The organism is Leptospira venezuelensis, from assembly GCF_002150035.1.
Taxonomy (GTDB): domain Bacteria; phylum Spirochaetota; class Leptospiria; order Leptospirales; family Leptospiraceae; genus Leptospira_B; species Leptospira_B venezuelensis.
Genome location: NZ_NETS01000010.1, coordinates 1,095,759 through 1,326,444, shown reverse-complemented (window position 1 = coordinate 1,326,444; position 230,686 = coordinate 1,095,759). Strand labels below are relative to the sequence as shown.

Sequence of the window (230,686 nt, the reverse complement as noted above, 5' to 3'; positions counted from 1 at the left end):
AAAGAACAAAGAAGAACGTAGGTTGGGCTCCTCATTTCAGAAAGATCGAATGTATTGAATCCAGCAGTCCTAGAGGAAACGGAAAGAAAGAAGGAGTTAAATAGTTTATCTACGAAATTGAACTTCCCGATCGTCTCGGGATTATCCCATTCGGACAAAAGGAACCCGATCCCTCCCACATGGACCAATATTAAAGTTCCATAAAGTAGAAGTTTCATCTGGATCCTATTTGCCTCTCCCTTCAGCGCCATTCTATAGAGAGCAAGTCTTTCCTCCGCCCAGAAAGACATACGGATCAGAATCAGATAGATCCAAGAAGGTTCTTTACCTTCTTCTAATGCACGAGACATGAGATAAGTTTCCATGACAACTTCTACTCTATGCATTACATTTCTAAAAGCTTCTAGTAATGTTTTTTCAAAGAATAAAATGACCGGAAAGCCTATACCGCCCATAACTACTAAACTTTCTACGACCAAAAGAGAAAGTGGTTCTCTTGATAAGAATGAAAGATCATCTACTATCGAAAATCCCGCGTTATTGAATGCAGAAACAGAAGTGAATAAACTTAAGAAAACCCTGTTTGGATCTCCGGGCAACCCACTTAGATCCTCAGGCATTGCCCAATATAACAAAAATGCACCCAACAATTCTATCGAAACGGATATATTCAAAATTGATAATAAAATCCTTCGAACATAAGGAGCATTCTTACTCTTTCCATCCGCAGATTCGTGAGAGTCTATTGCCTCGAATACAAATGCAGCAATTCGAGTACTTCTGGAAAGACCTCGAACCACTAAGATCCCTACAAGAACTGTAAATGTAATGATTCCCAATCCACCGATCTGGAATAAGAACATGATAATGACTTGGGTGGAGAATGCTAACTCACTGATGGTAACAGTAGTTAATCCGGTAACGCAGATCGCAGAGGCTGCAAGGTAGAATGAATCTGCGTAGGAGGTCCGACCTTCTTCCGAAGCATAGATCATAAAGGACCCAACCAAGATCGCTCCTGCAAACGCTAGGCAAAGTATCCTTGCTACCGATAGTAACAAAAACGCCCGGGCAATTCGGTTTACATTTCGTTTTAGGAATTTGTATGGGCTCATGCAGAAGGGAAAAACTGCCCTTCTAGAAACTATTTTGACCCTGGCAAACCCGGGCAATGAATTTCCTAATCTCGGGATCAAACCTGAATCGATTCCGAGATCAGAATAAAACTGTAATCTATATTTTATCTAAGAACAGGTTGTACAGGCGAGGATAGACCATCTATTCTTGGAAACAATCTTTACAAACGCGGCCCTTTCCGAAAATTGGTAAGAATTAGGGTTCCTTTACCTAGGGAACCCAGTCAGATTAGTATCCGCGTAAAGTTTCTATTCTACTCTTTTAAAGGGGTGTAATTGGATTTTCCGTGTGAACTTTTAAAGAGGACTCTAATGAGCACTGCAGTTGCGGACTTCAAACCCACCGAAAAACTCCTAAAAACTAGGAACATCGGTATTTCCGCCCATATCGATTCAGGGAAAACCACTCTGACCGAGAGGATTCTATTCTATACTAACCGTATCCATGCGATCCACGAAGTTCGTGGTAAAGATGGCGTCGGTGCGAAAATGGACAGTATGGAATTGGAACGCGAGAGAGGGATTACCATCCAATCCGCAGCTACCTACTGCCAGTGGAAAGACTATACTATCAATATTATCGATACTCCGGGCCACGTGGACTTTACCGTTGAGGTAGAGCGTTCCTTACGGGTACTGGATTCCGCTATCTTAGTTCTTTGCGGAGTTTCCGGAGTTCAATCTCAGTCCATCACTGTGGACAGACAGATGCGCCGTTATAATGTTCCCCGTGTAGCTTTTATAAATAAGCTAGACCGTACAGGAGCGAACCCTTTCCGCGTGATCGACCAATTACGTGAGAAATTAAAGCATAACGCTGTTCCAGTTCAAATTCCAATTGGTCTCGAAGGAGACTTAGTAGGAATCGTAGACTTAGTTACGATGAAAGCCGTTTATTTCGAAGGAAAAGACGGAATGGAAATCACTGAGAAGGAAATTCCTGCAGAACTACAAGAGCTTGCTAATAAGAAGAGAGAAGAGCTCTTAGATGCAGCTTCTATGTTCTCAGACGAATTGACTGAAGCTATGCTGGAAGGAGAGCCTACAGTAGAGCAGATCAAAACTGCGATCCGTAACGGAGCGATCTCCTTAAAACTTACCCCAGTTTTCATGGGTTCTGCTTTCAAGAATAAAGGAGTTCAAAAACTTCTGGATGGAGTTTTAGATTACCTAGCTTCTCCAGTAGATGTTGTTAACTCTGCTTTGGACGTTAAAAACGAATCCGAAAAAGTAGTATTACCTTCTGATAAAGACAAACCTCTCGTTTGCCTCGCATTCAAACTCGAGGACGGACGTTATGGCCAGTTGACCTATGTGCGTGTCTACCAAGGAAAGATCCAAAAAGGTATGACCATCTACAATATGTCGAACAACAAGAAACATAACGTTGGTCGTCTATGTCGTATGCACTCGGATGAGATGGAAGATATCGACTACGCAGAAGCTGGTGATATCATCGCATTATTCGGTATCGATTGTGCTTCCGGGGATACTTTTACCGACGGAAAAATGAACGTTTCCATGGAATCCATGTTCGTTCCTGCTCCGGTAATCTCTCTTACAATCGAAGCTAAAGAATCTAAACACTTAAACAACCTTGCAAAAGCTCTTAACCGCTTTACCAAGGAAGACCCTACGTTCCAAACTCACGTAGACCAAGAATCCGGACAAACCATCATCAAAGGGATGGGAGAACTTCACCTCGAAGTTTATATCGAAAGGATGAAAAGGGAATACGGAGTGGAGCTGATCACTGGTGCTCCTCAGGTTGCGTATCGTGAAACTATCACAAGCCGCGCAGACTTCGACTATACCCACAAAAAACAAACGGGTGGTCAAGGTCAGTTCGGTCGTGTCGCTGGATTTATCGAGCCGATCCCATTGGAAGAAGATAAGAATTACGAATTCGTAAACAGTGTAGTGGGTGGAGCAATCCCTCGTGAATTTATCTCTTCTGTAGATAAAGGATTCAAGAGCTGTTTGGATCGTGGAAGTATGATCGGATTCCCTATCATCGGGGTAAAACTGACCATCAACGATGGATCTTACCACGACGTGGACTCTTCCGATATGGCATTCCAGATCGCAGGACGCTATGCATTCCGCCAAGGTTTCAGCAAAGCAAATCCTCAGATCCTTGAGCCTATCATGAGAGTAGAAGTTGACGGTCCTGCGGAATTCCAAGGTCCAATCCTTGCTTCCCTGAACCAAAGACGAGGAATGATCCTAAACACCACTGAGCAAGACGGATATTGCAAAGTGGAAGCAGAAGTTCCTCTTTCTGACATGTTCGGATATTCTACTGTGATCCGTTCTTCCACCCAAGGAAAGGCGGAGTTCTCCATGGAATTCTCTCGTTACGCTCCTGTTCCAAGAAACGTAGCAGAAGAATTGATGAAAAAGTACAAACCAAACTCCAAAGAAGAAGATTGATCTTCCAGAACATTCTCTTTTTGGAAAAAAGGGAGCCAATCCGGCTCCCTTTTCTTTTTGGTGGGGAGCAAAATTTGCCGATATTTTAGAGTATGCGGGAGCTCCATTTCATTCGTCTGATATGTTTCGCAATGTTGCTCATTTCTCTTCCGTCTCGCATTAATTCCGCAGGAACTCCATTAAAGATACATACTGTCCGGCCGAAGGAAACAGCATTTTCAATTTCTCAAAAATACAAATTGGATTGGAGAATCCTCCTAGAGTGGAACGGTAAAAATGAAAACGAAGGTTTGAAAGCAGGAGAAAGATTGAAAATCCCTCAAAACCTATCCTCTTCTTCCAGGATCGAAAAAAATCTGCCGGAAGATACACCTCCTTCAGTAAGTCCTAAATTCCATTCGCCTCTGAAAGTACTTCCTCCTGTTTCACTTCCTTATTCTAATCTATCTTATTATCCGAACAAGGGAGTTTTGTTCAAAGCAAGCAGACATAAAGACGTACATCCAATCCGGTCAGGTAAAGTAGTTGTACTGGACCAAATGGATGGTTATCGGAAATATATTATTTTAGAGCATAAAGGTGGATATTCCAGCGTATATGCAAATCTCAGATCCGTTTCCGTCAAAGAAGGTGAGACGGTAAAAGCGGGAGATTCCTTAGGCGAATTGGAAGAAGGAAAGGGACTTTATTTCCAGATCAACCAAGGTACCAAAGCTGTGGATCCGATCCCACTCTTGAAATACTGATCTCGGCTATTAAGTATATTAGGTATTTGCACTTAAATGGAATGGGAAATTGTAAATTCTAAAGCCGTAACTCCTGAAGGAGTAATGGAGAATGCAACTATCCGGATCAAGGATGGAAGAATCTCTTCTATATCCTCCGGGATCCCGAAAGATATTTTACCTATCCGTATCAATCTAAGAGGGAATTTCGTTTATCCAGGCCTAATCAACGCTCATGACCATCTTCTTGGGACTTATCTTCCTAAGGTTGGAACAAACCGCCCCTATTTGAATTGGCTTCCTTGGGATAACGATCTCAAGTCTTCCGTAGTATATGCGGAGAGACAACAACTTGAGCCTGAACAACTCTATCTATTAGGTTCTTATAAAAATTTGATCAGCGGAGTGACTTCCGTTTTGGATCATATTCCCCACTTTGTCCAAAAACCGTTTTTGGACAAATCTCCAGTTCGTATCCTGGAACGTTTTACTCTCTCTCATAGTATCTGTTCTTATTCTCTTGGTTGGGGAGATGGGCCTCAGATAGAATACGCGAGAGCAAAAGAAGGAAATCTTCCTTTCGTAACCCATATCTCCGAAGGATTCGACGAAGAATCCAAAAATGCGCTGAGAGAATTAAACTCTCTCGGTTGTTTGGGAGAAAACACAGTACTCGTTCATGGGATCGCTTTCGGTTCAGAAGATATCAAAACGGTTTCAAAAACGAAGGCAAACTTGGTTTGGTGTCCTGAATCCAATTTATTTATGTTTGGAAAAACTGCTCCTATCCAGGAAATCCTGGAAGCAGGGATCAACGTGAGCTTGGGCACGGATTCTCCAATGTCCGGGTCCTTAAATATTTTCCAAGAGATCAAAGTGGCCAGAGAATTTTTTGCCAAAGAATATGGAAAAGAATTGGATCCTAAAATTGTTTTTAAGATGGTCACTGAAAATCCCGCAAAGGCTCTTCGGGTAGATAACGATCTGGGCAAATTGGAAATCGGAAAAAAAGCGGATCTTTTAGTTCTTTCTTCCGAAAAAGAAGACGCATACCAAACACTTTGTTCAGCGGATCTTAAGTCCGTACGTTTGGTAGTGAAGGATGGGAAACCTTCCTACGGCGACCTTTCTTTGAAAGATTTTTTTGACGAAACTGGTGTGACAGGGCGCGAAATTAAGATCGCCGGAACCGATAAATACCTTGCAGGAGACCCCCTAGGGTTGCTAGAATCGGTCACCCGGGCCCTTGGTTACAAAAAGGATTTGGCATTTTTTCCTGTCGGGTGAGATTTAGAGTGGAAGGTAACGGTCTTGGCTGGGCCCATAATCCGAACTTATAAAGGCGGTTCTATTATTTACTTCGAGAAAGATCGATCGGAGGATATCTATGTCCTCAGACAAGGTCGAGTCGTTCTCACGTACACCGCAATCGATTCTGGTTACGAAGTAAAAGAAGACGTACGACTGGGAGAATTTTTCGGAGTCAAATCCGCACTTGGAAAGTATCCTAGGGAAGAAACCGCCCAAGTTGTTGGCGGAGCTACCGTCCTAGTTTTCAAACTTTCAGATTTCGAAACATTCGTAGCAGAGAAAACTCATCTAATCTTAAAAATGATGAAGGTATTCTCCAGCCAATTGCGACTGGTTCACAAAAAATTGAGAGAAATCTTGGGTCAGGCAGAAGCTCGAAACCCAGCATTCGAGCTCATGAACGTAGCCGAAGTATTTTATAAAAACAATAACTTCGAACATGCTGCTTATGGATTCGGAAAATACCTAGAACATTATCCTAGCGGGCCTTATGCGGGAAGAGCTACCGAGCTCCAAGACCTAGCAAGAAAGGGAACACCCTACCCTATCAATATGCCTCCACTAGTTTACGACGCTGCTTCTACAAGAGCTCCCATGTCCCAGGAAAATCTGCAGAATATTATGAAACCTGCTGCAGAGAAAACGAATCTTGGAGCCGGCACCGATAATACGATTACTTCTCTCTATAACCGCGCTCATACGTTCTTGAACGTAGGAAAATTTGAAGAAGCAGCAGCAATCTTCAAAGACCTGATGGTTCGCACTGATTTCAAATACGATAGCGAGAAGAAGCTCGTAGACAATGCACTTTTCCAAATGGGAGTCTGCTTCCTAAAGCTGAACAATTTGGATACAGCAAGCAATACCTTCTCGGCTTATATTAAAAAGCATCCTTCTGGAGAATCAGTTAAAGAGTCTTTATTTCATTTGGCAGAGATCGCGGAACAACAAGGAGATCGTCAGAGAGCAGGAATGTTATTCGGTAAGGTAGCTTTACTTCCTCCGGAAAGAGACAGTCTCTCCCAGAAGGCTCGCCAAAAAGCCAAGGAGCTCAGCGCCTAAATGGATTTAATGCTCGAGTCGATGTTCTCAAAGTTCGGAAAAACTTTCGAACCAAACCAGATCATATTCTGTGAAAACGAACCAGGAAACGATTTCTTTCTGATCCAAGCTGGAAAAGTAAAGATCACTAAAACTGTTGGGAATTCTATCAAGACCTTAGATATCTTAGAACAAGGAGATATCTTCGGAGAGATGGCGATCTTAGAAGAACAACCCAGAAGCGCGACAGCAATCGCAATCTCAGAAGTAAAAGTTCTTAACTTCAATAGAGCAAACTTCGAACTATTGATGACCAAGAACCCTACTCTGGCGCTCAAGATCCTCACAATATTCTCCGTCAGAATTTACGATGCAAAACGAAGATTGCTTATCCTATTACTGGATGATATCATCGGAAAAGTAGCCGACGTATTCTTAATGTTGTATGAAAAAATGCATACACACACTGAATTCAAAGAAGTCGTGCTCAATGTTACTGTAGAAGACGTAGCAGATTGGTGCGCTCAACCTGTGGGCGAAGTCCAGAAAGTTGTGAATCAATTCGCTAAAAGCGGTAAAATCGAGATATACTCCGATAAAATCGTAATTCACAATATTAACGACTTCCAGAGAATAGTCTCCCAGAAGCGCAAACCTTCTTAATCGAATACAAGCGCTCTAACGATAAAGGTCCCGTAGCTCAGGTGGACAGAGCAGAAGTTTCCTAAACTTTTGGTCGGAGGTTCGAATCCTCTCGGGGCCACCATCAAATCATGGCAGATTCCCAAGACAACGTTCTGAACCTACTCAAGAAATCGGAAGAATTTCTTAAAAAGAAAAATATACCTTCCGCAAGATTGGACGCAGAGTTATTACTCGCAGACTTACTCAAAATTCAAAGGGTCAAACTCTATATAGATTTTGAAAGACCACTTTCTCTATCCGAAAAAGACGAATATAGAGAAAGGATCGTCCAAAGATCCAAATTCAGGCCTACAGCTTATATCATGGGAAAAAAGGCTTTTTTCGATTCTGAATTCCATGTAAACGAATCAGTCCTTATTCCAAGACCGGAGACAGAAGAATTAGTCGCTTGGGTATTAGAAGAACATCCTAATAAAGAAAACGATCTAGAAGTCTTGGACCTTTGTTCCGGAAGCGGTTGTATAGGGATCAGCCTGGCCAAGGCCAGAAAAGAATGGAAGGTATCGTTCACGGACGCATCCGAATCCGCCTTAGAGATCAATAAAAAGAATATTCAAGAAATCTTAAATACTGAAAGAAGTTACGAACTCTATCACGGAGATCTACTCTCCCCTATTCCAAACGAAACCAAATTTGATCTAATAGTTTCCAATCCACCTTATATCCCTGAAGCAGATAAGTCTACAATCATGCCTGACGTTGTAGAATACGAACCGCATCTCGCGTTATTCGTCGCTGATTTCCAAGGATTCCACACAAGAATTTTAACCGAGGCAAAAACAAAACTAAAACCAAACGGAAGACTCTATTTAGAAACACATCCCAGATATTCCGGATGGTTAAAAGAAACCGGACTCTCCCTCGGATATTCAGATGCAGTTTTGAAAAAAGATCTTTCTGGAAGGGAAAGTTTTGTAAGATTCCAAATTTGATGGCCGCATCCTTGCTTTGCAAGGACCGGGCTGCTACAGGCTCGGGCAGCCGCCCTCGTCCTTTCAGGACGCTTCGCGCCTTCCGCATCCCTTGCGGGTTTAAGTCCGAAAACTAACTCACCAACAAAAGATCATTCCGATTTACTACTCTTTCATTGTTGCAATCGATACAGAAAAATAGATTTAGAAGATTCTAATATATCTCGAATGGGATACTTTCGACGCAATTCTCATAATAATGAATGAATATTCCGGAATAATTGGAAAAAAATTTTTTCTAACTTTTCAATGACTTATTTAAATATTTTTGACTTTTTTTTGTCTTTACCACTACGTTAGTCGAATATAAGCATAAGATAAAGCTAATTTAAAAATGAAAAAACTGATCTTAATACTGCCTACATTCTCTTTTTTCTTCATCGCATGTCCTGGAGATAAAGAGGACCCGAAATATCTTGGACTGATTTTTCCAAGTCTTATGGCAGCTTCCTATCCATCTGTTCCTGCCACTGGATGCAGTGATCCAGACAATACTCCTACATTAGTCCCAAATGTGGAGACAAGAGTAGATGATCCTATCCCTGGTACTTATTATTTCTTCATCGTAAAAGGAAATGAAATTCCGAACCAAATTGGTGGAGGATACAGCCTTACCATCCAAACCTATGCAGCTCCGATACAAGTTTATGTGGCATATCTCTCAAGACCAGTGACTACTTACGAACTTATATTCAAACGCCAATTCTTTGAAAACGCTGCCATGCCTTACTCTGGCTTTAATGATAATAGCCAATTTGCAAGTATGCCGATCGGCTATTATCGCTGCTTTATTATCTATCGGCCTCCAGGAAACGGAGGTATGTTCGGCCTCCTCATAGAAAATTGAATTTATATATAAAAGAAAGGTTAAAAATGAAAAAGCTAATTTTGATACTTACGACATTCTCCTTCTTCTTTATCGCATGCCCTGGAGAAAAAGAAGATCCCCCGATCGATCCTAAATTTATGGGAGTCGTCCTTCCTAGCCTAGTGGCTGCTTCCTATCCTTCTGTTCCCGCTACTGGATGCAGTAATCCAGATAGTACCCCCACACTTGTCCCAAATGTTGAGACAAGAGTAGATGATCCTATCCCTGGTACTTATTATTTCTTCATCGTAAAAGGAAATGAAATTCCGAACCAAATTGGTGGAGGATACAGCCTTACCATCCAATCCTATGCTGCACCTATCGAAGTTTATGTGGCATACCAATCTAGACCCGTAACTACTTACGAACTTTTATTCAAACGCCAATTCTTCGAAAACGCTGCCATGCCTTTCTCTGGATTCAATGGAGATGGTTACTATGCCAGTATGGAGGTTGGTAAATATCGCTGCTTTATTATTTATCGCCCGCCTGGCAATGGCGGCACCTTTGGTCTTCTGATAGAAGATCATTGATTTAAAATCACAATTTATTCGCTTAAAAATTGAATTGAGGTACAAAATGAGAGCCTTTCCTGCGATAGCTATGCCTAAATCTATTCCTACTCTTTCCAAACTAGGAAAATTTTCCCCTTTGAGCTGGAATCGTAAATCCAGGTTTGGATTGATCATCTTATGCTTATTTGCGTTAGGCGCCTTTTGGAGCGCGCCTCAAGAATCCGGGGTCCCATTTCCATTGCCTGAAATCAAGGTGGCTCCGGATGGACGAGCGGTCAGCTCTATCGGGATTCCAGTTCCACCTGGACCTGCGAAATTTGTACCTTCCATTTCACTCTCTTATGATTCTCAAATGGGGAATGGTTTTTTGGGAATGGGCTGGAGTCTGGGTGGATTTGGACAGATCAAAAGAGATTCTACATTTGGATCCTTTACCTACACTACTGCGGATCATTTTATCTCAACAGAAGACGGAGAACTAGAGTCCTTAACCGTTGCTCAAGGAGGAGGCTATCATGCAAAAAGGGAAACCTTTAGAAAGTATACACCGGCAACTGGATGTGGTGACGTATGTTCCTGGTCCGTAAAAGAAGGAAACGGTACTACGAGTTATTACGGGGAGCTTAATGGAAGTTCCGCTTATAATTCTAGAGTTGTAAATGCCTCGAACCAAGCAAATATCTGGGGCTTAAACCGGATCGTAGACAAGAATGGAAATACAATCGAAATTTTATATCATCCCCAATCCCAAACGGACGGAGTACTCTATCCTCAATACATTCGGTATAATGGAGGAGCTTCTGAAATAGAATTTGTATGGGCCTCTCGCGCAGACTGGGTACGTTCCTGGATCGGAGGATCAAGCGTAGCTCAGACTAGACTTTTAGATGAAATTATAGTAAGATTCCAAGGATCGGAAACAGATTCTTGGGATTTTAGTTATGGAACAGATGCTAATAATCGCAGGATCCTAACTAGTATCGAAAGAGATACATTCGCGCCACTTACCTTAACCTATAATCTTGGGACTCTTGATCTTTCCCAAACTCCTGCAGTCGTCCAAAGGTCAGGTACAGCTCGAATCAATGCAAAATTAAAATATTCTGATATAACTTCTTGTTACGGATTATATACCGTATGTGCCTCAACTATGTTTGGAGCAAATCTACCTGCTGCAGTTATGTGTGCTCTTGGATTTATACAATCAGGGAATGATTGTGCGGATGGAATTTCTTCGAACATAGGATTTTTCGGAGATGTAAATGGGGATAAAGTTTTAGATTACATAAGAATCGTAACGGAAGATTTTGAGAGACCTTATATAGGAATCGGCGGCATTCAAATTGACGATCCTATGCTAGAGTACCGAACTGCAAAAATTTGGGTTAGTTTCGGAAAGATCGATAACGCTGGAATCACTAGATTAGATACCGACGAATGGAGTACTCTAAAAACGAATGCTTTCCGTTTTACTGATGGAACCCAAGCTTTCCCGGCCGATGTAGATGGCAATGGTAGAGCTGATATCGTATTCATCGGCGATTACGGTGCAAAGGTCCAAGTGTATTTATCCACTGGGAACGGTTTTTCTCTCCAGGATACAAATGTAACTTCTACAAATCCGAAACCTGATGGAGGAGGAGCGATCATTAAATTCCTGTCTCCTGACAGAAGGACTTATAACCATCTTGCGGATCTAAATGGAGATGGTCGTACTGATTTTGTCCAGTACAACCCCCTTGATTCAAAAGCCTATGTGTATTACTCGACTGGAACTGGATTCGATGGAGGAAGAGCAATCAATGGGATTACGGATTACGGAGTGACCAACCAAATGTTTGTGGATTTGGATGGAAATGGAATCCCTGATTTTATTACTTATGACCGAATCGATAACAATACAACCAGACGAATGGTATATACACTATTCGGCGAGAACCAAACAGTTTTATATAACGGAAGTCTAACATTAGGAACCGAAGGAAAATTTGATAATTTTTATTTCTCCGACCTAAACTCGGATGGGCTTCAGGATTTAGCAGTAGTCCTACCGGTAGGCGATATTAATACCACGAAAAAAGGCTCATTAAAAGTTTATTATTTTGATAGCAAAAACTTCATCAGCCCTCAGGGATTCTCTCTTTACGATTTAAGATATAAAGAAGATACGAATAAATATAAATCTGCAGTTGTTGCAAATCCATACGGTTTGGATTTGCGCAGAGATGCCGGTCCTCAAGATGTTCTCTATCTCACAGGCGGTAAATTAGAAATTTTATTCCATGACAATGCATCTAATTACGATATCGATCTTAAGCTTTCCCTTGATAATCCAGATCCACCCACCGATGAAAATGGGAACCCAGTTCCAATACAAGGAGCAGGAGAATACGATGCAGCTTCAATTAAAATAGATATTGATAAAGACGGAGTCAAAGATACACTTTGGGTGCATGTATTTGCTGACGATGGGTCTATTGCAGATCTTTCTTTAAGGATCAAATATTCCACAGGACCAACAGACCCTGTTACCTACGATCTTGACTGGCCAAAACTAAAGGCATATGCTTCCCAAGATCCAAATGCAGCAGATTGGCCAGCATTAAGTCAGTCCGCATATGATTCTTGGAGAATGGGAATTTTCTTCGGGGATTATAATGGAGATGGTAGAAACGATACAATCTGGTGTGACGGTTCTAATATTCGTGTTTCTTATTCTAAACCAAATGGTACTGGAGGACTTTCTCTTGCACAGTATGGCGATACAAATCCAATCTCATCTTCTTTCTTAAATCAGGTTTCAGATTTGAATGGAGATTCAAGAGTAGATCTTATCTCTATTGAATCTTCAATAGCTCTTTTAGAATATCCTGCGAACTTCACAAGGATAAGAAGTAATGTTCCATTTGTTGGAGACGGTAATATTACATTTACAAATACTCCGATAGCATCACCTGCCGGGACTTTATCTTCTATTTCAACTTCAAAGGGAACTAGAGTAGATATTAGTTATAACTGGGAGGCAAAGCTTCCTGAGACAAAAGCTCTCAGCTCTACATTTCCATCCATCGCGTTTCCAGTATCCAAGTATGTAACTACTAAGGTACAACAAACATTCCCGGATACAACTCAATCCAGTACTGAATTTACCTATAACCAACATAAGTTTTATAATGGGACTAGAGATGTAAGAAGAGATCTGGGATACGCTAGCGTAAAACAGGTAAACAAACTCGGAAATATAATTATCAACGGAAAAGAAGACTACTATTTCCAAGGAGTCGACTATTATACAGACGGGCTTGTTTCCAGAACTGTAGAATCTTCTAGAGGGCAAACAGTTAGAGATACAACTTATACTTGTAATTCTAATCTATCTTTCTTCGCCACATATTTTGGGAGATGTACAGATTCAATCTCCACAGTATATGCAAATGGAAGCCCTCATTTTTCGATAACAGGGACTATCATTTACGATCCATACGGAAATGTGAGACAGAGAACCACAACTTTACCTGGTTACACTCTTGTAGAGGATATCCAATACTTAAACGATAACCTTCTATGGAATTTAGGAATGGAGATCGTTTTCACCAAAAGGGTGAACGGAGTTAAGGTAGAAGACAGGGCCTTGACCTATGTGGATAATAAAAACATAAGTTCAATTCAGACATTTCCGGGAACAACGGAAGCGACCTATGCAGCTTATTTCTATGATAATTATGGAAACGTAATAGAAACCAGAGACGGATTAAATCGAAGTACGATTTACGAATACGATTCTGCTTCGAATAGTTATTTAACCAAGGCCACAAACCCTCTTCTTCATGTGACCGAATATGTATATGATATTCCAAAAGGTCTTCTTATGGAAGAAAAGAATCCGAATGGGCAGTCTGTGGTTAGAGAATATGACGATTTCGGAAGAATGATCCAGATTATCCAACCAGGAGAATCCGAAGACTGGACAGAAAGATATCTATACGAAGGCACAGGAGGATTAAACCCAACTCTGACTCGAATAGTAAAAGACAGCGTAAACGGAGAGGTCCAGACAAAACAATACTTCGATTCTATGGGAAGAGTGATCCGAGAAGAAACCACTTTGGCCCAAGGAAAAATTCTAGCAAGTCTGACCGAATACGATGTTTATGGCGCAGTAAAAAGAAAATCATCTCCTTACTTGCAAGGATTGACTAGTCCGATCTATTCAAACTACACTTATGATGCAAACGGGAACCTAATCAAAATTACAAATCCAGATGGAACTTATTCCGAGATTAATGCAGTTCCGGATTCAAGTAATGGAAATCTGACCACGACAAATACAATGTTCTCCTCAGCAGGAGTGCAAGTTTCCACTGCAACAGTAATCACAGATTCAAGTAAGAGAATCCTTTCCAAAAATTCGAATGGGCTTTTAACAAGCTATGGATACGATTCCGCTGGTAGACAAAATCGTATCACCGATCCTGCAGGACATCAGTCCAATCTCACCTTCTATCCGTCCGGAAGACGTAGAACGTTTTCAGATCAAAACTCCGGAACAACGAATTATGAATATGATACTTTAGGAAATGTTACTAGAGTTAGGACCGCATCCGGAAAAATAGTGGATCGCACTTACGATTCTCTAAATCGACTTTTGACGATTACAGGAGGTGCAGGTACAAATATTACTTATTCATATGACCAAGGAACAAACGGAGTCGGCAGGCTTTCAAATGTGATCGATCCTACTGGAAGTACAGCATTCGAATATTCTGAATCAGGCGATATTATTCGTACAACAAAGACTGTAGATTCCCTTACTTTCGTATTAGAAAGAGAATATGATAACCTACATAGACCTATCTCTACTCGTTATCCTGATGGTTCTATCGTTCGGAACAAATACGAATTGGGAGGATACTTATCCCAAGTTAGTATGGATGTTCCAGACTGGAGTAGCTTAAACCACCCTGTAGTTTCTTACGTTGGCCCTGGATTCAGTGCAGACGGAAACCTAGTAGTGACAAGGACAACCGGAAACGGAGTAATCACTGAAATCTCAGTAGACCCGGTCCATCTCAGAACTTCTGGATATAAAACAACATTAAAGAACGGAACAGTTCGACAATCCGTTAAAGTAAAATACGACGATATAGGGAATATTACAAAAATTGAAAACTTAGCCTTTCCTTCGGAGACCCAAGATTTTACGTATGATGCAAATCAGAGACTGGTCACCGCCACCGGAAGTTTCGGAACTGAAAATTATACCTATGATTCTTCCGGAAACATGACCGCGAAAGGAGATAAGACATTAACTTATTCCGATACGAGCCATGTCGGTGCGGTTACTTCCGTTTCTTCTCCTTCTCTTGGAACTATGAACTATTCTTATGATGTAGATGGGAACATGGTGGCCAGAAACGGAGACACTCTTATCTACGACGCTTATGGAACTTTGAAAGAAGTACAAACTTACGGCGGCCAAAATTATAAGATGTATACAGACTTCACAGGCGCCCGTGTGAAGAAAAGAAGTGAAAATGATAATGTGGATATATATACGGTATTTGGAATATACGAATTACAAAGAATTCCAAGCCAACCAGACAAACATACTCTTTATATTCATGGAGCAAAAGGAGAAACAGTTTCTCAGCTGACTCGGACGGATGCAGTACTTGTTGCCGCAAGCCAACCTGATACGAGTCTGTTATATGCAATTCTACCTTTCTTGAAAGACGGAGGGGCTCTACTTAAGATCGGAATGGGAGAGTCACTTGCTCAATTATTCTCTCCTGAAATCTGGACCAAAGTATGTATGGGAAGTTTGGCCCTGGTCATTCTGGGTTGGACTTCTCTTATGTTATTCCAAGGAGTATCCAGACGTGAAGGAAATTCTTGGGCATTACCATTCGCTCCGATCTTAGTGACTGCAATCTTGATCCAAAGCGGTTGCGGAATTATTCCTACAGGAGGATCTGGAACAGCTCCTTGGGTGGCAGGTGCTGCTGCAATTGCGGCTGACGTGCCAAGCGTAAATTCACCAAACCCAACTGCGCCGGGAGGATTTACAAACGCTCCTGTTCCTGGAATGTATTTCTATCATGCCGACCAATTAGGAAGTCTAACCATGCTCACTGACGGAGCAGGACTTTCTGCAAGCGGCGGAGAAATGCCCGGAACGAGCAATATCAAATACAAACCTTATGGAGAGATAGACAGAGCGAACTCTTCAGGACCAGATATTACCGCTCGAAAATATTCCGGCCAATTAGAAGACAGAGAAACTGGATTATATTTCTCCGGATCGAGATATTACGATCCGGATACCGGAAGATTCCTGCAAGCGGATAGCCAACTCAATCCTGAAACCATGGGGCTCAACCGTTACATGTATGTGAACGGAAACCCGATCTCTTTCCGAGATCCAGGAGGGCATAACGCAATCGTTGCCGCGTTCAACGACCTATGTGCCACCATCTTCGGAAGCACAAAGGGCGCACAACTTGCATTCCAATACTATGTGCAACAATCAAATGATCCTGTTCTTAAGATCCTTGCAGGCTTCTACCAAAAAGTAGAAGAGAAAAGGATGATCCGGAGAATGCGCGATACGCAGATCTTCAATACAGTGGTGGCGGCAATTGTTGCAGTGGCTCTGATTGTTGTGACCTGGGGGGCTGCTACTCCAGCAGCCATATCTGCTGAAGGAGCAGTAACGGGCGGATCAATGCTCGGAAATGGACTCGCTTCAATTGGTATGTCATCTGGTTGGGTTTCAGGAATCGTTTCATTTGCAGCCAACCTTGGAGTCTCTGCAGCCGGATATGCCATTGGTTCTTCTGCAGGATATGTTGTAGGAGGATATACCGGGACCGGTGGGCGTTGGAACGAATCTACTGCAATTCGAGGGGCACAATTGGGAGGAGGAATTGGATCCATGGTAGGGCCGATAGCCGCAGAGAAACTCGGTTGGGAATTTATGCCTAAGGGTATATCAAATACCACTGAATTCAAATCGAGTAATTTCGAATACTTTGAAGGGTCGTTAGGAAAACTCGGCTACGGAATAGATGCAACAATTTCTGGAGCATTGACAGCGGGACGCTTTTTAGGCAGACAATTCGGAGAACTTGCCACTACAACAGCATTAAATTGGACCGCGACTACTCTTCTCGGCGGATTTGTAAATTTCAAATGGAGTAACTGGGATTTCACTGGTTATAATTTGAAGGAATCTATGAACCGAAGAAACTCTGAGCCTGAATTTATGGCCAGCGGGTTTTTTACAGTGAGTGGGGATGCTTGGGGAGCTGTTGGATCAGGAATTTATTCTGGAACCGGCTTTAACGCAGCATTAAATAGATTCTGTTACGGTTTGTAAAGAAAGTTAGGAAGTTAGTATGAAATCTAATTCGAAACATAATATAATTTTAATAGGCTCATTGATCATATGTTTTTTGGGAGTTATAGATTGTTCCTCCAAAATTTCTCTCGTATACAATCGCCTTCCAAAAATGGATTCTCCATCGAACTATGGAACTCTTGAGGTCTCGTTAGAAAATATAGAAAGGTCTACAGTAAAGTCCATATACATATGGTATCTTGCTCTATTTAATAACGAAATTATTGAAGTTGCAGCAAATAAAGCGACAAACATTCAAACTCATGAAGGTGATCTATATGCAGACATTCCTTACCAAATAAATCTCCCGCCCGGCGAATACTATGCGCGTCTTGAAGCTTTAGATGTCCCTGCAAAAAACCATGACCTAGTATTTCCGTTTAGTGTGTTTTTTGGTTATTATCTTGATATAAGAAAAGAACCGAAAATAGCAATTGCATCAAACTATATGAACTCTAAATGTTCTTTTGATGATAAATTTTTGAATCAATGTAGCAAAATTATAATCAAGAAAAATCTGATATCTAAAATCATTATACGTGTGCAAAAAGAAGTCCCAGTCAAATCTGAGTTAGGCATTCAAGCGGCAGGACCTCGTCGGATACCTCTTCCTCATGTTATTAATATACAAGAATCCCCCGAAGTTCTCATCGAGGTTCAAAACCCAAAATGAGGAATTATATTAAAACCAATTGGAAAAAGTTTGGTTTATTATTAATTTATCTCATAATCGCAAACTGTTCTTCCAAATTATCCCTCTTAAGAGAACGCCTACGTCCAATAGATTCTATACCAGACAGGGGCGTTCTTGAAATTTCGTTAAATAATGAAGAGAATAAAAAAATTGAAACGATTAACATTCATGGGCTTCTTATTTACGATCAGGATCTCGTAAAAAAAACCAATATCAACCCTCTCTTTTTACAGGGACATGAAGGAGAGCTCTATGTGAATTCTCCATATGAAATAAAAATCTCACCGGGCGAATATTTCGGTGTGATCATTTCAACATGGGATTTGTTTAATAGGCATGATTTAACATTTAATTTCGGTGCGAATTTCGGATTTTATTATGATTCTTCTGGACTTGTAATTGATCTAAACAACAAAGAATCCGTTTGTCAGCTGCAAACTAATACGATTCACAGATGCCAACAAATCATCATTAAAAAAGACACTAAAACGCGAATTATAATAAAAGTCCAGAAACCGGCTCCGATCAATAGTTCTATAGACATTAGAACGACAAGCGGCGCACGTCCAATTCCTTTACCTTATATTGTCAAAACTCGCGAAACCCCTGAAGTCCTCATCGAGGTCCAAAATCCGAAATGAAACAATACGTTAAGAATAATATAATGAGGTTTATATTATTCATTATGCTCATGATGAGCTACATGAACTGTTCATCCAAAATCTCCCTTTGGAGGGAGCGAATTCCTCAAAACGAATCTCAGCAAGAACGAGGAAATTTGGAAATATCATTAGATAATTCAAAAAATAAAAAAATCGAAACAATTTATATACAATGGTTCATCATCAGAGGACAGGAAATAAAAGAGAAGTTTGAGACGACTCCTCGTTATTTGCAAATTCATTCTGGAGAACTTTATGCAAATACTCCGTACGCTATTGAAATTCCTCCAGGGGAATCACTTGTAGAATTACATTCAGCTGTACTTCCATTCCGAAATACTGATCTAGAATTTCCATTCCAAGCATACTTCGGATATTATTATGAATTAGAAAATTACTCAACAAAACTGATCGTTTCAGATTACAGGGAACCATTTTGTTCTACCATCAGCCAATCGAATATTTACACGTCCGAAAGACGCTGCCAGAAAATTATTATTAAAAAAGATTCTAAGACCAAAATCATCATTCACGCGCAGCCGGACGGCCCAATAAAAACTGAATTAGGAATGAAGGTCCGAGCAGCCGGTCGAATACCACTAATTATCCCGCAAGCTATTAAAACTCGCGAAACCCCAGAAGTCCTCATCGAGGTCCAAAACCCGAAATGATAATTTACCAAAATATAATATAAATTTTCTAAAACAAGTGTCTGAGGATGAATGAAAAAGCATATCATAAGTATATAAAACAACCGTAGTAATTCAAACCTGCGTTATGAGGAATATTAATTGAAATTAAAATTGAAAATTTCCTGCATCTTACTTTTCCTTTTCGTTTCTTCCGGTATCCAAGCTGCCGAGCTTTTATTAAACAACGGAGATGCGTTCATTCTAGAAGTGATTTCGGAAGACGAAAAATATGTAAGAGCTCAATGGAAAAATAGGGTCTATGCAATTCCCAAAAAAGACATTCGAAAATTAGATTATGCTAAAAAGGGAGAACAAGTCTCTTATAGTTATTCCACTTATCAACTAAAGGACGGAAGTAGGATCCAAGGAATTCTCGCCAAAGAGAACGATTCAGTTTATGTAATCCGTACAGAAGTAGGTTTTTTGGAGATCGATAAGTCCAGAGTTTCCAATGTGGAAAGCTCGGGGATTAAGGAACCAGATCTTCCGTCCGAATATCTTCCTGCCAACCAGCCGCAACCAGAAACACTCTTTGGTTTGACTGCTGCGTACATGCCTAATTTTCAACCCCTTGGCCCAACATTCCCTGCTACAGGCGCGTTTGGATTCTTCGTTGAGCCAGCTTTCATGCGAATGAGAGATACTTACCAATGGGGTTTCAGAGTAGAAGGCCTCTCTTCTAAAAGTGAATTGGGAAACTTCAGTGTTTTGCATGCCTGGACGAATTTCGGACGAAATTGGCTTATAGGCGGAAATCAAAATTTGGATTTCTACGCTAAATTGGGATTAGGTGTCGCGTCCGTTCAATACAAATACGAAGAGAGTTCTAGGGCAGGTTTAGATCCTTCCGCATCTTTAGAGTTAGGTTACCAAGGATTTCGTTGGGGAGATTATCAACTTAGGACAGGAATCAGAGGAACTTGTTTTTTCGAAAGAACCACTACTTTCTGCATGGCAGGTTTAGAAATATCCATAGGTAAAAGATTATGAAATTGAAAAATATGTTTGTGATGGTCTTGGGATTTTTGGCAATCTCTTTGATCCAATGTGAAAACTCTCCTTTTTTAGAAGGTACGAATAATACTACAAATAAAGTGGAATGGTTTCAAGTCTCCTTAGGTGCAAAACAAACCACACTTAACTGGGGTTGCTCCTCTCCGACTAAAGCCTGGCTTGCTTATGGCAAGAACTCCCCCGAATCAGTTAAAGCTTCTATGACGAGTGAAAAAATCCACTCAGTCCAAATGGATCACCTAGAGCCTAACACCGATTATACGGCTTATCCATATTGCGGGGAAATGTCCGCCGAAAAGATCTATTCTGTTCCGTTCAAAACTTGGATCAGCGACGACCCGATTAGAACAAGAGGGATTTGGATAGTCGGAGGTATAGGCGCAGATCGTAAGCCTGTGGCAGAAATCGACCTATACGATCCTGTAGAAAATAAATGGTACCCTACAATTAGCAGAATGCCGACACCGAGAGCTTACGCATCGGTAGTAAATCATAAAGGAATTATTTTTGTAATCGGAGGCGTCACGGATGTTGCCGGTTCTTTCGTCATTAGCAATAAGGTAGAAGCATACGATCCTATTTCAAATATTTGGAAGTCTTATGCAGATTTGCCTACAAATATTCAAGGCGCAGTCGCTACTTCTGTAGAAAACAATATCTATGTTCTTTCGGGCACTACCACTATGGATATGACTACCGGCACTCTAACAAACCAAGTGTATAAACTTTTTCCCGAAACTCCCGCAGGAAGTACTGGAACTTGGGTGAACTATACTTCTTCTACGAATATATTCAAAAAAATTGATATGTCCAGTTGCACAATCGGAGGAACATTATTCTTTACGGGAGGACGATTTTTTAATAGTGGAAATCCAGATCCTTCTTCGGATGTATATGTTCCTTCTGCAAACGCGGTTACTTCTTTTAATGAACCGAGCCTAACTGGTGACTCAAGACATGGTGCCGGAATTGCTTGTATTCGCCCTCAGGCAGGAGATCCTTTTCCGGCAGATCGTAGCGGGATTATTGCAGCAGGTGGTTCTACTACCGGAAGCATTACACAACCAGCCGGAATTATCAGCCCTAGTTTTCAATTTGACTATCTAAGCACTGAGCCGACTGCAGCTTCCTTCACTGCCGGACCTTCTATCCCCATAGCTCGATATTTTCCTTCCGTAGAATATTCTTATGAGAATAGAAAGGCGTACGTTATGGGCGGTGCTGTTAGTTTGAATGTTCCGAGCACAAACGTTTATGCAATCGAAGTAAATCTATCAGGAGCTGTAGGAGGTCCTTGGGAAACCGCTGGGTTAGCAGCAATGCCTAGAGCAAGATACGCTCATTCTGCAGTGATCATTAGCAGGTAATTATATGAAAAATAAATATTTAGTTTTTCTAATCTGTTTCCTATTCGTACTAGAAATTCTCGGGGATACTATACCTGAGGATTATCCTGAAATAAAAAGGGTTCTTGAATCAGGAAATGTAAACCAAGCACAAGATATGTTGGACCCTTTACTTCAGTCCAAACCTTCTGATCCAACACTTGCATTGTACCAAGCTGAAATTTGGATACGCAAAGCGGAAACTTATTATCAAGAAGGAAGAAAACTTTCTTCATTCGAATTTTTCAAAAAAGCATACGAAGTTTGGCCTAATCATAATCTAGTTAGAACAAGATATTGGGAATTACAAGGGAAGAAGTTAAAAGACTCCGTACCAAAAGCCAATGGGAACTATGGATCGATCAACAATACTGGAAAAGGAAACAACGCACAAAAAACCGTATTTGTATTTGATCCTGAACTACAAGAGCTTTCCGCAGAATTAAGACAGGAAATGAAAAAGAATATTGCTGAATTGCAAGAACTAAGAGCGGCTTCAGAAGATACAAGATCTTGGTCGAGATGGATTTGGTTATCTGCCGGTGCTATCATCGGATTCGGACTTGGAATCGTTACTTCGGTATTTCGCCGCAAATAGAATTCAGATTTTCATAATCATTCCGAAATTGCTTTCAATTGATTTCCAGGATCGAAGATATTACATTCGATCCCGTTCGTTTTCAGAACAGGTTGCGAAAACGATTCATCCTCCACTTAGAGTCCACAGATTAGATATACCTTTTAAAAACTGGATCGGCTAACAAAATACAGACGATATTAAGCCTAGGTATAAAAATGGGGTCGGTAAATCACCGACCCCGAAGCTAGTTTCGACTCGTATTGGGGAAGAATTAAATCGCTGAGCTTCCTCTTTCTCCTGTGCGAATACGGATTACATCTTCGAGAGGAAGAATTAATATTTTTCCGTCTCCGATCTTTCCGTCGCCAGTTTTGGCAGCTTTCAAGATCGCATCAACAGTAGGTTTTACGAACTCATCGTTTACTGCGATCTCCAATCTTACTTTTCTCAGAAGGTTTACTTGGTATTCATGTCCGCGAAATACTTCAGTCTTACCTTTTTGCTGCCCGTAGCCTTGCACGTCGCTTACGGTAAGTCTATAAATTTCATTCTTAGTAAGCTCCGCTTTAACCTCTTCCAGTTTATGGGGCTGGATAATTGCTACGATTAATTTCATATGCTCTCCTTTACTTAATGTATAAATTCAAAAGGTTATATAATATAACCTTTTTCTCCGTGAATCTCGGAATCGAGTCCAGCAATCTCTTTCTCTTCGGAAATCCTGAATCCGATTGTTTTCTCGATGATAAACACTAAGATCAAGGATACTACGATAGAATAAGCACCGGTTGCTACAACACTGATGATCTGAACGATAATCTGGTCTCCGCGAGTAACTCCTTCAGGAATGTAATTCGCAAGTGCAAATACACCTGTAAGGATCGCACCGATAGCTCCACCAACGCCGTGAATTCCGAAAGCGTCCAAAGAGTCATCGTATCCGAGCTTACCTTTCAGCAGAATAGCACCGTAACAGATTGGGGATACAATTGCTCCCATAATCAATGCGCCAGTTGCGTCCACAAAACCTGCAGCTGGAGTGATTACAACCAGACCTGCAACGATCCCAGAAGCTGCTCCAAGAGCAGTAGCTTTTTTAGTGTGAAGATATTCGATTAATAACCAAACTGCGCCAGCTGTTGCAGGAGCAACTAAGGTAACAACAAAAGCTCTTGCGGCCTGACCGTTAGTGGCAAGACCAGAACCTGCGTTAAATCCAAACCATCCGAACCAAAGGAATCCCGCACCGATTAAGGTGTAAGTCAAGTTGTTCGGAGCGATAAGTGCAGGGCCTTCTCCCTTACGTTTTCCTAATACGATTGCTGCAGCCAAACCTGCGATACCGGAAATCAAGTGAACTACTGTTCCACCTGCGAAATCCAATGCAGTCTTTTTGAATAACCAACCGTTAGCGGACCATACCCAGTGCGCGACTGGATCGTAAACTAAGGTAGACCATGCTAGAATGAAAACGATGTAACCGGAAAGTTTCACTCTTTCTGCAATCGCACCGGAAATTAAAGCCGGAGTGATTAGCGCGAACATTCCTTGGAAAAGGAAGTGAATGTATTTCGGAATAGTTCCTTCCAAAGTTTCGTCGGTAATTCCATTCAACAGTAGAAGTTGAAAATCGCCGAAAAATGGACTATCGCCGGAGAATGCTAAGCTGTATCCGAATACTGTCCATTGGATAGTTAGGACAAGTATTGCAACAAAGCTGTGCATCATCGTAGAAAGAACGTTCTTAGATCTTACGATACCGCCGTAGAACAGCGCGAGTCCTGGGATCATGAAGAACACGAAAGTGGAAGCCACGATCATCCATGCGGTATCCCCTTTATCCAAAGTAGGGGCAGCAGGTGCGGCTGGTGCTGGTGTAGCGTCTTGACCCCAGATCAGTACTGGAGCGATTAAGATCAAGAGCGCGATAAGTTTTTGGGCAATTTTCATTTTCTCAAATCTCATCTCGAAAATATGTTTAATCCAAATAATGCAAGAAGAGTACCTGAGCTAAAAATTAGTTCAAAAAAAGATTAAAAAAATGGAATAGGAATCCTAGAGGCCTGAAACGAGGTTTTCTCTAGGAAAATAGATCCAAATTTATAGATGAGGCAGATTTTTCCCTAGTTTAGGGGGAACGTTTCCAGATCCAGCCTAGCAGTTTGCGTACATATTAGGCAGATTTTTAGGATCTGCCAGAAAAATAAAATTTTAAAGGGAAAAACTATACTTAGGTATCATTCTTCCGGAGTAAAATTACATCCGGAAGATTGCGTAAGAAGGCTCTATACCCTTAGGAGAAAGGTCAGAGTATAATGCTAAACCTAAAGCTTCTCTTGTACGAGCCGGATCTAAAACCCCATCATCCCAAAGTCTGGCCGTAGAATAGATGCAAGAAGAGCGATTATCATAATCTTCTAATATAGGTCTCTTGAACTCTGCCTGCTCTGCATCAGAGAGTGATTTCCCTTCCTTCTCCAATTGTTCCTGCTTCACTGTGAGTAGAACATTTGCTGCTTGTTCTCCTCCCATTACGGAAATCTTAGCGTTTGGCCACATCCATAGGAATCTAGGTCCGAATGCACGACCGCACATTCCATAATTTCCAGCCCCATAGGAACCACCGATCACCACAGTGTATTTTGGAACTACGGAAGTAGAGACAGCATTTACCATTTTAGCGCCATCTTTTGCGATACCTGAATTTTCATACTTCTTCCCAACCATAAAACCTGTGATGTTTTGCAAGAAGAGTAAAGGAATCTCTCTTTGGTTGCAAAGTTGGATGAAATGAGCGGCCTTCAAGGAACTTTCGGAGAATAAAACTCCATTGTTTGCGATAATACCTACAGTCTTTCCATAGATATTTGCGAAACCTGTTACGATCGTAGTCCCATAATATTTTTTGAATTCTTGGAATCTGGAACCGTCTACCACTCTTGCGATCACTTCTCTTACATCGTAAGGTTTGCGGATATCTTTTTGGATAATGCCGTAAATTTCTTCAGAAGGATAAAGAGGTTCTTCGTAATAGATCTGTTCTTCTAATTTTTTGGCTCTTGCTCCCAAACTAGAAACGATATGTCTAGCAATCTCGAGTGCATGTGGATCATTCTCAGCGTAATGGTCTGTCACTCCTGAGATCCTACAGTGAACATCTGCACCGCCCAATTCTTCAGGCGTAACAATCTCTCCAGTTGCAGCTTTTACAAGAGGAGGTCCGCCTAAGAAGATGGTACCATTTCCTTTTACGATTACAGATTCATCAGACATCGCAGGAATGTAGGCTCCACCTGCAGTGCAGCTTCCCATTACCACTGAGATCTGAGGGATCCCCATTCTAGAAAGATTCGCTTGGTTATAGAAGATCCTACCAAAATGCCATTTATCAGGAAATACATCATCCTGCATCGGAAGAAATGCTCCACCTGAATCCACCAGATAAACACAAGGAAGACGATTCTCTAATGCGATCTCTTGTGCGCGGATATGTTTTTTGACAGTGAGTGGATAATAAGTCCCACCTTTTACAGTGGCGTCGTTAGCGACGATTACACAAGGAGTCCCTGAAATTTTTCCGATCCCAGTTACGATCCCTGCAGAAGGAACATCGTCTGCATAAACCTTCTCTCCAGCCAGAGCGGAGAATTCCAAGAAAGGAGTGTTTGGATCTATTAGTCCTTGTACCCTTTCTCTTGCAGTGAGCTTTCCTCTGCTCTTATGTTTCTGGATAGATTTTTCTCCTCCGCCTTGTCCGGCTTTTTGGAGAAGTTTACGTAAATCAGCGACCTTCTCTGAAAGGTCTTTGAAATTCTCTTTATATTCAGGGGAAGACGTACTAATACGCGATTCCAAAACTTCCATGGGGCCTCCGGTCCTTTTTTATTTCCGGACCTTGGTTTCGTATAAAATTCTAATAAGTTCTGATTCGGAAAGAGAAAGTTCTCTGTTCCTTCTTGCCATGATCTTGCGAGAATCGCGAAGAAATAGATCTAAGATATATGGTTGTCCATCTGCCCATAAGAATGGTGGAAGATATCCACTCGCCCTAGAAGAAACCACATTACATCCGAAGTCTATTACTGTTCCTGTGTTCAACATAACACCGATGCCTATCTTAGAGAAATCTCCTATGATAGAACCGAATTTGATGGAACCTGTTGTGATCTCTGTATTTTCTTCTCTGATCTTGACGACGCCATAATTGTTCTTTAGATCGGAGGTGGTCGATAATGCACCTAGATTGACCCAACTTCCTACTACCGAATGCCCTAAAAACCCTTCATGGTGTTTATTCGTAAAATCTAATATAATACTGTCGCCGACTTCTCCGCCAATCCTACATACATTGCCGATCGAAGTGTTCCCGGTGATACGAGCGTTGTCCACATGTGTGCCTTGGCCAATGTATAAGGGACCTTCTAAAAAGCTGAAAGAAGTTACTTTTGCATCTTTGTCGATGATCACAGGTCCGGAAGTTACGTCTATGACCACGCCGGGATAAATTTTAGCAGAAGGATGTATATGAACGTGTTTGGATTTTCCTACTACTTGGAAATCTCCAGACTTTACCTTGAGTTTGCGGGCCCATTTGCGTAGGTCCTTATAATTTTCCAAATCCTGGTCTATGTTTTTGCCCACAGATTCTAAGGATTTCCAAGGTAAAAATTCCTCAGGACGGATGATTAGGTCTACATCCTTTCCGTCATATTCAGAGATCTTTGGATTTCTTTCGAAGAATGTTTTCTCGAATGCAGAATTAGAGTTAGAGTATAGTATCTTAGAATCAGGATACTGCTCTTTTAAACGTTGGAGAGGTGTTAAAACACCATCTCGAATCTCGGAGAAAGATCGAATCCTGGTTAAGGCTCCCAAACCGGGAGGAGTTTCCCTCTCATCGATCCAAATTCTCTGAATTCTGCCCACGTGCACTACTCCACTGTGACGGACTTCGCTAGGTTTCTAGGTTGGTCCGGAGGACAACCCCTAGCCACGGCAGAATAATAAGCAAGAAGTTGGAGAGGAAGAACATTCAGTATCGGACTTAAAATTTCCGGACAGTCCGGAACTTCAAAACAGTAGTCTGAAAGCTCTTTTGCCTCTCTGTCCCCTTCGGTTACAATGGAGATTATAATTCCGTTTCTGGCTTTGATTTCCTGGATATTGGAAAGCATTTTGCTATAAATTTCGGATTTGGTCGCGATACATACAACTGGAACTTCATTTGTAATAAGTGCGATCGGTCCGTGTTTGAATTCCCCACCTGCATAACCGGAAGCGTGGATATATGAAACCTCTTTTAATTTTAAGGCTCCTTCCAATGCGACTGGATGGTTGTAAGTCCTACCTAAGAATACAAAATCTTTTGTTTTAGTAAAATCAGCCGCCCAGTTTTCCAGAATATGGGCCTGTGCCAAAATTCTTTCCATTTTGCCGGGAAGAAGCCTGATCTCTTCTAACAAAGTTTTGAGTTCTTCGTCGGAGACGATCCATTTCAAACGAGCAACATATAAGGAAAAAAGAAGAAGGTTAATTACCTGAGCAGTAAAGGCTTTTGTGCTCGCAACACCGATCTCGGGACCAGCATCCGTTCTAATGAATGAATCTGATTCTCTTGCGATTGTAGAATTCACATTATTCACCAAAGAAAGAACTTTGATAAACTTTGCTTTTGCTTCTAATAATGATGCAAGTGTATCCGCGGTTTCTCCTGACTGAGAAATTCCTACGATAAGAGTATCACCCTCTACCACAGGATTTCTATAACGAAATTCCGAAGAAGTTTCAGTATCCGTTTGGATCTTTGCGAAATTTTCCAGATAATGTTTTCCAAGCATTCCAGCATAATAACTGGTTCCTGCTGCTTGGATGATGATACGGTTTACCTTGGACATCATCTCTCTGGAAATTGTACTTTCAGGAAATTCGATCTCACCGCTTTCAGAAATACGAGATTGGATGATCCTACGGAAGATCCCAGGTTGTTCGTGGATCTCCTTAATCATATAATGAGGATAACCGCCTTTGTCGACGTCCTCAAATTTAATATCCTGAGTTTTGAATTCGAATTCTTTCTCCAAACCGTCAAAGCCGTAGATCTTACATTCGGTTTTTGTAAAATATCCCCATTCCTTGGAGTTGATATAATAAACTTCTCTGCAGTTTCTAGTTAGAGGAGAAATATCGGAAGCAAGATAATATTCTTCTTTGCCTCTTCCTAAAAGTAAAGGTGCGCCATCTTGTGCAAAATAAACTCTGTCCGGTTCGTTATCGAATACTACCGCAACTGCCCATTTTCCATGAACTCTATCAAATAATTCTAAAAAAGCTTCCTTATTGGATTTGCCTCTTTTTCTACTCTCAGCTAAAAGATTTGGAAGAACTTCCGTATCCGTCATGCTGTGGAATACGAAACCTTTTTGTTTCAGTTCTTGTCTGAGTTCAGAATAATTTTCTATAATTCCGTTATGTACTACTGCAACAGTAGATTTGGAATCTGTATGAGGGTGAGCATTGATTTGGTTTGGTTCTCCGTGAGTTGCCCAACGAGTGTGACCAATTCCAACATTACCTCGGATCGGATGTTCCTTTAGGTAATTCTCCAAATCCTTAATCTTGCCTTTCTGTTTTCGGACTTGGATCTCTCCTCTGTCCAGGACTGCGATCCCGGCAGAATCGTATCCACGATATTCCAAACCGATGAGCCCTACTATGAGTACGGATTCTACGTTTTTATCGCCAGCGTATCCTACGATTCCACACATATATTATGAATTCTCCATGATCTTTCCGGCTTTATTTAAAAGGGATTCCAGATCCTTTTTGGTTCTGGCCTCTCCAATCAACCGGAGGATCGGCTCGGTATTCGAAGGTCGAATATGTATCCAAGAGTCCTGGTTCGCTAAACGTAAACCGTCTCTCGAATCTTCTTTATATTCGGAGAAGGCGCTGCGAAACTTAGAATAAATCTGCTCCGTCTTCTGCCCCGCGATCTTGTAGGCAATCTTGCGCATATGGACCGCAGGAAGACTACCTATCACAGTTTCAGCATCTTCCCCCTTGAGGGCAAGCAGATTCAGTATATGAGCCACCCCGGAAAGAGAGTCTCTTCCGAAAGAAGGAATCGCCGGATCAATGACTCCTCCGTTTCCTTCTCCGCCAAAAACAGACTTACGGTGTATCATTTCTGCCACAACGTTCGCCTCCCCCACCTTAGAACGATAAGTCGGAATTCCAACAGAGTTTGCGACCCAATCATTCACAAAACTTGTGGAGAGGTTCACAGTGATGGATGCCTTCTTAGGAATCGAATTAGAAGCAAGGTAAGACATAAAGCTGAGCGGAAGAGTTAATTCTTCAGAGATAGCGCCTTTTTTAGGAGAAAGTACAACTAATCTATCTGCATCCGGATCCAAAGCAAAGCCTATATCCGCTTTGGATTTTTTGATCAAACGAGAAGATTGTTTGAGCGCGTCCGGAGTAGGCTCAGGTGGACGGGGAAATGTTCCATCAGGAGTACAATGTTGTAGAATGACCTTACAACCCAAGCGACTTAACAATTCAGGTAAAACGAAACTTCCCCCGCCGTTAACCGCATCTAAAAATACCGTAAACTTTTTACGTTTGATCGCAGATACATTCACTCTAGCTAAAACGGAATCTATATGAGCTTGGATCCTGTCGGTTCCATCTTCCACGTTAGTATTAGGTTTGAATTGGAAAGGTTTATAATCTTCTTTTCGGACCAGATCCAAAAGACCTTCTAAGTCTTGTGCGTTTGTAAAAAATCCGCCAGGCCCGATAAACTTAAAAGCATTCCAGATCACTGGATTATGAGAAGCGGAGATCATGATCCCGCCAGCAGCTCCTGACTGAGCTACCACTGCCTTAACGGTAGGAGTAGGAACAATTCCCAAACGGATCACATTTTTGCCCATAGCAAGCATGATCCCGATCGCAATATTTTCGATATAAGCACCGCTCGGACGAGAATCTCGACCGATAACGACTGAATTACCTTTGAGTCTGGACCCAAAGGCCATAAGTGAATGGAAAATTACGTCAGGGCTAAGACCGGTCGGAATGATTCCCCGGATTCCGGACACGGAAACCATCAAATCCGGGTGTTGGAAGACCGGTTTTTGATGATTTAGAGCCATGATTCCGGGGAATGTTTTTTGAATTGGGATGAGAACATGGGCGATGACAGGATCGAACTGCCGACATCCTCCTTGTAAGGGAGGCGCTCTCCCAGCTGAGCTAATCGCCCGTTATGAAAACGGTTATTATGCGGTTGCAGCATGATTGATACGCAATGCCATCCGACTCTTTTTGCGGTCTGCATTTTTAGAGTGGATCAGGTTGGTTTTCGCAGCTTTGTCCAGAAGAGAAGAATATTGTCCGAACAAAGATTTTAAGGAGTCTTTCTCTCCGTCTTGGAGCGCTTTTAGGATCTTTTTAGCTTGGGTCCTAAGGCGATTCCTGTTTTGAGAATTTGCCGCATTTCTGCGTTTCGTTCTACGGATATCTTTTTCTGAAGATTTAATATTCGCCAAGGATCTCTACTTCCTATTCAGGGATTGAGCCCAGATTTTCGTACCCAGGCAGCCTGTCAACGAGCTTTTACATCTTTTGCTCGCGAACTACTCGCAATCGCTGTCGCGCAAAGATCCGCCCAAGTCTCGGCGGATAATGACTAAGACCATATTCCTCTCTGAGTGCGGACTTCGAATTTGAAGATTGCGTTATTTGCACTTAAGTAATTAGTTTCGAAACTGCTTTGCTGAAGTTCCAACAGTTATACTAATTCGAGTATTTACCTTAAACGAGGTATATTTGAAATAAATTTCCTAAACCAAAGTCGAGAAAAAAAATTTGCTATGCTTAGAAAGATTTTTATTCTATTTTCTGTAATTCGAAAGATTGGAAATTAATTATACGTCCTATTAGGAAGATCCAGGGACGCCTCGCATGCTATCAAGACAAGCACAAGACTATATCATCGTGAACTCGATAGACGAAATCGATCCGAATAAACTTTCTTTGGCTCAGTTAGGAACCAAGTATTTGGATAGGAACGGGAACCGTTATGCAGTTCGTTTTAATAAAGAAAGCAGAAAGGCAGAGATCATTCGTATTACTCTTCAAAAAGCTTCCGAAGCAGAAGCGAATAAACCTAAACTAGGAAGAGTAAATCCTAAGTCAGGATCCAATCCTTTAGATCTACAGAAATTATCTAATCTTCTCAAAAATACAAAACATCCAAGTGCAGACTGGGTAGAGAATCTGGCAGAAAAGACAAAACATAGTAAGCCAAGCTCTGCTAATTCTGAAAAACCTGCATATACTCCTAATATCCAAAAAGAATTGGATATATCTCCTTCAGAAGGTCCGGACCTTTCAGCCAGAATGAATTCAGTCCAAAACGATATATTCGATCTTTCCAAAGTGGATCTAAATATTTCCGATGCAGGGATTGTTACTAATACCGGAAAAGAAGATGTTCCTGTTTTTATAGAAAACATAGAAGCAGGTTCCAATAGAGAAACGAAATATATAGAAGATAGCGTTCAACAATTTCAGAAGATCAAGGATAGGATCGAATCAGTATTAAACAATATTCGAAATTCTAAAATTTTCGAAGCCACCGGAGATCCTTCCGAGAACAAAAACATAGTAGGAAACCTTGCAAGGGAATTCGATATAGAGTTCTTCCAAAAGTTGGATAAGATATTAAACTATCATAAAGAACTCACTTCCTATCCTAGATCCATCACTTATTATGTGGCGAAGTACGAGTCTCACCGTAAACAGGCATTGCAGTCCAAAACCTCCGATCCTGAAAAACTGAAATTAGTGATCCGTTGGGAAATGCAGGAACTTCTATTAGATCTGACCAGAAAAGTCAAAAAAATGGTCTTGAACGCCCTAAACGTTCTGAATACTAAGAACGAAAACCATCTAAAACAAGTGGCCTATAATCAACAGCAGATGTATAAGGATGCCAGAAGTGCCTTATTATATTGTTCGGAAGATATAGGAGCACTACTTATCTCCTTGCAAAAATGGGCCGATAGCGAAGGATAGAAACCTTTTGCATGGCACTTAGCGATCAAGAGATAAAAACAATCGTAGAAAAACTCCGAACCGAATACCGGGAAGGGTCCAAACAAAGTCCTAAAGTTTTCGACGCCAAAGGTTTTGAGGATCGTTATATCCAAACCCTAAAACATAGGGGAAATCTGGACAATTTCCTGAAAGACGAAGTGGACTTTCTGGAAAAGATCAAAACTAAACATAAAGAACTTACAGAAAGAAGGAATGCTTCTAAGGGAGAAACGATCAATCGTATCCTGGACGAACAAGAGGAAAAACTTTCCAAGTACCAAAGAGTGGATTTCCATCCATTAGCCCGACCGGAAATGAGATATTTTTACGGTGCTATGACTGCATTCGCAGATACTGATCTCCCCGTTTTAATCCATATATTCAGAGGAACTCCCGAATATTCTGCATTTCAAGATAGTATCTCGATGATCGAAAGGGTGGGAGTCACTAAAAGAGGAATGCCTTCTCTTCGTATCTCAGAACATATTAAGGCATTATTAGATGCAAATGGGAACCAATCCGCAATGGAAAGGGATTCGCAGAACATTCTCAAAGAAGTATGTATTGCGCTCGCAGCACTCAGAAAGACAGCACTGGAATGTGTGGAGAAAAACAGGGTCAGCGACAGAATGACCGTACAAGTCAGCGATAGAGACTATCCGAAAGCTTCGGAAGCATATAAGAATTTACTTTTCGGCATCGCATTAGAAAAAATAATCGTTAAAGCCGAAAATATCATCCGAGATTTCCGGATGAGCGACTTAGTCGGTCTGGACGTTAAATGAAACTTTCCATCGTAATTCCCTGTTATAACGAAAAACAGACCATTAAAAACATTTTAGAAACCGTCAAGAAAGTGCCTGTTAAGGATAAGGAAATCATCCTTGTGGACGATTTTTCCACGGACGGAACAAGAGAACTTCTCAAAACCGCACCTTTTAAAAAGTTGGTAGATCAACTCGTATTTCACGAGAAGAACCAGGGAAAAGGCGCCGCACTCCGCACAGGATTCAAAGCCGCCAAAGGTGATATAGTCATTGTACAAGATGCAGATCTGGAATATGATCCCTTCGAAATTCCGGACGTAATCGATCCAATTTTCAAAGGAAAAGCTGATGTTGTTTTCGGAAGCAGATTCATGGGAGGAAGAGCCCATCGAGTCGTATACTACTGGCATAGACTCGGAAATCTATTCTTGACCACTCTTTCCAATATGTTCACAAACATTAATCTGACAGATATGGAAACTTGCTACAAAGCGTTCCGTAGAGAAGTAATCCAAGGAATCGATATCAAAGAAAATCGTTTTGGATTCGAACCAGAGATCACTGCTAAGATTGCAAAAATCCCGGACATTCGTATTTATGAAGTAGGAATTTCCTATTATGGACGCACTTACGCAGAAGGTAAAAAGATAGGTTGGAAAGACGGTTTTAGAGCAATCTATTGTGTACTGAGATACAATCTGTTTTCCTAATATAAAACGAATTCCTGCCGGTACAAACACCCGCCCTTTTTCGAAATAAATTTTGTATTTTTACTTGTAATTTCAATAATTACACCGGCAGATCAGTCTAAAGTCCAAACATTCTCAAAGGAGAAAATCACTCGTGAAAACGAAACTTTACCTGATCCCTAGCCTTCTGGTGCTATTAACTTTCGGCAGCCTTCAAGCAGGAAATTTCAAATTAGATAACGCTCATACAGGCGTTGGCTTCAAAATCAAACACCTTACCATTTCCAATGTATCCGGAAGTTTTAAAGACTTCAGCGGAAAATTCTCTTACGACGAAGCCACAGGAACTCTTACAGATCTAGATGTTACCATCAAAGCTGCTTCTATTCATACTAACGATGAGAAAAGAGACGGACACTTAAAAGGAAAAGATTTCTTCAACGTAGAAGATCATCCTTCTCTTACTTTCAAAGCAAAGAAAGCTACCGTTAAAAAAGGTGGAGTTTCTAAAATCCAAGGAGAATTAACTATCAAGGGAGTTACTAAACCGATCACTCTTGAAGTTAAATTTGCTGGTTCAGCAAAAGACCCATGGGGAAACACTCACCTAGGTTTCGAAGCAGAAACTAAGATCAAAAGAGCAGACTTCGATATCGCTTGGAACAAACCTTTAGAAAAAGGCGGACTTCTGATCGGAGAAGAAGTTTCTATTCGTATCGAAGGCGAAGCACTTCCAGAATAATTCATTTTATACAATCGGGACTTTCGAAAAGAAGGTCCCGATATTTCAGATCTTTCCCTTCTTTTATTTTTCCTCTGTAACCATCCAATCCATCTAACGAACTAAAAACAGATCGAATGCCAAATCCGATCTTTATCAAATCTCGTCCGGAGAAACTAAAACATGAACGATCTGACTAAAAGTATGATTATTGGCGCAGCTTTAACCGGCTTATTTACCACAGGAGTGATGGCCGAAAAGAAAGAGGCAAAAACGGAAGAACCTAAGGGAGAATGTCACGGAATCAATTCTTGTAAAGGAACTGGCGACTGCGGAGGAAAAGGTCATAGTTGTGCCGGAAAAAATTCCTGCAAAGGTGAAGGCTGGATCTCTCTTACTAAAAAAGAATGTGATTCTAAAAAAGGTACGTTCAAGAGCTAACCTGAACAACCAAACCGTTTCTGGTCATCCCCGAGAGGAATTCGGAAATAGATCCGAGTCCTTTCGGAGGATTTCCAACTATTTCTAAAGATCCCAATATAGTTTTTCCTTCCTGTAAACTTTTACCGAAAGTCCATTCCCATTTTTCTTGCTCTGATACGAATAGATCGGATCCCTTTTTTCCTAAGATCAGATATTGTTTCTTTTCTTCTAAAAATTTTGGAAGATCTTCCTGATCTTCTGTTTTCCAAAGATCATAAACTGGATAAGAATATTCTAAAAATAAAATAGAAGAATGAAAACTGATCCTTAGATCTTCCGTTGTTGCTTGTTCCAAACCATTTTGTAAATTGATTCCCTCATTTTTAGGAAGATGAAATATCTTAAAAACCTGATATTCAAAGTTTGCGATCTCCGCCAGTACCGGATGTTCTGGAAAATTTTCACTTAAGAAGTCCGGAAATTTTTCTCCATAATCGGATAAATTATAAGAATGCGAAGAGTGCTCCCTAATAAAACTTTTCGCAGCTTCGAAGAAGTCCTCATCTCCTAGGATTTTCCAGACTGTTTCATATTTTTCTCCCAGGGCTTCCGTAAACCGGGCACTGTAAGCGTCTTGATAAACAGCTATCGCGGAATTAGAGTCCAACTTACCGCCAGGCAGGACTTGATCAGACAATAGCGGACCTTCTACCTTTCCCAACATGGCACTCGAAAAAATTTTTCTGAATTCGTCAGGTTTCATATTGTTAAAGATCCTAAAATGGATTTCGCTTTCAGAGCCTCTTCTTCCATCTCTGGAAAGTTAGGTATATCCTCATCCCATTCAAGTAGGATTGGAATTCCACGGATCTTATCAGAAAAAGAAGAGAATAGATCCCAAACTTCTTTTGCAACGGGCCTAGAATGAGTATCAAACAAAAATTCGCCAGTGTCCGTATGACCTGCCAAATGGATTTGCCCCACATTCTCCCAAGGAATAGAACTTAGATAATCAGATGCGGAAAATCCATGATTGATCGAGTTCACATATATATTATTAATATCTAATAAAATTCCGCACCCGCTTCTTTTGGAAAGTTCAGAGATAAATTCCCATTCTTGCATTTCACTCTGAGGGAAACTCAAATAAGTAGAAACATTCTCTAATAGAATTTTTCTACCTAATATATTCTGAACCTGTTGAGTTCTTTCGATCGCAAATTTCAGAAATTCTTCCGTAAAAGGAAAAGGTAATAGATCGTGCAGATAATTTCCGGATTGTTCTGTCCAACAAAGGTGATCCGAAACTATAAATGGATCTATTCTTTGTATGAGCTCCTTCCATCTTCGTATATATTTTTTATTCGGAAAAGTTCCACCAAGAATAGATAAGGAAACTCCATGCAAAGCCACGGGAAAATTTTTGCGAATAAATTCTAACATTTCCAAGGGGCGACCTTGTGTATCCATATAATTTTCGGTAATCGCCTCGAACCAAGAAATTCGTACAGGTTCTGCTTTCCTTAAATAAGGATAATGTTCTTTTCTAAGCCCTACTCCTATGGAAGACATATTCTCTCCGATGTAACCTATTTCGATTCGATCCGAAGAAGGATACATGAACAAGTCGTATTTTTTACCGATCTTATTTTTACTCCTGTTGGATTGTGGAAGCAGACAACTCGTGGATCCTGTTTTCAAGCCGGATGGAAAAACCGCTATCAATGGTTACGATCCAGTCTCTTATTTTACCGAATCCAAACCTAAGGAAGGAAATTCTAAATTCAGTTTTCACTGGAAAGGTGCAGACTGGAGATTCTCCTCACAAAAGAATTTGGAATCTTTTAAGAAGTCCCCTGAAAACTTTGCTCCTCAGTATGGAGGTTATTGCGCTTACGCAATGAGAGATGGAGAAACTTATGAAACGGATCCCAAAGCTTGGAAAATTGTATCAGGCAAATTATATTTAAACTATAACGAAAAAGTTCACGGTTTTTGGGAAAGAGATGTGCCTGGAAATATTAACAAGGCTGATAATCAATGGAAGGTCTTGCCTAGAAAGGAAACAAATCCTTAATTAACGATCTTTCATTACTAAAAAATTATACGAGGCGATGATCTTTTGGGTCATTTCCAAACCATTTTTATTCACATCAGGATGGTATTTTTTGATCATCTCTTTGTATTTATTTTTTAGTTCTGCTTTTGTATATTCTTCGGAGAGTCCTAAAAATTCTCGATGCTCTCTTGTTTCTGCATCTTCATCCTCATAAAACGATCTAGAAGAAAACTTTTTGCGGAAATTGGATTTTTTCTTTTTAGTCTTTTCTCTTTCTTCTTCTCTGAATCTTCCGAATATTTCGTAATAAGCTCTATCTCTGTATTCAGAAGTAATCGTTCGGATAGGAAATAACTTTGTATTTAAGATCTGGAAGAAATAATTTCTTAAAAATACGTCCGCTCCGTAGTCTCCTGAAAAACCTTTCCTGTCTAAAAATTCAGTGATCCCATTGTCCACTAATCTCTGCAGATCGAATTTATCATCAAAGTAAGAGTCAAATGCATCTTCGAATTTTTTGGTAGAAGATATAAGTAAGAGTAGAAGTTCCTTGTCCAGATCATGTCTTTCTAATTTGGAAAGTACGATCTCTTTCAAATAGGCACGAAACTCATCCAAATAGGTATCATCGAAATATACTCCGCCCTTTGCGAACTCGTAAGAGAGGCCTTCGATCTTTAAAACCTTCTCCAATAATAAAATGAGAAGATCTGCATTGTCTTGAGTAAAACCTTGGGAACCTTTGGAAGAATATTCCCTTTCCCCTCTGAGAGTGTAGAGAAGTTTAAAATAATCCTCTCGCCGGATCTCTAAAATTTCGATCAGTTTTTCGGAGGAAATAAACCACTCACAATCATTGCTCCCAGACTGTAATTCGAAGATTACGTCCTCTAAGGATGATTTGACCTGATCGAAACTACGGGCGTTCAAAGCGAGAACCTATACTTAGACCCTCTTCCCGTAACCAAGTTTGTCTATTCATTTTCCCAAGAAAAAAGATTTGATCCGGGCCGCATAAAACGAGATTTTTCCCACATGTTACCCCTTCTCGCGGTTTTTGGTTGTTTCACTCTTTATTTTTTAGGTTATAAGTTTTACTCCGGATTTTTATCCAAGTCCATCTTCCAACTCAAAGACACTGTGGGTGATACCCCAGCTCATAAGTTCAACGATGGTGTGGATTATCTTCCCACAAAGCCTGCGGTTTTGTTCGGACACCATTATGCTTCCATCGCCGGGCTTGCTCCAATCCTAGGACCTGCGGTCGCAGTGATCTGGGGATGGTTACCTGCAATGCTTTGGGTGGTATTCGGAGGAATTTTTATCGGTTGTGTCCATGATTTCGGGGCAATCGTAGTTTCAGTCCGCAACCAGGGAAAATCGATCGGACAAGTTGCTCAGGATCTTTTAGGACCAAGAGCTAGAAGTCTATTTCATGCGATCATTTTTTTCTTAGTCGCATTAGCTATGGGTGTATTCGTGATCGTTCTTGCAGAAATGTTCTCTGCAGATCCGAAGTTAAAGCAAACACCAGTAACTCCTCCTCCACAAATTGAACAAACACAATCTACTCCTAGCATCAAAGATCACGTACATCCTTCAGAAGTTAGGGTAGAAACTCCTTCTTCTCCTATTAAACTCAGAAGTCATTTTCCTGAGGCTGTAATTCCTACTGCAGGGATCATGGTTTTTGCGATCTTAGTCGGTTGGCTCCATTATAAAAAAGGAATGAAGCTTGGACCACTTACATTTGCTTCCGTGGCGCTTACCTTGGTAGTAATGGTGCTTGGTATGAATGATTCCATTTTGACTTGGACAGGTCTAAACGATATAGACAAATCTCCAGGAGTTCCAATTTGGAAAATTATACTTCTTGCATATGCTTTCTTGGCGTCTGTTACTCCAGTCTGGCTACTTCTCCAAAGTAGAGATTATATCAATTCCTTCTTATTGTATTTGGGGATCATCGCAATCTATTTTGGTTTCGTTAAAGGCAGCATCTTCGGAGAATTTTCCTCCTTTAATGCGGAAGCAATCCGCACTGAAAAAGTAGATATGGATATTATTCCGTTCGTGTTTATTACAATCGCATGCGGTGCGGTCTCAGGTTTTCATGCTTTAGTAAGTTCTGGAACCACTGCAAAACAATTGGATAGAGAAATTGACGCAAGAGTGATCGGATACGGCGGAATGATCGGTGAATCTCTTTTGGGTCTTACTTCCGTTGTTGCCTGTACAATCGGTTTTGCATCTGCAGGGGAATGGTCCTCTTTCTACAAGTCTTGGTCCGGCATCCAAGGCTTGGCACCTTCTGTTGGAGCCTATATATATGGGACCGGGAGGTTCATCTCTCAATTAGGCTTCGACGAAGGATTTGCACAAGGATTCATTGCTCTTGTCGTGGTAAGTTTTGCCTTAACTTCCCTAGATTCGGCTACCAGATTATTAAGATATAATATAGAAGAGATCGCAGAAAGTTTCGGATCTGAAATGATCAGAAAAACTTTAGGAAATCGTTACGTTTCCAGTATTATCGCATGTGTTGCCATCGGTTTTTTTGCATTCTTACAAATAGACCAAGGAGGCAAAAAAACTACAGCAGGATTAGCACTTTGGAAACTATTCGGAACTACAAACCAGTTATTAGCAGGACTTGCTTTGCTTGTAATTACAATTTATTTATTGTATTCTAAAAAGAAGACCTGGATCAGTTTTATACCGATGATATTCGTATTGGGTGCAACACTTTGGGCAATGGTCATTAACTTCTACGACTTCTTATTCTCTAAATCGCCTAGCTATTTGCTTGCGACAGTCGGAGGAGTTTTGATCTTTCTAACTCTTTGGTTATTAGTAGAAGCGATCCTGGCATGGAGAAGGTTTTCTAAAGCATGAAATTTTGCAGCGTTTGCGGCTTTGAAGTAGTCCAAAAAATCCCGGAAGGAGATAGTCTCACAAGATATGTTTGTGAGAACTGCGGGACCATACATTACCAAAATCCAAAGGTAATCGTTGGGACCATTCCTATCTGGGAAGGAAAAATACTTCTCTGCAAACGTGCAATCGAACCCAGAAAAGGATATTGGACCCTACCCGCGGGATTTTTAGAGAACAGGGAAACCGTTGAAGAAGGTGCCGCCAGAGAGACTTCGGAAGAAGCAAATGCAAAGATAGATATAGTGCGACTACATTCCGTCTACAGCATCCCTCATATCAGCCAAGTTTATATGTTCTTTCTCGCGAATTTAATCGATGGATTGTTTTCAGAAAGTCCAGAATCGGAAGAAGTAAAACTATTCTCTCCTGAAGAGATCCCTTGGGAAGAGATCGCTTTTGCTTCGGTCACATTTGCATTAAAACGTTATACTGAAAAATCTGAGTGTTCTAATTCAGGAACTCATATGGGTTCGATCCGGAACAGAAAACTAGAGGATAAAACATAAGTGCATTTTTTCTCGGAAGGAATTTCCTAGTAGCATGTTCGGAAAATTTTTTCCTTTTTTAGGTCTTCTGGGAATTTTATTCTCCTCTTCTGTTTCTGCAAATTCGCTTATCAGCACTGAATCCGGCTCCTTCTCTCCGAACTGGGACGGGGTCTCCGATATTCTAAGATTCAAGATACAGACTTCTTCTTTACCCAAGTTACAAGACTGGGAATTAACAATCAGAAGTGCCTCCGGAGAAACTGTTAGAAAATTCGAAGCAGGCAAGATCCGCAGAAAAGGATTCACACTATTTTCAGATGAGAATGAATTTGCACCTGAAGATATTTATCTACCTTCTATCCTGGAATGGGATGGAGAAAATGAAAACGGAACTCCAGTAGGTGACGGATACTATACCTATCAGTTATTTTTACTGACTGCTAACAAAGAAAGGATCCTCTCAGAAGAGTCTACATTCTACTTAGATGCGAGACCTCCGAAAGCAGAGGCAAATTGTAAGACTAAGCTATTATTAAGCGAAGATAGGAACTTATCCAAAATTATCATACAACAAAAGGCATCCGGAGAATCTGCCGATATTTTTACCGGAGAATTTTTAGACTTCGAAGGTAGATCCTTAAAAGCTTATACTTGGAGAAATAGAGAAGTTCCCTATCAACTTGTATGGGATGGAACCGATTCCAACGGACGTCCTGTTCCTCCAGGTTTGTATACTTATAAACTCACAGGCAGAGATCCTGCAGGGAACGAATCGATAGATAAGATCGAAAATCTTACAATTAAAAATGATTCCTCCGGAGTGGATTTAAATGTAGAAGGAGATTTATTTCCTTCTGATCCAAACAATCCATTGAATCGTATTAAATTTAACTCATTTGTTTCTTCTAAATTAAAATCGGATTCTTATGAATTGGAAATTTTTAAGAATGAGGCAAAAGATGATAATCTAGTTTTCTCTCAAAAATCCTTAGGAGAACCTCCGGCTGAACTGATCTGGGAACCTAAAAACAAGGAAAACAAAGTATTAGGTCCGGGAACTTATATGTATCGTCTAATAGTGTATAATAGATATGATAAGTATACAAGCATCCCTAAAAAATTTCAACTTTCAGATCAGAAACCAAAATTCTCCTACGATGTTTCTCCAGGTGGATTTACACCTGATGGGGATTGGCAAAAAGATTTAGTTGAGATCCGTCTAAAGTCCAAAGGACTTCCAATCGTATCCTGGAAGATTAATATTATGGAATCCTATTATGATGGAGACAAGCAGGAAGAAAGGATAGTTCGCAGCTGGAACGGAACAGGAAACGGCCCAGACAAATTGATCTGGTATGGATTAGATGACCAAGGAAGAAGGATAGGATCTTTAGCAGAACTTAGATTTATTCTCTCCTACAAAGACATATTTGGCGGAGAAGAGGAGTTAGAGCTAGGAGATATAAAAACAGATATCCTAGTAGTAAAAGAAAAAGAAGGATTTAGATTTTCCGTCCCAAATCGTATTTATGAAGACAAATGGTGGACGTTACCTTCTAAACTAAAATCGGTGTTAAGCAAGTTTCCTGGGTACAAAGCGGAGTTACAAATCCATACTTCTCATAGAGGAGACGATGAATATAATCTAAGAGCTTCCGAAGAGAAAGCTAAGAAAGTATTTCAATCTTTATTCGGAAAAGATTATGAATTTGGAAGATATAGATACAGAGGTTATGGAGAAACATTACCTTTGATCCCTGGTAACGGAGCTTACGAGGCAGAACGTAACGAAAGAGTAGATTTCTTTCTAAGTGTAGGGAAATAAAATGTGCACTTCTATAATTTATAGAGACCCAACTAAAGGAATACTTGGAGTAGGATTTAATAGAGACGAATCCTTCAAAAGAAAACCCTCTCTTTCGCCTCAACTGCTCGAATCCAATTCAGGAAAGGCAATCGCTCCAATCGATGGAGAAGCAGGAGGTACTTGGATAGGAGTCACTCAAACTGGAGAAATCATCTGTCTAGTAAATTATTACGAAGCTACTTTAAAATTACTTCGTAATCCTGTGAGTAGAGGATTGTTAGTCCGCTCCATTCTGCTCGGAGAAAGAACTCCTGAGTCTTATACAGATTCAGAGTTGGAAAAATATTATCCATTCAAACTATTCAAAGTCGGTAAAGAGAAGACCGAAATTTTTGTCTGGGATGGTAAAACTTACCAAACAGAAACAGGCTCCGAAACATTTGCAGTATTCGGAAGTTCATTCACGCAGGGACCCAAGGCCCAAGTGGCCAGAAGAGAAACCTTTGAAACAAGTTTTCGTCCTTCTTCCCTTCCTGATGCCACAAATTTTGCAAAGATTGCTAAGTCTTTCTTATCTTCTCATTTGCCTGAACAAGGCGCTTTATCGCCTTGTATGCATAGAAGAGATGCACATTCAGTTTCCAGAACAGTAATTGTTTTAGATGGAGCCTCTGTTTATTTCTCTTACAAGAATTCTCAACCTTGCGAAGAAGGACCTGAAGAAGATTACAATTTCACTTTGACTGATTTTCGAACTTCTGCATGATTGTCGTATGGCGGGCACTAACTCCCTTTTCGACGATAAATACGAATACCGGGACCCTTCTCAACAGAAGAGAAAGAACGCTCGCGTCAAAATCACCATCGATGGCGATTTTATAGTTAAGGGTCGGACCCAAAGATTTCCAGTATTCATCGTTGATATAGGAACTGGGGGAGCGGGTATTGAGACTCGCACTTCCGTTTTCGAAGGTGACCGGATCATTCTATTCGGAAATATCAACGGTAAAAATATGGAACTTGAATCAGAAGTGATCCGAGTCTCCGGAAAAAAAGCAAACGTAATCTTCATCAGCCTTTCGGAAGAAGACAAAGATCTTATCCAAGACCTGATCCATAAAAAGTTTTTCGACAAAGACAAAAAGCCTCTATCCTGAAAAAAATCACCAAGGCAGTCTGGGTACTTTCCTTCATCAGTTTTTTCACTGATGTATCCAGCGAAATGTTATATCCTATCATGCCTCTTTATTTAAAGAGCATAGGCTTCTCTGTGATTTTGATCGGTGTCCTAGAAGGGTTTGCAGAAGCAATCGCAGGGCTTAGCAAAGGTTATTTCGGGCGACTTTCTGACCAAAACGGCAAGAGAGTTCCATTCGTTCAATTCGGTTATTTATTAAGCGCAATCTCCAAACCAATCATGGGATTTTTTACCTTCCCTCTTTGGATCTTTTTATCTAGGACGATGGATCGATTTGGTAAAGGGATCAGAACAGGTGCAAGAGACGCATTACTTTCCGACGAGGCAACACCAGAAAGTAAAGGTACTGTTTTTGGATTTCATCGTTCTATGGACACTTTAGGCGCGGTGATCGGACCTACATTTGCTTTAGTATTTTTACATTTTTATCCTGAAAACTATTCCATCCTATTTTTTATCGCTGCAGTCCCAGGACTCTCAGCATTTCTGATCTCAGGTCTTCTGAAAGATAAGAATAAAGAAAAATTAGTAACACAAGAGAATTCAAACTTTCTTTCTTCTTTTCTCTATTGGAAGAATTCGCCGATCTCTTATCAAAAGTTAGTGATCGGACTTTTGATTTTTGGACTGATCAACAGCTCTGATCTTTTTCTTCTTTTAATGGCAAAAGCAAAAGGTTTAGAAGATTCTCAGGTAATTGGAATATACATTTTTTATAATCTAGTTTATGCTGCATTCTCTCTTCCTGCGGGCATCTTAGCCGACAAGATTGGGCTTAAACCTACTTTGATTTTCGGATTATTCGCTTTTACTCTTGTGTATGGAGGTATGATATTCGCAGAAGATAAAATCCATTTCTATTCCTTATTCTTTTTATATGGAATTTATGCTGCCAACACGGAAGGAATTTCCAAGGCATTGATCACCAATATCACTCCTAAAACAGATTCCGCTTCCGCTATTGGAACATTTGCAGGTTTGAATAGTATTGCTGCATTGATTGCGAGTAATCTTGGTGGATTGATTTGGTTTTATTTTGGGCCTAAATGTATGTTCCTTTTAGCTGCTATTGTTTCCACATTTGTTTCTTTCTATTTCATTCGTCTTTCGGCAGAAAACAAAGATCTTATTCAAGACCTGGATTCATAAAAAGTTTTTCTATAAAGACGAAAAGCCTCTATATTAACCTTTTCTCAGGATACTATTCCGAATAGTCATGTGGAAACGCATCCGCAAATTCCTTTTTCATTTTTTCAAGTATCATTAAAAGTTCCGTTCCAATTTCCGGATCTCCTATTTGAATCGCACAAGTTCCCGCCTTCTCCAATAAATTCCAAGACACATCTTTTAAGTTCGTGTATTTCATTTGTTCGATTGCCCATTCATAAGCCTCTTTCCCGAGAGAATTCTTTGGATCCTTAAAATGGAGGAAAATATCGAAGGAGTTTTCTACAAGAAATCTCCCCAAATTTACATTTCTCCAATCTTCAATATTTTCCAAACATACGATTGCATCACAAATTTTTTTCCAAGAAATTTCGGGTCGACCCGACTGTAAATACAGTTTACTTAAAGTTTGAAGACAACTCGCTTTATTCCAATCATTCAATGCGAGGATGAAAAGTTGTTCGTTTGCAAATATCTCCCATTCAAGATTCTGAAGAGTTTGAGCATAACTTGATAAAAACCAACAATTATCTGAATCCCAATCTTTAACCAAATTTTTCCATTCAATAATCTTCTCTCTTAGAATCTCCTCTTCCCCAATGAGTTCTGCCATCCATATCTGATCGTCTAAACTAGCAAAATCCTTCTTTATATCATATTGTGAAGTCATGGATGAAAACCAATGATCTAAATCTTTCTCTTTGATATCGCAGAGTTCCGGCGATGCCTCCATATACTCATAAAATAATTCTTTTAATTCATTTTGGGAACTGTTCACATATGCAAAGGTTTCCTCAATCCCCGCAGAGATTATATATTGCCGATCATAACCACAATGCGCGTCAAAGTTTGCTCTTTTAGCCTCCAAAAAAAGCCAAACATTTTCAAGATTTCGAAAACGAGAAAGCAGAAAAGAATTTAACTCAAGAGATGCCAGCCCGCTTCGGGAAACCGAGTTACTGTTCATCTCAATTTCTTGCTTTATTAATATCTTTAATAAAGACTCGTCTTGCTCGGAAGGATCGAATCTCATTCCGAGCAGAATTTTAAATCTTCGTCTTTCGTTTAAATCGTAAGATTCGTCCTCTTTCTCATCAATCTGCTCGAGATATTGAAATTCGGAGATATCGATTTCTCCTTTCCTAAGTTTTCTAGCTAAATTTATACATTCTTGTATCATAATTATGGTGTGGCAAATTTTTTCGTTCTAATATTCTCTATCTGTATTGGCGATTTGTCGGACAAAATTCTTTATTATGGATTGGCAATTTTGGGCTATGCAAATAAGGAAAGCCCCACCCTCATTGGGTGGGGGCCGGCCGGTGGTACCCGTTCGAGTAGCATAAAAGTCTTTCTTTAGCAAGCCGATTTTCAACAGAGATTTCTGTTGGAATTCCTACAGGATTTCTTCAAATTATTTTATAGACAAAAATACAAAGATAAATTCCCGATTAGAATTTTTTCTACTCCCCTTCTAACTCCTCCAAAATAGGACAATCTGGTCTATGGTCTCCGTGGCAATGTTTTGCCAAATGAGTAAGTGTATCGCACATAGATTGTAATTCTAAAATTTTTGCCTGCATTTCTTTTACATGAGTCATGGCAAGAGTTTTGACCTGGGCACTTGCCCTGGATTTATTTTTCCAAAGTCCCAATAACTGTTTGATCTCCGACAAAGAAAATCCAAGACCTCTAGCTCTTTTGATAAATCTCAATGTATGAATATCTTTTTCTGAATACAGTCGATATCCAGAATCTGCGCGAATGGGCTTAGACACTAATCCAATAGATTCATAATGCCGGACTAATTTTGGGTTTACACCTGATAATTTGGCTACTTCTCCGATATTCATAAAACATAACCTTCCAACTATTAGAAGGTTAGAAAATCCTATTTTTTTTGAAAATGCGATTTTTTTTTTGGATTTGGGTCTTGACCTTCCCACTATTGGAAGGTTGAGAATAGAAGTATAGATCAAGGAGAAACAAAATGTACGAGATCAAATTATCAGGAATGACCTGCGACCATTGTGTAAAGACAGTATCGAAAACAATCCAATCCTTCGATTCAGATTCTAAACCCACGGTGGACCTAAACTCCCAAACTGCACGTTTCGAAACAAAAAAAGATATCTCTTCACTTTCTAAACTTTTAGAAGAAGAAGGTTATCCAGTAGTTTCTATCAACCAGGAGTAATAGTTATGAATCAAAGATTGATTTTTATTGCTGCCCTGGCATTTCTCTTCAATTTCCCTATCTTTTCACACGGAGAGAATAAGCCAGGACCTCACGGAGGATTGATTAGAATGCCAGGAGACTTTCATGTCGAAATTTTGGACTTGGGAAATTCAAAGTTTCGGATCTATCTTTTAGATATAAACTTCCAAAACCCGAGTTTAAAAAGTTCATCCGTCAATGCGAAGATAAGAACATCGGAAGGTTACAAAAATCTATCCTGTGAAACTTTGGATAATTCTTTTATTTGTGAAGGAGATCCTAAAGTAAAGAAAACGAAGGGAGAATTAATTCTTATTTCGATCCGCGAGAACTCTAAAGGATCGGAAATTAAATTAGAATTACCTCTTAAGAAGGATAACGGAGGAAATCATGAACACAAACATTAAAGAGAACCAAACCTCTTCCATTTCCCCAGAAGAAAAAACATCCGAGATCACATTGGATCTTTTCGGAATGACATGTGCTAACTGTGCAAGAAGGATTGAAACAGGTTTAAACAAAGTCCCGGGAGTAGAAGAAGCTCGAGTAAATTTCGGAAGAGAAACTGCATTCGTAAGATTCAACGAGTCAGTAAATTCTTCACAATTATTCTCTAAAGTTGAGTCCTTGGGTTATTCAGCAAAGGAACATTCAGAGAATAATTACAAAGAAACAGAAGAGCTCCATCGAAAAGAAAGGTCCAAATTAAAATCCAGATTTTTGATCTCTCTTTTATTTACGGCTCCTTTATTCTATTCCATGGTTTCTCACTTTTCTTTTTTGGAATTCCTGCCGAACCCAAAAGCTCTTATGCACCCCTGGATACAATTCGTTTTGGCATTTCCAGTTCAATTCTGGATTGGATTTCCATTTTATAAGAGTGCATTCAGAGCGATCAAAAACGGAAGCGCGAACATGGATGTATTGGTCGCCTTAGGCACGACCGCTGCATTCGGATACAGTCTTATACTTTCACTCTTACAAGGGATCCAACATGCGGATCTATTCTTCTTGTCTTTCTGGGAAGAAGGTACACATGTACATTCACTTCCGCCTTTATACTACGAAACATCCGCAGTATTACTTTCTTTTATACTCGCAGGGAAATGGATGGAAGCGGAAGCAAAAGGGAGAAGTTCATCTGCGATCCAGACCTTATTGGAATTAAAACCAGAAACAGCTCGTATTAAAAAAGATGAATCTTGGTCGGAAATCCCAACAGAATACGTAAAAAAAGGAGATGTCCTACAAGTCAGACCAGGAGAAAAATTCCCAGTAGATGGAATCGTTATTGAAGGCTTTAGCTCTGTAAATGAATCCATGTTAACAGGGGAAAGCCTTCCCTTAGACAAAAAGAAAGACAGCCCGGTATTCGGAGGAACAGTAAACGGAAATGGAAATCTGATCGTACAAGCTACTTCAGTAGGTTCAGAAACAGTACTTGCATCTATCATCAAAACTGTTGAAGAAGCGCAGAGTTCCAAAGCGCCGATCCAAAAAATTGCGGATAAAATTTCTGCGGTATTTGTTCCCGCAGTCATCCTGATCTCTTTGTTTAACTTTTTATTATGGTTCTTCTTTTTAGAAGTTGGAGAGCTAGGCTCCGCTTTAGAAAAATCAATCGCTATCTTAGTAATCGCATGTCCTTGCGCCTTAGGTCTCGCAACTCCAATCTCAATTTTAGTAGGAACGGGAAAGGCTGCAAGTATCGGGATCTTATTCAGAAATTCTGAAGTTTTAGAAACCACAGCTTCTCTCAATCTGATAGCATTTGATAAAACTGGAACGATCACCGAAGGAAATCCTTCCGTGACAGATTATAAGTTTGTGGGAGAAGAGTCGGATCTACTTTCTTCTTCTGCCTCTGCGGAATCAGCATCTTCTCACCCATTAGGAAAAGCAATCGTTTCCTTTGTAAAATCAAAAGGTTATTCTGTCCTTTCTCCTGAAAATTTACAGACTGTTCCTGGACTTGGGATTACTGCCAAAGTGAATCAAAATGAGATCAAGATTGGAAAACTGGAATTTTTCGAAGAGAAAGAAAGTTTGCCTAAGGATTTATTAGAAATTTCGAATTCTTGGGAGAAGGCTGGCAAAACAGTAGTTTGGGCAAAATCGGAGAATAAGAAAAGTAACAACTCCGATAGCACCGCCGGTTCCGCTATAGATCCGGCTCACAAAGCCGTTGTTGGATCTCCTACATGGATCATCTTTGCGATAGAAGATACAATCCGTCAAAATGCGAAATCGGCATTAGAAAAATTGAATTCTCTAGGAATTGAAACTCTATTATTAACCGGAGATCATCTATCCGTGGCAGAGAGTATCTCGTCAAAAGTTGGGATCAAAAATGTGCATGCTTCTCTTCTTCCAAAAGAGAAAGCAGAGATACTTTCTGATCTACAATCCAAAGGAAAAACGGTGGGGATGACAGGCGATGGTATCAATGACTCGCCTGCATTGGCAAAAGCAGATGTAGGATTTGCTATGGGCACAGGAACAGGAGTCGCAATCGAAACTGCCGGAGTAGTTTTAGTCAAAGGAGATCTGGAAAAGATTGCTGAAGCAATCCTTATCGCTAAGGCAACGACTGGAAATATCAGACAAAATTTTTTCTGGGCACTTGCTTATAACACTCTTGGAATCCCAATTGCGGCAGCAGGGCTTTTAGCTCCATGGATTGCAGGTGCAATGATGGCTTTCAGTTCTGTTTCCGTAGTCCTAAATGCACTCCGACTTAGGAAAAGGACATAAGACAAAAAATCGTTCAGTAAAATTTATCCTGTAACGGGGTTCAATTTGGACCCCTCCTATTTCCGAAAATCCTAATATGGGATCGAAAAGAAATCTTACATACATCATTCTTCTTTTTGCATTTCTAGTTCTTCCTTTCGGACAAACAAAAGCGGACTTGGACAGCAACAGAGCTACAGCTTTAGTTCGAGTAGAAAGAGGATTAAAACAAAACGAATTTCATCTAAAGGCAATCAACAGCACAATCTCTAACTACGGAACAGAAGAAGATAAAGCATTATTCCGAAGATGTTTACAACATCATATTGAGACATTCACTCTGTATTTACAATTCGATCTCGCGCACTCTTACGACGAGATGCGCCAAACCCAAAGATTATTGGTAATATTATACCATAATATTGTAGAAGCATCTGCTTCTAGTGTAAGAAGAGAATTGGATTTTTTATCCAAATACGCTCTTAGGACAAAAGACGCAGAAGCGAGACATCATTTGGAAATGGGCTACCGAGAATTTGGCGCCTCCAACCAAAAGAAAACAATCGCAGACAATACAAGACCTTATTTGCCAGGGATCAAAACACAGTATCTGTATGAAGCTCTGAAATTATTAAAACAATCCAGAGAATACGTCATTCTTCTCTCCTTAAAATTTCTTTCCGACTTCGAACCAGATCTGCAAACTACGGAATTCGAAGAAATTTATAATGAGATCAACCGTGCAATGTTCAGCAAAGCCGACTATTATAATCGTATCCATTTCGATAACCATTTTCATATCTTCAATTCTCCAAACTTATATGAAGCTACTTGGGAAAATCCAGGCCTCCAAGAATTGGAAAAAGCTTTGGGAGACATTGATCCCGCCAGTGATCGGGCAAGAAGAATGGCGAAACGCTCTGTTATCCCCTAAAAATTCAGGAAATTTCTTTCGACATCTGAAAACCAGGATTGACAGAGTATCCTCCCGAAGTTATCACCTTTCTTTGTGTCCGAACTAAGTTGTCCTAATTGCGGAGCCCCGGTCCCTATCATTAATAAGGCCTCCGTTTACGCGGTTTGCTCCAGTTGTAAAACTCTCTCCCTCAAAAAAGATGTAAATCTTGAAAAGATAGGCACAGCGGGAGAACTCGCTGACGATCATTCCATCATTCAACTTGGGACGCAAGGAAACTATAAAGGTATTCCCTTTCGAGTCATAGGAAGGATCCAACTTAAATTCGAATTAGGTTTCTGGAACGAATGGCATCTCATGGAAGGAGACGGCAGTTCTGCTTGGTTAGGAGAAGCCCAAGGTTCATATTATTATACAAAACTAAATGTTGGAATTCCAGCGGACAAGATCCCTACCTTAGAAGGCGATGAAGATCCAATCGTAATCGCTTCAGGCCGAAGAGAAAGGATCACTCCAGGAGACAGTTTCTACTTAGGAGAAAACTGGACCCTAAAAGAGATCATGAAAGCTACCTGTATCGGTGGAGAAGGTGAACTCCCCATTGGATTCCAAACCGGATACGAAGCAGTCTTATTGGATCTTGCAAACGAAGACGGATTATTCGGAACCTTAGATTATTCAGAATCTCCTGCATTATTATTCTCCGGAAGTTTTGCTCCATTAGAAGAATTGAATTTAACCGGTCTTAGGCAAGAAGAAGTCGCTTACAACCAGACACAAATCCCCGCAAAGTCGATTGAATGTAAAGGTTGTGGAGCTTCTCTCAATCAATTCAGCCCTGATTTTTCGAAATCCTTAGCCTGCGAATATTGTGGATCCGTAATGGATACTGAAAGTGCTGATCTAAAGATTATCGCTAAATTTGATGAGATCTCCAAAGATAATGTTCTACTTCCTTTGGGAACTCCTATCAAACTGCCGAACTTTCCTGAATCCAAGGTAATTGGTGTTTTACGGAAATCTACTGAGGTGGACGACGAAATCTACACTTGGACTGATTATCTTCTTAGATACAAAGGCGGGTACGCGTGGCTGAACGAGAATGGAGATAATTGGACCTATTTCGAACCACTTACAGGAATTCCAAAATGGGCGCCTGGGCTAAAACGTATCTTCCAGAAAAGATCCTATAAATGGTTCGCTAATTCTGATTCTCACACTGACTTCGCATTAGGAGAATTTTACTGGAAAGTCTCGGCTGGTGAAAGGGCAGATATCGAAGATTTTATTTCTCCTCCATATATGATCTCTTCCGAACGAACTGATAAGGAAATTTTCTGGTCCAAAGGAATATTCATACCATTCGATACAATGAAGAATGCAGTTCCTTTGGATACGGCTTCTAAATTAAGAAAACCTGAAATAGTTGGAGTATGTGAACCTAATCCATTCAAGATTAGATTAAAACGAAATCTATGGATGGCCGCAGCGCTTACTGTCGTATTTTTAGTATTCCAAGTATATGGATGTATCAAGGCTAAAAACCAAGTAGTCTATGAAGGAAAATTCAAATATGTCCAGACCTCGACTCCTAACTCAGAAATAGGAAGTTCAAATTTTAGGGACAATTCTTTTGTAACGGATGTATTCGAACTAAAAGGTTCTGCAAACGAGAACGTAGAAATCCAGATTGAAGCTCCTAACTTGGACAATAAGTATCTATTCTTCTCCGCTGCTTTAATAAACGAAGATACTGACACAGCCTACGATACTTCCATTGAGACGAGCTATTATCATGGAGTTGACGACGGAGAATCCTGGTCAGAAGGATCTAAATCCGATTCCAAATCTTTAGCGGAGATCCCTCCAGGAAGATATTATCTTAGATTAGAAAGCCAATCAGACTTCCCGGAAGGTTGGGGTTCCGTTTACAATGTGAAGATCATAAGAGATGTGATGAGTCCTGCTCCGTTCTTCTTATTTTCTATCTTCTTATGGCTACCTTTGATCTATACTTTTTTCAGAAGTTACTCTTTCGAATCAAAAAGAGTTTAAGGATTTATTATGTGGAATTTTTTAAAAGGTCTTGTTTATCCTTTCTTTGCAGTCTCAATGGGCCTTGGGTTTTTCTCAGAATATAGTAAAGGTGGCGCTACTACTGATTTTGAAGAAGTGAACCAAGTCCCAAAAACTGTCAGACAGAATCCAGGGATATATCGTTCTCATTACGCTTGGTTCACCAGAAATTTCCCAGGGGGAAAATAAACTGCAGAGGGCCCTATTAATCTCCGTCTTAATCCTTTCTTCCTGCGGGTTAGTATACGAACTATTAGCAGGCACTGTAGCGAGTTATCTACTAGGAGAAACAGTTACTCAATTCTCTTTAGTCATTGGGGTTTATTTATTCTCCATGGGTATCGGAAGCTGGCTTTCCAGATACCTGATAAAAGATCTGATCCCTAAGTTCTTAGATGTAGAACTTGCATTAGGTCTTTTAGGTGGATTCAGTGCTGCAATTTTGTTTTTAAGTTTTGGACAAACTCGGATCTTTCAGGTCCCACTCTTCAGCATTGTAGTAGGAGTTGGGACTCTTGTCGGAATGGAGATACCTTTACTTCTCCGTATCCTAAAAAATAAATTAGGATTTCGTGATATGGTCTCCAAGGTGCTTAGCTTGGATTATGCAGGGGCGCTTTTGGCTTCATTGGCATTTCCTATCTTCTTTGCACCTAAATTAGGAATGGTAAGAACTTCCTTCTTTTTCGGATTATTAAATGCAGGAACGGCATTATGGGGCACATTCGTTCTCCCTCTATCTGAAAAACATAAAAATCTTTTAAGAGCTAAATCCGTTATTGTGCTGACCTTACTGGGATTAGGGTTCGCATTTTCTGAGATGATCACTTATTACAGTGAAGAAAATCTATTTTCGGATGAGATTATATACTCCAAACAAACCAATTTCCAAAAGATCATAGTCACTCGATATAAAAGTGAACTTAGACTCTTTTTAAACGGGCATCTACAATTCAGCTCTAGAGATGAGTATCGATACCACGAGACATTGGCGCATCCGGCCCTTCTTTCTCATCCAAACCCAAAAAGAGTATTGGTGCTTGGAGGAGGAGACGGTTTAGCAGTCAGAGAGATCTTAAAATATCCAAGTATAGAATCTATCACGCTAGTTGATTTAGATCCTGAGATGACCCGGATATTTTCAGAACAGCCAATCCTCACAGAGATTAACGGATCTAGTTTAAAAAATCCTAAAGTAAAAGTCCAGAATGCAGATGCTTTTTTATGGTTAGAAGAATCTAACTCAGTATTCGATGTTGTGCTGATAGATTTTCCGGATCCAAGCAACTTCTCCATTGGAAAATTATATAGCACTGCGTTTTACAGAAGTTTAAAGAGAAGATTAAACGAATTTTCAATTGTAGAGATACAATCCACTTCGCCTTTATTTGCGAGAATGTCCTTCTGGTGTGTAGAAGCCACTCTTAAAGAATCCGGTTTTAATACTAGGGCATTGCACGTTTACGTTCCTTCCTTCGGAGAATGGGGATTTATTTTAGGGTCTGTTGGAAAATTGGGAGGATACAGAAAAGATCTTCCTGCAGGATTAAAATTCCTGAATGAAACAGAACTCAAATCTATTTCGGAATTTCCCCAAGACATGTCCAAAGTACCGACTGAACCGAATCGATTAGATAACCAAAGTCTTGTACGCTATTACGACCAAGAATGGAATCGTATCTTAGATTAATAAGATCCCGAACTTCTCTCTTCTCTTAGGTTCCCAAAATTTCATAAGTGTACAATTTTTCGAAACCATGATTCTTTCTTAAAATGCGGAAAGAACTTCCCTAAACTTACAAAGACTTAAAAATAGAGGAAAAAGAGGACTTCTTAGATGAACCGTAAACTTAAAAATGTCTGCATTGTTCTATTATTCTTACTAGGCGTTTCCACGTCCTACGCGCAAACCGGGACTACGGAAACCACCTTGCATGACTTTATGGAAGATTATACTAAACCTGCTTCCAAAAAAGCAAAAAAAGGCGATAAGGCAGCTCTTGAAAGGATCTTAAAAGAAGTTCCAAACTGGGCCTTAGATGAACAAAAAGCAAAATGGAAAGAGATCACTGATAAGGCTCTTGCTTCAGGAGATTTGGAATCTTCCTGCAAAAACTGTCATAAAGAATATAAAAAAGAATATAAGAAGAGTTACAGAAAGCGCCCGATCCAAGTTTCCAATGAGCTGATCAGCTTTTTGAAAAACTCGAAGTAGTTTCCTTAATCTCGCTCTCATCAGGGATCGGCAAATAATCTAAGACGAGAAAAGTCAAATCGTCTTCGAAATGTTTTCTGTTCCCTGTAAAACTTCTGACTATAGTAAATAGATCCTCTCCGAGTTTTTCTCCAGAAGATTGCATATGTTCGCTTAACAATTTATAAAATCTCTGGAATCCGTAAATTTCTCCACTTTTACTTCTGGCTTCGGTAATTCCATCTGTATAAATGATCAAACGATCTCCAGGTTTCATCTGAAATTCGATTACAGAGTTTTTTAAGTTAGGATCCATTCCCATGATCCAACCAGGTAAGAAAATTTCTTTAGTCTCTCCTGATTCTTTATCTATAGCAACAATCGGAGGATGCCCTGCATTAGAATAAGTCACCTTCCCATTTGCGGGATCAATTATCAGGTAGGCCGCGGTGATGAAATGTTTTCCATACTTACCACTTAAAGACCTGTTAATACTTCTTAAAACTTCTGCTGGATCTTCATTCTTTCTGGATTCAATGGAGAATGCCAACTTCACCATAGAAGAAATAATCGCAGCAGGTACACCGTGACCGGAAACGTCGGATAGAAAGATACCCAACTTACCGGATTCCAATTGGTGAAAATCATAGAAATCCCCACCCACGGAACTTGCAAACTCCCCTCTTACAGAAAGTTTCAAATTTTTTACCTCAGGCAGGCGATCCGGAAGAATGGACTCCTGCAATTCTCTCGCTATCTTAAGCTCTTGTTCAATTTCGGTTAACTTTAACTGGCTTTCATAATTTTCCAATCGAGCCTGCAATGAATCTTTCTCTAATGTTTTGATCCTATCTGCCAAAGCAAAAGAAAGAAGTGTCATCTCGACCAAAGAACCGAATTGAGCGGACCAATGAGTAAGTTCTGTATCCTGGATAATGGATAAGTTCCTTAGAGCAGTGATCAAAACAAAAAGGATTAAAACGGACCATGCCAATAGGAAATAACGTGCAGGACGATATCCTCTTCTCAAACGGACCGCGGCGGAATAGATCACTAAAACAGCGGCCAAGAAAGGGTACCAAGACACAGACCAGATCATTGGCCCATAAATGCTAGAGAACAAAGATGCAATAAATCCAAAAATCGCAATCGCAGACAATATTAAGAAAGCATAATTCTTCCAACCGGTTTCTCTTTCCATATGTAAGAAGGAACGAGTAAACAAAAGGGAAAATGCGACAGACAAGAATGCAAAACCTGTCAGATAATCATTCCATGAAGTTGCCGGCGCTGGGATCAGATACTGAGCACCAACTCCAGTGACAGCCATCTGCCAAAGTCCATAAAACAGCAAATAGAAAACGTAGAAGAAATAACTGGAATCCTTTACCACAAAGGCAAGAAATCCGTTATACACTAACATGATCCCTATCGCCCCAAAGAAAATCCCTAAAAACAAATTCTCCATTTGGATATGAGCAGCAAATTCCTTAGGAGCCCAAGCCTGGAAATTCAGAACCAAGGATCTTCTTGTAGAAGCATGTATTAAAAATTCTTCCTGTTTGCTTGGAGGAGTTTCTATTAAGAATGCGGGTTGGATATAGGACATCCTCATATCCCTAGAAAGTTCGGACCAAGCCCATCCTTGAGGGCTCCAAACTCTTTTATAAACAGTAAGATTTTCCATTCCTGGATTATTCAAAACTAAATACCAGGAAATCGTTCCTTCTTTAGGAGGAGCTTGTATCTTGAACTTAATTAAGAACTGATCGTCGGTGAAACTATAAGAGAGACTATCCTTATCCATTCTAGTCCAGTCGCCAGTCTCCAAGTCAGTAAGAGTCTTCAGATCTCCAGGTCGGATCTTTCTGATAAAAGTGAATTTATTTATAGGAGTTCCAGACATGGAACCGGAGATCGGAAAAACTGGAATATCTTCCTGAGAATATAGAGAGTCTATACTTAGGATAAGGATCAGCAGAATAAGGCTGAAGTTCCGAATTTTTCGGAAAATATTCACTAAAAATCTCCCTAACCGGGGAGACTTTTTGCCCCGGCCAATTTACAAATATAATGAAAATGTTCTTCGCTGACTGGCTGGATAGAAAGTCTACCACCCGGCTGCAAAAGCACCATTCCTTTTAGTTGCCCGTGGGATCTTAATTCTTCTAGCGAAATTGGGCGAGAAAATTTTTCCTTAAATTTCACATCTACCATGAACCAGGTCGGTTTCCCTGGATCACTTTTAGGATCATAATACTTATGTTTCTTATCAAACGCGAAATGATCTGGATATCCTTCTTTGACTACTTCTGCAAGCCCTGCTACATGAGGGGGTTTAGTGCTGCTATGGTAGAATAGGATGAGATCTTTTTTTTTGATCTCATCCCTTAGGTAATTTCTTGCTCCATAACCTCTGACACCTTCCCAAGGAGCTGTTTTACCAGGAGAAGAAGCCAGGGTATCAATGGAAAAAACGTCAGGCTCGGTCTTAAAAAGCCAGAATTTCATTCAATGCCAGTAGAATAAGCGGGTTTGTTAGAAATTTCTCCCGACTTCTCCTTTTTATTAGAACGTTCTGTTTTCTTTTTAGTTTCTTCATGAGCCGGGTGAACGATTGCCATCAACTCTTCGTGAGCGACTGTTTCTTTTGCAAGAAGAGCTTTTGCCAAATTCTCGAACTTAGTAGAGTTCTTACGGACCAGCTCTCTTCCCTTATCTAGGCATGTCTGAACGATCCCTCTGATCTCTTTGTCGATCATTGCAGCAAACTCTTCGCTATAAGCCTTATTACTTTGGCCCATATCCCTTCCGAGAAAAGGACTCTCATGACCGCTTCCGTAATTGATCGTACCCAGTTTTTCGGACATTCCCCAATCACAGACCATTCTTCTTGCGATATTGGTAGCTTGTTGGATATCATTGCTGGAACCAGTAGAAGTCATTTTAAACTTATACTCTTCCGCGATGAATCCGCCCATACAAACTACGATCTGATCCAGCCAATACGCTTTCGTATGAATATGTTTGTCTTCTGTAGGAAGAGACTGAGTAAGTCCTAATGCTCTTCCTCTCGGAATGATTGTAACCTTATGAACCGGTTCTGTATATGCCAGAAGTGTTCCTAAAATCGCATGGCCTGCTTCATGATACGCAATCACTTCTTTTTCCTTTTCGGAAATGAAGAAGGATCTACGCTCAGGACCCATCATCACTTTATCACGGGCTTCTTCTAATTCTTCTTGAGTTACACGTTTTTTATTCTTACGTGCAGCAAGTAACGCAGCCTCGTTGATCAAATTAGCAAGATCCGCACCTGTAAATCCAGGGGTTCCTCTTGCGATCGAGTTCAAAGAGATATCGCTGGTTAACGGAACTTTTCTAGAATGCACTTTTAGGATCTGCTCTCTTCCGACTAAGTCAGGAAGATCTACAATCACTTGGCGGTCGAAACGTCCCGGTCTGAGTAACGCAGGATCCAAAACGTCAGCACGGTTTGTAGCTGCCATTACGATCACACCTTCGTTCTTCTCGAAACCATCCATCTCAACTAACATTTGGTTTAGGGTCTGCTCTCTTTCGTCATGACCACCGCCCCATCCGGCTCCACGCAATCTTCCCACTGCATCGATCTCATCAATAAAGATGATACATGGAGAATTTTTCTTACCTTGTTCGAAAAGGTCTCTAACGCGAGAAGCTCCCACACCAACAAACATTTCTACGAAGTCAGAACCAGAGATACTGAAGAATGGAACTCCAGCTTCTCCTGCAACTGCTCTAGCAAGTAGAGTTTTACCTGTTCCTGGAGGGCCAACTAAAAGAACTCCAGTTGGGATTCTTGCGCCCATAGCTTGGAATTTTTTAGGATCTTTTAAGAATTCTATAATTTCTACTAACTCGGTTTTAGCTTCTTCACATCCCGCAACGTCTGCAAAACTTACTTTAACTTTTGGATCTACAGTCATCTTAGCTTTAGATTTTCCAAAAGAGAACGCCTTATTACCGGTCGACTGAACCTGACGCATAATAAAAAAATAAAATACGAAAATACCGATCAATCCGATCAGAAGGAAGGAACTCAACATTCCGAATCCTTGACTACTTTCCGCAGGAACTACTTCGAAATCTATATTCGTTTTTCTTAAAGCAGTAAGGAAATCTTTGTCCAAAGGTGCCGGAATGATAGTTTCAAACTGAACGATCGGTTTTGTAGTTCCTTCGTCAGCTGGTTCGTAGCAACCTTTGATCATTTCTCCTTTTAGGATTAGCTTATCGCAACCAGGGAAATTAGAATCTTTGGTTTTGACTAATTTTCCCTTAGGCTTTGAATTAGCATCCGGTTCTACCATGTTCATAAATTGGGAGAACGGTAATACTCTCGGCTTCTCCAGAACATTGTGGATATGTGGTACAAGAACTGCCAATCCTAGGATTACTAAGATAAAAAGTATAAGTAATCTAAGACCTTTATTATTGTTATTCATGTGTAACTCCCAAGCTCCGCCATCTCTTCGGAGCCACATTCTTCCCGTAGGTTAGACTAAAGGAAGCAGGCATTGGACCTGCCGGAATCGTAAACCGGATACTATTTGGAAACCGTTTCGAGTGAAAAGGTTCCCCATAATCAGAGTCCCTTTTTTTCCGGAAAAGTAAAGGATTTTTACAATCTGTATTTTTCGATCACGTCTTCTATATCGCCCAAACTGATAGAGCGAATTGCGGCTTCCGCGTCGTTGATGATCTGGATCAAACTTAAGTTTTCTAAAGGTTGGAAATCTTCCTTCAAAAATCCGTCCAAATTTGTGCCATCAAATTGGTCGTTTCCGATCCCGATACGGATGCGGATAAAATTTGGAGAACGTAAGGATTGGATCACTGATTTGATCCCAGGATTTTCGTTTCCGTTAGCTCCCTTATCCACTACAATTTTACCCAAGGGTAAGGTTAAATCTTCGTGGATTACTAGAATATCCTGTACCTGAATTTTCAGGAAGGAAGCTATGTACAGTACGGACTCTCCCGAAAGATCGCTGAAGGTTTGAGGTTTTAATAATACGACCTCTTCTCCTTCAAAATCGCCTCGCCCGATCAAAGACTTTTTCTTTTTAGTCTTGATCTCAACGTTGATATTATTGGCGATCACGTCCAAAATTTTGAAGCCGATATTTGCTCGGTTATTATTGTATTTGTCTCCGGGGTTACCCAGTCCGACGATTAGCTTCATACAATAACGTACTCCAATTTTTTAGATCTCGGGAAGGGAAAATTATTTCCCTTTTTTAGCTCCGGCTTTTGCTCCCGGCTTCGCTCCGGCAGCTTCCTTAGCTTCTGCTCTTTCTTGAGCAAGTAAAGCTTTGGTTTTCAGAACTGCAGCTACGATTGGATCACCATTAACTAAAATTTCCCAGCTTGCAGGAACTTTCAGGTTACTAACTTTGATAAAATCGCCTACATCTAGATCAGTTACATCTAGAACCAGAGTCTCAAGTAGATCCTCAGGAACAGTTTTCACACGAATCTCATGGATCAAATGGTCGAACTGACCACCCATCTTAGAACCTTTTGCAGTTCCCTCAGTGCGAATTCCGATCTTAGTAACGATCTTCTTACCAGGCTCAACTTTGTAGAAGTCTACGTGGCGAATTCTGTCGATTTCAGGAAAACGTTGTACTTCTTTAACGAAAACCTTTTGGATTCCTTCTCCCTCTACTTCCAACTCGATTAGAGTGGATTGACGGATTCCGGAATGAACTAGCTTTTCAAGTTCTTTCTCGTTTACAGAACCAGATGCGGCATTTCCGCCTCCGATAATATTAATAGGGACTTGTCCATCAGCGCGAAGACGATTGTTTATGTTCTTGCCTGTTTCAGTCCTTTTTTTAACAGCTAATTTGTGGCTCATTGTTTTTTACCCTTGTTCTTATATAAATAGGTCACTGACCGATTGATTGGTCGATATTCTCTGAATCGCCGCCGCGAATAACGGAGCTACTGAGAGAGTTTTTAACTTAGTGATTTTTTTGGACTCTGGTATCTCGATCGTATTAGACAATACGACCTCCGTGAAAGGAGTAGAGTTCAAACGATCAATAGCTTCTCCGGAAAGAACTCCATGAGTAGCAGCACAATATACAGATTTAGCTCCATTTTTTAATAGAGCGTCAGCCGCTTTACAGATCGTGCCTGCAGTATCGATCATATCGTCCAGAAGGATACAATTCTTACCTTCTATCTCTCCGATCACGTTCATCACTTCGGAAACGTTTGCCTTTGGTCTTCTCTTGTCTATGATCGCTAAAGTTGCGTTCACTTTTTTACCAAAGGATCTAGCTCTTTCCGCGCCGCCAGAATCAGGAGAAACGATAACTAGATCATCGAATTTCTTGCTTAAGATATATTCTACCAGTACTGGATTAAAGTGTAAATTATCCACAGGCACTTTGAAAAAACCTTGGATTTGGTCCGCATGAAGATCCATCACGATCACTCTTGTCGGCCCTAAGGTCTCGATCAGATCTGCGACAACTCTTGCAGAGATTGGAACTCTTGGTTCCGCTTTTCTATCTTGGCGTCCATAGCCGTAATAAGGGACAACTACAGAAATACTTTCTGCAGAAGCACGTCTTAACGCGTCCATGATCAAAAGTAATTCCATTAGATTGTCGTTTGCAGGAGCAGAAGTAGATTGGATAACGAATACGTCTCTTCCTCTTACGTTCTCTTCTATCTTAACCGCAATCTCTCCGTCGGAAAATTTACGAAGATTGATCTTACCCGGAGCTATTCCTAACTCTTGGCAAATTTCATTTGCGATAGTACGATTAGAAGATCCTGAAAAAACTGCGATATTAGAGCCGCTCATTTTGCACCCGCTCCATTTAAAACTGCTGCTAAGTTTTCCAAGTCTGTAGGAGAATTCACACCTTGGCTTTCTCCGCTGTTTTTAAGAATCACTGCGCCCAACTTTTTTCCTTCTTTTTTGTACAACCCTACTAGATCAGGGAGATAATATTCTCCCTGAGCATTGCTGTTTCCTATTTTTCTAAGAGATTCGAAAAGAATTTCGGAACTAAAAACATAAGTTCCAGTGTTGATCTCGTTTATTTTTTTCTGTTCCACATCTGCGTCTTTTTCTTCAACGATTGCGGTTACTTCTCCGGAAGAATTACGAACGATCCTTCCGTAACCAGTAGGAATATCTACCTTTGCGGAAAGAAGAGTAGCGGAGAATTCATTTTCAACATGAGTGGAAACGAGAGAACTAAATGTATCCCCTGTGATCATTGGGACATCCCCACAAGCTACAAGGATAGGACCTTTATGAGATTTAACAAATTCTTCGGCACTTAATACTGCGTGAGCTGTGCCTAATTGCTCTTTTTGTTCAGCGAAACGAATGCCAGGAATTCCTGTGCAAAGTGCTTGGACTTCTTCTTTTTTATAGCCTACAACTATGACTATGTCATTGATACCCGCTTCTTTGAGGTGATCAATAACATGGTTTAAAAGGGGCTTTCCATTTAAAGGAACAGCCACCTTTGGGAGCTCCGTCTTCATGCGGGTTCCCTTTCCCGCAGCTAATACTACGGCGACTGCTTCCTTTTTGGCGTCCATTCAGTAATCCGGTGAAATCAAACAGTGGCTGGGCCGATAGGATTCGAACCTATGAAATGGCGGTACCAAAAACCGCTGCCTTACCACTTGGCGACGGCCCAGTTTCATTCTTTAATAATTAAAGCTTACAAACGTAAGGTCGGGAAATTCCGTTTGCATTTTGGCTAACAGCTCTTCCCGTATTTCCAATCCCTGCACCAAACCATAGATACAAGATCCTGATCCAGTTAAGGAGGAGTAACTAGCTCCATTCGCCAAAAAACTTTCCTTTAATTTCCCTAGTTGGGGAAACTTTTGGAAGGCAAGAGGCTCGAAGTCGTTTACGAGCTTTTCTCTCAAAGCCGCCCAATTTCCTTCTTTTAAAGAAAACTCGACGTCATTGTCTAGAGAAATCCATCTTTTCGAGGGAGGGTCGGCTTGTAAAGGCTTTTTGAGACCTGCGTACATTTCAGCGGTCGAGAGTATCTGAGGAGTTAAGGCCAGAATCCCCTGTCCAGGATGAACTTGTATGTCCTTCAAGATCTCACCTTTTCCCGACACCAAACAATGACTTTCGGATAAGAAGAATGGAACATCTGCTCCAATCTCAGCTGCCAGTTGGAATATATGGTCCGAATTAAACTCAGGACTTAGACCAAAATAAAAAGAGAAAAGTGATGCTGCGTTGGTAGATCCACCACCCAGGCCTGCTGCAGGCGGAATTTTTTTAGTAAGATGGATTCTGACACCTGGAAGTTCTCTGTAATGAGCTCTGATCTTGGAAAATGTTTTGAAAAGAATATTCTTACTTAGGTCTCCTTTCTCGGAAACCTCGTCGTACAGTACTCTTTTTTCTAAAATGATCTGGTTATCAGAAACCAACTCGAAAGACCCAGGAGTGATTGGTTCTATCTGAATATCATCTCCCCAATTCAAGCGTAAGAATACACTCCGAATCTCATGAAATCCATCAGGTCTTTTGTAAGGGATCTCTAATCCTAGGTTGATCTTTGCGGGAGAAAGCAAGGTATATCCTGAATCAATGTTAAAGAGAGAGGAGTCAATCGATTCCTAGTTGGACTGATCCGAAGAAATTGTCTCCCAATAAGCCGCCATTCTTTCCTTTAAAGTAACAGGACTAACAAGAATTACATTCGGTCCAAAACCTTTTAGGACTGACAAAAACCAATCTTGGTTCCTAATCCTTGCTTTAGAAAGATAGTATGTAATATCTCCAATCTGCTTTTTGGTAGAAGTTCTTTCTAAATGTAAACGAGAATGCAGATTAAAATACACTTCTGCGGTATGATAGACCTCAGCAAAATCCGAATCTCCTTCTCCACCTTTTAGAAAATCTTTCAATTTGGAGATAGCATTCTTTCTTTCTTCGTCTGGGATCTCTGCAACATTCTCTTGAGTCCTGTTCAATTGAAGAATGGAATCCAATCTAAATGTCCTAGGGGCTTTTCTGGAATGGCAGTAGCCAATCAAATAGTCTTCTCTAAAACTTAAAAGTGCCCAAGGATCTACTATTCTAGATTCCGCTTCTGATTCACCCTGTGCACGATACTTGATTTGTAAGGATTTACCCTCAGAGATAGAATCCTCTATATTCTTTTTTAATTCGTTTTCGCTAGGAGTTCCTGCTGAAGGTAAAATTGTATGAATTTTATCTAATATAGATTTTAATACTTTTTTCCTGGAAGGACTTGTTTCTTTTTCATCCTCTTCCAAAAATAATTTTCGGATCGTTGCCCATTCTTTTACGCTCAGTACCAAACCTTGCTCAAGACTCAAAGGCAAACGGATGCCAATAGTTTCTCCATCATAATCCAGTTCCACAAATTGATCCGGAGTATATGGATAAGAACCTACCATGTACAATTTTCCCAGTTCTTTTTTCAGATCTTTTATATCATCTATGCCGGAATACTTGGAAAGATCCTCCAGACTCATTCTTTTGTTTTCTTGCAAAAGATGAATCACCGCTAGTTTGGTTTGGAGTTTTTTCGTACTTGGATTCATGCCGGACATTCTTTCTTTCGGGAAATTCAGAGACAATCAAAAATACGTATCATTTGAGAAGGATTTTCTCGAGTCCTTCTTTTTACCAAATCGTAACCGGAAACAACGGATTTTAAGACGGATGATACCAATTTGTCCGGTCTTTCTAATAGAATGCGCACTATGACCCAAACGTCTTTTTTAAAAAATACATTCAGACTTCTTCCTAAATTTTATCTGGAGTTATTTGATTCTGACCTAGTGTTCTTGGCCGCAGCACAGATAATCGGTAAGAGGATCTTAAAATTTCGAATAGATTCTAGAGTTTCCTATAAGAAAGGAGATGGAGTTTATGGAAGATTGTACGGATTGAAATCTAGTTTTTATATCCAGATCTCAGGAATTGTAAAAGAAAGAAAAGAGATCCAATCCAAATTCTATTCTAAGGTTTGCGAAATAGAATTAGAATCTGATGAGGAAATAGAATAGAAACTAACGTTACAATTTTGCTTTAACAATCGGAATGAACGATACATTTATAAGAAAATATCCCGCAAAAAGTATTTCCATACTTGTTACCCTATGCATACGAATGAGTAAGAATACGGAGATACATGAATGAAACCAATTTTGAAACTCGTAACTGCAATCCTCTTTTTAAGCGCTAGCTTGGGTTCTTTGCAGGCAGGTGATCTGAGAAAGAACGGATCTCTTATCGGAAGTATAGACTCCAGTGGTGACGTAAGGCTGAATGGATCTCTCGTTGGAAGATTTGAATCCGGCGGGGATGTTCGGAAAAACGGAAGCCTCATAGGTCGAATCGACTCTAACGGAGACATTCGAATGAACGGATCGCTAGTGGGTTCGATTGATTCCAGCGGAGATGTACGCAAGAACGGAAGCCTGATCGGACGCATTGATAGTAATGGTGACGTACGAAAAAATGGATCCTTGATCGGAAGTGCAGTGGGAATTCCTAGAGCGCAAGCCGCAGGATTCTTTTTCTTCTTCTTTTTAAACGAGTAAGATTGTAACAAGGTCCGCTTCGTTTTGCCTGCTTTCAACCGAGGAAGCAGCGCAAAACATTTCACTTCTCGCGCACTGCCCCGCTTTACTTTTTTTTCTCCATAGAAAAGATCAAAACATCTTCCTTATTTTCAGACCAAACCTTTTTGAAATCAGGACCCAAGCTTTGAGTAATACTCTCATAATATTTATTATTCAAAAAAGGATCAGACGCATCTAAACTTTGCGCGATAGGGTTTTTTGTTTGTACAAATAATATTTTCTTAAACTGCTCAGGATCATTCTTAGAGAAGAAATTCTTAATATGACCTTCCCTCATAAGCCAAACAGAAGGTGTTTGAAAAAAGTATTTTCCTAGAATCTGAGAATAAGTTCTGATCTGCACCACAACCAAGTCAGGTCTTTGTTCCAAATAGATCGCATTCAGTTTTGTAGTCTTCCTTCCAAACTTTCCTAAGATCTGTGTATAAGAAAAACTGACGTAAACCGAATAAAGAAGACTCACAAACAGAACAATTTTACCGATCTTACGATACTTCCCTACTATATTTTCGAGTAAGATCAAAAACATTCCTGCGAACGCAGGCAAACTCAAATGAAGATATCTGGAACCAAAATCAATAAGCCCATCATTCGGAGCAGAAATCACTAATGCGAAAAATGCGGCAAGACCCGAAAGAACAAATAGATCCCGATTCGAGATCTCAAATGTAAGACCTCTTTTTAAAGGATTCTTATTAAAGAAAATATAATATACAAAGAAGAGGAGAGCGATCAAGAATCCAGGAGTATATCCGAAAAAACCGATCCGATTTTGATTAGCGATCAAAAGCCCTGTATAAATTTTCCATTTCTTCCAAGGAAGTAGGAACATTGTAGGTTGGTTAAAGGAAAACCTCGGGCCTAATGGATGTCCATATAGAACATACTGTATGCCAAGTAAAAGCCCTATCCCAAGCAAAAATCCAAGAGAATAACTTAAAATTTTCTTTCGTTCTTCTATATTAGAAATATTATATATACTTAAGAAAAAAATAAAAGATAATGGGAATACGATACTCTCTATCCTAAACCAAGCAGCAGAAGCACAGATAAAGCCTGAACTTACAAACCGCATCCAGGAAGAAGAAGTGTCGGATCTCAAAAATAAAAAGCTTCCCCCTATAAACAAAAAGGAGGCAATTCCAACATCCGGGAAGAAATATCCATTTACTAAAAAAGGAGAGGCTAAAACCAAAACTCCCAAATAGATCGGATCCCAATCCCATAAGATCGAAAGGAATAATAAGGATAGAAGGATCAAAACCGAAACTGCAATGTATACGCCAGTGATCCCACTCCAAGGTAGAAATATTGCATATACATAACCTAATGCAACAGGGAATGGACTGATTAGTTCATCACCGATGCGAATACATTCATTTGAGCAATAATTTCCTTCCGGATCTAAACTTCGAGATGGCAATGCCAAATTGCCTGAAAGAAATCCATTCCGTCCTACGGACTCTCCCAATATAAATTTGCCCAAATGGTCGGAGTATAACTGTTCGCTGGGCTTCAATAAGAATGGATACAATAAAGGAAGAAGGAACAAAAAACAATAAGTGTACTTTGTCCATTTAGAATGTAACTTTCCACCCGGAAAACTCATCAGGGCAAATTAGAAGGTTCAAACCGTCTCACAATCCTTTTTCGGGACCTTCTATCTATCCAAATCGATTGACTCAAGGGAGGAAACCTGAAAGGGTCATAGAATCAAAGAATTTTCCGGAGAGTATTATGAAAAAATCGGTATTATTCGCAATTTGTTTCTTAGTCGCCGGAAGTTTACTCGGCCAAGACACAAGCACCCAAACATCAACCAGAGAAAAAATGGTCTGTGAACGTATGGATCTGGAAATCCAAAGCACTACTTACAACGACGCCTTAAGATGCGAAACCAAAGATGCTATTTGTTATATGATAGAAGGTTTCAGCATGAGTTGTTTCCCTAAAGATAAGAAAATCTCCAAGTAACAAAAAAAGGCGCCTTACGGCGCCTTGCAGTCGATGGATTTTTAGGATTTGTGACTACGAATTAAAGATTGTTTAGAAATTCTTGTGTTTTTGCAGCTTCTGCTTCAAGAGCTTTTGCTTGTTTCAAGAATTTTTCAGACTGAGCGTTGCTAGCGAGGAATTTTCCACCAGTAGAACGTTTAGCCAATGCTCTTAACTCTTCTGCTCTTTCGCTCTTTTGTTGAGCGATTGCTTTCAAGTAAGTAGCGACTGCAACTTTTTGCTCTTTAGTAACCGCAGCGGATACCAAAGCTTGCTCTAAAAGACGATCTTCAGTATCTTGAGAAACTGCAAAAACGGAAGATCCTGCTAAGAAGCCTACTACCAATATAAGAGAAGTGAGTTTGTTGATTTTCATAAAATTGAAACCTCAAGTTATTTATTTATATTTTCTGTTCTTGTTTTCGCTTATATCCATATGACCTACTTGCATCGACCAATGGAACAAAAAAATTTTCATACAAAGAAAAAATTAAAAATTTTTGTTAAACGAACTCAAAGAACCCTTTATCACATTTACATTTATTAGAATTATCTAATTTTCTAAGCACCTTGTTTCATATAGCTTCTATCCATTCATATTGAATAAAAAAGAAGCGAAATCGGATGATATCTCATTCCGCTGCTTGAATATAGTACAAGTATCGACCCGAAGGCTGTTTTTTTCAAGTCGAATCTCTATTACAAATTCGAAAAATGCTTATTTTTTGAGCACACAAATTAAGCATTTCGCTCCCAGGGTAAGCAAAAATGGGGTCAAAAAGGGTGTTTTTAGGGGGAAATCGAAAAAATCCAATATGGTGGAAATTTCAATTCTGCTCGATTTTTCATCTTAGCTTTGAGCTTGTCATAGGGAAAATCAGCAGGTTTCTTTCCTATAAAGAAGGCAGAAACCTTCTTTTTCAGGAGAAAATTCTCCTAAGGGACACAAAATGAAATACTTACACGCTATGATCCGAGTAAAAGATTTGGATCTCGCACTTGATTTTTTCTGCAATAAGTTAGGATTAAAAGAAACAAGAAGACATGATCATCCTGAAGGAAGATATACTCTTGTTTTCTTATCAGAATTGGATGAAAACTCTCCAGAGATCGAATTAACTTATAACTGGGACCAAGAAGGAGCTTATACAGGTGGAAGAAACTTCGGTCATCTTGCTTTTGAAGTGGATAATATCTATGAGACCTGCGCGAATCTTCAAGCTAAAGGTGTGATCATCAATCGCCCGCCTAGAGATGGAAGAATGGCATTTATTCGTTCTCCTGATTTAATTTCTATTGAGTTACTACAAAAAGGAAAATCTTTAGAGATCGCAGAACCTTGGAAAAGTATGAGTAATACCGGAGAATGGTAATCTTAACTTAGGGTTTTTTAGAAAAAGAAGAACGATATTCTCCAGGAGAACATCCATATTTCTCCTGGAATAGTTTATGAAATGCAGATTTGGATTTGAATCCTGCCGCGTAAATTACAGCAAGCACGGATCTTTGAGGCTCTTCTCTTAACAATTTGGAAGCTTCTACCAAACGAAATCCAGTGATATACTCTCTGAAACCAATTTTCATCTTATCATTCAATATCTCTGATAACTGGTGAGTCTTGATTTTTAATTCTTCGGAAAGAATTGAAAGTGTAAGCTCTTCATCCAGATAGAGTTTTTTATCTCTCATCAGCTCTTGCATCTTTTGAACGACTGAATCCACGTCTATACCTTGGAGTCTGGTCTCGTTATACCCTGCTTCCCTTGCTATCTTTTCGAAAGAAATGATTAGATGTGGAGAAGTAGAAGCGCTTAGAAAGACGGAACATACAATCAAGGTGAGGCCTGCGCCTGCAACAGTAAACAATGGCATATAGAAGATCTGAGCGAATACAAACAGTGAGATCACAAATATACTCGTATAGAAAAGCGCAAGAAACGGGGAGAATGCTCGACCTTCTTCCTTCTGGATGAATGTTTTCCATTTACGGATCTTTCCGATCAGTAGCAGTGGATACACTAAGTTAGAAATTGTTCCTAAAACCAAAAGTCCAAACAAGAACTGGAAATAAATGTTTCTGGGAGGAAATACACTTACATATTCCAATTTGGAATTCTGATCGGATAGAATGAAAGGTAGAAGGAGCAAAAACGCAATAAATCCTGGAACAAAATGTACCAAGTGAAGCGCTTTTGCAGTAAGTCCTCCCAATCTTCTAAAATACAAATACGCCAATGGCCCGGTAAAGAATAGAAAGGGGATATGAATTTCTGCAAACCATAGCTGTTCCTTTAGCTGGTTAGATAATTCCAAATACAAATGGAATTGTACTATAGAAAGGGATAGGAAGAAGAAGCCTATCGGCTGATTAAATATGGACTTAATTTTGGAACCGGAATTCGAGCCTTGGATTTCTGGGCTTTTAGTATTTCGAATGAATTCGGAGATGGACAGTAAGAACGAAAGCCCTGCTCCAAATGCCAGAAACGTATCCATAAAATGAAAGAGTATGATCAGAATTGAATGTCCAGATTTTTTCAGGATTTTTCTTTTTTTAGTCCATCCGGATACGGAAGGACGACCGTTTTCGAAAAAGATCGTATCCTGAATGCATGAAACATCTTAGTCATCAACCAAATCGTTTTGCGAAATTCTTATATGGGAGTTTAGCTCTCATAATTTTGCTCGGAACTGTAGAATACAGAATGTCTTCCGAAATTTTGAAAGTCCAGATCCGAGAAGAAGGTTCCCAGATCCCAAGTTATCAATCCAGATTCGGCAGAAAACAACCAATCATTACAGTGATCGGTGAAAACCGAATGACCGAGCTGACCGATTTTATGATCCCTTATGGGGTTTTGAATTCTGCAAAAATTGCAAAGGTAATTGCAGTTTTTCCGAAAACCGGTCCGGTTCAAATGTTCCCTGCATTAAAGATAGAAGCCGAGAATTCTTTTGAACAGTTTGATCTTGAATATCCGGAAGGTGCAGATTATGTGATCGTGCCTGCAGTCCATTATTCGGAGGATATTGCTCTTCTATCATTTATACAAAAGCAATTTGCAAAAGGTTCTACGATTGTAGGCGTATGCGACGGTGTTTGGGTGCTCGCAAATGCAGGCATTCTGAAAGATCATAAAGCAACAGGTCATTGGTTTTCTTTTTCTAAATTAGAGAAAGAGTTTCCTGAAACTAAGTGGATCAAGGACAGAAGGTACATTGCTGATCGAAAGATCATTACTACTACTGGGATCACTGCATCCATTCCAGTCTCCTTAGCGCTAATAGAAGCAATTTCCGGAAAAGTGAAAGCCTCAGAAGTTGCAGCGAGCTTAGGGGCTAAGGACTGGAAACCCACTCATAAAAGTTCGGATTTCTATTTAAGTGGAAAAGATATGTATATTGCCGCAAAAAACTATCTTGGCTTTTGGAATCATCACAACTTAGGAGTTAGAGTCTCAGATGGAACAGATGAAGTAGTTTTAGCTCTACAAGCTGATTCCTTTTCCAGAACATATAGATCGGAAGTCTTTTCTGTTTCCAATCAAAAACAGATCCGAACTAAAAGCGGTTTACTATTACTTGTAGATAAGAATGAAGCAGAAGTCGCAAATTTAGATTCTATTTTAGAAAATATGAATGGAATCGCAGCAGCTGCAGCTTATGAGAAAAATTTATCTGAGATTGAATCTAAATATGGAACAAACACTGCGGCTTTTGTAGCATTGCAGATGGAATATCCATGGAGAAAGTAACGAATATACTTTTAGGATAAGGAACTTACTATCCTTATCCAATTTCTTTTGTTTGATTTGGAAATTGAACTTATCTATTTATAAAACTATTTTCTGAGCGAGTTGTCTATTTCGTGAATCTTCTCATTTATAATTATTTCATTGATAACTGACGGGGTATATTTGAGAGCATTTTCGTAATATTGTTTAGACACTACTTTTGCACCCTTAAGACTATAAATATTGCCTAGATAAAAATAGGAATTTGAATCCTGTGGATTTAATTCTATCGAGTTTTTAAAATTAATTTCTGCTTCATAATATCTTTTAAGCTGATAATAACAATATCCCCTAAGTAAATATCCGATCCAAAGATCTTTGTTCTTTTTAGTAATCAATTCCAAATCAGGTAACAAAGACTCGTATTGATTCTGTTTAAGATTGAATTCAAACATTTTAGCAAGAAGCTTTTGAGTTGGCATCCCTTTAGATACAAAAATCGAACCAATTTCTTCGAAATTAATTCCCTCGATATATTTCCCACTCTTATCGTTTGTTATACGAATCAGGAGTTTCCTAAAATTTTCCCTGGTATCACCTACCGTTTCTCTCAGCGCTTTTTCTAATTCGCTTATTGTATTCTTTTCTCTGTTAGAATCCTTTATATTATAAATTAAGCCTTCGTATATATGCCATTTTTCGACTACGTTTTCATTTTTCTTTAATTTTTGAATTAGGCATAAAACGGAATTATCGGAGCGCAAAAAACCTAATGCTCTAATAATCGATATGTAATGATCCCTAAATTCTTCTTTATTTAATAAATTGCATAAGTATACCGAATCAGCAGAACTTCCCAAATAACCCAAAAATAAAATCGCCTCGTCTTTCTTCGGAAGCGTAAGCGAATGAACTTTACTATCTCCTTCAATTATATTCTTCAATTTATTGAGATCCCGAATGTCAGTCCTATGATCTTGTGAGGTTAGGCTTGAAACAAATAATAAGAACGGAATTATCAGGAAAAGTAATTTGATGTTTTTCATATTAAATGCCAATATACTATATGTTTCAAGACCTAACTTATAATCGACTAAATCGAAATATAACTATCGGGTAATTTTTTAGCGTCTATTCTGTCGCAAAGAATGATTATTCTATTTCCAGCCTTCTGCGAATTCTATCCTTTCAATTGTTGTAGGATGAGAATGTTCGAATATCACTTCTAATTTATGAGGATTTAATCTGGATTTATTGTCTTTTGCTAATTTGATCTCCGTATTAATGAATGATTTTTTGTCGTTCGTTAATACAAGCGCCTCTCTGTCCGCTTGAGTTTCCAGGGTCCTGGAAAGTGTTGAAGAAAACGGTCCAAGTACAGTTCCAACAAGAGATAATATTAAAAACAGAAAAGGTAGACTAGAGGGAGAATAAAACTCCTTTAATGGAATTGATCCTTCTTCTTTTACTTTTTTGAATACATATCCCAATAAGAAGCATAATAAAAAAGTTTCCAGAGTGCTGAGTGCAATCTCTATCATTTGGTGGTTATGGACCCAATGACCTATTTCATGTCCAAGAACGCTTACTACTTCTTCTTCTGTGTGGTTATTGATGAGAGTATCGTATAAGAAAATCTTTTTACTTTCTCCCCATCCAGTGAAGTATGCGTTTGTGTGACCAGAGTATTTGCTCTCGTTGATCACATATATATTTTCTACTTGGATATTTGCCTTTTGGCTAAGTGCTAATATTTTTGTTTTTAAACTTCCATCTTGGATAGGGCCATAATCGTAAAAGATCGGGGTGATGATGATTGGATACAATACTGACATGAGTAATCCAAATCCGAGAGATAAGATAGGAAGTATATATTTCCAAGCACGTGGAAGATTTTTCAGGACGAATGCTACAATTAGAACAATTAATCCACCAAATAGAAATCCTAACCCAAAAGATTTCGCTTTAAATAAGATCCAATCTCCTATATTCATATTAGAAAATTGAAATTCGTGTTCTATTACATATCCAAAATAATAGCTGAATGGCAGAGATATGATAAATTCTACAAGATAGAAGGAAACAAAGAATAGAAATACCGTTGGATAAAACCTCTGCCCTGTTTTTCTGCTAAAATATTCTTCTAACTTTACCGAGATTGGGGAGAATACAAATGCTCCTGCCAATGCAAAGTCCAATAAAGAGCCTATGATCGAGACAAAAAATCCCCTTCGTTCGTAGTCTATCCCTGAGTTGATATCTTCTTGGGTAAAATATTTTAGAATTCTTTCATGCAACTCTGGAGATAGATCTCCTTGATAGGAGAAGTATTTCATTACGAGTGTGAGTAAGATCTGTAGTGAGAATAATGTGAATAGGATGTTTTTTAGTTTCATGTAGTGTTTTTATACTTTTTCGTAGAGTTCTGAGATCTGTTTTACTGAGTTTCGTAGTACAGAGTTCAATTCTTCAGGAAGGACTGTTTCAATTGCGTCCGGCCATCTCCATAGAAACGGCAATAGCCCTTCCAAATTGGAGGATTGAAAACTGAGTTTATTTTTCTCTTCGGTATATTTAATCCCTGTCAGGAATAGTTTTGCTTTTACGAGACCTTCTTCTTTGCAGATCCACTCCACTTTTTTGGTTTCGTGGACCGGGAATAATCCTGCATGTATAATCAGATCTTCTTCTGTTTCTTTTTTGGCTCCTTTTGCCTGGTAAAGTGGGTCTCCTTGTAGGAGTTCCACAGACAAGATCTTAGGTAAAACGAATCTTTTTTTGGTTTTTTCTTCCCTATCGTAAGCTAGCAGATAATGATCCTGGCCACCTTTTCGGATCAATCGGATCGGATCCGCTTCCTTTATGTAAGAATCTTCAGGGAATGTTTTGTAGTATTTGATTCGGATCGGCGTATGATTTTTAAGAGCTTCCAATATCTGGAACGCAGTTTCTCCCAACTCTTCTGGATTTTCTTGGGGGTTTTCAGTCATTTGAGGAAAGTATTCTAGATCACCCGCAAATATTTTCCTAGCGGCAGTGTAGAGTTCGTATTTGGGAGCTTCTGAATATCCTCTTAATAAGAGTGCTGAAATTTCTCTGAGTTCTTCTTCAGTGAACTCAAGAGTTTTGGAAAGTGGATCTTTTATGAGCACATATACGAAATCTTTTCCATTCTTTTGGGGATAATATTTGATATGAAATCCTAAGGCGCCTAACTCTTCGATGTCTCTGGATAATTTCCTTCTGTCGGAGTCTCGATTTTCGTTATCGTAAAATCCTTCCATAATCTTTCGTAAGGAGCTTAAAGTAATCCCATCTGGAAATCTGAAAAAATTGAATAATAATGTGAGAAGCCGGTATTCTGTGGGATTCATCTCCCTGGGCTCGATTTCCTGATCTATATCTTTGTCTAGTTCTTCTTTCATGGCTCGTTTCTAAATTTTGATTTTTATAAAGTCCCTGGGCAAGGAAAAATCTCTGCCTTGTTTTTGAATTCAGAGAAAGTCCCAAAAAACAACTTGATGAGTAAGATCAGATTTCGATAATTCTCTCGTTTCAGTCGCTTATTCTTAGAGGTTTTTTATGGGCAAAATTATAGGTTTTCTCTTTCCGAATTTTATAGGTCTTATTCTTATTTTACTCGGATGGTGGACAACTATCATCAATGTAGCCACACTTCGTTTCGCTGGTGAGTCTTATTTTAATAAATGGACCTATACTGGCCTGGCTTTGATCATTATTGGGGCTTATTTGCCAGAAATCTGGATTGGAGTCCGTAAGAAAATTTTCGGAGATTGATCCCTCCTTTTTTTTCTTGTACGAAAACGTCTAGACATTTCCGCTGGTATTCTGATTATTTGCGCTGAGTGGCCTAGTAGTTCCTAAGCCCGGAGATTTTGAAAAAAATCTTTACGGGCTGAGTACATAGGTTACAATGCGACATAATAAAATTACTGGAACCTGAGAAGGGAAGATGAGCGCGGAAACCGAAGTTTTAGAGAAACCAAGCCGGAAAAAAACCGATATCGAATTCCATAAACCGACTCTTTCTCGGGAAGACCTGAAAACCGTTTTAGAGGCATTGGTAGAAGACCATCTAGCTTCCGGATCTGTGACCCATAAGTTTGAGAAAGCTTTTTCTTCTACTTTCAGGACTAAACAAGTAATTTCTGCAAACAGCTTAACTGCTGCATATCATCTGTCTTTATTGGCGTTGGAGATCCAACCCGGAGATAAAATTGCTATCTCCACTTTCGCTCCTCTTGCTGCTCTAGATGCAATTTTCTTAATGCAAGCGCAACCTTTGGTTGTGGATATGGGAAAACATTCTTTCCATATCTGTCCTGAAAGATTATCTGCCGCTCTGGAAGACGAATCTGTAAAAGCTGTGGTTTTAGATCACACTTTCGGTTCTTTGGCAGACTTCTCGAAATACGATTTTAAAAATCGCCCCGTAATCGAAGATTTTTCAGAAGCAGTCGGTGCAAGAACCGAAACATTCACTCCAGGTAAGCAGGGCAAAATTTCTATCTGTGGTCTTTCGATCGAGTATCTGATCACTACCGGAAATGGAGCGTTGATCTGTACTGATGATGACTCATTAGCAAAAAAGATCCGAGCGAGAAAAGAAGGTAAGGCGCCTTATCCGCGTAAAGAAGGCCAACCGAGATTAGATTACGATATGATCGATTACCAAGCGGCTTTAGGGATCGAACAATTATCTAATCTTGGTGTAATCTTAGAAAGAAAAAGAAAGATCGCTCAGGTTTATCTGCAATCCATCCAAGGGTCCCAAGTTGGTTCTCATTTTAACGATCCGAATTCTGAAACTTTCAATCGATTTGTGATCATTGCTCCAGGTAATTATGAGCAAGTAGAAAGATACTTCCGTTCTTTACAAATCGGTACTCGCAGAACTGTTGCCGAACCGATCCACCATATCTTAGAACTTTCTAATTCTGATTTTCCGAACGGGGAAAGACTCTACCAAAGAGGTCATTGCATCCCGATTTATCCAAACCTAACCAAGGATAATGTGCAAAGGATCTCTCAAGCGATTCGTAGAATTTACTAAGATCGTTTCGCACAGAGTTCACCGAGAACACCGAGGTTTTCGTTTAGCTCCCATAGTAGTTTTCTGAAACTTAGATTTTTTTCTTTTCTAAGGGGATTTGGATCGTATACAATTCCTTTAACTCTTTGTTCTTGTCTTTTATGAAAGTATAAGCTGGATCTTCGGACAACCGAAAGTTTTTGAACTGATCTTTGGATCGAGCCAGATTTTCTTCCTGGAGTTCTTTAGCCTTTCGGATCGATTCCCTGATTTGCTCCTTTGTAGAATCCGCCACATTGGGATCATTTAAGAAAGTTTGAAAACTTTCGGAGTATTGGTCCTGAGCTTCCTTCATATCTTCGATGAATTTTTCGGAATTAGAAAGGTCGTAAAATTCCTTAATCTGAAAATGTAAAAGTGCGAATTCGCGATAGTCGGTAAATCCGTTTTTTTTCGCGATTGCATCCGCTTGTTTGGGATCTATCTCCGAAGATGGCTCAAAAAGAAAGGCGGGGTTAGGTTTAGATATCAATTCTCCGAAGGATGGATTAGATTCTTTTAATTCACGGAATGTGGAAATATAGGATTCCATCTTTTCTTTCGAAAATCTTGGAGCCTTTAATAAGGAACAATTCGAAATGAATAAGGCCCCAATAAATAAAATATAAAGAAAACGTTTCATTTTGTAATCCCTTGTTTATGATATGAGATTATCCTACAAAAGATATATACAAATCCTTTGTAGGATTAGTTTGGCTAAACAGACTTATAAGTTCCGTTTGTCTGGCAATTTTAGATTATAAGGGTGCATTCACTTTCATTCCGGTGCATTGGTGATCTTGATACAATAAAGCGCCTAAATACCGATCGCATCCTTCTGTGGGAGGATCTTCTAAACAATATCCATATACTAAGTATAAATTATGGAGCTCTTCTTTACATTGATCACGATCCCCTCTCTGCTTATCCCTTTCTCCACAACTTAGGAGTAATAATAATAGCAAACTAATGGTTATGGAGTTTTTTACCAGACTTTGTTTCATCATTTCCTTTACCAATTGATTTGAACCTCATAGGTTCCAGTTGTTCCTACACTTGTCGCCGCTTGCAGAGTGACACCTGCATTTCCATGGAGAGCAAAAATAGTCCAGCCTACAATTGCCTTAAATCGAAGAGGAGAAATCGGATAGGCTAACGCATTTCTTGTTCCGGAAATAATCCAAGCACTAGGTTTCGGCGGAGTACAATTCGGATCGATTGCATAGACCTGGAATTCCATTTCAATGGTTCCATACAATGGGACTCCGGCAAACCATCCGTTGACTACTACTCGTGTGGGTGATCCGACCGCTCCGAGATTCGGAGGAGCAGCAATAGCTCCAGGATAACCGATCAAAGCAGTTAAGTAAGTAGAATTACCATCTTCATCTAGAAGTCTAAAGCGGACCGTATCTTCCCACCACGATTGACCCCAGAATTTGCCATGGTAGATGAAACGATTTTTTGTCCCGGTTGAAGTTACGATCCCATTGCCAGAAGCAGGCTGAGAATCCAATAAAATAGCCACAGACTCTCTGTTTCCGTGAGGATCATCCCATTCTATTGTGATTGGAATATCCACACTTGTGGAAGCAGTACAAGTATTCAGATAAGTAGGTGTTCCGGCTACCGTATATCCAATCGGTCGCAGTTTATAACTAGGTGGAACAGGCCAGTTCGGAACAGAAAAGTCTGGAACTGAGTTCGGTTGCTGATTTGGAGTCACTCCGTAATATTGATTTGGTTTAGAAATAAAGAAAAGATTATGCAAAAGCAAATAATCTAACCCATGACTTTCTAATGTTATCAAAGACGTTCTGCTATGATCATCTTTCTTTCGAATGAATCGATTGTCTGAAGCCCAGTCGCTATCTGATCCAAACTCTGTACCAGTCCCACTCCAGGGAGCGGAATTTAAAAGAGATAAAGTTTTACTCTCTAAAAATGCGGAAATATTTCCTCCGGAATGCAAGATGGAATGTAAGAGGGGGTATAGATAAAAGTCATGTTGAGCAGCTTGCGCCACTAGAAAATCTTGGGTCAGCTCACCCCATGCATTTCCAATGGAAGCTAAAGCCATTACCATATGCGCGTTATCTGCCGTAGTAAAAACTGCAGATTGAGATAACCCTGCCCACGATAATAGATACTGGGAGTTTACATTCCAACTTTTTCCTGATATCCAACTGCCTGCAAAATTGAAGCCAGCTGAAAAAAATCGAGCGTCTGCGCCTCTGGTTACTTGGCCCATATGGTCCGGATCGACCGGTTGAAAAGGATCGAACCAACCCATACAGAGCGGACAGGATCCGAACCAATTTACCTTGGGTGAGACTGGATTAACGATTAACCAGGAAACATTCGTTTCACTTAGAGGAATTCCTAGGATTTCAAATGTTTGATCTTGGCCGGCATATACATAATCCACTAGTTTACGTGCGTACATTTGGGCCTGATGCTGAAAATTCATTCCTTGGTAGGAATACGTCATTGGTACTAAATGTTTTACGATCGCTAAACCTAATAATAAATGAACCACCTGATCCTGGCTCATTTCTCGATTCGTTGGGGGTGTAGGAAGAGCTTGGTCCCCGATCCATGTTTGATAATCTCCTTCGGCTCCTGTTAGGCGAAGATCTTTCATTACATTGATAGGAACATCGTCCCTTACAAAAAAACCGGGAGTATCCGGCCATTGGTAACCTTCGGATCCTGGATAATTTGCCAAATTTATTGGATGCACCTCCCAGATACTCTGTTCCCCAAAACGATCAAGACGTTCTAAGGCAATAAATGCACAAAAGAGTTCTCGTATCGTATTTTGGATATCATTCACCTCCCCATATCCTGGATAAGAATCGGGACGAGAAAGCATATGTAACTCCGAGCCAAGTACGCCCAAATACCAACCCAGTTTAATTGTAGAATCTCCCCATTTTCCAATACGTTCATTTGCAAAAATTTTAACTTCTTCCATCGGAAGGCATCCACCTTTGTCTGTGGAAAGTTTTATAAAATTATTTCGGAGTTTATTTCTAATGTTCCAATATTTTTTTGCATTCTTATTCGCATCCGTTCCACTGTATTCCGATCCGGGTTCTGAAGAGTAAGGAAAGTTGGAGGAAGAAGAAAAATTTCCTCCGAATAGATTCAAAAAACTTGAAATTAGAGAAGAACCACTACTGCCTGTCTCGGCTTGCAGAGAACCCCCAAATAGGATAAAAGAACAAAACACTAAGATAAAAAGACTTTTTCGCATAACGTCATACACCCATTCCTTATATTTCATACGAGGAGGCCAATAAACTCATAGGATCGTCAATAAAATTATCTATATTCTGTTTTCATTATGTAGAATATTGTTTCCGAATCAATATTCACTCCTATATTCCAAATCAGGATATTGTTTTGCAGAAGTGCTACCGACAGGGATGCGGAAGGCGAAGTCCCGAGCGAATATATTTCCAGCTCTCGATAATACCTTGGCTTTCTTAAACTGGCTCACTCCCTATAGCCGTTCGCGAGGGATGAGCGATAGCGAACCCGGAGCAGCCCGGCCAGCAAAGCTGGGTCGGCCGCCCAACCGACTACAGTTTAACTGATTCAATCTTCGTTTTAGCAATAGAGTATGACGTTTGTTCCGGCTCCTCCCTGCCCTACTACGTTTCTATATTTCCGCAATATGACTTAGTATGCTCCCAAAACCTTTCCGTCCAAATTTCCCTAAATGGTTTCGCGAATTTGTTTTCTAAATTCCCGGAATCGATCCCAATGGCCTTCTGTAGAGCTGATTCTCCTATTCGTTTTGAGAATAGAAATCCTCCGGAGGAAACTTGAATATCGCGCTCCTCTCCATTAAACGTCCCATTTTTATTACCAGTCTTGTGATCCTTATGTTGATCACCGGTGTCTTTTCTCTCAGCAAGATGGGGGTGGATCTTTTTCCGGATGTGAACATCCCAGTGGTAACTGTAACTACGATCTATCCGGGAGCTGGTCCAGAAGAGATAGAAGAATTGATCTCTAAACCTTTAGAAGAAGAACTTTCTTCTATCGCAGGGTTGAAAAAGATCACTTCCCGTAACCAGGAAGGTGTTTCTGTAGTTTTAGGAGAATTTACTCTTTCAACGGATATCAAATATGCAGAACAGCAGTTTCGAGATAAGACCGCTTCAGTTCGTCCGAAACTTCCGGATGGAATCAAAGAACCAAAAGTAGTTCGTTTCGACCCAGCGGACCAACCAATCATTCGTTTGGCTGTGTTTGCGGATTTAGATCAGGCAAAAATGTATGATCTAGCGAAAGAAACTGTTAAGGCGAAGTTGGAACAGATCGCAGGTGTAGGTTCCGTAAGACTCGTGGGAGGAACCAGAAGAGAAATCCAAATCGAATTAGATAGAAATAAATTAGTTTCTTATCAAATGCCTATGGTTGTGATCGCAAATCGATTAAAGACTGCAGGTTTGAACGTTCCTGTAGGTAAATACGATTCCGGTGCGAAAGAAACTTCTTACAGAACTTTAGGTAGATATGAAACTCTTTCTCAGATAGAGAACACTATCGTTTCCTTTGGTGGGGATGTTGGAAATTCAGTCCTAATTAAACAACTTGGTTCCGTTAGAGATGGAACGGAAGATGAGGAGACTCTAGGATATCTTTGGGCTGCTAAAAGTGATGAAGTGGAAGAAGAGGATGTAGGTCTTCTAACACATCCTTTTACTTGGATCACTCAGCTTCCGAAAAGGGTCAAAAGAACTTTTTCTAAATTTAGCGGTGCTAAAGAACCAGTTATTGAAAAAGAACTAAAGCCTGCATTATTCATCGACGTTTATAAGCAGTCGGGTGCAAATACTGTAGCCGTTGCTGATGAGGTTTTAAAAAGGATAGATAAGCTAAATGCGGATATCCAACCTCTTGCAGGTAAACCTAAGATCAGATTGATCCGCGATGGTTCCAGATGGATCCGTTACAACGTAGAAGACGTTACGGAAGCGATCGTTCTAGGTATCTTATTAGCGGTCATCACAGTTTATTTCTTCTTAGGGAACTTAAGATCTACGATCATAACCGGTCTTGCATTACCTAACTCGTTACTCGGTGCATTCATTATCATGTGGATTATGGGATTCACGATCAACGTTATGACCTTGTTGGCCTTATCGTTAGCGGTAGGTCTTCTCGTGGACGACGCGATTGTGGTCCGGGAAAACATCTTCCGAAAATTGGAAGAAGGTGCGACCGTGATGGAAGCCGCAGAAAAAGGAACCATGGAAGTGGCTCTCGCGGTGATCGGAACTTCCTTAACTGTGATCGCAGTATTCTTCCCTGTTGGATTCTTATCAGGAATTGTAGGTCAGTTCTTCAAACAGTTCGGACTGACTGTGGTTTTCGCCATGATCATTTCACTCTTCGATGGTCTTTTTGTGGCTCCTATGTTGTCCGCTTACTTTGCCGGAAAGCTTACCCACGATAAAAAGAACGCCGCTGTGGAAGCATTCGATCGTTTCCAAAATTGGTTAGAGAAAGTTTATAAGATCACGATGCAATACGCGTTAGCACATCCAGGTAAGATCATTCTTCTTAGCTTCTTAATATTTGCTCTTTCCTTCGTAAGTTGTGCGTTTGTGAAAAAGACTTTCTTACCTGCGAACGATCAGGGTGAATTTATGGTGACCTTAGATCTTCCTCCAGGTACGAGCTTACAAGGTACTAAAGAAGTTTCGGATAAGGTTTTGGCAGAACTCCAAAAATTCCCGGAAATGGATAAGATCGCAATCACCATCGGTAAACCGGATGGCGGAGAACCGAACACTGCCATATTAGCGATCGCGCTTGTTTCTTCCAAAAAAAGGTCCAGAGATACTACCACTGTCAAAGAAGAGATCCGTACAATGTTAAAGGCTTATGATTATGCAAGGCCGGCAGTTTCGGATTATTCCGCAGTAGGGGGCGGGGTCCAGTATCCATTCCAATTAGTTCTTAAGGGAAATAATTTGGAAGAAGTAGAAGCATATTCTAAAAAAGTAATAGAACGACTGAAAGGTATCAAAGACCTCGCGGACATCGACTCAGACTATCGAAGCGGAAAGCCTGAATATCAAATCGTTTTGGATAATTCCAGAATGCAATTGGTCGGTGTTCTTCCTGGTGTTGCGGGTTCCGAATTAAGATACCAAATCGCAGGAGACCAGGTCAGTAAATTCTACGACAAAGGGATCGAGTATGAGGTCCGTATGAGGCTCAAACCGGACCAAAGGAATTTGAGAGCAGCTTACGGCCAGACCAAGGTCCCGAATATCGCAAACAGGTTAATTCCTCTAGCAGCGATCAGCACGGGTAAAGAAAACTTAGGTCCTTCTCGAATCAATCGTATTGATAGAGCCAGAGCAGTTGTTGTAAACGCGAACCTTGCACCGGGAGGTGCCATCGGAACTGCGATGGAAGAAGCGACCAAAATTTTGACCAAAGAAATTCCTCCTCCGCCAGGAGTTCGTTTTAATTTCCAAGGTCAGTCTGAGGATTTGAAAGAACTTTTCTTGAATATCATCGTAGCATTCGGTCTTGCGTTGGTATTCATCTATTTGGTTCTTGCTTCTCTTTACGAATCTTTCATTACTCCGATCACAATCTTATTTGCGATCCCTCCTGCAATTTCCGGAGCATTCTTCGCTCTGCACTTAACAGGAGAAATGTTGAACATATTCTCGATGATAGGACTCATCCTACTCATGGGACTTGTAGCCAAAAACTCGATCTTACTCGTGGACTATGCAATGCAAGCTGTGAGAGAAAGGGGCATCACAAGAGACGAAGCAATCCTCGAAGCGGGACTTGTCAGATTACGTCCAATCTTGATGACATCCATCGCGATGATCATGGGAACTGTTCCGATTGCATTAGGTCTTGGAGAAGCAGCGAAATCCAGAACGGCAATGGGTATTGCGATTATTGGAGGTCTAATCCTCTCCACATTAGTTACATTGATCGTGGTTCCTTCCATCTTCGGTGGTATCGATAAGTTCAGAGAATGGATAGAAGGAAAATTCCGTCCGGATATGACTGCGACAATCCACAGCGAAGCTGGTCATTCTGGAAGCACTGCTGTTGCAACTAATCATGGCCAAACTTCTTTAAGTGAATGGGCTCAAGATGTGGAGTCCAAACCTAAGAAGGGAAATACGAGTAAGAAGAAAAAGTAGTGTAAGGTGCACCCCACCCTCATTGGGTGGGGGCCGGTGCGGTGGTACCCGCAAAACCGTTCGATGCATTCGTATCGTTTCAATTTTATCTTTAGTCTCGTTTGACCTCGATTCTCTCGGTCACCGACTCGTCGAAGACGGTCGTCTTCTCGCTCCTATTGTCGCTGCGAAGGGGGGCCGGTGCGGTGGTACCCGCAAAACCAGAGCACTTCCTTTATCACAAAACCCTCATACACGCAAGACATTTCCTGTCCCACATTATGTTGGAATTCCAACATCGTATTACTGCAAAATTTACTTGCAAGAATCATTGCTATTCATCACAAAACTCTATTTTTTATTTCCAAGCTTTCAAAACTTAGTTTCCAATAATCGGTAAATCTCAAATAAAGACTTCACCTTTACGGAGGAGTTTATGATCCAAAAAACTTCCTTACATGCCTATATCGGAATTACACTAGCAGCAAACCTTCTATTCGGTTGTGCTCAATTACAAAAAGTGGATTTAAAAAAAGTAAAAGAAAAGATCGAGGACCTCGACAGACCTTCATTTACATTGGAAAAAGTTTCCATCGCAGAAATTAATCTATCCGAGATCCGTCTAAGAGTGGATTCGAAAGTAAAAAACCCTTATCCAATCGCTTTACCTGCGACCAATTTAGAAATGAATATCCTCATCGAAGGACAGCAATTTACAAAAGCAAAAACCAAGATCCCAACAGTAGGTGGGAATTCCAACAAACCAGTTCCAGTTGATCTAACATTTGCATATAATGACTTAGCAGAACTTTACAAAAAAGTTCCAGGAAAGATAGATCTAGTAGTTAAAGTTCAGGGAGTTGTTTCACTTCCTATCCCTGAAAAATACAGATCAATTGCCGGAGCCGCTTCACTCGACTTTCCATTCGAAGAAGAAAGAAAGATTCCTGCAGTTCTTCCCGACATAGAGATCCGAAATTTCAAAATTATTAAACCGGATCCTTCTACTATTTTAAGTTCCGCAGGCACAGAAGACTTGGCAAAAAAAGCCACATCATTCTTAGACACGTTACTCGGTCCTCAGAAAAAATCCCCCGGCTCAGCAATAGCCGCAGGATTATCTTCACTCGACTTAAAAGTGGACACCGAATTCCAAATCGTGCTAAAAAATAGGGCTACATCTAGATTACAATTTTCTGAATTTGAATTTGATCTCACTCTCGAAAAAGAAAAATTTTTAACCGGTCAGCCAGTCCGGATCGAAAACCAAGGAAAAGAATCAATTCTAAGCGTTCGCACTTCCTTTCCTCTCGGAACAGTTACACAAGGGATCGCTAATGCAGTCTCCAAAAGGTCCGCCGCATTCCGACTGAGCGGAAAAGCAACCACTGAATCTCCAGAAATTGGAACCGGACAGGTCCCATTCAAATTCGACAAATCCGGCTCTTTTAGCTGGAATTAAAAATAAGGGCGCATGCTCGCCAATCGGCGAGCACCCGGCTCTACGCTCCAATCCGCTTCGCTTTGATTTCCGCTACGATCCGTTGCGCAGCACTAGTCCAAAACATATTACTATTATTTAATTAACAATTCTAAGATATGAATCTCTCCCAAAGGAAAATCTCATCCAATCAGTCCTGATATTATTCTCGATCAAGTAAGTCTGGATTTTTTCACCAACACCAATCCTTTCAGTAATATTATCTCCCACAGAAAAGTTTCCAAATTTTAAATATTTCCCTGTTTCAATTTCAATTTCTTCTAGATCTTTAGCAAAACTAGAAATGTATTCTTCATCTAAACCGATAAACCCTTTAAAAATTTTTCCGGAATTTTCTAATTTCGTAACATAATATTTCTTTCTAATAGAATATGTTGATAGATATCCTTCTAAACGAACTTTTATCCGATCTAACACATGAATTAGTTCCGCTTCTTCGCATTCAAAACTATATCCGAAGACTTTTCTCCTAAACACCAAAACAATATGCATAGAAGAACTCCTTCAAACAAAGAATGTTTGGAGGATCTTTCTCTCCGTGTTTCGAGAAATATTTTTAAATTGAAAATAACAATCTTTGATGGAGATTTCTAATGCTTTAAATGTTTTGCGATGATCTATTAAAACAGAAATACAAGCGGCGAAAGAAAGGAATCTCCAAAGTATCTTAAAAAGAAAGCGAGTGATGGGATTTTTAAGACGTATTTTAAAAAATGTGTAATGAAAGATCAGATGTTTTTCTTCATCTTCTGCGATATGAAGAAGTGCATTCTTAACGGAACCGAATGGAATTTTTTCGGCTATTTTTTTATAAAAGCAGATTCCGATCACTTCTGCGACTAATAGGACCATTAGTTTGAGTCTAGTTCCTAAAAGCCGTCTTCCAAAATGAAATAATCTTTCGGTCCAGTTATTTTGGATAAGTTCTCCCCTTAATGCGCGAACACATTCTCCCAAAATACGTGCATGTCTCCCTTCTTCCTTTACGAAAAGTTTAAGTGCTTCTCTATAATTTGGATCCACACCGTAAATTTTCACTCGATCTATATCTTTTGCGATCCTGCCTTCTCCTGCTTCCCCCAGCTGAAAGATTGCAAGAGATTTAGCCACTGGAAGTCGTTTTTGAGGGATAAAACCGATCACCTGTTCTTGGACAATTGGGTAAGGACGATCTGCATTTTTTTTAAAATGTTTTGCCCAATTTCCCCAATAGAATCCACGATCTCTTTTTTGAAGATGAGTCCATAATAAATTTCTAATTCGTTTTTTACCGAATATGTTTATGATCAGAGTCAGTGTTAGGATCTTAAGATCTAAGAGAAAACTTTTTCTTTTTAAATAAGACAGATCGAAGCAAAGAGAATATTTAGATCCTCTTCCGGAATATAATTGAGAAAGCCCAGTGATCCCAGGACGAATCGACCATCTACTCGCAAGCCCTTCTCCTTTCCATCCTAATCTTAGAACATCCTGCTCGGTCAGTGGCCTCGGACCTACGATACTCATATCCCCTTTTACGATATTCCAGATTTGAGGAAGTTCATCCAATCCTGTACTTCTCAAAAATGATCCTAACTTTGTAGGAACTCCATCTTTCATAGTCCTGAATTTCCAGATCTGAAATATCCTCTTTCCTAAGCCCATCCTTTCCTGAAGAAAGAATACCGGACCCGAAGCAAAGAAGAAGATCAGCATAGAGATCACAATTAACACCAAGGAGAGCACAACCAATGCAATCAAAGCCAAAGAAAATTCTAAAATTCGTTTCATAGATCCCAGGATATCGAATTTTCAGAAACAAACCCACCTTCTGAGTGCGGATCGATAAGCACTCAAGTGCTTGACCTAAACCTTCTTCCTATCTTAAAATTCTGAGAACACATGAAAGCCGATCCCCTCAAGGTACTGGTAGCGGAAGACAATCTAAAACTCAGAAAAGCGATGATCTCCGGCCTGGAAGAATCCGGAAAAATAAGATCGGTATTCGACTGTGACTCTGGCGAAGAAACGATCCGTTATTGTTTGGAAGAAGAGGCAGACGTTCTTCTTTTGGATGTGAGACTCGCTGGAAAGCTAAACGGGATAGAGACCATTATTTCCATCCGAAAAGAATTCCCGCGCAAACCTGTAGTCATTTATTCCATACAGGACAGCGACGAATATTTCAGAACATTCAGAAGTTCCGGGATCTTAAGCCATTACGCTTATGTTAGAAAATCGAATTATCTTCTTCCTCAGATGGTGGTCCCATTAATCCGCTTGGCTTACGATGGAAAAAGTTTTATAGATCCTGAAATAGAATCCAGAGTTACCGAAGTCAGGGAGAAGGACGAAAATTCCCCTCTTGCAGTATTAGAACCAAACGAAAGATCCGTAGCAGAAATGTTAGCAAAAGGATTTAGTAACGAACAGATCGCGCAACATTTCGGGTTCAAGGATAAGAGAACGATTAGCAGAATAAATGGACAGATCTACTCTGCTTGGGGACTAAACGAAACTAACTCAGACGAAAAAGTTGCTCGAACAAGAGCAGCGCTAATAGTATTAGCCAACCGTTTTTTGGAATGGGAAGAGGACGAAAAAATTTTTTATAGGAATTCTTCAGGAGAAAGGATTCCATGGATGCCTAATATTGATAACAGATCTTGAAATATTAATTTGTTCTGCTTTTATATTCCTTTCCACAAATTTATTCTGGTTAGGCACTACCACCGGAACAAATCTGGAAAAGAAAAACGCAGCTTCCTATTTTAGCATTTTTACTTTAATAGTATCTTCTTTATTATTCGCTTCCTCTGCGATACTTGGACAAAGCGGATTTTTGATAGTGTCTTCTTATCCTTTCTTATACTTTTTTCCTGGACTGATCTTACTAATACTCATTCCATTCGGATGGTATGTGGTTATAGTTTGGTTTTTCGGATTTTTAAAAAGGAAAGGGATCTTTCTTATTTTATTCTATCTTTTATCTTTTTGCCAATTAGTTGCAATTTCTATTCTGCTCATCTATAATCCGGGAAAATCCTGGAATATCAGTTTATTTGAATATTGGAAATTTGTACCTTTCTCCTTTAAATCCGCTTATTTGATCTATATTTTCACCTGTGTTTTCCTTTCGTTACTCTGCTTATTTCTATTCAGAATTTCAAACAATAGTCTCTCCGAATTAGGAAGACAAAAGGCGGTTCCTTTCTTAAAACTTATAGGATTTTCTCTATTAGGAGTAGTCTCATTAGTTTCTGTTTTATTCGTAGGAGATGAATTCGGAATCATAGAAAATCTGATCTTAAAAGCGGAAAAAGAGCCAAAATATTTTTATGGATTCGTTCTTTGTATCCAAGGATTAATCTGCATTTCTATTTTAGTTTTGGGCTGGGCATTAATATCCTACGAAATTCTTACCGGAAGGATACTACCGAAAATCAGTTTAAGACAAGAATGGAAAAATTCTATTTATACATCTTTTATACTTTCTTCTTTATATTTTGTTTTTGCCAAACTTGGGTATCCGAGGGCAGAAATACCGATCATATTCTCCTATTCCTTTTTTCTTTCCAGATTTTTTACAATTCGAAAAAACAAACAGATAAGTTTCAGCCAAAACGAAGTATTGAAAATGATCTTATATTCCGGTTCTGTAAAACTTTCCTTCGGGTATTTGTGCAAGGACGTATTAGAAGCCACCAAAGCGGCCCTGATCTTTCGGGGAAAAATTCCTTACATCTCAGATACAAATATCTACTATCCGGAAGATACTAAATCAGAGATATTTGATTTTTCTAAAACAGTTTATTACCTCGAAAACCCAAACATTCAATATCTAGATAAAGATCAGTTCTCTGGATTTGTGATCCGAGTAAAAATAGAGAGTGTACTTTCTGGAGATGCATACTTGCTCTTGGGAGAAAAAGAAAACGGAGGATTATTTGCAGAAGAAGAAATAGAGATCGCAAGGACCACAGGGACCTGGCTTGTTCATTCTTTATTCTTGGAAGAAACAGGAAATATTCTAGAAGAATTACAAAGAAAGAAAATACAGGAACAAAGACTTTCAGACCAAAAGACTAGGCAAATCCTTCACGATGAAATTCTTCCTGAAATCCATTCTCTTATTTTAGAGATCTCAAACGATAAATCAGGAAATCTCAAATCTCAACACGCAAATTCTCTTACGGAACTTCATAAAAGGATTTCCTTTCTATTGAGAGAAATGTCTGATACTGGTTTGGAAATTTCCAGGCTTGGCCTTATTCCAATGCTACAAAAACTGCAAGATTCGGAAGCCAAAGATTCTAATCTAATTTGGAAAATAGAACCAAACTTAAATTCTGCAACGGAAAACTATCCTCCTGAAGTTCAGGAAGTTTTGTATTATGCATTCAGGGAATCCTTACGTAACGCAGTAAAATATTCCGGAGAATCAAAATCACAAATTACAATCGCCATTCAATATGAGAATGGCTTATCCATTCAGATCAAAAACGAAATAGGAAAAGATGTTATATTAGTCCGCTCTTCCGGGCAAGGGCTGAAAATACATAGTGCTTTATTAAGAATTTTCCAGGGCTCTTTAACATTAGAGTTTCCTAGTTCTAAAGAAGCAGTAATTCAGATCTTTCTTCCTTCTCCCTCAGCATAAGATTGATATTTAACAAGGTTCGATACAAAATCTAATTTTAAAAATCGACTTGCTAGAATGATTTTCCTTTCAATGATGCGCTTAAGTCGGAACCTAAAAAATAAAACCTTATGAACATTTGTTCATAATATTTATCCGGAGTTTGGAAAACATGCATTCACAAAATAAAAAAGAAAAATCAATCTCTATCGCAATTGTTGGTACGGGTTTCGGCGGTCTATGTGCCGCAATACAGCTTAAGAAAAATGGATTCCATAATTTCGTAATTTATGAAAAATCAAATTCAGTTGGAGGTACCTGGCGAGAAAATACTTATCCTGGAGCTGCATGCGATGTTCCTTCTCATCTTTATTCATTTTCTTTTGAACCAAATCCAAATTGGCCTAGGAAATATTCGGCTCAACCAGAGATACTCGCTTACTTAAAGCATTGCGCCGAAAAATACGGAATACTCCCTCATATCCGTTTCGGAGTCGAGATAAAATCGGCAGATTGGGACGATTCTTCCCGAGTTTGGAAGATCAAAACTTCTCAAAATGAAACCTTAGAACATAATGTTTTCATTTCAGCAGTAGGACAATTAAATCGCCCTGCTTTACCTTCTATCAAAGGTTTAGAAAGTTTTAAAGGCAGAATATTCCATTCTGCAAACTGGGATCCTTCTTATAATTTTTCAGGTAAGAAAGTAGCAGCAATTGGAACAGGCGCAAGTGCAATCCAATTCATTCCTCAAATCGTAAACCAAGGAGCAGACGTAACTGTTTTTCAAAGAACTGCACCTTGGGTTGTGTCTAAACCAGATCGCAAATATTTTGCCTTTGAAAAGTTCTTATTTAAGTATCTTCCGGGCCTTAGGTTATTGCATAGATTCCAGATCTATATTTGGAACGAGATCAGAATGATTGCATTCCAAAAGAATAATCATGCAAATAAGATCGTAAAATGGATGAGTCTTTCTCATATGAAAAAATTTGTTAAGGATCCTGAACTACGCAAAATCCTAACTCCAGATTATCCAGCAGGATGTAAACGTATTCTTCTTTCTAACGATTATTATGAAGCATTAGCAAAACCGAATACAAAAGTTCTTTCTGAAGCGATACAAGAAGTAAATCCGGAAGGGATTATAACCAAGAATGGTCTTAAAAAATTTGACGCGATTGTTTTTGGGACTGGATTTAAAGCTACCGAGTTTCTTTCTCCTATGAAAGTAAAAGGAACTCAAGGCCAAGATCTAAATGAGGTTTGGAAAAATGGTGCTGAGGCCTATCTAGGTATAAATGTTGCTGGTTTCCCGAATTTTTATATTTTATACGGACCGAATACGAACCTTGCTCATAATTCTATCGTGTATATGATCGAATCTCAGGTGCGTTATCTCATTTCTGCTCTGAATGAAATGAATGATAAAAGGATCCAAGCATTGATCCCTAAAGTTCGTAGCATGCAAAGCTATAACGCATCTTTAAATAAAAAATTCGATAAATTCGTTTGGGATACAGGATGTACGAACTGGTATATCAATGCGTCTGGTAAGAACACAAATAATTGGCCTGGTCATACTTACGAATATTCATATAGAACTAGAAAAATTGATTTGTCTGAATATGAAATTCTTTCAGCTTAAAAATAGAAGCGGATACCGAATAACTTTGAAGTGCAACACCTCGTATTCATTTTGAGGCAGATAAAGGCAAAGTCATTCCAGTATACGCGCATTCTATCACGGACAAGATAAACTTTTTCATGTCTTCTTTGTTCTTTTGGGGTTTAATCCTACCTTCTAAGAAGAGCATTGCAATTCCATGAATCATAGACCAGGAAGCTACTGTCTTTTCGCGCGTTTGTCCTGGCTTGATCGCTCCAAGTCTTTGTCCCATACGTATAATTTCATGTAACTGTCTATATGTCCTTCTAGAGACGGCAGATAAGGTTGGATGTAAATTTATATCGACACCACCAAACATGATCCTCGCAAATTGTTGGTTGTTAAGTATGAACTGAATATACGTCCAACCAAGAGCATGGAAACGTCCTAAAAAATCATTTTCCGTTTTCTCTAACTCCTTCTGATATTCTGAGAAATATTTTTGAAATCCTCTTTCTGAAATCGCGGCAAGCAGAGCGTTTTTGTTTTCGAAATGATGATATGATGCCGCATGACTCACACCTGCGAGTGCAGCAACTTTTCGCAAAGAGATCTCTTCGAGAGGGGTTGTTTTTAATAATTCAGTTCCCGCAGATATAAGATTTTCCCTAACAGTGATTTGATCTTTTTTAAACGGCCTTCCAGGCCCTTGTTGTTGGCGGCGTTTCTTATTTACGGGCATACTAACGATTCTTAATACTTTCCATTATTTGCAAGAATATATTTACCATTGGTAATTTATCTCTTGAATCCCCGATCATTTATATTACCAATGGTAAATAATAGCTAGGATATAAAATTCAGCGGAGAATTGTATTATGGAAAAGGCCTTTCAACCCATTAATATAGGAAAGTTAACCCTTTCGAATCGGTTTGTAATGGGGTCCATGCATCTAGGACTCGAGGGCAAAACTGGAACCGCAGAAAGAATGGCTGCATTCTACGGAAAACGTTTTGAAGGTGGTGTCGGCCTTATAGTCACCGGCGGGATCAGCGTAAACGAAGAAGGCAGGGGATCTAAACACTTCTTTAATATACAAAATGAAGAGCACGCATCTGAATTAAAGAAGATGAATGATCTTCTAAATGGAAGCGGAACTATGTGTGCGCAACTTTTCCATGCAGGGCGTTATGCATTCGATAGAAATTGTGTAGGCCCTTCTGCGCTCCGCGCTCCAATCAATAGATACATTCCTAGAGCTCTCACTGAAGAAGAATGTTGGAAAACTGCAGAAGATTTTGGTATTGCAGCAAAACTCGCAAAGGAAACAGGATTCGGCGCAGTAGAAATTATGGGTAGCGAAGGATATTTAATTAATCAATTCTTCTCCCCTGTAACAAATCATAGAGATGATCATTTTGGAGGAGATTCCAAAAGAAGAATGAATATGGCTGTCGAAGTTTTACGTTCAGTCGTAAAAAATCTTCCGGAAGGTTTCCCTATCATTTTTAGAATGTCTGGAATCGATCTCATCCCAGGTAATCCAACTTTCGAAGAAGTATGTGATCTAGCTCAAACACTCAAGCAAGAAGGTGTATCCGCTTTGAATATTGGAATTGGATGGCATGAATCAAGGATCCCAACTATAAGCCAATTAGTTCCAAGGGGCGCTTGGGCAAATATTGCATCACGGATCAAAGAAAAAACTCCAGGCATTTCCATCATCGCATCCAACAGAGTAAACGATCCTATCACTGTACAAAGAATTTTTGATACAAATCAGGCGGATATAATTTCTATGGCGAGGCCATTTCTCGCAGATGCATTTATCGTAAAAAAAATCCAAACTGGCATGTCAGATCGGATCAACACATGTATTGCATGTAACCAATCCTGTTTGGATCATGCTTTCGTAGATAAATCTGTTTCCTGCCTAGTCAATCCGCAAGCTGTTAACGAATTGGAATACAAAATCGATTCTAATATAAAATCTCAAAAAGTTGTAGTGATCGGCTCCGGCCCAGGAGGACTTGAAGCTGCAAGAGCCAGTGCTTCTTTCGGGCACGAAGTTATATTACTCGAAAAATCGGATCAGTTAGGAGGGCAATTCCAACTAGCTTCAAATATTCCAGGCAAATCTGAATTCAAAGAGACGATCCGATATTTTAGAAATGAACTTCCTGCACTCGGAGTGGACATTCGTTTAAATACAAATTGTGATCTAAAGCTGCTTGAAGAACTAAATCCAGATGCGATCATATTTGCAACAGGTGTTAAACCAAGAGAATTTACACTACCTGGTATTGAAAATCTTCCAGTTGGAAATTATACAGATTATCTGACAGGGAAATTCAAAGCAGGAAAAAAAGTGGCAGTTATCGGCGGAGGAGGGATCGGAGTCGATGTAGCTCATAAACTTACCGAAGAAAACGATCCTAATCTAGAATCTTATTCAAAAAAATATAATATCGATTCATATACGAACGCCGTTATTCAACCTCACAAATCGGAAAGAGATGTTGCGATTTTTAGAAGAAGTGGAAAACATGGTGCCGGTTTGGGACCTACCACTTTTTGGGCTCTCAAACAAGAGCTAGAAGCTTCTGGAGTAGAATTCTTCCAAGGACTCAATTATAAGGAGATCACCAAAGAAGGTTTAAAGATCACTTTAAAAAATGGAGAAGAGGTTCTTTATCCATGTGATTCTTTGGTTCTTTGTGTGGGACAAGAAAAAGAAAGTTCTCTCTATGAAACTTACAAATCTTTATACCCTCAAAAGCAAATATTCATTATTGGGGGAGCAAAGGACGCTAAAGGAATTGATGCAGAAAGAGCCTTCTTAGATGGTTTGAATGCTGCTTATAGTATTGGAAAAGAAAACAAAGTTACTGCGAACGCTTAAAAAAAAGGGAATATATGATATCTAATAATTATTTTACAGACGATGAAGATTTAAAACTAATTTTCGAACATTTGATTGATTGGGCTTCGATCGTAAAATCAACCGAAGGTGAAGAATTTTTCGAACATGAACTTTATAAGAAAACGAATAATCCAAGATACGAAATGGCCCCTTCTAGCGTTGAGGAAGCAGTAGAATTATATAGATCGAGTCTTGAATCCTTAGGTGAATTTTTCGGAAAAGACGTGTCGCAACTTTCTAGCGTAATGGATAGGAAACATCTACGTTACGAAAATGGAAAAGTAATCTTTCCGGAAGAAACTACATCAATCTACGAAAAATTCCGAGACACCGGACTCATGCCATTCTCGATTTCAAGAGAAGCAGGCGGACTGGGGCTACCAGGAACCATTAGCGCATTTTATGGAATGGTCATGGCGAGAGCCGATGTTTCTTTTTGTATGACTGTTGCCTTATTAAATCTAGCTCAGATAGTTTCTAGATACGGAACAGAAGAACAAATAGAAAATTTCGCAGCGAAAGCAGCAACCGGCGAGACTTTATTCGCAATGTCCTTAACCGAACCAGATTTCGGATCTGATCTAAATAATGTCAGAACAACCGCAGTAAAGACGGAAGACGGATATTACCGTTTAAACGGAACAAAACGTTTTATATCCCAAGGTTGTGGACTCGGTCCCTATCCTTCTAGTCTATTGACTCTTGCTCGAACAGGAAATGCAGGAGCTCGAGGACTATCCGTATTCCTAGTAAAAAGTGAAGATGTAACCGTTGCAGGAATTGAAACAAAAATGGGGATCCACGCATCTCCTACCTGCGAGATCGTGTATGAAAATAGTCACGGCGAACTTTTAGGACAAGAAGGACTTGGTCTCACCAGATATACTACTGGGATGACAAACTTTATGAGACTCGGAAGTGCTGCTTGTGGTCCAGGAAGTGCAGCCGGAGCATATTATGAATCTCAAAAGTATGCAGAAGAAAGACAACAGTTTGGAAAAGCTATCGGAGAGATTCCTGCAGTTGCGGAAATGCTTCATAAAATCCAAAGAGAAGTTAACGCTATGAGACTTCTTACATTCGAAACTGCTCGTGTTGTGGATATGTACCAGCATCATCAGATCCGTTTGGAAAAAGCAAATAAAGAAGATAGAGAGATCCGAAAAGACGAAAGAGTGAAAAAATGGGGGAATCTCGCCACAATACTTACTCCTATCTCTAAATATTATTGTTCGGAAGAAGGACATAAATGTGCGGGGCTTGCTATCCAAATCCATGGTGGAGCGGGTTATACAGAAGATTACGATGTGGCCAGAATATTTAGGGACTCTAGGATCAATACGATCTACGAAGGAACAAGCCAGATCCATGTTCGAATCGCAGTCGGCGCGATTGTAGCAGGAATGAGCGGTGAAGGAAATTTCAAAAAATATCTAGAATCGATCAAAGCAGAGGTAGGATCACCTTCCAAATACCTGAATGAACAATCTCAAATATTCGAAGATGCAATTTCGAAATTTAGATCCATCGAAGATGATCAGGCCAAAGAAAGAGTGGCAGAAAATCTAATGATCATCACTTCAAGATATCTATGCAGTATGTTGTATGAGAAAGCTGTAGCCAAGCTGAAAGGGAAAGACCAATTCGATCGTTGGGCAAAAGATTGCAGAGCATATCTAATCGACAGTACTGCTATTTCGAAAGCATGTATCTATCGAATAGAAAATGCAGTATAAAAGACTATTTTAAGAACTTAGGAATGAAGGAAGTCTTTTCAGGATAAAACTGAGAAGCTAGTAAGAAGATAAAAATACTTACTGCGATTCCAATAGATGCAAGAAGTACGTCCTTACCTACTTTGCGGAATGTCTCTAAATAAGGAGCGTCCCTGTAGGTAAGGAAATTTAACACGATCTCTCTTCCAGCAAGCATACCTAAGAAAACCCAAGTAGTGGACATAGGCATATTACTGATCTTCTGAAATAATATTAGAATACTAGCATATACTAGGTCCACGATCGTGGCTGCCTTTGACCATTGAATGTCGGATTTCTCTGTAACTATCTCTTGGATAGTTCCGCCATTAGTATATAATATAATCCCAAGTGCACCTATTAAAATGGAAACAGCTCCAGCGAGTTCTATCCAATTTAATTGTCTAGGAAGATATACGACTATATTAGCAGCGTCTTGAGCAAGCCAAGCTGCCCATAAAAATAAAGTGGAGAACCACTGTAAGATCGCCCATTTTCTTTCGGTTCTAGGGTCGGGCATATGATCATCATAATATTCTTTTGGATCGACTTTTACTAAGATTCCCCAGACAACCAAGGCAGTGATAAATGCGATCATGTATCCTAAAAAGGATTTGGTTAGCATCTTCTCTATATTCTGCCCACCGAATAAACCCAGGATCAAAAAAGTAGTAGAGATCGGAGACTTCATCCGAGTGATGATGACTAGAATGAAAGGCGCGATCAATTGCAGAAAATTGTATTCTGCAGGAGGAGTAAAATTATCTAACCTATGGAAATGAACTTCTCCATTTCCTGACCACCAAGCGTATCCAAACACTAAAGCAAGAAGTCCACCCAAGGCTCCTAACTTCGGGAACCAATGAACTGACTTTTTACTTTCTATAAATGTTCCTACGGTTTGGACTGCGTCGTTACCGGCCACAGAAAACGCCGAGATACAGAATGCAAACCAACCCAGAATATAAGAAGAAATCCCCAAATAATAGCCGACGCTCATGATCAAGAAGGAGAAAAATACTATAATATAAAAGCGGATCTGGTCCTTAAAAGAGGGATGTTGGAAATCGATTTGATTCATGAGTCACCCAAACTGGGTTTCGTGTATTTAGAATTAATTTAGTATAGAAAAAAAGTAGAAGCCCAAACGGTCAAGGTGTATCGGCCCATATTTAGGCGCCAAAAAGGGGCTAAAAACAAAAACGGGCCTCATATGAGACCCGTCCTACGAGAAAACTTAAGGGCTTACCCTACCGTTCTACTCTAAGTAATGTTTGCTGTATCTTGCTTCGATGTCTTTGATATCAAAGATAATAAAGAAGTCAGTAGTCTTGAAAACTGCATCCAATGCTGGAATTCCGCAGATTGTAGACCCGGCTCTAATATATCCTTTGATCAACGCAGGAATTCTTCTGGAAACTTCTTTAATATCTTCAGGAGAATAGTTCTGATCGAAACCAGGCATTTCGAATCCAGGAAGAGGTTTTACGTCGAATGCTTCTCCCGCAAGTGCTTGTTTATCTTTCAAAAACGCATAAACTTCATTTGCAGATAGAGCATCAGTGCTGTGAACGGAGCCACAACCGAAGAGGTAACCAATATTGTTCTTCTTCATGTATTGAGCAAGCCCGCCCCAAAGGAGAGAGATTACGGACCCATCTCTGTATTCTGGATGAACGCAGCTGCGTCCGATCTCCGCAGGTTCTCTTTCTAATTCGTAAATTTTAGTAATATCGAATTCGTTGTCGGAGTAAAATCCTAGATTTGCCTTAGCGACACTTCTACGTAGGATACGATAAGTTCCGACGATCATATCATCTCTGTTCTTATCTACTACGATAAGGTGGTCGCAAAATAAATCGTATTCATCTCTGTCTTTACGAGTAGCTGAGGATTGAGGTAAACCTTCTCCCAACTCCAGATTGAATACATCATAACGAAGAGCTAAAGTTCTTTCGATCTCGAGTTGGTTCTCTGCGATCCTTACTTCAAGCTTACGTTCTACTTTTTGCTTTTTTTGGACTGTTCCTGATCCCATTGTCGTCCTTCTTTTCCTTGTTAGGATGCTTCTATCTATGATCCTAAATGGTTACAGTTGGATTACGCTGGAAAGAAATTCCGATGACTGGACTGGCTGATTATCCTGCCATTCTGCGGAGAGAGGTTAGTTTTTTGACATAATCTAAGAGAAATCCCTTCCCTTTTACGTCAATCTGGGTGAATTGGAGCCCGAAAAGTCCCTGTGCTTCCTTGGAAGCACTCAAGTGTTTGATCTTGCCAAGTGCTTTAAATGGTTTGTATCCGGGTAGAGAGACCACAATTTCCACGCTAGAATGAATATCACATCCATCGAACTTATGTGGAACACGAACAGCTATCCCTCCTTCGCTAACGTCCTGGGCGACAAGAATGTCTAAAAAACCATTCCCCATCAATTGGAGTTGAACTGGTTGTTTAGGGAAAGGGACTACCCTTACCTGTTTTCTTTTCTCCATCCGAGGACCCTCCGGATACTAGAATAATGGCCAAACCTATATTATAAATGGATAAGACGGGAGAAAAAAATAGATTTCTGACGAAAAATAATCACGTAACATTCGTTCAAAATAGTGCTAAGTATTTAGTCCTAATTCTGCTTCGGCACCTTCAACCAATGAGAGTTTATAGGTGGAAAGTATCTTGGAAACCTTCTTCTCAAACTTTCGATTGAAAACAAAGAAGTTCAAAGATTTTTCCAAGAACAAGATCATCTCTATAGGTTTCCATTCTATCACTCCTCGTTTTGCATCTACGATCTTACCATGTTGTAAAAGAGTAGAAATCGCTCTAATGGAATGTTTAGGGAAAGCAGTTCGTAAGGCCTGATAAAGTGCTTTGGAGTCTGCTTCTAAAAAATGGAATTTCCGGGAGAAGAGTACAGCATCATGAAAATATTCAGGGCGGATCACGGCTCCATTCAATCTAAGAGAGATGATCAAAAATCCAATTAAGTCCGCCATCTCAGTAAAAATCCCAAGACCGGGAACATCTTGCCCTGGATACAAACGAGCTGAATCCCTTCCTTCCTGTTTCGGATGACGTGTCTGGAGCCAATTTACAACCAGATATTTTTCTTTGAAAAAGTAATCGTTGAGGCGGATCCTATATTCTTGGATGCTCAAGCGTAAATGTACTAAAATTTCGTTCTGGTAAGTAAGAATTAGTTTTTGGTAGGTATCATCACTTCCGGAAAGATCCAGTTGGAAGGAATCGTATCCTCTTTTTTTGAGCTCCGCCAGAACTCCTGTGATCTCAAAAAGTTCCCAAACACTTTCTTTGGTTAAAGAGTGAAATAGAACTCCGGATTGTGCAACATGAGAGTCCACCGCCGCACATAAAAAGTCGTCGTATACAAAATCAAAAAAACGCGGATTATTGTATGCAACCTTACCCATCTAATCTTTCGCTTTCTTTACAGTTTGGCAGGTTTCTTCCTTTTTTCAAGGAAATAAATCCGGTCACCAAACTATCTGAGAAATATCAAAGTTTAGATCTGAAGTTTGAGTACGCTTTCAAAACCTGGTCGGCAGCTTCTGTCTGAGGATAATGTCCTATACCTGGCAGTTCATACACTTTTGCATCAGGTCTCATTTCTTTAAGTCGAGCGACCACATGTTGGCCGCTCACTGGATCGTCCAGACCATCTGCCAATGCATAAGGAATTGGACTGTCGAGTATGGCTCCCACCCATCTATCTCTGAAAATTTTTCTCTCTCTCATATATCTGATCAACTTGTGATAGATCAACTTCCCCCCTCCGTTGTTAACACATTCCCAAAAACCGTCTAGCTCCTCTTGAGCAGATTTAGTATTCGGTCCGAAAACTTCTGAAAAACTTTTTTGGAAGGATGTTTTATTTACTAAACGAGAGAATAAAAAGCCTAAGGGGCCGTTTAATAATTTCTGCACGGCTCTAGGTCTATGAGTTTCCGGAAAAATCCCACCGTTTAGGAAGAATACTGACTCCAAGTCGGGACCACCAATTCTCTGCCCAGATAACTTCTCTCTGAATCTTGCAACCAATTCTTGTGCGACAGTATCTCCCAGGTCGTGAGCAAGAATATGCACCTTTTTAATTCCTTGCTCTTGAAGGAAGAACTCGGCCTGGTCTGCGTATTCAAAAATAGAATAATGTCCGTCTTTAGGTTTTTCAGAAAAACCAAAGCCTAGATAATCTAAGGTCAGAACTTTATATTGATGAGTTAGAGTTTCCCACACATCTTTCCAGTCCCAAGAAGAAGTTGGAAAGCCGTGTAAAAGAAGAAGTGCCTCTCCTTCTCCGCCTATCCTATAAAATAGTTTTCTTTTTTTCCATTCAAAGAAAGCTCCCGCTGCCTTCCAGGCCAAAGGGTGGGTTCTCCAAAGCGGTTCCGACATAGACTCCTCCAAACGAGGCAATATTGTACTCCCTGCTTTCGGAATGGGAAGTGTAAAATTGATAACGTGAAAGAAATTTCAATCCATTGCATCTAGAAGGTTGGATAGAAAAACTTTTCTTTCTTTGCCTTCCGGAAATCTACCAAGTCCAGCACCCATATTATCTTTAAGATGAGAAAGTTTAGAAGTAGCAGGAATCGCACATGTCACTGCCGGATGAGAAAGAATATATTTTAAGAATCCCTGAGCGAATGAATTGCAATCCCATTCTTTAAAATATTCAGGCAAAGATTTACCTTTCGTATTTCTAAAAAGTCCACCTTCTTCGAAAGGACGATTAACGAGGACCGCAATCCCGTGTTCTTGCGCAAAAGGTAAAATTCTATTCTCCGCTTCTCTTGTTTGGATAGAATAAGGTATTTGTAAAAAATCAGGTTTTTCTTTTTCAGAGATACGTTCCATTTCGGAGAAAGCAGAAGTTGTAAAATGGGTTAGACCAATATAACGGATCTTCCCTTTTTCTTTTAGGGCTCTTAATGTTTTAAGATGGGTTTGAGTATCCAGTAAATTATGAATTTGGAATAGATCAATTTTCTCCGCTTTCATTTTTTTGAAAGAAGATTCTATCTGTGATTTTCCGGCTGCTTCTCCCCTGATCCAAACCTTTGTGGCTAAGAAAAATTTCTTTTTCTCTGTGTCTGAAAAATCCTTGGATAAGATCCCGAAAATTTCCTCAGAACGACCATACATGGGAGAAGAATCTACGACACCTCCACCTATATGTAAGAACTCCGACAAAACTTCCTTTAATGGAGCGAAAGAAGAAGGATCCGGATCCACATCTAAAGTTTGCCAAGTACCTAAACCAATTGCAGGAATTTCTTCTCCAGTTTTTGGGATCTTACGTTTTAACATTTTAGAAGCTCCGGACGTTTGGGAGAATAACGGAGAAATCAAATTCTCCGAAAGACCTATACCTGCGGCGGATAACGCCAAAAGTTTCAGGAACTTTTTTCTGGAATAAGAGCTTTCCATTAAGTTCTCCCTAAGCGGCCGAATTGTAAGAGCAGTTTGGCCCAAGACTCAACTAAAAATTAATGAGCCTCGTCCCAGTTTTGTCCGAATTTTCCTTCTACCTTGACCGGAACATCCAAAGGAAGTGCGTTCTCCATCAGGTTCTTACAAACTTTCAGGAACTCATCCTTTTCAGATTTATACACTTCGAATACCAATTCATCATGTACTTGAAGAAGAAGTTTGGACTTCCATTTTCTTTTTTCGATCTCATCTTGGATTTGGATCATCGCGATTTTGATCATATCGGCGCAAGTACCTTGGATAGGTGTGTTGATCGCAACCCGCTTGGCTCCTTCTTTTGCTTGGCGATGAGTGGATGTAATATCTGGAACAGGTCTCCTTCTTCCTTTCATGGTTTCCACATAACCTTTCTCTTCGCAGAAGGCGATTGTATCATCCATATATTTTTGAACGCCAGGATACTGAGTTAGATATCGATCTATAAAACTTTTTGCCTCTTCTCTGGAGATCCGAAGGTTACGACTAAGCCCGTAAGGAGTAACACCATATATTACGGAAAAGTTAACTACTTTTGCCTTGTCCCTCATCTCCGGACTTACTTGATCTTCTGGAACTCCATAAATGGCTGCGGCGGTTCTTTTATGAATATCGATCCCTTTTTTGTAGGCATCCATCATTGCAGGATCTTTGGAAATATGGGCCATGATCCGGAGTTCAATCTGAGAATAATCTAAACTTAAAACCTCAAAATCCCTATGGCCTGAGATAAAACCTTTTCTGATCAATCTTCCTTCTTTTTCTCGGATCGGAATATTTTGTAAGTTCGGATCTGTAGAAGAAAGTCGTCCAGTTGCGGCGATTGTCATATTATAGCTAGTGTGGATTCTTTGGTCTTTAGGAGAAGCCATACTAGGAAGAGTGTCCACATAAGTGGAGATGAGCTTAGTGTATTTCCTATAATCCAAAAGTTTTTCAATGATGGGATGTTCTCCCAATAATTCTTCCAAGACTTCATGGTCAGTTGAATAACCGGTTTGAGTCTTTTTAACAACCCTAAGCTGCAGTTCGTCGAATAGGATTTTTTGGAGTTCTTTGGTAGAAGCGATATTGAATTCTTTTCCAGCAGCCTTGTAGATCCCTCTTTCCAGATCCTTGACTTCCCTCTGGAAATCTTTAGAAAGTTCTGCAAAATATTTTGTATCAACAGCAATTCCAGCTTTTTCCATTTTGGTCAAAACAGGGATCAACGGCAGATCTATATCTTTGAATACACTCTCTAACCCGGATTGTTTCAAAGATTTTCGAAGAACATTATACAATCTTAAAGTAATATCCGCATCTTCCGCTGCATATTCCGAAACCCTGTCTAGGTCCACTTCCCAAAGATTTTTTTTGTTTTTGCCGGTTCCTACGAGTTCAGCGTAAGTGATCGTTTTATAATTCAGAAGATCTTCTGCAAGATCATCCATATTAAATCTGCGGCTTTCCGGGGCCAGAATATAGGCTACGATCATCGTATCAAAAACGATATTAGCTAGTTCGAATCCGTGATTCTGGAGAACGATCAGATCATACTTAATATTCTGGCCTACTTTAGGTATATTCGGATCTGCTAATACAGGCCCTAATATTTCTCGGACCTGATCCAAAGGAAGAAGTTGATCCTTATTTGTGAATAGTCCCTCTTGTGTATGAGAGACCGGGATATAAAAACCGGTCCCTTCTTGGTTACACAAAGAGATCCCTAAAAGTTCCGCATCAAAAGCGTATTGAGAAGTGGTTTCCGTATCCACGGAAAGGATAGGAGATTTTTTCCAAGCTCTTGCGAGTTTGGTTAACTCTTCTATACTTTCTACTCGTTTATAAATTCCTTTTTTAGCAGCTGGCGCTTTTGCAGAACCGGCAGTTGCTTCTTCCGGTTCATCTTTAGGAGGTTCTTTTCCTACTGATTTAGCAAGGTCACGAGATAAAACATTATACCCTTGGTTTTTTAAATAACGGATCCCTTCGTCGGAAGCATAATCCGGAAGTTTAAGATCGTCTTCCTGGATGCCCAGTTCCAAATCTCTTTTGATTGTGGCCAATTCCCTGGACATGAATGCATTGTCTTTATGCTCTATAAGTTTGTTCTTTAAGCCTGGATTTTTGATTTTCTCTATATTTTTATAAATCCCTTCCAGGTTTTTATACTCTTGGATGAGCTTAGTAGCGCCCTTCTCTCCAATTCCCTTTACCCCAGGAATATTATCAGAAGTATCTCCTACGATCCCCATATAGTCTGGGATCTGTTTTACATCCACACCTAGTTCTTCTTTTACCCAGGAAGAGTCGATTTCTACAAATTCAGTGACTCCCTTTTTACCTCTGAGCATTTTAATATTCTTTTTTTCTAATAATTGATATAAGTCTTTGTCACCAGAAAAGATCAGTATTTCTTTCGCAGATGATTTATAATTTTCAGCCAAGGTACCGATGATATCGTCTGCTTCATGTTTTTCTATCTTAAGAATTCTGAACCCCAGAACTTTTAAGGTTTCCATGATCTCATTCAATTGAGGGCGAAGATCTTCCGGCATTGGTTTACGATTCGCTTTATATTCCGCAAATGTTGCCCCTCTTTCCAAAGGCCCACCAGGGTCAAAAGTCATAGCAACATGAGTCGGAGCATAATCTTCGAAAAGTTTGAATAACATTCTGAAAAATCCGAACACTGCGCCACTTGGCTGTCCTGTTTTGGAATTTTTCAAATTGGAAGCTGCAAAAGCATAATATGCCCTGAATGCAAATGCGTGACCATCTACTATGAGTAATTTTTTCATGCTGCTTCCCCGGATTTTCCTTTCGAGCTGGAATAGATCTCCTCACCCAATAAACTATAATATGCTAGCTCAGTCTTCTTAATGGTATTTTTAACAGAGAATCTTTTTACAGATTCTTTATTAAAAGCCCCCATAGATTTTCGAACTTTAGGATCTTCTAATAGAATTTTATAAGAAGAAGCAAGAGAAGCCGCATCTCCCACCTGAGAAATAAATGCGCCCTTACCTTCTGTTAACATTTCCGCGATGCCACCTCCGTTTGTGGCAACAATGGGTAAACCAGATGCCATCGCGTCTAAAACGGAAGTTCCGAGTCCTTCTTCTTTGGAAGTTAATGTAAAAATATCGAATAAGGAAAGAAGTTCGGAGATATCTGTTCTGAATCCTGTGAAGATCACTTTATCCAAAAGTTTTTTTTCGGAAGCGAAACGCTCCAGTTCCTTTCTGAGCTCCCCTTCACCCACGATTAGCACTTTATACTTTTTATCAGTTTCCACCTTAGACAAAGCATCGAGTAATGTTTTTTGGTCCTTATGATCGACTAACGCAGCTATATTTCCTATGATTAAATCGTCTTTAGAAAGATTAAATTCTTTTCTAAGATAGGATATATCGCTCGCTTTCTTTGTTACGCCTAGATCAATCCCGCTATACACAGTCACAACTTTGGCAGGATCGATTCCATCCATGATCAAAATTTCACGAATACGATTAGAAACGCTTAAATAAAGATCCACTCTGTCGGAAACATACTTACGTTTGCTAAACCAATTCTTTCTAAGCCTGAAATCCACTCTTCTGGAAACTACAAGTTTCACTTGTGGATGTTTTGCTTTCGCCATCCATGCGATAGAATGTGCCTTTGCAGTATGAGCATGAATCAATTTGATCCCTTTGGATACGATGAGTTCTTGCAGAGCTTTTACTGAGCCAAAATCCCATTCACCTTTTAAAGGGAGAGTAACTGTTGGAAGTCCAACATCATTTGCGCGAGTCTCTAATGCAGAGCCTGGTTTACAAAGAATGAGCTGAGGGATTTTGTGTTTTTTTAAACCTTCTGCGAGAAGAAAAAGTTGCCTTTCTCCTCCTCTCCAGCCGGTTTCCGTGTCGATATGAAGAATCACCCGATCAAATTGGGGTTCTGGCTTGAATTCTGCAAGAGTTCCGCCATTTCTTTTTAGGAAAAAAGTCCTGGACAAGGGCAATTCGTCTTAGTGACAATTATTCTAATATAACGGAGGAAGTCCGAAATGTGTGAACTTTTGGGAATGAGCGCCAATGTTCCTACAGATATATGTTTTAGCTTCACTGGTCTTGTCCAAAGAGGCGGGAAAACCGGGCCACATAAAGATGGATGGGGGATCGCATTCTATGAGGGCAAGGGTTGTAGAGTTTTCCAAGATCCTCAGGCAAGTGCGGATTCACAATTAGCGGAACTGGTACGCACATTCCCTATCAAAAGTAATTTAGTTATTTCACATATTCGAAAAGCGAATCGGGGTAAAGTAGATCTGAAAAATACACATCCGTTCGTTCGGGAACTCTGGGGGTATTATTGGACATTCGCTCATAATGGGCAATTAAAAGGAGTAAAGAAGGAACCATTAAAAGATTTTACACCTGTAGGAACAACTGACAGCGAGTATGCTTTTTGTTGGATGCTCTCGGAATTAAAGAAGAAGTTTAAAACAAGGCCAAAAAGCGAAACTATCCTCGCACAAGAAATCCGAAAACTATTAGCTAAACTTGGAAAAAAGGGAGTTTCCAATATTCTAATTTCGGATTCCAAATATTTATACGCATATTGTTCCACAAAACTAGTTTATATCACAAGGCATGCCCCATTCGGAGAAGCCAAACTAATAGATGCAGACCTAAGCATAGATTTCAGGGAACATACAAGCCCTAAAGATATAGTTACAGTCCTAGCCACAACTCCTTTGACCCAAAATGAAATTTGGACCCAGTTTTTACCGGGAGAATTTCAGGTATGGAAAGAAGGAAAACAATGGCAAAGATTTTCCCCATAGTTAGGAACTCTTAGATCTATTTTAGTTTCTAAAATTAAATCATGAAACCCTTCGGGAAATATCCGGAACATTTCAGAATTTTAGGAATATTACTTTTTTCCTATGTAGTTATTACGAATTATTTATGGCGAGAACCGAATAATTATTTTTGGATCTGTCATGTTTCTGCATTCCTTCTCTCTGGAAGCCTGATATTAGGATTTCGAAAAGGAATTCGGATCGGAAGTTTTTGGGCGATCTTAGGTTCCCTATTATGGCTTTCTGATGAATTATTGAATAATTATCCTTTAGATAAACTCTCTTATTTTACGCATTCATTATATACGATCATATCAATTTATTGTTTCAGAAAGATCGGTATTACACCTTTCCCTTGGCTCGGGGCTTTTTTTTGGTATACTTTTGCGCAAATCTTAAGTTATATTTTTACTGATCCGGTTCATAATATAAATCTAGTCTATTCCATTTGGCCTCCTTGGGATATACTATTCTCCAACTACCTCTACTTCTGGATCTTTATGAACATTTTCATCTTCTGCATATTATTCTTTAGTTCCTTATTGTCGGATCGATATTCGGAAAACTGATTGACCAAGAAAAGAAGTTCCTAAAAACGAAAACTATATCTTAGGTCCATGCCAAATGAATCTCTAACTTGATCTCTATTATCTAATTGAGAATAAGTTCGAATATTCAAATTTAAGCCTGAGGAATTGTCTCCTTCCCATTGGATCCCTCTCCAATAAGTATAAGCTAATTGAAGAATATACTTTGCTCCCAAAAGAGCCAACCGTAGATCATTCCTGCTACGAACTCCATCCAGATCATCTTGTTTACTATGTTGGTAATTCGCTAAAAAGATCATCGTTCCATGATCTGGCTGAGGATAAAAATTAGAATACGCGATAAATAGATTTCTTGCGTTTTCGAATTCTTCTTTTCTTTCCACTTCTTCTTTGTGTCCTTTTAATTCTGAAAGAACTAAGATAGAAGTAATCACCATTGTGAATCTAGCTTTTCTGTATTCTTTTGCATGTAGAAGTCCCCAACCTGGAAGAACGGCACTTCTCCAAACCAAATCCCAACGAGATCTATCTTTTGTTTCAGGCGAAGTTGTCTGCTCCTGAGAATTTAGGGATGCAAGACCAAACAAGAATATACAAAATAAAACGAATTTTTTCACCCAAGTCTTCCTTTTAGGAATACTACACAAAGTGGATATTTACGGTCACGAAAAAAAGGAACCTAAGAAAATTATAGAATGTCGAATACTTGATTGCCATAAGTTGGCAGATCCAATTTAATTCTCCGGACTATCTATGAAAAAAATCTCATCCATTCTACTATTCACTTTTTTAATTTTGAGTTCCAGTTTAATTTTTGGAGCGGAACCGGAAGACGAGATCAAAACTTTGGTTTCTTCCTTGGATTCTTGCAAGGGTTGTGTTTTTGTCAGAAACGGTTCAGAACATAAGTTGGATGAAGCAAAAGCCCACTTACTTAAAAAATATGATGCAGCCAAAAGTAAAATCAACAGTACGGAGGATTTTATCAAAGGATTAGCAAGCAAATCCTCTATCACAGGAACTCCTTACAAGATCAAATTCCCTGATGGAAAAGAAGTAGAATCCGAAAAATGGCTGACTGACAAATTGAACGAATTGCGCAATCCTGCCCCTGTAGTTAAGCCAAAAAAGAAAAAATAAACGATCTAAGCGAAAAATCAATTCGGCTCGGCAGTTATCCTAGAATGAAGGCGTCGAATTGAGTTAGAGAGTTATATGCGAAAGTATTTGTATCTTCTTCCTGTTTCCCTTTTATTTGCTTGTCCTCCGCCACCAAGTGAAGATCCGCTTTCTTCCCTAATGTCTACATTAGCATTATCGAATATAAAAGTTCCTTCGGAATTTACGGTCGTAGATAACACAAAACAAGCTCAATTAGATGCGGTAGAAGCTACTGCAACTAAAAACTCCACTTGTACCAAACTGGGTGCTTTCTATTGGGAAATTGGAGATGTAAATGGTGCTTATGGATATTCTTCCGTAAACGGTTCTATTAATGGATCCACATCTCTTTTGATTGCATCTGCATCCAAATGGATTTGGGGAGCTTATGTATTGGAGAAGGTTGGAACTCCAACAGCCATAGAACAATCTTATCTAAGAATGAGGTCCGGTTACGACAACCTAAATGATAACAAATGTAACTTAGCTCTTACGGTAAATGCATGTTTCACGAATGGCCCGGGAAGAGATGGAACAAATAATAATGACTATTATAATTCAGGCGATTTAAATTACTTTTATTATAATGGAGCACATTTCCAAGCATATGCTGCACTGAATCCAAGTGGTCTAACCCCAGCACTTACAAATTACACTCGAGCACAACTTGCAACGGAGATCGGGAACACATTATTTGGAGGAGTCAATCCAGGAATAGACTATGCTGTTCCTCAACCTGCTGGAGGAGTCAGAACTTCTGCTTCCATTTATGCTCAGTTCTTAAGAAGAATTTTAAATTCTAATTTAACAATCCGAACTTATTTAGGCGCAGATCTTGTACCTACATTACCTTCTGCACACCCAACTCAGGCAAAGTATTCACCTTTCGTTTTCGAAGATGTACATTATTCTTACGGACATTGGGTAGAAGATTCTTCCGGAAATGATTCGGCATACAGTAGTCCCGGAAAATTTGGATTCTATCCTTGGATAGACTCGACAGTCACCACTTACGGAATAATCGCAAGATATTCCACATCCAGCTTGGCTTATGTAGAATCCGTCTACTGCGGAAGACTTTTGAGAAAAGCATTTGCCACCGGGATCCAACAGTGACTTGTACTTTGGTCCACACTCTGTAACGAAAAAGTAATACTCTCTTCATGGAGTAGATACAAAAATTTAGGATGATCAAAAGTCGATGCTTCCATCGACATATATCAGTTCCTACCCTAAAGCAGGTCCCTTTCGAATATTAGTGGTGACCGAAACATTTCCTCCTGAGATTAACGGAGTCGCCAAGACACTTCATAGAATGTTGGGGGATCTTTTACAAAGAGGTCACGAGGTAATTCTCGTACGTCCAAAACAAGGTCATAACGATTACGCAACTGCAAGCAATAACTATAGAGAAGTACTTGTAAGAGGAGCGAAAATCCCCTTGTACGAAGATCTAAGATTCGGATTCCCTGAAAAATATCTTCTCCGCAGGTTAATCGAATTAGAAAAACCTGATATAGTGCATGTGGTAACAGAAGGCCCACTCGGCTGGTCCGCAGTTAGAGCAGCCAGACATGTTGGAATTCCTATCATCAGCGATTTTAGAACGAATTTCCACGCATACGCAAAATATTATAAGTTCGGATTCGCAGGAAAACTAGTCCATAAGTATCTAAAAGGGCTCCATAATAGAACGCAGATGACCTTGGTGCCAACAGCTCAAATCAGAGAGCAGTTAACCGTTCAAGGCTATACTAATGTGCAAGTGGTTTCCCGAGGAATCGATTCGGATCTATTCCATCCTGCTCGAAGGAATTCCAAACTAAAAACGGAATGGGGATTAAAACCATCCGAATTAGGGGTCCTATACGTAGGAAGATTAGCTCCGGAGAAAAATCTGGACTTATTAGTAAGGACATTCCGCAGACTACAAACCAGAGTTCCAAGTGCAAAATTGGTCTTAGTAGGAGACGGACCTTCCAAAGAAAAACTACAAAAGGAAAATCCAGATTTCATATTCAGAGGAATGAGAAAAGCAAAAGAACTAGCAGAACATTATGCGACCGGAGACCTATTTCTATTCCCAAGCCTCACTGAAACTTTCGGAAACGTAATCGTAGAAGCGATGGCATCCGGACTTCCTATCGTTGCTTATGACTACGCTGCAGCAAACCAACATCTCAAACACGGAAAGTCGGCTCTACTTTGCGGTTTTGATAAAGAAGAAGAATTTATAGAACAATCCTGTCTTCTCGCGGAGAATAAAAAGTTGGCAGCGCGACTCGGCATAGCCGCAAGAAAGATCGCGGCCTCTTGCACCTGGGAAGATGTTACAGATTCTTTAGAGATGACTTACTCTAAACTTTCTCTCTCTAAGAAAAAATCTGTGAGATCTAAGAAGGCGATCAAGTTGAAAATACAGATGGCCAGGGGCTAAAAGTATAATTCAATCTTTATTCTAATAATCGAATATATGATCTATTAAAAGCCCATTCTGCTTACAGTATATGATCATTAAATGTAATTGATCAACTGGCAAAATTAATGCAGTCCTCTTTTTGCCTGGTTCGGTAAGGATCGGCCAGGAAGAAAGTATTTTCTGATCTTCCCAATTTTGATCCTCCGATGAAATAATCGTCATAACGATTTTTTTATTCCCCGCAATTTCCTTAAAGGATATCCCCTTTTCCACTAATATCGGAACTTCTTTTGTAAATGGCTCATAACGTGGAATCGAGATAATATTCCCGCTACCGTTTTGGTCCGCCCAAGCTAGAATATGAAAATTTTCCGGCTCATAGACTGCCCCTGTCCCTAAACCGATCAGCCATCCGTAGCCTGCTTTTGCAAGAAGCTCCATAGAGAAAAAAATCCTTCTCTCCCATCTACGGATACTACCGGGGCCGTTTCCATCTTCGATTTTTATGAATTCTAGAAACTTGGAATAGAAAGGATATTCATACCATGGCTTTAGTCTTACAAAATCTGTGTAATCTTGAGCTACCCATTGTATGTAAGCTTCTACCTTTCTATTTTCGTTAATTTCTTTACGGGAGTCTATCCATTCCGTAAAAACTCCGATCGTATTTTCATAAAGACTTTTTAGTGCAAGCTCGCCTGAATAACTAACCCCGATAACACAAATCATTAGATGATATCCCCAATTTGTTTCGTATTCCCAGGTATTTCGAATTACGTTCCCGTAAATCTTCCAGAACTGACCTATACTTTTCCAATATGGAAAGTCGCTCGGAGGAGAATGTTTCTGAAACTTAGCATATTCATCCGAGCTAAATACTATAAACCATTCAGGAACTGTTAAGAACGTTTGATCTTCATTTCTTCGATAACTTTTATTCGAGTCCAGTTTAGAACGAATCTTTTGGTCATTTGGATCAGGAAAATAATATTTATCCCAAAGTTTATTTCTAAATTTGTAACTTGGATCCAACTTTCTTTTTAATTCGAAAAACTTATTAGAATTAGGATACGCGGCTTCAAATTGCATTTGATTTGCATGAGGTTGGTAAGGCAAATAATAAGCACCGCCTACAGAGATAACTGCGTCTATTAATTCTCTTGTCCAAATACCAACTTCATTTCTTGCAGAAGGGTAGGTTCTTTGTTTATAATAGATCACAAAAGAAAACACTTCCGATCTAGCCCAAGCCATAAAAGAACCTGAATCTTTATACGAATGGCGAATGGATATATTCATTACGTTTACATCATGTTTCTGCAGAACTTCTCTCATCTTAGGATAAAACTCGTCGAATTTCTCCACAGGAACGAAGTATTCTTGTAATACATATGTGCTGATTTTTCTAGTCGGAGGTTCCAGTTCTTTTACATCATAACTAGCTTCGAAATTTCTCCAAACTACACGTTTACCTGTGGTAAAATTTGGATCGTATATGTATTCCCTAAACTCCTTACCGTAAGGAAGTTCGGTTAGCCAAAAATACATGATATTTTCCATCCAGTATTCTTCTTTTACCGGAACCAAGCGATCTTGAACTGTCACTTCTTCATTTGTTTCTGCCCAAGTGATCGCATTTACATTTTCGTATGCAGGGGGATATATATCTCCGTTATGAAAAATTGCTTTTGGATTTGTTCGAACGTTTTCGAAAAAAAATTTTTTATATTCGGTAATTGGAAGCTTTTTCACAGAACGAGAGACTTTAGAATTGTCTGCTAATTGTAAAACTGCCTCAACGATAACTCCTATTCCTCCATAGCCACCGATCGATGCGTAAAAAATCTCAGGATTTTCTTTAGGACTTGCGGTTACTAACCTTCCATCACTTAATACAATCTTAATGGAATCTACTGATAGGATCAAAGGACCTTGGCCCATATATCTCCCATGCCCGTTTACACTTAGGGAACCACCAACTGTAAAGTTGGAATAAGTCTGTTTAATCTTAACGGAAAGGTTGTAAGGATCTATGAATTCCTGTATTTTTCTCCAGGTAATCCCGGATTGGACCCGGATCTTTTTTTGTTTTTCATCAAAATCTAAAATCTGATCGAATTCGCGAGTATCTATGAACAACGCGTTTTCGGTGGCAATCTGACCTCCCATGGAAAACCTTCCGCCTCCGATAGAAATTGTTCCCGAATGCGCTTTTACCAAATCTTGAATTTCTTCTATAGATTTAGGAGTTTCCACTCTTGAAACAGAGATCGGATTGATCTGAGTAACATCATTTACGATAACCGGACTCGAATATAAATAGGGCGAAAATAGTAATAAGAGAAGGATAATTTTTTTCATTTAATTTTTACAAAAGCCATCAATGTATTTTTTGTTGGATCTCCATTCTGGAGATATTGGTTTCCTATAGATTGTAATCCGAACCCATATAATTTTTCCTGAATTTCTCCCAAAGAAGTGAAATTGCGAATTTGAGCGGAGGTTTCTTTCCATGGAATTTCCAAACCTGCGTTATAAACATCATGAGCTAAAGCTACTATGTATCTCAGCTCTTCTGAATATACATTATGATCTCTTAATACAAGCTTTCCGCCAGGTTTTAAAATCCTATGGATAGATGAAATAAATCCATTCAACCTTTCCGTTGGAGAATGGTGAAATCCTATATAATTAGTGATCAGCTCTAAACTTTCCGACGGGATTTTATCTGTAGGAATCGAGTCATAATTTCCCATCTGTATAAAAGTTCCTGCTTTAAAAAATTGTCCTCTCTCAGCCAAATCTTCCGCACTATACTTGGGCTCTAAATCATTCAGAACATAAACTTTGCCTTGTATTCCTAATTTCTTCTTGAGACCTTTCGCATACCGACCAGTTGTTCCGATTTCCATGTACCCGTTATAAGGTCTCGCGTTTCCCAAAAGTTTTTTCGTTTGGTCGTACATTTCTTCTTTTTGTTTTTTAAGAGAAGGAAGCGCATATGTAATTACCCCTGCGAAAGGTTTAATTCCTGGGAGCTCAGACATGATCGTTTCATAAATGTCCTTATCTGTTTTTTGGGTTTTTACTATATCTATAATTAGTTTATGAAATTGATCTTCAGGATATAGATGATATACATTCTTTAAAAAAAGATAAAATTCTTCTCTTAATTTCTGATCCAAATATACGGATTGAAAATTTGATTTGGGATTAATATCGTATTTTTCTTCGCCAAGCAATCTAGGGGCCAGGCCTGCAACAAATAACGCTATAATTGATTTTATAAATCTTTTACGATTAATTTCTTTCACTGTATCGAATCCCTTCCATTACTATTATATATGTGATCATACTGCAAAATAAGACATACCAAGTTCAAAATCTAATTGACCACCCCTTTTCGATATTCAAAAATCATGACGTTTTAAATCCATTACGAGGTGAATAAAATGCCTTCTGATCATGAATTATTCAATTGCGGACAAGAACATGAGATTAATTATGTTGCCGGCCGTTACCCTAATGACAAGGCGAAAGTTAAGAGTTTTTTGATAGAAAGTTGCCAAAACAAAAAGATCCATCATTCTACTCATGCTCAGGTATATGAATTAATCAAAAAAGAATTAGGGCTTCCTATTCCTTAATTTTTCTCTTTAACAAGCGCGCGAGGTCTTTGCAGGACGGCGAAGCCGGTCCGAAGGACCGAGCGGGACTCCGCGAGTCCGTAAAAGACCGACCCTTGCATTGCAAGGGACGCGCCCAAACTTGTATAATAAATTGTTTCGGAATTTTTTTGAAGATCCTTTTTTTCGCTTGTACTTTCTTTGCCCTTACTATAATGACTGGCAAATTTAACGGCAAGGAGTAAAGCCTATGCTGAAATTTCCCGGACCTCGTACGGATCATCGAGAAAGAAATCGTCCCTTCGTCACCAGAGAAAAATATCTCACCTTCCTAAAGATCGCCAATAAGTCTTCTCATTCTAGACAGAGAAGGTTTCGTAATAAAAACAGAGAAAAAAGGCAGACCTTGTCACCATAGTTGTCTTATCATGGTTTTCCATGGAAAACCTAGACGCTAAATCTATCAGTCTCTGGATCATGGCGACCATTTATACGATCGCCGGCATTCTTCATTTTGTGATCCCTAAATTTTATATGCGGATCATGCCACCTTGGATTCCTTATCATAAACTTATGGTCCAACTTAGCGGCATTGCAGAGATCGCTTTGGGCATTGGGCTTTTCTTTCCTCAAACTAAAGTATTAGCTGCGTGGGGTGTGGTGTTTCTTTTGATAGCTGTGTTTCCAGCTAACGTATATCATTTTCAGTCAAGAACCAGAAAAGACCCTCCTACTTGGGCACTAATTTTAAGACTTCCTTTACAATTACTTCTGATTTACTGGGCTTATACTTTTACGTATTGAATTTTTTCCCTTTTGTAGGAGTTCCAACATGGCAAGATTCCTCTGTTGTTGGAACTCCTACAAACTATTCTGACCTTCTTTTCAAATCCTCGTATACAATTGATCTGATTTCTTTTGCGCGTAAAAGTAGGATCTTTATCTTTTATTTAAGTCAAAAATTTATTGAAAGAGCTTCAGAAGAAGGTATTCTCGCTTTTTAGTTTTTGGAGTTTCTTTATGTTCAAATTATGGCTAGCAATTTGTGGAAGTATTTTGATTTTGGGTTTAGCTTTCTCTTCTTCAAAAGTCCAAGCGAATACTAAATACAGCGTCTTTTGCGCTGACGGTAAAATTGAAGCGGATTCCCGCACTTTAGACCAGATGAAATCCGCTCGTGGATCCAATGTATGTCTTCTAAAAGAATTCGATTATTCTTCGGATGCTGATAATTACGCTCAATCAATTGGAGGAAAAGGTTCCGCTTGTAGCTGTAATTAAGTTTATAAACCGTAGTAGTCTCGGAAAGTTTGAGCTCCTATCTTTATGATGAGAAGGATCTGCCTGAGATTTCATTTATATCCGGCTTAGTTTTGAGTTTTGGGGCGGCTTTTACTGCAAGCCGTCGCAAGTCTAAGGACAAAGTGCCTCCTAAGCTAGTCTTTATTCCTGTTTCTTCTACTTTCAATTTTGTTGTTATATTGGTCGGTCTTTTTCTGATCCGCAAATTTTTTCCCGACCGGATCGTCTGATCCCTTCCCTATATTAATTTTTTCTTTTCTCCTCTTCCGGCTCAGATATTATTCTCCGAAACATATAATATGAACCGTCTTCTTCCTGTTTTACTTTCTTTTATTTTTCTATTTTTCTCTTCGGATCTTCTTGCCGAGGAAAAGATTGTCGAAGGTAAACTTCTACAATTCGGTAGAATGTTAGGCACTGGTAACGAGTTCATCCAAGTCCTTTCCAACGATCTGAGTCCTGAACTTTCCAGGCTTCATAATCAAACCATTCGTGTTCTATGCCAAATGAGAGGCGAAAATTGTGATCCGATACGTTATGAGACCTATCCTTTTTCAGAATCCAAGGGTCTTGCCGATTGGACCTTGAAAAAAATTCCTAACTATGTGAATAGAGGTTACTTCGCTTTTAATCCCACTGTGACTCCTGACGGACAATCCATCTTCTGGACAGTGTATTCTAGCAAGGGCAAATCAGGTACCCAAAGGATTTGGTTTGCAGAGAAAGACGACAGAGGGTTTTGGAGAGACGGAAAAGAGATGCCGGCTCCTTTGAATAACGATCTGAACTCAGCAGTAATTGCAGTTCTTCCCAGTAATAATGAATTATTCGTTTTTGGTTCCTTTGGTGATGACGAGGCTACTCATAAAATCCAGGTTGAGTTCCAAGAAAAAAGAGAAGAGCTGAGAAAAAAAACAAGGGACGAGATGGAATTCCGTTTGAAGGAAGAACAACTCGCTTACGAATATCTTCGCAAACTCACTCAGCTCCAAAATAAGGCAACAGTTCCATTATATAAAAGTTATAAGGATAAAGGAAGTTGGTCTTATCCCAAGGCGATCAACTTTCCGGAGTTTTCAAATATATATCTGAAAAATAATACTTCCGTTTTTGGTGGTTCTACTCTTTCTTCTTCCGGAAGGATTTTAATCTATTCAGTTCAACAACCTGATTCTTATGGAAAGTTGGATCTTTACGTGAGTATCCAAAAGGAAGATGGTTCCTTCTCTCTTGGAAAAAACTTAGGAGAGGTTGTAAATACTTCGTCCGAGGAAACTGCTCCATTTTTAGCTGGGGATGATAGAACTCTTTATTTCTGCAGCGACGGACATAAAGGTCTTTCAGTATATGTAACTAAAAGAATCGGAGAAGGCTGGGACAATTGGACTAAACCTGTAGAAGTCTCTGCCAATCTAAAAGGTGTAAACTTCTTCTCTATTCCAGTCAATAGCGACTGGGCATATGTAAGTAAAGAAGGTCAGCTTTACATGGCTTATCTTCCCCGTGATTTCCGGCCAAACCCTGTTGTTGTGATCAACGGAAAAGTTTTGGATGAAGAAGGGAATCCATTAGGGGCAGAAATACATTATGAATCCTTAACACGTTTGGAAAAAAGAGGAAGTGCTAAAAGTGATACTAAAACCGGTTCATTCAGTTTAGTCCTGCCATATGGCGAAAAATATGGTTTTTATGCGGAGAAGCCAGGCCATCTTTCCGTTTCCAGAAATATCGACCTTACAGAATCCAAACAAGAAGACGCAAAATTAGATGTAGAATTTCGTCTTCCGGCTCTGGCGGTGGGTCGACAAATTCTGCTAAACAATTTATTTTTTGAGACAAACAAATTCGAGATCTCCAAGGATTCTGAACCTGAGCTGGATCGTTTAGGGATTTTTTTAAAATCGAATCCTAAACTCAAAATCTCCGTCGAAGGTCATACGGACAACGTAGGCAAAAAGGAACGGAACCTGGAACTTTCAGAAAACAGAGCAAAAGCGGTGGCAGACTATTTGATCGCAAAACATGGAATCGACAGTGAAAGAGTTAGGACTCAAGGTTTTGGAGATAGCCAACCAATTTCTTCCAATGATAACGCTTCGGACCGTCAAAGGAATAGAAGAGTTGTGTTACAGATTGTAGACTGATCGTTCGGTTCCTTTTTTGTAGCATTCCTTCCTTAAATTCAGGTTTTACCTTGTATTTTTGTTTTAAGAAAGGATTTTAATCCGGAATGAAAATAGCGGTCATCGGCAGTGGAATCGCCGGCTTAAGTGCATCTTGGTACTTGGGCAAAGAACACGAAGTCTCACTTATAGAAAAACATCCTTTGGTCGGTATGGATGCTCATGGCACCGATCTTTTTTCCAACGGACATTCTATCCGAGTAGATGTTCCTTTTAGAGCATTTAAACGAAATTATTATCCCTGCCTTTTAGATCTATATAAAGAAGCAGGCATCGAAGTAAGACCGGTAGACTATTCGTTTTCCCTAAATTACGGAGACGGTACTACGTATTTCGGTTTTTCTACTTTGGGTATCGGAGGCAATTTTGTTCCGATCCCTTACTGGGTTTGTTTTTCTAATAAAACTTCTAGACGTATTTTTTCAGATGCAATCCGTTTTTACGAAGAATCTGAAAGAGAACTACAATCACTAGAAGGAGAACAACTTACTATTTCTCAGTTCTTAAGCAGGTTTGGCTATTCTGTGGAATTCGAAGATCTTTATCTGATCCCTATGTTCTCCACTATCAATACCTGCACTTCTGAAAGTGCCAAAAACTATCCCGCAGAGGTCGTAGTAGGTTATCATTCTAGTGGCTTAAAGTTCCTCAGATTTTTAACTCCGGAGAAAGGAACCAGAGATGTTACTGAAAAACTTTCTAAAAGAACTTCTTCCGTACGTTTGAGCACAGATCCAAAAAAGATCGTTTTAGAAAAAGATAAAGTAAAACTTATTTTTAATAATGGAGAGGAACTTTTTGATAGAGTAGTTGTTGCAGCTCCTGCAAACCAGGCCATTTCTATTCTTCCCGACGAATATTCTAAAGAAAAAGATCTACTTTCTAAACTTAAATATGAAGCTTCTGAAGTTGTAGTTCATTCAGATGAAAAGTTCATGCCCAAACAGAAAAGGCATTGGGCACCAATGTGTTTCTCTCTCTCACAAGATAGTTCTACTGCAACTGCTACTATCCTTTTGAACAAGGTTCTTCCCTCCATGAAAGGTAAGGCCGTATTCCAAACCTGGAACCCACTCGTAGAACCGAACGAAAAAGATTTTATCAGCAGATCAAAATTCGAAAGGCCTGTAATTGATCTTGCCTCTCGAAAAATCTTAGAAGAGCTGAAAGAACTGCAAGAACTTCCGGACAAAAAAGTATGGCTTTGCGGTTCATATGCTAAGTATGGAATGCCACTTTTAGAAGCAGGGGTTTCTACATCCCTCGACGTAAAAAGATGGGTAGAAGGTTCTCTAAAATCTTAAAATTTATTCAGGTTTTCTGACTTTGTAGATCCAATATTCAAAATGTTTTTTGATCGTTTCGGAGCCGAAGTATTCCCCTAACATCTCGTATCTTCCTGCGAGCCTTTTAGGGATCTTCTTTTCTGATTTAATCTTTTCTAATATGAATTGAGAAAATCCCGGAAATACAAACGGGTCTATTCTTTCTAAAACTTCGAAATTGAATCCTATAGCGGAATATTCTGAGACAATACCTTCTACCTTTTTGAGATCAGAAGACATCTTTGCCATTTTTGAGATCAAATTTCTTTTGAAGGTTTCCCAATAAGAAATTTTTCGATCAGAAAGCAATATCTCTGCAGATACAAATACTCCTCCTGGTTTTAAGATCCTATAAATTTCTCCAACCAATCGGTTTCGATTTGGCATAAAATACAAACTATCTAAAGCAAGCACAGCATCAAAGGTTCTATCTTCGAATTCTGATAAACCTTCTGCACTTCCTAATATTAAATTAGGAGAACTGCCTCTACCCTCATAACGTCTTTTTGCGAATTCAATTTGGATCTTAGAAATATTGATCCCGTAAATATTCGAAACATTTACTCCAAATGTATTTTCCCAAATTTTAAATTGATCCCCGCATCCAAATCCAAGATCTAAAAGTTTAGAGTCGCCATCCAAACCAGCTAATGCCCCCAAATGTTCCGCTAAATTCGCGCAGGCAGTTCCATATTCTTTTGTGTGCTCCCAATACCCCAGATTGGCCCAGGATTCCCCAGGCTCATTCAAATAGAGATGAGATAGATCTGTAGGAATTCCTTCTCTTCCGAATAATAGTTTTACCTTTGGCCAGATCTCAGTCTTTGTGGGGAAAGGAGAATGATGGCGGAGAGAAATTTCTTTTTTGTAAGGCAGGTCTTCCATTGTTCTAAGTCTTCGATTGCCCAAAGCAAAACTTTATTGGACATAGAATTTAGGAACTGTCTACCAGAATCGTTCTTTATTTGTCCGTTCTTTCGCTGTTTCAGGATATGTTTTCTACCGACATAAGATGGGTGAATCCGGACAAAAATCTGCAAAAAAGTCCTTTTCTTTCCCTAACTTACAACGGAAAACCGACCGACGGACCTTATGAACATCAAAGATCGTATCCTTGGAATTTTAACTTCTATCCTCCAATATTCTAAAACAAATTGGAGATCCATCCTCAAATATTCGATCATTTCCGGGATCGTAGTCTTTTCGTTTTTGATTGGAGGATCCTACGTAGTATGGCTCACCAAACAGGAAGAAGTTGCCCGCAATTTAGAAACTTTCCAGAGAGAAGTTTCGGATGCATACGATCCAAATGAGATCAAACCGATCCGCATCTTAGATAAAAACGGAAAATTGATCGGCGAATTTTCCCGCAGAAAATTCAGACCAATTCGCACTGATAATTTAGCAAATCATGGAAATATAATATGGGCCTTGCTCAGTTCTGAAGATAGAGACTTTTACGAACATAATGGTGTAAATTTCACTGCATTACTTAGGGCAATCATTGTAAACCTCACCACTTTCCAAAAGCAAGGTGGTTCTACTCTTACTCAACAATTAGCAAAGCTCACTTTGGATCTGGGCGCTCGAAATGTGTTCAATAAGCTCACCGAATTTTACTGCACATTTTACTTAGAAAGTAAGTTTGATAAAAATACGATCTTAGCTATGTATCTAAATCGTATTTTCTTGGGAGAAGGAAATACTGGAGTGGAAGAGGCTTCTCGTTATTACTTTAATAAACCTGCATATGAATTAACTCCTGCAGAAGCGGCTCTGCTCGTGGGAACAATTCCGGCTCCTTCTAACTATAATGCCGTCAGAAATCCTAAGATAGCGCTCAAAAGGCAGAAGATGGTTATGACTGTCATGGGCAAAAACCAAAACCTTCATCCAAATCCTAAATCTATTGAAAAAGATTTTGATAAGAAGGTAGATGCGAACATCCGTAAGTTCAAATCTTTTTATGTGGTAGAAGAAACTAAGGAAGACGAGGACAAAGTAGTCATTACCTCCGAGATCGGAAAATATGGATTTGATAAGGATTTTACGATCAATCTGGCTTCTGATTTTAATTTTGGAATCCGCCAATTCGTGATCGAAAACTTCTCAGAGATAGATTTAGAAAGTCGTGGTATGAATGTTTATACCACCTTAGATTATGATAAACAAGAAGCTGCAGAACGTTCTCTCAGAGAAGGAATAGAAGCTGTCCGCAAAAAACTTTCCGAAGATAAAGCAAATTTCATAAAATCTGGTAAAACAGAAGAAGTTTCCAAACAAAATAAGATCATCGAAAATATGAACGGAAGTTTAATCTCCATCAATCCTACAAATGGATATGTGGAAGCAATGGTTGGTAGTTATAAAATTTCTAATATATTTAGACTCAATCGTGCAGTTTCAGCGGTAAGACAACCAGGTTCCGTTATCAAGGGGCTTGTATATCTGATGGCATTCGAAAAGCGGATAGCTACACCTACTTCCATTGTTGTAGATGAGCCGATCAAGATCAGAGGTTACGCTCCTAAAAACTGGTATAAAGGCCATAGAGGTGCAATGCAGGTCAGAACTGCATTTGCTCAATCGGTGAACACAGTTGCTGTTAAGTTTATGGATGAAATTGGCGTCGGCGATTTTATCCACACTCTCGGAAAAATTTTAGATTTAGATAGCTCGGAGCTGAGTAGAAGGTTTCAACATAATCTTACATTGGCACTAGGTTCCGGAGAGTTGTCTCCCAAGGAACTAGCGACTGTATACGCAACAATTGCGAACAACGGTAAAAAAGTAAAACCTGTGGAAATACTTAGGATCACTGATTTCGAAGGTTCCGAACTCTATATGAATAATATTCCGGATCCGAAAGAAGCAGAACAAATTTTAGACCCTGTTGCCTGCGCTATGACCTTAAACTTATTAGAAGCAGTTGTTTCAGAAGAAGGTACACTCAAGATCGCGTTAAAAGATGGAGAAAAATTCCCTCTTGGTGGAAAAACAGGAACAGTTCAATCCCCCAAAGAAGCACAGAAACGATGGGGCTCCAGAAAAGGAGTAAGAGATGTTTGGTTTGCAGGCGTAAATCCCAACTTAGTCACTGCGGTGTGGGTTGGTAACGACTTAGGTGCTCCTTTCCCTGGTTCTGGTTCCGGAACAAGTGGTTCTATTTGGTTTAGATATGTTTCTCATGTTGCCAGAACATTAGGTTTTGGTGATAGTTTAATCACTCCATTTAACGGCGATTATGTGAAAGTGGATATCTGTGCAGAAACCGGTGGACTTTTATCAAATGAAGCAGAATGTAAACATCCTCTATATGGACAGTACTATTATGTAGGAGACCAGCCAGGCGGAGGTACGCCTACTCCTGCGGTTACCCAAACAGAGGGGGCAAATACCACAAATGGTTCTGAGGAAGCTCTTTCCGGAGAAGATGCGGTTGAATTAGATCTTCCTGAAATTAAGGAAGATCCGAACGACGATTAAGATCTTTTGGCAAACGGTCCCCGACTAGATATAACTCATAAGGGGACCATAAAAAGATCCAAGGAGCATCTTCGCTTAAAAGTGAAAATGCCTCTTTGATCTGAGGACTAATATCCGTTTTGTCGGTGGACCTGATCTCTCGGAAAATTTTTTCCATTTTGGGATTAGAGTAGAAGGCACGGTTTCCTCCATTTCCAAATCGATCCCCCGCAAATAATGGATCTAAAAATGCAAATGGACCGGGAAGATCTGCATACCAAAATAATAATGTTAGATCTCCCTTTCCTTCTCCATTCTCTTTATATAATGCAGCTTTTTCCATCGGAAGAATCCTAATCCTTAATCCTAACTCTTTCAGGTTTTGTACGATCGCAGCACCGTTTGCTTGATTCTCTTCGTCTCCTCTCATCCTAAATTCTAATTCTCTTTCTAAAATTTTAGGATAACATACTGACTTAGAGAGTAATTCTTTTGCTTTCGCAAGATCATAAGGATAAATTTCTTCAGAAGAAGTCCAGGAATCAGATACAGATTTTGGAAATGGGCCTACGGAAACTTCTCCCTTGCCTTCTAATAACACCTGGATAATCGTACGTTTATCTACAGAATAATTTAATGCTTTTCTAAAATTCTTATCGAAACAGGGTTCTTTCGCGTTGATCGCTATGTATTGAACTCCTCCTCCTTTTCGAACTGAAATATGATCTTCTTTTACTAATGAGTTTTTGAGAAGGAAGACAGGCAATTTCATTAAGTCCAATTCATCTTTGAAATATAAATACAATCCTGTGCTTGCCTGCGGAAGAACTCGAAACAAAATCTCCGAGCCCAAATCGTTAGGATGATTTGCAGCTAATCGAAGATGATTGTTTCTTTTCCATTCTACTAATTTAAAATCACCACAAACTGATTCAGGTGGACCACAATAGATCCAAGCTTGAGGCAATGAAAGTTTTTCTAAAGTTTCCCTCAAACCGCCTTCAAAATAAATTTCCAAACTGGAATCAGAGAGAACCTTTCCACCTTTTAAAAAAGAATATGTATTTCTCCTTGGGCCTGGAGTATTTCTTAATCTTTCTAGAGATCCAAGAACTGTTTGAGGACTTGGATTCAATTTTGAATCAATGTGAAGTTCCAAAATTAATCTTCTGACCTTGGATGAGGGACCTTCTGCTAACTTATATGATTTCACTAAAGAAGGAAGAATCTTACCTTCTCCATTTATCTCAAAAAGTCTAGGGTAAATATATTTTAGAACAATTCTGGAAGATAAGTCAGTGGATCGGATAGGATCTAAAGAGATTGGATCAGAAGGTAGTGAAAATACCAGTTTTTCGGGACTTCTCTCCGCTTTTCCGCAATCATAAAAAAGAAGGGACAAAAGAAGGAAAGCCAGGGAAAAGGTAAGAGTCGGTTTCGGTCCGACCTGAAATCGGGAAGTGACCGAGTCTAGAAATCTAGGATAAAACATTCCGGACCTATGAACGTCTATAGACGCCTCTTGGGGTATTCCTTCAAGTATAAATACAGATTAATCACCGGGGTCGTACTATCCTTTTTTGTATCCATACTCAATGGTGCCTCTCTCACTAGCGTTATTCCAATTTTCAACGCAATCGGAAAAGGTGGAAAAGCCGACTTTCAAATTTCACTCACCAAAAAAGAAAGTATCGCATTAAAAGACAGGGAAGAAGGAAAAGAATTAGAGGCGATCCAAAAAATAGAAGCCCTAGTCGCAGATATAAAGATCAAAACCAATTTTTATCTAACCACTCTTCCTAAAGATCAGCTTGTTTTACTTTTTTGTTTATTCATATTTCCGATCTATCTAGCGAAACTTTTATTCTTAACGGGCGCGGTATACTGTATTAATTCCGGCGGTTATCTAGCAGTCCGTGATTTGCGATTAGAACTTTATTCTAAAGCACAAGAACTTCCTCTCAACCATTTCGTTCAAGAGAAGACTGGGATCTTCATGAGCCGAATCGTAAACGATGTAGAAGTTTTGGCAAAAATAATTAGCTCAGATTTGAAAGATGCAATCGTAGATTTTTTCTATATCATCACACATTTGCTCATTCTTCTTTTCTTAAGTTGGGAAATGTTCGTCGCAGTTTTAGTTGTAGTTCCATTAATTATGGGCCCAGTAACTTCTTTTGCAGATAAGATCCGAAAAGCGACTCGCAATCAGCAAGAAAGATTGTCTTCATTAAACGGTCATTTACAAGAAGTGATCTCAGGTATCCGAGTCATCCGCGCATTCTCCATGGAAAAAACGGAAGCAGGCAGATTTTGGGAAATAAATAACGATCTTTCTGACAAAACATTCAAAGGACATTTTTATCATCAGATCGGGCCGTCTCTGGTGGAACTTTCCAGTTCTATTGTTGCTGTGATATTTTTGGCATTCGGCGCTTACTTGATCGAACTCGAAAAATTGACCTTAGGTCATTTTATGATCTTCTTCTTAACTTTGGTATTTTTGACGAGACCATTCAAACAAATGGGAATGTTATCCAACTCAATCCAGAGTGCTGTGGCGGCAGGGACTAGAGTTTTTGAAATGTTAGATAGCGAAACGGACGTAAAAAATCCTCCGAACCCAATCTATCCGAAAAGACTTTCTAAAGAATTAAAATTTGATTCAATAGGTTATACGTATCCTGGAGCAAAAACCGCTGCTCTCTCCGATTTAAATCTTTCCATACAAAAAGGCTCTACTGTTGCGTTAGTCGGCTCTTCTGGTGCAGGAAAATCCACATTGGTGGACCTTGTGCCAAGACTAATTGATCCAAGCGAAGGTTCTATTACTTGGGATGGAACCGATCTTAGAAATTTAGATCTGGCGTCTTTACGTAAAAAGATTTCCATCGTAAACCAACAAGTATTCTTATTCAACGGAAGTATCCGAGAGAATATTTGTTACGGAACGGAGAATGTTACCGAAGAAAGAATGAGAGAAGTTTCAGAACTCGCATTCGCCACTGACTTCATCTTATCTTTCGAAGATGGTTTCGATACAGTTGTAGGAGAAAGAGGAGTAATGTTATCCGGAGGCCAAAGGCAAAGGATCTCCATTGCGAGAGCATTATTAAATAATCCCGAAATCCTCATATTGGATGAGGCAACTTCTGCATTAGATACTGAGTCAGAAAGAGTAGTACAACAAGCACTTGAGTCTTTATATAAAAACAGAACTGTTATCATCATCGCTCATAGGCTTTCCACAGTTCAAATCGCAGATACTATTTTTACTATGGAAGGCGGAAAAGTAGTAGAATCAGGATCTCACTCGGAGTTGATCCGTCTTGATGGAAAGTATAAGAAATTATACGAGATGCAATTCGCAGAATCTCCGGTTTAAGAAAAGAAGATGATTTCTTTTTGGAAGATTCTCTTCTTTCCAGTTCTATTTCCGCTTAGCCTGGTTTACAGGATCTTATTTTTTCTAGACAAAAGATTGAAAACCAAAAGGACTCTTCCTTTCTCTATAACGATCAGTATTGGGAACTTCAGCGTAGGAGGAACTGGCAAAACACCTTTTACACTTCATCTTGCAAAATTGCTTCATTCTAATTTTCCGAATATCCCGATCGTAATCCTAAGCAGAGGATACGGCTCTTCTGGAACTGGAACAAGAAGAGTCAGCGAAAATTCGTCGCCAACAGAAATCGGTGACGAGCCTCTTCTTTTAAAAAAGAATCTTCCATTTGCAGAAGTGTATGTAGGAAGTAATAGATATGATTCTTATCTGCAATTTAGATCTGAAAACAAAATACCAAATGAACAAAAGGTGTTTGCATTATTGGATGATGGATTTCAACACCATGCTTTAAATAGAGATTTGGATTTAGTCTTATTAGACTGTACCAAACTTTCTAAAATGGAATTTGTGCTTCCTTTGGGTCTATTAAGAGAACCTTATACTTCAGCCTCTAAAGCAAACTTTTTAATTGCTTCCAAGTTTTCGGAAGAATATGAAGAATCACTCTCTAAATGGATCAAAAAATATAGCCCTTCTAAAACCTTAAGATTTAGATTCTCACCCAAAAAATTAGTGTCACTTTCTTCAGGAGGCCCCGAAGTCTCTGTAAAAGAATTAACAGGAAAATCAGTATTCTGCTTTGCTGGTTTAGGAAATCCGGATTCGTTTTATTCTTCTTTAAAAGATCAGAATCCTTCCAAGCTAAATACCAAATCTTATCCGGATCATTATTCTTATACAAAAGAAGATCTAAATCAGATTTCCGAAAAAACTTCCGAAAATGATTACATTATCTGTACTGAAAAAGACGGAGTAAAAATTTCTTCTCTTATTGGGAACGATACAAATTTTTCTAAATGGTTCTATCTCAGATTAGAAACCGTTCTGGAAAACGAATCCGAACTTTTAAGATCTATCCGCAACTTCGTATAATCGAATAAAAAGACTTTTCCTTTTCCCAAAAAAAAGTATAATTCTTTACTCTTTCCTCAATAAAGGCCGGAATGTAACGAATGGAAATAAATTTTTTATCAAAATCTTAAACGATTTCTGAAGAAGGTTGAATGAAATCCAAGATCTTGTTTCTATCCTTATTATTCCTTCCTGTAATTCTATTTGCGGAACCCCAAACCGTATACTTACGTAATGGTCAAATATTACATGGGGATGTCACAAACCAAACGGCTACTCATATCGATCTGAAATTACAGAATGGAGAAACAAAACGTATCCAAAAGGAAAATATTCTACGAATCGCCTATAGGGAACCACAAAAAGAAGGACCTAAAAAGGCGGAACCTCCAGTTATACCTATTGAAAAACAGGAACCCAAAAAACAAGAACCTGAAATTGTCTCTCCCCCTCCGATCGTAAAAGAAGCGAAACGAGTTGTCAGGAATCCATTAGAAAGACATTATATAGACTTCTATCTAGGAGTTGGAAATGGAACCTTCTCCCCTCAAACCATCGATTTTTATTATAAGTACCAAAACATCCGAAGTTTAATAATAGAAGCTACACCTTTTTATTTAGCGGGAAGTCCAAACCGTACAGCCGGTACGTCAGTATCAGCGGGGATCAATTATAAGTTCAAAAAATTCTCCTTAGAGGCTGGAGGAATGGAAACTAATACTTCTACGAGTTCCAAGAATATAGGATCTGAGGCAGAACCAATTATTGTATATGGATCTTATCCGGAACAGATGAAGGCAGCTTTCTTTAAGGGGACTTATTCCGCATTTGCAAAATCTAATTTCGAGTTATATCCGAGTGCCGGTTATATTCGAACTTGGAACAGAACTAAGGACTCACATTCACAGGTCTTTCAGTCAGATAACGTAGGCGGGAAATCCAACTTCCAAGCTTCTGAAAGTCTGACTGGAACTTCCGTAGGAATTGGCTTTGCATATTTGTTTGGATCTAAATTCGAAATAAGGCCTGAGTATGAATCCTTAACTATGAAAGGTTCGCAATCTATTCACCAAGATTATACGGCGGTAACCTTGGCCCCGCCAACTACACTTTTTGTTTTACCTGCGGATTACAGTTTTGATTGGAAGGCGAAGGGAACTCACACGTCATTAAAGCTGAGTTATTTTTGGAAAATGGGAATCGGATTTTTTATAAAATATGATTCTTATCAATGGACTTATTCTCTGCAAGATGGAAATTTTCCTATCACACTATCCTTGGATTCCGATCCGCCGACTTTGTCTGAATTAATAAGTTGGAATCTCGGACAAAAACTCCTAGCCCAAACTATAAATGCCACAAGTAGGGCGACTTCGATACAATTTGGAGTTTCCAAAACCTTAAACTTCGGGCCTGAGGAAAATTATTAATCGAATTGTTTTCGCAAGTGTAGTATCTGTTATACGATAACCGTTTATAGTTTCCGGACGTGTCAATTTATTGCTTGAATCTTGTTTTCCTTCCACGGATTCTTTCCAAGAATTCAAAACTGAGTGAGACCGGATTTGTAATGAGAAGACTTAAAAATAAAATCAGGGCAACAATCTTCTTCGGATGTATGATCTTCTCTCTTACTTCTGTCCATTCAAACGATCAAATCATCTACATGAGAGATGGAAAAGTGATTACGGGTGAAATTATTTCCCAAACCGCATTCAAGATGGTAATCAAACTTCCGGATGGCTCTACAAAAGAAATTTCAAAACAAGATATCAAACGAGTCGCATTTAAAGAAGCAAAGACCCAAGAACCTAAAGACAAACCTGTTGTTGGACCTCCAACACCCACTCCAGAAGAGATTGCAAAACAACAAGAAGAAGATTCAAAAAAGCAAGCCGTCTTAGATGAGAAGACTGAAAAAAGAAAAAAACAAATCGAAGAAGCAAAACGAAATCGTTTAGAATTATTTGTTGGAACTGGATCGGGAACTGTGAACTTCCAGGGGGCAAATTATTACGATAATGTGATAGCAGTCGGAAGTAGCTTAGGCCAAGACAGCGGCAAATTCGAATATCCAATTGAACCAAAACCTAAAAGTGGGAAAGCAAGATCTTTAGAAATTAGATATTCTTGGAACAGGTTTGTAGGAGAAGTGGGAGCAACTTCTATAACATCTACTGCAACCCAGAATATTATTGGAGTAGATGGCCCAAGCAGCGGGACGTTCCCAAAATTTATCCGCGGAAATTATGATGTTTCTATGAAACATGTTTATGGAAATTTTTCTTATTCAGTATACCCACACCCTAAATATGATATTCGTCCTGTGATTGGATACCACCAATTCTGGACAAAAACAGAAAATTCAAATGCTATAGCTTTTGGAACAGGAGTCGCTCCTCTATTTAACGATCAATATTTTGGAACAGATCCAACTTCCGTTGCAGAAGTTTTAAAAGGATTTTCTTACGGGATCCAATACGATATGAAATTCGAAAAATTCGAGATCCGTACTGGACTCCATATTCTACAAATGAAAGGTTTTGGGACTTACGATCGACAACTGAATGCGTACGCACCTGTAAGTAATCAAACCCAATCGGAAGATATAGACGTGTACAATAAGTGGGTTGCAAAAGGAGCCATCATTGATTTTAAATTTCTATACCCGTGGAAATATGGAGTCAGCTTTTGGATGGGGCTAAACAGTATGAGGTGGACTTATACCATGTCTGAGACCGCCTTGAGCGTGGGAAATGGAGATTCTTCTGGAGTCGATCCTGAAAGCTATACAATAGGAAAAGTATTGTTTGAATCTCTTGTCGGACCAGGATCACTGAAAGAAACAAAATCTACTACAATCCAAATTGGCGCATCGTACTCGTACGACTTTAATAAATAAAATCGTCCAATCTTTTCGATATGTTTTATTTGAAACGAATTTTCGTTTTAAGCTTACTCGTCTTCCTTCCAATAAATATTTTTTCCGAAACACAATATGTATATTTGAAAGATGGAAGAATTCTCAAAGGAGAAGTTTTACATCAAAACACTGATAAAATCAGATTCAAAAACTCAGAAGGGAAAGAAGAAGAGATTCTAAAAAAATTTATCGAAAGAATCGTTTTTAAAAAACCCGATATCGAAGCAAAGCGGGAACAAGAAACAAAGCTAAAAGCTGAACGAGAAGCTAAGCTAAAACGAAAGTTAGAAGCAAAACTTAAGGCCGAGCAAAAAGCGAAGTTAAAAATTGAACAGGACGCAAAACGTAAAGCTGAACAAGAGGAAAAACTAAAAACAGAGCAAGAAGCAAAGCTAAAAGTCGAACAAGAAACAAAACTGAAAGCGGAACAAGAAGCAAAACTGAAAACTGAAGAAGAGGAGAAAGAGAGAAAAATCGAGGAAGAAATTGAACAAATCGTCGTCGAAGAAAAGCCTAAATCAGAAACACAACCTCAACCGTCAGCGGAAACTCATAAACTAGAAATACTTGCAGGGATCGGCAGAAGTAAATATGAAAGCCAAGTTCCGAATTTTCATAGAGGAGTAGAAGGATACGCAACGGTATTGGGAGGCAGGGGAGGCTTTTTTAATTTTCCTCCGGCTCGCAAAGATTCAGATGCGAAAACGATAAATCTTAGATATACCTGGAATCGTTTCATAGGAGAAATCGGTGGTTCTCATATGAATTCTTTGGAATCTACGACTAGTGTAGGATACATCGTCTATCCGGATCTCTCTTCAAATGTAGTAAGTCAAGGAGCATTCACAGCCCAAGCTCCCTTTAGTACAATCAGCTATAAACAAGTAAACGCGCAAATTTCTTATACAGCATATAAACATTCTCTGTTTGAAATCAGACCTATATTAGGTTATCATAAAATTTGGCAAACTGGGAAGGACAATTCTACTTACGATATATCTCCAAAAGATCCGAATAATTCCAGCAGTGTGGATTGGGTCATAAGATATGGAACTAGCTTCAGCGATTATCTAAGCGGCCCATCAGTCGGACTCGCGATCGAATCTAAGTGGAAAGAGAAATGGGAAACTCGTCTCGAACTACAAAGGCAATTTTTACACGGAAATTCAGTTTTCACCAGAGATCAAATCGCCTTAATTCTTGGAGGAGCTTATGAAAATAGGACCGCACAAAACAATGAATGGAAAGTGGATGGTTTAAATATTTCCGGAAAACTAATCTACCACTGGAAAGATTCCGTCTTCTTTTGGGGAGGATTTCAATATTCCAAATTATCCTATAAAATGCAAAACTTCGGAGGAGATTTGGATTTAAGTGGAGATCCGGTTTCTGCGTACGTTACTTCCATTTTAATCCAATCTTTGACACAAGGACTTGCAAGCAACTCCGTTGCAAAAGCGATCTATTTAGGAGCGGGATATTCTTTAGACTTCTCTAAAAAGGAAACTCAGTGAAGACCACCGCATACGATACAATCTTTACGTCTGATTGTAGAAATTGTCCTAAATTCCATAAACTTGGAATCTACTTGCAAAATTCTTCCAAATAGACCAGATTCTCTTTTAAAATCACTTAATAAAAACTGAATACTCTCTGTGGCTTGAATGGTACCTATAATCCCTGCCATACTACCTATCACTCCTGCGTCCGCGCAGGACGGTACATGTTCCGGAGCCGGAGGATTTTCATAAACACATCTAAAACAGGCATCTTTTCCAGGACGCACTCCCATTACCATTCCTTCAAAACGAAGTACTCCGGCGGTGATAAAAGGGATCTTCTCGGCGACGCATATATCGTTAGTTAAAAACTTAGTATCGAAATTATCAGAACCTTCTAATACGAGGTCCGAGCCGCTCAATAGATCTTTTGCATTTTCTTGTGTTAGTCGCTCCTGTATACCTTCTATCTTTATATAAGGATTTAATGATCTAAGGTTTTCGGAAGATGCTTCCGATTTAGATTTTCCTATATCGGAATGTTTGAATATGATCTGTCTTTGTAGATTGGTGGTGTCTACGATATCGGAGTCTATGATCCGAATATTTCCTATTCCCGCGGCCCCTAAATACAACAAAGCCGGAGATCCAAGACCCCCGGCTCCGATTACCGTTACTACGGATTTTTTGAGTTTTTCCTGACCGGCACGCTTAACTTCGTTTAGAAGAATATTCCTGGAATAGCGACTCAGTTCTTCCGGACTCAACACCGAAAAGGATTAACCCTTCAGTTTTTTAGTGAGAACGTTTAAGAAGTCGGAAACAAACTCGTCGGATCTACGATTTTTATCTGCAAACTCAACAGCTTCTTTCGCGGCGTCTTCAGCTTTCTCATTTTTTATCACGATGTTTAGGATAGAAACAAGAGCAGTATAAACGATGTCTCCGTTATCAGAGCTGATCACTTTGTTTTTCAGAGCGATAGTAGAATCACCAGCTTCTCCGATTTGACCAAGAGCAATCCCAGCAGGAACTGCAACCTTAGGATCGTTCGCGCGGTTCAGAAGATTAATCAATTCTGGAATGGCGGACTTTTCTTTTTTATCTCCCAAATAACGGGAAGCTTCGATTTTTTCCTGATCGGATCCGCTGGAGAGTGCCTTAATATGATCTTCCGTACTTTTTTCGGCAGAAACCGAAACTGTAAAAATAAGAGTGGCGAGTATTGCGAACGTAATGGCGCTTTTTTTCATGATCTCCTCCTGTAACCGAGGAATCTTCCCTCGGTAGCCAAGATCGTCAACCCAAATAAATGGTTCGTAGGAATCCCTCGGCCTTTTGATGATGGATTCGGAATGCAATTCAGTCTTCCCGAAATCCGTCCTAAAGAATGGATCCATAGAATTAAGGAGGAATTTTTCCCTCCTAGGATCCTGGATAAGTATGTATTCTCAGAGTTTGTAAAAATATTTGTCGGGGCATTGATCACTTTAGGATTTTTGGCCCTTATGTCTTCCTATAGTGATATCAAAGGAGACATGGCGTCTTCCAAAGGTGGAAAGATCCACGGTTGGCTTTTCATTTTACTCAGACTTCCTCAGATGCTCATACAATACATCATGAACATCGCAATATTATTCTCCGTATCTTTCACTGTAGGACAATTTTCGGCGAATAAAGAATTAGTAGCGATGATGGCTGCTGGGATCTCTTTCAGAAGAATCGTAACCCCAATTGTAGCATTCAGTTGTGTTCTTTGGTTTGCTGCATTTTTCTTAAAACAAACTGTTGTAGCTCCCTTAAATGCAAGAGCGAACGAAGAACATAGAATGTTGAAAGAAGGAGACCAGAACACTTTAGTAGGAGTGGTCTACCAAAAACATTTCAAGGGCCAAGAAGGTTTTTACTATATTTACTATTATGATACTAAAGAAGAAGAGATCAAAGGTGGATTTAATTATATCTGCCTGACAAAGGAACAAACTCCTGACTATCTTTTAGTAGCTCAAAAAGCAAAGTTCGATTATCAAAAAGGAGTCTGGGTTCTAAAAGGTGTAGAAGAGACCAAATTCGACGATGAGCTACAAGTAGTCTCCGTTCAAAAGTTTACTGAGAAGGAATACACTCTTCCCGAAAAGCCTGACTATTTTAAGAAGTTAAAAGGTTCTGTAGAAGAAATGAACTTCTTCGAACTATCAGAAGAAAAGGAAAATAGAATTCGTAAAGGTCTATCATACGGAGACGTGGACATAGCAAAACATACATTGTTTGCAGAACCTTTACTCATTGTGGTATTAACGTTAGTAGGTTGTGCCAGCGGATTTTTTACCAAAAGAATGGCTATTGTTTCCTCGCTTGGGGTAAGTATCGGAGTAGCTCTTCTTTATATGATCATGGACCCTTCTTTCAAATCCTTAGGAGAAAACGAAGTAATACCCATCTGGCTTGCGAGTTGGATCACTCCTATGCTTTTCTTATCAGGACTATATGTAATCTATAAAAGGCTAAAAGTCTGATCTAAAATGAAAAAGCCTCCCGAAAGGAGGCTTTCAGAAAAATATTATAAAAATAAAATTCTATTTTTATAATATTATTTTCCACCTTTAGGTGTAACAGTCGCTTTAGGTACAATCACTCTTATATTATTCTTTTGGATCTTATATCCTCCAGAAACAGTTACGATTCCTTTAAATAGATCAGCAGTATCAGTAATTTTTGCCATGAACCAGCTTCCAGTCCTAGCTTCTTCCTTAGATTCGGGAGCTCTATATCCATCTTCTGTTCCCATATCGAACATGATCACTTTTACTCCCAGCTTAAGGTCTTTGTCTGTAGCAAGTCGGGTCATATAAAAATTTTTGGTCCAATACTTCTTCCCGTCAGTAACTTGTAGGAACTCCCCTTCTCCCTTTGTTTTAGTGGCAGAAGCAGGAGTCATTTCCTTAGCGATATATACGTTGATATAAGTTTGATCGTTATATTCTTCCCTAGAAACAAAATAGTCGTCAGGTTGGATGTAATGATCATCCTCTTCTGCGAATAAACCCGTCGGTAATAAACTGAGGCAAAATGCAACGATCGCGATCACTCTAGATAAATTTCTGTTTTTCATTCCTATACTCCATGAAACCTACTCATTCGCGGAAATAATTTCCGGTAGTGAATAATTTATTGCATACTGAAGATAAGGGTATTTTAGTCAACGCTTCCTGTAAAAAGGCTGACAATTCTAGTAAAACTATGTTTGTACGTCCTTAGTGATTTTAAAAATATTAACATAGATCAACCCTATTCTTCAAAATTTTATTTTACTTAGACCGTTAGGCTTAAATCATCCTCGTATGAAAAAATCCGGAAAAAACGATCCGAAAGATCTGGTCTTTGAAACCGTTAAACTAGGCAAAATTTACGATATGGGCCAAGTGAAGGTTCCTGCTTTGACGGATATTAATGTTCGATTTTTTCGATCCGAATTTTCAGTTCTATTGGGACCAAGTGGCAGCGGAAAATCCACCTTATTGAATATATTAGGAGGATTAGATTCTCCTAGTTCGGGAGAAATCCTTTTTAATAAACAACGTTTAGAATCAGGACAAAACGAAGACCTCACCGAGTTCAGAAGAAAATATGTAGGATTCGTATTCCAATTTTATAATTTAATCCCAAGTCTGACTGCCGAAGAAAACGTAAAACTTGTTACAGATATTTCCGACAACCCGATGTCTACCTCCGAAGCGTTGGATCTGGTCGGCCTAACAGATAGAAAAAACCATTTTCCTTCTCAACTTTCCGGAGGAGAACAACAAAGAGTCGCAATTGCAAGAGCCATAGTCAAAAGACCTGAAATACTTCTCTGCGATGAACCTACTGGGGCCTTGGATTTTAAAACTGGAAAGATTGTATTAGACGCTATTTCTAAGATCAATAAAGAGTTAGGCACTACAACTATCATAATCACACATAATGTAAGTATCGCTTCCATAGCAGATCGAGTCGTTGAAATGAGAGATGGATCCATAGTATCCGACAAACCGAATTTACATAAAACTACTACAGAGAAACTTCATTGGTAAAGGTCTTAGACAGAAAAGCGTTCAGGGAATTACTAGCATGGAAATCCCAGGCAATTACCATCACGTTGGTGATTGCTTCCGGGATCGCCGTCTATCTAACTTCCTTAAGCGCATATGATTCGCTCCTAATCTCAAGGAATAATTTTTATGCAGAATATTCTCTGTCCCAAGGATTCGTTTCACTCCATAAGGCACCTGAATCCATAATTTTAGATATTTCTAAAATACCAGGAGTTTCGTACGCAGAAGGAAGAATAATCAAAGATATAGTTTTGGATTTTGAATCCGAATCTATTCCCAGCGGAGGAAGAATAGTCACCTTAACGGAAGGTTTAAATCGTTTAGCAGTGTTACAAGGACGGCTTCCTCGAGAAAAAGACGAAACTGTGATCAGCGAGGCTTTTTCTTTAGCAAACCAATTGAGCCCAGGCTCCAAAATCACGGCAGTTTTAGACGGAAAGAAAAAAATGCTGACCGTTTCAGGAATCGCACTTTCACCCGAATATGTATATGTTTTTCGCCCGGGTGGATTTCTACCGGATGATAAACATTACGGGATCCTATGGATGAAAAAAGAAAGTGTAGAAGAGATCTTCGATATGAGTGGAGCTGTAAACGATATCATATTTGATTTTGCACCATCCGCAGAAAAAAACTCAGTGCTCAAGGAAGTGGACCTAAATCTCACCTCGTTCGGGGGCTTAGGCTCTTACGATAGGGACAAACTTCCATCTCATTCTTTTTTGAGAGATGAATTCAAACAATTAAGAACAACAGCATTCTCTATTCCCATGGTATTTTTGGGAGTGGCGGCCTTCCTCCTTCATATAGTCTCTTCTAGAATGATCTCTAAACAAAGGGAACAGATCGCTACTTTAAAAGCATTAGGATATGGAGATAGAAGTATCGCTTTCCATTATTTAAAGATAATATTGTTTGTTTGCCTCTTAGGCTCCTTTCTGGGAATCATATTCGGATACTATTTGGGTACAGGGATGGTAGACCTATATGGAGAGTATTACAGATTTCCGAACTTAAAATTCCTTTTTGATCCCATATTGGCAGTCCAGGGAATATTGATCGGCATCGTTTCGGGGGTGGCGGGTTCGTTATTATCGATCCGAAACGCTACTTCTCTCCAACCTGCCCAAGCAATGAGACCACCCTCTCCTGAAAATTTTTCCACGAGTTTTTTGGAAGAGTATTGGAAAGATCTTCCTGTAATATACAGGATCGCCATACGGAATCTAGTCAGAAGGCCAGGAAGGACCTTACTATTCGTATTGGGAGTTTCTTCTTCCGTAATGATCATGATCCTGGGTTTATTCTCCAGAGACACAATGTCTTCTATCCTAAAAATACAATTCGAAGATCTGCAAAGGGACACAGTTACATTAAATTTTCAGAATGCAATCTCGTCCGATTCCATTTTGGAATTAGAAAAAAAAGAAGGAATCCTGTTGGTCGAAGGTTATAGAGCAGTGCCGATCCGCATCCGTTACGGAAATTCGAGTAAGGAAATCGTTCTTACTGGGATGTCAGTAAATTCCTCTCTCAGGAGATTAATCAACGAAAGAGGACAAAACGTTCCCGTCCCGGAAGATGGGATCCTTTTAAATTCCGGTTTGGCCGAAAAATTTGGGATTCATAAAGGGGATAAAATACAACTGGAAGTATTGGAAGGACAAAGGATCAAAACAGAAATAGAAGTAACCGGGACCATCAACGAAATTTTAGGACAAGGAGCTTATAAAGAGATACAGTCCTTAAACCGATTGTTAAGGGAAGGAGATCAAATAAACATTGCTGCGCTTTGGAGCGACTCCTCCAAGGAAGAAGCTTTATTGAACGAATTAAAATCTTATCCCAAAATTTCAGGAGTGTCCACCCGAGCAAGAACCTTAAAAATATTTTACGAACTGATGTCCAGAAGTGTATTAACTACATCCTTGGTTATAATGATTTTTGCATGTATTATTTCAGTCGGAGTGATCTATAATACCGCATTAATCTCACTTTCGGAAAGGGCTTTCGAATTAGGTAGTCTAAGGATTTTAGGTTTTACTAAAACTGAAGTTTTCATAATATTATCCGGAGAATTAACCATAGTAATCTTAGCATCATTACCTCTGGGTTGTTTGTTCGGTTATTTTTCCGGATATGGGATTTTAAACACGGTGGAAACGGAAGGATTCAAGATCCCTTTATTCATTTCTCTTAAAACGTATTTAATTTCCATCTTTACAGTTCTAATTACATCTGTATTTAGTTTCTGGATACTTTACATTAAAATAAGATCATTGGATCTGATCTCCGTATTAAAGGTTAGAGAATAAAAAATGCAACTTAAGGAAATCCTATTAAACTTATACTCCAACAAGATCGCACGTATCTCCACTGCTTGTATTTTACTGATCCTTCTAAGCTGGTGGATCTTCCGACCTAAACCAGTACAAGCGGATATTGGAAAAGTGACAAAAGGTACTTACCAACAGATCGTGGAAGAGGAAGGTATTACAAGGGTAAAAGAAAAATTCACCCTCTTCTCTCCTGTAAACGGAGTACTCCAAAGAATAGAAAAACACGTGGGAGAAAAAGTAGATAAAGGAGAAACTGTTGCGATCGTTCGGTGGGATTATGACCGAAAAGTAAAATCGCCAATCGCAGGAACAATTCTATCCATCCAAAGAGAAAGTGAAGGTCCGATCGCAATGGGAGCTCCTATACTAGATATAGGTAACACTTCATCTCTTGAGATTGTATGCGATGTACTTACTCAAGACAGTACACATATCCATTCTGGGGATCCAGTCTTAATTGAAGGATGGGGTGGAGAACCTATCCAAGGAAAAGTTAGATTGGTAGAGCCTGCTGCCTTCACAAAAATATCCTCTTTGGGTGTGGAAGAACAAAGAGTCAGAATTATTATAGATATTTCCTCTCATGTCGGATTAGGGGATTCTTTCCGTGTCCAAGCAAAAATTGTTTCCTTCAGCAAAGATAACATGTTAATCCTGCCGACTGCTTCGTTGTTCAGAGAAGGAGAGAACTGGGCAGTTTTTAAAGTGGTAAAGGGTAAAGCACAGAAGACTAATGTTAAGATCGAAGCAAGAAGTGGAAAGTCTTCCCTATTAACTGAAGGTCTGCAAGAAGGAGATGAAGTGGTCTTATATCCGACCGAAGAGATAAAGAATGGGAAAAGAGTGAAATAGCCCAACTTTCCTATTCGGATTTTTTTCTGAAAAAACTGAATATTTTGGAAAAAAATTCATTGGTTCTCTAAAGTTTGTCCGATACTTAGTACAGATATGCCTAGGGAGTAACCGCTTAGATGCGACATAAACTCTTTGGAAAATGAAGAATCGGGTTTATCTACCGATTTTTTCCTAAGGTCGCCGGATACGCCGAAAGGAGGGTAAAGAACATGGACGTTCAACTTACGAATCTAGTCTCATCAGCAGAGAAACTTCTCCGCGACAAGAGATCTTCCGTTCCAGGAAAGACGGGAGTGCCCTCGGAAGCCCAAAACGCAGCCGACAAAACCGAGTTTTCTAGCAGCTTAACCTCTAGATACTTAAAAGTTCAGGAAACCTTGGGGAATCTCCAAGAACAACTTTCTAAAGAACAAATGAAACTCGGAGTACTGAGCGAAGAAAAGAAGACACCTAAAGAGGAACTAATCAATGTCCTTTTCGGTGAAACTCCTTTGTTCAGAGAATTGGTAGAGAATCCAAACCAGGATCTAAACCAATTGAGAGAGCAGGTCCAAGTGAAGAAGGACCAACTAATGGATTCTATACGCAAATACGAAGTAGAATCAGAGAACGTGCTCTCCGTCGGAATGCTTAAGAATCCTGAAAATTTCCGGAAGTCTATCGAGAACCTTTCCGGTAAAGATATTCAGATGAAACAGCTATCCGAGAAAACGATAGAAAGACTGATCCAAGATTAACATCGAGGACTCCACAAACATAAACATATAATCTTCCCTCAATCAGGGGAGGGAGTCCTCTTTTCATTCGCTCTTTTTAAAAAAGCTTGCGGACTCGAATTTCAAAACGATCCTTTGGCTGCGATGGCGCTTAAATTCCGGATCTTATTACTCTTACTTCTACCTTCACTTTATCTATCGTTAGTCGCTCAGACTTCAGATCCATATCATTATGTTCTAATCACATCAGGCGTGTTAAACGTTCGAGAAACCCCAGAAACCGGAAAGATCGTATTTACATTGAACCGGGGAAATAAGGTTAAAATCCTTCCTGACGAAACAAAAGGTCCAGTCGATTGGGCTAAGATCAAAGCTGAAGATGGTAAAACAGGTTTTGTTTCCAGAAAATACTTAGGACTCACACCACCAGATACATTAGATGAATATAAATTGATCGGATTTGTTTGGTCTGGATATGATCCAAAGGATCTTCCGATCTTTGTTCCACTTGCATTCTTTAGTCCAAAAGGTTGGCAAGAAGCAAAAGACGAATACGAATTCGATTATAAATTCAGAAGTGGAGTAAATACTTCTCTTCCTTCTTTTTCATTATTAGAAGGAGATAAGGGACCTTCCTTTTCTGCAGCCTCACCTACTACGTACGGATGCCAAGAATTCCCGGCCTTAAAAGTAAAGCCTACAGGAGATATTAAAACCAAAAAAGATTGGTTGGTATATTCTCCGGATCTAAAGCTGCAATCAATTCCGCTCCAAGAGTTGGCTAAAACGGATCCGGATTATACCCTTTTCAAAAACTTGGCGGAAACAACTTGGAAGGCAAGAGGATATCCTGAAACGGAATGGCTTCATTCTACGATGGAAGAAGTTTATTCCTTTAAAAATAGTAAAAAAGAAACCTTTCTTTCTGGTAGGATCACTTATCATAAAAAAGGCGCAGAACGAAGATACCTCTATCTACTTGGGCGCAAATTCGGAACGGACAGAATTTTGATCTCTTACGAAAAATCCGAAAAACTCACGGAAGAATTAGGATTTTATGGCGGTTCTTATCATTTAATCGGAGTAATCTACAGGGAAGAAGATCCGGTTCCTATATTATTATTTACTGATATAGGTTACGACTCTTCTATTAAATCTTTATATGAATTAAAGAACGGCACCTTGCAGTTATTATTAAGAGGAGCAGGAGACGCTTGTTAATATTGTTTTGTTCCGCCGCTCTTGTGAACGGCGGATCTTGATTTTTCTTAAACCTGAGAAAGCGCAGCCACAGGATAATCTGTATAACCTTTTTCTCCTGGAGTATAGAAGGTAGAAGCATCCGGCTCAGCAAGAGGGATTCCTTTTTCAAATCTTTCCACTAAATCTGGATTTGAAATAAAGTTACGACCAAATGCGATCAGATCGGCATTCTTTTGTTTCAGATCTGAATCTGCACGATCTGGATCGTAACCTCCAGAAAGAATATAAGCTCCGTTCGGATTTCCGGATTTATAAGATTCTCTGATTGAAGTAACCACTGAAGCAGTCGGTTTAACAGCTCCCATAGCGGAATGGTCCACAATGTGGATATAAACTAGTCCTAGTTTTCCTAAAGATGTAGCTAAATCTTTGTATTGTTCTTCTATTTCATTATGAATTTCTAAATCGTTGAATACGCCGTAAGGAGAAAGTCTGATTGCAACTTTGTCTGCACCGATCGCTTCTACAACTGCAGTTGCAACTTCTACGGCGAACCTGTTTCTTTTTTTCCAATCTCCACCGTATTCGTCAGTGCGATGATTTGCGCTTGGATGTAAAAATTGTTCTATCAAATATCCATTAGCACCATGAAGTTCCACTCCATCAAACCCTGCTTTGATCGCATTCTCTGAAGCAACCACATACTCTCGTATTGCAGCCTGTATATCTTTTGAATTCATTTCTCTTGGAGAAGAGTAAGGTTGGTTGCCTTCTGCGTCCGTCCAAACAGTTCCTTTCAATCCGATAGCAGAAGGTCCTACTAACTCCGCACCTTTAGGGAGATTGAGCTGATTTCCCACTCTTCCGGAATGCATAAGTTGTACGAATATTCTACCTTGCTTAGCATGAACTGCATCCGTTACCTTCTTCCATCCCTGAACTTGCTCTTCTGAAAAAATTCCTGGGATCCTCGCATATCCTAAGCCGTTTGGAGAAGGAGAAACACCTTCCGTAATCAGTAGACCGGCACCGGCTCTTTGGGAATAATACTCCGCCATCAAATCGTTCGGAATATTTCCAATGGCTCTGGATCTAGTCATGGGAGCCATAACGGCTCTATTTTTTAGCTTATTCTTTCCTAATGTATATTCGGTAAATAATAGGTTCATTTCTTTCCTCGGATCTTAGACAGGGAAATACTTTATGATTGAACCTTTTTTATATAAAGGAATGAAGAAAAGACAAGAAGAAGGCACCGGATTTTTCACCGACCTAAGTTCAGTCGGTGGCCAGCAATGAAGATTAAGGACCGAGTAGATCTACCGTGTCTTTATAGAATTGTTTCATTCTCTGGTAAGAATTCTCAGGAAGTTTTCTTTCCTGATCGTTATTTAAATATTTTTTAACAGGTAATAATCTGAACTGAGCCTTAGAACCGGTCCTGTCTATATAAACCCAAATAGGTTCATAAGCTATATCAAAAATACTTAATTTGTCGTTTTCTTTAGATAAGGAAAACTTAAGAATAAGTCCTCCATCTACATACCGCCTATCCTGCCCGGAGATAAAATTACCCAAAGAATAAATATAGAATCTTTCTTTTGAGATACCGAATTTATCTTTAAGCGTTTTTTTACCGAACTTTTGGAGAGTATGAGGATGCCCTCCTAAAACTATATCTGCTCCAGAAGTGAATGCATGGTCCACCATTTCCACCTGGAAAGGATCAGGCTGATGTAGATATTCTGTTCCGTAATGATACATTACGATAATTGCATCTGGTTTGGATTTTTTCGCCAAGGCAATATCGGAAGCGATCTGGTCCTTATCGATCAAATTAATTACTGTGCCAGCAGGGATTTCCAGTCCATTGGTTCCGTACGTATAATCTAAGAATGCAAGATTCAGATTTCCTACAGGGACGAATAATATTCTATTTTTTTCATATTCTTCTCTGTCCCTGTACGTCCCCAGATGTTTCAGACCTAATTGATCCAAAACAGAAAGAGTTCTTACAACTCCCAACTTGCCCTTGTCACAGGAATGATTATTAGCAGTAGAAAGCACATCGAAACCGATATCCTTAATTGCTTTCGCAAGCGAATCCGGAGCGCCGAATTGAGGATAACCGGTGTAGTGTTTTGGATCTCCAGGAAGAGTAGTCTCCAAATTTCCAACGGCAAGATCCGCCTCAGAGATCATTGAAGATACTTCTTGAAATACCTCATCGAATTTCCAGCAATCACATTCTTTATCGTAAGCCGTATCTATCTGAGTTTGGTGAGACATGATATCCCCCACTGCTACAATTCTAACTGCGTCAGTTGGAGAACCTGTTTTTACGTTCTGAGAAGAACAAGGGACTGCAAAGAATGCAATCCCCAAACAAAAGATAGAGCTTCGGATCATTTTTTAGGTTCCGGAGGTAAGGCTTCTATTAAAGAAAATCCTTTTTCGATCGGCTTACGATTCCGAAGAAGTATGGTTGTATATAGAACATTCTCTTTGGTCAGCCAAACTTTCAGGTTATCTAAAGATTGAATATTATAATGGAAAGGGAAAGCTGCAGGAAACATCTCTCCATCAGGAAATCCGTATACCTTTGCGCCTTTTGTAACAGTGCGGATCACGATACTTTTGGAATCTCCGTAAAGATTCAGGAAGTTCTTTCTCATTCCTTCCGGATACCTAAAATATTCTTCTGCATTAGAAGTGTATAAGATGCGGATCGGTATCTCTAGTTCCTTTGCTTTTTCTGAAATAGAATTTATCGTCTTATCTCCTAATAAATTCCCATCGATCGCAATTATTTTTCCATCTAATACCAGATTTCTTAAGTGATCATAATCCTTTGTATCATTATGAAAAGAAGTAAACTGAGGATATACTTTAGAGATCTTATGCAAATCCCCTAAACGTTGAGGAACAGCTCCCTTTCTAAGAGCGATTTGATAAGACTTTAGAATTACTTGATATTCTGGATCATTCGAAAATCTTTTTTCGATAATAGGAAGAACATCATTTTTATTCTTAGGATCCCAAAGTTTTTCAAATTCAGGATAAGTAGGAGAAATTTCAATGAAGTGAAGATGAAGTCGATTAATAGAAACTGTTACCGGATCAAAATCGAATAGATAAGCAAATTCACTTCTTGCCCATGCTATCAAAGTTAAGTTCTGATCGGTTCCAACTCCCATATAGCCGCCACCTAAACCCACTACTCTGGATTTAAACAGGTCCAATCTTCTTTCGTTAGAAGAAGGATAATGTTCAGCATGAAGATGACGATCTGCCGGAGGAGTATCGATTGCTGAAAGTTGTAATCCTTCTCGAGTTAAAGAAGCCCTTCTTCCGAATACTGAATGATCTCCCTGGCCTTGGCCGGCAGAACAATCCAAAAGATAGAAAACCGAACAAATGAATAAAACCGCTAAGAATAAATTCTTTTTATTTTTAAGTAAAACGACCGTCTTAGGTCCTTTTTTTCTCATGAAATCCTGCATCCTCTCTGGGCGCGTTGCCCTTGCAGACAGAACTTATTAAACGGCTCTTATACGGGAAGAACTTTACGAGGTAAGGGTATAAGGCCGGCCGTCTTTCAATAAGAACGACCGGATAGACCTGAAAATATTCGATTACATCCCTGAGCTTGCATATAACTTCCTCAAATCAGCAGCTATATTCTTTTGCATTGCTTCGTTTGTGCCACCACCAATAGAAAGCAAGATTGCATCTCTATGTAATCTTTCTACCGGATATTCTCTACAATAACCATAACCGCCCAATACCTGGATTGCGTTTCTGGAAACTCTTTCCGCCATTTGGGTAGATACTAATTTTGCAGAAGCTGCTCCGAGAGAATTTCGATTTTCAGGATGGATCTTAGAAGCAACGTCATATACCAATGCTCTTGCAGCTTGGTAATCTGCATAAGACTCAGCCAGCAATCTTTGGATCTGTCCGAATTCTATTAACTTCTTATCGAAAGCTTCCCTATGCAGAATTGAATATTCGCACATCACATCTATACAACGTTTCGCAATTCCTAAAGATTGGGCAGCAAGAGTCACTCTTTCAATCTCCAGGTTTCTCATCATATGAGTTAAGGCGCCATCTTCTGCACCGATTAAATTTTCTGCCGGAACTTCCATGTTCTCAAAGATCAACTGAGTAGTTGGGGAAGATCTCATCCCCATCTTCTCTTCTTTTTTACCAAAACTAAATCCAGGATAAGAACTCTCTACGATGAAGGAAGTAGTTCGTTTAGAGTCTTTGCTAGTTTTTGCATATACTAAGAATACCTGACCAACGATCCCGTTTGTGATAAACTGCTTTCTGCCGTTTAACACAAATTTATCACCTTTACGAGTGGCGACAGTTGTCATTCCAAGAACGTCAGTTCCTGCACCAGGTTCCGTCATACCCATTCCGCCGATCCATTCCCCAGAAAGAACCTTAGGCATGTATTTTGCTCTTTGAGCAGGATTTCCGCTGTGAAAGAAATTGTTTACGAAAAGTACTTCATGAGCTAAATATGATAGAGTAAATCCAGGATCATAAGCAGAGAATTCCTCATGGATGATCACGCTCGCGACTGGATCCAGTCCCATTCCCCCATCTTCTTGAGGAACTGTAACTCCGAATATTCCTAATTCAGCTCCTAATCGACGGAATAGATCCTTATTAAAAGATTCTTCGTCGTCATGATCCTTTGCTTGCAGATCCAAATTCTCTTTAGCAAAAGCACTTACATTCTCCCTCAGAGAAAGATGATCATCAGTTGGATTATATAGATCTATTTTTTTTTCTTGGATTCCCTTCATTCTAATGCCCTATGCAATTTCAACTTAAGTATTTTGGACCCGCTGTAAATTGCAACCGAGTTACTGAACTCAAATACATTTAAAAAGAACCAAATCTCGATCTTCAAATACAAGCTTTACAATTCGAGGATACGATAATATTTCGTATAGAGTAGGCAATGGCTTCGTTGGTAAATTTATTATTCTTTTTAGGCCTTATCCTAAATACTTTTTTTATATCAGCCATTCTTCATAAAAAAGGTCTCTCACAACCCTTTGCCAGAAACCTAATCTCCTTTACTCTCTCCATCTTATTAGCTGGTTCCATTTCCCTTCTATTAGTTTCCATTAAGTCTTATAAGATCCTTTCTGTCGTATTGATCCAATATTTGATTTCTGGATTGTTTATCGGATACATACTCTTTTATAAAATTCGCCTCCAACCAAAACCGATCACTGTTCGTAATAATTCCAAAAATATAATTACTAAGATTATCCTAACCTTATTACTCTTATGTGCAGGCTTGATGTACTCTTTTTTTCCTATCGAGTATATTAAAGGAGATAGGGACCACGGAGTATATATTGTTTTCGGAAGTCATATCCAGAAAACAGGTGGCTTAAATTTTGATGATCCCCGTTACCAAGATCTCACCCAGATCTTGGAGGATAATATAATTTATGGCTACCCCGCAATTCACTCTGATCAGTCACCTTCCGCTCCAGGCGGCTCCCTTTCCCCTCGCTTCTTTCCCCTCCTCCCTACTTACTTAGCCCTATTTGCAGATCTATTCGGTCTAGATGGAATGTTCCGAGTGAACTCAATATTCGGTATATTGTCCTTAGCCTTTATATTTCTGATTGTGAAAAAATGGATAGGGCCTTGGGGAGCATTGATCGCAGTCTTTTTCTGCGCATTCAATCCTGCTCAACTTTGGAATGTTAGAACTACCTTATCCGAACCATTAGGGCAATTTTTGATCTTATTCTCTTCTTGCTTAACTCTTTATTTTTTCCGGAAGAATAACGGGTGGATGTTCTTTGCAGGAGGAGTTTTAGGTTTAAGCAGTTTTAATAGGATCGACAGCTTAATATATTTTCCTGCAATTGTGCTTTTTATAAGTTATTTATTATTCTTAAGAAAAAAATCTCTATGGAAAGGACTTAACTTTCTATTTGGATATTCAGCGATTTCGATCTTAGGTGTTCTGTACGGATACATCAACTCCAAACCGTATATGGTCGATCTTTGGAAAAGCAAACAATTGCTGAAATTAACTTTCCTCTGTGTTTGTTCTTCTATTTTATTATTCGGGCTTTTATTCTTCTCTAATTTAAAAATAGGAAAACGAGTGATCGAATTGTGTAACAAGACGGTCCTCAGTAATAGAAAGATATTAAGAGTGTCGATTCTCTCCTTATTGTTTCTCTTAATCATATTCGTTTATTCTATTCAACCAATGATCAGCACCGCACAGAATCTAACTGATTCCCTTTTCTTTAAAAAGAATAGTTTTATATTCTTCTTATTTTATGTTCCTATTCTCCTAGTATTATTCGGAATAGGAGGATACGATCTAATATTATTCAGGAAACAATCTTCTGGGTCGTTAATATTTCTACTATTAGGTTCACTTCTATCTTTTGTTTATCTTTATGACCCGAGTATTTTTCCAGATCATTACTGGGTATCAAGACGTTGGGTTTTGTTCCCAGTTCCATTTGCCTATATCATGGGAGTCATGGGACTTTATTCTTTACCTATCAAAAGACAAATCATTAAGTTCACTCTAATTACCTTTGTCTTTGCAGGTTGTATATATGATATTTATAATAGAGATAAATTGATCTTATTTGAAAGAATGTTGTCAGGTTACTCAGAAGAATTCGAAAGATTATCAAAATCTCTTCCAAAAGAGAATTCTATTTATTTTACTAAAAAAGCAGATCTCGCAAGCCCTCTTCGTTATCTAAGCGGAAGAGATACGTATCTTATCCGCAAGACCCGTCCTTTTTTAGAGAAAGCACACCAATTGATCGAATCTGGCTGGAATGTTTATCTAATTGATGAGGATGCTAATCTGGAAGATCAATCAGTTACTTTAGAAAAAGTGGATAAAGTAAGTTTAGAAGGAAATTTCCCAATAGAAACCGTAAATCGTTATCCAAATACTCTTATACATAAAGGAAGCTTTTTACAAGTTTATAAAGTAGGATTAAATCAGAAAGCCCCTACTCCGGCAAAAAGATTAACCTCAATAGATCCTAGCCAATTCACATATATATTGACAACAGTTAAGTCAGAACGTAAAAACCAATCGAACCTTTACGAAGAAGTAAAAGCCTACAATTATTACATTCCGAAAGATCCAAAAGGAAAGTTCCGAGTAGAATTCGAAGGAGAAGGCCTTAGCCAAGCGACTTTCAGCGTGGCCGCTAATGAATCTTCCTCTGTAATCTTTCCGGAATCTTCAGGAATTGGGAATGATAAAAAGATGAGTATCGAATTCTCTGTAGAAAATCCGGAAACGGACGATGTAATGATCAGGTTCCGCACCCAAAAAAACAGACAAGTAATTCTAAAATCCCTGCAATTATCTAGAATTCCTTAAATGAGGATAAATATGCTGTATTCTGTCGTATTAACTTTAGTTTGCCTTCTCGCTTTGGTTCTCGCGATCCGCAATCTAGGAAAATTTCCCAATAGTTTAGAAGAGATCCAATCAGAGATTGAGGCCTCATTCGCTACCCCATTTAGCGGAAAGTCATGGATCTGGTTCTTATTTCTGATTAGCTTTTTCCTTTTGCCGTTTTTCTGGGGCTTAACCTTCTTCCTTCAATCTGATGCGAATGTATTGGTTATCATTTTAGGATTATTTTGGATCTATTTTTGGAGCAGAACACTCATTCTGTTTCGATAGGCGAGATTTCCCGAATACGTGCAAAAAAGTAGTTTGCACTCAAGCTTTTCAGAAATTTCGTGTTTATAGCCCTATTAATTTGGAGAACGAAAGTTCATGAAGATCATCGTTTTAGTGAAACAGGTGCCTGACACCGAAACGAATATCAAAGTCGGGGACAAGTCCATCAATGAAGCCGGAATTAAATGGATTATCTCTCCGTACGACGAATTCGCAATTGAAGAAGGACTTAGATTACGCGAGAAAAATGGTGGAGAGGTTATCGCAGTCTCTCTAGGACCAGATCGCGTTCAAGAGTCATTACGCCAAGCATACGCAATGGGAGCGGACCGTGCCGTTCAGATCAAAGTGGACAACTACGTTCCTTTTGATACCGTTTTAACCGCAGAATTGATCGCAAACTTCGCGAAAGCTGAAAATGCAGACATCATCATCGGCGGACGCCAATCTATCGATAGCGATAGTTCCCAAGTAGTAATCCAAGTTGCAGAAGGATTAGGAATTGCTCATATTTCTTTCGCAGTTAGTTTAGAGATTAGCGGAACTTCCGTAAAAGCTACTAAAGAGGTAGAAGGTGGAAGCCAAGTTGTGGAAACCAGCCTACCAGTAGCAATCACTGCTCAAAAAGGATTAAACGAACCTCGTTATCCTAACCTAAAAGGTTTGATGGCTGCTAAGAAGAAGCCTATCGAAACCAAAACGCCTGCAGATTTAGGAAATCCTGCAAGTAAGATCGAAGTAGTAGCATTGGAGCCACCTCCACCTCGTATTCCTGGTCGCAAGTTAGAAGCGGCTGATGCGAAAGGTTATGCTGAACAATTAGTAAAAGCACTTCGCGAAGAAGCTAAGGTTATCTAAGGAGAACACCCGTGAGCAACGTTTTAATCGTAGGCGAACTCAAAAACGGAGAACTCAAAAAGATCTCCAAAGAAATCACTTCCGCTGGCCGCAAAATTGCGGACTCACTCGGAGGAAAAGTAATCGCTCTTCTCATAGGATCCGGAGTTGAAAAATTCGCAGGAGACCTAGGAGCAGTAGGAGCAGACAGCGTAGTTACTGTAAATGCAGGTGACTTCAACGCGGAAACTTGGGCGAATTTAGTAGCCGGAGTTATTAAGGAAAAAAATCCTTCCGTAGTTTTAGTTCCTCACACTTCTCAAGGAAAAGATTATTCTCCAAGAGTAGCTGTAAAAGTAGGAGCAGGAATCGTAGCTGATGCAGTAGGTCTTTCAGTAGACGGCGGAAAAGTAGTAGCTAAGAAGCCAATCTATTCCGGAAAAGCATATGGTAATTTCAAAGTTACCAGCCCAATCGCTATCTTCACTGTTCGTCCGAACTCTCAAGAAGTAGTACAAAAAGCTGGAGCAGGAGCTGCTGAAGCTGCAAGTCCATCCGCAGGAGACGCGAAAGTTAAAATCGTTTCTTCCGATCTAAGCGGCGGAAACAAAGTTCAATTGGCAGAAGCTTCTATCATCGTATCTGGCGGACGCGGAATTAAAGGACCTGAAAACTGGCCTGTTCTCCAAGGTTTGGCGGACATTTTAGGCGCAGCTTTAGGAGCTTCCCGTGCTGCGGTCGATGCAGGCTGGATTTCTCATAGCCATCAAGTGGGTCAAACTGGTAAAACCGTTTCCCCGAACTGCTATATCGCATGCGGAATTTCCGGAGCGATCCAGCACTTGGCAGGAATGGGCTCTTCCAAGTATATCGTGGCTATTAACAAGGATGGAGACGCTCCAATCTTCAAAGTAGCTACCTACGGAGTCGTAGGGGACCTTTTTGAAGTCGTACCGGCACTGACCGACGAGTTTAAAAAAGTACTTGGATAATTTCGTCTAATGAAGCCATAGTAGGAACGATTATGGCTTCATCCAAGGGTATCTTATCCTTTTTGGGTGCCGCAGCTCTACTGGTCTGCGGCACTTCTATTTTATCCGATCCTGGCAAGGAACGGTTGAGCAGCGTCATCGGAAAGATGGCCGAAATTTCCAGCTTTCGGGCGAGTATTACGATCAATAACGAACTCACCGGAACTCTTTCTTATCAAAGACCAAATCATATACATGTAAAATTCTCCGATGGAAGGGTAATTGCTTCCAACGGGCGTTATCTTTGGTTTTATTCCCCTTCCAGAGGAATTGTAGGAAAACAAGACGTAAAAGGTATGACCGGTGGAATGGCCGGCCTTCTTTCGGGATACGAAGAAGTAACTCCAGTAGGAGGTTCACTTCGACTTAAATCCACGACTAGGACTTACGAAGAGATCGTAGTCACCTTAGGTCCGGATAATACTCCTCGTTCTCTCAGAATGAAGAGCAGATCCACCGGAGAATATACCTCCGTAAGTTTTTCCGGAGTCCAAACCGGTATAGGTTTACCTGCGTCTCTCTTCAATTTCGGAGCACCTTCGAACGCGCAAATTGTGGAGAACCCGCTTAACGAGAGGGAATAAGTTTGTCTACTTCTCGCACAGACGCCCATAAGGTCTTCGCAGATCTATATCGCAAGACACGTTCTCCGGAACACCAACAGAAGATAGACGAAGTCATACAAAAATCGAACGATATCTTTATTCGCATCGACTTGATGAAAAAAGTCGATGAAGAGTTCGAGCAGAAGAAGAAAGAAGAATCGGGCAAAAAACCTGAAGAAGAAGATAAATCTTCCAAATCAGCTTCATCTTCCTCCTCTTCTAAAACAGCACCTAAACCTGTAAAAAAACAGCCTGATGCAGGACCTGGTCTCGGATTTCTTGCTAACCTTTTTGGTGGGAATGCGAGTATTACAAAATTTGCAAAAGATACCGGAACTGTAGAAGTAGGTTTCTTAGGAAGAAATTCCAAGATCGCTCCTTCTGTAGAAAGATTATTCAAAGCATTAAAAGAAGACCAGATCATTTCCACATTACAAGCTCTCAGACTTGCGGAAAGCCAAGGCTGGAGACATTGGAGACCTTTGGTCTATAATGTAGTCTTGAATTTTAATAAATTCTTTAATAACTTCATCTCACTAGATTCACTCTTCATAGATGAAATTTCTCCAGAGATCTTCCTGAACAGATCTTTGAAGATGCAGATGTACTATGCACGTCATCTTTCCAGAAACGATGCCAGAGATATTATTCTAGGCCACGTTCCAGAATTAGTGAAAAAGGACGAAAAATTATCCGTTAAACTTCCTTCTATCATCTCCGGATTAAATTACGGATTAAATCTGGAAAACGGAAGACCTAAACTTACGGACGCAATCCGCGCATTCTATGTTGTCTCAAACAAAAAAGTGATTGGTTGGGAAGAAATATTAGATTCCTTGAATGTTCCTCCGATTAACGAGACCAAATTCCAAGGATCGCCTGATATCACCAAAGAAGTAGAAACAACATTGATCAAATTGTCAGATGATATTCTGACTAGGATGAATAAGAAGGAAGAGCTACACGGACTAAGACAACGTTATTTCAAAATAGATGATAACGGAAAGATCTCCTTTGATTTTTTGAATGGGGTCGTTGACGATTATTTCGCCCACCATATGCCGGAGAATATGAACTCGGCAGCATTCAAATCTTCCTACAAAGGAATGCCTCATAAGCTAATCCATATACTTCTCCGCGACTTTCAATCTTGTTACACTCCTATTTTAGAAGGAACAGTCAAGATAGGGACCAAAAACCATAACAGAGACATATTGGTAACTCAACCAGGTTTATTCAAAACGGAAATAGAAGAGATCAATAATCTTCTGAGACAATTGGATGCTTTTAATAAGAAGTATCCAAGCTTTCAGTATACCTTCTCCAATTTTAACCAAAACACCTCCGGCGGATCCGTAGAAGACCAGATCACAGTAAATTTATTAAGATTACTTTCAGAAGCTTCGGCCTTCATGGGAAAATTCGCAGAGAAGATCAACGTTCTGGTTGAGAACCACCTTTTGGCAAAAGATTATGAAGCCAAAGGACAGCTGAACGAAAGAGTTTTAGCTTCTAAAGAAAAAATATTAGAAGAAGTGAAAGTACTTCATCGATTTATACCATATTATGATTCCACGATGGTTTCCGGAAACCGTTTGAACGGTAAAACTTTGGAATACGTTTTTGTGGATATGGCGCAGTTATTATTTAACTATGCGGTCATCTATAAAGACAAATTTACTGTAAACAAGCTAACAGCTCACAGAAAGTTGGATGCAGAACTTAGCGCCTTAAAAGCAGAGTATGAACGCCTTTCCGGAAAAACTTTCGACGATCCACAAAACCGATTCGGCTCCTCGGAGGAACAATGAGGATATTGACCGGGGTACAACCTTCTGGTAAATTACATTTAGGAAATTACTTCTCTGTTATACGCAAGTTAGTCGATTATCAAAACAAGTCCGATCTATTCTGTTTCGTAGCTGATTTGCATGCATTAACCACTTTCAGTTCCGCAAAAAACCAAACAGAAAATACGTATGACGCTGTTTGCGATTTTTTAGCCTTAGGAATTGACCCAGACAAATGTGCTTTTTGGATCCAGTCAGAAGTTCCGGAAGTCACTGAACTTACCTGGTATTTGAGCATGTCCATCACAGTTCCTAAATTGGAATTGGCACATTCTTATAAAGACAAAGTTGCAAAGGGAATCGTTCCAAGCGGCGGTCTTTTCTTTTATCCAGTTTTAATGGCGGCTGACATTCTCGCATTTAATAGCGATAAGGTTCCGGTTGGAAAAGACCAAAAGCAACATTTAGAATATGCAAGAGATATTGCAGAGAAGTTCAACTCCCAATACGGAGAAACCTTCAAACTTCCTGAACCTGAAATAGACGAAGAGACTGCTATCGTGCCCGGAGTGGACGGAGCAAAAATGTCCAAGTCCTACGGAAATACGATCAACTTTTTCGACGACGAGAAGAAGTTGAAAAAATCAGTAATGGGTATTTTGACAGATTCTGCAGGAGTGGATGAATCAAAGGATTATGAGAAAAGTATAATATATGCTATCCATTCTCTTTTCCTGAACGAATCAGGCAAAAAAGATCTACAATCCAAATTTACTAATCCTGGGACCGGTTACGGAGATCTTAAAAAAGCATTATTAGAAACGGTCCTAGATTATTTCGGACCTTATCGAAAGGAAAGAGAGAAAATCGCGGCAGATCCTGCTTATGTAAGGTCCGTCATGAAAAAAGGATCCGACAAGGCTAGATCGGCTTCTTCTCAGATCTTAGATAATGTACGAGGAAAGTTAGGGATCGGGATCTCAAAAGTTTCGGTTTAAAATCAAATCTTGTAGCGGAATGAGAATTCCGCGCACAATTCCAATCTTTCAGAACAAGTATTCGTATGGGCGAATACTTGGAACAAAACTACCAGGACTGGATCCCTTCTTCTCTATTTTCCTACTTGGTTCTCGGGCTTCTATCCACTTTATTCTTAGACGTTTTCTTTCCGGACCTGGTCTTAGTTTGGACCTCATTACATTCAATTAATATAATACTTTTTTCACTTTTATTCTTAGGGAAAAAGATCTCATGTTTTTCCTGGGGAGTAATTCTATTTTTTGTTTTAGCAATCTGCGGTTACACAAAAAGATCCGCTCCTTTTTTAGAAAAATCCAGTTCCTGGAAAAAGGAATTCTCCCAAAAAATCAATCAAACCTTGGATAGAGCAAAGATAGAAGGAAGAGCCAGGGAAATTTCATTAGGTTTAGTTTTAGGAGACGCAAAAGGTTTAGATAAAGAATTTAAGAAGAATGCTAGAGAAGGAGGAATATTACATCTATTCGCTGCCTCCGGTCTACATTTGGGAATTTTGATCGGATGTATGTTTGCTATTCTAAAACGAATACCTTTTCTAGGATATTATTTCCCTAGAATACTTCCAGTCTTGCTCGGACTTTTATATTTAGCTTGTTTAGGTTTTCCAATTTCGCTTGCGAGGGCTTGGATATTTTCTACATGGATACTTTTACAATCTTTGTTTTTTAGAAAATCTAAACCTGCAGATCTATTGATCTCGTCCGCCGGATTAGTGTATATTTGGGATCCCTCTCGGTCCTTTGGAGTTTCTTTTTTACTTTCTTTCGGCGCAGTTTCAGGCATTCTACTTTTACTTCCCTGTTTTCAAAAATGCCTCCCTCCAACTTCAGAAGATAAAACGATCTTAAGCAGGTTTATTGGATTTTGGAGAGAAAATCTTTTAGTTTCTTTATCCGCAGGGATTGGAACCTTACCCTCTTTAATTTATTATTTTGGATCTTATAGTTTCGGGTCGCTTGGCTTAAATCTGATCTTGGTCCCAATCTGCGGGATCTTACTTCCTCTATTATATTTTTCTTTAATATTAGAATCGGTGTATTTTTCCTTATTAGCCATGCCCATTTGGAAAATCGTTATATTCCTTTTAGAAATTATAGAAAAAACAACACTCTATTGGGGAAAATCACATTGGAATTGGGTTCATTATTATAGAGGAAACACAAAGTTTTTCGGATTGGGGGTCTGGTTCTTATTTCTCATCTTTTTGTTTCTCTGGAAATTATTTCCCACTGATAAACCGGAAAATTGTAAATTAGATCTTTTTAATACTTCTAATGACAAAAATCTCAGAACAACAGCTCTAAAATGGATCTGGCTCCTGGGATTTTTTATCTGTTGTGGATTTCAATTTTTACTAGCAAATTCTTCTAGTTGGATACGACTTCCGGATTCATTTTTCGGCGATCGATTCATATTATTCCTACAAGAAAAAAACAGATTAGTTCTCGCGGGAAAATGTAAATATAGCTCCAAAATTTTATATAAGTCCATAGGAAAAGATCCGGAAAGATTCTGCGGAAATTCTAAATCGCTGGAGATTTACATAGAACATGAGTCCTGCCTGGAATGGGTCTCCGAATGTCTAAAAAGAAATCAAAGTTTATCGCTAAAATACGGGGGAAAAGAAAAACCAAAAATGGCAGGCTTTGAAAATTGGATCTTAATTCCGAAATTAGTAGAATTCCATCTGCCAGAGCCTGAGCAAAAATTAATCCGATTCGAAGTTGGAAAAGATTCATTCTTAACACTGGCAAAACAAACGAAAAGTGGACAAGGGATCATACTCATTGTCCCAAGATTCGGGATCAAAGAAGATCTGAGAGAATGGAATCGATTCAGAAAACAGCTTGGAATCGCGCCCGGTTGGAAGTTTATTGGAAGTGATGAGCTCCCCGGTATACCCGTTTTATAAGCCAAATGTGATCCGGGAATTTTTATCAGAGAGATCTTCTGCTCCGCTCAAAAAATGGGGACAAAACTTTCTCATTGATCCAAACGCAGTAAAAACTTTGTTCTCCAGCGCAGAGCCTGAACTTCTACAAAAATCTGAACTGATAATAGAAATCGGCCCAGGCCTGGGAGCACTTTCCCATATTCTCTACGGACTCGGAAAAAAGCTGAGATTATATGAGATCGATCCAGTATATTATAAATGGCTAAATGAGTTTCTTCCTGGAACTGAAATTATTTTAGGAGATGCAAGAGATACCCTGTCGGATCAGGAAAATAGCACCTGCTTTCTATTCGGCAATCTTCCTTATTATATCACTTCCGAACTCATACTTCTTTCCTTGGAAAAACTTCCGAATTTGCAAGGAGCAGTCTTCTTGGTCCAAAAAGAATTCGCTCAAAGAATCACCAAGGAAATCTCTTCCCTGTCTATTTATGCAGGGGCTTACGGAAAATTCCAAAGTAAGAAGACAATCAAAGCCGGATGTTTTTATCCTTCTCCCAATGTGGATTCAAGTGTTCTTACATTTGTTTCTAACAAAAGATTTCTAAAAAAAGAGTCTTACCAAGTTTTAGAAATTTTATGCAGAACATTATTTTGGGGAAAAAGGAAAAAGATAGGCTCTTCTATCAAAGAAGCACCTTTAGATTCCTTTTATCCAAACGGACTTCCTCTTCAAATTTCAGAAGAAAATTTAAGATCTAAATTAAAAGAATGTATAGAATCTGCAGGAATCTCTTTAGATAAAAGACCAGAGGAATTAAAAGCTGAAGATTTTTATAAAATTGTAGATCTTTTTCAGATTGATTAAAAAGAGCAGAGGCAAATCTCCCCTGCTCTTTCGAAATTTAGCGATACCTTTCTCGGTCTCGCTGCTGTTGCATTCTTTTCTGTTCTTTGTGGATGGATTTCCACTTCGCTTTCTGTTCTCTGAATTCAACTGAATTTGGAGCGCTCAAGTTCGCAGTCCTTTCTAATTCTCTCTTGAGCTTCAGATAACTTTTGAATCTTTCTTCCGAAATTTTTCCGGACTCAATAGCAAATTTTACTCCACAATCAGGTTCACTCATATGTGAACAATCTTGGAATTTACAATTTTCTGCTGCTTCGAAAATCTCAGGAAATGTTTCTTCCAATCCGGAGCCGTCGGACCAGAGTTGGATCTCCCTCATACCCGGAGTATCCAAGATCCAAGCACCAGAATCTAATCGGAACATCCACCTATTCGTTGTGGTATGCCTTCCCTTAGAATCTGATTCTCTGACTTCGTTTACTGATCTGATCTTTTCTCCGATCAGTAAATTGAGAAGAGAAGATTTACCTACTCCGGACGATCCTATAAAAGCAGAAGTAGATCCGTCTTTCCAAAACCTTTCCAGTTCTTCCAAACCTTCTTTTTTATGATTGGAAACTGAAAATACTTCCACACCAGGACAAGATTTTCGAACGATGTCGATCTTCTCCTTTAACTCTTCTTCTCTACCCGCATACAAATCTTTCTTGGTAAGTACCACAACGGGGGTAGCCTTACTTTCCCAAATCTGTATCAGAGTTCTTTCCAATCTTCTTGGTTGGAAGTCTCCATCCAAACCATGTAAAAGAAAAATTCGATCCATATTCGCACAGATCGGATCCGGCTTTAAAGTTTCTCCCTTGGTTTTTCGTACGAGTAAACTTCTTCTAGGTAGAACCTTATGGATTAGATATTCTTCTCCACTTAACTTTGTAGCAAGAACCCAATCTCCTGCAACTGGTAGATCTAAACTAGATTCTGCATTAAAACGAAGTGCGCCGGTTAACGTTCCGGTACCTTCTTCTTTTATACTTCCTAGTTCGAGTCGAAACTCTTGTCCTTGTTCTCCGATAATTCTCGCAGCGACCGGTTCGGAGACACCTAGATCCTCTGAAATTTTGATAAATTCTTTTTCTCTATCCGCATCCCATACGGATAAATTCAAAGATGGTTGTTGGTCCATTTATTTTGCCCAAACCTATATGCATAGGTAGTCTATAAGACTATTTCATGTAACTCCCTCGTGAAACGAAGGTCCTTTGGGGAAAAGGTTGTAAACAATTAGGCAATCATATGCAAACTTAATCTTTAGACTCTCGGTTATAATTAGAGTTGTAAAGTTTTTTTTAAGGGAAAAGAGAAAGCATCGGATTAAAAGTCAAATCGAACGAACTAGTTCAATTTTTTTCTTTGGCCGGAGAAACCTCCACTCTATACTCGGCATTATATGGCGAGTGATCACAAAAAAGAAACTAATCTTATAGATTCGGCTTTTGCTTATTATTTTTCCAGAACGGATCGTCTATTGCGTCTTCATTTCAGCAAGTTAATGTCTGATCACGAAACGGATCTAACCGTAGAGCAATGGTTTCTATTGAATCGTCTTTCACTCTTTAAATCCGTTTCCCAAACAGATCTCGTAGACAAAACTTTCAAAGACAGGCCAAATATCACACGGCTTTTGGATGGCTTGGAGAAGAAGGGCCTGGTAGTTCGCCAAGATAATCCGGATGATCGCAGAAAGTTCACCATCTCCATCACCAAAGCAGGCAAATCTCTATTAGAGAAGACGATCCCATTCATGTTAGAAGCCCGAAAAATCGTGTATAAGGGCTTAAAAGCGGAAGATTTAGAAGTATTGAAGACAATCTCTGAGAAAATAGAAAAGAATATCCTCCAAAATTGGGATTTATCGGATATTATCCCAAAATAAACAGAACAAAAAAAAGAATCGTCCGTCATAATTGTATAAATAATTGTTGCCTAAGCAATAATTATTTATACAATAAATTTGGAGTGAAACAATGCTTACTACCGGACAAACAGCCAAAGATTTTCAATATAAAGATCTGGAGGGGAATTCACATTCTTTATCCGAATTAAAAGGAAAAAGGATTTTGATCTCTTTCTTAAGAAACGGAGCATGCGCTTTATGTAATCTAAGAGTGCATTCTCTCATAAAAAATTTCCCGGAATTTGAGAATCTTGTGATTCTTGCAATATTCGAATCCAAAGCGGAGGATATGATTCCTTTCGTAGGGAAACAAAAACCACCATTTCAATTAATTCCAGATCCGAGCGGTTCTATTTATTCATTGTATGAGGTGGAGGTTTCGCAGGAGAAAGTGCAAAGATCTATGGAATCGGAAATTGTAAAATCCCGGGTCCAGGAGGCAGCTTCAGCGGGATTTTCATTAGTTCAGCAAGAAGGATCTAATTTTTTTAGAATACCTGCGGATTTCTTAATCGATGAGAATTTTCAGATCCGGACTGCGTTTTACAGTTCTCTAATAGGAGAGCATTTAGATTTGAATGAAATTAAAAATTGGGCAAACTCGGTAGCAGTTTAACCTATTCCGAAATTTTTAAGATTCCAGAAATATTCCCGATCAGATCTACAGTCTATCCGGAATATTTTTGGAAAGCTTTATATTCTTCTATAACCTTCTTACCAAACTCCAACCATTCTTCGTCTTTTTTAAAACCGAAATGTTGAAGAACTTCCCAGTGAATTGCCGCAGGATCAGCTTTTCCATCCAAACAATCTATGATCCAATCGGATAAGTAGACCGCAAATACAACATCTCTAGACTCTTTTTTAGCCATCAAAGGTCTGTGATGGTATTCCGCTGCCACTTTGATTGTGTCGGAGAAATTCCATTTTTCACAAATCATACCTCCTAAGGAAGTATGAGTAATTCCAAGTGCGGCTTCTTCTAGTCCAAGAGTAGAAGGTAAAAGTTTTTTTCCGGAGATATCGGTTAACTTTTCAATCGTATCTCCTTCCAAAGAAAGTAAAAGTACAAGCCCTATATTATGAAGAAGTGCTGCACAAACTAGATTGGTCAGGAATGTTTTCTTCCAGCCCATTCTTTCTCCTAGTCTTCTACAAATATAAGCGGAGAGACTAGACATTTCCCAGATATGTTCAAACTCTTTGTATCTTTCTTCTAGGATCTTTTTCGTTCCAAGGCTCAAAAGAATATTATTTAATTCTGATAGACCGATCAGCTTGATCGCATCTTCTAATGTTTCTACTTTTCTTCCCTGAGCAAAAGAAGCAGAATTTGCTAGCTTTAGAATATTGGTAGATAAAGAAACGTCTCGTCCGACCTGTTCCGTGATCTGCTGGATAGAAGAATCAGGTTTATTGATCAGGCTCATTATCTGATTCAAGTTTTCCGGAAATGTAGGAAGTTTATCTATCTCTGCAATAATTTCAACAGTACGTTGGTAGGAAACATTTCGATGTTTGAAGTCGAACGGAATTTTGATATAAGCGGAAGTGATTCCGCCTTCTGCTTTTAATTTATAAGAATCAGCGGCAATTCCTTCATTCTTTAACATCAAAAGAGACATTGCAAGTCCAAGACCTGCACCTTCGGAGTCGTCCGCGTGATCTGCGAAAACCTCTCCCAAGTCGTTATATTCTTTGCTCTTGCCAATCCTGTTCTCTACACGTTTTAATTCTTCCGCAATAATAGGTGCGTTATTGGAGACCCTCATTAGGAAGCTAGTTCGATTGAAAGCAAGAGTGATCAAACAATGAAATTTAACTTTTTCCAACAAGGCAGCATATCTTTCCTTGTCCTTGATCATTTCCTTTTTGAAATTCGCCATCCCTCTCACGTAATCATCGGGATTGGAAATGTTTAGATTGTTTTCGGCAAAAAAGATACGTTTTGAATTTGCCTTAACGGCGTTCATCGCACTTTCTCTTAAGATAGAAAAAACGGATTCCTTTAGCGAGATTGCATCCAGATAGACCAGGTACCTGTCCAAAAGAACGCTGAGTAGTTTATCCACACTTTTGTTCAGAGTGGTAAACCGAATATAGAGAGGATTTAGCTTTTCAATGCGCTCGTTTACGTTTCGAACGCTAAGATAGTATCCTTCCTTTTCGAAATGGTACCAGTTTATATTCATTTTCGCTCGGCGGAAGGGCCTGCTATATCCTACTGCTGAGCAGGTTTTGTCAACCCTAGATTAAATTCCCCGAATCCCTTAGGGCCTAAATCTCTTTGTGCCGAGTGCTTAACCAAAGAGTGGATTTTAAAATTACGATCCATGCACCTACTTGGACGAATGAATAAGGTCCGTAGAAATTTTTAGGATCAGCCTTCCCCAAAAAAAGCGCGAAAGAATGATAAAAAACAGTCCCGACCTGTGGAAGAACCCAGTAGATCGTTTTTAGAACGAATTTTTTGACATCGCTCGCTTCTGTAGACATATCGATGTTTTGGTTATAAGCTACAAAATCTAAAATGCAGCTCAAAAGGATAAGTCCGAGAGAACTTACAATCGCAAGCGATTGGTTCGAGAATAAAGTTACCAGCAGAACCATTAGAACAAAAAACGAATACACCAACATCATGGTTCCTTGATACCAAAGGAATTCCCAAGGAATTTCCAAAGAGAACCAAGAGCTGATCCCAAAAGCGAGAAGCACAAACAACACCACACAAATTAACAATGCGAGTCCCTTACTTCCTACATAAGCAAATGGATCCACCGGGCGACTTAACCATAAAGTATGTACTTGCGAGTCTATGTCTTGGCGGAGAAGGTCAGAAGTCAGGATCACTAGAAACACCAAACTCCAAAAAGAAGTCAGGATAAAATACATATAAGAAGAAACACCATGACTAGTCTCTCCTCCTACAGAAGTAGAGCAGGTCCATTCTCCTAATAAGAAAAAACCAAGCAGAGAAAAATAAAAGAATATTGCCTTACGTCTGAGAACCTGGACGAACGTTAGCCGAAGCAGAGTCCCAATTTGAAGAAATGCAGAGGAGACAAAAAATTTAAAATCGGTTTGAGAGCTCAATTGGACCCTCCATTCTCGGAACCTTGTGTTAATCTGAAGAATACATCTTCCAAAGATTCGGTCTTTCTTTCGTAGAGGAAAATTTCCGCACCCTTCTCCACTAAAATTGCAGGAAGCTTATTAAGATCCACATCCGGCTTAGGACGTATTTCCCAGGTTTTTCCATCTTTCTTATGTTCCAAAGAGATCTCTTCCAGATAAGATTCAGGAGCTGATTCCAAACGAATGCGTATCCTATCCTTTCCTTGTTTTAATTCGTCTAGTTTACCCTGAGCCATCAAGTTTCCTTTATGAAGGATACCGATCTCAGTACAGATTTGTTCTACTTCCAACAAACGGTGAGAGTTGATGAGGATAGTAACTCCTCTTTTCTTATTCTCTTCTAGAATTAATTCTCTGAATTCTTTATAACCAGCAGGATCTAAACCCGTACCAGGTTCATCTAAAAGTAAAAGTTCAGGCTCAGCACCAAGTGCATTTGCAAGTCCCAACCTTTGTAACATACCCTTGGAGTAAGTGGAAATTTTTCGATCAGCAGCTTCCGCTAATCCTAATATTTCGAGGAACTCATTACTTTTCTTTTTCGCAATTGAAGAAGGTAGTAATGCGAGTTTGAAACTTGCTTCTAAAAATTCTCTCCCACTCAAATAAGTAGGGACCGCCATTCTTTCCGGAAGATAACCGATCTTAGTTCTCGCAAGTGGAGAAGGTTCCAAACCCAAAACTTTGCAGTAACCTTCGGTTTGCCTGGAGAAGCCCAGTAAGATACGAACCAAAGTAGTTTTACCGGCGCCGTTCTGACCGAGTAGGCCGAAAATACCACCTTGTGGAATTTTCAGATCAATTCCTTGTAATGCTTTTACTTTCGGATAAAATTTGCGTAGGTGCTCTATTTCAATTGCAAATTGAGGCATTCAAAAATCCTTAGACCAGGTGCCGGAGACGATAGTTCCATTGCTTCTCGAAGCAATCCTTTTTATTAGAACGCGTATCCACAATTATATATTTATTCTATGAAGATCATCATAGCCAGACATGGGGAAGCCGATCCCAATTCAGAAGACGGCAAAGATTCCTCCAGAGTACTTACTCCTAAAGGAATTACAGATATAGAAAAAATGGCTCGGTTCTTCCAAACCGGATTTAAGATCAAAAAGATCTATCATAGTCCTTATGTTCGCACAAGAGCAACTGCGGAAATATATTCCAAGATCCTAAAGCCTGAGTTGGAAACCGAATCTGCTGAGTATCTTCTTCCTGGAGAAGATTATTTTAGGATCTGTCCTCTTCTTAAAGATAATTCCAATTCAGATGCAATCTTATTAGTGGGTCATAGCCCTGACGTGAGTGTGTTTGCGGAAACTCTTTTAGGAATTTCTGGAGTAGGAAAATCTTTTCTATTTACTCCGGGTTCTGCACTTGCAGTGAATATTCCTCGAGAGAAATTCCAAGGAGGACAAATCATTTGGTTTGTATCTCCTGATTTCCTTTGTTGATCTACTTATAGCAACCAAAGACCTGTTTTTAAAAACCAGTTTACATAGGGATCTGTTCCGAAAATTATACAACTGAGGACCGGGGTGTAGCGCAGTGGTAGCGCACTTCTCTGGGGGGGAAGGGGTCGCTGGTTCAAGTCCAGTCACTCCGAAAGTCCTCTTTTCAGACCCTCTTCATTCCAGACTCGGAACCTTACATCCAGCTAATTCATAAAATCTATGGATCGTTCCAGTTCGGGATCCTGATTTACTTCTATTTAAGATGGTATAGATCACGTAATCGTTTTCGGATCTGACTAGAGCACCTTGGAACCAAAAACTTCCTTCCCAAGAACCAGTCTTTCCATAGACTTTAGCCGATCTCTCCGCACATTCTGACCAGAAAAGTGTATTTTTCCATTCTTCCATTATATCTTTATTAAGTCCGTAATCGTTTCTAAAAATTTTCGACCATGAAGAATGTATACTCTTAGGAGTTAATCTGATCCTTCCGCCATGTTTTAAACCTGCAAGATCGATCCACCAATCATCGACGTTTGAATTCGATTTAGAATTTTTTATATATGAAATTTTACCTAAGGTAAGATCCAATTTCTCTTTTCCTAATTTTGGAAAAACTTTTTCGAAATAATCATTGGAAGAGTAAAATAATGCATCTCTCAAATCCAAAGACCTTGGGGAATTAGGGATATGTTTGTCTGCACATTCTACCTTTTCTTTCGGATCAATAATATGATTCTCTAATAATGACAAAACTAGATATGTTTTAAATGTAGAAGCAGGAGAATATTCCCTTTTTAGAAATTCACGAGCCCCATAGATTATTTCTGAACTGAGATTACCAGAATTAACCTCAGTTACAAGAACCAACTCCTCAGAGTTAGGCGTTATTGTTTTTGGAGAAAAATTTTGAGAACTTAAAGGTGTTAGAAGAAAAAGAGATGAAAGTTGAAAGAGTAAAAATCGGCCTAGAACGGAAGTCTTTCCCACTGAAAATCGAAACATGATCGTCTCCTATTCCAGGGGAAAAATCCGCCCATCATTTCTTTAAAAATTGTTTTAAGATATTCTCTCGAATCTCTTCTATTTTAACGATTCCCCAAGCCAGAGGAACTTTGAATTTCAACGCATTCTCACTCAGGTCTTTTTCTCCCTGTGCTTTAAGCTCGTCGAATCTCTGCTCCACCTTCTCCTTACCTTCGTTTAGATCTTCGAGAAGTTTATCGAAAATCTCTTTCGAGGTTTGGACGGCCCCAATTCCGGCATTGATTAAATCGTTTAGTTTTTGGTTATCCATGCCTTGCTATTCCTTTTTGATACTATTTTTATGCACTGCACAAAAAACGCAAGAATAAAATTGGGTCTCAAACGACGAATCTGGTTGCCAGTGCCCTATTTAGGGCAGATCCTTGGACCCCATGCGAGTTTCCATTCTACCCTTAGTATTCGCCGTTTTAGGCCTGTTCTTTAGTAATTGTTCGGGAGATATCAAAGATATCCCCTTAAAAGGCTGCTCCAAGATTTCCGGAATGCCTGGCCCGGAGGATTTGGCAATCGATAGAGAAGGAGGATTACTTTATGTGTCTTCCCATGAAAGAAGGATCAAGGACCAAGAAGGAAAGATTTACTTTCTGGATCTGAATTCTTCTACCCTCGAACCCAAATTATTGGAAACAGAGTATCCGAAAAATTTCAGACCTCATGGGATGAGTCTCCTGAACCAAAACGGAAAGTACAGATTATATGTGATCTCTCATATCACATTATACAAAGAACATTCTATCGAAGTATTTGAAAGAGTGGAAAAACCTTCTGCGAAATCCAAGGCTGGAAAATGGAAACATATCCAAACTTTACAAGATCCTTTAGTAACAAGCCCTAACGATCTGTCAGTCGCATCGGAAAATGAAATTTTTGTTTCTAACGATCATGGACAAGGCGGATTTATGCTCTATCTATTCCATGATCTTTTCAGAATGAAACGTTCTGAGATCGCTTATTATGACGGAAAATCTTGGTCTTCTTTAGGAAATCCTGTCTCCTTGGGAAATGGGATCCTGTATGTAAAACGGCCAGATGGAAAAGAATTTTTATATAGATCCTCTTTTAACGAAGGCACAGTTCTAAAATTCGATATAAAAAGAGAGAACGGAAAAATCGCATTAGGAGAACCTAAATCGATTTCGCTGGGAAGCGGACCGGACAATCTAGAAATAGACGAAAAAGGAACCATATTCACTGTCACTCACCCTTCCGTGATGAAATTCTTAAAACATGCGAGTAGCGCGGACTCTCATTCTCCTACGAAAATATTTACAATTTCTCCGGACGATTCTATAAAAGAAATTTTTTCTAATTCAGGTGAATTGATCTCTGCGGGAAGTACTGCTCTTTCTCATAAGGAAAGAGTTTATATCGCTCAGGTATTCAATGATTTTATTCTGCAATGCCAATTATAAGAACGTAATGCTCGGATTGTTAGTCTAAATCGTAGATGTCGGAAGAAATTACAAAAACGCCGAAACAATCCGCAGTAGAGACCAGACATATAGTTATGCCTGATCATACCAATCATTATGGGACCCTCTTCGGAGGGACCCTAATGTCTTGGATAGACGCAATCGCAGTCATGGTCGCGCAGCGGCACTGCGGAAGAGAAGCAGTCACTGCAAGTGTGGATAAACTGAATTTTCTGGAACCGATCTCTTTGGGAGATCATGTGATCCTAAAAGCTTCTGCTAATTATGCAGGAAGATCTTCTATGGAAATAGGAGTACAGGTTTCTAAAGAAAATCCTTACACTGGGGTCGTAACCCGTGCAACTACTGCATATCTCACATTCGTTGCATTAGATGAGAATAAGAAGCCCTGCCCTATTCCTAAAATAAAACCGGAAACAGAAACAGAGATCAGAAGATACGAGAATGCAATCCTTCGACAAGAAGCGAATCGGAATCTTGTTAAAAAGATCAAAGATAACGGTAAAGTTTAAAACTTAAGAAAGGTCGTAAAACTTATCTTCTGCGATAAACTTCTGCTTCAACATTCGCTACTTTTCTAAGTGTAGAAGGTTCTGCAGTGATCTTGAATTTTCTGAACTTGGAAGAATTCTCTTCTAAATAAGATTGAACGAATTCATTTCTTTTTTGGCGATCCGAAAATACAAATGTATCAATTGAGTCCAAGGTTTGGATAAAATCTTCTTTCGGGATAGGAAGTTCTCCAGGGATAAACTCAAGAACCTTTAGATTCGGATTTTCTTTTCGGATATGGAAATAAGGGTCAGGAATTGCCTGCAGATACATCTTTTTAGAACCTTTTAGTTCAGGGCCTAAAACCTCATAGAATCTATCCTTTAAATCAAATTCTGGATTTCCGAATCCTATTCTTTTATAAGCATTCACTAAAATTGCTATATTGGAAAATACTAATATAGCTGCGATAAACTGCACTCTTCTGCTCCTGATCCTTTCAAAAAAGAATCCGCCCAATGCAGATAACGGAATGCATAAATACATTACGTAATAGTATTCAGTAGATAAGATCAAAAAGAATAGAATGGAAACTGTCCAAGCTGAAAAGAAGAATGCAGACTTTGGTTTGTCTTTAATTTCTCCTCTTACCACCCATAATCCGTAAGCTAAAGCAAGATAAAAGAATAGCCTTAGTCCAGGAGATTCATAGCCGCCCAATAATACTTTTATCTTCGTGATTGGCGAAAAGGTTTGGAACAGATCCTTTTTACGTCCGAATTGTGCTCCGAACTGATAGAAAAAAATTCCCCAATCTGGATGGATCCAAATTCCCCAAGCGAGTATTGGAAATACGCCTCCCAACCAAAACATCCAAACCTTCCACGCTTTTGCTCGGTGGATCAATAGTAATGCGGGCACTCCGAAGATTGCTCCAAATGGATGTGATAAAAATGAGATTCCCAAAAAGAATCCAGATAAGAACGCATCGTATTGTTTAAGCGGAATATCTCCCTTCCATTTTGCTTTTCTTGCAAGTACTAGTAAAGATAGAAGTGCCCAAAACAAACAAAGAGCTTCCATTCTTGCAGTCCAACCCACTCTTAAGAATAATAAGTCGGTGAACAAAAGTAAGGAAGCGCCCAGTCTTGCAATCGGAGAATAATCGAAAGTTTTTAATATAAACCAAAAGATCCAGATGCTCGCAATAGATACGATAGCAGCGAATAATCTTAGGGCCTCGAGACCTTCTCCCCAAAATTTTAAAACCCAACCATTTAATAAAAAGAAAACTGGCGGCATCCAAAGTGTTTTGGTTTCCATTCCTTTTACTAAACCATCGAGCACATCTGTGCGGAAGAGTCCATTCTTTGCAAAATCTAAGGAAGGAGAATAGAATAGAACCTCGTCAGGCCAAACCGGTGGGAACTCCAACCCGGAGATCCTAAATATTAAAAGAGAAAGTGTGGATAAAAAGAAAAGACCGATGAGTCCGTAAATTTCGGAAGATCGGTCTTCTGTGCTAGCGGGGGAACCCATGATACAAAGCGCCCCCGGCTGATTATTTTAAGGTAGCTAATGCTTCTTGTTCGGTTTCGTAGACTTCGAAAAGATCCAACAATTCCACAACATCGAAAACTTTTTTAACGTTAGGTGTGATATTGCAGAGTTTGAGTTTTCGATTCTGCTTTTCTAATTCCCGGACCATTCCAACAAAGATCCTGATCCCGGAAGAAGATATATAAGAAATATTTTGCAAGTTAATGACGATATCACCTGTTCCGGCTTGGACATCGTCTAGAAGTTTTGCCTCTACCTCGTCCGAATGTGTGATATCCAGCCTGCCATCCAATTGGACTAGGGTGTGTTTCCCTACTTTTTTCGTTTTAATTTCCAAGCTAGGCTCCGAGCGACGATCCATAAGATCATATTCCGACAAAGAAAATTTCCTTTTTTAGTTACAAAAGGGGAACGGAAAGTTCGCCGTAGACTAAAATAGTGAGGAAATGGGGTTTTACAAGAATTTTTTCCCATCTCCTTTATTCTATCGTAGTTAGAAAATCCTAAATTTTGAATATTATGCCGCTGAGCCGTTAATTTCCTCCAATGGAAATTTTTTGAGCGGAGCCAGCTTGGGTTTCTGACCGAGCAAGTCTTTTAGGGATTTTTGGGACGAAAGTCCTAACTGTTCCTGGATACTTTCCAGGTCCCAGCCCGCCTCGATCAGGTGAGAGGCTAAACTTCTCCTTAACTTGAAAACTGAAATCGTCAAACCAGTCATTTCTTCTAGCTTAGAAAACATTTTTTGAACAGTCCTGGGACGAAGCTTGCCAATCCTGCCAGAAAACAAAAAGTCCTCCCCCTGCTTGCCCTGAGAAATAAACCAAAGATCCCTTCGTAATGAATATGGAATGGAAGGATTTCTGGGGTTTAAAGTTCGAGAATGATGGATCAATATTTTATGATGGGACCAATCCAAATCTTGCACTCTTAAGGAAACCAATTCGGAAAGTTGAAGTCCGAAAGAGTATAACATTCGAAACCAAATATAATGATTTTCGTGAGTTCTGGATGCGTTTAGAAGAAGCCTGATTTCTTCCTTACTTAATGGAAGATTGTCCTCAGGCAGAATTTTGGTTCTGCTTATTTGCTCTTTTTTCATTTAAATACCCTAATGTGATCATGTGATTTTTTTCTCGGAGAATGAGATTCGTGAAAATACATGCAAAGTAGAATTCGCCATTTCGATTGGTTGATTTGCGGAATATTGGTTACCGGGGTTCGGAACATAGATTCTGTATTCCAAGTAACTCATGCACGGAATCTGGATTCCACGTTCCGCGGGAAAATATTGATTTACTAAGCGACAGCGATCGTAGCGGAAATCAAAGCGAAGCGGATTGAAGCGTAGAGCGCGGTCACGAGCGAAGCGAGTGAGTCGCCCGACTGTTCCCCGACATTTCAAATCGTCATAAAATTGTTATCCGATCTTAACAAGTTCGGGATTGGATACAAATATGAAATATTTCTGGAAGGCGGCTAAATTCGCTCTTCATTGCCAATTACCGAATCCTCCTAAAGTCTCAGAACAAGAGATAACTGTTAAAACGGAGAAGTTTGAAATTCCTGCGATCCTTTATACTCCGAAAGGAAAATCCTGCGGAACCATTTTGGCAGTTAATGGATTGGCTTACTTAGGAAATAAGGACCCAAGATTCGCGGCAGTTTGCAGATCTGCTGCAGCAGTAGGATATACAGTGATTTCTCCTTTACTAGTAGAAGTTACTCAATTCCGAATTCGAAAAGAGACTGTTGAGAAGATAAAAGAACTGATACTTCATATCTCTTCCAATAAAGAATATTGTCCGGACCAAAAACTTTCTTATATCGCTCCTTCCTTTTCCGGAAGTATGGGACTGATTGCTGCTTCCGACCCTGAAGTAGGGAAAAAGATCTCTTCCATTCTTACGATCGGTGCCTACTGTGACGTCCAATCTACTTTGGATTATGTGATGACTTCAGATGAGGGGGATGAGTATGGAAGAATGATCCTTCTTTACAATTTTGTAAAGTATGCTCTCAAATCTGAAAACCAAGAATTGGAATTCGCATTAAAGGCATGTGTTTTGGACGGAAGTTTTTCCAGAGAAAACTTGGAACTTCCTGCTGTTTTAGAAAATATCAGCATCGAAAATAAAGAAATATTCTTTAAGCTTCGAGAAGATAAAAGTTTTAGAGAAAAGATCTGGAAAGAGATCGTAACAAATGCAGGATCCCAAAGCTCATTCTTACAAGAGTTACAAGTAAAAGATAAACTACATCTTTTAGATTGCCATGTTTCTATCGTTCATGGGTTGGGAGACAATGTAGTTCCTGCTAAAGAAGCTGTGATCTTAAAAGAAAATCTTCCTAGCAAAAAATCAAAATTGGTATTAACACCTTTGATCTCTCATGGAGATGTTGGAATTTCTCTGGCTCAGCTACCTGCGATTTACGATCTAGTCCAAGGCTTCGCATTTTTCTTTAAGAATGCTGCCTAATCTAAAAACTTTTTGTGTAGAAGAATTCTATTAGATCTCTGATCTTATAGGGTTTTTCCAGAAGTTCATTAACTCCAAGTGCAGAAAGTTTTTCCTTGGTTTCATTCGAGAAATCAGTTCCTGAGACAAAAATTTTCAAATCGGGACATTCTTTCTTGATTGTTTCCAAAAATTCTAAAGTAGAAAGATGTTCAAAATCTAGATCGATCACTGTTAAAACTGTATTAGATTTAAACTTGTTTAATATTTCTTGAGCCTTTTTAGCGCTGTCTGCACTAATCAACCTGAAGCCGAGAGCCAACATTTGGTCTTGTAGGATTTCCGACAAATAAGGAGATTCTTCTACTACCAACATGATACCTGTTGAAGTTTGAGGACCTTTTCCAGTGTGTTCTACAAAGTTAGAAGTTTTACTTTTTGTAACTGGAAAGAACAATCGAATACTAGTGCCCATTCTTAATTCGGAACTTACCTGCACCATTCCTTCATGGTTTTGCATAATCCCATAGACCATAGACAGTCCAAGCCCGCTTCCTTGGTTTTTTGTCTTTGTAGTAAAAAACGGTTCAAAGATTCTTTTTCTGGTTTCTTCACTCATCCCTTCTCCGTTATCCGAAACTTCTATGCAAAGATATTCTGCAGGTTCGGAAAGAGGAAAAGACTCCCTAATATTTGCACCCTGTACTCCAAACGCACGTATAGAGATCTCTCCTCCTTCCGGAAGTGCATCTCTTGCATTCAGACAAAGATTAATAAGCACTTGCTCCAACTGGGAATAATCTCCTACGATTGTAGGAAGTCCTTCTTTACATTCTTTTCTGAATTTAATTTTTTCGGAGAAAGTAGGCACCAAAAGATCAACTGTTTCATTTATCAATTGGTCGGCTAAGATCGTCTTAAACCCGCCCCCTCCTTTTCTGGCTAAAGAAAGAAGTCTGCGAACTATAATTGCTCCTCTTGCAGCAGCGGCATTGATAGAACGGGACATGTCCATGAGGGAAGCGAATTTGGAAGATTCCAATTGCATTTTGGTCGCGTACCCAGAGATGATCTGTAGAATATTATTAAAATCGTGAGCGATCCCACCTGCTAAAGTTCCGATCGTTTCTAATTTTTTAGATTCGATCAACTGATCTTCTAATTTGCGACGAAGAGTGTCATCTAATAGATATCCGCGAATAGAATCTATACTTCCCGATTTATTGAATGTTGCGAAATAATTTCCAGTTGTATGAATAGGAAACCCATTCTTATCCTGAAAAAATTCTTCGTGAGTTTCTAATCTAAAATTGATCTGTATCTTCTGTAAGAAAAAAGAATAATCATCGTAAGATGGAAAAAGATCTGCAAAATTTTTGAGAGAAGCTTCCGATTGTGTTCCTATTCCGAACATTTTCAGAAAAGAAGAATTGGCCGCTAAAATATTTCCGGAACTGTCTGTGATAAAATTTGCAGAAAGATTTTCTTCGAAAAATTTTCGGTATTGTTCTCTACTCTGTAGAAGTTTACCTTCTATCCTTCTTCTTTTTTGTAACTCTTTTCTGGAATCACTTGTGGCTCTTCCTGTGATCAAAGCGACTACGCATAAGATACCTAAGTTAACTAAAAAAATAAGTTCTTTATCGTCTTTAAACCATTGGTAATGTTCAGAACGACCGAATAACGCAGGAAATACCAAGGTGACCATCTGTACCCAAATATTGGCTGTCAAGGCCATAGTGATCCCGTATCTTAATGCTGCCCAAAGAACAAATAACGCAAAGACAAACCAGTATTCTAAGGAAGGAATGATTGCAGCGAAAACTCCGCAGAGTAAAAATACTAAGATAATTTCTGCGATCTTTTTTGGTTTTAGGTTCCTAAGTCTAGTTCTATCCCAGCTTGTCTCTCTAGTTTCCCAGGAACCTTCTGTCCTTGCCCATCCTCTGAATTCCATCCAAGGTGTTACCCATAACAGTATTGGAACTGAAACGCTTAATGTATCGAATAGTGTAGCGACTAGCCCGGATAAGGTAGATGCGATCCATTTATCCTGAGACAGATCCCCGAATAGAACAAGTCCCCCCACGACTAAAAATCCGTTACATATTGCAGCAGGAAAGGCTACCCAAAGTAAAAATCGTACGGTCTCCCTTAGATCCGGTATCCAAGGTTTTCCCTTTCTCCATTTGATGAAAAAGAGCCAGGAAATTCCGACGGCTAAAACTTCCCAGAGACAATAGACTGGATATTTATCCACATCGTGAAGTCCCCAAAGATTGGCGCTGAACAATGCGTTTGCATACATTGCGGGTAACGTGCGTGCCGGCCCCCACCAAAAACATAATATAATACCAACAGGAATAGGAAGATAAGATATGGAGATCCCTGTATCCACTTGGAAGGCTAGAGATGCCTTGGAAGCGAAATGAAATAGGATTAACGGAAGGATCCAAGTCCAATAAGGCAGCGCCTTATTTTCGATATAGGGAGCTCTTCCGCTGTTCTTTATGTCGGATAATAAATTCAGAACCGCGCCCCCAGGTTCCAATATTCCTTATTGTTTAAAGGGAATCCAACTCTTTGCGGGAAATAGAGATAAAATTAATGAACGATCACTGAAACTTTTTGTTTCTTATGGGAAAAAAAATGTGCTATTCGTTGTTAAACGGATATTGATGGCGTCAAAGCAGAACTTAGTTCTGCTCAACAGGAGATATGTCTATATGGATCCAGTATTCGTCTCCATAATCGAAGAACAATTCTTCGCCGGCTTTGATCTTGCGCATTGCTTCGAATCTTGCAGTCTTCCAACGAGTGGACACTACTAATTTTACATTCGGCTTAGAGCTATGATTGATATAACGAGTATAATTGGACTCTTTACCTTCTCCGTAGATCCAATGATCTTTACAGATCCAAAGTAAATATTTAGACTCACAGTATTTAGCGGAGTTCGCAGACTTATCGTTAAGTACTCTACCGGTATAAAATCCTACCGTATCACCTTTGACTAAGTCTTGTCTGGAGAATAACCCCATTCCGATTCCGGGTATCTCGGATTCCCTAATTTCGAAATCCTTCTCTGAAAATACTTGAGGTCTGCGAATTTTATATCTGACCGACATCGTAAGAAACACATCCACCTATTGGAATCGGAATATTAATCCAAAGAATCTGATGGCCTCTCTTTGTCCATCCGCAATTGATTTATCATGTTTTTCTACTAAATGCGTATTACTTTAGGTCCAAATTTTTTATAGGCTTGTCTATCGCATATATGATGTAAATCTCTACTAAGATGGACAAACCGTATAGAAAGAACGTGGGAATGGTAGTCTTCAACTCTAAGGGAGAGGTTTTAGTAGGAGAAAGACTAAATTTTAAAGGCTCTTGGCAGTTTCCTCAAGGTGGAATTGATGATGGAGAAGATCCTAACATAGCAGCTCAAAGAGAACTTTTAGAAGAAGTAGGCATCCAAGATGCTGAGATCATCTATGAATATCCAAGTTGGATCAATTATGATTTCCCTGAGTCCTTACATTTAAGCTCAAATCTAAAAAAGTATAAAGGCCAAACCCAAAAATGGTATCTTCTATACTGGAATGGTAAAGCAGAAGACTGCAATCTAACTGCTCATGAGCAAGAGTTTGAAAGAGTTAGATTCATTCCATTTCAAGAATGCCTTTCGACCGTAGTCTCCTTTAAAAAAGATGTGTATCAACAACTAGTACAAGAGTTCGAACCTAAGATCTTAGATTTTATGAAGAAGGGACCTTCTAGATGAGTGCAACATTTTATACTCCACCTGGAGGACCTCCTCCTCCCAGTCCTCGTCTTAGAGAATTGTTCTCAAAGGTTGGAGAAGATTCCATTAGGGAACTTGTTTCTGTTTTCTATGATCAAATAGCTGTCAGCGAAATTCGTGGAATGTTTCCGGAAGATTTAGAAGAGAGCAAAGTAAAGTCAGCTGACTTTATGGTGCAAGTTCTCGGAGGTCCGCCCTATTATGTTCAAAAATATGGGCCTCCAAAAATGAGAGCTAGACATCTTCCATTTCCGATCGACGAAAAAGCAAGAAGGGTCTGGCTTTCCTGTTACCGCAAGGCGATAAAAGATTGGGAAGCAGACGAAGAATCTAAAGAGATACTTTGGCAGTTTTTGCAGGATTTCTCCTCCTGGATGGTAAATAAGGCTTCTTCTCAAGAATGAGGGAGTATAATTTAGTTGTAGGAGTTCCAATAACTGAATGGCTGCAAAAAACGAATCTAGAGCAAAAATTAGGATCCGAGGAACCGTACAGGGAGTTGGTTTTAGATATTTTGTGCTACAAAGAGCGCAAGAATGCCGACTGAAAGGTTACACTATGAATCTTCCAACTGGAGAAGTAGAAGTAGTGGTGGAAGGAGACAAAGTTTTTATCGAAGATTTATACAAAGCAGTTCAAAGAGGACCTTCTAAAGCAAAAGTAACGGAAGCTACAATCCACTGGGAAGATGCTAAAGGTACGTTTAGGACTTTCGAGATCAAACGTTAATCTAATATCCCCTTTGGGAGACCGATCCGCTTTGATCGGATAAATTTTACTGACGAAACCTGGTTTTTTTCGGAGAATGACTGTATGCAAGTGAAGGATACATATAAAAATAAATTTCTGAAACTTGCGCTCTTCCGAATTCTCGGATCCATCTTTATTATATCTATCTTACAAAATCCAATTTTCTCAGTCACTCCTACTCCTGTTTCTTTTATGAGTCCTGTATATGCAGTACAAGAGGATAAAGGCATCCTAAGACTTATTTCCATTTCTTCTATAAATGGAAAAACAGGACTGGTTTATACAGGCACCCAAGAGAAAGGGATCCCTGTTTTTAGAAAACAGAACTATATTCTTTTTAAAACTTCCAAAGATCTAAATTTATTAAACTTAGCTAACTCTAAAGTTAAGACAATCCAAGGAACAAGAGATGCTTTTCCGGGTAACAGCGGATTTTTGAAAGATAAATCCATTGTAATCTTCTCCAGAAAAAATGCAGACCGATGGGAAACTGTTTTATACGATTATGAAAAGGAGAAGGAGATAAAATCTCTTCCAGGTTACCAACCCTACGTCTCTCCAGATCAAAAGAATATTGTACTGATTGGTAATGAAGTACGTTACTCTGAACATGGAGAAGAATCTCTTAGAGTCCCAATCCATAAATATTCTCTCGAAACTTCCGAATTAAAAACTCTAGCTTGGATAGAAAGTGGAAAATCACAGATCACCGATGTATATACAATTGCGGAAGATCTAGTTTTAGTACGTGTAGCAACTGAGAAGGAAAACAAACTTTATAAACTTCCTTCTTTAACCGGAGAATTGATCAAGTTCTCGGATCCTTTCTATCCTTTTCCTGTAAATCCTCAGTCCAAAGAACCTAGAGAAAACAAAGAACAGGTCAATATAAGCTTTAGCCCTGACGGAAAAGTCCTCTCCTTCACGGAAAGAGCAGATGGAAAATTGGGAAACATTGTAGTAGTAGATCTAAAAACAAAACAGAGATATGATTCTTCTTTTGTTGGCTGTTTCCCTGTGGTGAAAAACGGATCCGTCTATTTCTTGGGAGATCCTGAATTCGTAAAACAATCCAAAGATCAGGAATATAGACCTTATAATAATTATACTCTATATGAATTAGATTATAAAAAAGATAAGATCCGCTCGATCACTCCTATTTCCGGAAAAGTAGAACTATTAGAATAGCTCTTAGGATTTTCCGAATTTGATTACATTATGATTTCATGATGCAAATTCTGGTGTTTTGGAAAATTTTCCTTCTTCCCTTTCAGTCGATACTGCAAAAATCCCAAGTGCGGTGATTACACATAATGCTCCTGCAAACATGAATGCTAGATCGTATTCTCCTTGTACTGTTCGGATATAACCTGCCCCGAATGCAGCAACAGCGGCACCGATCTGATGGAACGCAACCACCCAACCGAACATCAATCCTACTTTTTCTCTTCCGAATATTTTAGCAGTCAATGCAACCGTAGGAGGTACAGTAGCGATCCAATCTAATCCGTAAAACACGGCAAATATAGAAAGTTTATTCGATTCGGGATCAAATGCTTGCGGCAATAGTAACAAGGAGATCCCTCTCAATCCATAATACATGAATAACAAAATTTTGTTATTCACTCTGTCGGATAACCAACCGGAACCAACTGTTCCGATCAGATCAAAGATCCCCATTAGTGCCAAAAGTCCTGCTGCTCTTACTTCTGGAATTCCATGATCAGAACAAGCTGGCACTAAATGAGTTCCGACAAGACCGTTTGTGCTTGCCCCACATACGAAAAAACTTCCTGCAAGAAGCCAAAAGTTTCTAGATCTTAATCCAACTCTTAGTGCAGAGATCGCTTCCATAAATGGATTTCCGGAAACAGGTATGATACCTTCTTCTTCACTTTTTGCTCCATAAGGTAAGAGTCCCGATTTTTTAGGAGAGTCTTTCATTAAAAAGAGTACTGTAGGAAGAAGTATCGCTAATATAGAAGCAACCGCATAAACTGCGTTTCTCCATCCCTCTCGTTCTGTGAGTGCGGCTAAAAATGGAAGAAAGATGATCTGTCCAGTTGCTGTGCTCGCCGTCAAAATCCCCATGAGAAGACCTCTATGAGAAACGAACCAGCGGTTGACCACAGTGGCTCCTAAAACGAGCGCAGCCATTCCGGAACCGAATCCAACCATTACACCCCAAAGAACTACTAGTTCCCAGTTTGTTCGCATAATCGTTGTTAGCAGAATTCCAGAAATGAGTAATGAAAGTGCGAACACTATAATTCGTTTTATACCAAAACGATTCATGAGTCCTGCGGCAAACGGTCCTACCAGGCCGTACAATAATAAGTTCACTGAAACTGCAAAAGAGATGGCAGATCTATCCCAACCAAATTCTTTTTCAAGAGGAACGATTAAAATTCCAGGCATGGACCTCACTCCAGCAGCAACGATCAAAGTGAAAAATGTAATGATCAAAACGATCCAAGCATAATGAAAAGAAAAACGTTTGCCCAAACTAAGCCTCTACGATACAGACCGGGAGATCTTTCGAATCCCCTATCTTTGATTTGACTATACTAAGATTTAAAAGTTATAAATTACGTTCATTCCTTTCGAAGCTTTCTAGTATAAAAATATCTTGCTCGTTCTTTCTTAAGATAGAAAGTTCCTCTCGCAGTGAAGAGGAAAACATGAAAAAAATCCTAACGTATTCTTTATCAGGGATCTTAGTAATCGTTCTAGTTCTTGTAATATTATATTACATGACTTCCGGGCCTGGAGAAACAATGAGTTTCCAAGATCCGTATCATACCGAAAGACCAACGGCCCAAGGTTCCAAGTTGATGGTAGCAAGCGGTCATCCTTTGGCCACAAAAGCGGCTTTGGAAATTTTGGAGAAGGGTGGAAATGCAGCGGATGCAGGAGTGGCAGCTCTTTTAGTTTTAAATGTGACCCAAGGAGAGGAGGCTTCTTTTCCCGGAGTAGCTCCTTTACTTTATTATGACCAAACAGATAAAAAAGTTCATAGTTATATTGGAGTTGGGACTGCACCTGCAAAAGCTACTATAGAATATTTCAAGTCTAGAGGACATGAATCCATTCCAATGTTGAAATATTCTTCTCAATTGGTTCCAGCTTCTCCTGATGTGATCGTTGCATTACTCAAAAAATATGGCACAAAATCTTTTGAAGAAGTAAGTAAACCTGCAATCCAAATCGCGGAAGAAGGTTTTCCAGTTCACAGAATCCTAATGAGAAATCTAAACATAGGCGTTTTCAAAAGGTTAGGTCTTAAATTTTTGCTTCCTTATAATGCAAAAATTTATGTGGGAGATAAATGGTGGAAACCGCTTCAACCTGGAGAAAGATTTAAAAGACCTGCATTATCCGCAACACTGAAAGAGTTGGCAGAAGCAGAGAAGGCCGCTTCTTCTTCCGGAAAAAATCGTGCAGAATCTTTGGAAGCACTGAGAGATTATTTTTATAAAGGACCAATAGCAGACAAGATCGCAAAAGCTCATGAAGAACATGATGGCACCATGACTAAAGCTGATCTGATGAGATACAGCGCCGACTGGGAGGTCCCCTTACAAGGAAATTATGGACCTTATACTATCTTCTCCAATCGAACTTGGAACCAAGGTGCAGTTGTCCCGATCGTTTTACAAATTTTAGAAGGTATCGATCTAAAATCGATGGGCCATAACTCAAAGGAATATGTTCACACAGTAATCCAAGCGATTGAGTTAGCAATGGCGGATCGTGAAAAATATTTTGGAGATCCAGCTTATGTTTCCGTTCCAGAGAAAGGTCTTCTCAATAAAGAATACGCTGCGGAAAGAAGAAAATTATTACAATCCAAAGCATTCGGGAAAACTCCTCCTCCTGGAAATCCATTCTTATTCGAATCTCCTGCAAGTGCCAAAAAGATTGCTTATCAAAAAGAGCATAATATTGCGATAAATGAGGAACCTTTCTTTGATCTTACTCCCAGCTTTTGGGAAAGAACAGAATCTGGAAAAATAGGAAGGGATACTACTTACCTAAGCATAATCGATTCTAAAGGAAATTCTTTGTCCTTAACTCCGAGCGATTTTCCTCAGTCTCCAATTATAGAGGGCGATATCACTTTAGGAATTAGAATGACCCAGTTCCGCTTAGATCCAAACCATCCTTCCGCTTTAGTTCCAGGGAAAAGACCTACGATAACGCCTAACGCATCAATGGTATTTAAAGATGGAAAATTTTGGATGAGCTTTGGAACTCCAGGTGGAGACATGCAAACTCAGGCAGTGGTCCAAGTATTCTTAAATTTAGTAGTTTTCGGAATGAGCCCTCAAGATGCAGTGAACGCGCCTCGATTCCGTTCCTTGAACTGGCCTGACGCCTTCTCTCCCCATAAATATTATCCAGGAAGAATAGAATTAGAAGAGGATATCTATAAAAAAGAAGGAAAAGCACTCGAAGCTCTTGGCTACGAAGTCAAAGAAAGAGAAAAATGGGAATATGATTTTGGGGCTCCTTGTATTTCTTTAAAAGATCCTAAAACAGGAATTTTATATGGCGGAGCCGATCCAAGAAAAGAATCCTGGGCGGAAGGAAAATAAAAGAGGCAAGAATGAAAAAAAGAAGGCTTGGAAAAACGGGGATGGTGGTTTCCGAAATTTGTATGGGGACTATGACTTTCGGCTCTAGTTGCGACGAGAAAGAAGCACATCGAATTCTGAACAAAGCCTTCGATTCAGGAATAGACTTTTATGATACTGCTGAGATCTATCCTGTTCCTCCTGAAGCAGAGTATGTTCATGCTACTGAAAAAATTTTTGGAAATTGGTTAAAGACCAAAAAGAGAGAATCCATCCTGATCGCTACAAAAGTATGTGGCCCAGGTCATGGGTGGTTCACTCCTCCGGTGAGAGAAGGTAAAACTGCTCTGGACCGCAGGAACATAAAAGTAGCTATTGAAGGAAGTTTAAAAAGACTGGGAACCGATTATATAGACTTATACCAAACTCATTGGCCTGATCATGATTTCGGATTCGAAGAAACTCTAGAAGCTTTGACCGAATTGATAGACGAAGGAAAAGTCAGATATATAGGGAGTAGTAATGAAACCGCTTGGGGAACCATGAAAAGTTTAGAAGTTTCCCGTACGAATAAACTAGCGAGATACGAATCCATCCAAAATAATTTCAGCATATTGAATCGAAGATTTGAAGACGCTCTTTCTGATATTTGTAGAAGAGAACAGATCAGCCTTCTCCCATACTCTCCATTGGCAGGAGGTGTATTGACCGGAAAATATAACGGGCCAACTCCGCCTGAAAACGCAAGATTTACACGTTATGCAAAACTTCCCACAGAAAGACAAAGAAGAATGGCAAATCGTTTTCTGAATGAAGGTACTCTCGCTTCTACAAAAGAACTGATAGAAATCGCTAAAGAAGCAGGAATTAGTGTTACAACTCTTTCAGTTGCTTGGTCCAAACAGCACGACTACGTAGCTTCTACTATTATTGGAGCCAATACTGTAGAACAATTAGAAGAAAGTTTAAAGGCATCTAACCTTATCTTGTCTGATGATATTTTGAAAAAGATAGATGAGGTTTCTAAAAAGATCCCTTATCCGATGGGGTGATTAATGACCTCTCCAGACTTCTTCTTCTGAGATGATTTCGTTTTTTTCTCCTGTGAAATTAGGGAATGATTTAAAGAAGCCTGTGATTAAATAAGGGATCACATCGAACATTGGTCCGGACCGACCTTCTCCTTCCACGTTTGCTTTTAAAAGTACACTGGAAGGAAGTCCTCTATAACGTTTCCCATCATAGATCACCAGTTTAAAGATCACATCGTAAAAATTTTCATAATAAGGACTGGCTCCTGAAATTCTGGAACTGCCGAAATTACCCATAAAGGCAAAAGGAGAATATCCCCCCACACCTCCCAAAATAGGTACAGCCGCTAATCTACTGGAAGTTCCACCGTAAGAATGATATCTCATGCCTCTAGCACTAGTCCACCCGCCAAAAGCACCCAGATCTGCTTTTTGATCGATTACACTTCCTCTTGGAAATATTAATATATCATAATGTATTAATTGATCAGCCATAGATATATCTACCTCCTTGTAACCCTTCTCCGCAAGTTTTTCACGGATAAGATCTTCGTTTTCACGAATAATGATGGGAGGAGCTTGGCCAAAAAAAGGGAGGAATGCGTAGGTTTTTTCGTAGTAGCGAATATGATCTGATCTTTCTACCTCTACCTGGGATTTTACTTGGAGAGGAGAACAAAAATTACATCCTAATAATAGCAAAAGGACCAGAACTCTCATCATTATATTCTTTCGACCGGATCGAACGTAATTTTACTCCCAAATCGGATCGTTTTCATTTAAATTTCTGCAATTTTGTATAAAAGTTTTAGAAAACTTATCTAACGTTTTTCAATCATCTGCTCTAGATCTTCTGCCTTTCCGAATAGAACTAGGATATCTCCTTCTGATAGTACCAGATTTGGAGAAGGAATTCCTAAAACTTCTGCGTCCTGTTTGTCTGATTTTCTTCTGGTCTTTTTAGGTCTTTTGACTGTGATTAGATTTAAGTTCCAATCTTCTCTAAGTTTTGCACCTTGTATGGTCTTTCCTTGCATGTGTTTCGGGACCGTAGCTTCTAAAATCCTATAGTCTTGTCCGAGTAAGGTAACTCCTTTTACACTGCTATTCGCAAGTTGTTCTGCCATAGAATGAGCAGCCTGTTCTTCCGGATTGAAAAGGTTCTCAATCCCCAACATTTGCAAAACTCTTTTGTTCAAATCGGATTGGTATCGAGCGAATATATTAATTGCACCTATCTTTTTCAAAGAATCCGCAGTCACGATTAGATTTTCGAAATTATCCCCAATCGCTAAAACTACCGCATCCATTTCGTCCAAACCATGTTCTTTTAATTCTGATTCGTCCGTAGAATCTATTGCAACGCAGTAGGTAGAAAATTCTCTGATACGATCTATCTTATTTTTATCCTGATCGATTGCTGTGACTTCTTGCCCGTCTTCATAAAGTCTTTTTACGAGCTCAATTCCGAAATCCCCTAGGCCGATGACTGCGATCCTTTTCTTTCTCATTCGAACCTTCCTTTAACCTACCACAACGTATTCTTCAGGATACCAGTATCTTCGAGGTTTTCGTTTTGGAACAAAAGCCAATAATACTGTCAGAACGCCAACTCTTCCAACAAACATCACAACGCATAAAAGTAATTTTCCAGGAGTTTCAAACTTAGAAGTGATCCCTCTACTAAGGCCAGTTGTTCCATAAGCAGAAACTACTTCATAACAAATATCCAGAAAAGGTAAAGGTTTCTCAAAACAGATCAGAAATAAGATCCCTAGGAATATAACAAACATGGAAAGTACAATTGCAACAGATGCTCTGGAGAGTGAATTTTCCGCAACGGTTCTTCCGAATACATCCACTCTTTCCTTTCCTGTAAAGAACTGATAAAACTGTAAAGTAGCAAGCGCCAATGTGGAAGTTTTGATACCTCCTCCAGTTGAGTTTGGAGAAGCGCCCACCCACATTAGAAATAAACTCACGAACACCATTGGGATCCCCATGGAAGAAATATCCAAAGTATTAAATCCTGCAGTCCTCGTGGTCACTGAATAGAATAAAGAATGAAATGACTGGTCATACCAAGTCAAATCCTTCAAACTGAAATTTCTTTCTAGAACCCAGTAGGATATCCAACCGAAGAGTAATAAGAATAATGTGGTGATCAATATCAGCTTGGAGCCCAAAGAAAAACGCTGTCTAAAAGATTCTCCGTCAAACCTAATCTTCTTTAAAAGCTGATTCATAGTGGGAAAACCTAAACCACCAAATACAATCAAGATCATTAATACCGAAAGAAACGAATAAGATTCCTTAAAATAAGGTTCCGCTAATCCTTTTGGAAAAAGTGCAAAACCTGCATTACAAAATCCTGTTATAGAGTGAAATATAGATTGGAAGATCAGTTCTTTTTGAGAATATCCCAACTCTTTCGGAAAGGTTATATATAGAAAGACAGAGCCGATTCCTTCTATCGCGAATGTCTGGTAGGCAACCTGTTTTAAGATGGAACCTGCCCTTCCTATCGATTCTTGGCTGAATAGATCTTTGACGATTAGTTTTTCCGTAACGGAAACCTGTCCCTCTAAAACCAATGCAAAGAATACAGTCAATGTCATCAGTCCCAAACCACCAAGTTGGACAAGGATCATCAAGATGACCTGCCCTGTTCCGGTCAGATCCTGAGAAACATCAATTGTGCTCAAACCGGTAACGCATACTGCACTTACCGCAGTAAAAAATAGATCCACTAGTTGGATTGGTCTTGCTTCCGCTCTTGGCAAACATAAAGCGGAAGTTCCCAAAAAGATCAGGATCGCAAAACTTGCTGTCATCACTAGAGAAGGAGAAATTTTTCCGAGAGAAAGTCTTGCTCTTCTTAAAAAATGAGCAAAGCCTCCGAACGCCAATGTCAACTGACTTAAGGATAAAAATAAAAGTATGACCTCTTCCGTTCTTTGCTGAGAAAGAATCGATTCTATTTTTTCTTCAAAGAAAAACTGTAGGATCACTACTAAAACTACAAACGTTTCTATCTTATGAAATTTTAAATAAGCTTTATATGGAGCTAATGAGAAAAGAAAACTTAAAAATTCATAAATTACCAAATACCAAACTATGGTCATGGTAACCAAACGAAGTGGATGAATCCATTCAGGTGGATAATAAAATCCATATAGAAAGATCAGTATAAAGAGCGAAATAACACCTAAAACACCGAATATAAATCTTAAAGTAGGTTTGATATTCTCTTCGAAGAAGATTGAAATCCTCCCCCATTCGGAAACTAATTTTGTCCGTAACTGAGGATCTAAAAAAGGGTTCATGTTCTATTAGAAATGAGTGCTAAAAAATTCGAATTCCATTCTATATTCGAAATTTCTGGAATATAATCCGTATCCTGGAATTGCCTTTGGATGTATTGTCTCAGAAAGTTTATCGGGTACAGTTGGATTTGGTGTAGGACTTTGAGGTTGGTTCTCCAACTTCATACGATCATAGTCTCTTAAATCCAACCATGCATTTGCAAGTGCTAGGGTGGAAGCAACGCCGAATACGATCCATCCACCCTCAAATGTTTTTTGATAACCCGGCTCTGCCGCGGATAACGCGCCATAGGCCATACCTGCAGCAAGCGGAAGTGTCATGAAAAATATAATAGAGAAACGCCGAAGCCTAGATTCTGTATAAGGTTGAGGGTCGTTACCGAATTCTTCTAATTTTCTTTTACGATCTCTTGCTTGATCTTGTTGTCTTTGTAATGCCTCAGTATTCACTTCACCGGTGACTGGATTGAAAAGTCCATCATCACTTCTTCCCTGGACTGGGTTCGTTGTCCTTCTAGTTCCTTGGCTTCCGGCAGAATTAGGTAAACCTGTTTGAAACGGGATCTGTACATTTCTAGGATTTACCAAGGTCGGCTTATCCATTTTAGGAGGAAGAGAATACTCCCTGAATCCATCGGGAGATTTTTCATCTTTATAATTTCTTAAATTATAATCGTACGGATCCGAGAAATCACTTTGGTTCTGAGAAAATATTGGAAAAGAAAGCGCACAAAGTATAGAAAGAACCACGATCTTATTTAATCTAGAAAAAGATCTCATTTTTAGAACGCTGCTCCTTCTTCTGATCTTATTCTTCCTGATAGAATTTCGGATGTATATTGAAAAGAATTCTTTCTGACCTTTTCCAAATATTCAGTATCTAACCCTAGAATCTGAGCTTTATCATATTCTTCTTTGATATTAGTTCCGAAAATTCCAGGATCATCAGTAGAGATTGTAAATTTCAGATCATTACTCGCAAATCGAACCAACGGATGATGTGCCTTGTCTCTTACCATTCCAATATACTCATTGGAACTTGGACATGACTCAATAACTACATTCGTATTTTTGATACGATCCATACAATACTCTTGAAATGCCTTTGTTTCAGAGACCATGTTTTCAGTAACGGAAATTTCCACCCTCTCCTTATGTCGGATCGAATCCAATTCGGATTCTAATCTTTTCCTAGGAGGCAATTCTCCATGTTTTGAAATCTCATCCCAATGATCTAATTGGAATTTGAGGGTATCCTCTCTTTCAGAGGCTAGTTCTAAAACTTCTTTTCCTAAGTAAGCGTTTGGATCTATACCCATCGCAATCGCATGTCCAAGTCTGTGCGCCCCCCATTCTGCTGCCTCTAGTATCCAACGAGATGCAGATAGAAGAGTTTTATCCAGGAAAGATTCTCCCACATGATAAAGAACAGTTAGCGCAGTAGAAGTTTCCGCAAGATTATCTTTTTGAACTTCATTTAGAAATTCCCTTTTACCCTTGGGAGGAAAACCTTCTTCAATATAACAAAAATCTAATCCGACTAGATACTTTTTGATGAGGACATCTTTTTCCATCATCTCTTTCAACATTTCGTATTCTTTAAGAACTTCTCCATCCCTATGTAAGGAAACTACTAAACGGGATTTGGCTTTTCCAGAAAGTTCCGACTCTGCTTCTTCAAATCCTTCACAAGCTGCCAAAGTTTTAGAATAAATTCCTTCGTAAGTATCGAGCGGAGAATACATAATCCTATATTCTCCAAATACAACACCTTCTTCGTATTGATCTTTTGTAATATGTTTAGAAACAAATTTGATCTCTTGAGGATCGAATTTGGAAAGTGCAATGATCAGATTAAACTTTGCTTGGAATTCAGGAAAAGGTCCTTGGTGATTGAACAAATAGATCTTCTTAAATTCTTCCAAAGATTTATAATCTTCGAAGAATGTTTCTCTATTGATGGACTTCCCGTAAAGTTCGTGGAAAGGTTTTGTAAAAATTTCCCAACGTGGAGAGGGATTATTCAATCCCATCTGAAAGAGAAGTTCAGGTTTGAGACTACCGTATAGATGATTATGAAGGTCTGCAAATCCTAGATTCGAATCCATGTATCTTCTACGCTTTTAAGTCATCTTAACTCTATCGTTACCGGGATAAACCGTTTTTCATGGAAAAAATGTTGTTTGCATAACCCTCCTTTCAAAGCTGGAAACTACTTGGCCTCTTTGTATAAAAAAATACTCAAACTATATCGCCCCAGTCGATTGAACGTTAAAATCCTTTCCCTAGCATTGCCTGTAGTTTTCGGAATGTTAAGTCAATCTTTGGTTTGGATTACGGACACTGTTATGGTCGGATACCTAGGCCAAAATGCAATCGCGGCCATAGGTATAGGTGGAACCAGTTATTATACTCTTGTTGCATTCTTAATCGGATTTTCAATGGGAGTACAGATCATAGTCGCAAGAAGGTTTGGAGAAGGTAAAAAATCCGAAATAGGAAAGGTAGGAATTTCTACACTTTATCTCTCTATACTTTTAGGTAGTTTCATATCCATATCCGGACCTTGGGTTTCTGAATCTCTCATGTTTTGGATCGGTCCTGAAAAAACGGTTAACTCGCTTGGAACAGAATATTTATATTTTAGATTTATCGGCAGTGGTTTTTATTTTTTAGGATTCTGCTTCAGAGGCTTTATGGATGGTCTTGGATTAACCAAAGTTGGTTTTGTATCCATGGCAGTAACTACTATCGCAAACATAATCTTTAACTGGATACTGATCTATGGAAATTTAGGATTTTCTCCTATGGGAATAGGAGGCGCTGGACTTGCATCGTCAATTGCAGGATTTGCGGGGTTATTGGTATTTCCTATATTCTTTTTTTATTATAAACTAGGACAGTATTTTGAAGAAGTAGATCTTCTTCCGAGCAAAGATCATCTTATAGAAATTTTTAAAGTAGGAATTCCGCCAGGTTTTGAAGAAGGTTTGGTTAACGTTGCGTTTGTGGTCTTCTCCAAAATACAAGGTTTGATCTCTATACTCGCAGTTGCAGCATCCAATGTTTTGTTTTCAACATTAAGCTTTGCATTCTTGCCGGGATATGCATTCGGAGTAGCAGCGACTACGATCTTAGGGCAGGCAATGGGAGCTAAAAAATACAAACTCGCTTATCATTCTGCATTTCGTTCCGCATTCATTTCTGCGCATGTGATGGGATTCATAGGTCTATGTTTTATCTTCTTAGGAAAAACGATTGTGTATGCGATGACCAGAGACCACGCCTTGGTCGAGGAATGTTATCCGGTACTTCTATTATTAGGAGTCATTCAGATCGGAGATGCATATCATATGGTAATCGGTGCCGCCTTAAGAGGAGCCGGTTTGCAGAACTATGTCTTTAGGATATATATTCTTCTTACCTATGCGTTAATGCTTCCATTAGCTTATCTTTTCGGGATCGTATGGAAAGGTGGAACTCTAGGAATCTGGGCTGCGATATTCGTTTGGATCGCTTCTCTTTCGCTAATTTTTATCTATGAATTCAGAAAGAAAAATTGGGTAAAAGGGACTGTTTAAATCCCTGTTGGAAGTCCTACAAATATTGGATTTTCAGGCATGTTTGACAATCTAATCCTTCTTGCCCCAATAACAAAGCCGGGGTTTTTGGTTCCAGAATGAAAAAGGCGCTTATCACAGGGATCACCGGACAGGATGGATCCTATCTTACCGAACTTCTTTTGGAAAAAAAATACGAAGTACACGGGATCGTCCGTAGAACCAGCTCTTTAAACCGGGATCGGATCGAACATCTAAGAGGAAACCCAAACCTTTTTCTTCATTATGGAGACTTAACCGATTCCAGTAACCTAAACAGGGTTTTGGAAAAAGTCCAACCAGACGAAATTTATAATCTAGCAGCCCAATCTCACGTAGGAGTTTCCTTCGAAGTTCCTGAATATACTGCAGAAGTGGACGCAGTTGGAACTTTAAGAATTTTAGATGCACTCAAACAAACAGGAGTAAAGTCCAGATTCTACCAAGCTTCTACTTCTGAATTGTACGGAAAAGTGCAGGCTGTTCCACAAGACGAAAAAACTCCATTCTATCCAAGATCACCATACGCAGTCGCAAAATTATACGCATACTGGGCGGTAGTAAACTACAGAGAAGCATTCGGATTACATGCTTCTAATGGAATTCTATTCAACCACGAATCTCCAAGAAGGGGAGAAGGTTTCGTAACCAGAAAAATCACCCTTGGAGTCGCTGGCCTTGTTTCCGGAAAAGGTGGCCCTATCCATTTAGGAAACCTGGACGCAAAAAGAGACTGGGGATACGCACCAGATTACGTAAACATGATGTGGATGATGTTACAACAATCAGAACCGGATGATTACGTAGTAGCAACTAACGAAACACATACAGTCAGAGAATTTATCGAAGAATCCTTCCGACATCTGAACATCCAAGTTGAATGGAAAGGAACAGGAGACCAAGAGAAAGGTTATAATAAGAAGGACGGAAAACTTTTAATCGAAGTAAATCCTGCTTTTTACAGACCAACCGAAGTGGACCTTCTTATCGGCGATCCAGCAAAAGCAAAGGCAAAACTTGGTTGGGAACCTAAGGTCAAGTTCAAAGAACTAGTAGAGATAATGATCAAAGCAGATTGTAAGGCAGCCGGGATCAATATTTAAGCGCGTTTTTTGATCTTAGCGTCTATCTGTGATTTTTTGCGGAATGCCTGTACTAATTTTTCTAATTCAACTAGATCAGTGCAGGAAATTTTCCCCTGATCCAATTTGATAAATTTGTTTTTGGAGATTAGATCCAAAACCAAGTTCTCATCTTTTGGATAAGTCAATCCAACCATCTTGATCAAGTCTTTAGTGCCTATCTCGAAATTGTACGTGGATTTAGGAATAACCTTAACTCTATTTTTCTCGACAAGAGTGAGTAATGTATCAGCGACCCTTCCCTGAGGATCTGAGATAAGCAAGTTAGCAAGCTGTTTATAAGCGGTCCAAATCCTTTCAGAAAGAAGAGTGATTAGCCTGGTTGCTAATTGAGGCTGTGCCTTAACCATTCCTTCGAAGTTTGCCTTGTTAATCGCAAGAAGTTGTACTTCTCCCCAGGCAATTGCAGAAGCGGATCTAGGTTTATTATCTAATAATGCCATTTCTCCGAATATGTCCCCGCTTTGTAAAACTGCGAGAAGCACTTCGTTAGAGTCTACGATCTTTGTGATCTTTACTCTTCCATGTTGGATGATATATAATTCTCTACCAGGCTCATGCTCACAAAAGATCATCTCGTTATCACCGTATGCACGGTTAAACTTTGTATAATCTATTGGAGGAGGTGCAACTGGTTGGTTGACTGTTTGTAATTTCAGTTTTGCCTGAGTAGCAAATTGACCATTAGGAAGATATTGCAGATATTTTTGGAAAGCGTAAGCGGCGTGAAGAGTGTTCTTCTGATTGAAATAATATTCTCCGATCGAGAACAACTGATTCGGATCTTCTTCAACAGCAGTACGGAAAGACAGACGAGTAATCGTAGAGTCGAACTGTCTGAGTTTCATAGAGAAGTAGCGAATGATTTTCATCGCTACAGGAGTATTTTTTTGGATCAGAGTTCCGAACTGATCATAACTTACCTGAATTAAGGAAACATCAGTAAGAGCAATTGCGGATTCGATCTGAGCGTGCTGACTCATTGCAGCAACCACTCCAAAAAAATCTCCCGGTCCCAAAAGTTGGTTCGGATCCTCACCTACTACTTGGTTTTCGCGGGTGACCCTAACCTTGCCTTGTCGGATAATAAAGAAATTATGGGCTTCTTTCTTGCCTTCGACGATGACATAGGACCCTTTCGGGTAATTCACGATTTGAAAGAAGCCGTTGGACATACTTACCAGAGATTAAAAAATTCTTCCGTGGGAATTCAACTATAAACTAGTATCGGCTCGAGATGAGGGAATTCGGACTGAAATCCGAGTATTTCCTTATTTTTCGCGACAAGATTCCCCTTCCGGAGAAGATTCTTCCCCATCCGAAAGTAAATCGATACCGGAAAATTCCAGGGCGGCTTTTTCTGCCATTGCTCTGGAGTAAGATTGCCTGCAAATAGAGGAGAAAATCTGTTTCGCCTGGTCGATTTCTCCCATCTTGGCCAGTAGGCGCCCCGCTTCCAAGTAGGATTCTAACCCAGATTCTCCTGTGGGTTCCATTTTATAAAGATCCAGACTCACTTCCAAGGCTTTCTCAGGACGATCCAATTTCACGAAACAATCTTTAAGAAGGCCTAGCACCCTGTTTTTTTTGGAATTTCCAGGATATAGAACCAAGAAGTTACGAAGACTTTCGGCTGCTTTATAAAAACGGCGGTCCTTATATGCCTCCTCAGCAATCCGAAACAAAATATCAGGATCAGAAGGTCCTTGCTTGGAAGGATTTTCCCCTTGGCCAAATGCGGAGAAGGAGAATGAAAAAATTAGGAGGAAGACGATCAGGATTCGCGAAAGGCAGAACGATTTGAAAGTTGCCTTTGAAAAAGAGGGAAAACGTGTGCCCTTAAAATAAAATCCGGAAAACAAGAGTACCTACCAGAGCTAAGCTCTATATAGATTATCAGTCGTTTTCCGGATTTTATGAATTACTTTTTTTTATCTATTTTCTTCCGATGGAATTCGCAGAGGCGATACAACCGGCCAGTAGACGGATTTTTTTTACCTACTTTAGTGCCGCAGACGATACAAAGACCTTCTTTCCTTCTCCTTTGATAAAGGAGCTGAACCCTCTCCGCCCCAGACAGGTTGTATTTACTAACCTGAATGCGAAATCCTTTGTAGAGGTAATTACCTATCGCTTCAACAGCTTGAGTTTTTACCCCGGCGATGATCTTTTCCAAATCATCGTTAGTGACTTTCTTTGGTTTCATAAATGTTAACTGACGTAACAACAGTTATATTCTTACAGAGTTAGTAAAGTGTTTTTAATTTTCCGCATAACACTGCATAAAATTTTTTGACAAAACTCATATTAGGTTACTATTTTTTTAATAAATTTATTCGTCTGAGGGCTCCCCTGTTTCGGCTAACGATTAACAATTAAAATATTCGATTATTTCGCCCAGGGCAACGTTAAGTCGTTTTATACCAATTCTCAATAAATATGGAAATTTATTTCCATAGCTCTGACATATAACGGAGAATTCATTAGGCGATTATAGCAAAACATAAAGATTTAAACTAACGATGAAAAGCCGAGCCTTTAAGGGATATGACGATCTATATTTACCTATTCAAAAAATCATTACTTGAAGGCTTGAACGCCAAAATTGCATTTTTATCGATGGATTTTTCTTAGAAAATAAGTCATATTAGAAGGCAGGTCGGTTTTAGAATTTATTATGAAAACAACTGTTCATATCTTATTAATTTCTCTAGCTTTCTTCCAATTAACTTCCTGCTCTAAATCACCCCAAGAAAAAGTAAAAACGATACTTTCTGATGCACAATTAAACGAAGAAGAAAAGATCAAAATGGCAGCGTTTGCATTATTTGGCGAAAGGTTGAAAGAAATTGATCTAGTAAAAGTTCAAGATGAGAAAGGACCAAAATTCGAAGTTTATTTAGGATTTGGAGGAACGTCTGCACTTACGTTCTTAGGTTCGGAAAAATATTCTGATCATATGAAATTGGAATTAGCTCTCGGTACTTATAAATTCCTACAATCTTTACAAAGTTTTCGTTTCGGAAAATATAGAATGAGCCTCATCAAACCATTCTTCATAAAGAACGGAGAAGCAAGAGGGGCAGAAGAATTTGAGATCTATAGATTCAGAGCAGAAGGAGAAGATCTAAAGAACGTACCAGGCTTCAATGAGACTGACGCATTCGCCTCCGATAATTATGATGTTCCGTCTGAAAAGGTTGTAACGGTTTTAAAAAATATGATAGATAATTGGCAGGTAGAGCTGGACCAATTTGCAAGAGTAGAGATCAAGTAATAAGAGATCTCATTCGTTTAGGATAATTCGTAAAGATCCCATCTACTCCTAAATCTATTCCTGACTTCAGCTCTTCTTCCGTATTCAGAGTGTAAACTAAAACCTTAAAACCTTCCATCTGGATTTTGGAAACAGTCTCTTTATCCAAACCCCTGGCAGAAAGATTCAAACTGAATGCGTTCAATCTAAAACCAAGCTCTAATGCTTCCATCCAAGAAGAAGTTTCGTCTCCGATCAAGATGCCAAGCTTTGCCTCTGTTGATAATTCTCTAATACGTATCAAGGAGTCCCAACAAAAAGAAGAGAATAATGTTTTATGAAAGAGCGAATTTTGCCTAGTATAATCGATCAGCTCTTGTTCAATTGGAGTTTCTATAGGAATCTCTTCATAAGCTCCTGATTTGATCTCCACATTCAATCCGATATTTTTGGACTTTAGATAATCCCAGACTTCCCAAAGATCTGGCACCTTCTCCCCTTTAAACCTTGGGTCTTTCCAAGAACCTGCATCCGCTTTGCGGATCATATTAAATGGAAGAAGTTTCACTTCTCCTTTTTGATCTGTCGTTCTGTCCAATGTATCATCATGAATAACTACTATCTTAGCATCAGCAGAATGTGTAATATCCAATTCTATCCAATCCGCCTTGAGCTCCCAGGCGTTTTGAAACGAACTCATTGTGTTTTCAGGATATTCTCCGCTGTCTCCTCTATGAGCAATTACCCAAGGTTTAGGAAGAAGAAATAGATCCGAATTCATTAGAAGGCCCAGCCTACGAAAAGATTTAAGCCGAAGCTAGTGCCTGGTAATCTTTCTGAATTCTGGTAAGCGTATCTTCTATATAGCAAATCTCCAATACTTGCAGTTCTATCCGAATAATAAAGATCTGAAACAGAGAATGAATTACTGTAAGGAGCATACCAACTCCAAACACCTTCCCAACCAAAAAATAAACCAGAACCAGCTTGGAATCTAAATCCAACTCCGAAACCCGCATAATTCCTTGGCCCCGAACTATAAGAATCTTTTTCGAAACGATATGTATTGCCTGCGGATTCCCAATAAAGAGCAGTTTGATTCTTTTGGTAATGTTCTCTTCCTAACCAAAGAGAAACGAAAAAAGGAGAATCTGCTATGAACCTTTGAACAAAGAAAGCTCCTCCCCAATACTTCTCTTGATGGTTTCTCAATCTTCCGTAAAAATCATGAGGGGGAAGATAATAAGAATATGCGGCATCATTATCAAAACGATTCACATAAGTATTACTATAACCGTTAAGCCCAATAGCCCATTGAGAATCTAACATTCTCGCAACCTGCAAAGAATAATATTTTTCTGAACTCCCAAATGCAAAACCACCGATCTGGTTCTTGAACTTCTCCCTAAGTTCTGCTTGGCTAGGCCCAGTTGGAGTTTTTTCAGGAGGTAGCCCATTCATAAGACTTGGCTTTTGTTCTATAGTTTTATCAGGAGAAGGTTCCGTAGGCTGGGACGAAACTTGGGAAGATATGATACACAGAAGAATAATTAAAATCAGAAGAAACGGAGCGGGCAGTTTTGAACGGGAGAACATCCCTTAGCAAAGACACCTGAAAAAAGAAAATGTCAAGCAGTGGAAACTGAGAGGAGGGAAGAAATTAGCAGGCGAGGTTTCCCTTCGCCCGCTCGTCGGAAATTAAGCTTTTCCTTTTGCAGTAGCTTTGATTGTTTCAGCTACTTCGGTCAATTTAGCTTTAACTGCTTCTAATTGGCCTTCTGGAACGCGTTTTTTGATCTCTTCGGAGATTTGATTGTACTTCTCAACGATTTTACCACGAGTTTCTTCGTAGTTTTTACCAGCAACGGTGGAAACTTCTTTGATTTCGTTCAAAAGTTTATCCACAGATTCGCGAATTTTTACAGAACCTTCAGAATTGTCTGCAGCACCTTTAGCTACTAATTCTCCGTAGGTTTTTTCCAAATCCACTTTCGCTTTGTCTAATCCTTCTTGTCCAGATTTCAAAAGTCCGATTCCAGCATTAAGAATGTCCAACAGTTGTTTTTCCATTTTTCTCTCCTTTTTCCGCCACACTTTTGGTGCAGCGCACAATCCATTCATATTGCACCGCACTATAGAGGTCAACCCCTAAATTACAAAAATTCAGAAAAAAATGAAAAAGAAAACTAGGTCAGATCTTACCTGGTTGGACTTCCAACTTAGGATATTTAAGATCCATATCTTCCAATTCTTTACGAACTGACTTTGCTATCAGATAGTCCCTATACCATTTCTTGTCAGAAGGAACGATCACCCAAGGAAAACGATCTTTTGAATGAGAAAATACCCATTCATACGCGTTCTGGTATTTTTTAAAATTTTTATGAGCCTCTAGGTCGCTTGGATCAAACTTCCAATTCTTTTCAGGATTGGATAATCTCTCTTCTATCCTTTTGATTTGCTCTTCTTGGGATATATGTAAGAAAAATTTTAGGATATGAGTATGATTTTCCTTATAGATAAATTCTTCAAAAGAATCTATGAAATCTACTCGTTCTTTCAACTTATCTTTAGATAAACTTTCGGAAACGTATGGAACTAAAATATCCTCGTAATGAGATCGATTGAAGATCTGGATCCAACCTTTTTGTGGAAGTTCTTTATGGATTCTCCAAAGAAAGTCACGACTCAACTCTTCTTGTGTAGGAGCCTTCCATGCCTTGCAAGTGCAGCCTAAAGGATTTAAAACAGAAAATAGTCTTTTGACCGATCCGTCTTTTCCCGAAGCATCCACTCCCTGAAGTATGATGAGTAATGATTTCTTTTTACCTGCAAAAAGGCGAATCTGCAGTTCTTCTATCCTTTCCAATTCCTTCAGGCGAAGTTCTTCCGCTTTCTCTTTGGAAAGATCTTCGTTCGGTTCTGTCGAATATTCAGAAAGTTTAATCATTCTGACCTACCAGCGAGCGATATGATCCTCTGCCCAGCCTTGCCCACTTTCAATCCTAAATTCACTTTTGCCGATACGGAATACGCCGTCAAAACTTCCGATCATCTGATTTACTTTAGAAGCAATTAATCCCATATTGGAATAAGCCTTTCTGTGAAAATCAGGAGTAAATACAAGCTCGACTGCCTTACTTTCCTTGGAATAGATCATCCAAGGTTTTTTAGGATCTTTTTTATCGAACTCAAAAGCAATCACGGAAGGAATTTTATAAATTCTACCATTAATCAGAAGAGCATTTTCAGTGGTTCCAGTTCCGTCTGTCCAACCACCACCGAGATTCATTCCATAAACTTCATTATTGCCTGGACGATAAGACATGGATGCCCAATTCCATTTGCTGAAATAAGGCCACACTCCCCTTCCATAATCTAGAACTCCAAATGAATCCTTAGGATTGAATTCGTATGATTTAGAAGCAGTTGTGACTTTTCCTTTTGCTCCTAATCCGAATAATTTGTGGGTGAATTGAAAACGATTTTTATTCCAAGGAACTACAACATTCAAACTTTCCCATTGATTAGGGACTTCTAATGTAAGATCTGCTTGTATGGACTTGTTAGTTCCTTTAAGAAAATCCACCTTGATCTTGTAATTTCCATTCTCATCGATTTGGAAATCTAAAAATCCTTCCTTTCCTTCGTATCGAGCAGTGCTGGAAACAGTTTGTCCGAGTAAAGTGCCTTTTCCAAATGGTGTGATTACAGTTGCCTCTTGGAACTCTCCAGTCCTTCTATCCAACCAATAACAAAAGATCACTCCCGCATAATCGATATCCGAAACAGTGAAGGAAGCCAAAAAGTTTTGATCATAAAAACACCAGTAATTCCATTTTTTCTTACGAAGCCAATGTCCTTTTACATTACATCTATGTAAGGGAGTTTTGGACCAGCCGATCGCATTCCGATTCACTTTACCGGAAGGATCACATAAAATGGTAGGTTGTTGGATTTCTGTTTCTAAATTCATGCTATCAAAGGACAATACAGGAAGCATGTACGGACCCACAATCTAAATTTCTTTTGCAATTTTTCCGAGAGCCTGGATGGCAGAGATCACCTTAGGTCCCATCAGTACTCCTGCATTAATTCTGAAATTATTCACATACTTACCGGAAAGAGAGAAAAGATTTCCTGGAACTAAACTAATCTTCTTCTTTGCGGCTTGAAATCTCAGAATTCTAGAATCTTTTCCCTTAGGAAGTTCTATCCAAAGAAGAAAACCTCCTTTCGGAATAGCGATCTTGGTTCCCTTCGGAAAATATTCCAAAAAAGAATCCGTATAAGAAAGTACCAAACCGCCCAACCTTCGTCTAAATTCTCTCAAATGTCTTTCATGAGCAAGTGATCCCATAAAATAAGAAGAAGCAAGTTGAGGAATGGCAGGCAAAGAGATTGATTCTGCTAAACGAAGACGTTTTGCATTCTCCACTTTGTTCTTATCGCCGATCATCCAACCAATCCTAAGTCCCGGATTTACGGATTTAGAAAGAGAAGAGACATGAGTCACAATCCCTTCCATATCTAAAGACAAAAGGGAAGAAGGACGAATCTCTCCGTTATGCTGCAAGTCGCCATAAATATCGTCCTCAAGAATTTTTACACCATACTTAGAGGAAACTTTGAGAAGTTCCTTTTTAGACTCCAGAGGCATAAGACTTCCAGTTGGGTTCGAAAAAGTTGGAACGGTGATCAAATACTTAGGAGATTCTTTCTTTATTACGGAAATATAAGATTGAAGATCCAAACCAGTAAAAGGATCCGTTGGTATCTCGATCGCTTTTAATTTTAATTCAGAAAGAATTTGATACAAAACAAAATGAAGAGGACTCTCTACTGCGACCTTATCACCAGGTTTTAAGGAAAGACTCAAGGCTAAGAATGCCGCTTCTGAACAACCCAAAGTAATGAACACTTCATCGGGATGGATCCTTCTTTCCTTACCGGAAGAACGAATTGCGATCTTTTTCCTAAGTTCCAAAATTCCAGCTGCATCCGAATATTTATAAACCTGAGAGTCCTTTAGGGATTTCTTATATGCTTTTTGCAAAGAAGAATAGGGTAAAAACTGAGGATCAGGAACTGCTGCTCCAAAAGGAATAAATCCTGGATCGGCAAGTTCTGACATAAGAGAACTCACCTCCTCCGGAACGGATGGATTTGGAACTCTTACAGGTTTTTCCAATTTGAATTTCGGATACAGTTCAGGTCGAGGAAGGACGAAATAACCGGACCTTTCCCTCCCGCTAATAAAGCCTCTTTCTTGAAGAATACCAAAAGCCTCCACAGCAGTAGAAAGATTACATTCTTCGAATAAACAAATCTTTCTAAGAGATGGTAATTTGGAACCAGGAGGAAATTCCCCAGATTCTATCCTTCCTATCAAAGAATTTGCGATCTTAGAATACTTAGTAATGAGTCGATCTGTATTGGTCATAAAAACAGTTTCTGTATCTGTATGGTTATCTCAATTTAATGTATAAACGAAATAAGAAGATGGGCAAGTTAATTCTAGAAAATAGATCCGAAATTTTCAGACCTTCTGCAAGGACTGCAAGAACTCCTGCATCGGTGACGAGAGATATTTTAAAGGTGATCGATACACCTGGAATGATCTCATTCGCAGGCGGACTTCCCGATGATTCTTTGTTCCCAATTGAAGATCTAAAAAGTATTTTCGAAACTTCTATTTCCAAAAAAGGCCCAAAACTATTTCAATACGCAGACACACAGGGACATTCCGACTTACGCGCCTGGATTGCGGATCGATATTACTCAGGTTCTTCTGCAGATGAAATTCTTTTAACCTCAGGATCTCAACAGGCATTGGATCTACTCAGTAGATACTTTATAGAAGAAGGTTCACCGATCCTCTTAGAAAGGCCGAGCTATTTAGGCGTAATCCAAGTGTTTTCTTCTTATGCACCTTCTTTTATTGGGATTAATTATACAGAAGAAGGTCCGGACATCGAAGAATTAAAGTACTCGCTGGAAACTTCTTCCGAAAAGCCAAAATTCTTTTATTGTATTCCTGATTTTCAAAATCCGTCTTCCTATTCTTATTCTTTGGCGGTTCGAAATTCTGTTTCTAAATTACTCCTGGAGAATGGAGTTCCTATCTTAGAAGATACTGCTTACAGAGAATTATACTTCGAAAAAGATCTTCCGGTTTCTTTATGTGAGTTAGGTCCGGAACACACCATCTCTATCGGAACATTCTCCAAAACACTTGCACCTGCACTGCGAGTAGGATGGATCAAGGCACCAAAAAAGATCCTAAAAGATCTGATTGTACAAAAACAATCGATGGATTTACATTCTCCAACTTTGAATCAGGAATTAGTATACGGATTTGTATCTTCTCCAAAATACGAAGAACATCTTTCCTTGATCCGAAGTGTTTATCACAAGAAAGCAAATCATACGTTTGATTGTTTTAAAAATAATTTTGGAGACTCGATTCCATTACAAATTTCTAAGGGTGGGCTATTCTATTGGTTGGAATTCCCACGAGAGATCAATACCGATCTCCTTTTCCAAAAATGTTTGGAGGCGGGGCTGGCAGCGGTTCCAGGATCTTCCTTCTTCGTTGGTAAGCCGGAAAGAAATCATTTAAGATGGAATTTTTCAAAAGCATCTGAGGAAGAAACAGAAGAAGGAATTAGGAGATTATTTCAGGTTTATAAAGGTATGTAGGAATATACCTTCTTTTTATTCTTCAAACTCAATGTCAAAAGGTTGCCCCATACTATCTTTCATTTCTCCTAGGCCCTTTTTTAAATTATTATCTTTATACATGGTATAGCCAAAAATGCAAAGTTTTCCTTCCAACTTACCTGCAATAACTTGCTCTCTATAATAGTCTTTCTTTCTTCGAACCGCATCCAATACTAAAAAGTTAATATCGATTCCGTTAAATTCCGAAAACTTCCACGTTGTACTTTCGTGTACAATGTTCGCCCTTGCGCCAACTTGGTTTATGCGAGAAAACATTTTTTCTACTTTCTTGCGCTCAGGGCTGAAAAGCACATGTTCGCAGATCATTTTTTCCGCGTTTAATGCATTTCCGAGATACACTTCTTTCCGAAAAGAATGTATAAACCTTCTTTCTTCTTCGCCGGAACCACTCATGCGGCAATCTACAATGAAAAGGAGAAAGAGAATTACATATACTGATGTAATTTTAGTCATTAGGAACTTAATCGGATTCAAAACTGAGAGAAGAGGAAAAAATTTTCGGCGGGAGGAATCCCCCGCCGATATGGAGGTTCAAAAGGCTTATATTAAGCAGTTTTTTTAGTTGGAGCAGCGGTTTTTTTAACTGTCTCCGTAACTTCGCTAAATTTTGCCTTGATAGCTTCGATTTGTTCAGCAGGAACTAATTTCTTAGCTTCTTCTGCAATCTGGTTATAAACTTCAAGAGCCTTAGCGCGAGAATCTTCGTAGGTTTTAGTAGCAGCAGTAGATAATTCTTTTGCTTCGTTTAAGAATTTGTCTACGAACTCACGAACACGAACAGATGCTTCTGAATTGTCGGAAGCGCCTTTAGCTGCGAGTTCTTGAAAACTCTTAGTAAATTCTGCTTTCGCTTTATCCAGACCTTCTTGTCCACTTTTAACCAAACCAAGACCTGCGTTCAGTACATCTAGAATTTGTTTTTCCATTTTTAGCTCCTTGGCACACCGTTGTGCGGCGCACAATCCATTTGTAGTGCGTAGCACAAATTGAGTCAACTAAAAAATGAAAAAAAGTTTCAAAGGCGAATTTTTACATTATTTCCGAAATGAGACGCCATATGGCAGGATTTTACCGAGATTTATATAAAATTTGCTGAGCAAAGTGTATTCGAGCGGGGTTATTTACAGGTTATACACATATGATAGCTCTAAAGAATGAAAATTTTTCAACTTTTTAAAACTCCGATGTTTCACGGAGCCATTCTCAAAATTTTTTATTCCAAAAGAGCTGGAATATATTTCTTTGCATCTTGTCCGAAAAACAATGCTGCCGAGTTCGGTTGTAGGATACTGATGATATTAAATGGATTCGAATTAAATTCGTTCACTCCAAAAACAGCATAATACTCTTTATTTCGATCTATCCAAGGATAGAATCCATTAGCTCCAAAACTGTGATTATTTACGTCCTGATCGCAATCAGTCGAATCATTGGGCTGAGAACAAAATCTCCAATTTCCTAATCCATAATGCCAATAATATCCGAACAAAGCGAACTGTGAATATTTGATCTTAGTATCCTCTTCATATTGATCTTTAAAAATTTCATTCACATTTGAAGCAGATATAATCGCGCCTGAATTCCCTTCATTCGCAAGCATATGCATGATCTTCGCATAATCGTTTGCAGTCAGATATAACCCATAAGCTCCCGCTAAACTTCCATCTCCGCTCTTATTAGAAATGTCAGCATACCAGATACCGTTTCCTGTTCCTGGATCCACGGTAATACTTAAAGGAGAAGCAATACAATCTTCAAAAAGGTCCTGCCAATTTTTTCCTGAATCTATTTCCGCCATTCTTTGAGCCACGGCCATATGATAAGAATTATAGTAGAATTCTTCTCCTGGCTGTTTAGTAGTTTGTGTATTGTCTCGGATAAAATCCGTACATAAATTTTTATCTCCAGAACTTGCACCGTTAGGTAGAGTAAAAACACAACTACCCATTTCATCGGAACTATTATCCGAATATAATCCTGAAGTGAAAGACATTAGTTGCCTTAAGGTTATAGTTCCTTTTACTCCCGTCCAACCTAAGATATTTCCGGTTGTAGTATTTAAATTCATCGAATTTGCTGAAGACCCACAAGTCCCGCTCACGAACGCCATGATTACGGATGCAGTTACCAATTTTGATGCAGAAAAAATCGGTCCGACCTTATCAGCACCCAATGCCCCTTTTTCTCTAAAGTACACTCTTGTTCCGTCTTTTTTAAAAACTTGGAAAGAAGCTCCGCTTTTGGATAGAGATGCAGTCGAATCAAAACATTCGTTTAAGGTCTTACATGCAAGTGCCGCTTGGATGGCTCCCAATTGCCCCATCGAATCTGCTTCTTCCTTTTTGCAGTTAAATAACAAAAGATTAAAACACAATAACAGCGCAAAAACGCCGACTTTCAATCGGAAAAAATCCCTATACATACTAATTCTCTTCAATTATATATTTTTAATATACAAACGATCCCAAGCGGAACCCCTTATATACTTTGGGGCCAAATTATCTACAAAAGAGAGAGAATGTCAAGGGGAGAGAGGAAAAAATTGAATTTAAAAAAAATGAACGCTTGTTAATCGGAAATTTTGTCAGAAGAAAATCGCATTATGGATCTATTGAGTAAACCAATGTTCATTTCTGCACTCTTTTTCAATCCAGAATAAAGAAGAAGGCTCTTTTTCGCGACTGCAAGTCTATCGTTCTTCTTTTCTTCTAATGTGAGTTCCGTATCATATCCTTCTGTGATTGCCAAGATCACTCTTTGTAAGCTGATCCCTAAGAATTCAGTGAGTCCTTTTTTAGAACTTATGCGATCGTCTATTACAGAAATCTCATGTAGCGCCTTTCGAATTGATTCTTTGTCCTTCTCTCCATTTTGGATGAGGCTGTATATTTTTTCGGAAATAATTTCTCCCGTAGAGACTTGTATTCCGAATTCTTTTAGCTCGTTGCGGATCTTATTCAATTCTGCAGATACTTTTTTTCCGTTGATTTTAGAAGATAGAAGTGACTGGATCTTCTCTTTAATCCCAGAAACCTCTTTTGTATTCGGAAGATTTTGTTTAAACCATTCTTTAAACGTAATATTCCTGATCCCTTCTAATTTCGCTCCGTCTTTTCCAAGATTGGCCCAAGGACGGTCTTTTTGTCTTTCTTCGAACCATTTTTTGAAAATTAGAAGTTTTTCGTTCGTCCTGAGTTTTTTTCCTTCTGCAGATTCGATCCACTTTGGCGGCAAAGCAGTCATTTGTTTATAATTATGATGTTCCCTTCTTTGAGTCCTGGATTCTAGAAAGTTCAATCTTTCTTCTAAGATCGCACCCTTACAATGAGCCTGTGAACCCGGAAAGGAAAGATCCTGCCCCAAAAGTAAAATGGATCTTGCATCCATCTTTTCCGCTAAACTGGCAGCATTTGTAGAAACGGAGCCGCCAAAATCCACTGCCCCTAATCCGTTCTCAGAAGCATTCTCCAAAAGTTTGATCCAAGGAAAAGGAGAAGAAGTCAGAAAGTGATTTTTTCCTATATAAGGCATTCTTAATGAATGATACGAAGTAGTTGGATCAAATATAAACTTTGCCTTTCCAGAATAACCTTCTAAATATTTTGAATTTAAAGGCTGGGGGTCAACACTAAACACAAGGTCCGGATCTATCCCCGATTTTTGTAGAATAAGAAGTGCAGTGTCTACTGCGATCAATATAAAGTTTTCTCTATATTCTTTCAGTTCTTGTAAGGAAAGATAAAGAGAAGGTCCCGCCCCACAAACAACTACATCCACTTTAGATTTACATAAACCGAATAATTCCTTTATGGGCTGCATATCTACAAGCTCAGGAAGGTTTCTGATAAAATTGCCGGTCCAGACTTTTTCAAATCTAGTTAATGTTGCAGTATTTACATCTTTCTTATGAAAGAAAGTCTCTGCCAAAAACCGAAGTTCTTGGTATTCTTCTTTTTTCCATTGTAGACTTCCTCTATGAGGAATAAAACTTACAGGATAGCCGGAAATCCCTTTAAAACCTTCGTAAAATGCAGATTCTTCATATGGTGGAAGGAATATCCTTAACTTCCCTGATAGTATCATAGGGGAAAAATCAAAAAGTGAAAACGCTGCCTTAATAATTTCTGGGAAAGGTTCCATCCACACGCAAATTATTTTATCAAATCCTAATGCATATTGTATGGAATAACCGAGACCTGCACCGAAAAATAGAAATGCTCTTTCTTCATCTCCTTTTTTTAGATCTGCAAGCTGCCTTTCTGCTTCTTTACGAGGATCCATAGAACTGTGCAAAAGAATATTATCGATCTTTAAACTAGGATCTTCTGTTTTTGTAGGAACGATCTCGAAATTGATCTGGGAAGATCCAATTCTTTCTGAGGCTTCCGGCGCGAAGCTGCGAAGTGAGGCCAAATTTTTTTCGAGTAAATCCGACCTGAATTCCTTCATTGGAAAAATACGTTTATCCTTTTACCTTCGTAAGAAGAACCCGGAGAAGGGTCTTGTTCGTAACAGAAACCGCTTCCGTGAAGTTTATAAGGAACTCCTAAAGGAGATAATAATTCTACTACTTCTCTTTTACTTCTTCCGACCAAATCAGGTATACGTTCTGATTTTCCTGTAAGCGGTTTTCTTTCTAACTTTGGAAGATTCACGTTCACAGTTCTTTCTCCCTGTTCTATGATTGGAATGATATTCTCCACCACTTCTCTGAATACAGGAGCGGCAAGTCCTCCTCCAGTGTGACTGTCTCCCTTGGGCTCATCAAAGAGTATCAGTCCAACGACCTTAGGTTTGTCCGCTGGAAAAAATCCTAAAAAGGAAGCGGACCATAATCCATCTTGGTAACCTCGACCAGATACTGCCTTTTGTCCGGTCCCTGTTTTTCCTGCGATGGAATATTCTTGGATGTATGCGTTCTTTCCTGTTCCTGCTTGGACGACTCGTGTCATCGCCTTCAATAATTTTTCGGTGGAGTATTCTTTGATGCCTACAGGAGTTTCTTCAGATTGAAATTCCTGTAGGACTTCTCCATACGAATCAGTGATATGAGAAACCACTCGAGGAGTAATAAATCTTCCTCCGTTAACTATTGAAGCTGCAGATGCAACCAACTGTATTGGAGTTACTGAAATTCCTTGGCCAATCGCCATGAACATTGGAGTTGTTGGCGTCCATTTGTTCAAGGTAGGCATATAGCCGACTGATTCGTTTGGTAGAAGTCCCGCTCTATCTCCGAATCTAAATCTTTTCATATATTCATAAAGTACATCATTCGGGATCTTCGAAGCTGCTTTGATAATACCTGCGTTGCAGGAATACTGCAGGATTTCTTCCAGGTTCACTTTTCCGTGGACATGAGTACATTTGATCCTGGTCTTTCCGTAGTCCACATATCCGGGACAATCGAATTTTTCGTTTGGATGTATTAAGTTTTCGTTAAGAAGTATGCTCGCTAGAAAAATTTTCATGGTAGATCCGGGCTCGTATACATGCCTGATCGCCCAATTTGTATGGGAATATTCTTCAAAAGATGAATAACGATTTGGATCAAAAGAAGGAAAACTGGCCATTGCCAATATTCTTCCAGTATGGATCTCCATCAAAAGCCCTACCGCTCTTTTCGCACCGGCTTCTTCGAATCTTTTTCCGAGAGACTTTTCCAATTTAAATTGAATGAGCCCATCTAAAGTTAAATGAAGATTTGCACCTCGTGCAGAATCTGCCTCAGTAGGTGTCATCAATTCTTGATTATAATAATATTCTAGACCAGAGAGAGCCTTATCATCATCCATTCCTGTAAAGCCAATAAGACTTGCTGCCAGACTTCCATGAGGATAAACTCTTTTAAATTCTCTTTCTCTTCTCACTCCTGGAAGCGCCATTTCCATGATACGACTTGCAGTTGTATCATCTATCTCTCTCTTTAAGAGGAAATATCTGCTTTTTTCGCGGATCAATGATTCTATCTTTTCAGGAGGAATATCTAGATAAGGAGAGATTTGTACTGCGGTAAAATTCGGATCGTATACGTTTCCTGGATAAATCCCGATCGTAGAAGAATCAATGGACAATGCCAACTCAATTCCTCTTCTATCATAGATAGCTCCTCGACCAATTCTTTCTCCATTCTTGAAAGCTATCTCTCTATCATTAAAAAATACTAGATAGCCTACCCGGATCAATAATCCGGAGAAAAATACACATAAAAGAATGAATAAGATGGTAAATCGTTTTCGATTGAGAAGGTTATAATCCATCTATGAAACTAACCGCTTTTATTAATTTCGGTCTTTTTCAGAATGATTAAAGAGCTTTTCTAGTACAAGTGAAATCCGAATAGGAATAATGATTTAAAAGCTGGAGATTACCTTTCCTCTCAATTTTTTGAAAGGAATTAGGCCGTAATTTCTGGAATCTGTGGAAAATTCTCGGTTATCTCCCAAAACCAGGACGTAACCGGGAGGAATCCTGCCTGAATCTCCAATACCAATATTTCCCGAGACTCCGATCACAGGTAGAATGGATGCAGATGGCGCCTGTGTAGTATAGCCTGTATTTAGAAATGGTTCCTCCAAGGAAGAATCGTTTATTAAAATTCTTCCTTCCGAGAATCTGAAAAAATCTCCAGGAAGTCCGACTACTCTTTTTAAACTTAGTTCTGCACCAATCCCATCCAAGACCAGTACATCAAATCTATCCACAGCAGGTTCTAAGATATATAAAACCCAAGGTCCTATCTGCGCGGGGAAGCCCCATTTTTTTACCAAGACCCAATCATTCTCTTTGTAGCTAGGCATCATGCTCGTGCCACTGATCAAATAGAATTGGATTACAAAAATCCTGAAATATAATATGAAGAATATCGCAAATAGGATCGGAAAAGAAAGTCTGATCCAACGAAATGCAGACTGCCTGATCGACCGAATTATTTCCGAATCAAATTTCATACTATATTTCTTATTGATTGGACGAGACTATGCAGTCTTAGTCTCGATCTTATTTTCCATAACTTTCTGTTTCTCTTTCCACCAAATAAAAGGTTGTTCTATCAGCAAAAAGATTGGCCAAGCAGCTAAGATAGTAAACCCAAAACATATAAAATATAATTTTGGAAGTACGCTTAATGTAACTAAAGTTTCCCCTTTGAGGGCCCACCTAGTTGCAATCCCCATCAAAGGGATATTCCATAAATAAACCGTAAATGTGATCCTGGATAGTGGACGGAAGATCGGTAATCCTAAAATTGTTTTGAATATTCCATCTTTCTGGATCGCCAGATAGATAATTAGAGCTAAGGCAATATTATAAAAATTATTCGCAAGAGTCAATCGGATGAAATGCTTCCAATTGAATGAATAAGAGATTAATATAAAAGCGATCGCAGTTATTCCAATAAGAGAATATTTTAGTTTTCCTAAACTTTCTTTTACTGGTCTATAATCCACATATTCTGCCAAAAGCATTCCTGCGATCATTGAATCGAATCGATTCTCGGTCCAAAAAAGTGCCTCTGCGTTCATGGACCCCTTAGAATATAGATAACATCTAGATAAGAATGGAATAATATAAATTATCGATAATATGATTACTCTTGTTTTTTTGGTTTTAGAAAATAAGAAGAAGGGACCAAGAACCACCATCAAAAGATAGATCTGTTGCTCTAAGGATATATACCAACCCACGTCCAAAACTCTAGGAAAGAAGTTAGATAAAAAGATACCGTCGGCCCAAACATAATCCGATGCCTTTTGACCTTTATCTATCAACCAAATCAGATCTTGACTCGGATTCGGTATATTTTTCAGAGCATTAAGTTGTTTATAAAAATAATAATAAGAAAAAGCTAATGCAGCGTAATAAGCAGGAAGTATTCTTAAAGAACGATTCGTAATAAATTTGCGATAAGGAAATTTGTTCTCTTTTTTATACGATTGGAGTATACCACCGTAATTTAGAAAGCCACCCAATACGAAAAATACGTCTACAATGGTCGTTTGATTCTCTACAAACCAGGATAACCAGAAAGGCATCTCACCCATGATCGGCTGTTTGGAGACCCAAAGATGGTTAGTCATTACCATCAAAATTCCAATCGCTCTAATTCCGTTTAATGATTCTATTTCTCCCTTTTTGGACGCAAAAATAGATAATATATAGGATTTCATAAAGAGAAGATTCCGTTTCCTGAATTGAATTAAAAACTTTTCGGGTATCTGCTAGCAAGAAATAAATCCGGGGAAACTTTAGATCTTAAGTTACGATTTCATAGATATGATAAGAAAAGATAAGTATTTGTCTTGCTTGGAAAGAAATTCCGGATCATCCTTCTACCCATGACTTCGAACAGCCCGATCTCACAATATGTTTCCAGATTCAAAGCAGAGAAGGGAAAGATTTTATCCTTTCTTTCAGCATTTCCTTTTTATGGAGAAGTCTTAAAGAATCATCAGTATTACGAAGCGGATAGGATCTCTCGAAATGAATTATCCAAAAAATTGGATTCTCTCAAAGAGCCTATACGCAGGATTGAAGAAAATTTCGTCCGAGAGAGAAGATTGGACCTAATCGGTTCTACGGAGGTCTTACTTTCCATCGTAGAAAGACTCAAAAACGAAATTATTGGAGCAAGTTACGGTCTGAACGGATTAGGAACTGGATTTAAGGCGACTGAATCAGAGCTGGAAGCTTTAGCAGAATGGGATTATTCATTGATCCATCATGCAGAAGAATTATCCGCAAATATTAAATCCTCCAACTTTTCTCCAGAAGTTTCAGTAGACACTGTGAGAGATTGGATTAGTAAGTTTAGATCTGAATTAGATGAGTTCGATTCTGCCTTAAAAAGTAGAAAGGATGTCTTCTTAAAACGATAGTCTTATTTTTGATTTGCCGAATGTTGAGTAGTGAATAATATATTTCCAAGGAGTTCTTATGGCATTAATAGACGTAATAAAATACGAAGGAAAACCGGGAGAGATTGTATGGAAGTTTCCCCGTAACGATATCAGTACCTTCGGACAGTTGGTAGTGAACGAAAGCCAAGAAGCTATCTTCTTCAAAGAAGGTAAGGCTCTGGATATTTTCGGACCAGGAACTCATACTTTAAAAACAGGGAACGTTCCTATTTTAGAAAAATTAGTGAACCTTCCTTTTGGAGGACAGACTCCTTTTACTGCGGAAGTAGTTTATATAAATAAGGCTCTCATCCAATTAAAATGGGGGACTCCAGCTCCTATCCAAGTAGAAGATCCAAAATATACGATCACGTTAGGAGTAAGAGCAAACGGTTCTTATAATATTAAGATCGTCGACTCGAAAGCATTCGCCGTTGGAGTAGTGGGCTCTAGAGGAGCCTATTCGCAAGACGAAGTGGATAATTTCTTAAGACCAATGATCGTGACTAGGCTAAGCGATTTCTTGGCAGAAGTTGTTTTAAAATCCGGAGAACCGATCACTCGTCTAAACCAACATTTAGAAGAAGCTTCTTCTGCAGGAAAAACTAAGATTCAACCTGACTTCTCCAAGTATGGAATAGAAGTTTTAGATTTTTTTGTTCAATCCATCAACTTCGATCAAAACGATCCGAACTTTCAAAAGATCCAAAAAGTTCTCGCTGACAAATTCGAGATCGACGCTCTCGGAGGTATGTACCAACAAAAAAGAATGTTGGATATTGGTGAAGCTGCGGCCAAGAACGAAGGTGGTAATGCTGGACAGGGTATGTCTGCTGGTATGGGGCTAGGAATGGGAATGAATATGGGCAATATGATGGCTGGAATGATGGGACAGAACAATGCCGGTGGGAATTCCAACCAGAATGACGCTACCGCAAGACTTACAAAACTCAAAAGTATGTTGGATCAGGGCCTGATTTCTCAGGAAGAATTTGATGCCAAAAAAAAGGACATTCTAAATTCTATCTAAAGTATGAGCCTTACCTTCACCAAGTTGAAAGCGGAATTTCGCTGTATCAACGATTCTTGCGGAGCAACTTACGATCTAAATGATATCATATACGAGTGTCGTATATGTGGAAGCCTTCTCCAGGTTTCTCATGATATGGGTGCTCTTAAAGAAAAATCAGGTAAGGAATGGAAGGACCTATTCGATTCCAGATTGGGTTCGGTAAAATTTCCGAACAGTTCAGGTATCTGGAATAAAAGAGAATGGGTTCTTCCTCATGTAGAAGATTCTGAAATCGTAAGTTCTGGCGAAGGCCTTTCTCATTTATTCAATTCCGAAAGATTAACAAAACATTTTGGTCTAGGTGGTCTTTGGATCAAACAATGTGGGATCTCCCACACAGGTTCTTTTAAGGACCTAGGCATGACAGTTCTTCTCTCCCAAGTAAAACATATGTTGAACAAGGGAGCTAAGATCAGAGCTGTAGCATGTGCAAGTTCCGGAGATACTTCTGCAGCGCTCGCTTCTTACGCTGCAAAAGCAGGGATTCCTGCGATCATTTTTCTTCCTGCAGGAAAAGTTTCCCAAGCACAATTGATCCAACCTGTTTCTAACGGTGCAAAAGTAATCGCGCTCGAAACAGATTTTGACGGTTGTATGAAGATTGTGAAAGAAGTTACCAAAGAAGCTGGTATCTATCTTGCAAATTCAATGAACAGTCTTCGCATCGAAGGTCAAAAAACAATCGCACCTGAGATCGTTCAACAATTGGAATGGAAGGTTCCTGACTGGGTCATTATCCCTGGCGGAAATTTAGGAAATGTTTCCGCACTCGGAGCAGGTTTCGAGATGGCGAAAGAATTAGGTCTGATCGATAAACTTCCTAGGATTGTTCTGGCCCAAGCTAAGAATGCAAACCCACTCTATCTTTCTTATCTGAAAAATTTCGAAGAGTTCAGTCCTGTGGATGCGAAGCCTACTCTTGCCTCTGCAATACAGATCGGGAATCCTGTATCAGTTCAAAAGGCAATTCGTACATTAAAAAAATTCAATGGAATTGTAGAACAAGCAAGTGAAGCTGAACTTTCAGATGCTTCTGCCAAAACTGATCTATATGGCCTTTACAATGATCCTCATACTGGAGTAGCACTTGCTGCTTTATACAAACTTATGGGCAAGGGAACCATTGCAAAAGGTGATCAGGTGGTCGTAATCTCCACCGCCCACGGTTTAAAATTCACAGAATTTAAACTCAAATTCCATGAAGGAAAGATCCCTGGAACCGATCAAAAACTGATTAACGTTATTCGATCCTGCAAACCTGAAGTAGGAGCCGTCATGGACGAAATCAGCGGTTTTCTACAGATGAAAGGTTAAAATTTTTCATTTCCCATTGGAAATTCCCGTTCTTTTTTCCTGGGCGTTTTTCGTTTTTTTCTCGTAAGCGCGCCGGGGTCCATATAATCGAGAATCCAAATGTACGAGGGAATCGAGGAACTTCCTCAGGAATTCCTCTTCGAGGTCGAGACGGCCGTAAAAAAAGAAGAGCCAATTTCTATTATTACTTATGTCCTGAGTACTCGGGGCGAAAATAAGCTTAAACATATCATCCAAACCGTCCTTTCCAAATATAAAAGAGAGGATCTCACCGAACTAATATTTACTTCCGCGAAAGAGCTGATCGTAAACGCGACCAAAGCAGCAATTAAACGAGTTCTATTTAAGGAACTAGGTCTTAATATCGCTGACCCTTCTCAATATGATTTGGGAATGGAGTCTTTTAAGGAAAACCTAGTCAGTAGAAAGTTTCCCTACTATCGTAGGAAAATGAAAGAGCATGGTCTATTTGTAAAAGTTACTCTAAGTTTCAGTTCAGACCGGATTATTCTATTCGTACAAAATAATTTCACTCTCGCAGTTCGAGAAGAGAAACGGATCAGAGAGAAATTTGTTCACTCTAAAGAATTTGACAATCTATTCGAATACTATATGAAATATGGTGATACTACAGAAGGTGCAGGTATGGGTATCACAATGGTGGAGATCTTGGTAGCCCAAAGCGGCTATGACCGCCATTTGTTTACGATCTATAGTCGCCAGGCGGAAAATAGAACAGTAGCTAGAGTCGAAATCCCCTTGGATCAGAATTATGTGCCCAGAAGGCAAAGATACCAAAAATGGTTACAAGAAAAGGCTAGCGGCTTAACATGACCTAAAGTTCTCCTTACTTCAGTTAGGTCTTTAGCAATATGGAACAGAATCCTCAGACAAGTAAACTCCAAGAGCAGGCAAACCAAATGAATCTTGCCTTGGAATCCGTTCATACAGAAGAACAAGCGATAGAACTTATCCAAGGAAAAATCAAAGACGCCTATCTTCTAAAATTAAGGATCGATGTTGAGAACAAAGCAGGCGTAGTTTTAGGATTATTATCCAGATATAAAAACGAATTTTTAGAATTATATTCCTTATTCTCCAACTCTTCTGTGATCCGAAAGATCAGAACCTTCGAAGATTTTGGTCAAATCTCTCATGATATTGCAGAAGCTGCCAGACAAGAAGCTCCAGATCCAGGTTTGTCTGATCAAGTTGCGAGAATCCTTCATACTAAATTAACAAAACAAATATTAGAACAATATTATCCAATGTGGGATCGTAATGATACCGCTGCGCTAGTTAACTTGTTAGAGAATCAAATCAAAGCTAGTATGAAGATCAATATGATCCGTGTCCAAGCAGACGTGGAATATGTATCTAGTTTAAAATGTAGAGGCAAAAGTTTTTTTGCAGGTATTATCCAATCCATTCCTAAACCACCTGAAGATCCGCCAGAGGGTGCTACTCCTATAGAAAATTTAGATCCAGAAAAAGCGGCAGTAATGCGCCAAATCGAAACCATTCGAAAAGGTTTCGGAAGAGTGGTGTTGGCTAAAACGATCTTATCTCCTGTAAATGGAATCGACTTCGATGATCTTAACGAGGGAGACAAGATCCTCTTGCAACTTCCTTCTGTTTCTCCTGAGGAAAAAGCTTTAGCTAAAACTTTAGGCGCGATGGACAAAGATGGAAATGTAAAACCTGTGATCGGCTCTTTCGTAGCAATCGCTTCCGGTAAAAACGAATATCATATTTTTGCAAAAGGTCCTGCTGGCGTTCTATTACAAGCATTCGAAGAAAGGCCTGTTCGCTTAGCTAGACCGAAAACTGCAGCGAATGCTCCGCGTCCTGCAGGTATGGGTTCAAAACAATCCGAAAGCAATAATGCTCTCAACTACGCGATTTTGGTTGGAGTGGTCTTGCTAGTTGGATTACTTGCCTTTATTCTTTTGAAATAAGATCTCAACCCACGACCAAGTTCACAAGTTTTCCAGGAACATAGATCTCTTTTCGGATCTGTTTTCCGTCTAAGAAAACTTGTACCTTATCTAGAGACTTTGCGATCTTAATCGCTTCATCAGCTGCAATTTCCTTTGCAGCCTGGAATTCTGCTCTTAACTTTCCATTTACCTGGACCACGATCAGTATCTCGTCGTCAGTCAGATACTTCTCCTCATAACTTGGAAAAGTTTGGTAGGTTAAAGAATCAGATTTTCCTGCTAAGGACCAAAGTTCTTCCGCCAAGTGAGGAGCAAATGGAGCGATTAAAAGTAAGAATGGTTCCAAAATTTTACGAGGCCTGCGTTGGCTCGGAGTCAACTCATTCACAAAGATCATCAATTGTGAGATCGCAGTATTAAATGAGAAATTATTAATATCATCATCGACTTTTTTGATGGTTCTATGAAGGATCTTTAATTCATCTTCGTTTGGTTCTATATCTTCCAAACGGAAAGATTCCTCTGCACCTGAATGGTACAATCTCCAGACTCGATTTAAGAAACGGAATACACCTTCTACACCTCTGGTGCTCCAAGGTTTTACCATTTCGAACGGCCCCATAAACATTTCAAAAAGACGTAAACTATCCGCTCCGAAATTCGTAACCACTTCGTCCGGATTGATCACGTTCCCTAAAGACTTGGACATTTTTCTTTTGTCCTCGCCTAAGATCAAACCTTGGTGAACCAGTTTTTTGAAAGGTTCCGGAGTAGTTACATAACCTAGATCGAATAATACCTTATGCCAAAAGCGCGAATATAGTAAGTGAAGAACCGCATGTTCCGCTCCACCCACATATAGATCCACTGGCATCCATGCTTTTTCCAAGTTCGCGTCCACAAACTTATCCGGATTTTCAGGATCTATATAACGTAGATAATACCAGCAAGAACCAGCCCATTGAGGCATCGTATTCGTTTCTCTGGTTCCGATCTCTCCTGTTTCAGGATCTTTATATTTCAACCAATCGCCTGCTAATGCAAGAGGAGATTCTCCAGTACCAGAAGGTTTAAATTCAGATAAATTAGGAAGTTCTAATGGAAGCTCTGATTCAGGAATTGCTTTTGTTACACCTGAAGGATAATGAACGAGAGGAATTGGTTCTCCCCAATATCTTTGGCGAGCGAATAACCAATCTCTTAGTTTGAATTGGGTCTTTCTTCTTCCTATACCCTTCTTCTCTGCCCAATCAGCAGTTTTAGAGAATGCTTCTTTATATTTCAAACCGTTGATCGAAACTTCGGAAGAACTAGAATTGATACAAACAGACTCTTTAGAATCGAAAGCTCCTTGGGAAAGATCTCCCTCAATTACTGGTAGGATATCCAACCCAAAAGCTTTTGCAAACTCATAGTCTCTTTGGTCATGAGCAGGAACCGCCATGATTGCTCCGGTTCCATAACCATATAAAACATAATCACCGATCCACACTGGGACCTTTTTAGAAGGATCTGCAGGATTTAGAACATAAGCTCCAGTGAACACACCGGATTTCTCTTTAGAAAGTTCTGTTCTATCCAGATCACTCTTTAAAGCGGAAACCTTTTTGTATTCCTGTACCTTCTCCCATTGTTCCTTAGTAGTAATTGAATCTACCAAAGGATGTTCCGGAGCAAGCACCATATAACTTACCCCAAATACGGTATCAGGACGAGTAGTATATACCTTGATTCCGTTTTGCGGAGAAGATACATCAAAAGGAAATATAAGTTCCAAACCTTCACTCTTTCCAATCCAGTTCTTTTGCATTTCGAGCGTAGAACCTGGCCAAGAAACTAAAGAAAGATCCTCTAACAGTCTTTCTGCATATGCAGTGATACGCATCATGTACTGTCTCATAGGTTTACGAACTACTTCGTATCCTTTTCCAACCCATTCTTCTACTTCTTCGTTTGCGAGAACTGTTCCAAGGCCTGGGCACCAGTTTACCGGAATTTCTGCCTGATAAACTAAACGGAATCCCGAAAGAATGGTTTCTTTCTTTGCGTTTGAAAATTCTTTCCAATCTTTTGCGGAGAAGGTCTCGAGATCCTCAAATCCTTCTGAACCCTTGGATTCGAATTTCTGAGTCAATTCAGCGATTGGTTTCGCTTTAGCAGCGCTAAAATCATACCAAGAATCATATAATTTAAGGAAGATCCACTGGGTAAATTTGTAATATTTCGGGTCTGTGGTGGAAATTTCCCTATCCCAATCATAGGAAAGACCTATCAATTTGATCTGTCTTCTGAAATTGTCCACGTTCTGCTTGGTAGTAATGGCTGGATGAATTCCAGTTTGCATTGCATATCTTTCTGCAGGAAGACCGAACGCATCCCAACCCATTGGGTGCAAAACTTCAAAACCCTTCATTCTCTTGTAACGAGAAATAATATCTGTGGCTGTATAACCTTCAGGGTGACCAACATGCAATCCCGCACCTGAGGGATAAGGGAACATATCTAAACAATAGAACTTTGGTTTAGAAGAGCGTAGATCCGTTCGAAAGGAAGAATTCTTTTCCCAATAATCTTGCCATTTTGATTCAATTTTCCGAAACGGATAGTCCATACCGTGAAGTTTTTTCCTCAGGCCTAGAATCCAATTCTTTTTTGTTATACTGGAAGGTGATTATAGAGCTGAAAAACTAGAACGAGAGCGGTTTCTTTCTTTTTAGTAAGAAAAAAGGCATTAGAAATTGTTACTAGAAGAAGTGTTTTTAAATTATAGGGAACCAAAGACGTCAATTCGGGTCCGAAATGAAGAAAGCCGGATGGAAACCGGCTTTCTCTGGGAGTGAAATTCTAAGCTCTTGCTTAGAAAACGGACAAAAATATTGGATGAGATTCTGACTTATTTACGTACTGAGTCAATAACCTTGATAAGTCGACGAAATGTTTGGTTCAAACAATCTCGACATAGGTCGTACTGAAAGAGATTCGGTGTTTCTTTACCGCATCCTTTACATGTATATTGCTTACTTTGCGCTTGTGTAAGTTCCGCTTCTTCTTCGTTCAAATCCGTCACTGCTAATAATTGCATTTTGCTCCCAGAAAATTCCATCGAATGTCTTTTTATTTACGGAGTGTAAATAAGTCCGAAGATTGATACTTGCTTTCGGAACTTCTCTCCGTACGTCGAGAGTTACTTTATAAAATCGGCTCACTCTAGAGTCAAAAAAAATTAGGTTGGAAGTTTGTGAAAATGACTGCAATTTTTTTTAAAAAAATTCTGAGCGCGGTTTTATTTGGAATAGATTTTCAAGTATGGTTTTTTTCAGGTAAAAATAAATTTCCTGTCAAGTGCCGAGTTTAGGTCAGTCAAAACGAAAGGAAGGTGATCAGTTGTTATCAATATCAGGTTTAAACAAGTCTTACACAGTTGCAGACCAAACATTTAATGTATTAAAAGATGTTTCATTCCAGGTAAAGTCTGGTGAATTCGTTGCAGTGATCGGCCCTTCCGGTTCTGGCAAGTCCACGTTACTCGCAGTTTCGGCTGGATTAGATAAAGCTGATTCAGGAACAGTATTCTTAGATGGTATATCCTTATTCGATAAGTCAGAAGATGAATTAGCAAAGATCAGAGGAGAACATATAGGTTTTGTATTCCAAAATTTCCAATTGATCAAGACATTAAATGCGTTAGAAAACGTTTCCCTTCCTCTTGCTTTGACAACAAACCTTTCGGAAAAAGTGATACATGAAAAAGCTATGTATTGGTTAGAGAAGGTTGGAATTGCACATAGGGCACATAACTTTCCTAGCCAACTTTCAGGTGGAGAAGAGCAAAGAGTAGCAATCGCTCGTTCTTTTATACATGAACCTAAACTACTTTTTGCAGATGAACCTACTGCAAACTTAGATAAGAAGAATGGAGAAAACATAATGTCGCTTCTCAAACAACTAAATAGAGACCGTAAATCCACTTTGTTAGTTGTTACTCACGATCCTAAGGTTGCATCCATGGCGGATAGGATCTTAGAAATGAGAGATGGTGTGATCTTGAACGGAGCAAAGCCTAAAACTGCCGCTAAGAAGACAGTTTCTAGGAAGAAAAAATGAATATTAAATTCTTTCTGAGGGTAATGTTTAGAGAAATCTTTTCTAAAAAGACTTCTTCCTTACAAATCATTCTTGCAATTACGATAGGAACAGGCGCCGTTCTTGCGGTTCATTCTTATAGAGATCAATTTACAAATTCTATCATCAGAGAAGCCAAAAACATCATGGGTTCAGATCTGGTGGTTACGAGCCCTTCTCCCCTTACCTCTGAACAAACAGCGTTTCTTTCGAAGGAATTGCCAAAAGGAAGCAAATCATCCGAATTAGTACAATTCCCTTCTATGCTTAGAAATCCTGATTCCCAGGATTCAAGTTTATCTTTGATCAAAGCAATCCAAGGTGATTATCCGTATTTCGGCGAATTAGAAACAGAACCAAAAGGCCTTTATCGCAAACTAAAACCGGGAGAAATACTCTTAGAAAGCGGACTGATCAAAAATTTAAAGCTTAAGATAGGTTCTAAGGTTCAATTAGGAGAAAGTAACTTCGTATTAAAAGGAAGTATTTTGAAAGAACCAGGAATGGCTGGAAACTTTCTATCTATGGCGCCTAGTTCCATTATAAAAAAAGAATCTTTAGCAGAAACTGGGTTAGAGCAGAGAGGCTCTAGGATCAGTTACCAGGTACCGATCCTTCTTCCTAACGGATCTGACGCAAATGTATTCAAAAAAAGTAAATTTTCAGAATTCGCAAAGAACGATCTTATCTTATACGAAAGCACGGAAGCAAATTCAGGATCCCAAAAATTCCTTACAAACACGTTGGATTTCTTTTCCTTATTGGCATTATGTGCATTCTTCTTGGGAGGGATATCTATCCTTCTTACAAGCAGAGCGGTTGTAAGGTCTAAATCCACCACATTCGCTGTTTATAAATGTTTAGGAGCAGGGCCAAATTTAGTTTTAGGTCTCGTTCTTTCGGAACTTCTAATATTATCCACAATAGGAGCAATACTGGGATTTTTATTCGGAAGTTTTCTACAAACTCAGATCCCGAATATGGCAGATAAAGAATTCCTTTTCGAACCAAAGCTAATTCCTGATCTAAAAGCATTCTTATGGGCATTTGTTTTAGCATGGGTAGTCCCATTAGTTTCTGCTTGGGAAAGCCTTTCTACTACTCGGAACCTAAGTCCGATGTACGCTCTTAAATCAGATTTTGCAAATGAACTTTCTTCTGTTCCGAAATTGAAATTAAAACAGTCGATCTCATTTATCGCAGTCTTCGGATTATTTTTTGTATTAGCTTGGTGGGAAACTGGAGATTGGATCAAAGGATTGATACTATGTGCAACTCTACTCTTCTTGCCTGTAGTTGTTTATCTTGGAATTTTAGGAATTCGTTTTGTCATTAGATTTCTTTTACAAAGATCTGAATTCTCCGCAAGTATAAGAATGGCATTAAGAAAACTAGATAGGCCTAGAACAGGACTTTCTTGGGTTTCAGTAGGACTTGGCTCTTCAGTTTTTGTTCTATTACTCAGCATATTTTTAAGCGATAGCTTATTAGAATACAGTGGAGCAAATGATAAAGAAAGAAGACCGAATATGTTTGTGTTGGATATACGACCAGAACAACTGGAAAGCTTCCAACAAACAGCAGAGAAGTATAAAGTAGAAAAACTTTTAACATCTCCTGTGATCGGAGCAAGGCTCACCCATGTAAACGGAGAGCTTGTTAAAAAAGAAGATATGGAACTTTCCGCACTCAGAAGAGATTGGAGATCTACCGCAAGGACCAGAGAATATTTCTTATCTTACAGAGAGAATTTATACCCTACAGAAAAAGTTACCGACGGAGATTTTTGGAGAAAGGGAGAAGAAGACCAGATCTCAGTCGAAAAAGAATTTTCTAAAAACTTAAAAGTGGATTTAGGAGATAAACTTTCCTTCTCCATTGGTGGGGTAGAAGTTACCGGAACCATCCGGAATTTCAGGACGGTTAACTGGGCGGATATGAGGCCGAACTTCGTAGTTCTTTTTTCAAAAGGGATTTTGGAAAAGGCTCCTAAGTTCTATTTGAGTTCGTTTTTATTAGAATCTTCCGATTCCAGATATTCTCTCCAAAAAGAATTATCTAATGAGTTCCCGAACCTTACGATCGTAGATACTGAAAAAGCAGTCCAGTCCTTCTTAGGAATTTTAGAAAAGATGTCCTTTGCAATCCGTTGGATGACAGGATTGATCGTTCTATCTTCTCTTTTATTGATACTTTCCTCTTTGGAACTAAGTAGAAAAGAAAGATTAGAAGAAACTTCACTTCTAAGAATTATAGGCGGAACCAAAACATTTTTACGAAAATACTTTTTGGCAGAATCTTTACTTTTAGCTAATTTATCTTTCACATTAGCTTTTGTTCTGGTCTGGGGAGTTTCTTCTTATATGTCAGAGATCATATTCGAGATACAAGCAAGTGTTCCTTGGTTAGAAATCGGGATCTTTTATATTTCTCTTAATATTGCAGTAGTAGGGATGTATTTTGCTACTTTAAGAAATGAATGGAGAAGAAGCCCTACTTTGTATCTGAAAGAAGTTTAAATTATCTCCGACCAGCAAGCAGATCTTCCGGTTTAGGATCTAATCTTACGGAACAAACTTTATAATTAGAAGCGGTCGGACAGGCCGCAGTTCCAGTGATCTTACATCCTTTAGTTTCACAACGTTTCCTTGTGTCGAAAGAATCTGATCCGGAAAATCTGCAATAATCTCTGCATGCGTCGGAACTATTTACTGAACAAAGGTAACAACCGTCCGCAGAAACATTTTGAGTGAATCCTAAAGATGCAAAAAAGAGTATGATAGAAAGTGAATACAGAACCTTTTTCAAATTAAACTCCTATCTCTTGGAAGAAGGGCAATCCTACTTCTTCTCTACTTTGTCTTCCAGAAATTCTGCAAATTCTATCTGACCTTGGATAAAATTTAAATTATAGCGGCTTTCGTACAGCAAAAGACTACTTGCGATAAACAAGAAAATCCCACCGATTAAGGCAAGTCCAGTCGCCACCCAAGATGCTGGGCTGGAAATAGCAACGATGATCCCCAAACTCAAACTGGAAGAAACAAAAAACAAAGTCGCAGTGTAAAGAGCTGCCATGGATTTTTGGATCAGACCTGCTCTCTTTTTTTGGATCTTTAATTGTCTTTTGAGATATGCTTGTCTTTCTTCCGGAAAAGAAAGTTTTCCGTCCACAACACCTTCTATCTCATTTTTAAGCAAATTAACTCGATCGAATATCCTTCCCAAACGATTCGCAGTAGAGAAAATCAAGCTAGCACTTGCTGAAATTAAAACGGCCGGAGTGATCATACCGGCCAAAATTTCCGTTCCGATCAAGGGAGAGATCATAATTGCTAGTTTGAATAAAATCAGATAAATGTAAATTGAATTATATGCTTGCTAAGTTAGGCAAACTTTCGAGGATTTGGACGGGGAAAATTAGAGTTATAACTCTATTCCTGGGTTTGTAATACCCGGAGGTGCGTTCGGATTTATCCGACACGTATACCGACTATAAAGATCGATTTTCTCCAAGGGTTCGATTCCCATTTGCTTAAGGTGCAAAATAGCTCAATGGACGAGCAGTAGACTGTTAATCTGCAGGGCGAAAGCCACCAATCAAATTCAAAAGAGAGGTATTCGAGAGTTCGACATTTTGGAATCTAATTTCAAAACTTCAACTGAACTTAGTACTTTGCGGAATCTTGGATACCGTTCGAAAATTTTTACGACTTTTTTGTCTTTCGTTCCATTCAACTGAATATAACTAAAGATAAAGAGTGAAATAGAAAGTTTCATACTAAAAAGATTCCCCGTCAAATTTCGGGAACAAACGAATACCTCTCTTTACTTACTGTTATGACTAGAATATTAAAACACCAACGAGGCCTTCTCTTTCACAAAGGGGACTATAAAAAACTATTGTTACCGGGAAATCATTTTGTTTCTCCGTTTGACTTTGTGAAAATCCTAGATGCAAGTCTTCCATTTACACCAGACCAAAAACAGAATATTTATTTAAGTGATGCTGAATTAAAAGCTCAATTGGAAATTTTTGAGGTAAAGGATAACGAAATCATCGTCCTTTATTCAGAAGGGCTTTTTAAAAAAGTTCTGGAACCTGGAAATCATTTCTATTGGAAGGGATTATATAATTATACATTTCAGAAATTTGATTTAAACCAATGTGAAATACCTCAGAATTTGGATAAGAATGTTTTAGCAAAACCGGAACTTTCTAAGTTTGTCTCTGCATTCACTGTGGAGCCTCATGAAATCGGTGGTTTATTTATAGAGAAAAACTTCTCTAAATTGTTAGAGCCAGGAACATATTATTTTTGGAAAGGTATCAATTCAGTTTCTGTTCCAAAATTAGATCTTCGCAGAATACAGCACGAGATTAGTGGCCAGGAATTGATGACTAAGGATAAAATCAACCTTCGTCTGAACTTTGTCTTTCATTATAAAATAGTAAATTCAGAGAAAATTTTTAAAGAGATTAAGGACTTCTCAGAACAAATTTATATCTTTTTGCAACTTGCATTAAGGGAGTATGTAGGTAATCTCACTCTTGACGAAATTCTCGCGAAGAAAGAGGAAATTGGTTCCTTTGTTTTGGAAAAAGCAAAATCAAACGCTGAAAGTTTAGGCTTAGAAATTCTATTTGCTGGTGTTAAGGATATCATCCTTCCAGGAGAGATAAAGGATATTCTCAATCAGGTTTTAATTGCTGAGAAAAAAGCACAGGCAAATATTATTACAAGAAGAGAAGAAACCGCTTCTACTAGAAGTTTACTAAATACAGCAAAACTGATGGAAGAGAATCAAGTATTGTTCAAACTCAAAGAGTTGGAGTATATTGAAAGATTGAGTGAAAAAATCAATCAGATCCAACTCGTTGGAGGAGGACATATTTTAGATCAATTAAAAGGACTTCTTATTCCGAAATCAACGAAAGAGCCTTCCTGAAAAGGGAAGCCTCTTTCATTAATCTGTTTAAAAACCCTAGTTCAACATTGGATCTTTGGTATGTTCCACGAAATACTTATACAATCCACCTTTGCTCTTTAAGGCTTCTTGCCAAGTTGCTTCCGGATCTTCTGTAAAGATCCACTCCGCGTTTGGATCATGAACCACCCAAGATTTACGCTCCATCTCACCTTCTAGTTGAGAAGCTCCCCAACCGGAATATCCTTGGTATACGTTAAATTTGGTTTTATCAGGATGTTCTAATAATTCCACCAGAGCTTCAAAACTTCTGGCAAGAAACACACCAGGGATAACTTCGATCCCAGGTTGTTTTAATTTAGGATTATCATGAAGAATGGAGACAAAGGTAGGATCTACAGGACCTCCGGAATAGATCGGAGAAGATCCGTCTATTCCTTCCGGAATTCCTTGGATCACTTCGCTCAATGCAACATCCATCTTTTTATTCAATACAAGGCCGAATGCGCCCGATTGATCGTGTTCCACCATTAGGATCACAGTACGATTGAAATAATCCGTTACGATAGACGAATTAGAGATTAATACTTTTCCGCTGAATCCGTTTTCCATACTACCCGATCAGTTTTTATGTATCTCTTTCAAAATTCTGTACGCGATCTCCAGAGTTTGGATATCGGATCTTCCATCCACTAAAGGTTCCGTTTCTTTTAGGATACATTTTACAAAATGTTCATGTTCCTGTTTTAAAGGGTTATCCTTATGAACGAATATCTTCTCAACAATGGATTCTTGGCGATATTTGATCTCTCCGGTCCTAAGTAGAATATCCGAAGTAGCTTGTCTATGAAGCTCGATCTCTTGGTCGCTAAAATCTAATGTGATGTACACGTCTTTTTGAGTGATATTCAGGGTCCGAATTTTGGCTTGTGTATTTCTGCTCGCGGAAATATTCGCAATCGCACCATTCTCGAAATGGAGAATAACGGATGCAATATCTTCGTGAGCGGAAACCACTTTGGTCCCCACTGCACTTAGATATTTGACGGGAGATTTTACAAGATTCAATACGATATCAATATCGTGGATCATCATATCCAGAACTACTCCGACATCCTTAATTCTAGGATTAAAAGGGGCTAATCTTCTGGATTCGATCAATAAAGGTTCAGTTACGATCTTTCCAAGTTCTAGGACCGCACCGTTAAAACGTTCAACGTGACCTACTTGTAAGACCAAATTGTTTTTAGAAGCGAGTTCCACTAATTCTTTGGCTTGTTCTAATGTTTCTGCGATCGGCTTCTCTACCAAAACATGTTTGCCGGCCAGGAGTGCCTTCTTACCAATTTCGTGGTGCAAGAATGTAGGCACCGCAATGATCACAGAATCAGTATGCTTGATCAGATCGTCTACAGTTGAGAAGGCAGAAGTTTTATGTTTTTCCGCCATCTGGGAGGCTCTTTCGGAATCAGAGTCATAAATACCGATCAACTCCGCATCGCTTAATGTTTTGGCCACGTTCACGTGGTATTGGCCCATATGGCCTGTCCCGATTACTCCGATCTTGACTTTGTTAGTCATGAAACTTCCTTTTTGTGGATATTACTTATTCGTAAAAATTTTACCCTTAGAACCGGAAACAGATTCTCCGGACTCACGGGCGAATTCTTCGATCAATTCTCTTTGTCGTCTAGTTAGTTTTTTAGGGATCTCGATGCGAACGATCACGTGTTGGTCCCCTTTTCCATATCCACCTAGATACGGAATTCCATGACCTTTCAAACGGAACACTTGGCCTGACTCGGTTCCTTCCGGAATTTTCATCTTCACCTTTTTGCCGTCTATGGTTGGAACTTCAATGTCTCCACCTAAGATTGCTTGTGTTAAACTGATCTTTTTGTTTAAGATCAAGTCGTTTGCTTGGCGTTCGAATAATTCATGTTTTTTAATATGTGTTACCACATATAGATCTCCATGAGGACCACCATTAGGTCCTGCTTCCCCTTCGCCGGAAACTTTTAGTCTGCTTCCTGATTCGATACCAGGTGGGATCTTAATATTGATAGTACGTCTTTTTTCTACTAGGCCTTGTCCATGACAGGTCTTGCACGGATTAGATATGATTGTACCTTTTCCACGACAGGTTCCACATGTAGTTGCAACGGAGAAGAATCCCTGAGATCTACGGATCTGCCCTGAACCGCCGCAATCCGGACAAGTTTGAGGAGTGCTTCCCTTGTTTGCACCGGAACCTCCACAATCTACACAGGTTTCCAGTCTTGGGATTTCGATTTTATATTCCCTGCCTAGAGCTGCGTCTTCGAGGGAAACTTCTAGATTATAACGAAGATCGGAGCCGCGTTGTGGACCGGATCTGCGAGCACCGCCTCCAGCACCTCTTCCTGCTCCCCCTCCGAAGAAGTCGCCGAAAATATCTCCGAAATCACCGAAGATATCAGAGAAGTCAGTATATGCTCCTCCTCCAAATCCACCTTGAGCGCCTGCACCCACTCCGGCTTTGCCGTATTGGTCGTACATGCGACGCTTATTGGCGTCTCTTAAAACTTCGTAGGCCTCGGTAGCTTCCTTAAATTTCTCTTCAGCAGCTTTATCACCCTGGTTCTTATCAGGGTGATATTTGATAGCTAACTTCCGATACGCAGACTTGATTTCTTCATCAGTCGCGGATTTGGAAACTCCGAGGATATCGTAGTAACTTTTGTCACTCATGTCTTAGTTACTTTTTCTCATCGTCCACTACGGTATAGTCGGCGTCCACGACCTTTTCTCCCTTAGCTTGGGAATTGTCTGCGCCTTCTCCTGGTCCCGCACCGTTAGGTCCTGGACCTGCTTCCTCGCCTGGAGCTCCTTGGGAATAAATTTTGGAACCTATTTCCGAAGCTCTCTTGGTAATGGATTCTTTCGCAGCGTTAATACGACCGATATCACCTGATTCGATCGCTTCTCTTGCGCGTTTGATCTCGTCATTCGCCAATTGTTTTTCGCTGTCTGAAAGTTTATCCGCAGCATCTGTAACCGCTTTTTCCAAAGAATAAGTGATCGTATCCAACTCGTTCTTAGCTTCTACAAGTTCCCTAGCAGCTTTATCTGCAGCAGCATGTGCCTCTGCATCTTTTACCATTTTAGAGATCTCGTCTTCGCTTAATCCAGAAGAAGATTCAATACGTATCTTTTGTTCTTTACCAGTTCCCAGATCTTTTGCAGAAACATGCACTATACCGTTCGCATCGATATCGAATGTAACTTCAATTTGAGGAACTCCTCTAGGTGCAGGTGCAATTCCAATCAGATCGAATCTTCCGAGCGTGCGGTTACCGGCAGCCATATCTCTTTCTCCTTGGAGAACATGGATAGACACTGCATTTTGATTGTCCGCAGCAGTAGAGAACACCTGAGATTTTTTAGTTGGGATCGTAGTATTTCTGTCGATCAACTTGGTCATTACGCCACCCAATGTCTCGATACCGAGTGAAAGTGGGGTTACATCCAATAGAAGAACGTCTGAAACTTCTCCAGCTAAAACTCCGCCTTGGATAGCAGCACCGATTGCAACTACCTCGTCAGGGTTTACAGAACGATTCGGTTCTTTACCAAAAATTCCTTTTACAAGTTCTTGTACAGCAGGGATACGAGTGGATCCTCCCACTAATATCACTTCGTCGATATCGGAAGCTTTTAATCCAGCATCACGTAACGCGTTTTCACACGGAATACGAGTTCTTTCTACCAAACGGCTAGTCAACTGATCGAACTTAGCTCTTGTAAGATTCATATCCAAGTGTTTTGGTCCAGTAGCATCAGCAGTGATGAACGGCAAGTTCACTTGAGTAGACATGGTCCCGGAAAGTTCGATTTTTGCTTTTTCTGCAGCTTCTTTCAAACGTTGAACGGTATTCTTATCTTGGGAGATATCGATCCCGTACTGCTTTTTGAATTCTTCGATCATCCATTCCATGATGACCATATCGAAATCGTCGCCACCTAAGTGAGTGTCACCATTGGTAGATTTTACTTCGAATACACCGTCTCCTAACTCAAGGATAGAAACGTCGAAGGTTCCTCCTCCCAAGTCATAAACGGCGATTTTTGCATTACTCTTCTTCTTATCGAAACCGTAAGCAAGTGCAGCAGCAGTAGGCTCGTTAATGATCCTTTCTACTTCCAGACCAGCGATTCTTCCTGCATCTTTAGTTGCCTGACGTTGTTCGTCATTGAAATAAGCAGGAACTGTGATCACCGCCTTGGTCACTTTGTGACCAAGATAATCTTCTGCAGTTTGTTTCATCTTTTGAAGAACACGAGCAGAGATCTCTTGAGCAGTGAACTCACCGTTAGCAGTTTCGAATTTTAATCCATCGTTACCACTTTTGATTACTTTATAGGAAACGTGCTTCATCTCTTGTTCGGTCTCGTTGAATCTGCGTCCTATAAATCTTTTTGCGGAACGAATCGTATTTACCGCGTTAGTAATAGCCTGGTTCTTAGCGAACTGGCCTACCAAAGTTTCCCCTTTAGCGGTAAAAGCAACGATCGACGGAGTAGTTCTAGCACCTTCGGAGTTTTGGATTACTACCGGGTCTCCACCTTCCATAACGGAAACGCAAGAGTTTGTGGTTCCTAAGTCGATTCCGATAATCTTCTCTTTTGACATTTTGGTTTCTCCTTCCGCCATTTGAGTCCTTACCCCGGCGGTTATTCATGATTTAATTCGTTTTATTCAAGGCACCATGTGCCTAAGTCCCAAAGCATTAAGCTTTAGGTTTTCCAATTCTCACCCTTGCAGGTCTTAAGGAGAACTTATCTTCGTTTTCCTTAATATAGAACCCTGCCTGATAGACTTCTATCACGGTCTCTTCTGTATATTGCTCCCCTTCTTCAGAAGACAATGCTTCCATCGAAGTTGGATCAAACGTTTCTCCTTGCGGATACTGCCTAAACACATTCGATCTTTCTAATACGGAATAAAATTCCTTTAGGATCATCGTTACTCCGTCCACGAAAGGTTTTACCTCTTCCGTAACATTTACACCGGAACCAACACGATCCAAATTATCGATCGGATTCAAAAACTCCGCTACCAGAGATTTGACTGCTTCCTTCTTAATATTAGAAAATTCTTGCGCAGATCTCCTCTTATAATTCTGAAACTCGGCTCTTTCACGAGTCCAAGAATCTTTTAAGGATTCGATCTCTTTTTTCGCAATCTCCAATTCCTTACGTAAAGTTTCCTCTACGCTTTCCGGCTTTTGGGAATCAGCCGAATTTTCTCCGGTAGGCGTTGCGACCGCTTCTTCTTGACTCATCTCTCTATCATTTCCTTGCATGGTTCATTACTACTTACTAATACGCGTGATCATCTCCGAAACCAGTTTCGAAGTAAAATCTACAAGTGGAAGTGCTCTATGATAATCCATCCTCTGTGGACCTATGATTCCCATAGCGCCTATCCTTTTTTCTCCCATTCTATATCCAGAAGTAATGATACTCACTCCGCCCATTCTTCCGTCTCCGTCCTTTCCAATGACGGTATACACTCCATCATGTTCAGGATAATCCCCAAACATTCCGGTGAGGAATCTTTTATCATCCAGTAAGGAGAGAACCTGGTTAAGTTTTTCCTCTTCGTCCTTAAATCTTCCGTATAAATTCTTGAGACCATCAATATACAAAGACACTTCGGAATTATCCGGCGTCATTGCGGAAGAGATCACTCCAGACACTTTATAAAAATCTAATGGTCCGTCTTTTCTCAGCAATAGAGAAGGGATCACCTTCTCCTGGATCTCGAACATATCATAACCTTTTGCGTTATCATTCAGATACTTTGAGATCTGATACAACTCTTCCTGGCTATAATTCCTATCTAAGAATACGCTCCGGTTCAGCACAGCTCCGGATCGCATTACCATGATCATCAGAACCTCGTCCCCATGAACATGGATCAACTCAACATGTTTTAGAGTGTCTAAACTTTTGGCCGGTCCTAAAACCACTCCCGCCGAATTTGAAAGACTAGCGAGAACACTTGCTGTCGCTTTCAGGATCTGATCCAGTTTAAACTGCATCTTTAGGTATTCTTCCTGAATCCTTTGTTTTTCCTTAATGGTTAACTCATAAAGAACCACTAAAGAATCCACATAGAATCGATAGCCTATCTCTGTTGGGATCCTTCCCCCCGAAGTATGTCGAGAAGCGAGATATCCCATCTCTTCCAGTTCTTTGAGAACGGTACGTATAGATGCCGGGGACAAACCTATATCATGTTTATCGAATAAGGTTTTAGAGCCAACTGGACGGTTCTCTTGTATAAACTCATCCACCGTGGCTTTCAGGATCATCCTATGTCTTTGGGATAGTTCCATATCTACTCTTATTGGCACTCTGCAAGTTAGAGTGCCAAAGTATCTCTCAAGTTTCCTTAATATTCTAAAAAAGTCAAGAATTTTGGATTTTAAGCAGTCCCGGTGTTCGTCTGACAGAAAAAATAAACAAAAAATATCCCATAAGGGATAAATCAGATTCCCAAAGAGCGAAACTTCTCCACCTATCCTTGCAAAAGCAAGGAGGAAGTGCCAGAGGATTCGGGCCTATTTTCAATTTAAGACTGACTTAGAATAGGTTCCAAAATAAGTTCTCCGTCCTATACAGAAAGGAATCTCAATGTTATTCAAACTTAGGCTTTATTATTTTTTCTCTTACTCAATTTTCACTTCTTTGGTCCTCGGATCCATACTCGGAACATTCTACTTTTTAGGGGTCCTTCCTGCGGAAAAATTCGGATTCGCGACTTCCATCTCTGCAGGAGTTGGGATTTTCTTTTCTTTATGTATGGGAATTTTTTCAGGTACCTGGCTTGCTAGCACTTTCCAAACTATACAAGATTCATTTAAGAAGGTGAGTAAAGGTGATCTAACTGCGAGAATAGAAACAAATTCGAAAGATCTACTTTTTGATTTTTATGAAAGTTTTCATAGAATGTTACAAGGCCAATCTGAGTTGATCGGTCTGATCAGAAGCACAGCAGAAAATCTTTCTACGGAATCTGGAGAAATGAGGACTGTTGTTTTAGACTTCGGTTCTAATATACAATCCCAGTCAGCTGCAACAGAAGAAGTCTCCGCATCCATCGAAGAAATTTCCGGAGTAGCAACTTCAATTTCTTCAATTGCAGGAGAAAACGCGCATAGTATGGGTAGCTTAGTTACAGAGGTGGAAAAACTTTCTTCTGCGATCGAAAAGACAAAAGGCCAAGTGGATGAAACCTTAATTTCCTTTGAAGATATTTCCAAACGTGCAGAGAAAGGTTCCCAATCCTTAAACTATATGGGCCAGGCCATAGACAATCTTTCAAAAAGTTCTAAAGAGATTACAAAAACGATCGGGAATATCGCTGATATCAGTGAAAAAATTAATATGTTAGCACTTAACGCGTCTATTGAGGCAGCAAGAGCCGGAGAAGCAGGAAGAGGTTTTGCAGTAGTTGCAGATGAGGTTTCTAAACTTGCAGAAAGAACTGCTTTGAGCGTAAGAAGTATCAATGAATTAGTGAAAAAGAACCAAGATGATATGTTTCAAGGTTTGGAAAGGATCCAGATCACAACAAAAGAGATCCAAGAAATTATAGAAACAATAGATAGAATGTCCGCTCAAATTACAGAAGTGAGAGCAGCTGTCAATTCCCAACAAGAACTCAGAAACTCTGTTCTCAAAGAAGCAGACTTTGTTCTTAAACGATCCGATGAGATTCGAAACGCAGTTACAGAGCATAATACCGCAACAAGAGAAGTTGTGGATTCGGTTTCTTCTATCAGTAATTTAGCTGTAAGTAATTCAGAAAATAGTGATTCTTTAGCAGAAAGAATTTTAGGGATCTCTAATACTGCAAACAAGCTCGGAAATACCGTAGGAATGTTCCAGATCGCCGCAAAAACAAAAGCAGCAGAGAAGGTCATGGATTCCAAAACTCATGAGCTAAAATTCACAGCTGCGATCGGAAAGATATATTACGTTAAAAAATACGATCTTGTAGAGATAGTCTGGACCGAAAATTTTAGTTACGAAGGTTATCGTGAAATGTTAGAGAAGGGCCTGGAACTTGTGAAAGAATTCCAAGTTACCAAATGGATGGCAGATACATCTAATATGGGAATCGTTTCTGCGGAAGCACAAACCTGGGTAAACGAGATTTGGTTTCCAAAAGCGATGGCTTCTCCTTTAAAAAAGATCGCTATCGTAATCCCTCAATCAGTTCTTTCCGAACTTTCTATTGATACTAAATCTATGAAAGCAGGTAATATAGATCTGATCAATACTCCTTCGAGAGAAGAAGGAATGCGTTGGTTGACCTCCAAATAACAAATTATTTGGTATCGTTCTAAGCTCCGTACTAAATTTTAGTTTCGGAGCTATTCTATAATGCAACAATTCGAGAACGTAACAGTAATTAAAAAAGCGAATGTATACTTTGACGGTAAGGTCACCAGTCGAACTGTATTATTCTCTAACGGAGAAAAGAAGACCCTAGGTATCCTAATGCCAGGAGAATACGAATTCGGAACTGATGATAAAGAAATTATGGAAATTCTAGATGGAGATCTGTTGGTCCAACTACCTGGAAATCCTGAATGGAAAGAAATCAAAGGTGGACAATCTTTTGAAGTTCCTGCAAATTCCAAATTCAAACTGAATGTTAAAAAACTGAGCGACTATTGCTGTTCCTATATTAAGTAATGACTTGATAAAGCCGGGGGAACTCGGCTTTTAGGAAAAAGATGGCCGCTAAAAAAACTAAATCAAAAAAGCAAACAGAGACTATCGCAATCTCACAACCTTCTCCTGTTTTGACAGAATCAGGACGGACTGTTGCTTATAGTGACGCAATCTTTTCTATCGCATTAACTCTAATGGCGCTTGAAATAAAGATCCCAACTCCAGAGCAGATCGGTTCTAAAAATCTATTAGTTGCCTTGGGAGAAGCCTGGCCTGCTTATTTAAGTTTTTTGATTAGCTTTATGATCATCACAGTTGTTTGGACAAATCACCATACAATTTTCAGATACGTAAAGTATGTGGATCATAACTTAACCATCCTAAATAACTTACTTTTATTAAACATAATCATTATCCCCTTTTGTTCAGAAATGTTAGGAGAATATATTCTTTTAGATAATGAAAACTCCAAAATTGCAGCTTTGATTTACGGTGGCTGGATTGCTTTAGGTGGAATTCCCTTTAATCTAGTCTGGAGATATGGAGTTAAAAAAGAATATCTCAGAAATCCTGATGCTGATATTGCAGAAATTGAAATGATCTCTAAACATTTTATAAAAGGCCCTTATATTTACTCTTTTGTAACTATTCTTGCTTTCATAAACGTGTGGTTGAGTATCGCAGGCTTTGTGATATTGATACTAATGTATTTGGTTCCGACAACTTGGTTATTTCGAAAAAGAAAACCAGCTTAAAAGAATCCTGAATTCATTTGTTTGTCTTATAGTCGGCCCATAAACACTTCAATCTACTACTTGACAAATTCATTTTTCTAGCTACACTTCCTTGCGAGTCTGCTTAATCCGACAGAAATCGGAGCGGAGGAACCAATTTTTGGGGCTAACCGTTTCTTACGGGGGAAATCTCTCTTTCCTAGCCCGTCAGCTAACTTCGTAAGCATGGAGAGAAGACAGGAGTTCCTTCCAATCTTCCCGGCTCATTCTGACCCTGGGATTTTTTCAACCAGTGAAATAGTTCCGGGGTAATTATAACCTAGGAGGCGAAAATGAAAGTTCTAATTTCGTTTGCCAATCCCAAGATGGGAGCAAAACTTTTCGGGCTAACGAGGGCTCTATTCTCTAAATCCAAAGAGAATCTTTCTATAGTAGCGTTACACGTCGTTTCAGTGGAATCCAAATCGGAAGGATTTCCTATATTAGAAGAAGATGAAATTTTCCAAGCAGTTAGAGAAGAAGCTGCCGGTTCTGAATTCAGTTTTGAAACTGTAGGATTCCCTTCCGACTGGATTGTTCCAGGGATTGTAGAGATTGCAAAAAGTAAGGAAATCGACTTGCTTCTATTAGGAGCCGCTCGCTCTTTATTCTCTGATGATTTGTTAGGTGGAAAAGTTGGCGATGTGCTCAGACATTTATCCGACCTTGATATTGCAGTTCTTGCGGATAACGGACTTATCTCACCTATAGAGCCGATCATCTACTCTCCTGGTTTGGATTCTGCTCCGCTTTTTCCATTCTCTTCCGGTCTTTCTGCATTTATAGAAAAACCGATCCCTGTTCTTTCTGGAGTGAATCAATCAGAGTTTGGTCTAGGCCAAGCCAATCAGTTCAAACCTTGGATCCCATTCTCTCTGAACGCGGCCGCAGACCAAACAAAGAATCTGGCAATTTTGGATTATAGTACGTATAAATCATTTCATTCGGTTTTACTGGATAGAAAAGGGCTCTCCTTTCTGATCTTAAGAAAGGGAATTTGAAAATAAGATCGAAGTTTCAAAAAACTATACTCTACGTATAACGTTTTTATAAGAATAACAGATCTATTTTTCAATAACGTTATTCGCGTAATATCACCTTACTTAAAATAGGTGGTCTGTCCTTATAATATTATCTTTTCCTTGCTGAAAATATAGAGAGTTTGATCCTTTCCGAAACCGGAAGGCGCACTTGAAGTCTAAAATTCTAAATCCTGTTCTAATCCTCTTTGTTCTATCTATAGTTTCCGCAATATCAATATTTATTTTTGTGAT

The 230,686-nt window shown here is 39.3% G+C and carries 207 protein-coding genes, 4 tRNA genes and 1 riboswitch (2 of these 212 only partly in view); of the genes, 112 read left to right on the top strand and 99 right to left on the bottom strand.

Going from position 1 to position 230,686, the window contains the following annotated elements; translation table 11 throughout:
* A protein-coding gene (locus tag B1C82_RS13410; RefSeq protein ID WP_086448036.1) for a TrkH family potassium uptake protein crosses the window boundary here: on the bottom strand, positions 1 to 1,115 show its 5' portion. Its footprint begins 454 nt before the window's first position; only the first 1,115 of its 1,569 coding nucleotides appear in the window; the start codon lies at positions 1,113 to 1,115; its stop codon lies beyond the left edge, outside the window.
* Between the two features lie 333 nt (positions 1,116 to 1,448).
* Here B1C82_RS13410 and fusA point away from each other — a divergent pair, with 333 nt between their 5' ends.
* The 16 genes from fusA to B1C82_RS13330 all read left to right on the top strand — a co-directional run bounded on the left by fusA (position 1,449) and on the right by B1C82_RS13330 (position 22,149).
* Positions 1,449 to 3,569 (top strand): elongation factor G, encoded by a 2,121-nt coding sequence (gene fusA / locus B1C82_RS13405; RefSeq protein ID WP_086448035.1) that lies wholly within the window; start codon positions 1,449 to 1,451, stop codon positions 3,567 to 3,569.
* A gap of 92 nt (positions 3,570 to 3,661) precedes the next feature.
* Positions 3,662 to 4,315, top strand: coding sequence for an LIC_10271 family cell wall hydrolase (locus tag B1C82_RS13400; RefSeq protein ID WP_411550322.1), 654 nt, complete (start codon positions 3,662 to 3,664; stop codon positions 4,313 to 4,315).
* Positions 4,316 to 4,351: 36 nt separating this feature from the next.
* A complete protein-coding gene (locus tag B1C82_RS13395; RefSeq protein WP_086448033.1) occupies positions 4,352 to 5,581 on the top strand; it encodes an amidohydrolase family protein in 1,230 nt (409 codons plus the stop codon).
* Between the two features lie 24 nt (positions 5,582 to 5,605).
* A complete protein-coding gene (locus tag B1C82_RS13390; RefSeq protein ID WP_008595801.1) occupies positions 5,606 to 6,667 on the top strand; it encodes a tetratricopeptide repeat protein in 1,062 nt (353 codons plus the stop codon).
* Positions 6,668 to 7,309 carry a Crp/Fnr family transcriptional regulator gene (locus B1C82_RS13385; RefSeq protein WP_008594423.1) on the top strand — a complete coding sequence of 214 codons (642 nt, stop codon included), beginning with the start codon at positions 6,668 to 6,670 and terminating at the stop codon, positions 7,307 to 7,309. It begins immediately after the preceding gene.
* A 26-nt stretch (positions 7,310 to 7,335) separates the two neighbouring features.
* Positions 7,336 to 7,412 (top strand) — tRNA-Arg (locus tag B1C82_RS13380).
* Between the two features lie 7 nt (positions 7,413 to 7,419).
* Complete coding sequence (prmC, locus tag B1C82_RS13375; protein ID WP_086448032.1) at positions 7,420 to 8,283, top strand: peptide chain release factor N(5)-glutamine methyltransferase; 864 nt, start codon at positions 7,420 to 7,422, stop codon at positions 8,281 to 8,283.
* A gap of 373 nt (positions 8,284 to 8,656) precedes the next feature.
* Positions 8,657 to 9,169, top strand: coding sequence for a hypothetical protein (locus B1C82_RS13370; protein ID WP_086448031.1), 513 nt, complete (start codon positions 8,657 to 8,659; stop codon positions 9,167 to 9,169).
* Between the two features lie 26 nt (positions 9,170 to 9,195).
* Positions 9,196 to 9,723, top strand: a complete 528-nt coding sequence (locus B1C82_RS13365; protein WP_157894132.1) for a hypothetical protein — start codon at positions 9,196 to 9,198, stop codon at positions 9,721 to 9,723.
* 46 nt (positions 9,724 to 9,769) lie between these two features.
* Complete coding sequence (locus B1C82_RS13360; RefSeq protein WP_086448029.1) at positions 9,770 to 17,083, top strand: RHS repeat-associated core domain-containing protein; 7,314 nt, start codon at positions 9,770 to 9,772, stop codon at positions 17,081 to 17,083.
* A 19-nt stretch (positions 17,084 to 17,102) separates the two neighbouring features.
* Positions 17,103 to 17,777: a hypothetical protein gene (locus B1C82_RS13355; RefSeq protein ID WP_086448028.1), complete on the top strand. Its 675-nt coding sequence runs from the start codon at positions 17,103 to 17,105 to the stop codon at positions 17,775 to 17,777.
* Positions 17,774 to 18,439 (top strand): hypothetical protein, encoded by a 666-nt coding sequence (locus B1C82_RS13350; protein ID WP_086448027.1) that lies wholly within the window; start codon positions 17,774 to 17,776, stop codon positions 18,437 to 18,439. The genes B1C82_RS13355 and B1C82_RS13350 overlap by 4 nt, the downstream gene beginning before the upstream one ends.
* The gene (locus B1C82_RS13345; RefSeq protein ID WP_157894131.1) at positions 18,436 to 19,131 is read left to right on the top strand and encodes a hypothetical protein; all 696 of its coding nucleotides are present in this window, start codon (positions 18,436 to 18,438) and stop codon (positions 19,129 to 19,131) included. The genes B1C82_RS13350 and B1C82_RS13345 overlap by 4 nt, the downstream gene beginning before the upstream one ends.
* Positions 19,132 to 19,251: 120 nt before the next feature.
* Positions 19,252 to 20,142, top strand: a complete 891-nt coding sequence (locus B1C82_RS13340; protein ID WP_086448025.1) for an LA_3334 family protein — start codon at positions 19,252 to 19,254, stop codon at positions 20,140 to 20,142.
* Complete coding sequence (locus B1C82_RS13335) at positions 20,139 to 21,533, top strand: Kelch repeat-containing protein (RefSeq protein ID WP_086448024.1); 1,395 nt, start codon at positions 20,139 to 20,141, stop codon at positions 21,531 to 21,533. Before B1C82_RS13340 ends, B1C82_RS13335 begins: the two co-directional genes overlap by 4 nt.
* A 4-nt stretch (positions 21,534 to 21,537) precedes the next feature.
* Positions 21,538 to 22,149, top strand: coding sequence for a tetratricopeptide repeat protein (locus B1C82_RS13330; RefSeq protein ID WP_086448023.1), 612 nt, complete (start codon positions 21,538 to 21,540; stop codon positions 22,147 to 22,149).
* 253 nt (positions 22,150 to 22,402) lie between these two features.
* Here B1C82_RS13330 and B1C82_RS13325 read toward each other — a convergent pair whose 3' ends face one another.
* The 8 genes from B1C82_RS13325 to rpsT all read right to left on the bottom strand — a co-directional run bounded on the left by B1C82_RS13325 (position 22,403) and on the right by rpsT (position 30,686).
* Positions 22,403 to 22,747, bottom strand: coding sequence for a P-II family nitrogen regulator (locus tag B1C82_RS13325; RefSeq protein WP_008595143.1), 345 nt, complete (start codon positions 22,745 to 22,747; stop codon positions 22,403 to 22,405).
* Positions 22,748 to 22,782: 35 nt separating this feature from the next.
* Complete coding sequence (locus B1C82_RS13320; RefSeq protein WP_086448022.1) at positions 22,783 to 24,081, bottom strand: ammonium transporter; 1,299 nt, start codon at positions 24,079 to 24,081, stop codon at positions 22,783 to 22,785.
* 306 nt (positions 24,082 to 24,387) lie between these two features.
* A complete protein-coding gene (locus B1C82_RS13315) occupies positions 24,388 to 25,995 on the bottom strand; it encodes a carboxyl transferase domain-containing protein (RefSeq protein WP_086448021.1) in 1,608 nt (535 codons plus the stop codon).
* A gap of 18 nt (positions 25,996 to 26,013) precedes the next feature.
* Positions 26,014 to 27,057, bottom strand: a complete 1,044-nt coding sequence (locus B1C82_RS13310) for a GlmU family protein (protein WP_086448020.1) — start codon at positions 27,055 to 27,057, stop codon at positions 26,014 to 26,016.
* Positions 27,058 to 27,062: 5 nt separating this feature from the next.
* A complete protein-coding gene (gene glmS / locus B1C82_RS13305) occupies positions 27,063 to 28,895 on the bottom strand; it encodes a glutamine--fructose-6-phosphate transaminase (isomerizing) (RefSeq protein WP_086448019.1) in 1,833 nt (610 codons plus the stop codon).
* A 3-nt stretch (positions 28,896 to 28,898) separates the two neighbouring features.
* Positions 28,899 to 30,290 (bottom strand): phosphoglucosamine mutase, encoded by a 1,392-nt coding sequence (gene glmM / locus B1C82_RS13300; RefSeq protein ID WP_086448018.1) that lies wholly within the window; start codon positions 30,288 to 30,290, stop codon positions 28,899 to 28,901.
* Between the two features lie 37 nt (positions 30,291 to 30,327).
* Positions 30,328 to 30,400: transfer RNA gene (locus B1C82_RS13295), tRNA-Val, on the bottom strand.
* Positions 30,401 to 30,416: 16 nt separating this feature from the next.
* Positions 30,417 to 30,686: a 30S ribosomal protein S20 gene (gene rpsT / locus B1C82_RS13290; RefSeq protein ID WP_086448017.1), complete on the bottom strand. Its 270-nt coding sequence runs from the start codon at positions 30,684 to 30,686 to the stop codon at positions 30,417 to 30,419.
* 415 nt (positions 30,687 to 31,101) lie between these two features.
* On the opposite strand from rpsT, the gene B1C82_RS13285 reads away from it, so the two are divergent.
* The 5 genes from B1C82_RS13285 (at position 31,102) to bufA2 (ending at position 34,856) form a co-directional block, all read left to right on the top strand.
* On the top strand, positions 31,102 to 32,217 hold the full coding sequence (locus B1C82_RS13285; RefSeq protein ID WP_086448016.1) for an LIC_10450 family protein: 1,116 nt from the start codon (positions 31,102 to 31,104) through the stop codon (positions 32,215 to 32,217).
* 11 nt (positions 32,218 to 32,228) lie between these two features.
* Positions 32,229 to 33,023, top strand: a complete 795-nt coding sequence (locus tag B1C82_RS13280) for a hypothetical protein (protein ID WP_086448015.1) — start codon at positions 32,229 to 32,231, stop codon at positions 33,021 to 33,023.
* A complete protein-coding gene (locus tag B1C82_RS13275; protein ID WP_086448014.1) occupies positions 33,020 to 33,715 on the top strand; it encodes a glycosyltransferase family 2 protein in 696 nt (231 codons plus the stop codon). Before B1C82_RS13280 ends, B1C82_RS13275 begins: the two co-directional genes overlap by 4 nt.
* Before the next feature lie 133 nt (positions 33,716 to 33,848).
* The gene (locus tag B1C82_RS13270; RefSeq protein ID WP_086448013.1) at positions 33,849 to 34,436 is read left to right on the top strand and encodes a YceI family protein; all 588 of its coding nucleotides are present in this window, start codon (positions 33,849 to 33,851) and stop codon (positions 34,434 to 34,436) included.
* A 162-nt stretch (positions 34,437 to 34,598) separates the two neighbouring features.
* On the top strand, positions 34,599 to 34,856 hold the full coding sequence (bufA2, locus tag B1C82_RS13265; protein ID WP_086448012.1) for a BufA2 family periplasmic bufferin-type metallophore: 258 nt from the start codon (positions 34,599 to 34,601) through the stop codon (positions 34,854 to 34,856).
* Here the strand turns inward: bufA2 and B1C82_RS13260 are convergent.
* Both B1C82_RS13260 and bufB read right to left on the bottom strand, forming a co-directional pair.
* Positions 34,846 to 35,601, bottom strand: coding sequence for an HvfC/BufC N-terminal domain-containing protein (locus B1C82_RS13260; protein WP_086448011.1), 756 nt, complete (start codon positions 35,599 to 35,601; stop codon positions 34,846 to 34,848). The genes bufA2 and B1C82_RS13260 overlap by 11 nt on opposite strands.
* Positions 35,598 to 36,410, bottom strand: a complete 813-nt coding sequence (gene bufB, locus B1C82_RS13255) for an MNIO family bufferin maturase (RefSeq protein WP_086448603.1) — start codon at positions 36,408 to 36,410, stop codon at positions 35,598 to 35,600. The genes B1C82_RS13260 and bufB overlap by 4 nt, the downstream gene beginning before the upstream one ends.
* 46 nt (positions 36,411 to 36,456) lie before the next feature.
* Here bufB and B1C82_RS13250 point away from each other — a divergent pair, with 46 nt between their 5' ends.
* The gene (locus B1C82_RS13250; protein ID WP_086448010.1) at positions 36,457 to 36,915 is read left to right on the top strand and encodes a YHS domain-containing (seleno)protein; all 459 of its coding nucleotides are present in this window, start codon (positions 36,457 to 36,459) and stop codon (positions 36,913 to 36,915) included.
* On the opposite strand, the gene B1C82_RS13245 is transcribed toward B1C82_RS13250, so the two are convergent.
* Positions 36,916 to 37,827: a DnaJ domain-containing protein gene (locus B1C82_RS13245; protein ID WP_086448009.1), complete on the bottom strand. Its 912-nt coding sequence runs from the start codon at positions 37,825 to 37,827 to the stop codon at positions 36,916 to 36,918.
* Between the two features lie 105 nt (positions 37,828 to 37,932).
* On the opposite strand from B1C82_RS13245, the gene B1C82_RS13240 reads away from it, so the two are divergent.
* The 6 genes from B1C82_RS13240 to B1C82_RS13215 are packed head-to-tail and all read left to right on the top strand — an operon-like array spanning position 37,933 to position 44,476.
* Entirely contained in the window at positions 37,933 to 39,792 is a 1,860-nt protein-coding gene (locus B1C82_RS13240; protein WP_086448008.1) for a carbon starvation CstA family protein, read from the top strand.
* Entirely contained in the window at positions 39,789 to 40,340 is a 552-nt protein-coding gene (locus B1C82_RS13235) for an NUDIX hydrolase (protein WP_086448007.1), read from the top strand. The genes B1C82_RS13240 and B1C82_RS13235 overlap by 4 nt, the downstream gene beginning before the upstream one ends.
* Positions 40,341 to 40,374: 34 nt before the next feature.
* On the top strand, positions 40,375 to 42,147 hold the full coding sequence (gene lsa66 / locus B1C82_RS13230) for a fibronectin-binding adhesin Lsa66 (protein WP_086448006.1): 1,773 nt from the start codon (positions 40,375 to 40,377) through the stop codon (positions 42,145 to 42,147).
* 1 nt (position 42,148) lies between these two features.
* Positions 42,149 to 42,895 (top strand): NRDE family protein, encoded by a 747-nt coding sequence (locus B1C82_RS13225; RefSeq protein ID WP_086448005.1) that lies wholly within the window; start codon positions 42,149 to 42,151, stop codon positions 42,893 to 42,895.
* 7 nt (positions 42,896 to 42,902) lie between these two features.
* Entirely contained in the window at positions 42,903 to 43,286 is a 384-nt protein-coding gene (locus tag B1C82_RS13220) for a PilZ domain-containing protein (RefSeq protein WP_086448004.1), read from the top strand.
* Entirely contained in the window at positions 43,283 to 44,476 is a 1,194-nt protein-coding gene (locus tag B1C82_RS13215; protein WP_086448003.1) for an MFS transporter, read from the top strand. The genes B1C82_RS13220 and B1C82_RS13215 overlap by 4 nt, the downstream gene beginning before the upstream one ends.
* A 52-nt stretch (positions 44,477 to 44,528) precedes the next feature.
* Here the strand turns inward: B1C82_RS13215 and B1C82_RS13210 are convergent, their stop codons facing one another.
* Together B1C82_RS13210 and cueR are read right to left on the bottom strand one after the other, a co-directional pair.
* Entirely contained in the window at positions 44,529 to 45,674 is a 1,146-nt protein-coding gene (locus B1C82_RS13210) for a hypothetical protein (RefSeq protein ID WP_086448002.1), read from the bottom strand.
* Positions 45,675 to 45,957: 283 nt separating this feature from the next.
* The gene (gene cueR / locus B1C82_RS13205) at positions 45,958 to 46,347 is read right to left on the bottom strand and encodes a Cu(I)-responsive transcriptional regulator (protein WP_086448001.1); all 390 of its coding nucleotides are present in this window, start codon (positions 46,345 to 46,347) and stop codon (positions 45,958 to 45,960) included.
* A gap of 137 nt (positions 46,348 to 46,484) precedes the next feature.
* Between cueR and B1C82_RS13200 the strand changes: the two genes are divergently transcribed.
* The 8 genes from B1C82_RS13200 to B1C82_RS13165 all read left to right on the top strand — a co-directional run bounded on the left by B1C82_RS13200 (position 46,485) and on the right by B1C82_RS13165 (position 54,652).
* Entirely contained in the window at positions 46,485 to 46,691 is a 207-nt protein-coding gene (locus B1C82_RS13200; RefSeq protein WP_086448000.1) for a heavy-metal-associated domain-containing protein, read from the top strand.
* A gap of 5 nt (positions 46,692 to 46,696) precedes the next feature.
* Positions 46,697 to 47,119, top strand: a complete 423-nt coding sequence (locus tag B1C82_RS13195) for a hypothetical protein (RefSeq protein WP_086447999.1) — start codon at positions 46,697 to 46,699, stop codon at positions 47,117 to 47,119.
* The gene (locus B1C82_RS13190) at positions 47,103 to 49,466 is read left to right on the top strand and encodes a heavy metal translocating P-type ATPase (RefSeq protein WP_106407695.1); all 2,364 of its coding nucleotides are present in this window, start codon (positions 47,103 to 47,105) and stop codon (positions 49,464 to 49,466) included. Before B1C82_RS13195 ends, B1C82_RS13190 begins: the two co-directional genes overlap by 17 nt.
* A gap of 76 nt (positions 49,467 to 49,542) precedes the next feature.
* Positions 49,543 to 50,379 (top strand): adhesin OmpL37 family surface protein, encoded by an 837-nt coding sequence (locus B1C82_RS13185; protein WP_086447998.1) that lies wholly within the window; start codon positions 49,543 to 49,545, stop codon positions 50,377 to 50,379.
* Positions 50,380 to 50,454: 75 nt separating this feature from the next.
* Positions 50,455 to 52,416, top strand: coding sequence for a DUF4178 domain-containing protein (locus B1C82_RS13180; RefSeq protein WP_086447997.1), 1,962 nt, complete (start codon positions 50,455 to 50,457; stop codon positions 52,414 to 52,416).
* A 9-nt stretch (positions 52,417 to 52,425) separates the two neighbouring features.
* A complete protein-coding gene (locus tag B1C82_RS13175) occupies positions 52,426 to 52,626 on the top strand; it encodes a hypothetical protein (protein WP_086447996.1) in 201 nt (66 codons plus the stop codon).
* 1 nt (position 52,627) lies between these two features.
* Positions 52,628 to 54,127 carry a polyamine aminopropyltransferase gene (locus B1C82_RS13170; RefSeq protein WP_086447995.1) on the top strand — a complete coding sequence of 500 codons (1,500 nt, stop codon included), beginning with the start codon at positions 52,628 to 52,630 and terminating at the stop codon, positions 54,125 to 54,127.
* Positions 54,128 to 54,274: 147 nt separating this feature from the next.
* Positions 54,275 to 54,652: a hypothetical protein gene (locus B1C82_RS13165; RefSeq protein ID WP_086447994.1), complete on the top strand. Its 378-nt coding sequence runs from the start codon at positions 54,275 to 54,277 to the stop codon at positions 54,650 to 54,652.
* Here the strand turns inward: B1C82_RS13165 and B1C82_RS13160 are convergent.
* The 10 genes from B1C82_RS13160 to B1C82_RS13115 form a co-directional block, all read right to left on the bottom strand.
* Complete coding sequence (locus B1C82_RS13160; RefSeq protein WP_086447993.1) at positions 54,627 to 56,651, bottom strand: SpoIIE family protein phosphatase; 2,025 nt, start codon at positions 56,649 to 56,651, stop codon at positions 54,627 to 54,629. The two genes, B1C82_RS13165 and B1C82_RS13160, sit on opposite strands and share 26 nt — an antisense overlap.
* Positions 56,652 to 56,662: 11 nt before the next feature.
* On the bottom strand, positions 56,663 to 57,142 hold the full coding sequence (locus tag B1C82_RS13155; RefSeq protein WP_086447992.1) for an EVE domain-containing protein: 480 nt from the start codon (positions 57,140 to 57,142) through the stop codon (positions 56,663 to 56,665).
* Positions 57,139 to 59,118 carry an ATP-dependent zinc metalloprotease FtsH gene (gene ftsH / locus B1C82_RS13150; protein ID WP_086448602.1) on the bottom strand — a complete coding sequence of 660 codons (1,980 nt, stop codon included), beginning with the start codon at positions 59,116 to 59,118 and terminating at the stop codon, positions 57,139 to 57,141. The genes B1C82_RS13155 and ftsH overlap by 4 nt, the downstream gene beginning before the upstream one ends.
* Before the next feature lie 176 nt (positions 59,119 to 59,294).
* The gene (pth, locus tag B1C82_RS13145; RefSeq protein WP_086447991.1) at positions 59,295 to 59,858 is read right to left on the bottom strand and encodes an aminoacyl-tRNA hydrolase; all 564 of its coding nucleotides are present in this window, start codon (positions 59,856 to 59,858) and stop codon (positions 59,295 to 59,297) included.
* Positions 59,859 to 59,900: 42 nt separating this feature from the next.
* Entirely contained in the window at positions 59,901 to 60,536 is a 636-nt protein-coding gene (locus B1C82_RS13140) for a 50S ribosomal protein L25/general stress protein Ctc (protein ID WP_086447990.1), read from the bottom strand.
* A gap of 18 nt (positions 60,537 to 60,554) precedes the next feature.
* Positions 60,555 to 61,496, bottom strand: a complete 942-nt coding sequence (locus B1C82_RS13135) for a ribose-phosphate diphosphokinase (RefSeq protein ID WP_086447989.1) — start codon at positions 61,494 to 61,496, stop codon at positions 60,555 to 60,557.
* Positions 61,493 to 62,248, bottom strand: a complete 756-nt coding sequence (locus B1C82_RS13130) for a sugar phosphate nucleotidyltransferase (RefSeq protein ID WP_086447988.1) — start codon at positions 62,246 to 62,248, stop codon at positions 61,493 to 61,495. Before B1C82_RS13130 ends, B1C82_RS13135 begins: the two co-directional genes overlap by 4 nt.
* Before the next feature lie 25 nt (positions 62,249 to 62,273).
* Positions 62,274 to 62,349, bottom strand: a tRNA-Gln gene (locus tag B1C82_RS13125).
* Between the two features lie 10 nt (positions 62,350 to 62,359).
* Positions 62,360 to 63,253 (bottom strand): 4-(cytidine 5'-diphospho)-2-C-methyl-D-erythritol kinase, encoded by an 894-nt coding sequence (locus B1C82_RS13120; RefSeq protein WP_086447987.1) that lies wholly within the window; start codon positions 63,251 to 63,253, stop codon positions 62,360 to 62,362.
* 45 nt (positions 63,254 to 63,298) lie between these two features.
* Positions 63,299 to 64,252 (bottom strand): helix-turn-helix transcriptional regulator, encoded by a 954-nt coding sequence (locus B1C82_RS13115; protein WP_086448600.1) that lies wholly within the window; start codon positions 64,250 to 64,252, stop codon positions 63,299 to 63,301.
* A gap of 162 nt (positions 64,253 to 64,414) precedes the next feature.
* Between B1C82_RS13115 and B1C82_RS13110 the strand changes: the two genes are divergently transcribed.
* Entirely contained in the window at positions 64,415 to 64,720 is a 306-nt protein-coding gene (locus B1C82_RS13110) for a hypothetical protein (RefSeq protein ID WP_086448601.1), read from the top strand.
* Between the two features lie 129 nt (positions 64,721 to 64,849).
* Positions 64,850 to 65,257: a 5-fold beta-flower protein gene (locus tag B1C82_RS13105; RefSeq protein ID WP_086447986.1), complete on the top strand. Its 408-nt coding sequence runs from the start codon at positions 64,850 to 64,852 to the stop codon at positions 65,255 to 65,257.
* 85 nt (positions 65,258 to 65,342) lie between these two features.
* Here the strand turns inward: B1C82_RS13105 and B1C82_RS13100 are convergent, their stop codons facing one another.
* The gene (locus B1C82_RS13100) at positions 65,343 to 66,908 is read right to left on the bottom strand and encodes an LA_3751/LA_3752 family putative glycosyltransferase (RefSeq protein WP_086447985.1); all 1,566 of its coding nucleotides are present in this window, start codon (positions 66,906 to 66,908) and stop codon (positions 65,343 to 65,345) included.
* A 128-nt stretch (positions 66,909 to 67,036) separates the two neighbouring features.
* On the opposite strand from B1C82_RS13100, the gene B1C82_RS13095 reads away from it, so the two are divergent.
* Positions 67,037 to 67,273 carry a hypothetical protein gene (locus tag B1C82_RS13095; RefSeq protein ID WP_086447984.1) on the top strand — a complete coding sequence of 79 codons (237 nt, stop codon included), beginning with the start codon at positions 67,037 to 67,039 and terminating at the stop codon, positions 67,271 to 67,273.
* Positions 67,274 to 67,334: 61 nt separating this feature from the next.
* Here the strand turns inward: B1C82_RS13095 and B1C82_RS13090 are convergent, their stop codons facing one another.
* The gene (locus B1C82_RS13090) at positions 67,335 to 67,670 is read right to left on the bottom strand and encodes an LIC10421/LIC12816 family protein (protein WP_086447983.1); all 336 of its coding nucleotides are present in this window, start codon (positions 67,668 to 67,670) and stop codon (positions 67,335 to 67,337) included.
* Between the two features lie 574 nt (positions 67,671 to 68,244).
* Between B1C82_RS13090 and B1C82_RS13080 the strand changes: the two genes are divergently transcribed.
* On the top strand, positions 68,245 to 68,667 hold the full coding sequence (locus tag B1C82_RS13080; protein ID WP_086447981.1) for a VOC family protein: 423 nt from the start codon (positions 68,245 to 68,247) through the stop codon (positions 68,665 to 68,667).
* 7 nt (positions 68,668 to 68,674) lie between these two features.
* Here B1C82_RS13080 and B1C82_RS13075 read toward each other — a convergent pair whose 3' ends face one another.
* Positions 68,675 to 69,790: an AraC family transcriptional regulator gene (locus tag B1C82_RS13075; protein WP_199775760.1), complete on the bottom strand. Its 1,116-nt coding sequence runs from the start codon at positions 69,788 to 69,790 to the stop codon at positions 68,675 to 68,677.
* Between the two features lie 116 nt (positions 69,791 to 69,906).
* Between B1C82_RS13075 and B1C82_RS13070 the strand changes: the two genes are divergently transcribed.
* The gene (locus tag B1C82_RS13070) at positions 69,907 to 71,049 is read left to right on the top strand and encodes a DJ-1/PfpI family protein (protein WP_086447979.1); all 1,143 of its coding nucleotides are present in this window, start codon (positions 69,907 to 69,909) and stop codon (positions 71,047 to 71,049) included.
* Between the two features lie 86 nt (positions 71,050 to 71,135).
* On the opposite strand, the gene B1C82_RS13065 is transcribed toward B1C82_RS13070, so the two are convergent.
* The 3 genes from B1C82_RS13065 to B1C82_RS13055 all read right to left on the bottom strand — a co-directional run bounded on the left by B1C82_RS13065 (position 71,136) and on the right by B1C82_RS13055 (position 74,453).
* Positions 71,136 to 72,074: a tetratricopeptide repeat protein gene (locus B1C82_RS13065; RefSeq protein WP_086458105.1), complete on the bottom strand. Its 939-nt coding sequence runs from the start codon at positions 72,072 to 72,074 to the stop codon at positions 71,136 to 71,138.
* 111 nt (positions 72,075 to 72,185) lie between these two features.
* The gene (locus B1C82_RS13060; RefSeq protein ID WP_086447977.1) at positions 72,186 to 73,424 is read right to left on the bottom strand and encodes a M48 family metallopeptidase; all 1,239 of its coding nucleotides are present in this window, start codon (positions 73,422 to 73,424) and stop codon (positions 72,186 to 72,188) included.
* A 9-nt stretch (positions 73,425 to 73,433) separates the two neighbouring features.
* Positions 73,434 to 74,453 carry a helix-turn-helix transcriptional regulator gene (locus B1C82_RS13055; protein ID WP_086447976.1) on the bottom strand — a complete coding sequence of 340 codons (1,020 nt, stop codon included), beginning with the start codon at positions 74,451 to 74,453 and terminating at the stop codon, positions 73,434 to 73,436.
* A gap of 157 nt (positions 74,454 to 74,610) precedes the next feature.
* On the opposite strand from B1C82_RS13055, the gene B1C82_RS13050 reads away from it, so the two are divergent.
* Positions 74,611 to 74,826 (top strand): hypothetical protein, encoded by a 216-nt coding sequence (locus tag B1C82_RS13050; RefSeq protein ID WP_086447975.1) that lies wholly within the window; start codon positions 74,611 to 74,613, stop codon positions 74,824 to 74,826.
* Between the two features lie 175 nt (positions 74,827 to 75,001).
* On the top strand, positions 75,002 to 76,102 hold the full coding sequence (locus B1C82_RS13045; RefSeq protein ID WP_086447974.1) for a DegT/DnrJ/EryC1/StrS family aminotransferase: 1,101 nt from the start codon (positions 75,002 to 75,004) through the stop codon (positions 76,100 to 76,102).
* 70 nt (positions 76,103 to 76,172) lie between these two features.
* On the opposite strand, the gene B1C82_RS13040 is transcribed toward B1C82_RS13045, so the two are convergent.
* The 3 genes from B1C82_RS13040 to B1C82_RS13030 form a co-directional block, all read right to left on the bottom strand.
* On the bottom strand, positions 76,173 to 76,763 hold the full coding sequence (locus B1C82_RS13040) for a hypothetical protein (RefSeq protein ID WP_086447973.1): 591 nt from the start codon (positions 76,761 to 76,763) through the stop codon (positions 76,173 to 76,175).
* Positions 76,764 to 76,878: 115 nt separating this feature from the next.
* On the bottom strand, positions 76,879 to 77,127 hold the full coding sequence (locus tag B1C82_RS13035) for a hypothetical protein (RefSeq protein ID WP_157894130.1): 249 nt from the start codon (positions 77,125 to 77,127) through the stop codon (positions 76,879 to 76,881).
* 5 nt (positions 77,128 to 77,132) lie between these two features.
* Positions 77,133 to 79,379, bottom strand: coding sequence for a hypothetical protein (locus B1C82_RS13030; RefSeq protein ID WP_086447971.1), 2,247 nt, complete (start codon positions 79,377 to 79,379; stop codon positions 77,133 to 77,135).
* A 574-nt stretch (positions 79,380 to 79,953) separates the two neighbouring features.
* Here B1C82_RS13030 and B1C82_RS13025 point away from each other — a divergent pair.
* Positions 79,954 to 83,319 carry an efflux RND transporter permease subunit gene (locus B1C82_RS13025; protein ID WP_086447970.1) on the top strand — a complete coding sequence of 1,122 codons (3,366 nt, stop codon included), beginning with the start codon at positions 79,954 to 79,956 and terminating at the stop codon, positions 83,317 to 83,319.
* A 415-nt stretch (positions 83,320 to 83,734) separates the two neighbouring features.
* Positions 83,735 to 84,760 (top strand): LEA type 2 family protein, encoded by a 1,026-nt coding sequence (locus B1C82_RS13015; protein ID WP_086447969.1) that lies wholly within the window; start codon positions 83,735 to 83,737, stop codon positions 84,758 to 84,760.
* Between the two features lie 117 nt (positions 84,761 to 84,877).
* Here B1C82_RS13015 and B1C82_RS13010 read toward each other — a convergent pair whose 3' ends face one another.
* Complete coding sequence (locus tag B1C82_RS13010) at positions 84,878 to 85,291, bottom strand: hypothetical protein (RefSeq protein ID WP_086447968.1); 414 nt, start codon at positions 85,289 to 85,291, stop codon at positions 84,878 to 84,880.
* Positions 85,292 to 85,303: 12 nt separating this feature from the next.
* Positions 85,304 to 86,569 carry a sugar transferase gene (locus tag B1C82_RS13005; protein ID WP_086447967.1) on the bottom strand — a complete coding sequence of 422 codons (1,266 nt, stop codon included), beginning with the start codon at positions 86,567 to 86,569 and terminating at the stop codon, positions 85,304 to 85,306.
* 111 nt (positions 86,570 to 86,680) lie between these two features.
* On the opposite strand from B1C82_RS13005, the gene B1C82_RS13000 reads away from it, so the two are divergent.
* From B1C82_RS13000 to B1C82_RS12990, 3 genes are all read left to right on the top strand, one after another.
* Positions 86,681 to 87,448, top strand: a complete 768-nt coding sequence (locus tag B1C82_RS13000) for a response regulator transcription factor (RefSeq protein WP_086447966.1) — start codon at positions 86,681 to 86,683, stop codon at positions 87,446 to 87,448.
* The gene (locus B1C82_RS12995; protein WP_086447965.1) at positions 87,432 to 89,438 is read left to right on the top strand and encodes a sensor histidine kinase; all 2,007 of its coding nucleotides are present in this window, start codon (positions 87,432 to 87,434) and stop codon (positions 89,436 to 89,438) included. Before B1C82_RS13000 ends, B1C82_RS12995 begins: the two co-directional genes overlap by 17 nt.
* Positions 89,439 to 89,589: 151 nt before the next feature.
* On the top strand, positions 89,590 to 91,065 hold the full coding sequence (locus B1C82_RS12990; protein ID WP_086447964.1) for a flavin-containing monooxygenase: 1,476 nt from the start codon (positions 89,590 to 89,592) through the stop codon (positions 91,063 to 91,065).
* A gap of 46 nt (positions 91,066 to 91,111) precedes the next feature.
* On the opposite strand, the gene B1C82_RS12985 is transcribed toward B1C82_RS12990, so the two are convergent.
* Positions 91,112 to 91,768 (bottom strand): TetR/AcrR family transcriptional regulator, encoded by a 657-nt coding sequence (locus B1C82_RS12985; protein WP_086447963.1) that lies wholly within the window; start codon positions 91,766 to 91,768, stop codon positions 91,112 to 91,114.
* Positions 91,769 to 91,904: 136 nt separating this feature from the next.
* Between B1C82_RS12985 and B1C82_RS12980 the strand changes: the two genes are divergently transcribed.
* Complete coding sequence (locus B1C82_RS12980) at positions 91,905 to 93,929, top strand: oxidoreductase (RefSeq protein ID WP_086447962.1); 2,025 nt, start codon at positions 91,905 to 91,907, stop codon at positions 93,927 to 93,929.
* 14 nt (positions 93,930 to 93,943) lie between these two features.
* Entirely contained in the window at positions 93,944 to 95,686 is a 1,743-nt protein-coding gene (locus tag B1C82_RS12975) for an acyl-CoA dehydrogenase family protein (protein ID WP_086447961.1), read from the top strand.
* Positions 95,687 to 95,690: 4 nt separating this feature from the next.
* On the opposite strand, the gene B1C82_RS12970 is transcribed toward B1C82_RS12975, so the two are convergent.
* From B1C82_RS12970 to B1C82_RS12935, 8 genes are all read right to left on the bottom strand, one after another.
* Positions 95,691 to 96,785 (bottom strand): hypothetical protein, encoded by a 1,095-nt coding sequence (locus tag B1C82_RS12970; RefSeq protein WP_086447960.1) that lies wholly within the window; start codon positions 96,783 to 96,785, stop codon positions 95,691 to 95,693.
* A gap of 177 nt (positions 96,786 to 96,962) precedes the next feature.
* Positions 96,963 to 97,742, bottom strand: coding sequence for a GNAT family N-acetyltransferase (locus tag B1C82_RS12965; protein ID WP_086447959.1), 780 nt, complete (start codon positions 97,740 to 97,742; stop codon positions 96,963 to 96,965).
* Positions 97,743 to 97,842: 100 nt separating this feature from the next.
* Positions 97,843 to 98,199: a PilZ domain-containing protein gene (locus B1C82_RS12960; protein WP_086447958.1), complete on the bottom strand. Its 357-nt coding sequence runs from the start codon at positions 98,197 to 98,199 to the stop codon at positions 97,843 to 97,845.
* A gap of 117 nt (positions 98,200 to 98,316) precedes the next feature.
* Complete coding sequence (locus B1C82_RS12955; protein ID WP_086447957.1) at positions 98,317 to 99,138, bottom strand: histone deacetylase; 822 nt, start codon at positions 99,136 to 99,138, stop codon at positions 98,317 to 98,319.
* Between the two features lie 85 nt (positions 99,139 to 99,223).
* Entirely contained in the window at positions 99,224 to 100,120 is an 897-nt protein-coding gene (locus B1C82_RS12950; protein ID WP_086447956.1) for an alpha/beta fold hydrolase, read from the bottom strand.
* A gap of 78 nt (positions 100,121 to 100,198) precedes the next feature.
* Positions 100,199 to 101,155: an aldo/keto reductase gene (locus B1C82_RS12945; protein ID WP_086447955.1), complete on the bottom strand. Its 957-nt coding sequence runs from the start codon at positions 101,153 to 101,155 to the stop codon at positions 100,199 to 100,201.
* A 59-nt stretch (positions 101,156 to 101,214) separates the two neighbouring features.
* Positions 101,215 to 103,977: a DNA polymerase I gene (gene polA / locus B1C82_RS12940; RefSeq protein WP_086447954.1), complete on the bottom strand. Its 2,763-nt coding sequence runs from the start codon at positions 103,975 to 103,977 to the stop codon at positions 101,215 to 101,217.
* On the bottom strand, positions 103,974 to 105,101 hold the full coding sequence (locus B1C82_RS12935) for a glycosyltransferase (protein ID WP_086448599.1): 1,128 nt from the start codon (positions 105,099 to 105,101) through the stop codon (positions 103,974 to 103,976). Before B1C82_RS12935 ends, polA begins: the two co-directional genes overlap by 4 nt.
* Before the next feature lie 126 nt (positions 105,102 to 105,227).
* Here B1C82_RS12935 and B1C82_RS12930 point away from each other — a divergent pair, with 126 nt between their 5' ends.
* Together B1C82_RS12930 and B1C82_RS12925 are read left to right on the top strand one after the other, a co-directional pair.
* The gene (locus B1C82_RS12930) at positions 105,228 to 106,007 is read left to right on the top strand and encodes a class II glutamine amidotransferase (protein WP_086447953.1); all 780 of its coding nucleotides are present in this window, start codon (positions 105,228 to 105,230) and stop codon (positions 106,005 to 106,007) included.
* Positions 106,008 to 106,048: 41 nt separating this feature from the next.
* The gene (locus B1C82_RS12925) at positions 106,049 to 106,594 is read left to right on the top strand and encodes a hypothetical protein (protein WP_086447952.1); all 546 of its coding nucleotides are present in this window, start codon (positions 106,049 to 106,051) and stop codon (positions 106,592 to 106,594) included.
* A gap of 20 nt (positions 106,595 to 106,614) precedes the next feature.
* Here the strand turns inward: B1C82_RS12925 and B1C82_RS12920 are convergent, their stop codons facing one another.
* The gene (locus B1C82_RS12920) at positions 106,615 to 107,190 is read right to left on the bottom strand and encodes a hypothetical protein (RefSeq protein ID WP_086447951.1); all 576 of its coding nucleotides are present in this window, start codon (positions 107,188 to 107,190) and stop codon (positions 106,615 to 106,617) included.
* 136 nt (positions 107,191 to 107,326) lie between these two features.
* On the opposite strand from B1C82_RS12920, the gene B1C82_RS12915 reads away from it, so the two are divergent.
* The 3 genes from B1C82_RS12915 to B1C82_RS12905 all read left to right on the top strand — a co-directional run bounded on the left by B1C82_RS12915 (position 107,327) and on the right by B1C82_RS12905 (position 110,171).
* Positions 107,327 to 107,713 carry a YfeK family protein gene (locus B1C82_RS12915; RefSeq protein ID WP_086447950.1) on the top strand — a complete coding sequence of 129 codons (387 nt, stop codon included), beginning with the start codon at positions 107,327 to 107,329 and terminating at the stop codon, positions 107,711 to 107,713.
* Between the two features lie 75 nt (positions 107,714 to 107,788).
* A complete protein-coding gene (locus B1C82_RS12910; protein WP_086447949.1) occupies positions 107,789 to 108,850 on the top strand; it encodes a hypothetical protein in 1,062 nt (353 codons plus the stop codon).
* Between the two features lie 85 nt (positions 108,851 to 108,935).
* Positions 108,936 to 110,171: a glycosyltransferase family 4 protein gene (locus B1C82_RS12905; RefSeq protein ID WP_086447948.1), complete on the top strand. Its 1,236-nt coding sequence runs from the start codon at positions 108,936 to 108,938 to the stop codon at positions 110,169 to 110,171.
* 21 nt (positions 110,172 to 110,192) lie between these two features.
* Here B1C82_RS12905 and B1C82_RS12900 read toward each other — a convergent pair whose 3' ends face one another.
* Positions 110,193 to 112,514, bottom strand: coding sequence for an FAD-binding oxidoreductase (locus B1C82_RS12900; RefSeq protein ID WP_086447947.1), 2,322 nt, complete (start codon positions 112,512 to 112,514; stop codon positions 110,193 to 110,195).
* Complete coding sequence (locus B1C82_RS12895; protein WP_086447946.1) at positions 112,511 to 113,467, bottom strand: methyltransferase domain-containing protein; 957 nt, start codon at positions 113,465 to 113,467, stop codon at positions 112,511 to 112,513. The genes B1C82_RS12900 and B1C82_RS12895 overlap by 4 nt, the downstream gene beginning before the upstream one ends.
* A 138-nt stretch (positions 113,468 to 113,605) precedes the next feature.
* Between B1C82_RS12895 and B1C82_RS12890 the strand changes: the two genes are divergently transcribed.
* The 6 genes from B1C82_RS12890 to B1C82_RS12860 all read left to right on the top strand — a co-directional run bounded on the left by B1C82_RS12890 (position 113,606) and on the right by B1C82_RS12860 (position 118,568).
* Positions 113,606 to 113,800, top strand: a complete 195-nt coding sequence (locus B1C82_RS12890; RefSeq protein ID WP_086447945.1) for a hypothetical protein — start codon at positions 113,606 to 113,608, stop codon at positions 113,798 to 113,800.
* A gap of 417 nt (positions 113,801 to 114,217) precedes the next feature.
* Entirely contained in the window at positions 114,218 to 114,583 is a 366-nt protein-coding gene (locus B1C82_RS12885) for a DoxX family protein (RefSeq protein ID WP_086447944.1), read from the top strand.
* Between the two features lie 216 nt (positions 114,584 to 114,799).
* Positions 114,800 to 115,060: a hypothetical protein gene (locus B1C82_RS12875; protein ID WP_086447942.1), complete on the top strand. Its 261-nt coding sequence runs from the start codon at positions 114,800 to 114,802 to the stop codon at positions 115,058 to 115,060.
* A gap of 29 nt (positions 115,061 to 115,089) precedes the next feature.
* On the top strand, positions 115,090 to 115,311 hold the full coding sequence (locus B1C82_RS12870) for a hypothetical protein (RefSeq protein WP_086447941.1): 222 nt from the start codon (positions 115,090 to 115,092) through the stop codon (positions 115,309 to 115,311).
* A gap of 69 nt (positions 115,312 to 115,380) precedes the next feature.
* Positions 115,381 to 117,225: an OmpA family protein gene (locus B1C82_RS12865; RefSeq protein ID WP_086447940.1), complete on the top strand. Its 1,845-nt coding sequence runs from the start codon at positions 115,381 to 115,383 to the stop codon at positions 117,223 to 117,225.
* Between the two features lie 86 nt (positions 117,226 to 117,311).
* On the top strand, positions 117,312 to 118,568 hold the full coding sequence (locus B1C82_RS12860) for an NAD(P)-binding protein (RefSeq protein WP_086447939.1): 1,257 nt from the start codon (positions 117,312 to 117,314) through the stop codon (positions 118,566 to 118,568).
* Positions 118,569 to 118,571: 3 nt separating this feature from the next.
* On the opposite strand, the gene B1C82_RS12855 is transcribed toward B1C82_RS12860, so the two are convergent.
* Complete coding sequence (locus B1C82_RS12855) at positions 118,572 to 119,474, bottom strand: class I SAM-dependent methyltransferase (protein ID WP_086447938.1); 903 nt, start codon at positions 119,472 to 119,474, stop codon at positions 118,572 to 118,574.
* A gap of 207 nt (positions 119,475 to 119,681) precedes the next feature.
* Between B1C82_RS12855 and B1C82_RS12850 the strand changes: the two genes are divergently transcribed.
* A complete protein-coding gene (locus B1C82_RS12850; RefSeq protein ID WP_086447937.1) occupies positions 119,682 to 122,075 on the top strand; it encodes a transglycosylase domain-containing protein in 2,394 nt (797 codons plus the stop codon).
* Here the strand turns inward: B1C82_RS12850 and B1C82_RS12845 are convergent.
* Positions 122,050 to 123,546 carry an ABC transporter substrate-binding protein gene (locus tag B1C82_RS12845; RefSeq protein WP_086447936.1) on the bottom strand — a complete coding sequence of 499 codons (1,497 nt, stop codon included), beginning with the start codon at positions 123,544 to 123,546 and terminating at the stop codon, positions 122,050 to 122,052. The genes B1C82_RS12850 and B1C82_RS12845 overlap by 26 nt on opposite strands.
* A gap of 9 nt (positions 123,547 to 123,555) precedes the next feature.
* Between B1C82_RS12845 and B1C82_RS12840 the strand changes: the two genes are divergently transcribed.
* From B1C82_RS12840 to B1C82_RS20845, 5 genes are all read left to right on the top strand, one after another.
* Positions 123,556 to 125,439: an ABC transporter ATP-binding protein gene (locus tag B1C82_RS12840; RefSeq protein WP_162494897.1), complete on the top strand. Its 1,884-nt coding sequence runs from the start codon at positions 123,556 to 123,558 to the stop codon at positions 125,437 to 125,439.
* Between the two features lie 9 nt (positions 125,440 to 125,448).
* Complete coding sequence (lpxK, locus tag B1C82_RS12835; protein ID WP_086447935.1) at positions 125,449 to 126,492, top strand: tetraacyldisaccharide 4'-kinase; 1,044 nt, start codon at positions 125,449 to 125,451, stop codon at positions 126,490 to 126,492.
* A gap of 131 nt (positions 126,493 to 126,623) precedes the next feature.
* Positions 126,624 to 127,901: an LA_0442/LA_0875 N-terminal domain-containing protein gene (locus tag B1C82_RS12830; protein ID WP_086447934.1), complete on the top strand. Its 1,278-nt coding sequence runs from the start codon at positions 126,624 to 126,626 to the stop codon at positions 127,899 to 127,901.
* Between the two features lie 140 nt (positions 127,902 to 128,041).
* Entirely contained in the window at positions 128,042 to 129,373 is a 1,332-nt protein-coding gene (locus B1C82_RS12825) for an LA_0442/LA_0875 N-terminal domain-containing protein (protein WP_086447933.1), read from the top strand.
* A gap of 20 nt (positions 129,374 to 129,393) precedes the next feature.
* Entirely contained in the window at positions 129,394 to 130,908 is a 1,515-nt protein-coding gene (locus tag B1C82_RS20845) for an LA_0442/LA_0875 N-terminal domain-containing protein (RefSeq protein WP_234008298.1), read from the top strand.
* Here B1C82_RS20845 and B1C82_RS12815 read toward each other — a convergent pair.
* Positions 130,902 to 131,663, bottom strand: a complete 762-nt coding sequence (locus tag B1C82_RS12815) for a HesA/MoeB/ThiF family protein (protein WP_086447932.1) — start codon at positions 131,661 to 131,663, stop codon at positions 130,902 to 130,904. The two genes, B1C82_RS20845 and B1C82_RS12815, sit on opposite strands and share 7 nt — an antisense overlap.
* A 9-nt stretch (positions 131,664 to 131,672) precedes the next feature.
* Positions 131,673 to 132,146, bottom strand: coding sequence for a HEAT repeat domain-containing protein (locus tag B1C82_RS12810; RefSeq protein ID WP_086448597.1), 474 nt, complete (start codon positions 132,144 to 132,146; stop codon positions 131,673 to 131,675).
* Positions 132,147 to 132,248: 102 nt separating this feature from the next.
* Here B1C82_RS12810 and B1C82_RS12805 point away from each other — a divergent pair, with 102 nt between their 5' ends.
* The gene (locus B1C82_RS12805) at positions 132,249 to 133,409 is read left to right on the top strand and encodes an LptF/LptG family permease (protein WP_086447931.1); all 1,161 of its coding nucleotides are present in this window, start codon (positions 132,249 to 132,251) and stop codon (positions 133,407 to 133,409) included.
* A gap of 74 nt (positions 133,410 to 133,483) precedes the next feature.
* Here B1C82_RS12805 and B1C82_RS12800 read toward each other — a convergent pair whose 3' ends face one another.
* Positions 133,484 to 134,005, bottom strand: a complete 522-nt coding sequence (locus tag B1C82_RS12800) for a hypothetical protein (protein ID WP_086447930.1) — start codon at positions 134,003 to 134,005, stop codon at positions 133,484 to 133,486.
* A gap of 229 nt (positions 134,006 to 134,234) precedes the next feature.
* Between B1C82_RS12800 and B1C82_RS12795 the strand changes: the two genes are divergently transcribed.
* The 5 genes from B1C82_RS12795 to B1C82_RS12775 all read left to right on the top strand — a co-directional run bounded on the left by B1C82_RS12795 (position 134,235) and on the right by B1C82_RS12775 (position 140,118).
* A complete protein-coding gene (locus tag B1C82_RS12795) occupies positions 134,235 to 134,966 on the top strand; it encodes an ABC transporter ATP-binding protein (protein ID WP_086447929.1) in 732 nt (243 codons plus the stop codon).
* Positions 134,960 to 137,302 (top strand): ABC transporter permease, encoded by a 2,343-nt coding sequence (locus B1C82_RS12790; protein WP_086447928.1) that lies wholly within the window; start codon positions 134,960 to 134,962, stop codon positions 137,300 to 137,302. The genes B1C82_RS12795 and B1C82_RS12790 overlap by 7 nt, the downstream gene beginning before the upstream one ends.
* A 3-nt stretch (positions 137,303 to 137,305) precedes the next feature.
* Positions 137,306 to 138,178, top strand: coding sequence for an efflux RND transporter periplasmic adaptor subunit (locus B1C82_RS12785; RefSeq protein ID WP_086447927.1), 873 nt, complete (start codon positions 137,306 to 137,308; stop codon positions 138,176 to 138,178).
* A 212-nt stretch (positions 138,179 to 138,390) separates the two neighbouring features.
* On the top strand, positions 138,391 to 138,918 hold the full coding sequence (locus B1C82_RS12780; protein WP_086447926.1) for an LIC10415 family protein: 528 nt from the start codon (positions 138,391 to 138,393) through the stop codon (positions 138,916 to 138,918).
* 114 nt (positions 138,919 to 139,032) lie between these two features.
* A complete protein-coding gene (locus B1C82_RS12775; protein ID WP_086447925.1) occupies positions 139,033 to 140,118 on the top strand; it encodes an SH3 domain-containing protein in 1,086 nt (361 codons plus the stop codon).
* 47 nt (positions 140,119 to 140,165) lie between these two features.
* Here B1C82_RS12775 and B1C82_RS12770 read toward each other — a convergent pair whose 3' ends face one another.
* The 4 genes from B1C82_RS12770 to B1C82_RS12755 form a co-directional block, all read right to left on the bottom strand.
* The gene (locus tag B1C82_RS12770) at positions 140,166 to 141,269 is read right to left on the bottom strand and encodes an alkene reductase (RefSeq protein WP_086447924.1); all 1,104 of its coding nucleotides are present in this window, start codon (positions 141,267 to 141,269) and stop codon (positions 140,166 to 140,168) included.
* A 133-nt stretch (positions 141,270 to 141,402) separates the two neighbouring features.
* Positions 141,403 to 142,509, bottom strand: a complete 1,107-nt coding sequence (locus tag B1C82_RS12765; RefSeq protein WP_086447923.1) for a CapA family protein — start codon at positions 142,507 to 142,509, stop codon at positions 141,403 to 141,405.
* On the bottom strand, positions 142,506 to 143,591 hold the full coding sequence (locus tag B1C82_RS12760; protein ID WP_086448596.1) for an LIC_10091 family lipoprotein: 1,086 nt from the start codon (positions 143,589 to 143,591) through the stop codon (positions 142,506 to 142,508). The genes B1C82_RS12765 and B1C82_RS12760 overlap by 4 nt, the downstream gene beginning before the upstream one ends.
* A gap of 144 nt (positions 143,592 to 143,735) precedes the next feature.
* A complete protein-coding gene (locus tag B1C82_RS12755) occupies positions 143,736 to 144,923 on the bottom strand; it encodes an acyl-CoA dehydrogenase family protein (RefSeq protein ID WP_086447922.1) in 1,188 nt (395 codons plus the stop codon).
* A gap of 158 nt (positions 144,924 to 145,081) precedes the next feature.
* Between B1C82_RS12755 and B1C82_RS12750 the strand changes: the two genes are divergently transcribed.
* The 9 genes from B1C82_RS12750 to rsmA all read left to right on the top strand — a co-directional run bounded on the left by B1C82_RS12750 (position 145,082) and on the right by rsmA (position 155,886).
* On the top strand, positions 145,082 to 147,514 hold the full coding sequence (locus tag B1C82_RS12750) for a glycosyltransferase family 39 protein (RefSeq protein WP_086447921.1): 2,433 nt from the start codon (positions 145,082 to 145,084) through the stop codon (positions 147,512 to 147,514).
* A gap of 12 nt (positions 147,515 to 147,526) precedes the next feature.
* A complete protein-coding gene (locus B1C82_RS12745; protein ID WP_086447920.1) occupies positions 147,527 to 147,823 on the top strand; it encodes an LIC10362 family protein in 297 nt (98 codons plus the stop codon).
* Between the two features lie 96 nt (positions 147,824 to 147,919).
* Entirely contained in the window at positions 147,920 to 148,681 is a 762-nt protein-coding gene (locus B1C82_RS12740; RefSeq protein ID WP_086447919.1) for an electron transfer flavoprotein subunit beta/FixA family protein, read from the top strand.
* 11 nt (positions 148,682 to 148,692) lie between these two features.
* Positions 148,693 to 149,652, top strand: coding sequence for an electron transfer flavoprotein subunit alpha/FixB family protein (locus B1C82_RS12735; protein WP_086447918.1), 960 nt, complete (start codon positions 148,693 to 148,695; stop codon positions 149,650 to 149,652).
* Between the two features lie 32 nt (positions 149,653 to 149,684).
* Complete coding sequence (locus tag B1C82_RS12730; protein WP_086447917.1) at positions 149,685 to 150,275, top strand: LolA family protein; 591 nt, start codon at positions 149,685 to 149,687, stop codon at positions 150,273 to 150,275.
* Between the two features lie 2 nt (positions 150,276 to 150,277).
* Positions 150,278 to 152,107, top strand: a complete 1,830-nt coding sequence (locus B1C82_RS12725; protein ID WP_086447916.1) for a hypothetical protein — start codon at positions 150,278 to 150,280, stop codon at positions 152,105 to 152,107.
* Positions 152,104 to 153,084, top strand: coding sequence for a tryptophan--tRNA ligase (trpS, locus tag B1C82_RS12720; RefSeq protein WP_086447915.1), 981 nt, complete (start codon positions 152,104 to 152,106; stop codon positions 153,082 to 153,084). Before B1C82_RS12725 ends, trpS begins: the two co-directional genes overlap by 4 nt.
* Positions 153,085 to 153,149: 65 nt before the next feature.
* A complete protein-coding gene (locus tag B1C82_RS12715) occupies positions 153,150 to 155,036 on the top strand; it encodes a ComEC/Rec2 family competence protein (RefSeq protein ID WP_086447914.1) in 1,887 nt (628 codons plus the stop codon).
* Complete coding sequence (gene rsmA, locus B1C82_RS12710; RefSeq protein ID WP_167373762.1) at positions 155,008 to 155,886, top strand: 16S rRNA (adenine(1518)-N(6)/adenine(1519)-N(6))-dimethyltransferase RsmA; 879 nt, start codon at positions 155,008 to 155,010, stop codon at positions 155,884 to 155,886. The genes B1C82_RS12715 and rsmA overlap by 29 nt, the downstream gene beginning before the upstream one ends.
* Positions 155,887 to 155,923: 37 nt before the next feature.
* On the opposite strand, the gene rsgA is transcribed toward rsmA, so the two are convergent.
* A complete protein-coding gene (gene rsgA, locus B1C82_RS12705; protein WP_086447912.1) occupies positions 155,924 to 157,051 on the bottom strand; it encodes a ribosome small subunit-dependent GTPase A in 1,128 nt (375 codons plus the stop codon).
* Between the two features lie 366 nt (positions 157,052 to 157,417).
* Here rsgA and B1C82_RS12700 point away from each other — a divergent pair, with 366 nt between their 5' ends.
* A complete protein-coding gene (locus B1C82_RS12700; protein ID WP_234008297.1) occupies positions 157,418 to 157,801 on the top strand; it encodes a MarR family winged helix-turn-helix transcriptional regulator in 384 nt (127 codons plus the stop codon).
* A 91-nt stretch (positions 157,802 to 157,892) separates the two neighbouring features.
* A complete protein-coding gene (locus tag B1C82_RS12695) occupies positions 157,893 to 158,438 on the top strand; it encodes a peroxiredoxin family protein (RefSeq protein ID WP_086447910.1) in 546 nt (181 codons plus the stop codon).
* A 52-nt stretch (positions 158,439 to 158,490) separates the two neighbouring features.
* On the opposite strand, the gene B1C82_RS12690 is transcribed toward B1C82_RS12695, so the two are convergent.
* The 3 genes from B1C82_RS12690 to B1C82_RS12680 form a co-directional block, all read right to left on the bottom strand.
* Positions 158,491 to 160,014: an HDOD domain-containing protein gene (locus B1C82_RS12690; RefSeq protein WP_086447909.1), complete on the bottom strand. Its 1,524-nt coding sequence runs from the start codon at positions 160,012 to 160,014 to the stop codon at positions 158,491 to 158,493.
* A gap of 85 nt (positions 160,015 to 160,099) precedes the next feature.
* Positions 160,100 to 160,915, bottom strand: coding sequence for an ABC transporter permease (locus tag B1C82_RS12685; protein WP_086447908.1), 816 nt, complete (start codon positions 160,913 to 160,915; stop codon positions 160,100 to 160,102).
* The gene (locus tag B1C82_RS12680; protein WP_086447907.1) at positions 160,912 to 161,829 is read right to left on the bottom strand and encodes an ABC transporter ATP-binding protein; all 918 of its coding nucleotides are present in this window, start codon (positions 161,827 to 161,829) and stop codon (positions 160,912 to 160,914) included. The genes B1C82_RS12685 and B1C82_RS12680 overlap by 4 nt, the downstream gene beginning before the upstream one ends.
* Before the next feature lie 99 nt (positions 161,830 to 161,928).
* Between B1C82_RS12680 and sixA the strand changes: the two genes are divergently transcribed.
* Both sixA and B1C82_RS12670 read left to right on the top strand, forming a co-directional pair.
* Complete coding sequence (gene sixA, locus B1C82_RS12675) at positions 161,929 to 162,411, top strand: phosphohistidine phosphatase SixA (RefSeq protein ID WP_086447906.1); 483 nt, start codon at positions 161,929 to 161,931, stop codon at positions 162,409 to 162,411.
* Between the two features lie 80 nt (positions 162,412 to 162,491).
* Positions 162,492 to 162,563, top strand: a tRNA-Pro gene (locus B1C82_RS12670).
* A 22-nt stretch (positions 162,564 to 162,585) separates the two neighbouring features.
* Here B1C82_RS12670 and B1C82_RS12665 read toward each other — a convergent pair.
* On the bottom strand, positions 162,586 to 163,416 hold the full coding sequence (locus B1C82_RS12665; RefSeq protein WP_086447905.1) for a penicillin-binding transpeptidase domain-containing protein: 831 nt from the start codon (positions 163,414 to 163,416) through the stop codon (positions 162,586 to 162,588).
* 34 nt (positions 163,417 to 163,450) lie between these two features.
* Positions 163,451 to 163,708: an LIMLP_16025 family protein gene (locus tag B1C82_RS12660; RefSeq protein WP_008595605.1), complete on the bottom strand. Its 258-nt coding sequence runs from the start codon at positions 163,706 to 163,708 to the stop codon at positions 163,451 to 163,453.
* A gap of 121 nt (positions 163,709 to 163,829) precedes the next feature.
* On the opposite strand from B1C82_RS12660, the gene B1C82_RS12655 reads away from it, so the two are divergent.
* Both B1C82_RS12655 and B1C82_RS12650 read left to right on the top strand, forming a co-directional pair.
* Positions 163,830 to 164,870, top strand: a complete 1,041-nt coding sequence (locus B1C82_RS12655) for an SMP-30/gluconolactonase/LRE family protein (RefSeq protein WP_086447904.1) — start codon at positions 163,830 to 163,832, stop codon at positions 164,868 to 164,870.
* Between the two features lie 35 nt (positions 164,871 to 164,905).
* Positions 164,906 to 165,403: an acyl-CoA thioesterase gene (locus tag B1C82_RS12650; protein WP_086447903.1), complete on the top strand. Its 498-nt coding sequence runs from the start codon at positions 164,906 to 164,908 to the stop codon at positions 165,401 to 165,403.
* A 22-nt stretch (positions 165,404 to 165,425) separates the two neighbouring features.
* On the opposite strand, the gene B1C82_RS12645 is transcribed toward B1C82_RS12650, so the two are convergent.
* The 3 genes from B1C82_RS12645 to B1C82_RS12635 all read right to left on the bottom strand — a co-directional run bounded on the left by B1C82_RS12645 (position 165,426) and on the right by B1C82_RS12635 (position 168,045).
* Entirely contained in the window at positions 165,426 to 166,922 is a 1,497-nt protein-coding gene (locus B1C82_RS12645) for an ArnT family glycosyltransferase (RefSeq protein ID WP_086447902.1), read from the bottom strand.
* Positions 166,923 to 166,944: 22 nt separating this feature from the next.
* Complete coding sequence (locus B1C82_RS12640) at positions 166,945 to 167,280, bottom strand: STAS domain-containing protein (protein ID WP_020769420.1); 336 nt, start codon at positions 167,278 to 167,280, stop codon at positions 166,945 to 166,947.
* Positions 167,281 to 167,460: 180 nt separating this feature from the next.
* A complete protein-coding gene (locus B1C82_RS12635; protein WP_086447901.1) occupies positions 167,461 to 168,045 on the bottom strand; it encodes a tyrosine-type recombinase/integrase in 585 nt (194 codons plus the stop codon).
* Between the two features lie 355 nt (positions 168,046 to 168,400).
* On the opposite strand from B1C82_RS12635, the gene B1C82_RS12625 reads away from it, so the two are divergent.
* Positions 168,401 to 169,423 (top strand): alpha/beta hydrolase, encoded by a 1,023-nt coding sequence (locus B1C82_RS12625; protein WP_086447900.1) that lies wholly within the window; start codon positions 168,401 to 168,403, stop codon positions 169,421 to 169,423.
* A 1-nt stretch (position 169,424) separates the two neighbouring features.
* Here B1C82_RS12625 and B1C82_RS12620 read toward each other — a convergent pair whose 3' ends face one another.
* Both B1C82_RS12620 and B1C82_RS12615 read right to left on the bottom strand, forming a co-directional pair.
* The gene (locus B1C82_RS12620; protein ID WP_234008295.1) at positions 169,425 to 171,953 is read right to left on the bottom strand and encodes an ATP-binding protein; all 2,529 of its coding nucleotides are present in this window, start codon (positions 171,951 to 171,953) and stop codon (positions 169,425 to 169,427) included.
* Positions 171,954 to 172,098: 145 nt separating this feature from the next.
* Entirely contained in the window at positions 172,099 to 172,530 is a 432-nt protein-coding gene (locus B1C82_RS12615; RefSeq protein WP_086447899.1) for an SET domain-containing protein, read from the bottom strand.
* A gap of 173 nt (positions 172,531 to 172,703) precedes the next feature.
* Between B1C82_RS12615 and B1C82_RS12610 the strand changes: the two genes are divergently transcribed.
* From B1C82_RS12610 to B1C82_RS12595, 4 genes are all read left to right on the top strand, one after another.
* Positions 172,704 to 173,189, top strand: coding sequence for an RNA pyrophosphohydrolase (locus B1C82_RS12610; RefSeq protein WP_086447898.1), 486 nt, complete (start codon positions 172,704 to 172,706; stop codon positions 173,187 to 173,189).
* A complete protein-coding gene (locus tag B1C82_RS12605) occupies positions 173,186 to 173,614 on the top strand; it encodes a globin domain-containing protein (RefSeq protein WP_086447897.1) in 429 nt (142 codons plus the stop codon). Before B1C82_RS12610 ends, B1C82_RS12605 begins: the two co-directional genes overlap by 4 nt.
* 37 nt (positions 173,615 to 173,651) lie before the next feature.
* Entirely contained in the window at positions 173,652 to 173,939 is a 288-nt protein-coding gene (locus B1C82_RS12600; RefSeq protein ID WP_086447896.1) for an acylphosphatase, read from the top strand.
* 84 nt (positions 173,940 to 174,023) lie between these two features.
* Positions 174,024 to 175,148, top strand: a complete 1,125-nt coding sequence (locus tag B1C82_RS12595) for a TolB-like translocation protein (protein WP_086447895.1) — start codon at positions 174,024 to 174,026, stop codon at positions 175,146 to 175,148.
* A gap of 36 nt (positions 175,149 to 175,184) precedes the next feature.
* Here B1C82_RS12595 and B1C82_RS12590 read toward each other — a convergent pair whose 3' ends face one another.
* A complete protein-coding gene (locus B1C82_RS12590) occupies positions 175,185 to 176,465 on the bottom strand; it encodes an MFS transporter (protein ID WP_086447894.1) in 1,281 nt (426 codons plus the stop codon).
* 176 nt (positions 176,466 to 176,641) lie between these two features.
* On the opposite strand from B1C82_RS12590, the gene B1C82_RS12585 reads away from it, so the two are divergent.
* A complete protein-coding gene (locus B1C82_RS12585) occupies positions 176,642 to 178,558 on the top strand; it encodes a gamma-glutamyltransferase family protein (RefSeq protein ID WP_086447893.1) in 1,917 nt (638 codons plus the stop codon).
* An 11-nt stretch (positions 178,559 to 178,569) separates the two neighbouring features.
* Complete coding sequence (locus B1C82_RS12580) at positions 178,570 to 179,589, top strand: aldo/keto reductase (RefSeq protein ID WP_086447892.1); 1,020 nt, start codon at positions 178,570 to 178,572, stop codon at positions 179,587 to 179,589.
* Here B1C82_RS12580 and B1C82_RS12575 read toward each other — a convergent pair whose 3' ends face one another.
* The 5 genes from B1C82_RS12575 to B1C82_RS12555 all read right to left on the bottom strand — a co-directional run bounded on the left by B1C82_RS12575 (position 179,590) and on the right by B1C82_RS12555 (position 185,002).
* Positions 179,590 to 180,288, bottom strand: a complete 699-nt coding sequence (locus tag B1C82_RS12575) for a hypothetical protein (RefSeq protein WP_086447891.1) — start codon at positions 180,286 to 180,288, stop codon at positions 179,590 to 179,592.
* Between the two features lie 101 nt (positions 180,289 to 180,389).
* On the bottom strand, positions 180,390 to 181,079 hold the full coding sequence (locus tag B1C82_RS12570; RefSeq protein ID WP_086447890.1) for a potassium channel family protein: 690 nt from the start codon (positions 181,077 to 181,079) through the stop codon (positions 180,390 to 180,392).
* Positions 181,080 to 181,091: 12 nt separating this feature from the next.
* Positions 181,092 to 182,894, bottom strand: coding sequence for a TrkH family potassium uptake protein (locus B1C82_RS12565; protein ID WP_086447889.1), 1,803 nt, complete (start codon positions 182,892 to 182,894; stop codon positions 181,092 to 181,094).
* A 6-nt stretch (positions 182,895 to 182,900) separates the two neighbouring features.
* Positions 182,901 to 183,674, bottom strand: coding sequence for a hypothetical protein (locus tag B1C82_RS12560; protein WP_086447888.1), 774 nt, complete (start codon positions 183,672 to 183,674; stop codon positions 182,901 to 182,903).
* A 2-nt stretch (positions 183,675 to 183,676) separates the two neighbouring features.
* Positions 183,677 to 185,002: an amidohydrolase family protein gene (locus B1C82_RS12555; RefSeq protein ID WP_086447887.1), complete on the bottom strand. Its 1,326-nt coding sequence runs from the start codon at positions 185,000 to 185,002 to the stop codon at positions 183,677 to 183,679.
* Positions 185,003 to 185,110: 108 nt separating this feature from the next.
* Between B1C82_RS12555 and B1C82_RS12550 the strand changes: the two genes are divergently transcribed.
* A complete protein-coding gene (locus B1C82_RS12550; protein WP_199775778.1) occupies positions 185,111 to 186,475 on the top strand; it encodes an MATE family efflux transporter in 1,365 nt (454 codons plus the stop codon).
* Between the two features lie 98 nt (positions 186,476 to 186,573).
* Entirely contained in the window at positions 186,574 to 187,596 is a 1,023-nt protein-coding gene (gene gmd, locus B1C82_RS12545) for a GDP-mannose 4,6-dehydratase (protein ID WP_086447885.1), read from the top strand.
* Here the strand turns inward: gmd and B1C82_RS12540 are convergent.
* The 3 genes from B1C82_RS12540 to B1C82_RS12530 all read right to left on the bottom strand — a co-directional run bounded on the left by B1C82_RS12540 (position 187,593) and on the right by B1C82_RS12530 (position 189,841).
* Positions 187,593 to 188,810, bottom strand: coding sequence for a Crp/Fnr family transcriptional regulator (locus B1C82_RS12540; RefSeq protein ID WP_086447884.1), 1,218 nt, complete (start codon positions 188,808 to 188,810; stop codon positions 187,593 to 187,595). The genes gmd and B1C82_RS12540 overlap by 4 nt on opposite strands.
* Positions 188,811 to 188,906: 96 nt before the next feature.
* The gene (locus B1C82_RS12535; protein ID WP_086447883.1) at positions 188,907 to 189,497 is read right to left on the bottom strand and encodes a tetratricopeptide repeat protein; all 591 of its coding nucleotides are present in this window, start codon (positions 189,495 to 189,497) and stop codon (positions 188,907 to 188,909) included.
* A 59-nt stretch (positions 189,498 to 189,556) separates the two neighbouring features.
* Positions 189,557 to 189,841 (bottom strand): LIC10235 family protein, encoded by a 285-nt coding sequence (locus B1C82_RS12530; protein WP_010513869.1) that lies wholly within the window; start codon positions 189,839 to 189,841, stop codon positions 189,557 to 189,559.
* Between the two features lie 471 nt (positions 189,842 to 190,312).
* On the opposite strand from B1C82_RS12530, the gene B1C82_RS12525 reads away from it, so the two are divergent.
* Entirely contained in the window at positions 190,313 to 190,912 is a 600-nt protein-coding gene (locus tag B1C82_RS12525) for a hypothetical protein (protein ID WP_086447882.1), read from the top strand.
* On the opposite strand, the gene B1C82_RS12520 is transcribed toward B1C82_RS12525, so the two are convergent.
* The 6 genes from B1C82_RS12520 to B1C82_RS12495 form a co-directional block, all read right to left on the bottom strand.
* Positions 190,905 to 191,672: a glycerophosphodiester phosphodiesterase gene (locus B1C82_RS12520; protein ID WP_086447881.1), complete on the bottom strand. Its 768-nt coding sequence runs from the start codon at positions 191,670 to 191,672 to the stop codon at positions 190,905 to 190,907. The genes B1C82_RS12525 and B1C82_RS12520 overlap by 8 nt on opposite strands.
* Complete coding sequence (locus B1C82_RS12515) at positions 191,672 to 192,487, bottom strand: hypothetical protein (protein WP_086447880.1); 816 nt, start codon at positions 192,485 to 192,487, stop codon at positions 191,672 to 191,674. Before B1C82_RS12515 ends, B1C82_RS12520 begins: the two co-directional genes overlap by 1 nt.
* A gap of 102 nt (positions 192,488 to 192,589) precedes the next feature.
* The gene (locus B1C82_RS12510) at positions 192,590 to 192,961 is read right to left on the bottom strand and encodes a phasin-related domain-containing protein (RefSeq protein WP_086447879.1); all 372 of its coding nucleotides are present in this window, start codon (positions 192,959 to 192,961) and stop codon (positions 192,590 to 192,592) included.
* A 121-nt stretch (positions 192,962 to 193,082) separates the two neighbouring features.
* Positions 193,083 to 193,841: a PPK2 family polyphosphate kinase gene (locus B1C82_RS12505; protein ID WP_086447878.1), complete on the bottom strand. Its 759-nt coding sequence runs from the start codon at positions 193,839 to 193,841 to the stop codon at positions 193,083 to 193,085.
* Between the two features lie 6 nt (positions 193,842 to 193,847).
* Positions 193,848 to 194,867: a DUF2804 domain-containing protein gene (locus tag B1C82_RS12500; protein ID WP_086448594.1), complete on the bottom strand. Its 1,020-nt coding sequence runs from the start codon at positions 194,865 to 194,867 to the stop codon at positions 193,848 to 193,850.
* Between the two features lie 42 nt (positions 194,868 to 194,909).
* Complete coding sequence (locus tag B1C82_RS12495; protein WP_086447877.1) at positions 194,910 to 196,334, bottom strand: aminotransferase-like domain-containing protein; 1,425 nt, start codon at positions 196,332 to 196,334, stop codon at positions 194,910 to 194,912.
* A 59-nt stretch (positions 196,335 to 196,393) separates the two neighbouring features.
* Between B1C82_RS12495 and B1C82_RS12490 the strand changes: the two genes are divergently transcribed.
* A complete protein-coding gene (locus B1C82_RS12490; protein ID WP_234008293.1) occupies positions 196,394 to 197,593 on the top strand; it encodes an aminotransferase-like domain-containing protein in 1,200 nt (399 codons plus the stop codon).
* A 15-nt stretch (positions 197,594 to 197,608) separates the two neighbouring features.
* Here the strand turns inward: B1C82_RS12490 and B1C82_RS12485 are convergent, their stop codons facing one another.
* From B1C82_RS12485 to B1C82_RS12455, 7 genes are all read right to left on the bottom strand, one after another.
* Positions 197,609 to 198,088, bottom strand: a complete 480-nt coding sequence (locus B1C82_RS12485) for a hypothetical protein (RefSeq protein WP_157894129.1) — start codon at positions 198,086 to 198,088, stop codon at positions 197,609 to 197,611.
* A 92-nt stretch (positions 198,089 to 198,180) separates the two neighbouring features.
* On the bottom strand, positions 198,181 to 198,561 hold the full coding sequence (locus B1C82_RS12480; protein WP_086447874.1) for a phasin-related domain-containing protein: 381 nt from the start codon (positions 198,559 to 198,561) through the stop codon (positions 198,181 to 198,183).
* Between the two features lie 287 nt (positions 198,562 to 198,848).
* Positions 198,849 to 199,958: a serine hydrolase domain-containing protein gene (locus B1C82_RS12475; RefSeq protein ID WP_157894128.1), complete on the bottom strand. Its 1,110-nt coding sequence runs from the start codon at positions 199,956 to 199,958 to the stop codon at positions 198,849 to 198,851.
* A 245-nt stretch (positions 199,959 to 200,203) separates the two neighbouring features.
* Positions 200,204 to 202,084: a motility associated factor glycosyltransferase family protein gene (locus B1C82_RS12470; RefSeq protein WP_086447872.1), complete on the bottom strand. Its 1,881-nt coding sequence runs from the start codon at positions 202,082 to 202,084 to the stop codon at positions 200,204 to 200,206.
* Positions 202,081 to 203,895, bottom strand: a complete 1,815-nt coding sequence (locus tag B1C82_RS12465) for a penicillin-binding protein (protein ID WP_086447871.1) — start codon at positions 203,893 to 203,895, stop codon at positions 202,081 to 202,083. The genes B1C82_RS12470 and B1C82_RS12465 overlap by 4 nt, the downstream gene beginning before the upstream one ends.
* Positions 203,896 to 203,988: 93 nt before the next feature.
* Positions 203,989 to 204,585, bottom strand: coding sequence for a signal peptidase I (lepB, locus tag B1C82_RS12460; protein ID WP_086447870.1), 597 nt, complete (start codon positions 204,583 to 204,585; stop codon positions 203,989 to 203,991).
* Positions 204,586 to 204,612: 27 nt separating this feature from the next.
* The gene (locus B1C82_RS12455) at positions 204,613 to 205,803 is read right to left on the bottom strand and encodes an acyltransferase family protein (protein ID WP_086447869.1); all 1,191 of its coding nucleotides are present in this window, start codon (positions 205,801 to 205,803) and stop codon (positions 204,613 to 204,615) included.
* A gap of 168 nt (positions 205,804 to 205,971) precedes the next feature.
* Here B1C82_RS12455 and B1C82_RS12450 point away from each other — a divergent pair, with 168 nt between their 5' ends.
* From B1C82_RS12450 to B1C82_RS12430, 5 genes are all read left to right on the top strand, one after another.
* Positions 205,972 to 206,511 carry an LIMLP_15305 family protein gene (locus tag B1C82_RS12450; protein WP_086447868.1) on the top strand — a complete coding sequence of 180 codons (540 nt, stop codon included), beginning with the start codon at positions 205,972 to 205,974 and terminating at the stop codon, positions 206,509 to 206,511.
* A 58-nt stretch (positions 206,512 to 206,569) separates the two neighbouring features.
* The gene (locus B1C82_RS12445) at positions 206,570 to 207,562 is read left to right on the top strand and encodes an SPFH domain-containing protein (protein ID WP_086447867.1); all 993 of its coding nucleotides are present in this window, start codon (positions 206,570 to 206,572) and stop codon (positions 207,560 to 207,562) included.
* 3 nt (positions 207,563 to 207,565) lie between these two features.
* Positions 207,566 to 208,918 (top strand): threonine synthase, encoded by a 1,353-nt coding sequence (thrC, locus tag B1C82_RS12440; RefSeq protein ID WP_086447866.1) that lies wholly within the window; start codon positions 207,566 to 207,568, stop codon positions 208,916 to 208,918.
* Positions 208,919 to 209,017: 99 nt separating this feature from the next.
* Positions 209,018 to 209,752 carry a hypothetical protein gene (locus B1C82_RS12435; RefSeq protein ID WP_086447865.1) on the top strand — a complete coding sequence of 245 codons (735 nt, stop codon included), beginning with the start codon at positions 209,018 to 209,020 and terminating at the stop codon, positions 209,750 to 209,752.
* A gap of 38 nt (positions 209,753 to 209,790) precedes the next feature.
* Complete coding sequence (locus B1C82_RS12430; protein ID WP_086447864.1) at positions 209,791 to 210,876, top strand: LIC10486 family protein; 1,086 nt, start codon at positions 209,791 to 209,793, stop codon at positions 210,874 to 210,876.
* A gap of 4 nt (positions 210,877 to 210,880) precedes the next feature.
* Here the strand turns inward: B1C82_RS12430 and leuS are convergent, their stop codons facing one another.
* Positions 210,881 to 213,469: a leucine--tRNA ligase gene (gene leuS, locus B1C82_RS12425; RefSeq protein ID WP_086447863.1), complete on the bottom strand. Its 2,589-nt coding sequence runs from the start codon at positions 213,467 to 213,469 to the stop codon at positions 210,881 to 210,883.
* 282 nt (positions 213,470 to 213,751) lie between these two features.
* On the bottom strand, positions 213,752 to 213,940 hold the full coding sequence (locus B1C82_RS12420) for a PIN domain-containing protein (RefSeq protein WP_033271995.1): 189 nt from the start codon (positions 213,938 to 213,940) through the stop codon (positions 213,752 to 213,754).
* Positions 213,941 to 214,242: 302 nt separating this feature from the next.
* Here B1C82_RS12420 and B1C82_RS12415 point away from each other — a divergent pair, with 302 nt between their 5' ends.
* Positions 214,243 to 214,962, top strand: a complete 720-nt coding sequence (locus tag B1C82_RS12415; RefSeq protein ID WP_086447862.1) for an ABC transporter ATP-binding protein — start codon at positions 214,243 to 214,245, stop codon at positions 214,960 to 214,962.
* A complete protein-coding gene (locus B1C82_RS12410) occupies positions 214,959 to 217,499 on the top strand; it encodes an ABC transporter permease (RefSeq protein WP_086447861.1) in 2,541 nt (846 codons plus the stop codon). The genes B1C82_RS12415 and B1C82_RS12410 overlap by 4 nt, the downstream gene beginning before the upstream one ends.
* Before the next feature lies 1 nt (position 217,500).
* Here B1C82_RS12410 and B1C82_RS12405 read toward each other — a convergent pair whose 3' ends face one another.
* Complete coding sequence (locus B1C82_RS12405) at positions 217,501 to 217,788, bottom strand: hypothetical protein (protein ID WP_086447860.1); 288 nt, start codon at positions 217,786 to 217,788, stop codon at positions 217,501 to 217,503.
* A gap of 33 nt (positions 217,789 to 217,821) precedes the next feature.
* Complete coding sequence (locus B1C82_RS12400; RefSeq protein ID WP_086447859.1) at positions 217,822 to 218,310, bottom strand: DUF2721 domain-containing protein; 489 nt, start codon at positions 218,308 to 218,310, stop codon at positions 217,822 to 217,824.
* A 573-nt stretch (positions 218,311 to 218,883) separates the two neighbouring features.
* Here B1C82_RS12400 and B1C82_RS12395 point away from each other — a divergent pair.
* Entirely contained in the window at positions 218,884 to 219,930 is a 1,047-nt protein-coding gene (locus B1C82_RS12395; RefSeq protein WP_234008291.1) for a slipin family protein, read from the top strand.
* Positions 219,931 to 219,966: 36 nt separating this feature from the next.
* Here B1C82_RS12395 and B1C82_RS12390 read toward each other — a convergent pair whose 3' ends face one another.
* The 6 genes from B1C82_RS12390 to hrcA form a co-directional block, all read right to left on the bottom strand.
* Positions 219,967 to 220,521: a YqgE/AlgH family protein gene (locus tag B1C82_RS12390; RefSeq protein WP_086447857.1), complete on the bottom strand. Its 555-nt coding sequence runs from the start codon at positions 220,519 to 220,521 to the stop codon at positions 219,967 to 219,969.
* Positions 220,522 to 220,530: 9 nt separating this feature from the next.
* Positions 220,531 to 221,490, bottom strand: coding sequence for a Gfo/Idh/MocA family protein (locus tag B1C82_RS12385; RefSeq protein ID WP_086447856.1), 960 nt, complete (start codon positions 221,488 to 221,490; stop codon positions 220,531 to 220,533).
* A gap of 21 nt (positions 221,491 to 221,511) precedes the next feature.
* On the bottom strand, positions 221,512 to 222,639 hold the full coding sequence (gene dnaJ, locus B1C82_RS12380; RefSeq protein ID WP_086447855.1) for a molecular chaperone DnaJ: 1,128 nt from the start codon (positions 222,637 to 222,639) through the stop codon (positions 221,512 to 221,514).
* Positions 222,640 to 222,646: 7 nt separating this feature from the next.
* Positions 222,647 to 224,581 carry a molecular chaperone DnaK gene (dnaK, locus tag B1C82_RS12375; RefSeq protein WP_086448593.1) on the bottom strand — a complete coding sequence of 645 codons (1,935 nt, stop codon included), beginning with the start codon at positions 224,579 to 224,581 and terminating at the stop codon, positions 222,647 to 222,649.
* 97 nt (positions 224,582 to 224,678) lie between these two features.
* Positions 224,679 to 225,233 carry a nucleotide exchange factor GrpE gene (gene grpE, locus B1C82_RS12370; protein ID WP_106407700.1) on the bottom strand — a complete coding sequence of 185 codons (555 nt, stop codon included), beginning with the start codon at positions 225,231 to 225,233 and terminating at the stop codon, positions 224,679 to 224,681.
* A 30-nt stretch (positions 225,234 to 225,263) separates the two neighbouring features.
* Positions 225,264 to 226,292: a heat-inducible transcriptional repressor HrcA gene (hrcA, locus tag B1C82_RS12365; RefSeq protein WP_086448592.1), complete on the bottom strand. Its 1,029-nt coding sequence runs from the start codon at positions 226,290 to 226,292 to the stop codon at positions 225,264 to 225,266.
* 298 nt (positions 226,293 to 226,590) lie between these two features.
* On the opposite strand from hrcA, the gene B1C82_RS12360 reads away from it, so the two are divergent.
* The 5 genes from B1C82_RS12360 to B1C82_RS12340 all read left to right on the top strand — a co-directional run.
* Positions 226,591 to 228,285 carry a methyl-accepting chemotaxis protein gene (locus B1C82_RS12360; RefSeq protein WP_086447853.1) on the top strand — a complete coding sequence of 565 codons (1,695 nt, stop codon included), beginning with the start codon at positions 226,591 to 226,593 and terminating at the stop codon, positions 228,283 to 228,285.
* A 60-nt stretch (positions 228,286 to 228,345) separates the two neighbouring features.
* Positions 228,346 to 228,660, top strand: a complete 315-nt coding sequence (gene ppnP / locus B1C82_RS12355) for a pyrimidine/purine nucleoside phosphorylase (protein ID WP_008595637.1) — start codon at positions 228,346 to 228,348, stop codon at positions 228,658 to 228,660.
* A gap of 41 nt (positions 228,661 to 228,701) precedes the next feature.
* A complete protein-coding gene (locus B1C82_RS12350) occupies positions 228,702 to 229,394 on the top strand; it encodes a TMEM175 family protein (protein ID WP_086447852.1) in 693 nt (230 codons plus the stop codon).
* Positions 229,395 to 229,484: 90 nt separating this feature from the next.
* Positions 229,485 to 229,613: riboswitch (cyclic di-AMP (ydaO/yuaA leader) on the top strand.
* Positions 229,614 to 229,705: 92 nt separating this feature from the next.
* The gene (locus B1C82_RS12345; protein ID WP_086447851.1) at positions 229,706 to 230,413 is read left to right on the top strand and encodes a universal stress protein; all 708 of its coding nucleotides are present in this window, start codon (positions 229,706 to 229,708) and stop codon (positions 230,411 to 230,413) included.
* A gap of 190 nt (positions 230,414 to 230,603) precedes the next feature.
* A protein-coding gene (locus B1C82_RS12340; RefSeq protein ID WP_086447850.1) for a hypothetical protein crosses the window boundary here: on the top strand, positions 230,604 to 230,686 show its beginning. Its footprint extends 442 nt past the window's final position; 83 of the gene's 525 nt are visible here — the first part of the coding sequence; its start codon is at positions 230,604 to 230,606; its stop codon lies off the right edge, out of view.

Coding starts and splice junctions, on each gene's coding strand:
- fusA (WP_086448035.1), top strand. CDS start 1,449: ATGAGCACTGCAGTTGCGGACTTCAAACCCACCGAAAAACTCCTAAAA.
- B1C82_RS13400 (WP_411550322.1), top strand. CDS start 3,662: ATGCGGGAGCTCCATTTCATTCGTCTGATATGTTTCGCAATGTTGCTC.
- B1C82_RS13395 (WP_086448033.1), top strand. CDS start 4,352: ATGGAATGGGAAATTGTAAATTCTAAAGCCGTAACTCCTGAAGGAGTA.
- B1C82_RS13385 (WP_008594423.1), top strand. CDS start 6,668: ATGGATTTAATGCTCGAGTCGATGTTCTCAAAGTTCGGAAAAACTTTC.
- prmC (WP_086448032.1), top strand. CDS start 7,420: ATGGCAGATTCCCAAGACAACGTTCTGAACCTACTCAAGAAATCGGAA.
- B1C82_RS13370 (WP_086448031.1), top strand. CDS start 8,657: ATGAAAAAACTGATCTTAATACTGCCTACATTCTCTTTTTTCTTCATC.
- B1C82_RS13365 (WP_157894132.1), top strand. CDS start 9,196: ATGAAAAAGCTAATTTTGATACTTACGACATTCTCCTTCTTCTTTATC.
- B1C82_RS13360 (WP_086448029.1), top strand. CDS start 9,770: ATGAGAGCCTTTCCTGCGATAGCTATGCCTAAATCTATTCCTACTCTT.
- B1C82_RS13355 (WP_086448028.1), top strand. CDS start 17,103: ATGAAATCTAATTCGAAACATAATATAATTTTAATAGGCTCATTGATC.
- B1C82_RS13350 (WP_086448027.1), top strand. CDS start 17,774: ATGAGGAATTATATTAAAACCAATTGGAAAAAGTTTGGTTTATTATTA.
- B1C82_RS13345 (WP_157894131.1), top strand. CDS start 18,436: ATGAAACAATACGTTAAGAATAATATAATGAGGTTTATATTATTCATT.
- B1C82_RS13335 (WP_086448024.1), top strand. CDS start 20,139: ATGAAATTGAAAAATATGTTTGTGATGGTCTTGGGATTTTTGGCAATC.
- B1C82_RS13330 (WP_086448023.1), top strand. CDS start 21,538: ATGAAAAATAAATATTTAGTTTTTCTAATCTGTTTCCTATTCGTACTA.
- B1C82_RS13325 (WP_008595143.1), bottom strand. CDS start 22,747: ATGAAATTAATCGTAGCAATTATCCAGCCCCATAAACTGGAAGAGGTT.
- B1C82_RS13320 (WP_086448022.1), bottom strand. CDS start 24,081: ATGAAAATTGCCCAAAAACTTATCGCGCTCTTGATCTTAATCGCTCCA.
- B1C82_RS13315 (WP_086448021.1), bottom strand. CDS start 25,995: ATGGAAGTTTTGGAATCGCGTATTAGTACGTCTTCCCCTGAATATAAA.
- glmS (WP_086448019.1), bottom strand. CDS start 28,895: ATGTGTGGAATCGTAGGATACGCTGGCGATAAAAACGTAGAATCCGTA.
- glmM (WP_086448018.1), bottom strand. CDS start 30,290: ATGGCTCTAAATCATCAAAAACCGGTCTTCCAACACCCGGATTTGATG.
- B1C82_RS13285 (WP_086448016.1), top strand. CDS start 31,102: ATGCTATCAAGACAAGCACAAGACTATATCATCGTGAACTCGATAGAC.
- B1C82_RS13280 (WP_086448015.1), top strand. CDS start 32,229: ATGGCACTTAGCGATCAAGAGATAAAAACAATCGTAGAAAAACTCCGA.
- B1C82_RS13275 (WP_086448014.1), top strand. CDS start 33,020: ATGAAACTTTCCATCGTAATTCCCTGTTATAACGAAAAACAGACCATT.
- bufA2 (WP_086448012.1), top strand. CDS start 34,599: ATGAACGATCTGACTAAAAGTATGATTATTGGCGCAGCTTTAACCGGC.
- B1C82_RS13260 (WP_086448011.1), bottom strand. CDS start 35,601: ATGAAACCTGACGAATTCAGAAAAATTTTTTCGAGTGCCATGTTGGGA.
- bufB (WP_086448603.1), bottom strand. CDS start 36,410: ATGTCTTCCATAGGAGTAGGGCTTAGAAAAGAACATTATCCTTATTTA.
- B1C82_RS13250 (WP_086448010.1), top strand. CDS start 36,457: ATGAACAAGTCGTATTTTTTACCGATCTTATTTTTACTCCTGTTGGAT.
- B1C82_RS13240 (WP_086448008.1), top strand. CDS start 37,933: ATGTTACCCCTTCTCGCGGTTTTTGGTTGTTTCACTCTTTATTTTTTA.
- B1C82_RS13235 (WP_086448007.1), top strand. CDS start 39,789: ATGAAATTTTGCAGCGTTTGCGGCTTTGAAGTAGTCCAAAAAATCCCG.
- lsa66 (WP_086448006.1), top strand. CDS start 40,375: ATGTTCGGAAAATTTTTTCCTTTTTTAGGTCTTCTGGGAATTTTATTC.
- B1C82_RS13225 (WP_086448005.1), top strand. CDS start 42,149: ATGTGCACTTCTATAATTTATAGAGACCCAACTAAAGGAATACTTGGA.
- B1C82_RS13220 (WP_086448004.1), top strand. CDS start 42,903: ATGGCGGGCACTAACTCCCTTTTCGACGATAAATACGAATACCGGGAC.
- B1C82_RS13210 (WP_086448002.1), bottom strand. CDS start 45,674: ATGATACAAGAATGTATAAATTTAGCTAGAAAACTTAGGAAAGGAGAA.
- cueR (WP_086448001.1), bottom strand. CDS start 46,347: ATGAATATCGGAGAAGTAGCCAAATTATCAGGTGTAAACCCAAAATTA.
- B1C82_RS13200 (WP_086448000.1), top strand. CDS start 46,485: ATGTACGAGATCAAATTATCAGGAATGACCTGCGACCATTGTGTAAAG.
- B1C82_RS13195 (WP_086447999.1), top strand. CDS start 46,697: ATGAATCAAAGATTGATTTTTATTGCTGCCCTGGCATTTCTCTTCAAT.
- B1C82_RS13190 (WP_106407695.1), top strand. CDS start 47,103: ATGAACACAAACATTAAAGAGAACCAAACCTCTTCCATTTCCCCAGAA.
- B1C82_RS13185 (WP_086447998.1), top strand. CDS start 49,543: ATGGGATCGAAAAGAAATCTTACATACATCATTCTTCTTTTTGCATTT.
- B1C82_RS13175 (WP_086447996.1), top strand. CDS start 52,426: ATGTGGAATTTTTTAAAAGGTCTTGTTTATCCTTTCTTTGCAGTCTCA.
- B1C82_RS13165 (WP_086447994.1), top strand. CDS start 54,275: ATGAACCGTAAACTTAAAAATGTCTGCATTGTTCTATTATTCTTACTA.
- B1C82_RS13155 (WP_086447992.1), bottom strand. CDS start 57,142: ATGAAATTCTGGCTTTTTAAGACCGAGCCTGACGTTTTTTCCATTGAT.
- ftsH (WP_086448602.1), bottom strand. CDS start 59,118: ATGAATAACAATAATAAAGGTCTTAGATTACTTATACTTTTTATCTTA.
- pth (WP_086447991.1), bottom strand. CDS start 59,858: ATGAAGCTAATCGTCGGACTGGGTAACCCCGGAGACAAATACAATAAT.
- B1C82_RS13140 (WP_086447990.1), bottom strand. CDS start 60,536: ATGAGCCACAAATTAGCTGTTAAAAAAAGGACTGAAACAGGCAAGAAC.
- B1C82_RS13135 (WP_086447989.1), bottom strand. CDS start 61,496: ATGAGCGGCTCTAATATCGCAGTTTTTTCAGGATCTTCTAATCGTACT.
- B1C82_RS13130 (WP_086447988.1), bottom strand. CDS start 62,248: ATGGACGCCAAAAAGGAAGCAGTCGCCGTAGTATTAGCTGCGGGAAAG.
- B1C82_RS13115 (WP_086448600.1), bottom strand. CDS start 64,252: ATGAATCCAAGTACGAAAAAACTCCAAACCAAACTAGCGGTGATTCAT.
- B1C82_RS13110 (WP_086448601.1), top strand. CDS start 64,415: ATGACCCAAACGTCTTTTTTAAAAAATACATTCAGACTTCTTCCTAAA.
- B1C82_RS13105 (WP_086447986.1), top strand. CDS start 64,850: ATGAAACCAATTTTGAAACTCGTAACTGCAATCCTCTTTTTAAGCGCT.
- B1C82_RS13100 (WP_086447985.1), bottom strand. CDS start 66,908: ATGAGTTTTCCGGGTGGAAAGTTACATTCTAAATGGACAAAGTACACT.
- B1C82_RS13095 (WP_086447984.1), top strand. CDS start 67,037: ATGAAAAAATCGGTATTATTCGCAATTTGTTTCTTAGTCGCCGGAAGT.
- B1C82_RS13090 (WP_086447983.1), bottom strand. CDS start 67,670: ATGAAAATCAACAAACTCACTTCTCTTATATTGGTAGTAGGCTTCTTA.
- B1C82_RS13080 (WP_086447981.1), top strand. CDS start 68,245: ATGAAATACTTACACGCTATGATCCGAGTAAAAGATTTGGATCTCGCA.
- B1C82_RS13075 (WP_199775760.1), bottom strand. CDS start 69,790: ATGGATACGTTTCTGGCATTTGGAGCAGGGCTTTCGTTCTTACTGTCC.
- B1C82_RS13070 (WP_086447979.1), top strand. CDS start 69,907: ATGAAACATCTTAGTCATCAACCAAATCGTTTTGCGAAATTCTTATAT.
- B1C82_RS13065 (WP_086458105.1), bottom strand. CDS start 72,074: ATGAAAAACATCAAATTACTTTTCCTGATAATTCCGTTCTTATTATTT.
- B1C82_RS13060 (WP_086447977.1), bottom strand. CDS start 73,424: ATGAAACTAAAAAACATCCTATTCACATTATTCTCACTACAGATCTTA.
- B1C82_RS13055 (WP_086447976.1), bottom strand. CDS start 74,453: ATGAAAGAAGAACTAGACAAAGATATAGATCAGGAAATCGAGCCCAGG.
- B1C82_RS13050 (WP_086447975.1), top strand. CDS start 74,611: ATGGGCAAAATTATAGGTTTTCTCTTTCCGAATTTTATAGGTCTTATT.
- B1C82_RS13045 (WP_086447974.1), top strand. CDS start 75,002: ATGAGCGCGGAAACCGAAGTTTTAGAGAAACCAAGCCGGAAAAAAACC.
- B1C82_RS13040 (WP_086447973.1), bottom strand. CDS start 76,763: ATGAAACGTTTTCTTTATATTTTATTTATTGGGGCCTTATTCATTTCG.
- B1C82_RS13035 (WP_157894130.1), bottom strand. CDS start 77,127: ATGATGAAACAAAGTCTGGTAAAAAACTCCATAACCATTAGTTTGCTA.
- B1C82_RS13030 (WP_086447971.1), bottom strand. CDS start 79,379: ATGCGAAAAAGTCTTTTTATCTTAGTGTTTTGTTCTTTTATCCTATTT.
- B1C82_RS13015 (WP_086447969.1), top strand. CDS start 83,735: ATGATCCAAAAAACTTCCTTACATGCCTATATCGGAATTACACTAGCA.
- B1C82_RS13010 (WP_086447968.1), bottom strand. CDS start 85,291: ATGCATATTGTTTTGGTGTTTAGGAGAAAAGTCTTCGGATATAGTTTT.
- B1C82_RS13005 (WP_086447967.1), bottom strand. CDS start 86,569: ATGAAACGAATTTTAGAATTTTCTTTGGCTTTGATTGCATTGGTTGTG.
- B1C82_RS13000 (WP_086447966.1), top strand. CDS start 86,681: ATGAAAGCCGATCCCCTCAAGGTACTGGTAGCGGAAGACAATCTAAAA.
- B1C82_RS12990 (WP_086447964.1), top strand. CDS start 89,590: ATGCATTCACAAAATAAAAAAGAAAAATCAATCTCTATCGCAATTGTT.
- B1C82_RS12985 (WP_086447963.1), bottom strand. CDS start 91,768: ATGCCCGTAAATAAGAAACGCCGCCAACAACAAGGGCCTGGAAGGCCG.
- B1C82_RS12980 (WP_086447962.1), top strand. CDS start 91,905: ATGGAAAAGGCCTTTCAACCCATTAATATAGGAAAGTTAACCCTTTCG.
- B1C82_RS12975 (WP_086447961.1), top strand. CDS start 93,944: ATGATATCTAATAATTATTTTACAGACGATGAAGATTTAAAACTAATT.
- B1C82_RS12970 (WP_086447960.1), bottom strand. CDS start 96,785: ATGAATCAAATCGATTTCCAACATCCCTCTTTTAAGGACCAGATCCGC.
- B1C82_RS12965 (WP_086447959.1), bottom strand. CDS start 97,742: ATGGGATCAGGAACAGTCCAAAAAAAGCAAAAAGTAGAACGTAAGCTT.
- B1C82_RS12960 (WP_086447958.1), bottom strand. CDS start 98,199: ATGGAGAAAAGAAAACAGGTAAGGGTAGTCCCTTTCCCTAAACAACCA.
- B1C82_RS12955 (WP_086447957.1), bottom strand. CDS start 99,138: ATGGGTAAGGTTGCATACAATAATCCGCGTTTTTTTGATTTTGTATAC.
- B1C82_RS12950 (WP_086447956.1), bottom strand. CDS start 100,120: ATGTCGGAACCGCTTTGGAGAACCCACCCTTTGGCCTGGAAGGCAGCG.
- B1C82_RS12945 (WP_086447955.1), bottom strand. CDS start 101,155: ATGGAAAGCTCTTATTCCAGAAAAAAGTTCCTGAAACTTTTGGCGTTA.
- polA (WP_086447954.1), bottom strand. CDS start 103,977: ATGAAAAAATTACTCATAGTAGATGGTCACGCATTTGCATTCAGGGCA.
- B1C82_RS12930 (WP_086447953.1), top strand. CDS start 105,228: ATGTGTGAACTTTTGGGAATGAGCGCCAATGTTCCTACAGATATATGT.
- B1C82_RS12925 (WP_086447952.1), top strand. CDS start 106,049: ATGAAACCCTTCGGGAAATATCCGGAACATTTCAGAATTTTAGGAATA.
- B1C82_RS12915 (WP_086447950.1), top strand. CDS start 107,327: ATGAAAAAAATCTCATCCATTCTACTATTCACTTTTTTAATTTTGAGT.
- B1C82_RS12910 (WP_086447949.1), top strand. CDS start 107,789: ATGCGAAAGTATTTGTATCTTCTTCCTGTTTCCCTTTTATTTGCTTGT.
- B1C82_RS12905 (WP_086447948.1), top strand. CDS start 108,936: ATGCTTCCATCGACATATATCAGTTCCTACCCTAAAGCAGGTCCCTTT.
- B1C82_RS12900 (WP_086447947.1), bottom strand. CDS start 112,514: ATGAAAAAAATTATCCTTCTCTTATTACTATTTTCGCCCTATTTATAT.
- B1C82_RS12890 (WP_086447945.1), top strand. CDS start 113,606: ATGCCTTCTGATCATGAATTATTCAATTGCGGACAAGAACATGAGATT.
- B1C82_RS12885 (WP_086447944.1), top strand. CDS start 114,218: ATGGAAAACCTAGACGCTAAATCTATCAGTCTCTGGATCATGGCGACC.
- B1C82_RS12875 (WP_086447942.1), top strand. CDS start 114,800: ATGTTCAAATTATGGCTAGCAATTTGTGGAAGTATTTTGATTTTGGGT.
- B1C82_RS12865 (WP_086447940.1), top strand. CDS start 115,381: ATGAACCGTCTTCTTCCTGTTTTACTTTCTTTTATTTTTCTATTTTTC.
- B1C82_RS12860 (WP_086447939.1), top strand. CDS start 117,312: ATGAAAATAGCGGTCATCGGCAGTGGAATCGCCGGCTTAAGTGCATCT.
- B1C82_RS12855 (WP_086447938.1), bottom strand. CDS start 119,474: ATGGAAGACCTGCCTTACAAAAAAGAAATTTCTCTCCGCCATCATTCT.
- B1C82_RS12850 (WP_086447937.1), top strand. CDS start 119,682: ATGAACATCAAAGATCGTATCCTTGGAATTTTAACTTCTATCCTCCAA.
- B1C82_RS12845 (WP_086447936.1), bottom strand. CDS start 123,546: ATGTTTTATCCTAGATTTCTAGACTCGGTCACTTCCCGATTTCAGGTC.
- B1C82_RS12840 (WP_162494897.1), top strand. CDS start 123,556: ATGAACGTCTATAGACGCCTCTTGGGGTATTCCTTCAAGTATAAATAC.
- lpxK (WP_086447935.1), top strand. CDS start 125,449: ATGATTTCTTTTTGGAAGATTCTCTTCTTTCCAGTTCTATTTCCGCTT.
- B1C82_RS12830 (WP_086447934.1), top strand. CDS start 126,624: ATGAAATCCAAGATCTTGTTTCTATCCTTATTATTCCTTCCTGTAATT.
- B1C82_RS12825 (WP_086447933.1), top strand. CDS start 128,042: ATGAGAAGACTTAAAAATAAAATCAGGGCAACAATCTTCTTCGGATGT.
- B1C82_RS20845 (WP_234008298.1), top strand. CDS start 129,394: ATGTTTTATTTGAAACGAATTTTCGTTTTAAGCTTACTCGTCTTCCTT.
- B1C82_RS12810 (WP_086448597.1), bottom strand. CDS start 132,146: ATGAAAAAAAGCGCCATTACGTTCGCAATACTCGCCACTCTTATTTTT.
- B1C82_RS12805 (WP_086447931.1), top strand. CDS start 132,249: ATGCAATTCAGTCTTCCCGAAATCCGTCCTAAAGAATGGATCCATAGA.
- B1C82_RS12800 (WP_086447930.1), bottom strand. CDS start 134,005: ATGAAAAACAGAAATTTATCTAGAGTGATCGCGATCGTTGCATTTTGC.
- B1C82_RS12795 (WP_086447929.1), top strand. CDS start 134,235: ATGAAAAAATCCGGAAAAAACGATCCGAAAGATCTGGTCTTTGAAACC.
- B1C82_RS12785 (WP_086447927.1), top strand. CDS start 137,306: ATGCAACTTAAGGAAATCCTATTAAACTTATACTCCAACAAGATCGCA.
- B1C82_RS12780 (WP_086447926.1), top strand. CDS start 138,391: ATGGACGTTCAACTTACGAATCTAGTCTCATCAGCAGAGAAACTTCTC.
- B1C82_RS12770 (WP_086447924.1), bottom strand. CDS start 141,269: ATGAACCTATTATTTACCGAATATACATTAGGAAAGAATAAGCTAAAA.
- B1C82_RS12765 (WP_086447923.1), bottom strand. CDS start 142,509: ATGATCCGAAGCTCTATCTTTTGTTTGGGGATTGCATTCTTTGCAGTC.
- B1C82_RS12760 (WP_086448596.1), bottom strand. CDS start 143,591: ATGAGAAAAAAAGGACCTAAGACGGTCGTTTTACTTAAAAATAAAAAG.
- B1C82_RS12755 (WP_086447922.1), bottom strand. CDS start 144,923: ATGAAGGGAATCCAAGAAAAAAAAATAGATCTATATAATCCAACTGAT.
- B1C82_RS12750 (WP_086447921.1), top strand. CDS start 145,082: ATGGCTTCGTTGGTAAATTTATTATTCTTTTTAGGCCTTATCCTAAAT.
- B1C82_RS12745 (WP_086447920.1), top strand. CDS start 147,527: ATGCTGTATTCTGTCGTATTAACTTTAGTTTGCCTTCTCGCTTTGGTT.
- B1C82_RS12740 (WP_086447919.1), top strand. CDS start 147,920: ATGAAGATCATCGTTTTAGTGAAACAGGTGCCTGACACCGAAACGAAT.
- B1C82_RS12730 (WP_086447917.1), top strand. CDS start 149,685: ATGGCTTCATCCAAGGGTATCTTATCCTTTTTGGGTGCCGCAGCTCTA.
- trpS (WP_086447915.1), top strand. CDS start 152,104: ATGAGGATATTGACCGGGGTACAACCTTCTGGTAAATTACATTTAGGA.
- B1C82_RS12715 (WP_086447914.1), top strand. CDS start 153,150: ATGGGCGAATACTTGGAACAAAACTACCAGGACTGGATCCCTTCTTCT.
- rsmA (WP_167373762.1), top strand. CDS start 155,008: ATGAGCTCCCCGGTATACCCGTTTTATAAGCCAAATGTGATCCGGGAA.
- rsgA (WP_086447912.1), bottom strand. CDS start 157,051: ATGGACCAACAACCATCTTTGAATTTATCCGTATGGGATGCGGATAGA.
- B1C82_RS12700 (WP_234008297.1), top strand. CDS start 157,418: ATGTCTGATCACGAAACGGATCTAACCGTAGAGCAATGGTTTCTATTG.
- B1C82_RS12695 (WP_086447910.1), top strand. CDS start 157,893: ATGCTTACTACCGGACAAACAGCCAAAGATTTTCAATATAAAGATCTG.
- B1C82_RS12690 (WP_086447909.1), bottom strand. CDS start 160,014: ATGAATATAAACTGGTACCATTTCGAAAAGGAAGGATACTATCTTAGC.
- B1C82_RS12680 (WP_086447907.1), bottom strand. CDS start 161,829: ATGCCTCAATTTGCAATTGAAATAGAGCACCTACGCAAATTTTATCCG.
- sixA (WP_086447906.1), top strand. CDS start 161,929: ATGAAGATCATCATAGCCAGACATGGGGAAGCCGATCCCAATTCAGAA.
- B1C82_RS12665 (WP_086447905.1), bottom strand. CDS start 163,416: ATGTTTCGATTTTCAGTGGGAAAGACTTCCGTTCTAGGCCGATTTTTA.
- B1C82_RS12660 (WP_008595605.1), bottom strand. CDS start 163,708: ATGGATAACCAAAAACTAAACGATTTAATCAATGCCGGAATTGGGGCC.
- B1C82_RS12655 (WP_086447904.1), top strand. CDS start 163,830: ATGCGAGTTTCCATTCTACCCTTAGTATTCGCCGTTTTAGGCCTGTTC.
- B1C82_RS12650 (WP_086447903.1), top strand. CDS start 164,906: ATGTCGGAAGAAATTACAAAAACGCCGAAACAATCCGCAGTAGAGACC.
- B1C82_RS12645 (WP_086447902.1), bottom strand. CDS start 166,922: ATGGGTTCCCCCGCTAGCACAGAAGACCGATCTTCCGAAATTTACGGA.
- B1C82_RS12635 (WP_086447901.1), bottom strand. CDS start 168,045: ATGAAAAAAGAGCAAATAAGCAGAACCAAAATTCTGCCTGAGGACAAT.
- B1C82_RS12625 (WP_086447900.1), top strand. CDS start 168,401: ATGAAATATTTCTGGAAGGCGGCTAAATTCGCTCTTCATTGCCAATTA.
- B1C82_RS12615 (WP_086447899.1), bottom strand. CDS start 172,530: ATGTCGGTCAGATATAAAATTCGCAGACCTCAAGTATTTTCAGAGAAG.
- B1C82_RS12610 (WP_086447898.1), top strand. CDS start 172,704: ATGGACAAACCGTATAGAAAGAACGTGGGAATGGTAGTCTTCAACTCT.
- B1C82_RS12605 (WP_086447897.1), top strand. CDS start 173,186: ATGAGTGCAACATTTTATACTCCACCTGGAGGACCTCCTCCTCCCAGT.
- B1C82_RS12600 (WP_086447896.1), top strand. CDS start 173,652: ATGGCTGCAAAAAACGAATCTAGAGCAAAAATTAGGATCCGAGGAACC.
- B1C82_RS12595 (WP_086447895.1), top strand. CDS start 174,024: ATGCAAGTGAAGGATACATATAAAAATAAATTTCTGAAACTTGCGCTC.
- B1C82_RS12585 (WP_086447893.1), top strand. CDS start 176,642: ATGAAAAAAATCCTAACGTATTCTTTATCAGGGATCTTAGTAATCGTT.
- B1C82_RS12580 (WP_086447892.1), top strand. CDS start 178,570: ATGAAAAAAAGAAGGCTTGGAAAAACGGGGATGGTGGTTTCCGAAATT.
- B1C82_RS12575 (WP_086447891.1), bottom strand. CDS start 180,288: ATGAGAGTTCTGGTCCTTTTGCTATTATTAGGATGTAATTTTTGTTCT.
- B1C82_RS12570 (WP_086447890.1), bottom strand. CDS start 181,079: ATGAGAAAGAAAAGGATCGCAGTCATCGGCCTAGGGGATTTCGGAATT.
- B1C82_RS12565 (WP_086447889.1), bottom strand. CDS start 182,894: ATGAACCCTTTTTTAGATCCTCAGTTACGGACAAAATTAGTTTCCGAA.
- B1C82_RS12560 (WP_086447888.1), bottom strand. CDS start 183,674: ATGAGATCTTTTTCTAGATTAAATAAGATCGTGGTTCTTTCTATACTT.
- B1C82_RS12555 (WP_086447887.1), bottom strand. CDS start 185,002: ATGGATTCGAATCTAGGATTTGCAGACCTTCATAATCATCTATACGGT.
- gmd (WP_086447885.1), top strand. CDS start 186,574: ATGAAAAAGGCGCTTATCACAGGGATCACCGGACAGGATGGATCCTAT.
- B1C82_RS12540 (WP_086447884.1), bottom strand. CDS start 188,810: ATGTCCAACGGCTTCTTTCAAATCGTGAATTACCCGAAAGGGTCCTAT.
- B1C82_RS12530 (WP_010513869.1), bottom strand. CDS start 189,841: ATGAAACCAAAGAAAGTCACTAACGATGATTTGGAAAAGATCATCGCC.
- B1C82_RS12525 (WP_086447882.1), top strand. CDS start 190,313: ATGAAAACAACTGTTCATATCTTATTAATTTCTCTAGCTTTCTTCCAA.
- B1C82_RS12520 (WP_086447881.1), bottom strand. CDS start 191,672: ATGAATTCGGATCTATTTCTTCTTCCTAAACCTTGGGTAATTGCTCAT.
- B1C82_RS12515 (WP_086447880.1), bottom strand. CDS start 192,487: ATGTTCTCCCGTTCAAAACTGCCCGCTCCGTTTCTTCTGATTTTAATT.
- B1C82_RS12510 (WP_086447879.1), bottom strand. CDS start 192,961: ATGGAAAAACAACTGTTGGACATTCTTAATGCTGGAATCGGACTTTTG.
- B1C82_RS12505 (WP_086447878.1), bottom strand. CDS start 193,841: ATGATTAAACTTTCTGAATATTCGACAGAACCGAACGAAGATCTTTCC.
- B1C82_RS12500 (WP_086448594.1), bottom strand. CDS start 194,867: ATGAATTTAGAAACAGAAATCCAACAACCTACCATTTTATGTGATCCT.
- B1C82_RS12495 (WP_086447877.1), bottom strand. CDS start 196,334: ATGACCAATACAGATCGACTCATTACTAAGTATTCTAAGATCGCAAAT.
- B1C82_RS12490 (WP_234008293.1), top strand. CDS start 196,394: ATGGGCAAGTTAATTCTAGAAAATAGATCCGAAATTTTCAGACCTTCT.
- B1C82_RS12485 (WP_157894129.1), bottom strand. CDS start 198,088: ATGACTAAAATTACATCAGTATATGTAATTCTCTTTCTCCTTTTCATT.
- B1C82_RS12480 (WP_086447874.1), bottom strand. CDS start 198,561: ATGGAAAAACAAATTCTAGATGTACTGAACGCAGGTCTTGGTTTGGTT.
- B1C82_RS12475 (WP_157894128.1), bottom strand. CDS start 199,958: ATGGGGCAATTGGGAGCCATCCAAGCGGCACTTGCATGTAAGACCTTA.
- B1C82_RS12470 (WP_086447872.1), bottom strand. CDS start 202,084: ATGAAGGAATTCAGGTCGGATTTACTCGAAAAAAATTTGGCCTCACTT.
- B1C82_RS12465 (WP_086447871.1), bottom strand. CDS start 203,895: ATGGATTATAACCTTCTCAATCGAAAACGATTTACCATCTTATTCATT.
- lepB (WP_086447870.1), bottom strand. CDS start 204,585: ATGAAATTTGATTCGGAAATAATTCGGTCGATCAGGCAGTCTGCATTT.
- B1C82_RS12455 (WP_086447869.1), bottom strand. CDS start 205,803: ATGAAATCCTATATATTATCTATTTTTGCGTCCAAAAAGGGAGAAATA.
- B1C82_RS12450 (WP_086447868.1), top strand. CDS start 205,972: ATGACTTCGAACAGCCCGATCTCACAATATGTTTCCAGATTCAAAGCA.
- B1C82_RS12445 (WP_086447867.1), top strand. CDS start 206,570: ATGGCATTAATAGACGTAATAAAATACGAAGGAAAACCGGGAGAGATT.
- thrC (WP_086447866.1), top strand. CDS start 207,566: ATGAGCCTTACCTTCACCAAGTTGAAAGCGGAATTTCGCTGTATCAAC.
- B1C82_RS12435 (WP_086447865.1), top strand. CDS start 209,018: ATGTACGAGGGAATCGAGGAACTTCCTCAGGAATTCCTCTTCGAGGTC.
- B1C82_RS12430 (WP_086447864.1), top strand. CDS start 209,791: ATGGAACAGAATCCTCAGACAAGTAAACTCCAAGAGCAGGCAAACCAA.
- leuS (WP_086447863.1), bottom strand. CDS start 213,469: ATGGACTATCCGTTTCGGAAAATTGAATCAAAATGGCAAGATTATTGG.
- B1C82_RS12420 (WP_033271995.1), bottom strand. CDS start 213,940: ATGCAATTATTAGCAGTGACGGATTTGAACGAAGAAGAAGCGGAACTT.
- B1C82_RS12410 (WP_086447861.1), top strand. CDS start 214,959: ATGAATATTAAATTCTTTCTGAGGGTAATGTTTAGAGAAATCTTTTCT.
- B1C82_RS12400 (WP_086447859.1), bottom strand. CDS start 218,310: ATGATCTCTCCCTTGATCGGAACGGAAATTTTGGCCGGTATGATCACT.
- B1C82_RS12390 (WP_086447857.1), bottom strand. CDS start 220,521: ATGGAAAACGGATTCAGCGGAAAAGTATTAATCTCTAATTCGTCTATC.
- B1C82_RS12385 (WP_086447856.1), bottom strand. CDS start 221,490: ATGACTAACAAAGTCAAGATCGGAGTAATCGGGACAGGCCATATGGGC.
- dnaJ (WP_086447855.1), bottom strand. CDS start 222,639: ATGAGTGACAAAAGTTACTACGATATCCTCGGAGTTTCCAAATCCGCG.
- dnaK (WP_086448593.1), bottom strand. CDS start 224,581: ATGTCAAAAGAGAAGATTATCGGAATCGACTTAGGAACCACAAACTCT.
- grpE (WP_106407700.1), bottom strand. CDS start 225,233: ATGAGTCAAGAAGAAGCGGTCGCAACGCCTACCGGAGAAAATTCGGCT.
- hrcA (WP_086448592.1), bottom strand. CDS start 226,292: ATGGAACTATCCCAAAGACATAGGATGATCCTGAAAGCCACGGTGGAT.
- B1C82_RS12360 (WP_086447853.1), top strand. CDS start 226,591: ATGTTATTCAAACTTAGGCTTTATTATTTTTTCTCTTACTCAATTTTC.
- ppnP (WP_008595637.1), top strand. CDS start 228,346: ATGCAACAATTCGAGAACGTAACAGTAATTAAAAAAGCGAATGTATAC.
- B1C82_RS12350 (WP_086447852.1), top strand. CDS start 228,702: ATGGCCGCTAAAAAAACTAAATCAAAAAAGCAAACAGAGACTATCGCA.
- B1C82_RS12345 (WP_086447851.1), top strand. CDS start 229,706: ATGAAAGTTCTAATTTCGTTTGCCAATCCCAAGATGGGAGCAAAACTT.